Below are 222,191 nucleotides of genomic sequence, written 5' to 3'. Positions count from 1 at the left end.
GAAATTCACCGGCTGAAACCATACCGAAGACGACCGGCGAAGGAGACGCTCAAAGGCCGGCGCTCTTCACCGCCCCCAGAATCGCCCCCGGCTGGTCAAGGTCTCCGCGTTGCACGAAGACCACATAACCTTCATCCTCGGCGATCAGTTTGGGCACATTCAACGTGACCCTGGAGCCGGTCCATTCGCCGATGCGGTTTATCGCGCGCACCACGTTGGTGTAGGTGACGTTGCGGCCGGCGTTCTCGCCATGTCCGATATGCACCGTGCGCGCGCGCAAGACCCGAAGGACGTAGATGCCGGCGGGTCCGCCCCCTCCCGCCGCCACATCGACGACGAAATGGTCGTCGGCGTCCTGCAGCCGCAAAGGCAGGGTGGCGGCCCCGTCGACGCCTTTCGTCGATTTGATCGCCTCCTCGACCTCCTGCCGGTCTCCGCCGATCGCATCGGCGATCCCGTCGATCACGGCTTGAGGCGTGTAGACCCTGACGCCGTTCCCGCCTTGCAATGCGGCATAGGCTCGTTGTCTCGACGAGGAGAGCGGCAGCGCGAGCGTATCCTTCCAGCCGATATAGTCCCAGTAATCCACCGCGAACGAGACAGCGACAATGTCGGGGCGGCGGGCGATCTGAGCCAGAAGCTTGTCCGCCGGCGGACAGGAGGAACACCCCTGGCTAGTGAACAGTTCGATCACTGAAACCACCGCCGATGAGGGCGTGGGCGGGCCCGTCAGGTCCGCGGCCAGAACGCAGGACGAGCCGGCGATCGCCGCCAGCTGAAGCCAGGGGGACAGAATGAAACTTTTGATAGATATCGTCACTGCAATAGGCCCATTTCCAGGCTCGTTGGAGTTTATCTTAACGAGACATTAACCAACCATAGGCCGAGCGCCAGTCAATTCGAGGTTATGTCTGAAGGACGCCACCCCTCAAACGTGCATCCATAAAACCGAATTGCCGCAAAATTGTTTTTCGCGGCGCAATTTTCAGCATAGATTCTGTTTGGCCATTTTGAGCCTAGCCGGAGCCTTGCCTATGAGCCCGATCCGAAATCAGCCAAGAATTACATTTGATGTTTTGAATTTGCGCTCCCTGAGAGCCGTTCTGGTTCTGACCATCCTCGGACTGGGACTTTCGGGCTGCGGCTACAATACAATTCCGACGCTGGAGGAACAGGCGAAGGCGAAATGGGCGGATGTGCAAAATCAATATCAGCGCCGCGCCGACCTCATTCCCAACCTCGTCGCAACCGTCCAGGGCTACGCCAAACAGGAAAAAGACGTCCTCACCTCCGTCGTCGAGGCGCGGGCGAAGGCGACCTCGGTCAGGATCGACGCCTCGCAGCTGACCGACCCTGACAAGCTCAAGCAGTTCCAGGACGCCCAGGGACAATTGTCCGGCGCCCTCGGCCGCCTTCTCGCGGTCAGCGAGAATTATCCCGACCTGAAATCGAACCAGAACTTCCTTGCGCTGCAATCGCAGCTGGAGGGTACCGAAAACCGCATCGCCGTCGCGCGGCGCGACTATATCGAGGCCTCGCGGGCTTTTAACACCGCGCTCAAGACATTCCCGACCCTGCTCTGGGCGAAGACATTCTTTTCTTCTGAAAAGCCTCTGGCGGAATTCACGGCGAGCGACGCCGCCCAGGCCCCGCCGCAAGTCAAATTTTGAGGAGATTGAGCTTCACGGAGGCGCGCCTCGTGCCGCGGGCGCCGTATATGTGGACCGCGCTGGCGGTTTTTTGGCTGGCGCTTTGCGGCGCGGCGCTCGGCTATAATTTTCCCGCGTTGAGCGGCCGCGTTGTCGATCAGGCGGGAATCCTGTCGCCCGACGCGCACGCCTCGATCGCGGCGAGGCTCGACGCGCTCGAAGCCAAATCGGGAATTCAGCTCGAAGTGGCGACGGTGAACTCCCTCGACGGAGACGAAATCGAGCCTTACGCCAACGAATTGTTCAGAACCTGGAAGCTCGGCCAGAAGGAGAAGAACAACGGCGTGTTGCTTCTCGTCGCGCCAAGCCAGCGCAAGGTCAGGATCGAGGTCGGCTACGGGCTGGAGGGCGTCCTCACCGACGCCCTGTCGAAAATCATCATCTCCAACGCCATCGCGCCCCGGTTCAAGGCGGGCGACTACGACGGCGGCGTCCAGCGCGGGGTCGACGACATCATCACGGTTCTGACGACCGACACGTCCGAGTGGCAGAAGCGTCCGAACCTGCGCCTCGACCGCCAGGACGCGGCCGTGGACAATTGGACGCCTTGGATCGCTCTGGCTCTGTTCGTTTTCATTTTCTTCATGCTTTCGGCCGCACAGCAGAACCGGAGCGCCGCCGACTATGACAGCCTGTCGCCCGCGGAGCGACGACGGCGCAACGCCGGATGGGGCAATTTTCTGACTTCCCTGCTCAGCATCCTGCTTGATTCCGGTCGGGGCGGGCGCGGCGGCGGATGGGGGGGCGGCGGCTTTGGGGGCGGCGGCTTTGGGGGCGGAGGATTTTCCGGCGGCGGCGGATCGTCGGGTGGCGGCGGCGCATCCGGAGGATGGTGATGATTCTCTCGGCGGAAGAACAGCATCGGATCGGCGACGCCATCAAGGCCGCCGAGACCAGGACGTCCGGCGAGATCGTCTGCGTTCTGGCGCGGGCGTCGTCCAATTACGCGAGCTATGCGCTCGCCGCCTCCGCGCTCGGCGCCCTTGTCTCGCCCTGGCTGCTCGTGGCGGCGACGCACCTCTCGACGCACCGGATTCTTCTGATCCAGCTGGCGGTCTTCGCCGCGCTGTTCCTGCTTTTTTCGGCAGGCTCACTGCGGCGATTCGTGGTGCCGCGCCGGGTGCAGAGGTCAGAGGCGCATGAAGCCGCGTTGGAGCAATTCATGATCCGCGGCATGTCCCGCAAGGCAAACCGTGCGGGAATATTGATCTTCGTTTCGCTGGCCGAGCATTACGCCCGGATCGTCGCCGACGACGGGATCGCCTCGAAGGTCGATCGAGCGGTCTGGCAGGCCGCCGTCGACGCTCTTCTGGAGCGCATCGTCTTCGGCGAGATCGCGGACGGGTTCGTCGTCGCGGTCGAAAGATGCGGAGAGGTGCTGGCCGAGCATTTTCCGCCCGTCGAGGGCGACGAGGATCAGCTGCCGGACAGGATTTACGTGATCTGAAGCCCGGAGCATGACCCGATCGATCGCATGACTCCATGCGATCGGAAAGCGTTCTACCGCCGCAACGCGGAGAGCACCGAGGTCGAGGCTCGCCCGTTGGGCGTCAGCCCCGCCCTGGCCTGGAAATCCGAGATCGCCTGCTTGGTCTTGGTTCCGATCACGCCGTCGGCCTTGCCGTCGAGATCGTAGCCCTTGCGCATGAGCAGCGTCTGCAGTTCGCGCCGTTCGGCGCGCGAAAGCCCCAGGTCGTTGGTCGGCCATGCGCCGACAAGGCCGTGGCGCCCGCGCAGCCGATCCGACAGCAACGCGATGGCGAGGGCGTAGGATTCGGCCGCATTATAGGAATAGATCGCATCGAAATTACGCGAGACGAGAAAGGCGGGACCGGAGGGGCCGGCGGGTAGCAGAAGACCGGAATTAGGGCCGCCGCCAAGCGGCGAACCGTCGACGCGGGTCAGCCCCCTCGCCGCCCATGCCGACATAGGCTCCTTGCGGCCGCGCCCCGACGGCCCTGAATAATTGCCCGGCAGCCTGACCTCGAAACCCCATTCGACGCCGGTGACCCAGCCCGCCTTGCGAAGATAATTGGCGGTCGAGGCCAACGCGTCGGGAACCGAATTGACGAGATCCTTGCGCCCGTCGCCGTCGCCGTCGACCGCCGTGCGCAGGAAAGTCGACGGCATGAACTGGGTGTGGCCGAAAGCGCCCGCCCAGGAGCCGACGAATTGGTTGGGGTCGATGTCGCCGTGCTGGATGATCTTGAGGGCGGCGAAGAATTCGGTGCGGAAATAGGCCTGCCGGCTCCCGCCGCAGGAAAGCGTCGCCAGCGATTGCACGATGGGGCGGTTGCCGAAGCTGCGGCCGAAATCCGATTCGACCCCCCACACCGCGGCGATGGTCGCCTGGTCGACGCCGAACCGGCTCTGGGCCGAGGCCAGCGCCTGACCGTAGCGGTTCATCATGGCCCGCCCGTCGGCGACGCGTTCCTCATCGACGAGGCCGGCGAGGTAATCCCAGATCGGCGTCTTGAATTCGGGCTGGGCCTTGGCGAATTCGAAAATATCAGGGTTGGGCGTCAGGCCGCGCGTCATTTTATCGAAGGTCGCGCCGTCGACGCCCGAGGCGAGCGCCGGGCCTCGCAGTCCCGCGATGCATTCCTCAAAGGATCCCGCGCGAGCCGCGCTGACGGCGAGCATGCCGGAAAGCGCGGCGCAGAGCGTCAGTCTTGCCCCGATGGGCATTGCCGCGGCTCGTTTCATGGGAACATCCTACCAGCTGGGCGAACCGAGGGCGACCTTCGGGGTCAGACGGTCAGAATGCGTTGAACCTCGTTGACGAGATCCTTCAGATGAAAGGGTTTCGAAAGGATCTTCGCCTGTTTCGGCGCGTTATTGTCCGGGTTCAGCGCCACGGCGGCGAAGCCGGTGATGAACATCACCTTGATGTCGGGATCAAGTTCGGTCGCCCGGCGGGCGAGTTCGATCCCGTCCATCTCCGGCATCACGATGTCCGTCAGCAGCAGCTCAAACGGCTCCTCGCGTAGCCGGTTGTAGGCGGACAGGCCATTGTCGAACGAGGCGACGTCAAAACCGGCGGTCTGAAGAGCCTTGCCGAGAAAGCGGCGCATGTCGTCATCGTCCTCGGCCAGCAAGATCTTGCCGAGAAGAAGTTTGGACTGTTTCGGAATGTTCATGTCGTTCATGGCGCCCCTCGCGATGAGAGCATCAAAAGGTCAATCGGGTAAAAATCCAGTGAAAATCCCGGCTTCCGCCGTATCTATCTGAACTTTAAATTTCAAGCCGGCGTTCATCCAGCCCGACCAGGGCGCTCGGCTTGATGAAACCTCGGCTTGATCAGAGCGCCTGGCCGATTACTCCAAACTGGCGGCGCGCGCCCGGATTTCCATGGACATGCGGCCATGGCGTTGGCACATTGGATCGATTAACCCGCAAGAAGCTCGGCTTGAACCCAGGGTTGGAAAAGGAGAATCGATGACTTCGGAGCCGCCCGCCAGGATGGCCGAGGCGAAACCCGGCGCCAAGGACCTCGACTCCAGCGCGCGCGAACCGGAGCTTGAACCGCCCTTCGACAGTCTGGGCCCGGACCCCGCGCTCTGTCCCCTCGTGCTTTCGTCGCCTCATTCCGGCTCCGTGTACCCGCGCCGGTTCCTGGAGACATGCCGGCTCGATCTGATGGCGCTTCGCCGATCCGAGGACGCCTTTGTCGACGAATTGTTCAGCGGGGTCTGCGAACTCGGCGCCCCGCTCCTGCGGGCCAGGTTTCCGCGTTCCTATCTCGATCTCAACCGCGAACCCTACGAACTCGACCCCCGCCTTTTTGATGGCCGCCTCCCGACGTTCGCCAACACGCGCTCTCTGCGCGTCGCGGGGGGGCTTGGCACGATCCCCCGCGTCGTCGGCCAGGCGCAAGAGATTTATGCCGGGCGCCTGCCCGTCGAAGAGGGGTTGCGCCGGATCGACCTCCTTTACAAACCCTATCACAGCCGACTGCGGGATCTCCTCGCCCGGACCAAGGAAATCTTCGGCCTCGCCGTATTGGTCGATTGCCATTCGATGCCGTCGGGTGCGGTTTCTCCCTCACCTTTGAATTTTCTTCCGATCTATTCCTTGCGTCCATCTGATCCGCCGTCAAAAGCCGATTTCGTGATCGGCGACAGGCACGGAACCAGTTGCGCTCCGGAATTAATCAGCGTCGTGGAAAATGAACTTCGCCGCCTCGGCTATGCGGTCAAACGCAACAAGCCTTACGCCGGCGGCTTCATCACCGAGTATTATGGCGATCCGGCCGCAAACTGCCATGCGATCCAGATCGAAGTCTGCCGGGCGCTTTATATGGACGAGCAGAACGTCGTGAAATCCGCTCGGTTCGATGAAATCCGCGCGGCTCTCGCCAAAGTCGGCGCCATGCTGGCGGCGGCAATCACCACCCGGCGCGAGACGCCCCGCGCCGCCGCCGAATAAATCGTCGCCCTTTATTTCGGCTCCTTGCCCGGATCGAGCAGCCGGTGGAGATGAACCACGAAATAGCGCATATGGGCGTTATCGACGGTCGCCTGCGCTTTGCTTCTCCATGCCGTCACCGCCGACTGGTAATCGGGAAAGATTCCGACGAAATCTATTTTGTTCAGATCGCGAAATTCGGTTCCGTCCAGATCCTTGAGTTCCCCTCCGAAAACAAAATGGTGAAGCTGCTTGCCGTCGGTGGTCATGGATTTCCTTCCGAAAGTTTGAAAGGCCTTATGGCCCGCGGACTAGAGCATATGATGCTGGAGCGATTTCTGATCGATCGCATGACTTCATGCGATCGGAAAGCGCTCCAGCGCAAGCTTTAGAATATGCGCCGTGACTCAAGCAAGAGGCGCGCCTTTAACACAGCGGGCGGCGGCGTTGACCTCGGCGTGTATCTGCCGGGGAGCCGCCGTAAGGACGCCGTGACGGGTCTCCTTGCGGTTATAAACGATCGCACGCCCGTCGAGGCCCGCCAACCGCCCCCCGGCCTCCTGAAGAATGAGATCGGCGGCCGCGATGTCCCAATCGTGGGCGTTCTCGGACGCGAACCCCGCGTCGAGGGCGCCCGAAGCGACGAAGGCGATGCGCATCGCGAGAGAGGGAATCCGCGGCTGCAGATCGAACTGCAGACCGCAGCGGCGCAGTTCGGCCGCAAAAGAAGCGGGCGCGGCGACCTTCGCGCCTTCCTGTAAGGCGCCAAGCCGAGACACTTCCATCAACGCGCCATTGAGCCGCGCGCCTCCAAGATGAGTGGCGACATAGGTTTCGGCGAGAGCCGGAGCGTGAACGACCCCGATCAAAGGCCTCCCGTCCTTGACGAGCGCAATCGAAACCGCCCAGGTCCGGTGGCCATTCAGAAACCCTCGCGTGCCGTCGATCGGATCGACGACGAGAACGAGATCGTTCTCAAGACGCGCCGCCGTGTCTTCCGATTCTTCGGAGAGCCATGCGGCGTCAGGACAAAGACTTTCGAGACGTTCCTTGAGAAACCGGTCCACCAGATAGTCCGCCTCGGTGACAGGCGAGCCGCCTTGCTTGTGGAAAATCGTCGCGCTTGTTTTTCCGCCAGGCCGAAAAAAATCGAGAGCCATGTCTCCCGCGGTTTGCGCGGCGTCCACAATCGAGGCGGCAAGAGCGCCAGATGACGAGATCGAAACCAATGCGTTCATTTTCCAGCCAAACGGGAATGGCGCCCAGACCTTAAGGATGCGGCGCAGCATAAGGGAGTTCTGCGGAAATAGCGACGCCAGCCCGCCTTTTCCAGCAAGGATTGGGCCTTGGGGGCCGCAAACGCGCAGCGATGCAAATCTGCAACGACGCCCAAGTTTACACTTCATTGACCAGAGAAATTAGCAAAATCGATCATCCTCCGACTGAGACTGCGGGCCAACGTCGAACCGTCATCCGGCAAGCCAGGGATCAGGCCAAAATGCATCAAGCCCCGTCCGAAGACAAAAGCCCGCGAATGCTCTCGGCCCGCGTCGCTCACGACGCGCGCGCCGACGGCGGGCGGTGGACTTTGGTCCTCGATCCGGATTTCGTGATCATCAGCCGCCGCGTCAACGGCATGAGAATGCATTTGTCGGTTCCGATCGTTCATTACGACGGCGTCGCCATCGCGGAAAACAAACATCCCGAGGGCGCGCTCTACCGCATCCGGCTCGTCCACCCCGATCCGGAACTCTGCGTCCCCTTGAAAGAATCGCGTGACCGCCCGTTCAGTCTCGACGCCTGGGCCGCATGGGCGGCTTTCTTCGCTGCGCCGGCCTTCGTTGAGGATATCAACGACAGAAGGAGCGTCGCCAGAATCGCCGGCGCCCGTCGCGACGTCGAACTTCCGGCCCATCGCTCGGCGCTGTCCGGAAATAGCGCCGTCAGAGGCGCCGCCGGTCTTTCCGCGAAACCCTTTTTGAGAAGCCGCGCCCGCTCGGGCGCGAACCGGAAAACCGATGGCAACGGTCGGTTAGGCCCGGTGATCCGGGGTGAGCGGGAAATCATTTCTTACGAATAAAACGGCCGCCGACGATATCGGCTCGTTGCCGCCTTCCCGCGCGGGACATGCGAGGCCGCTTGAATTGCGCGGCTTACGCTCATTCCCATACAATGCTATGCTAAAACGCTGACGAATCGTCAGGGGAAATGAAATGAACCTTACGATTGATCCGCTGGTGGCTTTCGGGGTTCTGGCCTGCACTGCCGTGACTGATGCGGCTTATGTGATGTTCACATCGGCTGTTGTGGCGAGAAAACGGCTCTGGGCGGCGAACTGGAGCGGGATCTGGTATATGCTCTCCGCCTTCGCCGTGATCAGCTACACGCAGCATGCGATCTACGTGATTTTCGCCGCGATGGGCTCCTGGATCGGCGCGTTCGTTACGATGACGTGGCTGCGGCGCGATCCTCCGTGATCCGGCGCCCCCACCCCGAAAGGCGGCGTATAGAGCATAGTCTTTGACTCTGGAGCGATTTCTGATCGATCGCATGACTTCATGCGATCGGAAAGCGCTCCGGCTAGACGGATTCAGGGCGCGCCGGATCAATCCGTCCAAAAGCTCTGAACGACTTCAGATGAAGCCCGTCCCGATATTCATCGGAAGTCTGATCCTTCTGAACTCTGATCCTTGTTTCGCGACAGCCGAAGGCGCAAACGGCGGCCGCGAAAACCGGGTTCCGTCTTTTTCTGCGTCACGCTCCGAGCCTCGCCACGAAGCCGAACGCTTGCGCATCCCCCCGACTCATGGCCGGCGACGGGCGACAGCCTCTACAGCTTCGCCGCCACATCGACGCCCGCCCGCGCGACTTGCGCATCCTGCGGTGACTGGACCCCCGAAACGCCGATCGAGCCAACAATATGGCCATCGTTCAGCAGCGGCAAACCGCCTTCGATTGGTGTCGCTCCCGGCAGGGCCAGCATCGCCGATCGGCCTCCCGCGATGACTTCCTCGAGACTCTTGGTCGAACGTTTGAACAGGAAAGCGGTGCGCGCCTTTTTCTGCGCGACGACGATCGACCCCACGGGAGCATCGTCCATCCGCTGCAGGTACAAAAGGTTGCCGCCGTCGTCGAGAATGGCGATCGTCACGCTCCACTGATTGTTGCGCGCCTCCTCCTCGGAAGCGGCAGCGATCTGCTTGGCGTCGGCCAAGCTGAGCGCTTTCTTGATATGCATCGGCTTTCTCCCTGAAGGCGGAACGGCGGTCCGCCGCATAAGTCACAGATTGCGGAAACGTCTGACTGCGATGTCTCGCGCTGGACTTTTAACCGGGTTTATCGATTGGACTCCAGAGGAAAAATGCCTCGCCGCCGCGAGCGTTCGCCGGCAGGCATCGGCGCAACTCAATAGACCCAAAGAAGCGAAATCACGGCGCCTACCCCTCGCCCCGCCGCCGCGCCTTCCGGGGAATAGCCAAACAGCGGCCTTTCGCGGATCACATGATCGACGGCGGCCCAACGCAAGATCAGCGCGCCTCGACGATCAACCCGGCCTCGGCGACGACGACCCACCTGCCGGCGCGCTTGTCGATCGAGAGAACGCGTCCCGCTTGAGGCAGCGACGCGCCCGGAGCCACGACGTAGGACTTTCCTCCTGATTGCACGATCGCGACGCCCTTGTGGACGAAACGCAATACATAGCTTGGCGCGACGCCAGGCGGGTTGGATTTGGCGCCGTCGGCCTTGATGGCGGGCAGGATATCTCGCCTCGCTTCGACCGCGGCCTCGTCGCGCCCTCGAATGATCGAACCCGTCGCATCAAAATCGAAAGGCTCGGCTTCACCGCCGGTGCGACTTAAGTCCGGCATTGCGTCCCGTGGTTTGGCGAGCGCGGCGCCAAGGATCCTGCGCTCCCCCGCCTTGACGCTGTCCGGGCCGCTTTCCGTTGCGATCATATAGCCGGCAAAACTTGCCGCCACCATCGCCGCGCCCACCCCTGCCGCGGCAAGCCCTCGATCGGCGGACGCGTCAGGGCCGCATTCCTTCATCGTCCGGACAGCGGAAAACATTCTGCTTGGACCCAGGCGCTTCTTCGCTCCAAGGACGCCGCCCGGCCGCGTCTCCGCCCCTTCGACCATCATCCGCGACGCCAAGCGACTCTTCATTTTGTTCCGCGTCATGTCGAGACCACCTCGTGAAGCGTTCCGTGCAACGCCAGTTTTGAAATGACCTGATCAGAGCGAAATGATCACGCGATGAATTCCTTCGCTTCCTGGAGCGAGGGAAAATGACGCCTCCCCAGCATGGTCTCGACCTCGACGGCGCCGTCCGTGAAGAGAACGTAGGCGCGGTCCTTGACCCAGCCTCGCTCCACGATCTGCCTTTGGCGCGCGAGCGGTTGATCCCCTGCTTTTCCGGATGATTGCGTCGTCCGGGCGAGCACCGCTTCGAAAAATTTGTTCAATGCGCCGAAGCCGGTTTGCAAGACCCCCAGGATCGCCGCCCCGAACCCGCTCAAGATCAAGATCTGAGCAATCATGTCGAAGCGCGACGGCGCCTCCATTGGATGCCCCCAAAGAGCGAACAGCTCCCCAAGCCTTGGGGCTGAAAGGAGCATCGTCCAGCCCAGAGTCACAATCATCAATCCCACCCATGAAAGCCTGTTGAGATACATATCTACTCCTTCACTCTCGTCGAGACATTGCGCCTTTCGTCGAGGCGTCGCGGCGCCACTGTCGCCGCCGCATTCAATCGCCCAAAACCTTCGGATTCAATCACCCAAGACCTTCGCCCGGCCGCGCGTCCACCAAAAACGCCACAGCCGCGGCGTGCGCCGTCATTTCGAAATTTCGGCTTTTGGAACGTAGTTGAATTCCCCCACAAGCACGTCCTTGATGATGTCGTCGCCAAGCCGCCTGTTGACGCGATCGGCGAGACTTCTGGTCAGTCCCGACAAGTCATATTTTTCGATGTGGCCGAAATCAAATGGCTCGGAATACAAATCCGAAACGCTTCATCGGCGACGAATGCGTCGGGCTCGATCGAAACCTGCTTAAGCGCCTTCACGTCCACCAGGTAAACGAATTGCGCCGTAACATAGCCCTCAACCGCGCCGTTGATGATAATAGGAACGTTTATGGGAGGCGTTGTCTTGCGTCCTATCCCAGCAGCTGAACTTGAAGTGATTGTAGATTCGTCCGATCCTCGCCTCCATGTCCCGCTCACATAGGCCGAGGCGGCGGTCACGATGCAGACCCAGACGGCCGTCGCGATGAGGCGTATCATCGCTGGCGCCCGTTGGTATTGATGCTTTGAGAATATGTTCCATCCGAATCGTGCTCTTGTATGGCGCGCGCGATGGAAGCCGCCACCGCGCCGACGGCCTCTAGATGCGTCTGCAGGATCGTGAGATTTTCATTCAGCTTCGACCGCAGTCTGATCAAGGGCGCGTTCGCAGTCGAATCGGCCGCAGCTGGATCGAGCGCGCGCAATGCGATCATCGCGCGACTGAACTCGAGAAGACCATGGCTTTTTTTATGATTGAAATCGTACAACGCAATCGGCTTGTGCTGTTTCAACAGGATCGTTTCGTGTTCCAGCACCTCTTCCAGCCGCTCCACAGAATTGATGAAGGCGTTGAGAATGATTCGGAGCTCGCCTTGCGCCGCGTTTGCCTCGGTGTCCCGGTCGTTCCACATCTCTTTCGCCTCATAAGGCCAGGCGGCGCCAGATGACGCCGGAAGGCCGTCAAGCGCCCGGTGCGTGCGCTTATCGTATTGACGCGGGAATATCAGGCTCATCAGGCGTGCGAGTTTGAAATGACGAGGCCGGCAAAAAGAATCACCCCGGCGCGCCCAAGCGCGTTCGCGCCGCTGAACCGCCCGGTCCGGTTAAAGTCGCCTCGCCCAAGCCAAGATTGACGCTTTTCCCGATCTGCCCCGCGAGCTGCTCCGCGAGCATGGATTTCCAAATGTCGCCGGCCGACCCCTGGCCGAAGAACCCGCTGTCCTTCGGGAGAAGGTTTTCCACGAGATGTTGGAGGACGAGCTGTTCGAGCCCCTTGTAGGCTTTCACACCGGAGGCCTTTCCGGATCCGACAGGCGGCGCGGCTGCCGTAGCGCCGCCGATGAGATCAAGTTGGGTACGAAGTTCGGCTTGGCCGCCCTCTCCGCCTGACGCCGCCCCCAGGACGCTGGCGAAAGCGGCGCCAGAGCCATCCTCACCGATCCGCGTCAGCTTCGCCGTCGCAGCAAGAGACCTGGCGGGATCAGCCGCTCGAGCAACATCAAGGACAATGTCCGAAGGCGGTTTGATCGACAATGTTCGATTCTCCGAAACAGCGGAAACAAATACACAATCACACCTTCGCCTTGCCGCAAACTTGTGCGCCGGCCGCGGACTCGACAGCATCAAGCAGAGCCTGCTTGTCATCGAGCCGCCGCGTTTCATCCGTCAGGTTCCGGACCATCTGTTGCGCCCGGCGAAGCCGACGGCGCTCCTCCAGCCGGCGACGGCTTAGCGCTTCCATTTCCTCCTTCAACGTCGCCCGGCGCTCCTCCAGCCGGTGGAGTCGTTGCATCATCGTCACGGCGAAAGGCGCGGCGAATGCCGATTCGGCATCAAGAAACGCGACGAGCGTCCGCCGCCGTTCGTCCAAGAGCGCGCGCTCGCGAGCAATCTCGATCAGGCGCCAATCCGCCAGGCGATCGATTTCGCTCTGTACGGCATGGAGGCGCCTCGCCTTTTGAAGCCGCTCATTCACGACGGCCTCCTCGTTCTCGCGCGTGCGCCAGCCAAGGACGGGCTTTCACCACTGGCCTTTCGAACATGTCACTCTTGACTACCCCTTTTCCAGCCATGCGGAAAAACCCGCCAGAAACAGTTCCAGGAAGGGCTTACAGGTCGCGTAAAGCAACCACAGCCCACCGTATGCTACAGCTGGAACCGTCACAAAATAGAGCGGTATTTGAGGCGTCAGTTTCGATGCAAGCCCGACCGCCAAATTGACGATCAAGGCATAGACGATGAACGGACTGCTGATTCTGAGCGTCAGGATAAAAGACCTTGAGAGGCACTCACCCACTGCAATCAAGTCGAATTGCGTCTTAAATTCTCCGGCCACCGGAAGCGCGGCGTACGATGAGAGCAATCCGCGGACAACTTCCCATTGCAGATCGAAACAAAGAAAATTGTCGTCGCCGCCAATGTCAACAGGGAGGCCACCGCCGGATTTGACTCGCCTTCGCCAACCACAGACGCGATTGGACTGGAGAGGCCGATCGACATCGCGACGACGGACGCGAGCGTTTCGAGGGATCCAAAATAAATTCGTCTCAAGAATCCGATAGTGGCTCCAATCAAGAGCTCTGACATAATGATGAGCGTGAGATTGACAGGATTTAACCCAGCCAACCGAGCTTCGATTTCCACGGACAAGAGAGGGACGAACGCAAGAGCTACGGCGAAGGCCAGAAACAATCTGACGTTCACCGGAACGCGCGCGCTCGAAAGCCCGGGCATCAACATGAGGCAGGCGCCAATGCGGCAGAAAATCGTGAAGGCGGCCAAAACGGCGTCCGTCCCGATTTGCGTCACGAAATCATCCCGAGCGATTTGATTTCGGCGCCCCTTGCGATCTCGAGATGAGAGAGCACGGGCAAAGTTGCAAAAAGACGTTCGACGACCATCCTGACGTAGGGGCGCGCCTCCGGCGTTATGACGAGGACGAACTGATGCCCTTGATCCATTGTTCTGCGAATCACAGCCGAAGCGTCGCTGCTGAACTCTTCGACCATCGCGGGATCAAGATCAAACTCAATGATTTCCCCTTTGCCGTCGCGTTTAAGACTTTGATGAAACGCAAGATCCCACCGGTGACCAAGCCGCAAGACCTTAAGTTGTCCCTTGTCCATGAGATCGCCGCAGATCTGCTGCGCCATTCGCATGCGAACATGTTCGGCGACTTGCTCCGCTCGCCGCGCATGAGGAGTGATCTCCGCGATCGCCTCAAGAATGAGATGGAGGTTGCGAATCGAAACACGTTCGGCAAGCAGCAGTTTCAAAACCGCCTGCAAGCCTGAAAATGAGATCTGAGACGGACAAATGTCGTCGAGGAGCCGCTTGTAGTCAGGACCAAGCCGCTCCAGAAGGGCGCGCATGTCTTTATAGGAAAGAAGCTGAGCCAGATTATTGCGGACAACCTCGCTGAGATGAGTGAGCAGAACCGACATGTTGTCAACCGGAGCAAATCCATCTCGCTTGAGCTCATTGACGAATGCTTGCGAAACCCAGACGGCCTTCATCCCGAACGCAGGCTCACGGGTTTCATCGCAAGGGAGATCGGGCCGCGCTCCCTCGCCCGTGATCACCATAAGATCACCGATACGGAGCTCGTGTTCCGCAACCGCTGTCCCATGAATTTTGATTCTGTACCCCTTCGCGGGAAGCGCCAATTCGTCGGAAAGCTTGATGTCAGGAACCACGAGCCCGTATTGCCGGGCGAATTTACGCCGCATTTTCGCGACGCGCACGGCGAGTTCGTTGTGCGACGCGAGCAGCCTCGCCGAGAGCTGTTTTCCAAGACACAGCTCGAGTTCGGCGGTGCGGATCGATTCCTTGACCGAGTTCTTCGCCTCGAGCCTCGTCCGCTCCTCGGCTTCGGCTGTCCTGGCGCGTTCGGCTTCCCGATCCTTGGACAGACGCTTTGGCGCCGCATATCCGACGAAAGCGAGCACGCCGCCCAAAAACGCGAACGGGAACAACGGAAGGCCCGGCACGATCGCCATGCCAAACATCAGGAGCGCGGCCACAAATAGCGCCCTTGGATATTTCATGAGTTGATTGAGGACCGCCTCCTCCGCAGCTCCCCGTGTGCCCCCTTTGGAGACGAGCAGGGCAGCAGCTAACGAGACGATCAGAGCCGGGATCTGAGAGACAAGGCCATCGCCCACCGAAAGCTTGACGAAGACGTCAGCTGCTTCTCCAAGAGGCATGTTGTGGCGGGTAGCTCCAATGACGATCCCGCCGAATATATTAACCGCCAGGATGATCAGACCGGCCACCGCATCGCCACGGACGAATTTCGACGCTCCGTCCATCGAGCCGAAGAACGAGCTTTCCTCTTCCAAATCCCGCCGCCGACGTTGCGCCGCCTTTTCGTCAATAAGGCCCGCAGACAGATCCGCATCGATCGCCATCTGCTTGCCGGGAATAGCATCCAGCGTAAATCTGGCGCCAACCTCCGCGATGCGCGTGGCGCCCTTCGTGATCACGACGAAATTTACCGTGACGAGAATGGCGAATACGATGAGCCCGATGACGAAATCGCCGCTCATGACGAGCTTCGAAAAGCCTCCGATGATATAACCCGCGGCGGTCAGCCCTTCCGCGCCATTCGCCAGGATCAGCCTTGTCGTCGCGATATTGAGGGCCAGCCGGAGCAGAGTCGCGACGAGCAGAATTGTCGGAAACGCTGAAAAATCCAAAGGGCGCTCGATCCACAGGGCGACCATAAGGATCAAGACCGAGAGCGCAATGGAAAATGCGAGCCCAAGATCTATAAGGAATGCGGGAATCGGCAAGAAGAATATAGAGAGTATGGCGACAATGCCCGCTGCAAAGCCAACATCTCTTATGCTCTTGCGCTCGACGGCGCCAGGATGAGGCAACAAGATGTCGGCCATACGCGCTCCTCGATGCATCAGTCGAGGAAATCGACTGTTGCGCAAATAACAACGGATGTGAAAAGCCTGATAGTCTCAGCTTGCCCCAAGATGACCGAGGTCGTAGGCGAACCTGATCAACTTGAAAATGCGAGGTTCAAAGGCGAGGGCGGAGAAAACCCCTCCCACTGATATTTTCTAATACAGTGGCTAAAAGCCTTTTTCGATTCGCGAGTAGACGCGCTCTGTGAATGAATAGATTTGACCGTCGATAAAGGGAGCCCCAATCGCCAGCACAATGAAGATCACGATTATTTTCGGCACGAACGTCAGAGTCATTTCCTGTACCTGAGTCAGCGCCTGAAGCAACGCAACGACGAGTCCTGCGACCATTGCGGCGCCGACAGCAGGACCTGCGCCCAGAATGATCGTCCAAAGGGCCGCCCTGATCAGTTCAAGCGCGTCGGCTTCATTCATTGAGAACTCACCGAAATGCCGGGGCCTATGACAATTGCGCCGCCATTGGTCAGTGTGGCCGTGACGCTTCCACCAGTGTTGGTTTGAAGCGACGCCACCGTTCCACTGACTGATCCGTCGGAAGAAGTCACCTTCTCGCCTAACAAATTTGTCGCCTGTGAGGACAATAGAGCATTAAGAGTGGAGTTCGTTTGAACCTGCTGCTCAACTGATGAGAAAGATGCCAGCTGACTCATGAATTGCGTCGGATCCGTCGGACTTGTCGGATCCTGATTTTTAAGCTCTGCGACCAGAAGCTGCAGAAATTGGTTGTAATCAACCGTGGATGAGGCCGAGGTCGCCGCCGACGTCTTTGATGAAGCGGCGGAAGCGGCGCTCGCCACAGTGGAAACGTTGCTAACGGACATGATGCTTTTCCTCGAATGCTTTTTAAGCAGCTTGAGTAGGAGATAATTTTGCGCCTGCCGCGAGTATTTCGGCTTCGATCGGAAAAAGGGTGCGGATCGCCCTTAACGCTTCGAACACTCGGTTAGATTCAACCAGAGCCTTAACGCCGCGAAGCCCTACTAATAATGCGCCATGTTCCGAGATCTCAAGGAGCATCCGAACAGACATCCGGAACATCTGTTGCGCAGCTTCTGTATCAGTTGGATTCATCAAGATGATCTGCACGATGAAATAGAGTTGGCGGAGCGGCGTCGTCGCATCCTCAACCTTCATGACATGCGCCTGAAGGAGAAACGCCGCATCGTTCAAAAGTTCCAGCGTGACTTTCCGATCCGCGCGAAGCACGGCTCCGTTGATGTAGATTCTCTCGCCGGCCCGCAGCAAAATATGCATTGGCTCACCTCACTTCAAGCCATCCCGGATCGTCGCGCAGATCTCAATCAGGCCGCAAAAGTTCTCGGAACTCCCGCAGCGGATCAAGTCGGTTTCCTTAATGATCCAAAGGCCAATGGAAACCAGATTCGCCCGCAGCGCTTCGGGCAGATCATTGTCCGCGGCAGTGAGATCCTCGATCAGCATTCGCCACAATCGGCACAAAAAGTTAAGCGCCTCGGAGGCGATTGCCGACTCCGCGCCAGCGGTCTCGGCTTTCTGGCGCAATATCGTTTCGAGATTGCGGCTCCCTTGAGATTTTGCCGCGATGTCGCGCTCATCCTCTCGCTGCGGTTCGCTTTCAACTTCGGACATGACGACCCCCTTGTCACTGCGGCGCTGCGGCGCCTACAACGTTGACGGAACTTTCGATGAGAAGCCTTTATATCTGCGGCCCGCGCGTCAGCTCCCTGTCTTGTGCGGAGTGGACGCGGTCTTGGCTTTGCGCCGACGTCGTCAGGTCGAGGCGACATCATCGATGAATTCCTGTTCCTTGTTGATGAAATCCTCGACGCGCATGGTGTAGCATCCGGCGTCCTGGCCAAGGCTGCACCAGAACAAAGGCTCGGCGTTGCACTTGAGCTTCACGCGCGTCTTGATCGTCGCCTGCAGGGCGAAGATCTGCCCGACGCGCAGGTCGGCGATGTCGCCGAGGACAAAATGCCGCTCTTCGATCAGGCCCCGGATGGCGACTTCGGTCGTCCGATTTCCGTTTCGATCTGCTTCGTCCAGCCGGGGTCGCGGACGGCCATGTCGGCTGACGGATTACGCCCAAGATGAGGCCGAATGGAATTCAGCGCTCCCTGCGGGATCAGGACAAACATTTCGCCGCTTCGCCCAAGAATCCGAAGCCTCATTCTTGTGACGACGCCGAACGTGTTGCGGGGGGCGACAACGGCGAAATCGAGACGGGTCTCAACCCTCTCCAGAGAGAGGGCCGCCTCGCAGACGGATGCGAACGAAGCCTCCATGGCCTTGCCGAGAAGTTCAAACGCCTTTTGCGCCAGCCGCAGCTCGAGAGCGGAAAACGGACGTTTGTCGAGGCGCTCGGATTCTCCGCCATCGCCCCCAAACAGCGCCTCCGCCAGAGCAAAGACGAAATTGCAATCAAGCCCGATCAGGATCCGAGAGTCCCACGCCGCGACATTGAAGACGCCGATGACGACATTGCTTTCGTAGGCGTCCAGAAAATCCCCGATCCGCCTTGTGCCGATCGCATCGACCGAAAAGAACGCAGGGGACGCCGACAGGCGCCTCAGGTTCTCGGAACATAGCGCCGACATTTTGTCGAAGATGACATGCAGCATCGGCATCCGGTCGACGGAGACTCCAACAGCGTCGAGCAGCCGCTCCGGACCTTCCTTAAGATTTGCGCCGTTTACGGGTCTGTCCAGCATGGCCGCTCAAGCCGCTTGCTGGGCGGCTTTGCCGCCGCCTGACACGGTCTCGTTCTCCACCATGTCGATCGAAGGGCGGCTATGCGCCGAGATCGTCTTGCGCCCGTGTTCCAGCGCGATCTGCGGCATGGCGCCATTCATGAACGCGAGCAACGTTTGCTTGACGATGATGTAGAGTCTGCAACGCTGCATCCGCGAGACCTTGATCTTGTGCGCGAGCGGCGCCACCAGCGCATAGGACATGAAGATGCCGGCGAAGGTGCCAACGAGCGCCGCGCCGATCAACCCGCCAAGCAGTTCCGGCGATTGGTCGAGCGCGCCCATCGCCTTGACGACCCCCAGCACGGCGGCGATGATTCCGATCGCGGGAAGTCCGTCGGCGACGGCGCTCAGCGCATGATACGGCTTGAGCTTGTCATGGATGACGGTCTGGATTTCCTCATCCATCAAAGCCTCGATCTCATGGGATTTCGCATTGCCGATGATGATCAACCGGCAATAGTCGCAAATGAATTGCGTGAGGTCGATGTCGGCGAGAACTTTGGGGAAATTCCTGAAGATCGCCGATTCTGTGGGATTGTCGACATGCTGCTCGACTTCGCTGCGCGCCTTGCCGCGCAATTCCCGCATCAGCGTGTAAAGGACCCCGAGGGCGTCGAGATAATCGCGCTGGGCGACGGAACGATCGAGGACGGCGTCCCTGATCGCTGCGCCGGTGTCCTTGATCGTCGAGAGCGAGTTGGCGACGATGAAGGTTCCAAGCGACACGCCGCCGATGATGACGAATTCCCAGGGCTGCCAGATCACGGAGATATGTCCGCCCATGGCGGCGAAGCCGCCAAGCATACAACCAATTGCGACAATCATGCCGATTGCAAAAGCCAAGGGAGCGCCTCCGTCGAACGATCTGTACAAATCGTTAAAGGGAAGGACTTGCGCCAAGCTGAATCTCGAGGATCGAATTGATCGCGATCCGCGAAGACGCACCCCGCCGGACGCCGAGGTGCCACCAGCGACTGACAATGTTGGCGCGCGGCTGTTCGGCGCGGATCAATATCCGGCCGCGCGGGCTCCACGCGAGCGGGCGTCCGCCGCGCCAAGGAGCATTCCGTTCGCGCGCGCGACGCTTTGCGCCGAACCCCAGGCGCCGCGGACGGCGACGTTATGACCGAGCGCCTCCAGCAGCCTGATCGTGTCCGGGGAGACGCCGCGTTCGACCTCCAGCTGGGCCGGCAGCCATTGATGATGGACCCGGGGCGCCGCTGTCGCCTCGGCGAGGTTCATGCCGAAATCGACAAGGTCGAGAATGAGCCCGGCGACGATCGTGATGATGCGCGAGCCGCCCGGCGATCCGGTGACGAGTTCGAGTTCGCCGCCGTGGAACAACATCGTCGGCGCCATGGAGGACAGCGGCCGCTTGCGCGGCGCGGGCGCATTGGCCGCGCCGCCGACGAGGCCGAACGCGTTCGGCGCGCCGGGCTTGGCGGCGAAATCATCCAACTCGTTGTTGAGCAAAAATCCTGCGCCGTCGGCGACGAGCCCGAGACCATAGGAAAAATTCAAGGTGGTGGTGTTCGCCACCGCGTCGCCCGCCGCGTCAACGATGGAGAAATGCGTTGTCTGATCGCTCTCGTAGGGCGCAGGATCAAGCGGCTTGACTTCATCCGGCCGGCGCGCGCGGCTTAACGGAATCTCCTGCCGCAATCGCGCGGCATGGGCCTTCGAGAGAAGGCCTTTCAGCGGGACCTCCACCTGATCGGGATCGCCGAGATACGCCGCCCGATCGGCGTAGACGGATTTCATCGCCTCGGCTTCGAGATGAATGCTCGCGGCGGAATTGGCGCCCTGCTCCGCCAGCGGAAACCCTTCAAGGATATTGAGGAGTTCGATCACGTGGACGCCCCCGGACGACGGCGGCGGAACCGAGACGATCTCATGGCCTCTGTAGGAGCCGCGCAACGGCTCGCGTTCGATCGCGCGATAGGATTTCAGGTCCTCCAATGTCATTCGGCCGCCGGCCGCCCGCACGCTCGCGACGATTTTTTCGGCGACCGGCCCCTCGTAGAACGCGCTTTCCCCGCGCGCGCCGATGGCCTCGATCACAGAGGCGAGATCGCGCTGGACGAGCCTGTCGCCGCGCGCGAGCGGCGAACCGTCGGAACGCAGAAAAATTCGCGCCGAGGAAGGCCAGCGCCGCAGACGCTGTTGCGCAAGAGGAAGCGAGTCGGCGAGATCCTCCTCGACCAGAACGCCGCCGCGCGCGAGAGCGATCGCGGGGGCCGCCAGTTCGGCGAGAGAAAACTTGCCTGATCCATATTTGCGCAACGCCAAACAAAGTCCGGCGACGGTCCCCGGCACCCCGACGGCGAGGCCCGTGTCGCGCGATTTGGCCGGATCAGCCTCGCCGGCCTCGTTCAGGAAAACATTCGACGGCGTGTCGGCCGGGGCCATCTCGCGATAGTCGATGACCAATGTTTTGTTTTCATGAGCCAGATAGATCAGCATGAAGCCGCCGCCGCCAAGGTTGCCCGCCCGCGGAAAGGTGACCGCGAGAGCGAGGGCGACGGCGACCGCCGAATCGACCGCATTGCCGCCCCGCCGCAGGACGTCGACCCCGATTTCGGCCGCGGCGCCTTCCTGAGCCGAAGCCATTCCATGGCCGGCGACGACGGGAAGAAAACGCGCGCCCTGGGAAATGATGGGCGGCTGCGACTCCGCCGCGGCGGGGCTCAAGCAGAAAGCCGCCAGAGCGATCGCGATCAGACCCTGGCGAAGGAAAGAGCGGGCGACGTCTCGCGCTGGCCTCATGAGGCCTCGCTGTGAGCCTGGACAATCGCGAGGAACATCGCCCCGTAGCGGCTCGCCTTGGCCGGCCCGACGCCGTGAATGCGCTGGAGATCCTCCGGGGTCCGCGGCCGCGCGATCGCGATTTCGATCAGCGCGCTGTCGTGGAGAATGACGAACGCAGGCGTTTTTTGCGCTCTGGCGATTTCCAGCCGTTTGGCCTTCAGCGCCGCCAGCAGCTTGTGCTGCCTCGCCGTCAGCGGCGCAGGCGACGCGTCAGTCCTCGCGGCCGAACTCCCCGGGCCGGTCGCGGCGCGAGCGTCCGCCGGCGCGATTTCACCGCGCAGGGTAAGGGGCGTCTGGCCCAAGATCACGTCGCGACCGGCGTCGGTGAAAACCCAGCGGTCCCGATCCTCGGGGTCCTGGGCGATCAACTCGGACGCGTGCAGCTGATGAAACATGCTTCGCCACTCGCTGACGGCGAATTCCTTGCCGACACCGAATGTCGGCAGAAGATCGTGGCCATGGCGCTTGATCGCGTCGGTCGCCTTGCCGACGAGGAGATTGGCGAGATGGCCCGAAAAAAAGCGCCCGGAGGTGCGGTGGATCGCCGACATGATTTTCTGGGCGGCGACGACGCCATTGAAAACCGGCCAATGGCCCTCGCAGATGTCGCAATTGCCGCAGGGATCCGACGCCTCGCCAAAGGCGGCGAGCAAGGTCTGTCGCCGGCAGCGCGGGGATTCGCACAAGGCGATCAGGGCCTGCAATTTCCGCTGCTCCGCGCGCTTTCGTTCCGCCGACGCGTCGCCCTCGGCGATCTGGCGCTCGCGAAGGCGGATGTCGCCGTCGCTGAACAAGGTCAGCGTCTTGGCGGGCAGGCCGTCGCGCCCGGCGCGGCCGATTTCCTGGTAATAGGCCTCGACGCTCTGAGGCAGATCGGCGTGGCAGACGAAGCGCACGTCGGGCTTGTCGATTCCCATCCCGAACGCGACCGTCGCGACAATCACCACGCCGTCGCAGCGCAAGAATTCGTCCTGATGCGCCGACCTGATTTCGGCGGCGAGCCCGGCGTGATACGGAAGCGCCGGCGCGCCGATGGCCGAAAGTCTCCGGCTGAGATCCTCCGCGCCTTTCCGTGAGGCGCAATAGACGATTCCGCTCTGGCCTTTATGGCGCGCCACCATGTCCTCGACCTGCCGGGCGGCGCTCGTCTTGCGGCGCATGGACAAATGAATGTTGGGCCGGTCGAACGATCGAACGAAGATTCTCGGCGGCGAGGAAAACAAGGTCCGCACGATCTCCGCGCGGGTCGGCGCGTCGGCAGTCGCCGTCACGGCGATCAGTTGAAGGCCGCCGATCGCTTGCGCGGCTTGCGCGAGGCCATGATATTCGGGGCGGAAATCATGCCCCCATTGCGACACGCAATGGGCTTCGTCGATGGCGAGCGCATTGGCGCCCGCCTCGCGCAGCAGCGCGGGCGTATCCGGGCGCAGCAGCCGCTCCGGCGCGACATAGACGAGGCGATAGCGGCCTCGCCTGAGCCCCGCCTCGATCGCCGCGTTCTCGGGCCCCGTATTGGCCGAATGCAGCGCCGCCGCCGCGACGCCGCGCCGCTCCAGCTGCTGCACCTGATCACGCATGAGCGCGATCAGGGGAGAAACCACGATCGTGAGGCCCTTGCGCACGATCGCGGGCAATTGGTAGCAGAGCGACTTGCCCGACCCCGTCGGCATGACGGCGAGGACATTCTCGCCGGAAAAGACCGCGTCGAGAACCTCGATCTGCCCCGGCCTGAAATCCGCAAAGCCGAACACCCGCTCCAGCGCGGCCCTCGCCTCGATTGTGTCTGGATGCACGATGTCCCCGCCCAACGTTCTTTGCTGATTCTACATCAATTTCGCCAGAACCGGGAAAGAAGCTGCATTCACCGATGCGGATCTTTGCTCGGAGCGCTTTCCGATCGCATGAAGTCATGCGATCGATCAGAAATCGCTCCAGTTTCAAAACCTTGAGCATATTCTTGTCGATTGGATTGATTCCATCCGATCGGAATATGCTCTAGCCGCCATGCGCCGCGGCCATCATCGCGGCGAGTTCGGCCCTGATGTCCGCCGCCGCCTCGGGCGTCAGCGCGAGACGGGGCGTTTCGATCCTGCGGTCGGCGATCACGCGGCCGGGCGCCGGCGACAGGACCACGATCCGGTCGGCGAGCGAAATCGCCTCGTCGACGTCATGCGTGACGATGAGCGTCGTCGATCTGAGCCTCTCGACAAGGCTCGTCAGCTCCGTGCGCAACCGCCGCGCCAAAATCGCGTCGAGCGAGGCGAAGGGTTCGTCAAGAATAAGCAGGTCCGGGGCGATGGCGAACGCGCGGGCGATGGCGACGCGGCGGGCGAGGCCCAGCGACAATTCGCCGGGGAAATGATCAAGATGTCCGGCGAGCCCCAGCGTCGCGACGATGGCGTCGAGGTCTTTGCCCGGCGGCGCGCCCGCGATCCGCAGATTCTCCGCGACGCTGCGCCACGGCAGAAGCCTTGGCTCCTGGAAGACCATCCCGATCCTGCGGCGCGCCGGCAAGGTGACGGCCCCCTCGAACTCCTTGTCGAGCCCGGCGATCAGGCGCAGCAGGGTCGTCTTGCCGCATCCGGACGGCCCGAGCAAGGCGCAGACTTCGCCCTCGCCTAAAGAGAACCCGACATCGCGCAGCACGACCCGAGACTCGCCCGAGACGGCGCGCCGGGTCTTCAGGGCGACGGCGACTTCAAGCAGGGTGCGGCCGCCAGCGGGAGACATGACGCTCGATCGGTTGGACGATGAAGGTTTCCATCGCCAGCATGAGGCCGACGAAGGGAAGGGCGTAGGCGAGGAGCCGCGTCACGTCGAAAAGCTGAAACGCCACGCCGATCTCGAACCCGACGCCATTGGGACGCCCGAGCAATTCGACGACAAGCACGATTTTCCAGACGAGCGAAAGCCCCGATCGCGTCGCCGCGGCGAGATAGGGCGCGAGTTGCGGCAGGATGACGTGCCGCAGCCGTGCTCCCCGGCCAAGGGCGAAAATCCTCGCCATCTCGTCAAGACCGCGATCGAGCGCGCGCGCGCCTTCGCGCACCGTCACGGCCGTATTCGGCAACTTGTTGAGGGCGACCGCGCCGATGGCGGCGGTCTCGTTCAGGCCGACCCAGATATAGGCGAGGACAATGATGACCAGCGCCGGCAGATTCAACAGAACGATCAGCCAGGGGTCGAGAAGCTGATCCGCCATCTTGCTCCTGCCCATGACGAGGCCGAGCGCCGCGCCAAGCGCCATGGCCAGCGTGAAGGATGCGATCACGCGGGCGAGCGTCGCGCCGAGGTTGACGGCAAGCGCCCCCGAACGCGCTTCCGCGCCCACGACGGCCAGCACCGCGAGAGGCGGGGGAAGCGCGCGGGATCCAAGCAGCCCCGACCCCCATTGCCAAAGGACCAGCAGGACCAGGAGCGAGGCCAGGCGGATGGGCATGGATCAATGTTCCGGTGCACGTTTACCGGAGGCGCCGCGATAATAGATCGCGGGATCAAGCTCCGCCGCCGGGCCGACGAGATCGGCGCCGCCGGCTTTGAAGAGGATGCGATACAGCGCGCTGGCGTCGGCGAATTCGGCGTCGATTGAACGGTTCGGTATCCCCTCGACATAGGTTCGCCGGTAGAGCGCGAGTTCCGCGGCGGTTTCAACCCCGGCCTTGCGGCCGATCTCCACCCAGTCGGCGTCGGAACCGACGAGCGTCTCCCTGGCTTCGTTCGCGATCTTGAAGAAACGCTCGAGCGCGTTCGGGGCGCGCTGCGCGAAACCTTCGGAAAAGACATAGCCGACCATCGCGACGCGATCCTTCGCGCCAAGGCGCGTTTCGACCTCATCCATTGCGATCAGACGCCGGAATCCGCGCGATTCAAGGCTGGCGCAATAGGTCCAGAAGTTCAGGCTGGCGTCCGCTTCGCCGTTCAGGCTTTTCTGGTAAAGTAGCGCCGGGGCGCCGTAAATCACATGCGCGATTGACTTCAGGTCGAAAGTCGAGGCTTTCGCAAGCGCCTGCAGCAACAGCCAGCTCTTGTCGAGAGGCCCGCCGGCGACGGAAATCGTCTTGCCCTTCAGATCGGCGAGGCTCAGGACCGGCGAATTCGCCGGAACCATCACGGCTCCGAGCGCGGTCGAATAGGGCGCGAAAACCAGCTTGGCGCCAAGACTTCGCTCGCGGGCGACCCATAACCAATCGGTGAGAATGACGTCGACGGCGTCTCCGGCCAGCGCGATTTTCGCGGCTTCGGGGGAGGCGAGTTCGGTCACTTCGATCTCGAGGTCCGCGGCTTTGTCAAGGCCGCGCGATTTGATCAGTCCAAGCTCCCAGGCGAGCGTGCCGGTTTTCTGCGCTGCGACGCGCAGCTTGTCGGCGGCGTGAGCGTCGGCATTTCCGCTCAAAGCCATCGTGAGGCCCAGCGCGGCGCCCCGCGCCAGCCTCAGCGCCCTTCCGAATTGGGAAAGCGCCCCTAGCCCGGCGGCGACCCGGCGTCCTGCGTTCGGATTGATTCTTTGTGAGTTCGGGTTGTCTTGGGGCATGGTCTCAGGATACATGGATCGTCGCGCCAGGTATATTGGTCTCCGGCGCGCTGGTCATATTGACGAGCAAATCGGGGGTCATTCTTGAAAGACCGCCGCACAAAGGGAAGGGAACTGAATATGAGTTTGAAACTTGCCTGTATGGCCGCCACGGCCGCTTGGATAGCATCCGCCGCCGGGGCTTTCGCCGCGGACGTCGCCGCCGGCGAAGCGATCTTCAATCAAAAGTGCAAGGTCTGCCATGCTATCGGCGAGGGCGCGAAGAACTTCGTCGGCCCGGAGCTGAACGGGCTTATCGGGCGCAAGACGGGCGCCGTCGAGGGATATAGCTATTCCGACGCCAACAAGAATTCCGGCATCACCTGGGACGAGACGAACCTGAACGAATATCTCGCGAACCCGAAATCCAAGGTTCCCGGCACGAAGATGATTTTCGCCGGATTGCCCAAGGACTCCGATCGCGAAAACCTTGTCGCCTTTCTCGCCCAGTTCGGTCCGACCGGCGCGAAAAAGTAGCATCCGCCCTTTACAATCCTTCGCGCCGCATCAGCATGCCGCGCGAAGGATCATAGGCGAGGATCGCGCCCGCCAGAAAAACAATCGTCGCTCCAAGAACCGCCCCCAGGGCCAAAGGATCGATCTGCTCGTAAAAGGCGAACCGGATCAGTTCCACGGCATGGGTGAATGGATTGAGCTCGCAGAAAAACGCGAGTTTGGGGCTCCCCTCCCTGACCCGCCACAGCGGATAGAGGGCGGACGACGCAAAGAACATCGGAAAAATCACGAAATTCATGATCCCGGCGAAATTCTCCAGCTGCCGGATCAGCGACGACAGAAGCATTCCCAGCGCGCCGAACATCAGGCCGCTGAGGATCAGCGCCGGCAGAACGGTGAGATAACCCCAGGGCGTGGGCGGTTCGATTTCCCAGAAATAGGCGATCGCGAGAAACGCGTAGACCTGAAGCACGGAAACGCTCGTTCCGGCGGCGAGCTTGCTTGTCAGCAAGAACCACCTCGGCAGAGGACTGACGAGGAGCGTGCGCATATTGCCCATCTCGCGGTCGTAAACCATCGAGAGCGACGATTGCATCCCGTTGAAGAGCTGAATCATCGCCATGAGTCCCGGCGTGATGTAGACTTCATAGAGCACATAGGTGTCGTAGGGCGGGATGATCGACACGCCGAGGACCGTGCGGAACCCCGCCGCGAAAATGAACAGCCAGACGAGCGGACGAACCAGCGCGGAGACGAAGCGCTCGCGTTGATGCAGAAACCGCAACGCCTCACGCCAGACGATGCCCTTGAGGCAGATCGCGTATTGGCCGAGGCGGAACCCGCCTCCCGCCGCCTTGATGTGAGCATTGGCCATCAAGCTGGATCCTCCGCTGCGCCCTCGCCGGTCAGTCTGGCGAAGGCGGCGCCCATCTCCTGCGCCCCCGCGCGGGCGGCGACTTCCCGCACATTTCCCTGATCGAGAACGCGGCCGCGATGCAGGACGACGACATTGTCGCCCGGATCTATCTCGTCGATGAGATGGGTCGCCCACAACACGCCGACGCCTTCCCTGACGACAAGACGGCGCACATGGGCGACGATCGCCGCGCGCGCCTTGACGTCGAGACCAACGGTCGGCTCGTCGAGAAGGAGCATGCGGGGCCGGTGCAGGAGCGCCCGCGCGATTTCAACCCGCCGCATCTGACCTCCCGACAGGCTCCGCGCCTTTTCGTCGGCGCGATCGGTCATATCCGCCTGACTCAGGGCCTCGCGGATCAAATCTTTCGATTCGCGCGCGCCAATGCCGTGCAGCGCCGCGTGATAGGAAAGGTTCTGCGAAATCGACAGATCGAGGTCGAGGGTTCGCGCCTGAAACACGACGCCAAGACGCCTGAGCGCTTCGCCGGGCGTCCGGTTCACGTCGAAACCGAAAATGCGGATCGAGCCGGAGCGCGTCGCGTAAAGGCGGGTGATCAGCGAAAAAAGCGTGCTCTTGCCCGCCCCGTTGAGGCCGAGAAGCACGGTGAAACTCCCCCGCCCGACGCTGAAGCTGACATCGTCCAGCGCCTTGCGCTTCCCATAATGATGGGTCACGCGCTCGACGCCAAGGGCGGCGGCGCCGGCGGGGTCGGTCGCGGCTTCGGATTGTATCGCGCGCAAGGTCATTCCTTCGCGATCGCGACGCCCCAGGGAAACGAACCGACCGCAATCGATTTGACGACCTTGAGTTTGCCCACGTCGATCACCGACACGTCATTTGAGACGCCGTTGGTCGCATACAGAAACTTGCCGTCCGGCGTAAACGCGAGCTGCCAGACACGTTGCCCGACGAGAAGATATTTTTCGACCGTCTTGCTCGCGACGTCGATCACGGCCACCCTGTTGGCTGGCCCCAATGCGACGAAAACCTTCGATCCGTCCGGCGTGAACCGCAGTCCGACCGGCTGAATCGCTTCCTTGGCGAGGCCTGGAACGGCGAACGCGATCTTCTGTTTGACCTTGTGGTCGGCGCCGATGACGCTGACCGTGCCGCCGACTTCGGAGGTGACCCATAATTCCGATCCGTCCGGCGTATATTGCGCTGCGCGCGGCCGGGCGTCGACGAGAACGTTGGCGAAGATCTTGCGCGTCTGCGTATCGATCAGATGCGCCATATTGGTGGTTTCGGACGTATTGACCAGCACTTTCCCGTCGGGGCTTAGAGTCATCCCTTCGGGCTCGACGCCGACCGGAATCTCGGCGACCGCCTTGCGTGTCGCAACGTCGATCGCGGTGACGAGATTGTCGTTCTCATTGGAGGTATAAAGGAGCTTCCCGTCGGGACTGAGGACGAGGAGTTCGGGATCGGCCCCCGACGGCATCTTACCGATGATCGTCAAGGTTTTGGTGTCGAGGATCTGTATGGCGTTGTCGTCGCCGGAGCAGATGAACAGCTGACCGCCGTCCTGGGTGAGGGCGATTCCGCGCGGCCTTCTGCCCACTTTCACCGTCTGCGTGACCTCCAGTTTATCAGTGTCGATGACCGATATGGAGTTCCCCTTCTCGTTCGAAACATAGGCCGTGAACGCCAAAGCGGACGCCATGGGCCAGGCGCCGAGAAACAAGGCGCCGCACGCGAAGGCGCGGGCGATCCGGGGCGCAGCCTTGCAGCCTCGGCGCAACATCATGGCAGTTTGCATTTTGTCTCCGGCTGATCGAAGCCCAGCGTGTCGAGCTCGGACGTCTGATGAAGAAAACCCTCTTGCGGCGAAACCGAGACGATCATTCTGCCGTCGCCGAGCAGGATCGGCTGCCGCAACTGCTGGTTCCAATGACGCAGGGTCTGCTTTTGGCCCTTGAACGCCGCAATCGCGAACTCCGGCCCGGTGATATAATCGCGGATCACCTTCGGATCGCCCGATCCTGTCCGCGAGACGGCCTCGCCGATCATCCGCATGGCGACCCAGGCCTGATTGTCGCGCTCGTTCATGCGCCGCGCCGCGAGTTTGACAAAGCGGTTCTGCAGCTGAATGGCGCCCCATTGTTCATGGCTTCCGTCCCAGCTCAATGGCTTCAATCCCGCCGATCCCGCGACCGGGCGAGGGTCGAAGGTCCGGTAGGGGAGGTAATTGGCGAACACTTCGCTTTCGTCGGCGGCGACGAGAACGTCGTAGGGCGCGGCGTTCTGTGTGGCGGCGGGGACAAGCCTCTGGGTTTGCACGCTACCCGAATCCGAGCGCCTGCCGCCTCCCGTGTCTTCATAGACCCGTTCGTCCGTGATTTTGGCCCCGAATTTTTTGGCGGAGCGGCGAAGGGCGCCAGCGTAAAGTTCATCTTGAGGGTGCGGCCCCTTGATCAAAAGCCAGCGTTTCCATTGTTTCCAGACAAGGTATTGAGCGAGGCCGTCGGCGAGCATCGAATAGGAGGGCGCGACATGAATGACATTGGCCCGGCAATTCTCCTCGCGCAGCATGTCCTCGGGCGCGCTGATGTTGAACAGCAGGACCGGCTTGTCCCGCATCGCGTCGGCGAGTTCGAGCAAGGAGGGGCCTGGAAGGTCAGCGAGGATCAGGAACACGCCCTCATCGACGAGCCTTTTCACGGCGGCTACGGCGCTGGCGCCGGAGTCCACAGGGGCGTCGTCGATCGAAAAAGACTGATCGAGAAAACGGCCCGTCGTGTTGTTGTCCTCAACCGCGAGGCGGGCGCCGGCGATTGCGTCATCCTCGGCTGGAACGTCCAGAATCGAGAGCGTATCGGGCGAATGCGGGGCCCGGACGAAGGCCGCGCGGACGTCGATATGTTCCGCATGGAGGGGAGGGGCCAGCGCCGCGAAGGCGAGCGCCGACAGCGCCGTCGCCAAACGCTTCAAGCAAAGTCCCTGACGACAGGTTCGCGTCACTTCCGCCTCGGGCCTTCGCCGGACACGGCCGCCAGTTCGTCAACAAGCTCGAGCATCGCCTGTTCCTCCGGCTTTTCGCAGGCGCGCACGTTCGAAAAACCAGCGGCCCACAACGGCTCCGCCGCATCCGGCGACATTGCGATATGAATGAGATCGGACACGTCGAGGCCGGCGTCATGCGCAAGGTCCAAAAAGATTTCCGCGCTCCGCCTGGAATAATGCAGCACCGCGCCAATCGCGCCGGACGACAGCCCGGCGACGGCTTCCGCGGTCAGCGATTCGGCCGGCTGGGCGGCGTAGACCTCGATCGTCAGAACGTCGTGCCCAAGATCTTTCAGCTGCGCCTCCAGATCGGGCTTGCGGTCGCGTCCGGCAAGATAGATCAGCCGGCCGGCGCCCTCGATCCTGCTCCCTATGTCGGACGCGAGCATCCTGGCGTCAGGCGCGATCAGGGCGGCGCCCATGAACCCGCGATCGCGCGCGGCTTTCCCGGTGCGCTCGCCGACGAGAAATAATGGCAGCAGACGGCGGGCCTCCGGCAAGGGCCATTCGGGGGAATCGGACAATAAATCAAAGGCCTGTGCGCTGGTCGCAAGGACGCCGTCCAGCACGCCTTTGGGCCAGTCCGCTCCGGTCGGCACCATTTCGAGAACGGACGAAATCAGCGAAGAATGCCCCTTCGCCTGCAGTTTCGCGGCGGAGCGCAACGCTTGATCCTGGGCGCGCGTGAGAAGAACCTGCACTCAAAACTCCGGAATCTGAAACGGCTAGACCAGAAAAAAGTCGGCGGGGAGCCGGCCGCGGAGATCGCGCCCGGCCGCTTCGCCAAGGGCCGCGGCGGCCGAGGGCGCGCCCCTTAAGGCCGTCTCGAAGACCTCGGAGCCGTCCGGCCGCAGCACGATCGCCTGGAACACGACGTCGCCACCTTCGAGCCAGGCGTTCGCCCCGATCGGGGTTTTGCACGACCCGTCGAGGACATGCAGGAACGCGCGCTCCGCCGCCAAAGCAAGGCCCGTCGCGGCGTCAAGGATCGGCGCTGTGAAAGCCTCGGAGGCGCGATCGCCGACCCGGCCCGTCAGTCCGATCGCGCCCTGCCCCGCGGCCGGAATGAATTCGGCCTGATCGAGGATCGACGTCGCCCGCGACTCGAGCTTCAGGCGTTTGAGCCCGGCTAAAGCCAGAAGCGTCGCGTCGACGTCGCCCGCCGCAAGCTTCGCCAGCCGGGTTTCGACATTGCCGCGCAGCAGAATGATCGAAAGGTCGGGCCGCAGCCGTTTGACCATCGCGCCGCGGCGCAGCGAAGCAGTGCCGACGACCGCCCCCGGACGAAGCTTGAGGGGATGGTCCGCATGCGGCGAGATCCAGGCGTCGCGCACGTCCTCGCGCGGCAGATAGCCGAGAATTGCAATATCGTCAGGCAGCAGGGTCGGCAGATCCTTGGCCGAATGGACGGCGATATCCACGTCCCCCCGGCTCAGGGCGATGTCGAGCTCCTTGGTGAACAATCCTTTGCCGCCCGCCTCGCTGAGCGGGCGGTCCACGATGGCGTCGCCCGTGGTCTTGATGACGACGATTTCGATCATAACGGCGTCGCCGCCGTGAGCGGCGGTCAGACGCTCCTTCAGCTCATGCGCCTGGGCCAGCGCCAGAGGGCTGCCGCGCGTCCCGATCTTGAATGCGGCCGCGCCGCTTCGTGTTTGGCCAGGGGGTGCGATCGACTTGTTCCCTTTATGATTTGGCGGCTCTATAGATTCGATCTTAGTGCGCCGGAAGCCGGAGGCAAACGACGGAAGCGTCGGCGCGGACCTCTATAAGGCATTTTCTTCACTTCCCGAATCGGGAAAGTTCGCCCCGATCGTACATTAAGGCTGGCCATGCTCGTTCTCGGCATTGAAACGACCTGCGATGAAACCGCCGCGGCCGTGGTGAGGCGCCCGCCCGGCGGGGCCGGCGAGATCCTCTCCAACGAGGTCATGAGCCAGATCGCCGAACATGCGGCCTATGGCGGCGTCGTGCCCGAGATCGCGGCCCGCGCCCATATCGAGGTGATCGACCGGCTCGTTCAGCGCGCGCTGGACAACGCCGGGCTGAAACTCTCCGCGATCGACGCGGTCGCGGCGGCGGGGGGACCCGGCCTCGTCGGCGGCGTCCTCGTTGGCCTGACGACGGCGAAAGCCCTCGCATTGGCCAGCCGCAAACCGTTCATCGCGGTCAATCACCTCGAAGCGCATGCGTTGACGGCGCGTCTGACCGACGAACTGGAATTTCCCTATCTTCTGCTGCTCGTTTCGGGAGGCCACACCCAGCTGGTCGCTGTGAAAGGGGTCGGCGATTATCTGCGCCTTGGATCAACGGTTGACGACGCCGTCGGAGAAGCTTTCGACAAGGTCGCCAAAATGCTGGGCCTGCCCTATCCCGGCGGCCCACAGGTCGAGATCGCCGCGCTGAAGGGAGACCCGACCCGGTTCGATCTGCCGCGGCCGATGCTCGGACGCGCCAAGCCGGATTTTTCTCTTTCGGGGCTGAAAACCGCCGTCCGCATCGAGGCCGAACGGCTTGGGGCCCTGAACCAGACCGACGTCGCCGATCTTTGCGCCTCGTTCCAGGCCGCCGTGGTGGACACAATCATCGATCGCTCCCGCGCCGGCCTTCGTCTGTTCCGCGAGACGGTCGGCCAGTCCAACGCCATGGTCGTCGCCGGCGGCGCCGGGGCCAATTCCGCGATCCGGCGGGCGCTGATGCGCTTTTGCGGTGAAAGCGGCCTGCGTCTCGTGCTGCCGCCGCCGCACCTTTGCACGGATAACGGGGCCATGATCGCTTGGGCCGGAATTGAGCGCCTGTCGCTTGGCCTCACCGACGACCTGACCTTCGCGGCGAAGCCGCGCTGGCCGCTCGACTCCAATTCCGAAGCCGCGCATCACGGCAAGGCGTGACGGCGAGCAGTCCCGCCTTATCGAGACAATTCCCTGAGGCTTCGCCGGATGAGTTCCGAAGTCGCGGCGCCCTCGCCCAGCGCCGCGGCCGAGACCGCCACCGCGGCCGCGGCCTGCGGGCGGCCGTAGCCAAGATTGACCAGAGCCGAAACCGCGTCGCTGACGGCGGGCGGAACCTTGTTGTCGGCGTCCCCGGCCGTCGCTGAAGCCGGTTCGACGGCGAGGGCGGGCGCCTTATCCTTCAATTCCACAAGGATCCTCGCCGCGAGCCTTGGTCCGATGCCCGGAGCGCGCGAGATCGCCGCCTTGTCCTGCCGGGCGATGGCGAGCGCCAGTTCGGCCTCTCCCAGAACTCCCTGCAGCGCGAGCGCCACTTTCGCGCCGACGCCCTGCACCGATTGTAGCAGCCGGAACCAATCGCGTTCCGCCTCCGAACCGAAGCCGAACAGCCGGATGGAATCCTCGCGCATCTGCGTTTCGATCGCGAGCGCCGCAACCTCCCCCGGCCGGGGCAGATTTTGCAAAGTGCGCGCCGAACAGGTCACGACGTAACCGACGCCGTTGACGTCGAGAATGACAAAATCATCGCCGTAGGAATCAACGACGCCCCTGAGCTTGCCGATCATGCGAGCGGCGACGCCGAGAGCGCCAGATGGCGGCGCAGCTGCGCATGGGTGATCGCGGCGGCGAGCGCATCCGCCGCGTCGGCGCTGGCCGCGTCCGCCCGGGGAAGAAGAAATTTGACCATGAGGGCGATCTGCTTCTTTTCGGCATGGCCCGACCCGGCCACAGTCTTCTTGATGAGATTGGCCGCGTATTCCGCAACGAGCAAGCCCCCGAGCGCTGGCGCGAGAAGCGCGACGCCGCGCGCCTGTCCGAGCTTCAAGGCCGATTGCGGATCGCAATTGACGAAGGTTTCCTCGACCGCCGCCTCGAGCGGATCATGGGTCCGGATGACCGACGAAAGGCCATCGTAAAGTTCGCGCAGGCGAGCGGCGAGAGCGAGCTTCGAATTCGAATGGACGACGCCGCTGGCCACATAGGCGAGCCGGGAACCCTCGACCTCGATCACGCCCCAACCAAGATTGCGAAGCCCCGGATCGATCCCGATGATACGAATGGCGCGCCCCATGATCGCAACCAGCCGCCCGCCGCTGATTCGGCGAAGGCTGCGGCTGATCACGGTCTACTGGAGTTTGGCGCGGAGGGCACGCGCAAACTTACCAGCACGAGCTTTTGGAGCAGGGAGCGGCGCAGCCGCGGGGCCACAACGCGATGCGAGACGCCAATGCGATCCAACCAATTGCTAACCGGCTGGGTTTTGTTGTCTGTCAGGCCGCCTGGAGATTGATCGTCTCTTGGGCGATTTTCGTCAGGGCCTGGTCGGTCTTCTTTTCCTCTTCCAGCGTTTCGTTCAGCAGCTTGGCCGCGTTCTTCATCCCCAGCTTGTCCGCCCAGGCGATCAGCGTGCCGTAGCGCGAAATCTCGTAATGCTCGACAGCCTGCGCCGCGGCCAGCATCGCCGCATCGCACACCTGAGCGTCGTCGACCTCCTCCATCATTTCCTTGGCTTCGGCGAGGAGTCCGTCCATCGCCTCGCAGCGGATGCTGCGGGCGGAGACCCCGCATTCCTCGAAGACGGATTCGAGCCGCTCGATCTGATGCGCTGTTTCCTCCCGATGCTTTTCGAACGCTTGTTTCAACACGGGCGATTCGGCGTTTTGCGCCATTTTAGGCAGGTTCTTGTAGATCTGCTTTTCGGCGTAATAGATGTCTTTGAGCGTATAGAGAAAAAGATCCTTCATCGATTTGACGGCCATTTGCGAGACTCCCGGCTGAATTGATACGGCCGACGTAACGCCTCCCATCTTGCGAAGTTCCTCTGGCTCCGAGCGAGCGTCTCGCCCCTCGTTCGTGTCGCGATTCCGGTGCGGAACCTCGCCCTTGCGCGCGCGTTCGGGGGCGAATCGAATAAGGAAACTCACATGAACCTTGACCGCCTGACGCCGCAAGAACGCGACGCGCGAAGCTCTTTCGCGCAACAAGTTCCAGAGCGTCCCGGAGTTCCGCCCGGAAATACGCCGTCGCAGCCAGCCCCGCCGACGCAGCCCGATATTCCAGCGCCTGACCCGCCTCCGCCTCCGGTCGAAAATCCCGGAGATGTTCCTTTGCCGCCCATCACCGATCCCGATGTTGTCGTTCCAGGCGATCCGTCTCCGACCCAACCGCCGCTCAAGGCGCGCCCACTCGCATAAAGGGGTGCGCAACACGAATTTATCGCCTGATCAGCGGCCGAGTCCAAGGTACTTCCAAATCGCGATAAAATCCGCTACGAGGAAACTTGGAACTTATTGCCGAGTTCCACGTTTTGGCTCCGCATCCTCAGGTGCGGCAAGCTAAAACTGAAAAAAACTAGAGGGAGACTACTAAATGGCTTTCGCAACGATTTTTCTTCTCGCGACTCTTGTCGGAACGGTCGCGACTCTTCCGCGTTTCGGTTTGGTAAAAGGCTACGGCCTGTCGATCAGCTTCGGGCTCGCCCTTGCTCTCGCCGTCATGGTTTGGCTGGTTAACAGCTGGGCTTGATTTAAGCGGGCGAAGGTTCGAGGCGAAAGCACCAAAACGGTCAGCGCATTAGAAGACTAAAAACCTTGAACTGTCGCCCCTAGGACAGGTCGGCGCCGAATTTCTCACAATCTGCTCTGGAATACACTGGACGCGCTGCCCCGCGTCAAAAGTTGACTTCATCGGACCCCTTTCCGGAATACCGAAGCAGAGCAGGCCGAGAGCATCGGCGCCGACGATGACTATGAGAGCAACGAACATAAACGACGGACGCGTGTTTCGTCTCATGTTGCAGTGACGCCACGGGACGTTTTTCTGCCAGGCGCTAGACTGCGGACTTTCTCCGAAAATCTCGCGCGCGACAGGCCAAGCCTACGGGCCGTCGCGGAGTTCGGTCGATGCCGCTAGCCGCAGGCTCCAATCGTCGAACCCGTACGACAATCGCTCCTCTTTAAATTTCAGGTTTGGAATTTCCGGCGCGCCTTTCAAGCGTGGCGCGAAAGACTCACGCCATCGCGCTGTCAGCCTCGGACTCGTCTTTCCGCCGTGACTTACGGTCGAAAAACAAGGCCTGGCTGATCACCGCTTTCAGACTGTCGACGCTGAACGGTTTCGTAATGAGGAACGCCGGTTCGGGCGGAGTGCCGGTCAAGAACCGTTCCGGAAACGCCGTGATGAAGATGACAGGCACGGAGAATGATCCCAGGATCTCGTTGACGGCCTCGAGACCCGAACTGCCGTCGGCCAGCTGAATATCCGCGAGAATCAGGCCGGGCCGCTCCCGCGTCACCGCCTCGACGGCTTCGCGATGGGTGCGTGCGACGTTGATGACGCGGTGGCCCTGCTCCTCCACCAACGTCTGCAAATCCAGCGCGATGAAAGGCTCATCCTCGATGATCACGACATCGGTGCGTATCTGATTGGCGATTTCTCTCCCCGCGGCGTCGATCAGGGCCGCCGCCTCCTCGATTGAACAGTCAAGCGTTCTCGCCACGGCCGGCGTGTCGAAACCTTCCAGCGCGCTGAGCAAAAAGGCGATCCGCGGACGAAGGGTGATCGCGTCGAGATTCCGGTGCGCGCCAACCTCGTCGCCGGAAAATCCGATCTCATCGACGTGGCTATTCACGGGCAGCGAGCCCCAAACGTCGAGAAACACATGATAGAGTTCGGTCCGGACGTCGCCTTCGACAGGCTTGAAACTGGCGGGGTCGGCCACAATCGCCTCAAGCGTCGCGAGCACATAAGCGTCTCCGCCGCTTTGGGTTCCCGTCAAGGCCCGCGCAAACCGGCGCAGATGCGGGATGTGGGAGGAGATAGCCTGAGATATCGACATTCAAATAACTCCCGCCTTTGCCAGGCACGGTCCAGCTTGGCCAATGAATTCTTACGGTCAAGAAAGGTTCCAGAGTGCGGAACGATGCGCCGGCCCGGGCGTTTAGACTCCTATTACCATGTGACTTAGTCTCCGCCAACGATGGTTGCCAGACCTCAAGATGAGCGTCGCCGCAAAATGAGACGTCGCAACGCGGACGTCCGACACAATCAAGACCTTCAAAACGGAAGGCCAGGGAATGAAGGACGATGATGATCAATCCAAAGGTTTCGAAGTGAGCAGTACAAAGCAATTGAATCTGACCGCGATCGAGGGACAATCGTCGCGGCCGGGCAAGCCGGGTTCGGTCAAATTTCCCGCCGGCGACGATAATCTTATGGCGCTACCTCGGGCGAGGAAAGCTCCCGCAACCGATGTCGCCGATCAAATCGGCCTGCGTTTGCGCATTGTATACGACGATGTTCTGACTCAGCCGGTGCCAGACCGGTTTTTCGAGCTGCTGCGGCAGCTTGAAGGCGATACGGGCTCCTCCTCGACGGGAAAAGATTTGTGAGCATCGCTCCAGACGACGATCTCGAAGAATTCGAAAGCGATCAGGTTCTCGCGGCGAGGCCGGTCAGCGCGCAAATGACCGCCGATATCCTCGCCGTCATCCCCAATCTCCGCGCGTTCGCAGTTTCGCTTTGCGGAAACGTCGACCGCGCCGACGACCTCGTCCAGGAAACGTTGGTGAAGGCCTGGAGCAAGCTCGGATCTTTCGTCGAAGGCACCAATCTTCGGGCCTGGCTGTTCACCATCCTGCGCAACCTTTATTATTCCGAATACCGGAAACGGCGCCGTGAAATCGCCGATTCGGACGGCTCGATCGCGGCGAGGCTGGCTTCGGCGCCCGCGCAGCCAAGCCACATGGACATGCTCGACTTCCGTGAGGCGCTCCAGCATCTGCCCACCGATCAACGCGAGGCCCTCATTCTCATCGGAGCGACGGGGCTTTCCTATGAAGAGGCGGCAGGCGTCTGCGGCTGCGCCATCGGAACCATGAAAAGCCGGGTCAACCGCGCCCGGACGCGTCTTGCTGAACTCCTGGCGATCTCGTCAAGCAGCGAATTCGGCCATGAGGGCGACTGGCAGGCGGTCGATCCCATTCTGGTCGGCCAGCGCTATTCGCGCGGCGGCGACTAGAGCATATTCCGATCGGATTGATCGACAAGACTATGCTCAAGCTTTTGAGTCTGGAGCGCTTTCTGATCGATCGCATGACTTCATGCGATCGAAATGCGGTCTAGGCTCCGACCGGATTTCGCCAGGACGCAGGCTTATGGCTGACCGCTTCCGGATCGCGTCGGACAGTTTCGGCCCCATCGAAGTCCCGATCGAACGGTATTGGGGCGCGCAGACGGCGCGATCCCGCGCCTATTTCGCGATTGGCGACAACGCCATGCCGATCGAGATCATCCGGGCCCTTGCTCTGATCAAGTGCGCCGCGGCCGAGGTCAATTGCGACATGGGCCTGTTGGCGCCCGCGCTCGCGGACGCGATCGCCGCGGCGGCTCGCGACGTCGAAAGCGGGCTCCATGACGAGGAGTTTCCGCTCCGGGTCTGGCAAACCGGGTCCGGCACGCAAACCAACATGAACGTGAATGAGGTCATTGCGAACCTCGCCAACGAGCGGCTGGGCGGCGTGCGGGGCGCACATGATCCGGTTCATCCAAACGACCACGTCAATCTCGGGCAGTCCTCCAACGATTGTTTCCCCACTGCCATGCATATTGCGGCGGTCCTCGCGCTGAGAGACCGATTCGCGCCTGCCCTCGGCGCCCTGGAGCAGGCGCTTCAGTCCAAATCCGAAGCGTTCGCGTCCATCGTCAAGATCGGACGCACGCATTTGCAGGACGCGACGCCGCTGACGCTCGGGCAGGAGTTTTCGGCCTACGCGGCGCAACTCGGCTATGGCCGGGAGCGCGTCGAAGCCACGCTGCCGGGACTCTACCGCCTCGCTCAGGGCGGCACCGCGGTCGGCACCGGCCTGAATACGAAGCGCGGCTTCGCCGAGGCGGTCGCCGCCAGGATCGCCGCCTTGACCGGCCTGCCGTTCGTCACGGCGCCGAACAAATTCGAGGCGCTCGCCGCTCACGACGCCTTTATTTTCACGCATGGCGCCCTGAACACGATCGCGGCGAGTCTTTTCAAAATCGCGAGCGACATTCGCCTAGCCGGGAGCGGGCCGCGCTGCGGCCTCGGCGAACTGATCCTGCCTGAAAACGAGCCGGGATCGTCGATCATGCCCGGCAAGGTCAACCCCACCCAGGCCGAAGCCCTGACGATGGTCTGCGCGCGCATCTTCGGCAACGAGACGACCATCGCCTTCGCCGGGTCGCAAGGTCATTTCGAGCTGAACGTGTTCAAGCCGGTCATCGCCTTCTGCTTTCTCGAAAGTCTGCGGCTTCTGAGCGACGCCATGGAAAGCTTCCGGCGCTATTGCGTCGAGGGACTGGAGCCAAACCTCGAACGGATCGGGGCGATGGTCGAGCAATCGCTGATGCTCGTGACTGCCCTTGCGCCCAAAATCGGCTACGACAACGCCGCCCGGATCGCCAAAGCCGCCCACGCGAACGGTTCCACATTGCGCGCGGAGGCGGTCGCTTCAGGCCTCGTCAGGGAAGAAGAGTTCGACGCGCTCGTGCGGCCCGGCGCGATGCTCTCTCCGCACGACTGAAGCTATTCCCAATTAGAGCGCTTTCCGATCGCATGAAGTCATGCGATCGATCAGAAACCGTTCCAGAGTCAAAGGTTTGAGCATAATCTTGTCGATTGGATTGATTCAATCCGATCGGAATATGCTCTAGTTGTGAAGCCAGCCGAACCAGACGGCGGTCAGAAGGAAAACGCCCATCAGAAAGCGGTAGAACACGAAGGGCCAGGCCGAGAATTGCTCGAGAATGCGCAACAGACCCCAGATCGCCGCAAACGCCGCGATGGACGCCACGACAAGGCCGACCGCGAGGATCGACCAGCCATGAGCGTCAAGATGCGCCTGATAAAGCTCCCATAATTCCTTCAGGCCGGCCAGCGCGATCGCGGGAATGCCAAGCAGGAAGGAAAAGCGGGCGGCCTCGTCGCGTTTGAGGTCGCGGAACAGCGCCGCCGTCAAGGTCGAGCCCGAACGGGACACTCCGGGAATGAGCGCGCCGACCTGGGCGCAGCCGACGATCAGGGCGTCCTTCAAGGTCGCGTTTTCAATCGTCCGCTTGTGCCGGGAGTACATTTCGGCAAGCGCCAGAAGCGCTGCCATGACGATGCACGCGACGCCGATCACGGTCAAAGTGCGCAATGACGAATTGCAGGCGTTGAGGGCCGGCGCCAGCGTCTTCCCGACGATGACGATCGGGATCGTCGCCAGGATGATCCACACCGCGAAGCGGAAATCCCAATTGCCGAAGTCGCGGCGCGCGACGGCGGCGGCCGATCCGGCGACAAGACCGCGGACATCGGACCAGAAATAGCTGATCACGGCCGCAAGCGCCGCAAGCTGCATCGCCGCGGAAAAGGCCGATCCGGGATCCTGCCAGCCGAGCAAGGCGGGGACGATTCGCATATGCGCCGTGGACGAAATCGGCAGCAGCTCAGTTATGCCTTGAACGACGCCCAGCACAGCGACCTTGCCGTAGCCAAGCGCCACGAAGCCGGTGTCAAGCCCTTGAGTGCAGGCAGAGGCCATAGTCGCACACCCATCGCGTTTGAGTTTCCGAGGCTCGGCGGCGGCCCCGGACCCTTTTTCCAGTTTCCGGCCGCAAGATCAACGTCAATCCCAAGCTTTACCTTAAAGAGCCGTTGCGCAAAGCGAACGGATGCGGCGGCGCCCCAAAGCGGTTACGCTGAAATGCGAGCCTGAACGCCGCGCGCAGCAGGGAGGCCCAGAATGAACGGCTCGAGATCCGAAGTCCTCGACGGGATCCGCCTGCGCGTGACCCAAAGGCGAGTCTTTTCGCCCGGCGCGGCAAATCTCATCTGGGCGGCGATCTTGATGTCGACCGCGTCCGTTTTCCTGACGGGAGCGGCGCGCCCCGTGCGGGCGCAGGACAAGATCGAGAGGACAGGCGGGGTCCGGATCCTTAATCCCGGCGACGAAATGACTCCGATCGGGGCTTGGCCGGACCTCGCTCGTGAACGCGATTCGCTCAAACTCGACAAGATCCACGTGGCGGTCGCGGACGGCGAGGCGAAAGCGCTGGCGGGCGTTAGCCCGCGCGCCGCGCCGTTCGAAATCGTTCCGGTTTCGGCAAACCCCGATCTCGTCTGGAATGCGTCGTCGCGCGACGTCAGCGCGGGCGGCGCAACCATCGCCTCGAACGTCGCCGCGAGCGATCTTCCTGCGGTGATCGACCGAACGGCCGCGGCACGGGCGCTCGCGGCGCTCGCCGCAACCCGGCCGCAGCAGATGCGCTTCATCTCCGGCAGCCCCACGGCGAGAAAGGGCCAGAACGTCGACATTGAAATTGAGGACATGCTCAATCGCGGGCTTGTCCTGTTCGCCGTTACGGGCGACGGGTCGGTCCGGGCGCTCTACCCCCTTACTTCCGATCAGAAGATCGTCGAAACTCCGGCCCTCAAGTGGTCGCTGCGGGCGAGGGAGCCGCTTGGAGCCGATCTGATCGTCGCGGTGACTTCGGCGCGGCCGATGGAGGCTCTCGCCGAGGGTTTGAAACAGATCAGCAACCACCGCAGCGCCGGCGAGGTGTTGAAAGTGCTGGCGCTCGCTCCAGCGGACGCCCGCGTCGGGACGCTCTCCCTTTCGACGTCACCTTGAGCGGGGAGGATTGGCTTTGGCGGGAGCCGCATTCCGTCTGATCCGCACGATCGCCTCGTTCACCTCGCCGCCAAAGATGAAGATCGCCGCGAGCATGTAGAGGAACACCAGGGCGATCATCACCGATGCGAGCCCCGCGTAGGTCGTCACGTAATTGCGTGCGAACTCGGTGAGATAATAGCTGAAAATGAAAGCCGAAGCCGCCCACAGGAAGAAAGTCAGCGCGATGCCGGGCGCGATCTCCCACAGCGACCGGCGCCCGGCGGGAAGAAACTTGTGCACGATCACAAGCGCCAGAAAAAAAACGATTGTCGCGATGGCGAAACGGCTCGAATTGACCAATTGATTGAGCGGTTCGAGCCCCGGCGCAAACCGCCGCGCTTCGGTCCAGATCCATGGCGCGAAAACGACGAGCAGCGCCAGAACCAGAAGCGCGGCCGCGCCAAACAGCACAAAGGCGATCGATTCGAGGCGCAGTTTCCACCAGGGGCGCTCCTCGGCGACGTCATAGGCCCGGTTGAGGCCAACCCGCAGCGCTTCGACGCCGCTCGAGGAAAAATAGATCGAGAGCAGCACGCCGAAAGTCAAAAGGCCGCCGCGCGTTTGCGTCAGAACATTGTGGATTTCCGCCGCGAGAGGCTCGGCGACCTGTCTGGGCCAGGTCTGAAACAGCAATTTCACGGCTTCGTCGGCGAGATCGCCGGAGCCGAAGAATCCGCCGAGCGCGGTCACGAAAATCAGGAAAGGAAACATCGAGGTCAGAATCGACAAGGCGATGTGGCTGGCGATGGCCCAGCCGTCGTCGCGCACGAAGCACATGAACGAATCGTAAAAAACGTCGAAAATGTTACGCATTCGTTGGCGGTCCCATCGCGGTCAAACACGATTCTGCGAAATGCATTTGAATTCTGTGACGCATCGCCGTGACGGACGCAAGAAAGCCCGGAGGCCGCAAGACGGCCAGACGCCGAGCGGAAATTTCGCCAATGACAGGGAGCGGACCTTGGAAGAGGGTCAACGCGGCGGAAAGGCTTCGCACTGCAAAAGGCGATCTTGCTGCTCGTCGCCGCTCGTTGCCTCTCCTCGGGCTTATCGCCTGAATTCGCCGTCTCAAACCGTTGGATCGCGGCGGTTTTCAAGCTTAGCGCCGACCGTAGGCGGCCTTTTTATACAATTAGCCCGGCTACGGATCAGTTCATCCTTTGACTCTATTTCTCATCGACAGGGTGAAACCGCGGCGGGATTTTGCGCCGCAACATAATGGGGTCGTTTATAGAGAATCCCTATCGCCATACGGAACACCTTTATTGATTCCCGCCCGGCAATCCTGCACCGTTTATTTACATAAACAGATATTGGGTGGAAGCGATGGTTGAGGCTCCCGGCTGGGACGCGAGGCGCGCCCGGGAAATTATCGCGGAATTTTCCGGCGTCGAGGGGGCCATGCTTCCGATCCTTCACGCTCTGCAAGGCGAATTCGGCTACGTCGCCGAAGACGCAACCCCCGTCATCGCCGAGGCGCTCAACCTGTCGCGCGCCGAAGTCCATGGCGTCATATCGTTCTATCATGATTTCCGCCACGCGCCCGCCGGGCGCCACAGCCTGAAGCTCTGTCGCGGGGAGGCCTGCCAGAGCATGGGGAGCGAGGCGCTGGCGCAGAAATTCCTCGCCGGCCGTAGCCTTGGCTGGCATGAAACATCCGCCGACGGTTCGCTCACCGTGGATCCGGTGTATTGCCTTGGCCTTTGCTCCTCCTCTCCCGCCGCTTTGCTCGACGGCGAGCCGATCGCCCGGCTCGATCTGGCGAGCCTCGACGAGGCGGTGGACGAGGCGCTCGCCGAGGCGCAGGCATGACCCGGATTTTCATTTCGAAGGACATCGCGGCTCTCGCCGTCGGCGCAAACAAGACCGCGGCCAGACTCGAGGCCGAGGCGAAGGCGCGCGGACTTGCCGTCGAGATCGTCCGGACCGGCTCGCGCGGAATGTATTTCCTCGAAACTCTCGTCGAGGTTGAGACGGCGGGAGGCCGGATCGGCTACGGTCCGGTCGCCGCCCCGGACGTCGCCTCGCTTTTCGATGCAGGTTTTCTCGCCGGCGGCGCGCATCCGCTGCGCATCGGGCGCACGGAAGACCATCCGTTCATGGCCCGGCAGAACCGGCTGACTTTCGCGCGGTGCGGGATCATCGACCCGACCTCGCTCGCCGATTACGAGTCGCTCGGCGGCTGGCGCGGCCTGGCGCGCGCCATCGAGATCGGTCCGGCGGCGACCATCGCCGAGGTTCTGAAATCGGGCTTGCGCGGACGCGGCGGCGCGGGGTTTCCGACCGGAATCAAATGGAAAACCGTCGCCGACGCGCCGGCTGACCGCCGTTACGTCGTGTGCAATTTCGACGAGGGCGACAGCGGCACCTTCGCCGACCGGATGATCGTCGAGGGCGACCCCTATGCGCTCATCGAAGGGATGACGATCTGCGCCCTCGCCATCGGCGCCTCCAAAGGCTATGTCTATTGCCGCTCGGAATATCCGCACGCCGGCAAGACCTTTTCCGAAGCCCTCGGCCTCGCCCGCTCGGCGGGATATCTCGGGTCGAATATCAAGGGCTCGGGGCTGTCCTTCGACATTGAACTGCGCATGGGCGCAGGCGCCTATGTCTGCGGCGAGGAAACCTCCCTTCTCGAAAGCCTTGAGGGCAGACGCGGAATCGTCAGGGCGAAGCCTCCCCTGCCCGCGCACAAGGGGCTTTTCGCCCGCCCGACAGTCGTCAACAACGTTCTGTCCCTGGTCGCCATTCCGACGATCCTCGAACACGGCGCGGACTTTTACGCAAGCTTCGGCATGGGCCGCTCGCGCGGCACGATGCCGCTTCAGATCGCGGGCAACGTGCGCTTCGGCGGCCTTTTCGAGACCGCCTTCGGCCTGACGCTCGGCGAAATCGTCGAGGACATCGGCGGCGGAACGGCGACGGGCCGTCCAGTGCGCGCGGTCCAGTGCGGCGGACCGCTCGGCGCCTATTTTCCGCCCGCCCTGTTCGACACCCCGTTCGACTACGAAGCCTTCGCCGCGCGCGACGGGCTGATCGGCCATGGCGGCCTCGTCGTCTTCGACGACACGGTCGAAATGGCGCAAATGGCCCGTTTCGCGATGGAGTTCTGCGCGATCGAGAGTTGCGGCAAATGCACGCCCTGCCGGATCGGATCGACCCGCGGTGTCGAGGTCGTCGACAAGATCATGGCGGGCGACCGGGTCAGCGAGAATCTCGCTTTGCTCGAGGATCTTTGCCAGACAATGAAGTTCGGTTCGCTCTGCGCGCTCGGAGGCTTCGCGCCTTATCCCGTGCTGAGCGCGATGCGCCACTTCCCCGAGGATTTTTCACCCCGCGCCCTCGCGGCTGAATAGGACGGCACTCATGGCTCTGGTCACCGAAACAGACTACGGAACCCCTGCCCCGAAGTCCGAGAGAAAGGTCGCGCTGACCATCGACGGCGTCGGAATCGAGGTCGCCGAGGGAACCTCGATCATGCGCGCCGCGATGGACATGGGCACCAAGATCCCCAAGCTCTGCGCCACCGACACGCTGGAGCCATTCGGGTCCTGCCGGCTTTGTCTCGTCGAAATTCAGGGCCGCAACGGCACGCCCGCCTCCTGCACGACCCCCGTCGCGGAGGGCATGGTCGTCAGGACCCAGACCGAACGTCTCAAGGCCCTGCGCAAGGGCGTGATGGAGCTTTATATCTCCGATCACCCGCTGGACTGTCTCACCTGCGCCGCCAACGGCGATTGCGAACTGCAAACCGAAGCCGGCGCCGTCGGCCTGCGCGACGTCCGCTACGGCTATGCGGGCTCCAATCATTTTGACGGCAAGAAAGACGAATCCAACCCCTATTTCACCTACGATCCCGCCAAATGCATCGTTTGCAACCGCTGCGTGCGCGCGTGCGAGGAGGTCCAGGGAACATTCGCGCTGACGATCGACGGCCGGGGTTTCGACAGCCGCGTCGCGCCCGGCCAGAACGAGCCTTTCTTCGAGTCCGAATGCGTCTCCTGCGGCGCCTGCGTCCAGGCCTGCCCGACCGCGACGCTCAGCGAAAAATCGCTCATCGCCATCGGCCAGCCCGAACATTCCGCCGTGACGACCTGCGCCTATTGCGGCGTCGGGTGCACGTTCAAGGCGGAAATGCGCGGCGAGGAGCTCGTCCGCATGGTTCCGCACAAGGACGGCAAGGCCAACCACGGCCATTCCTGCGTCAAGGGCCGGTTTGCGTGGGGATACGCCACGCATAAGGACCGGATTCTCAATCCGATGATCAGGGCCAAGGTCAGCGATCCGTGGCGCGAGGTCTCCTGGGAGGAGGCGATCCATCACGCGGCGTCGGAGTTCAGACGTATCCAGTCCGCCCATGGTCCGCGTTCGATCGGCGGGATCACGTCCTCGCGCTGCACCAACGAAGAAACCTATCTCGTCCAGAAGCTCATTCGCGGCGGTTTCGGCAACAACAATGTCGACACCTGCGCGCGGGTCTGCCATTCGCCGACCGGCTATGGACTGAAAACGGCTTTCGGCACCTCGGCCGGGACGCAGGATTTCGATTCGGTCGACCATTCCGACGTCATCCTGGTGGTCGGCGCCAATCCGACCGACGGACATCCGGTCTTCGGCTCGCGGATGAAAAGGCGGCTGCGCGAGGGCGCGAAGCTGATCGTCATCGACCCGCGCCGGATCGACCTCGTGCGCACGCCTCACGTCCAGGCCGATTACCATCTGGCCCTGCAGCCCGGCACGAATGTCGCGATCCTCAGCGCCATCGCCCATGTCATCGTGACCGAAGGCCTTGTCAACGAAGCTTTCGTGCGCGAGCGGTGCGATTGGTCCGAATTCGAGGACTGGGCCGCGTTCGTCGCCGAAGCGCGCAACAGCCCCGAGGAAGTCGCAAAATTCTCCGGCGTGCCCGCCGACCTCATCCGTTCTGCGGCGCGGCTCTACGCGACAGGCGGAGACGCGGCCATCTATTATGGCCTTGGAGTGACCGAGCACAGCCAGGGCTCGACCACGGTTCTCGCCATAGCGAACCTCGCGCTGGCGACGGGAAATCTTGGCCGCCCCGGCGTCGGCGTCAACCCTCTGCGCGGTCAAAACAACGTCCAGGGGGCTTGCGACATGGGCTCGTTCCCGCATGAATTCGCCGGCTACCGGCACGTCTCGGACGATTCCGCCCGGCATATCTACGAGAGCCTCTGGGGCGTCGATCTCGACAACGAGCCGGGCCTACGGATTCCCAACATGCTCGACGCCGCCGTCGAGGGAACCTTCCGCGGCATCTACATCCAGGGCGAGGACATCCTTCAGTCCGACCCCGACACCCATCACGTCGCGGCCGGGCTCGCCGCGATGGAATGCGTCGTCGTCCAGGATCTTTTCCTGAACGAGACCGCGAACTACGCGCATGTCTTCCTGCCGGGCTCGACCTTCCTCGAAAAGGACGGAACCTTCACCAACGCCGAGCGCCGCATCCAGCGGGTGCGCAAGGTGATGAGCCCGAAGAACGGCTACGGGGACTGGGAAATCACCATGCTGCTCGCCAACGCCATGGGCTTCCCGATGACGTATCGGCATCCCTCCGAGATCATGGACGAAATCGCCGCCACGACCCCGAGCTTCGCCGGGGTCTCCTTCGCCAAGCTCGACGAAGCGGGATCGGTCCAGTGGCCCTGCAACGAGGCGGCGCCCGAGGGCACGCCGGTGATGCACATCGGCGGATTCGCCTCGGGCAAGGGCAAATTCGTCGTGACCGAATATATCCCGACCGACGAGCGGACGGGGCCGCGCTTCCCGCTGCTGCTGACGACCGGACGCATCCTTAGCCATTATAATGTCGGCGCGCAGACCCGCCGCACCGAAAACGTCGCATGGCATCCGGAGGATCTGCTCGAAATCCATCCGCACGACGCCGAATTGCGCGGGGTCAAGGAGGGCGACTGGGTCAAGGTCCTCAGCCGCGCCGGCGAGACCACCTTGCGGGCGCTGATCACCGACCGCGTCGCTCCGGGCGTCGTCTACACGACCTTCCACCATCCGACGACGCAAGCCAATGTGGTGACCACGGATTTCTCCGACTGGGCGACGAATTGCCCGGAATTCAAGGTGACGGCGGTGCAAATCTCGCCGTCCAACGGCCCGAGCGATTGGCAGGAAAGCTATCGGGAGCAGGCCGAACAGAGCCGCCGCATTATCTCGGTCGAGGCGGCGGAGTGAACGCCGCCGCATGATCTGTGACCCGGGCGACGAAAAAGACGAAAGCGCGGCGGATATTCCCGCTCCGGCGGTGACGATCTCGTGTCTGGCGCGGCGAGGCGAGCGCCTCGTGCCGTCGGTGCGGGCGGCGGCGGAGGAGACGGCGGTCGCGTTCAGCTTCAACGGCTCGACCCACGCCGTGATGATGGCGACGCCCGCGGACCTCGGCGATTTCGCCGTCGGCTTCGCCCTGACCGAAGGCCTGATCGAGACCCCCGCAGACGTCCTGAGCCTCGAGGTCATCGCCGCCCGGCTTGGCTCCGGCGCCGGCGTCGAACTGCGGATGTGGCTGCCCGAAGGCCGCGCGAAGGCGTATCAGGCGCGCCGCCGCACCATGGCCGGACCGACCGGCTGCGGCCTCTGCGGGATCGAGAGCCTCGAGGAGGCGCTTCGCCCGGCTCCGGCGCTGGCGCCGAACGCGGGCGGAGGCTTCGACAGCTCTGCTATTCCCGCCGCGATGGCGGCTCTGGCCGGGGCGCAGGCCCTCAACGCGCGCACGCGGGCGGTTCATGCGGCGGGCTTCTTTACGCCCGAGGCGGGCCTTGTCGCAGTCCGAGAGGACGTCGGCCGCCATAATGCACTCGACAAGCTGGCCGGGGCGCTCGCACGCGGAGGCTGGCGCGCGGCGGACGGAATCGTCGCGCTGACGAGTCGAGTGTCGATCGAATTGATCCAGAAGGCGGCGCGGCTCAACGCCCCCGTCGTCGCGGCGATTTCGGCGCCGACCGCCGCGGCCGTCCGCCTCGCCGAGGCCTGCGGCATAACCCTCGTCGCCGTCGCCCGCGGCGACGAGTTCGAGATCTTCACCCATCCCCACCGGATTATCGAGCGGACCCGAAACCATGACGCCTGACAAGCAGATCAGCAAGCTGGTCTATATGGCCAATCAGATCGGACATTTCTTCGCCAGCCAGACCGGCGACGCAAAGGTCGACGGCGTCGCCGACCACATCGCCAAATTCTGGGACCCCAGGATGCGGGAGAAAATCATTTCCCATGTCCGCCAGGGCGGCGAAGGCGTTGACGCGCTCGTCAAGGAAGCCGTCATGAAGCTCGACGACAAGACCGCCACCCCGGCGATCTGACGAACGTCTGACGAATGAGAGGCGCGGCGCGCGAACCGGCGAAGACCGCGCGCTTGAGCGATTTTCGATCGCATGAAGTCATGCGATCGATCAGAAATCGCTCCAGAGTCAAAAGCTTGAGCATAGTCTATGCTCTATAGCGGCGCTCAATCGTCGCGGCGTTTTTTCTTGCCGTGACGGCGTATGTCATCTTCGTCGTCATCGTCTTCTTCATCCTCGTCATCGAGGATGGTGATTTTCTCCAGAGCGACGCCGGGAAGAACGTCGGACACGATTTCGTCGTTGGCCTCGCCGTACCAGAGCACATGCACCCCGTCAGCCTCGACGGCGACCACCGTCATCGGCGGGCTCATCGATTTCAGTTGAACGACATCGCCGGGATCGAAGGTGACCGGCCCTTTGTTCGCGTCGGACATGAATTCGCCTCTCCTATGGGTGGGTCGCAAAAACTCAAAGCCGTCAGCGCGGGAATGGAAAATCAGGGCGCGCTGCAGCCGGGCGTTTCGTAGGATAGTCACATTTCGATATCGTGACGCCCCCGGGAAGGCTTTTCCAGAGCGCTTTCCGATCGTATGACGTCATGCGATCGATCAGAAATCTCTTCAGACTCAAAGGTTTATGGCCATCTCACGGCGGGAGGCATCGAGGACAAGATCGCCTCGACATTGCCGCCGGTCTTCAGCCCGAAGATCGTGCCGCGGTCATACAGCAGATTGAACTCGACGTAGCGTCCGCGGCGGACGAGCTGTTCGGCGCGGTCGGCCTGCGTCCAGGCGAGCGGACCATTGCGCCGCACGACCGCACGATAGGCGTCGATGAAATTCAGCCCGACGTCCCGTGTGAAGGCGAACGTTTTGTCGAAGAGCGCTTCGTCGGCGTCGGGGCAAGCGAGGTAATCGTAGAAGATGCCGCCGATCCCGCGCGGCTCGTCGCGATGCTTGAGATAGAAATAATCGTCGCACCATTGCCTGAATTTCGGGTAGTCCGCGACCGGCTCATGTCCCGCGCAGGCCCGCTCCATGGCGGAGTGGAAGGCCAGCGAATCGGGATCGGACTGAACCCGGCGCCGGTTCAGGACCGGGGTCAGATCCGCGCCGCCGCCAAACCAGGCTTTGCTGGTCACGACAAAACGCGTGTTCATGTGGACCGTCGGAACGTTCGGATTCCACGGATGCGCGATCAGCGACACGCCCGAGGCCCAGAAACGGGGATCCTTGTCGGCGCCTGGGATCTCCTTGGCGAACTCCGGAGAGAACCGGCCGTAGACCGTCGAGGTATGAACGCACATTTTTTCGAAAACGCGGCCGCGAAGCGTCGCCATCCGACCGCCGCCGCCGTCCGCCCCGGTGTGATCCGTGCGTTTCCACGGCTCCTGCACGAACTCTCCAGGAGCCATTTCAGCCTCGGGGAAGGGACCCTCCGACTCGGATTCGAATTGCTGAAAGGCGGCGATGATCTTGTTCTGAAGAGTCTCGAACCAGGCGCGAGCTTCCTTCTTGCGATGCTCGAGCGGGGAAATTTCAGCCATTCATCAGGGCTTTCGCAAGGGTTTCGCAGGGGTTTCGCAAGGGTTTCGCAGACCGCCGCCGGCCGGAAAGCCGGATCGGAATGCGAATAGTTATGGCAGAACGTCTTGCGGAACAACGCCGCAGATTGGGCCGTGAGCGACTCGAAGGGACAATTCCGCCATCAGGCGGGGCGGCTCCTGTCCGACGCTTTGCGGGGGAGGTTCTTGCGAGGGAGGTTTTTGCGAGAGCGACGGGGCGGCTCGGTTCCAGCCTATCTCGCCGCCACGCGGGTGTCGGAGGGAGCGCTCTTGGCCGTTCCCTTGAAAGCGGCGGAGAAATTTCCGACCAGCGCCGTCTTGACGTTATATCCGTCCGTCGTCAGCCGCATCATGTAGCATCTGATCGGGTCGCCATTGCCGCGACCGCCCGCCTTCACGCGCCTCGTGACGTCTTCAAAGGTTTTCGGGTCGTCGACCATCTCGGCGAGCTTCATTTCGACGAGCCGGTAATCGGTCGCCACGTCATAGCGCATTTGCGAATTCGCCGGAGTCTTGAACTCGCAGAGGCCTTCCAGCTGGCCAACATACATCAGCCGGACGAATTGCCTCTGGTCGAGCACATCGATGACCTTGAGCACCCGCCTCTTGTCGTCGTCGCCGAAGCCGGGAATGTCGCCGTCGGCGAGGTCGGCGCCTTTGTTCAACTCGGTGAAGGCGGCGGAAACGCTTTCACGGTCGAAATTGATTTTGACGCTGGCGATTTCCAGCGACGTCATCGAGCCGGCGCGGCCGAGCACCTCCTGCGTCGCATTGCAAATGCTGCGGAAATCGACCCAGAGAATGCACAAGAGAAATCCAATAAGCCCAATGTACAAGCTCTGTCTGGTCCATTCGAACGCTTTCGCCATCCCGCTCTCCCGCTTCAAGCGCGCCCTCGTCTGCGCGGCCCCGGTCAGTGGAGAAAGGTTACGAAAAAGTTAACCGTCTTTCTGTGCGGGCTCACACCCGGCCCAATTGGCGCAACGCCTCCCCCGCGACCATGGCGGCGGCGACCGCAACGTTCAGGGAGCGCATTTCGTTTTTCAGGGGAATGACGATTTGGGCGTCGGCGGCCTGGCGCACCTCCTCGGGGACGCCCGCGGACTCGCGGCCAACGAGGAGAATGTCGCCCTCCGCGAATTCGAAGTCTGTGTAGGAGAGGCGCGCCTTGGTGGAGAGCAGCACAAGGCGCGCCCCGCTTTCGCGCCGCCAGGCTTCGAAGGCGGACCAAGAGGGATGACGCCCGAGGCGGACATGATCGAGGTAATCCATGCCGGCGCGGCGAAAATGCCGGTCCGTCGTCGGAAACCCCGTGGGCTCGATGATCGCCGCGGCAAGGCCAAGGCAGGCGCACATGCGCAGCATCGTCCCCGTATTCTGCGGAATGTCGGGCTGATAGAGCGCAAGAGTCAGCGGCGCGTCAGGTCGCATGGCGGGCCGCGGACGCCTCAAGGCGCGATCGAGGAATGGCCTTCGTCTTGCGAACCGCTCCAATCGAAGCAGGCGAGGAACCGTGCTGGACTTTGGAGAACGGATCTTGCAAGGAAATGCCCAGGCTGGAGGATCGCCGATTGAGGCGAAGCGTCACGCCGTTGGACAATGCTATTGATTCTTTCGCGGCGCTTGAATAGGTCGTAAACGCGGCGACACGCTGAAGCTAGAGGGTTGAATGACAGCCAGCACAACGGTCGAAGAACCAACCCGGCGGGATTTTCTCTATATCGCAACTGGCGCCGTCGGCGTCGTGGGGGCCGGATTCGCGGTTTGGCCGTTCCTGAGCCAGATGAGCCCCGACGCGACGACCCTCGCCGCCGCTTCGCTCGACGTCGACATCAGCGGCGTCGCGGTGGGACAGATCATCACCGTCAAATGGCGGGGCAAACCGGTGTTCATCTCGCACCGAACTCCGCCGGAAATCGAAGCCGCGCAAAATGTCTCTTTGAAGGAATTGCCCGACCCCGCGTCGGACGAATCCCGGGTGCAAAAGCCCGAATGGCTGGTCGTCATCGGCATCTGCACGCATCTTGGCTGCGTTCCGATCGGAAACGAGGGGCCGTATCACGGGTTTTTCTGCCCCTGCCATGGTTCGGTCTACGACACCTCCGGGCGGATCCGGCAAGGACCGGCGCCTTACAACCTTGCGGTTCCTCCCTATCGTTTCGCGAGCGACACCAAAATCTCCATCGGCTAGGCTTCACGCACGAGGCGCCGGCGGGATAGCCGGAGCGTCAGGCTCGCGAAACCAGCCCCTGCCAGCAGAGACCAGAGCATGAGCGGACATCCGACCTACGTCCCGAAAAGCGCGGCGGCCAAATGGCTTGAAAGCCGATTGCCAATCCTGGGGCTCGCGCATTCGTCCTTCGTCGTGTTCCCTAATCCCCGCAATCTCAATTATTGGTGGACCTTCGGCGGCATTCTGGCCTTCATGCTGGTGGCGCAGATCGCCACCGGCGTCGTCCTCGTCATGCATTACACGCCGCAATCGTCGCTCGCCTTCGCCTCGGTCGAGCACATCATGCGCGACGTGAACTACGGCTGGCTGTTCCGCTACGCCCATGCGAACGGCGCCTCGATGTTTTTCCTCGCGCTCTATATTCACATGTTCCGGGGCCTTTACTACGGCTCCTATAAAGCGCCGCGGGAAGTGCTCTGGATTCTTGGCTGCATTATTTTCGTCATGGCGGTGGCGACGGCGTTCATGGGCTACGTGCTGCCCTGGGGCCAGATGAGTTTCTGGGGCGCGACGGTCATCACCAGCCTGTTTTCGGCGATTCCTTTCGTCGGCGATCAGATCACGATCTGGCTGTGGGGCGGCTACGCCGTCGACAACGCCACCCTCAACCGCTTTTTCTCGCTGCATTATCTGCTGCCTTTCATGATCCTGGGCGTGGTCATCCTCCACATCTGGGCGCTGCACGTCCCCGGCTCCAACAATCCGGCCGGAATCGAGCCGCAAAGCGAGAAGGACACCCTGCCCTTCCATCCCTATTTCACCATCAAGGACGGGTTCGCGGTCGTCTGTTTCATGATTTTCTATTTCTGGTTCGTGTTCTACGTTCCGAACTACCTTGGCGACGCCGACAATTACATCGAAGCCAATCCGTTGCAGACGCCGGTCCACATCGTGCCGGAATGGTATTACCTGCCGTTCTACGCGATCTTGCGGTCGATCCCCTCGAAGCTCGGCGGAACCGCGCTCATGTTCGCGGCGGTCCTGATCCCCGCGTTCCTGCCCTGGCTCGACACGTCCAAGGTGAAGTCGGCGGCGTACCGGCCATTATACAAGATTTTCTTCTGGCTGTTCGTCGCCTGCGTCCTGGGGCTTGGGTATTGCGGCTCAAAACCGCCGGAAGGAATTTACGTTGTCGCGTCGCGTCTGCTGGCCATCTATTATTTCCTTCACTTCCTGGTCATTCTGCCGCTCCTTGGTCAATACGAGAAAACCCGCCCCTTGCCGGCTTCCATTTTCGAATCGGTGCTTGGCGAGCGCGGAAAACACCTGGCCGCAGGGGCCAAGCCGCTGCAACCCGGCGAATAGAGCGAGGCGATTGATGCCACAGGGGAATAAAGTCATGAGGCTTCGCTCTCTTATTGCGGGCGGTCTGGCCGCCGCGACGCTCTGTGTCGCGCCCATCGCATCGGCGCAGGAGGAGCACGTCAAACCGGCGCGCCAGGACTGGAGCTTCTACGGCCCGTTCGGCAAATACGACCAGGCGCAGCTGCAACGCGGGTTCCAGGTCTTCCGCGAGGTCTGCTCGAACTGCCATTCGCTCAAGTCAATCGCCTTCCGCGACCTCATTGCGCCCGGCGGCCCCGCCTTCTCGGAAGCGCAGATCAAGGCGCTCGCCGCGACCTACAAGATCAAGGACGGCCCCAACGAAGCAGGCGAAATGTATGAACGGCCGGGGGTTCTCTCCGACTATTTCCCGTGGAACTTTCCCAATGCGCAGGCGGCGCGCGCCGCCCTCAACGCGGTTCCGCCGGACCTCTCGGTCATCGCCAAGGCGCGCGGCTACGAGCGCGGATTTCCGCTCTTTCTGATCGACCCGATCATCCAATATCAGGAGCAGGGGCCCGACTATATCTACGCCTTGCTCACCGGATACACCCATGCCGACGATCCGTTCTGGGACGAATTCATGCCCGGCCACAAGATCGCGATGCCCATGCCGCTCAGCGACGGCGCCGTCGATTACACCGACGGCTCGCCCAAAACCGTGAAGCAATACGCCAAGGACGTGACCGCCTTTCTGATGTGGGCGGCCGAACCGAAGCTCGAGGAGCGCAAGCGGCTCGGCTTTCGCGTCCTGAGCTTTCTCGCGGTCTTCGCGGTCCTGCTTTATTTCGTGAAGCGGAAGATCTGGGCGAGCGTCCATTCCGACGCCGGAGCCGAACACTGAGGCTCCAGCGCGCCTGACGCGGCGCATTTGGAGCCTGACCCGCCGCCGCGGCGCGATCGAGCGGGCGGCGTTGATTGACGCATGGCCCGGCGCTTCTTATCGTCCGCGCTCGCGGTCCATGCGCCGCATTTACCCACTTTTCCAGGACATGCCGGTGCCGTCCGCAGAGACTTCCGCCCTGAACCTGTCCGCCGCGGCGCGGACGGAGCTATCGCCTTTGTTTGCCGAGGCGGCTGGCAAGTCCGTCGCCTGGCCATTCGAGGAGGCGCGCAAGATCGTCCGCCGGGTCGAGGCGAGCGGACAGAAAGAAGTGCTGTTCGAGACGGGCTACGGCCCTTCGGGTCTGCCGCATATCGGCACCTTCGGCGAGGTTGCGCGCACGACCATGGTCCGGCACGCGTTCCGGATCCTGACCGGCGACCGGATCAAGACGAGGCTGCTCGCCTTTTCCGACGACATGGACGGGCTTCGCAAAGTGCCCGATAATATTCCGAACAAGGAGATGGTCGCCGCCCATCTCGGCAAGCCGCTGACGCAGGTGCCAGATCCTTTTGGCACGCATGCGAGCTTTGGCGCGCACAACAACGCGCGGCTGCGGGCGTTTCTCGATCAGTTCGGGTTCGATTATGAATTCGCCTCCTCGACCGATTATTACACGTCGGGCCGTTTCGACGCCGCCCTGCTGCACCTTCTGGCGCGCTATGAGGCTGTGATGGCGATCATGCTGCCCTCGTTCCGGCAGGAACGGGCCGCAACTTATTCGCCGTTTCTGCCGATCCATCCGCACACCGGCGTCGTGATGCAGGTTCCGATCGAGGCGATCGACGCGCAGGCCGGAACGATCGCCTGGAGCGATCCCGAGACCAGGGAGCATTTCATCACTCCCGTCACCGGCGGCAGGACTAAGCTGCAATGGAAGCCTGACTGGGCGATGCGCTGGGTCGCGCTCAATGTCGATTACGAGATGGCGGGCAAGGATCTGATCGAATCGGTCAAGCTCTCGGGGGCGATCGCGCGCGCGCTCGGCGGCGCGCCGCCGGAGGGGTTCAACTACGAATTGTTCCTCGACGAGAACGGCCAGAAGATCTCCAAATCGAAGGGCAACGGCCTGACGATCGAGGATTGGCTGACCTACGCCAGCCCGGAGAGCCTCTCTTTGTTCATGTATCAGAAGCCGTCGGCGGCCAAACGCCTCTATTTCGACGTGATCCCGCGCACAGTCGACGATTATCTGAATTTTCTCGAAGCCTACCCGCGCCAGGACGACAAGAACCGGCTCGGAAACCCCGTCTGGCATATCCATTCCGGCGAGCCTCCGGCGCCCGAACTCCTGCGCAAGGACGGGCAGGGAACCGCAATCTCGTTCAGCATGCTTTTGAACCTCGCCGCCGTGGCGAACAGCGAAGACCCGGCGGTCCTGTGGGGATTTCTGCGCCGCTACGCGCCCGACGTTTCGCCCGCGACGCACCCCCGCCTCGACAGGCTGGTCTCCTACGCCGTGCGCTATTTCCGCGATTTTGTGCGCCCGGCCAAGGTCTATCGCCAGCCTGACGAGATCGAACGCGAGGCCTTGGGCCTTTTGTCTTCGATGCTGGCGGACCTGCCGGAACCGGTCAGCGCCGAAGAGATCCAGACCGCGCTCTACGATGTCGCGCGGGCCATCCCCCGATATCAGCACTTGCAGGCCAAAGGCGCGACGCCGGAGCGGCCCGGCGTTTCGAACGACTGGTTCAATATGCTCTATGCGGTGCTGCTCGGCGAGAGCCGCGGCCCTCGTTTCGGCTCATTCGTGGCGCTTTACGGCGTCAAGGAGACGATGGCGCTGATCGCCTCGGCGCTGAGCGGCGAACTCGCGCGCGACCATGTGGCTTTCCGGGTCCAATGATGACGCCGCCCGGCGGAGGCTCAACATGACCTTGATCTTCAAAATCGCTCCGGCGTCCTTGTGGCGCAAAGCCGAGGACAGCGGCCGGTTCGACGGAGCGCCGTTCGACATTGCGGACGGGTTCATCCACTTTTCGACCGCCGAACAGGTCGAGGAGACCGCTGCGAAATATTTCTCCGGCCAGGAGGGCCTTGTCCTGATCGCGGTGGACGCCACGGTCCTCGGCGAAGCGCTGCGATTCGAGCCCTCGCGCGGCGGGGCATTGTTTCCGCATCTTTACGGATATCTGCCACATAACTCAGTGAAATGGGTGAAGCCTCTGCGGCTCCTGCCCGGCGGCGGACATGATTTCGAAGGGCTGCTGCAATAGGCGCTTCTTCCAATGCCCTCGGGCGGGCTCGCGACGATAATCCCTCCCGCCCCTCTTTCCGGAGATTGCCTGAATGATCGGCTTTCTGGACGGGGTCTCGCGTCCGGTGCTGTCCGCGCTCGATCCCGAGACGGCGCACGCCCTCGTCATCAAGGCGCTGCCGCTGCTCCCCCGCTTCGCTCCAGCCGCCGCTCGCGACGATCCCCGCCTCAGCGTCCGCGCGTTCGGCTTGGACTTTCCTAATCCGATCGGGTTCGCGGCGGGGTTCGACAAGAACGCCGCCGTGGTCGACGCCGCCCTGCATCTTGGCGCGGGCTTCACCGAAGTCGGCACGATCACGCCGTTGCCTCAGCCCGGCAATCCGCGCCCGCGCCTGTTTCGGCTGCGTCGCGACGAAGCGGTGATCAACGCGCTCGGGTTTCCCAGCGAAGGACATGCCGCAGTCCGCGCCCGGCTGCAAAAACGCGGGCGCCGGCCGGGCGTCGTCGGCGTCAACATCGGCGCCAACAAGGACTCGTCCGACCGCGTGGAGGATTACGCGCAGGGGATCCGGGCGCTGGCGGACGCCGCGGATTATTTCACGGTCAATGTTTCATCGCCGAACACCCCCGGATTGCGCGATCTGCAGCGCGCCGGGGCGCTCGACGATTTGCTCGCCCGCGTTCTCGACGCCCGCGACGCCGCGGCCGGGCGGTTGGGCCGCAAGCCCGTCCTGGTGAAGATCTCGCCCGATCTGACGCTCGACGAACTCGACGACGTCGTCGCCTGCGCCAGAGCCCGCGCCATCGACGGCCTAATCGTCTCCAACACCACGCTGTCGCGGCCCGCGTCGCTGAGGGAAACCGCCCTGGCGCAGAAATCCGGCGGTCTTTCGGGCCGCCCCCTGTTTGCGCTTTCAACCCAAATGCTGGCTGCAACCTTTATAAGGGTCGAGCGGCAGTTTCCGCTGATCGGCGCTGGCGGCGTCGACGGCGCGCAAGCCGCCTGGGCCAAGATCGAGGCCGGGGCGAATCTGGTCCAGATCTATTCCGCCTTCGTCTTCAAGGGACTACACCTCCTTGGCGCGATCAAACACGGCCTTGCCTCGCGGATGGAGAAGGCGGGCTATTCCGGCCTCGCCGAGGCGACCGGCGCCCTGGCGCCGGATTGGGCGGCCGGCCGGGCGGCTCTCGAATAAGGCTCCCTTCAAAGGACAAAACGCGAGACGGAGTTGATTTATCTTCGCTTTGGCGGCAGGCTCCGCGCCATAACAGCGCCCTAGCGCGGACAGGGCTGACAGGGCGGGAACGTGCCGACAGATTCCATTTGTCAGGAAAGGCTCCAATGCCGCTCCTTCTGGCGCGCGTTATGATCCTCGCTGTTGCGCGCGCGCTGCTTTTGCTGGCCGCGATGGGATCGCCCGCCCCGGCGACAAATTTCGTCCTTTTCGCCGGCCCTCTAGAGCGCTTTCCGGCCGAATGTGATCATTCAGTCGATCAGAAATCGCTCCGGATTCAAAAATATGAGCATATTCTTGTCGATTGGGTTGATTCGCTCCATTCGGTATATGCTCTAGAGGCCGCTGATGAGGCGAAATCCTACAGAGTGGGCGATCTCGTCGTCGTCCGTCCCTGGTCCCGGCCGACTCCAGGCGGAGCGAAAGTCGTCGCGGGCTATATGCTGATCAAAAACACCGGCGCTTCTTCCGATAGACTCGTCGGAGGATCGACGCCGATCGCGGGACGCTTCGAGATTCACGCCTCGGCGCTTACCGATGGCGTCATGCGGATGCGCCGGATCGTCGACGGGATTGAAATCCCTCCCGGCGAAACCGTGATCTTTAAACCTGGCGGAAAGCATCTGATGCTGGGGGATTTGACCTCGGCCGTGGAGGACGGGGAGCCTTTCCCGGCGACATTGATCTTTGAAAAAGCGGGTCCGGTGACGGTGGAATTTTCCGTCGGCGCGCCGATCGAGACCGGGGACGACGCCGCGCCGTGACCCCTTTGCTCGACATCCGCTCAACAAAGCTGGTTCCGGGGAGTTGACGCCGCCGCCATGATAGGCTAACCGAACTGCTTCATCCTGAGACGAGCGCATCCGGAAGGCGTATTTTCGCCTCCGCGGATCTTTTGTTGTTCGGGCGTCTCGCAAGGGCCGGCCTCCACCGGACGCGAGACATCAACTTTAGCTTCCGCCCGCGCTCCTGTTCCGCGCCGGCGTTTACATGGAGAATTGGTTTGGCTCGTATCGCCGGCGTCAATATTCCGACCAACAAACGCGTGGTCATCGCCCTTCAGTATATCCATGGCATCGGCCCGAAAAAGGCCGAGGAATTGTGCCAGAAGGTCAATATTCCACCCGAGCGCCGCGTTTCCGAAATGACGGACGCGGAAATCCTGCAGATCCGCGAGACGATCGACCGGGATTATATCGTCGAAGGCGATCTTCGCCGCGAAGTGGCGATCAATATCAAGCGCCTGATGGACCTTGGCTGCTATCGCGGCCTGCGCCATCGCCGGCAATTGCCCGTCCGCGGCCAGCGCACCCATACCAATGCGCGCACCCGCAAAGGTAAAGCCAAGCCCATCGCGGGCAAGAAGAAGTAGGCCGTTCCGGCGGCAACTCGAGGGCGCGCCCGGCGCGCCCGATTCCCACGGCGCTTCGTCAGCGCCGGCTATCCCCAGCGCCTGGCATGACGGGCGTGTTCGAAGGACCAGAGAATGGCAAAAGAAGCTACCCGCGTTCGCCGCCGCGAGCGCAAAAATATCGTTTCGGGCGTCGCGCACGTCAATTCGACCTTCAACAATACGATGATCACAATCTCCGACGCCCAGGGCAATACGATCTCCTGGTCTTCGGCGGGAACCATGGGCTTCAAGGGCTCGCGCAAATCGACCCCCTACGCCGCTCAGATGGCGGCCGAGGATTGCGCCCGGAAAGCGGCCGAACACGGCATGCGCACCCTCGAGGTCGAGGTGTCGGGGCCGGGATCGGGACGCGAATCCGCGCTGCGCGCCCTGCAGGCGGCGGGCTTCACCGTGACTTCGATCCGCGACGTCACGCCGATCCCGCACAACGGCTGCCGTCCCCGCAAGCGGCGGCGCGTCTAGGCCTCGTCAGTGTCTCTTCGTCGTATTCATTCGCTCATTCGGCTCATCGGGCCAGGCGCTCCGGCGCCTTTGCATCAAGGAAGGCTGCATTTGTGATTCAGAAGAACTGGCAGGAGCTCATCAAGCCGAACAAGCTCGAAATCACATCGGGCGACGATCCCAAGCGCATGGCGACCGTCGTGGCCGAGCCGCTCGAGCGCGGGTTCGGCCTTACCCTGGGCAATTCGCTTCGCCGCATTCTGTTGTCGTCGCTGCAAGGCGCCGCGATCACCTCCGTCCATATCGACGGCGTCCTGCACGAGTTCTCCTCGATCCCGGGGGTGCGCGAGGACGTGACCGACATAGTCCTGAACATCAAGGACATCGCCATCAAGATGCCGGGCGACGGCCCCAAACGCCTGGTGCTGAAGAAACAGGGACCCGGCAAGGTCACCGCCGGAGACATCGGCACGGTCGGCGACATCTCGATCCTCAATCCCGGCCTTGTCATCTGCACCCTCGACGAAGGCGCCGAGATCCGGATGGAATTCACCGTCAATTCCGGCAAGGGCTATGTCGCGGCTGACCGCAACCGCGCGGAGGACGCCCCGATCGGCCTCATTCCGATCGATAGCCTTTACTCTCCGGTCAAGAAGGTCAGCTACCGGGTCGAAAACACCCGCGAGGGACAAATCCTCGACTATGACAAGCTGACGCTTCAGATCGAGACCAATGGCGCCTTGTCGCCGGAAGACGCCGTGGCCTATTCCGCCCGCATCCTACAGGACCAGCTCAATGTGTTCGTCAATTTCGAGGAGCCGCGCCGCGTCGAGCTGACGCCGTCGATTCCCGAACTTGCGTTCAATCCAGCCCTGCTCAAGAAAGTCGACGAACTGGAATTGTCGGTGCGTTCGGCCAATTGCCTGAAGAACGACAACATCGTCTATATCGGCGACCTCATTCAGAAGAGCGAGGCCGAAATGCTTCGCACGCCGAACTTTGGGCGCAAATCCTTGAACGAAATCAAGGAGGTTCTGGCTCAGATGGGCCTTCACCTCGGCATGGACGTGACCGGCTGGCCGCCGGATAATATCGATGAACTGGCCAAACGTTTCGAGGAACATTACTAGAGCGCTTTCCGATTGCATGAAGTCATGCGATCGATCAGATCGCTCCTGAGTCAAAAGCTTGAGCATAGTCTTCTCAATCGGATTGTTTCAATCCGATCGGAATATGCTCTAGACGTCGAAAGACCCCTTCAGGACGCTTCCTGCGGGAGCGGATAAGGGAACGGCCGTACCTTGGCACGGCGGCCGCAAAACAACGGAGACAGCCATGTATCACGGACACGCGAAACGCCGGTTTGGCCGCACCCACGAACACCGCAAGGCGATGTTCGCGAACATGTGCCAAGCGCTGATCAAGCACGAACAGATCGTCACCACGCTGCCGAAGGCGAAGGATCTTCGCCCCGTCGTCGAGAAGCTGGTCACGCTTGGCAAACGCGGCGATCTGCATGCGCGTCGCCAGGCCATCGCCCAGATCAAGGACGTCGCCCTGGTCGGCAAGCTGTTCGCGGTTCTTGCGCCGCGCTATGCGGAGCGCCATGGCGGCTATACCCGCGTGCTAAAGGCCGGTTTCCGCTATGGCGACAATGCGCCGATGGCGGTAATCGAGTTCGTTGACCGCGACGTCAGCGCCAAGGGCAAGGATTCCGGTCCGGTGATCGTCGCCGAGGAAGACGCCGCGGCCTAAGTCGCTTTCCAACACCCACCGATCGGGGCGAGCCATGAACACGAGCCGCGCGCAGGTTTTTGGGGCCATTGCGGCGATCGTGGCCTTTGCCCTGCCCGCCGGCGACAGCGGGGCGCAGGCCGTGCGCCAGATCCCCGAGTCGCGCGGCGACGTCCTCCTGTCGTTCGCGCCGGTGGTCAAGAAAGCGCAACCCGCGGTCGTCAACGTCTACGCGTCCCGCACGGAGAAGCGGCCCCGCAATCCGCTGTTCGACGATCCGATTTTCCGGCGATTCTTCGGCGAGGACGGAAACTCCCACCCCGGAGGCCCGACGGCGCAATCCCTGGGCTCCGGCGTCCTGGTCGATCCCTCGGGACTCGTGGTGACGAATTATCACGTCGTCGAGGGCATGACCGTCGTCAAGGTCGCGCTCTCTGACAAACGCGAGTTCGACGCCGAGATCATCTTGCGTGACCAGCGCACCGACCTCGTCGTGCTGAAGCTGAAGGGCGGGGCGAGTTTTCCGGTGCTCGATCTTGGCGATTCCGACGCCATCGACGTCGGCGACATCGTTCTGGCGATCGGCAATCCATTCGGGGTCGGACAGACCGTCACACAAGGCATCGTTTCCGCTCTGGCGCGCACCCAGGCGGGGATTTCGAGTTCGGGCTATTTCGTCCAGACCGACGCGGCGATCAATCCGGGCAATTCCGGCGGAGCGCTGGTCGACATGCGCTCCAAGCTCGTCGGCATCAATTCGGCGATTTATTCCCAGTCGGGCGGATCAGTCGGCATCGGCTTCGCCATTCCCGTCAATATGGTGAAAGTGGTTCTCGCCGCCGCCAAGAGCGGCGGACAGATCCGGCGCCCCTGGCTTGGCGCGAGCCTGCAACACGTGTCGCGCGACATCGCCGATTCGCTTGGTCTCGACAGGCCCTCCGGCGCGCTGGTCGCTGACGTATCGTCAGGCGGTCCCGCCGCCGACGCCGGCCTGAAGCGCGGCGACATTATCACCGCCATTGACGGCCAGAACATCGATGATCCCGAGGGCCTCGGCTACCGGCTGGCGACGAAACCGCTGGGGGGAAACGCCGGTTTCGCGCTGCTGCGTTCCGGCCAGCCGGTCAAGGCTTCGGTGAAGCTGATCCCCGCTCCCGAGACCCCGCCCCGCGATCCCATCACGCTCAAGGGCGGCTCTCCGTTTGCCGGCGCGACCGCAGTCAACCTGTCGCCTGCCGTGATTGAAGAATTGTCGGTCGAGGGCGCCAGCGAAGGCGTCGTCATCGCTGAAATCGAGGACGGCTCGCCAGCGGCGACAGTCAATTTCAAGAAAGGCGACATCGTCCTCGCGGTGAATGACCAGAAAATCAGGACGACCCGCGACCTCGAGCGCGCGGCGAGCGGCAGAGCCGCCTACTGGAAGCTCACGATCGGCCGCGGCGGCGAGGTCGTGACGACAATGATCGGCGGCTAGCCGCCGATTGGGCCCGCCTTCGGCGGCTCGTTACGAACAGGCGCCCGCGTTGACGCGGAGCTGCCGCTAGTTCACAATTATCAAAAAATGATTGGCGAATCTTATCAGCCAAGAATGTCGGCTGCCAGGCCGCGTTCGGGCCCTGTCCGACATTCCCGCCTGCAAGTCTTCCCGCCGCCTGCAAGACTTCCCGCCTGTCGAGGAAATGACCATGACGACAAAATCCCTGGGCTATTGCGGCGCCGATCCCGTTCCGAGCCGCGCGGGGCGCCGGCTGTTTCTGGCGGCTTTCATCGCGGCGGGCGCCTATTGCTCCGCGACAGATGTTCGAGCGCAAAGCTACGTGCCTTCAACGATCAGCTTTCAGGATCTCTCAGGCGCGCCGCTCGTTTGCGTGATTGGCTCCAGCATCGACGCGTCCCCCGCCAACCCCCCTGCAGCCCCCGGCGCATATTATCTCACTCAACCGACAGGAGCCGGTTCGGGCACGGGCCAATGGACCCTCGCCGGCGTCTCGAATGTCGTGCAAGCGATCCAGATCGGCGGCGCGAGCGGCGTCAGCGGCTTCACGACCGAGCCGAGCGGCCAACCCTATATAAATTCGGCTAATCTGTCCATTTACGTCATTAAAACTGTGCCCGTGGGTTTTTCGTGCGCCAATATTACTTATACAATGGATAACTTGGGAAATTTTCAACGGCCTCTGGTCAATTTTCCTTCCGGCGTTGTCGAGGCGACAGTCTGGCAGACCAGCGTAAACAGTATTCCCTCGCCAGTATTGACCCTGGATACTTCAAACGTCGACAGTTTCGAAATTCCATTGACGATAACCTTGTCCCAGGGATCGACCACCCTGGGCAAGCTCGGAAATCCCGACGGGTCAAGCACTTTCACCCGGCAAACAATGATCACCGGGCCTCAAGACGCAGGGGGCTCGACATCGCCATTCGTCACCTGGCTGAAAACTCAGCCCGTTGGCGGCGCCCCTACCAGTTTCCAGAATCTGGCTCTCGCCGCGTGGCCCGCGACCCCGTCGCGGACGACCCCGCAATATCCCTTCGCGTCAATCATCTCGCCCAACGACTATCTGAATATACGATGCCTGGTGAGCGGCAACAACCAGCCGAATATTCCAAGCAATTGCACTCTGAACGGCGATATGGCGAATTGGTACGACCCGCTCAATTCATATTACGAGAAGGAGATTTCAAGTTTTTTCAAAAATGCATATTCCGCGGGAAATTACGCTCTGGTCGTCATGGGAGATAACGGAACGCCTACGGCGCCGGACGCAAGCCCGTCGATCCCGGAGCAACCCTGGACAGTGACCGGCAATACAAGCTGCCCGGCTTACCTGAAACCCGACTCCCAATCGATTGTCTTTACCGGCTCGGTGAGCACGACAACCAAGATCGTGCTTTGCAACCCCGTGGGTCAGGTCGTGAATTTTCCGTCGACCGGAATTCCGGCCTCCTCAATTCATAAAGCGACAAGCGTCCCCGGCTCTGTCCAGACCTATACGATTGACCTGACGCAAGCAGAATACGCTCAATTCAGCCAATATAAGGGCTGGTATTTCGGTCAACCGTCGACGGGATGGGTTGGGCAGATAACCGGAATGAAACTGCTTATGAGGGGGACCAGACCCGGCTATCAGATGGCGCTCAATGTGATCCAGGGCCCCTCAACGACGCAGACCACGGCGACCCCCTGCGTCTTTCAAACCCTAACTCCCTGCCCTTCCCCGAATCCATCGTTCACAGAATGGGTGTTCAGCAATATTTCCTGGACGACAAATAACAAATGGTCCGAGACGCCCAGCCAGATGGTTTTCGCCAATGACGGCGCGTTCGCCTCATGGGATTATTACAATGGCAACACCTCCCTTGCGAAAGTCGCCAGAAGCATTCAACGGAATATTGTCAACGCGTTTAGCCGCGGAATTGCAAACTGCAACAACGTTACAATGAACCCTGCGAACAAAAAGAGCATTCGCACCGGCCTTTGTTCGCAGGTCACCTCCATAATTCTCAAACCGGACGCAGGGCAAACCCCGGGCGGCTTCACGCCTTCCGATCAATACTGGTCAAATGAGGGAAATTGGTATCCGGCGAATGGATACCAGAATTATTATTCGCAATATCTTCATACCGCGCAATTGTCGGGCCACAATATGTTCCGCCCGCCGAACAACCTGATCATGCCGACTTCGCACAGCAATCAGAACTATGTGATGGGTATGGCGTATGGATACGGCTTCGATGAGAATCCGGTCTATATTCCGGGGTCTACGCCGACCTATGGAAACGTCCCGACGAAACTTGACCCGATTCCGAGCGCCTGGTTTGCGACATTGCCTGTGACTGCGACGATTACGATCGGCCCTTACAATTAACCGGCGCCTGGAGCGCTTTCCGATCGCATGAGGTCATGCGATCGATCAGATATCGCTCCAGAGTCAAAAGCTTGAGCATAGTCTTGTCGATTGGAGTGATTCAATCCGATCGGAATATTTGATCGGAGAGACGCCTCGCGTCGGATCGTCGGCTCCGCCGCCATTGAAACGTATCGCCGGCGTGACCCTGCCGGCGACGCATCTCAACGGAACTCAACAGCAGGCATCGGCGCGTCGCGCCACGCTCAGGTGGTCAGGGCGTCAGCCGCTCGCCGCGTTCGTCGCAAAAAGCAAAGACACCGACACCGACGACGAGAAAGGCGTGACCGCCAACCCCGCGTAGCGGTGGACGAGAAAACTCAAAATTCCGCGCGGAGAGAACCCATGACAGTGAATGGCGCGCCGTAGAGGCGGTTGGCTTGCGAAAACGAAGCGGACGGAGCGGCCCGCATATAACCCATCGTGTAATAAGTCACATCGAACAGGTTGGTGACGTTGACTTGCGCCGTGACCTTCGCTTCGTTGAGCTTGAAACTATATGCCGCCATCAAATTCACCGTGGCGTAGCCCGAAAGCATGGCCCGTGTCGGCGTGACGCTGAGGTCGTATCCAACTTGGATAGGCTGCGAGCCGTGGTAGACGACGCCGCCGCCGATCTTCCAGCCCCTCAACTCTTCCTGCTGGAATTCATACGTCGTCCAGAATGTTCCCAGATTACGCGGAACATTCGGCCAGCGTTGGCCAAGATCGCCGTTGTTGCTCCTGACGACGCGGACGTCCTGATTTGCGTAGTTCAAAATCACGTCCCATCCCGGCAGAAGCGTGCCCTGGACGTCGAGTTCAGGGCCCGTGCTGCGCACCGCGCCGGTCACGAGAACATTATTGATGTGAAGAGGATCAGTGGTGGGGACATTGGTCTTGGTCAAAGTGTAATAGTCGGCGGTCGCTCTAAGGCGACCATCGAAGAGTTCGAGCTTGACGCCGCCCTCGACCTGCTGCGCGCCTGTCGGCGGAACTGGCGTATTTGGATAGATGAGCCCCGTATTGGCGCCAAAATTCTCGGCGTAATTGCCGTAGAAGCTGAGCCAATTTTGCGGCCGCCACAACAGACCGAAACGCGGCGTCAAGGCGCTGTTCGTCTGCGGATACGGGTCAGGCGTCAATTCTCCGAGCGTATCCCCCGAAGCAAGCGTTTGGTGGATAAATTGATACCGAGCGCCCGCCATGACGAAAAAATTTAACGGCAATTCGATCTGATCCTGCAGATAGAGACCAGAGGTCAATTGGTTCTGCGTATAGGCGCCCAACGGGATCGACGAGCCTAAATAGGGCGTTCCCGGATGAACGGGATCGAACAGATCAATTTTTGAATAGCCGAGCAAGAAGCTCGACGAATTCGTGATGCGGTTCCCGTAAACGTCTCCGCCGAGCAGCAAGGTATGCTTTATACCGAATGTGTTGATATGCCCGGTTATGTCGACGTTGGTCGAATATGTCGATTGCGTTGTCGGGAGTTGATAATCTGTCCGCCAAACCAGACCGCCGATCGGGCCGAACGGAAGCCGCGAGGTCCAGTCCAGATCCGTGCGGTCATAAGCGATCTGCTGCTTGACCGACCAATCATTGTCGAAATGGTGCGACCAGGTCAGCGCGGCGAACAGATCCTTTTGGACCGCGGGCGAATCCTCGCCATAATTTCTTTTGCGGGTAATGTTCATGAATTGCCCGTTTATGGCGGGATCGTAACCGGTGAACAACTTGCTGCGATTTTCGTCATACTGGGCTTCGAGCTTAACCCACGTGCCGGGATCGATGTTCCATTTGAGCACCGGCGCGATGAAGATATCGGAGGAATTGACGAGATCGACAGGAGAGCCGAATGGCGCAGCGTTGTTCTGGTAGGACATGTTCATCCGATAAAGCCAGGCGCCGTCCTGCGTGACCGGGCCGGTGGCGTCTACCGTCGAGCGATAGTTGGCGAAGGAGCCAATCTGCTGCTGCGCTGAATAATAGGGAGCGTTCAACGGCTCCTTGGTGATGACGTTGACGATGCCGCCCGGTTCGACAAGACCGTAGAGCATGGCCGCTGGTCCCTTGAGCACCTCGATGCTCGACACATTGGCGAGCTGCGTGGTGGAGACGCCGTCGATGACGCTTGTGCCATTGTCGATGCGGAAACCGTCTCGGTAGCGGGTCGTACTTGGAAATCCTCGAATGACGACCTGATTGTAGGGAGTGCCGTTGCCGAGCGCGCCGCCGCCCGTGACCGTGACGCCGCTGACGTTCTGCAGCGCCTGTTCAAGTGTGACCGCCTGCTGGTCGCGCAGCACCTGCTGGGTGATGACCTGGACGTTCAGCGGCGTGTTCATGACCGGAGTGTCTGTCTTGACGGCTGTCGTCGCGTCCTCAAGAACATAGGTCGTGTTGAAGGGATCTTGCGCCGGGCCCGCGCCGCCAAAGCCGCCAGGCCCACCGCCTCCGCCGCTAGCGCCGACGGGACTGGCTGCGCTCACTTCCGGCAGGTCGACGGCGCCCGAATCGAACGGGGCCGCTGCGTCGCTTTGAGCGAGCGCCGAGGAGGAGGCGACGACCAGCGCAAGCGCGCCGGCGTTTGAGAAGAGTTCGCGGCGCGCCATAAAAGTCTCCCGAGTGACGTGCGTCAGGCGTAGCGCGGCGGAAGGCCGGCGAAGAGCCCGTTCTTGTTCGAGAGGCGGAGTAACATGGACGATCTCACCGCTTTCTAACGCTGTCTTACGCGAATCTGTCGCGGCGATTTATGGATGAACCGTTGCTGAAATGGCACAGATCGCGTAGCGACCATATTCGGGGAGATCCGCTCCGCGGCAGGCGCAAAGCGGAGATAATCGGCGGCAGGATGGCGTGAACGGAGGGGCCCGTCCGTTCTAACACTGGCGCCCGGCGGCTTCGGACGGGATCGCGCCGCGATTGCTCTTGATGTCTCAAAAGCCGCTCCTCACCCGAACAACGCGAGCGTGATTTTGCCTGAAGCCGGCGACGCTGTCCGGAATCATGCTCCTGGCAAAAGCCGCTCTCCTTTTCAGAGGCGATGGACAACGCGCGTATGAAAATCTTGATCGTCGAGGATGAGCCCGATATCGTCCGATTGCTCGCTGGACAGCTCGACAATGCCGGCTTCGACTGCGATCCTGTCGGGTCCATGAGCGACGCTCTCACCTCGCTTAAACGATATCCCTATCATCTGATGCTGCTCGACCGGCGGCTTCCCGATGGCGACAGCATCGCCTTCCTGCCAAATATCCGCAGGCTCCGGCCGAACATCCGAATTCTGATTTTGTCGGCTCATTGCGAGAAAGGCGACAAGGCCAAAGGCCTCAACAGCGGCGCCGACGATTACCTGACGAAGCCCTTCGACAGCGATGAATTACTCGCGCGCGTGATCGCCCGGCTCAGAACGTCAGGCGAACTACAGATGCCGCCGATCACGATCGGAGCAGTCTCCTTCGACGCCGCCGCGGGGCAGATTTTCATCGGGGGGCGGCCGTTCCTGCTGCATCGGCGGGAGTACGCGCTCTTCGGGGCCTTGATGCGCCGGATCAATCGGGTGTCGCCGCGAGAGGCGTTGATGGAGGAAGTCTACGGCGCCGGCGAGGCGATCTTGCCCGGCGCCCTCGACACACTCGTGTCACGGCTGCGAAAGCGCCTGGCGGACGCCGAGGCCGGCTGCGAGGTGCATCTCGTGCGCGGACGGGGCTACCTGCTCACAAAATCTCTGACGTCGTGACGCCTTCGTCACTGGCGTGGCGGTTGGTCGGTCACCTGCTCGCCGGGCTGATGGCGGCCTATGTCCTGACGATCCTCTGGCTGCAGTTCGGCGAACTTCTCACCGGCTCGGCGGCGTCCGATCTTCAATGGGACGATTTCAGCCGATCGGGAACCCAGGCCCTGGTCGCGAGGTCTTTGGTCCGTTCGCCCGATGGAGCGGTTTCAATCGATCCAGATCCGGACTTGCGGGCGGAACTGGAACGCACGCCGACGCTGAAATACGCCGCTTTCGATCCTGAGACGGGCGTCGCGGCGCCGGGCTCGTCGCAAGAACTTGTCGCGGCTCTGGGGACGATGGAGCGTCTCAAACCCTTGGCGATGACGTTCCGCCTCGGCGGCGAGAACGACTCAGCGCCGAAAGGCGTCGCCGCGCTCCGGCAGACGCCGACCGGCAGGAGGGTGATTGCGATTTATGGATACCGCTTCAGCTGGCCCATGCTCTTGCGCAATATATCCGAATCCTTCGGCGAGACCTTCAAATATTTTCTCCCTACATTCGCTGTCGCGATGGGGGTCGGCTGGCTGTCCCTGCGGCGCGGCCTGAAGCCCTTGCGCGACGCCGCTCGTCAGGCGCGACAGATCGACATGAAGGCGCTCGACCGTCGCATAGACCTGACCGGCATCCCCTCGGAAATCTTGCCGCTCATGACGACGATCAATGACGCGCTCGACCGGCTTGCTGCAGGCGTCGAGCGCGATCGCCGGTTTATCGCCAACGCCGCGCACGAACTACGCACGCCGATCACCATATTGAGCGCGCGGATCGACGCCCCAAGGGCGCCCACATTCGAGAACGATCTCAAACGCGACGCCCGCCGCATTCGTAATATCGTGGAGCAGTTGCTCGTCACATCGCGGCTCGGCAGGCACGGGAACGGCTTCGACGACGACGTCGATCTGGCCGCGGCCGTCCAATCGGTCGTCGATGATTACGCCCTGCTCGCAATCAGAAACAAGCAAGAGATTCAGTTCGAATCCGGCGACGCGCCGGTTGTCGTGCGCGGCGATCGCAGCGCCATCGAAAGCGTCGTCTCCAATCTCGTCGACAATGCGCTCCGCGCGGAACCCGAAGGCGGAACCGTCGTCGTCCGCGTGCGGCCGGGCGCAATCATCGAGATCGTCGATCATGGCGAGGGCGTTGCGCATTGCGACCGGCATGTGATCTTCGAACCGTTTTGGCGCAAAAGCGAGCAAACTCCGGGCACGGGCCTTGGCCTCGCCATCGTCAGGGAGCTCATCGAGCTGCATGGCGGGACAATTTGCGTGAGCGAGACTCACGGCGGCGGCGCGACGTTCAAGGTGACGCTTTAGCAACAGCGGCGGCCGTCGCTTTGCGAATACGCAAGCCAGTCAGCGTTCCATGCATGATCTCGCATATGGCGATCGCCTGATGAGGAGTAAGGACGGACTTGGCCGTTGACGCAAGGTTCTGGAAGTTCACAACAGGATCATACAATAGGCGCCCGCCGTCTCTCCGGCGATCGTTGGACAACGCGCTCTCCTTGCGCGCGCGAAATCTCGACCACACCGCCGTCGCGAGCGGCGCGCGTCTGATCTCAGCCTCGGGCGGCTCCCGGCGTCCAGCTGACCGTAGAGGCTGTCCCACGCAAATCCAGTGAAGTCGCCGAGGCACCCGTGAGGTCGATCCAAACGCGAGGACACCCACCGCGATCCAAGCATTGTCCGCCTTTCCGGCCGCGCTAGAGCATATTCCGATCGGATTGAATCAACCCCATCGAGAAGAATATGCTCAACCTTTTGACCCTCTAGAGATTTCTGATCGATCGCATGACTTCATGCGATCGGAAAGCGCTCTGGATTTATCTCGCGACATCAAACACTCTGCAGAGTCGGTACGCCGCGATCGCTGTTCGAAGGAGTTTCTCATGGACGAGTCTCGCTATCATAAGACCGCGATTGGCGGCCATCCGCTCAATCCAGAAACTCTCATGCTTGGGTATGGTTATGATCCCGCTCTTTCGGAAGGGTCGGTCAAACAGCCCGTTTTCCTGACGTCCACCTTCGTTTTCCGCACCGCTGAAGAGGGCCGTGATTATTTCGACTATCTGGCTGGCCGCCGGACGGTTCCTCTCGACCGCCAAGCCGGTCTCATTTACTCGCGGTTCAATCATCCAAACCTCGAAATTGTCGAGGATCGCCTCGCGATTTTCGAAAACGCCGAAGGCGGACTTGTGTTTTCCTCCGGCATGGCGGCAATCGCCACCACGATCCTCGCTTACGCAAAGGCGGGCGAATGCGTCTTGCACAGCCGCCCGCTTTATGGCGGCACCGAGGTCCTCATTGACAAGACCCTTGCGCCCTTGGGAATAAAAGGCGTCGGCTTTAGGGATGGCCTTGATGAAGCAGGCATTCGCGCCGCCGCTGAACGCGCCATGATTGACTCCCGCGTCGCCATGATTTTCATCGAGACGCCGTCGAATCCAATGAACACTCTCGTCGATATTTCGCTCGTACGGCGGATCTCGGAGGAAATCGCGCTCAAACAGGGATCACGGCCGATCGTGTGTTGCGACAACACGCTTCTCGGGCCGGTCTTCCAATCGCCGCTCGAACATGGCGCTGATTTGTCCGTTTATTCGCTGACGAAATATGTTGGCGGCCATAGCGACCTCATCGGAGGCGCGGTCATTGGCTCCGCGAACGATCTCAAGCCAATTCGCGTCATGCGCAGCGCCATCGGCACACAGCTCGATCCACATTCCTGCTGGATGTTGAGTCGCTCCCTCGAAACATTGACGCTTCGGATGGAGCGGGCCGCGAGCAACGCCGCGAAAGTCGCGGAATTTCTTTCACGTCATCCGAAAGTGGCTACGGTTCATTATCCTCCTCTCCTGCCCGTCGATCATCCCACTCGCATTCTGATGGGAAGACAGTCCAAATCGGCGGGATCGACTTTTTCATTTGACCTCAAAGGAGGGGAAGCGGAAGCGTTCGCCTTTTTGAACAGGCTCCAGGTTTTTAAGCTTGCGGTGAGTCTCGGCGGGACGGAATCCTTGATCTGTCATCCCGCGACGACCGTGCATTCTGGCCTTCCAGAAAAAGACCGTCGTGAAATCGGCATCACTTCGGCCTTGATTCGCATGTCGATCGGAATTGAACATCCCGATGATCTCATCGCCGACATCAGCCAAGCAGCGTCGTCAGCGTGATGAGCATGGCCTATCCAGACCGGTGACGAGGCCCTGAAGCTTGGCGTTAAGTGACGCGCGCCGGCACCGCGTTGCAGCGTCCTTTTTGTTATTTGACAACCGCTTTAACAAAGACCTTAAATGCGCCGCCAATTCATAGGAGGAGCTTGATGCGGAATCGTACCCTGGCTGCGTTGTCCTTTCTCCTTCCAGCGGGAGTGTTTGGCGTCTCTGTGACCTTGGCGGGCGCGGACGCGAACGCAATGCCGGTCTCGCCTCAGGGCGCAGAATCGGGGCGTGAGCTAGGCGTCGCCGCGAGACTCAAAGCCATTCGCGATGGAGTCTCCGATGTTCTCGACAACACGTCCGACGACGTGCTCCCATCTGTCGTCGAAGGTTTTCCAAACGTCCTGAAGGCGCAGTGGCGCAACTGGCGCAACGGCGGCTGGCGGCCGCACTGGCGCAATGGCGGGTGGGGATGGCGCAACGGCGGCTGGGGGCCGCACTGGCGCAATGGCGGCTGGCGTAACGGCGGCTGGAGAAATTGGCGTAACTGGTAGCCGACAAGGTCCGGAGCACGCCATGCCAACGGCCAAGACCGCGCCAATCAAGAGCGCGCCAACAAGGCGACAAACGCCGCTCATCGAGACATTGGTCGTACAACCGACCGCGTTCTGCAACATCAATTGCCGCTATTGCTATCTGCCGCAGCGCGACGCCAAAGCGACGATGGAGCAGAACACGATCGAAACCCTCTTTTCCAAGGTGTTCGCCTCGGGCTGGACGGGCGACGAGCTGACGATCATTTGGCATGCCGGCGAGCCTCTCGTGCTGCCGTGTTCCTATTACGAGAGCGCCTTCAGGGCGATTGAGGCGTTACGGCCGCCTACGCTCGCTGTGCGGCATGCCTTTCAGACCAACGGCATGCTGATCACACCGGCATGGTGCGCTCTTTTCAAGGAATGGGAGGTCGGCGTAGGCCTCAGCATCGATGGTCCGCAGGCGCTGCATGACGCCAATCGCGTGACGCGATCGGGACGCGGCACGTTCGAACAAGCAATCGCCGGCTTGCGCCTGTTACGGCGGGAGAATGTGCCATTCCATGTCATTTCCGTGCTGTCGGCCGAGAGCATGACCTCTCCCGAAGCGATGCTCGCCTTCTATCTTTCCGAGGGCGTAGAGGACATCTGTTTCAACGTCGAGGAGTCCGAAGGCGACCACGTCTCCAAGCTCTTCGCCGGCGCCGATTCTGCGGATCGCTTCCGCGATTTCCTGAAGCGTTTCTGGAAGCTGGCGCGCGAGAGCGGCCGCATACGGTTCATCCGCGAGATCGACGACATGCTGCCGCGCATATTCCGGCCCGAAGACCGCGATCGTGTCGACGCCTGCGACACGGGCAATGAGCAGGTTCAGCCGTTCAGCATGCTGAATGTCGCCTGCGACGGCTCCGTCTCAAGCTTTTCGCCTGAGCTTCTCGGGCTCAAGAACGCGCGTTACAATGATTTCATCGTCGGCAATATCCTCACTGATTCCCTTGAGGCCATGCTCGCCGGCGCCGCAATGACGGCGATGGCTCAAGACATTGCGGCGGGCGTCGAGATTTGCCGTGCGGGCTGCGAATATTTTTCCGTTTGCGGCGGCGGCGCGCCGGTCAACAAACTTTCGGAAAATGGCCGGTTCGACAGCGGCGCAACCTCGTTTTGCCGGCTGACGGAAATGGTTCCAACCGACCTCGTGCTCGAAGCCTTCGGCCAGCTCGAGAATGCGATCGGTTATGACATGCGCCGCGCCGACCTTGCCCGCGTCGCCGGCGTTAACTGAGGCGGGATAGAGATTCCGGAGCGGCGCCGAGCGCGCGCTTTTCGGGGGCATCGTTTGCCCTTGGCCGCGTCTGCGACAGAGCCGCATCGCCGCGCCGATGCTTCCGGCGAGAGCCGATGACCGCGAGAAATCAAACCGCGAATTTTTGACAGGGTTCGCGCGAACCCGGTCATTCCTCCGAATTCGTTGGACTGGCGGCGCCGCGGCGTTGAATTAGAAAACATCTAAACTACTGAAAATACCTCGCAATTTCTTTTCCTGCTGTTTAGCCTGTGTCAGATTGTCTGGTTGCGGCTCTTCGTCGATCAGAAATCTTCCAGCAATGAGCGAGAGAGATGCTCTTTCGCGCAGCCGCGGCATGCGCTCCGCCGCCGGGCAGATCTTTCATGAGACCAGGTCTTGTCATTTTGCATCGTTGGGTCGGCGTGGCGATCGCTCTGTTTCTGATCGTCGCGGGGCTGACCGGCGCGGTTATTTCGTGGGACCACGAGCTGGACGGCTGGCTCAATCCGCAGCTATGGCATGTTTCAAGCCGCGGAGACTTCCTCTCGCCGTTCGAGCTTGCGGCGAGGATCGAAGCCGCTGATCCGCGCGGCTTCGTCACCTACCTGCCGCTTCACGCGGAAATCGGAACATCCGTTTCGACCCTCGTCGACGCCCGCGTCGACCCTGCGACAGGAAAACTTTTCGACCTGGGTTATAATCAAGTCTTTATCGATCCTGTCACCGGGGAAATCCTGGGGAGGCGGGAATGGGGTGAAATCGGTCTCGACCGCGAGCATCTTATTCCATTTCTCTACAAGCTTCATTTCAGCCTCTGCATCCCGGAAATGTGGGGCGTCGAACAATGGGGCGTCTGGCTTATGGGCGGCGTTGCTCTCTTTTGGATTATCGATTGTTTCGTCGGCTTCGCGCTCACGCTGCCGCCGGGTCCGCTCGGCGGCGCGGTTTGGCGGGCGCGATGGAGTCCGGCCTGGCGGATCAAATGGACGGCTTCGACATACCGCGCCACTTTCGACATCCATCGCGCATTCGGGTTGTGGCTATGGGCGCTTCTCTTCATTCTGGCGGTGAGCGCCGCTTCGTTGAACCTCAACAAGGAAGTCGCGCAGCCGATCGTCAACTTTTTTTCGACTTTCACGCCAGCGCCGACAGACCTACGCGTCGCGCGCCCTGTTGACGACCCGATCATGCCGCGCATTCCGATGCCGGAGATCGTAGCGCGCGCGAATGAGGAGACGGCTCGGCGCGAGTTCAACTCGCCGGCGGGATCGGTCGGCTATGCGCAGCAATTCGGCGTGTACAGTGTGCAGTTCTTTGCGCCCGGCGACGAGCATGGCGCTGCCGGCGTCGGCCCCATGGAGCTTTATTTCGACGGCGAGGATGGACGCTTCCTCGGCGATCGGATCCCCTGGCGGGGGACCGCAGGGGATCTGTTCCTCCAAATTCAGTTTCCGCTGCATTCGGGACGCATCGCCGGCCTCGCCGGGCGCATTGTCATCTCTATGATGGGCGTCGTCGTCGCGGCGCTGTCCGTCACGGGACTCGTCATTTGGTGGAGGAAGCTGCGCGGGCGCGCGGCAAGAGCCGCGAAATCGGTTCGAGACAACGCCCACGTCGGCGAGCCGCCCGGCGAGATGAACGAAGAACGCCTGACAACGCGCTCACATTAGCTTCTATATTTAAATAAGAATAAGTCTAAATCATTATTATTGAAGTATTTTTTTGTTGACGTATCCTTTGAACAGAATTGTTCAAGGAAAGCGTATCATGAGATACAAAGTCAACCGCGGCCGTGTTCGGCTTACAGCGAGCATTGTTGGGGCGGCGCTGGCGACGCTGGCGCCGGCCGCTGGTCAGGAGACAACGAGCGCGCAAGCCGCGAGCCAGGCTTCTCAGTCCGCGCCGGAGTCCGGCGCGGATGGAACGCTCGTTCTTGATGCGGTCGTTGCGACGGCGCCGGGCGGCGATGGCGCGGCGTCGCAGTCAAGGCCCGCAGTCGAGGGCTATGTCGCCAACAGCACCTATGTCGGGACCAAAACGGATACGCCGATCATCGAAGTTCCGCAGTCGGTTTCTGTCGTCACCCGCGAGCAGCTCGACGACCGCAATGTGCAGACGTTGAGCGAGGCGCTGGCTTATACGCCGGGCGTCGAAATCGGAGTCTTCGGCTTCGATCCCCGATTCGATTCGTTCTATGTCCGCGGCTTCGACATGACCTACACTGGCATCTATCGGGACGGCCTGCGTCAGCCCGCGAGCCCGTTCGCCATTTACAAAACGGAGCCTTACGGCCTCGACAGCATCACTGTCCTGAGGGGCCCGAGTTCCGCCCTCTACGGGTTGGGTTCTCCAGGCGGCCTGATCGATATGACCAGCAAGCGGCCGACCGCAACCACCTTTCACGAATTGCAGTTCCAGACCGGCAGTTACCAGCGCGCACAGGGACAATTTGATCTCGGCGGTCCAATCGACCCGGCCGGCGTGTTTTCCTATCGCCTGACCGGCCTTTTCCGCGACAGCGACACCCAGCTTCCCGGCGTCAAGGACAACCGCGACTTCATAGCGCCGGCGTTCACATGGCGGCCGGACGCGGCGACCTCGCTGACGCTCCTCGGCGGCTATATGAACAGCCTCACCACCGGAAATCCGGGCTTCTACCAGACGCCGGAAGGCGAACTGACGCATATCTACAGCGGCGATCCGGCATTCGGCGATTTCAACCAAAATCAGTTCCGCATCGGCTACGCGTTCGAACACAAATTCGACGACACGTTCACCGTGCGTCAGAACGCGCGCTATTCCTATGTTTCGGCCGACGCCAAATACACGCAGATCGACTACGTCGATTTCGCCACCTTGATTGCAAACCGCTCGACGGGCCGCGTCATTGATCATCTCGGCACGTTCGGCGTCGACACGCAGCTGCTGACGCGATTCTCGACCGGCCCAATCGATCATCTCGTGCTTACCGGGGTCGACTACACCTACGCGCAATATAACGACAAGGTTGGTTTTGGCTCGGCTCCGGACCTCTATCTCTTCCCCGCGCAGCCCGCTTACGGCTCGCAATTCATTCTCAGCCCTGAATATTCCTATAATGTGGATCAGCTGCAAGGCGCGATCGGCGGCTATATCCAGGATCAAGCCAAATTCGGGCCTCTCACTTTGACAGTCAGCGGACGCAATGACTGGGTCTCGACGAAGACGAACGATCGTTTCGCCTTGACCGAGACAATCCAGAACGACCAGGCGTTTACGGGGCGCGTCGGCCTGACTTATCTGTCGCCGATCGGTCTTGCGCCTTACGCCAATTACGCCACCTCTTTCGTGCCGACGATCGGGACGGATGCAGCCGGAGCGCCGTTCCGGCCAATCACCGGGGACCAAAAGGAAGTCGGCGTCAAATACCAACCGCCCGGGATGAACGGGCTGATCTCAGCCGCGCTCTTCGATATAACCCAGTATAATTCACTAAGTCAGGACCCGGCAAATATCGCGTTCCAGATTCAGACCGGCGAGGTCCGCTCGCGCGGATTTGAACTCGAGGGCGTCGTCAATCCATTGCCCGGCCTCAATGTGACGCTGGCTTATACGGCGCTTCAGCAAAGGATCATCGTCGGCGACCTGGACACAGTCGGAAACGCCCCGTCTGGAATCCCCGCCCAGTCATTTTCGATCTGGGGGGACTACACGCTTCCGACTGACGCTGTCCTGCCAGGGCTCGGCGCTGGATTTGGCATGCGCTACATCGGCGCGAGCTACGGCAATGATCAGAATACATTTATGAATCAGCCGGTGACGCTTTTCGATGCGGCCCTTCACTATGATTTTAGCGCGCTCGACACAAGGCTTTCCGGCTTGCGGTTTCAGCTGAACGCGACAAACCTGTTCAATAAGCAATATTCCACATCTCAGGCCGGTTTTGGCTATTGGGGACAAGATCGCACGGTCATAGCCTCCCTGCGATACAGATGGTGACGCCCCATTTCTTCAATCCCGATCACAACGCTCTCTTTTTAACGAACATCGCCACAAGCAGGCCTGATCGACGATCGAGATGTATTTGTCCCGAGGCCGCTGAACGCGCGACTCTCATCAAGGTTATGCTATGTTGATTTCAAAACCCGCAGAAAGCGCGGCCATCCTTCTGAATTTCTTTGTTTCTCATAGACCACAACTCCTTTCGATCGCCATCAGGATTTTGCGCTGCCCGCACCTGGCCGAAGACGTCGTTCAAGACGCCGCGGTCAAGATTAGTCAGATGCGCAACGAGACCTGTATCGACAGTCCTGAACGATTTGCCCGGCAAATCGTCAGAAACCTGTCGATTGATTATGCGCGCAAGCGAAAACTGGAACGACGTTCAGCGGCGCCGGAGGCGGATGGCGAAGCAATGCCCTGCCCTTCAATTGATCCTTGCGCGCGAATCGAACATTGCGAAGCCATGCGGGCCCTTGCGGCTGCGCTTAATGAGCTGCCGCCTCGAACACGCTACGCTTTCGAACGCGCCCGCATCGCAGGAACGCCCCAAAAGAGCATTGCGGCAGATCTCGGCGTGTCGCCGACGCTCGTCACCTTCATGGTGCAGGAGGCTCACGATCATTGCCTTATTCGGCTGAACGAGCACACACGAGGGGAGTCCGACAAGGCCCTCCCGCGCGAAGGCGGGTCTCACAGGCGCCGCGGCCGGAGGTCGATCGCGCGACGACAAGGATCATCCGCATAGTCAAGGGCGCGGTGAACTCCCGCGCCGACATGCTTGACGCTTTATCTCACGCAGGCTCAAAGACGCCCCTGAGCCAGGGCCTGTTCAAGATCCCGCCACAGTCCGTCGACGTCCTCGAAACCGATGTGTAGTCTGATCAAGCGCGCGCTTACGCCGAAGCGCGCAAAGCTGTTGGCCTCGGGCAATTGCAAAGGCGCCAACGCGGGCACGACGAGACTTTCAGGGCCTCCCCAACTCACCCCCAGGCGGAAAACCCGCAAAGCGTCAACAAAGGCAGGGACGTTGATTGCGTCGTCGACCTCAAAGGAGAAAAGCCCGGAATATCCATGGAGCGTGCCTTTGCCTCGATGGTTTGAATAGATCGGATGGAAAACGCGCCGGACATCTGGATGGTTCTTGAGCCGCTCGGCGATTGAAACTCCGCTTTTCATGTGGTGCGAAAGTCGCAGCGGCAACGTGCGTAAGCCGCGAATCAGCAGCCAGGCTTCAAAAGGCGAGAGCTTGGCGCCGAGGTAAGGAAATGTGCGCCTGTTGATTCTGGCGATGTGTTCCATTGATCCAGAGACGATCCCCGCGACGGTGTCGCTATGCCCCCCGAGATATTTCGATGCGGCGTGAATCACGAGATCGACGCCATGGATGATCGGCTTTTGGAACACCGGCGTCGCCCAGGAATTGTCGAGAACGCTGACGACGCCATTTTCTCGCGCCAGCTGCGCGAGCGCGGCGATGTCCTGCAGCTCGAACACCATCGAAGAAGGACTTTCCAGATAAAGAAGCCGGGCGCCAGGCAGCGCCGCGGCGACTGCGTCGACGTCGGCGCCGTCGACATAGTCGACCGTCACGTTGAATTCCGAGAGCAGCAATTCGAACATGCGGTAGGCGTCGCTATAGACATGGCGTATTGTGACGATGCGATCTCCCGCAGAGACGAAGGCGAGGACTGTTGCGGCGATCGCGCCCATCCCGCTTGAAAACGCGCGCGCCGCTTCCGCGCCGTCCAGCGCCGCCATAAGCCGTTCAAATTCCATGACCGTGGGATTGTCGCCGCGCGAATAAATGAGCCGATGCGAGCGTCCCGCATAGACGTCGGCCATATCGGCGAAATTATCGAAGGTGAACAGCGATGTTTGAAAGATAGGCGGCGTAGCGGCGTTGGCCGGATACGCCTCGACGGCGGCGATTGCAGCCGCCGCAGACATTTCATGGCCGTCGAAATGGGGAAACGGAGTGTTCACAATTGTTTTCCAGATGTTGGCCCGCGCGCGAGTCTATGATTCGTCAGGCGTCGATTGAAAAAGTTTCACAAGAGCGACTTCTGATCGGATAGACTCATTTGATCTATCCGCCAGTAGAATGATTTCATGTGATCGGCCACGGATCCGCGCGCCCGGACGTCATCAACTCATGTCAGATGTGAGAGTGGAAGAGCGGAACAGTCTGTCGTCCTCTGCAGCAGCATTCGTTCGCGAAGCAGAAAAATCAGGGATAGTGCGGCAGTGAGCCCCATCGCTATGGGGAGGCTGAGGATCACGCCCTCTATTCCCCAGAAATTCGGCAAGATTACTAGCAGCGGAATGAGCAGATAGCCTTGCGGAGCGAGACTGACGAGCCCCGCGAACACGCCTTTGTCAAGCGATTGCAGAAGCACCAATGTGACGAGATGTATGCCCGTCAGTGTGAAACAGATGTGAAACGCCACAAGCGCCTTGACGCCTATCGACGCCGCGACGGGATCTCGCGTGAACAGGCTGACAATTGCATCCGGAAAAGCCAGAATCGTCAACGCATAAGCGATTGCGAACGCAGTGGTCGCAATGAGCATGATCCGCGTGGCGGCGAGCACTCGGGCCGGAGCTCCCGCGCCATAAGCATAGCTCAGCACCGACTGAGCCCCGATGCAAAATCCAACCAGCGGTAATTCGCCAAAGGTCAGCACACGCAGAGCGATGGCGACGCCGGCGATGGCCGCGTCGCCGCCGTAAGCGCCGGCCGCGCGATAGACCATCGTGAAAGCGACCGCGGACAAGGCCGTCGTGAGCGTCGCAGGGACGCCCACATTAAGAATCGGGCGCAATATGTCCGGCCTCGGACGGAACAATCCCCAATGAATCCGAAGGATGCCGATCTTCCTGCTAAAATAGATCGCGAAGGCGGTGAGCGCCGCGAACTGCGACGTGATAGTCGCGAGGCCCGCGCCCGCCACGCCGAGACCCATTCCAAAAATAAAGATAGGATCGAGCACGATATTCAGCGCAAAAGCGCCAACGAGCGTCCACATACTGAAACGCGTATTGCCTTCGGAGATAACCACAAAATCACAAAGGATCTGCAACAGCATCAGCGCGCAGCCAAACGCCAAAACCCCAACATAATCTTGCGCATATGACAGGACGGCGTCCGTCGCGCCGAAAAACAGGAGAATCGGCGTCAGCCACAAGAGCAAGCCTGCGGTGCAGGCGAGCCCAAGCAGCCCGGCCAACCCCAGGCCTACCGTCGCCGTTGTGCTGGCGTCGTCCGCGTCATGGGCGCCGAGCAGACGCCCGATTGTCGCGGCGGATCCTACTCCAAGCCCGTGGCCAAGGGCGGAGACGAACAGGAAGATCGGCAACGCGACGCTGACTGCGGCAATCGCCTCAAGGCCCATCATACCGATGAACGCCGCGTTGACGACATGATGGAGGGCATTGATTGAAAGCCCAAGAACGGACGGCATGGCGAGACGTAGTATGAGCGAGGCCAGGCGAGGGTCCGCGAGATTCGCTGGCCCAAGACGCGCGCTTTCCTTCGAGACATTGGCCGACTCGATCGGATCGTCCATGACGCAACATGACTGCGAAGTCGTATTCGAGCCGCTCATTGAGCCGTCGCCCGCTCATCAACAGGTTGCAGTTCTCGCTTTGGAGCGTGCGCCAGAGATTCCTCCTGCCCCGATGCCGTCAAATTCGGGATCAATAATCGATCTCTGAAAAAACGCTCGCGCAGGAGCATCACAAGAAGCGCTCTCTTGTGCGGAAAATCGAAATGTTTGATTTTTGCGAAGCCCGCTTTTTCAAGGTTGCGAATCTGCTGGCTGTGGGTCGCGCTCGGTTCGCCGACAATTCGTTGTGTGCGCGGATCGTCGAGAAGCATAAAATGCATGAGCGAGGGGAGCCATGCTGTGATCCAGGCCCGCCCCCGAAAAGCGTCTTCCCCAACCGCCACATGCCATCCGCGATCATAATCTTCCGAGGGGTAGTATGGGCCAAGGCGATTTTCTTTCGCCCAATAAATCTCGAAATAGCCGAAGGGCGACTCATCGAAACAACCAATCAACGGGAGCACATGAGGATCAGCGAGGCGTGCTTCAAGATAGGCGCGATGGCGTCCAAGATCGCCCGCCTCGTCCCAGATCGCGTCGATGCGCGGATCGTTCATCCATCGATTGTAACGTTCCAGATCTGCGTCGACGTCGAGAACACGAAACGACACCGACTGATCGAGCCAGGGGATATAGCGCGCATAGACAACGCCCGCCGGCTGACGTCGGCGCAGCGGATGGTGCTTTCCGTCGGTCATCACATGATATTGCGGGAACGCGGTGGACGTATTCCTGGGAATCCATGGAGTGGGAAGCTGCCAAAACATCTCCGGCGCGACGATCAGATCATCACCGTCCGGTATAGCGGCGCCGGCAGCGAGGGCATGTCGCAGTTCCGACGCGGAATCACACTTCAGACGAAGCCATTTGAGGACTGGGTTCCACGCAAAAACCGCCTCGATCGCCGCCAACGCCGTGCGCTCTGAGTCTTGAAGCGGCGCTGAATCGCCCGCCGAGAAGATCAGCGTTTGAGAATCACGATCGAGATGGAATGTCGCCCCGGGCGAACGGCCCTCAACTCTGAGGCCGTTATCCAAGGAGATCACACGTTTACGATCGAAGCAATTCGCATTAAACGCCCAAAAATTCTGACTGCGAGTTTCCTGTCGCGTTCGATACATTTACGGCCCCAGCTAGTGAAAATGTTGTCAACCCTCATGAACTGACGATCCACGCCGCCGCGATGGGTCCTCGCTCAATCAATCTCATCAATTAGGACGAATGAGGGGCGGCCAAATTTACCGAATGAAGAAAATTCTTCGGCATCCGAAACTTTCTGTGCGTTACGTTAAATTCCGCGGCGCCTCGATCGTCTTGTAGATGCAGGCTCCAGCCGGCGCGTCGGATCTGCATTGTAGATATTCATGCTTCAAACGATTTCGATGCGCCGATGAGCTTTAGTATAGGAGGGGAACAGAATCGTGAACATAGCCGCTTCGATTGAGCCGTCCCAAAAGGAAAGCCCTTGTTGGTCTTCGCCCGCAGACGCGCCGCTGACTCTCGCGCAGCGACGCGTCTGGTCGCTTTCCCAAATCGGCGGCGACCATGTCATGGGCGCCTATTGCATCAAGTTTCATATACAGGGCCTTCTCGACGTCGACGCCGCGATGCGGGCGATCAGGCTTCTCGGCGCACGCCACGGCGCCTTGCAAACGCGCTTTCTCCGGTCCGCTGGAGGCCGCATCGACCAGCAGATCGACGCTCGTCCCCTGGAGGCGAGGTTTATCGATCTCTCGTCAAACGAAAAGAGCCGGCGCGACGAAGAAGCCCAAAGCCAAATTCAATCGGACGCCTGTTTCGATCTATCCGACGGACCGCCCGCGCACGCGCTATTACTACGCTTCGCGCAAGACGAATATCTGATCGCCCTGACCATCCATCCGATCGTGTGCGACGCCGCTTCATTACGCGTCATCGGTCACGATTTTGCGAATTTTCTCTCGGCGGAAAGTCGTGACGAGACCCCGCGTCAGCCCACTCTTGGACAAGATGTCGGGTTCGGCGCCGCCGAGCAGAAATGGCTTCGCTCGGAGGCATGCGGGACGGCGTTAAACTTTTGGCGCAACCACATCCCTCGAGGACCGGCGACTGCGATCTTTCCGACGCGGCATCAAAATTTACGGGAACAGACAGACGGGCGCGGCTGTTACGACTTCACTCTGCGTCAAGAGTCGAGTAGAGGTTTACGTCAGCTTGAGAACCACATACGGCGGCCCGTATCGATCCTTCTTCTCACCGCTTTTTCGGTGCTGGTCAGCCGCTACAATCTTCAATGCGGCGCGACCCTCGGGCTCGTGATCGAGAATCGTGAAGACGCCGCGCGGCGAGCCGAGGTCGGCCGCTTTGAAGATGTCGTTCCGCTTCTTGTGCGGCTGACCACCGGGCTGACGTTCTCGCAAGCCGCCCAACAGATGGCGACGGCCTTGGCGGAGGCGACGGCGCATCAGACTCCGTTTGAGCGGATCGCTCAGGAAATCTCCGATCGCGACGGAGAGGCGGTCGGCAGTTTCATCCAGGCGTTGTTTGAGCATCGAGGCCCTGTGAGCTTCGCCTCGGCTCTCAGCCCCGGCTTCACAATCGACCGCGTCGAAACGAGCGGCTCCCGCGCTGACGCTCCGATTGTCCTCACGACGCAGGAGAACGCGGATGGAACGATCACAGGCCGCATCAACTTCGCCGACGGGCTGTTCGACCCCAAAATCATTCAACGCGCGGCGACTCATTTCATCAGGATCATAGACGCGGCGACCGCCGATCCGGATATTGCGCTGCGCGACATTCAGCTTTTGAATGCGGAGGAGCTTGACGATCTTTCCGCGCCCTATCCGGACGCCGAATGCGATGACGTTCGCCCGATCCACGAAATCATCGCGGCGCAAGCGCAACGCCAGCCTGAGGCTCCCGCCATCTACCATGGCGAGTCGTGTTGGCGTCACGGCGAACTGGACAAAGCCGCCAATCGGCTCGCGCATCAGTTGAGGGAGCTTGGCGCGGGATCTGAGATTTGCGTCGGCATAGCATTGCGGCGCTCTCCGGAAGCGATCATGGCGATTCTTGCGGTTCTCAAGGCCGGGGCCGCTTTCGTTCCGATCGATCCCGATCATCCGCAGGTCCGGATACGCCATATGTTGAAGGACGCCGGCGTTACAATCGTGCTGACGGAAAATGCGCTTCGTCGATTGATCCCAGACGACGTTGACGTGACGATCCTGGCGATCGATCAGGCCGGTCCCGACCTTCCAGTCCACGCGCCCGACGCCGTCATCGCGCCCCACCAGCTTGCCTACGTGATCTACACGTCCGGTTCGACCGGCGCTCCAAAAGGCGTGGCGGTCGAACACGGCCCGCTCTCAAGACATTGCCAAAGCACTGTGCGGGTCTACGAAATGAACGCGCAGTCATGTGAACTCGCCTTCCTGCCGTTCAGTTCCGACGGCGGACATGAACGCTGGATCACGCCGCTGATGGTCGGCGGCAGCGTCGTCCTGCCGGACAGACTTTGGACGCCCGAAGAGACCTTCGCCGCCATGCGGCGCCATGGCGTCAACAACGCGAGCTTTCCGACGGCGTATCTGCAACATCTGGCGGAATGGGCCGCAACGACCGGCTCCGCTCCGCCGTTGCGCCTCTATTCGTTCGGCGGCGAAGGGCTCCCGCAAAAGACATTCGATCTTCTCTCAAGCGCCCTCAAGGCGCAATGGCTTATCAACGGCTACGGCCCTACCGAAACCATCATGACGCCGATGGTGTGGAAAGTCCGAGCGGGCGCCGGCTTCGAGGGCCTTTATGCGCCGATCGGCCGCGCCGTCGGCCGCCGCCGCATCTACATTCTCGACAAAGACCTGAACCCCGCGCCGATCGGCGTGACGGGCGAACTCTACATTGGCGGCGACGGCGTCGCCCGCGGCTATGTAGGAAATCCCGCGCTTACCGCCGAACGTTTCGTGAAAGATCCGTTCGGGGGAGCCGACGGACGTCTTTATCGTTCGGGCGATCTCGCGCGCTGGAGGGACGACGGGTCTGTGGAATTCATCGGCCGCAGCGATCACCAGGTGAAGCTGCGCGGCTTCCGCATCGAACTGGGCGAAATCGAAACCGCGCTGCGCGCCGAGCCAAACGTCAGCGAATGCGCCGTGATCTTGCTGACCGAGAGCGGACGTCAGCCGGCCCTCGTCGCCTATGTCGTTCCCGCCAAAGGGACGACGCTCGACCCTGTTGGCTTGCGGAAAAACCTGGCCCGGCAATTGCCCGACTACATGACGCCGAGCGCCGTCCTTATAATGGACAGATTGCCGCTCAACGCCAACGCCAAGCTGGACCGCGCCGCGCTGCCATCCCCGGCCGCGTCAGGGCAGGATCTCGCGCCGCCCACGACGAAGTGGGAGGAGGCGCTTGTCCGGATCTGGCGGGACGTACTGGGGCTTTCCGAGATCGGCGTCACGCAGAACTTCTTTGAGATCGGGGGCAATTCGATCGCTGCGCTGCGGATTCTCAGCAAGATCAAATTGCTGCACCCCGACACCAGCGTCAGCATCGCCGACCTGTTCAATCACCAGGATATCCGGGCCCTCGCCCCGCTTGTCGACAGCAAACGCGCGCGAAGCGCTGAAGCGGAGATCATCCGCCTGCGCGCAAATGGCGACAAACCGACGCTCTATTGTTTCCCCGGCCTTCTTGTCAGCACACGCGAATATATGCGTCTTGTCGATTACCTCGGTCCAGATCAACCGGCGACGGGCTTTCTCTGTTATTCGCTTTCCGAAGACAAGAAAATCGACGCCTCCGTGGAAGAAATAACGGCGCGCTACGCGGATCGCATTCGAAGCGAGAGCAAGGGACGGCCCTGTTTCTTTCTTGGCTGGTCATGGGGTGGCCTTCTCGCCTACGAGGCCGCGCGAATGCTGAAAGACGATATCGACCTTCGCCTCATCGCCATGGTCGACGTCTGCGACATGGACACGGACTTCGCCGTCGGCGCGGTTCCCGCCTTCAAGCCGGGCGAACGCGACGAGCTTCAGCGGCGCATCATTGGTTGGCTCGTCGAGACCAGAATGCGCGCCGACTGGGATCGGCTCCTCGGTTCGATGGACGCGCAAGCCTATGATCAATTCCTGCGCTTCGTCGGCAACAGCGAAGAGGACTTGCCGACAGACGGGCCGGACATCGGCAGCAGAGAGCACACATTCTGGGTGCTCATCGACAACGCGCTGATCTTTCGCCGCTACCACATGAAGCCCTTCGATTGTCCGATTTCATCCTGGGCTGCAGAAGATTCCTTGAACCGGGGTCTCAATCTGATCGATTGGCGCAGTCTTTCGCGCGAAGCGCGGGCCGCCGAGATCATTCCCGGAACCACCCATCTCCATATTATCGGGGCGACGGCGTTCCATGCGCGCCTAGCCCTCCACATCGATGAAGCCTTCGATCTTTCGAAGCGAGAGCCCGCCAAGACGAAGGCCAATGACTTTTTCCAGATGACGAGGGGCAGCCGCCTATGACCGAACACAATCTTGACCTCGCCGGAATCGGCATCGGCCCGTTCAACTTGAGTCTCGCGGCCCATCTTGACGCCATCCCCGCGTTGAAAGCGCGGTTCTTCGATCAGCGCGAGCGATTCGCCTGGCATCCCGGATTCATGCTGCCGGACGTTGAGCTGCAAACATCCTTTCTGAAGGATCTCGTGACCGCGACAAACCCGACGAGCCGCTGGTCGTTTCTTTCATATCTTGTCGCGCACAAGCGTTTCTATCAATTTCTCAACGCCGAATTCGAGGCGACCCCGCGTAAGGAATTCGCGAAATACCTCGCGTGGACGGCCGACGGGTTAAGCCAATTGCAATTCAACGCCCGGGTGAAGGAAGTGTCGTTTGGCCGCACAGCGTTCAATGTGAGGCTGGACGACGAAGAGGTGTCGACACAACATCTGGCTCTCGGCATCGGCCACGCGCCATACGCGCCGGCATGGGCGAGCCCGCTCATCGGCGCCAATTGTTTCCACTCCTCGCAAGCCGTGGACAGACTCGCCGACGTCAGCCTGGACCAGGTCGCCGTGATCGGCGGCGGACAAAGCGGGGCCGAGGTCGTACTTCATCTTCTCTCCGACGCGAGATGCGGCACGAAAGAGATCAAGTGGATCAGCAGACGGCAGAACTTCGAGCCGCTCGACGCCACGCCCTTCACCAACGAACTCTTTACTCCGGACTATGTCGAATGCTTCCGGGGGCTCGGCGAAGAACGTCGGCAGGCTCTGCTGGCGCATCACAAGCTCGCAAGCGACGGCGCCTCCGCGTCGACGCTGCGGGCGATCTACCGGCGGCTCTACACACTTCACCATTTGGAAGCGAGCGAGACCGACGTCGCGTTCATGCCGCATCGGGACGTCATTCATGTGGATCGTCAAAAAGACGCGTTCAAGCTGATCATGCGCAATGGATTCGACGGCGGGATCGAAATCGTGTTCGTCAAGACCATTATCCTGGCGACCGGCTACGCGTTCCGAATTCCTGATTTTCTTGCCCCACTCAAGGACAGGATAGCGCTCGATCGTTCCGGCAATTTCATTCTCGGCGATGATTTTTCGTTGAAATGGGATGGCCCTCGGCGCAACCAGATCTTCGCGCTCAATGCGGGACGAAACAGCTACGGCATCGCTGAACCGCAATTGAGCCTCATGGCCTGGCGGAGCGCGGTGATCGTCAATGCGCTCTTGCAGCAGCCCCATTTCGATCTTGATCTTCCGCCCTCGATCATGCGTTGGGCGACGAGCGAAGACCGCTACACGGAAGCCCTTGGCGCAAGCGTTTCAATCGCGGGGTGAAATCGCGCTGTTCGGGGTGATCGCCACGCTTCACTAAATGTGCGTGATCCCCCCATTCGCCCACTCTGAGCGTGGACGGGCTCGGCGCTGATCCTTTCCCGCCTGGACAGACAGTTCCTTCCCCGGCCTTGACACGCAATCCCCGACATATATACTAATAGGTATATAAAATAATTGGTTTAGATATGAGCGATTCCTTAAGCGCCAAGTTTGCAGCTCTCGCTGACCCGACGCGGCGCGCAATGTTGGCCCGCCTCGCACTCAGTGAGTTAACTTTGGCTGATCTTGCGAAGCCATTGGAGATGACGGTTCCGGCCGTCGCAAAGCACTTGGCGGTGCTGGAACGCGCCGGCTTCGTTACGCGGAGTAGACCTACCAAATCGGTCGCGCGGCCGGCGAAACTTCAAGTCGCCGCATTCTCGGAAATGGCGGATTGGATCGAAAAATGTCGAGTGCATTGGGAAGGCAGTTTCGATCGGCTTGCCGCGTATCTGGAAACGCCAGAGGCCAAGGGCGCTGAGGATGCCTGACCGCAACGCGAAACATATAAGCGTTTGTCCTGGCGTAAGCCGTGACGCGCCACGCCCCTTAATTATCGTCCGAGACTTTCAGGCTCCACGCGAGCGAGTATGGCGAGCCTGGACGCAGCCTGACGCAATAATCCAATGGCACGGCCCAGAGTTTTATCGAGCTGCCGAAGTCAACGCGGATGTCCGCGTGGGCGGATCTTGGCGCGCCTGCCTTAAGTCAGACAATGTTGACGCCGTCGTTCTCTGGCAATCAGGACGATACCTCGTAGTAATGCCGCCCGAACGCTTAGAGTTCACGTTCGCTTGGGAAACTCCGAACCACGAAGACGGTCCTGGCGTCGAGACGCATGTCATCGTCTGCCTGGAGGAGTTGGCGAACGGCGGTACGCGGATGCATTTCAGTCAGACCGGGTTTCTGTCGGAAAAGAGCGCAATGAGTCATTCCACTGGTTGGAACGGCACGTTCGATAGATTGGCGGAATTTCTTCTCTACAAGGATCGCCGGTCAGCCGCCCAAGCTGTCGCCGACTAAACTCTCACGCGGACAAATTTACTACTGAACGGAGGTCCTATGGGCAAGGTGCGCGTAGCAGGTTTTGCAGTATCCGCCGACGGCTTCGGCGCCGGCCCGGACCAGAGCCTGGAGCATCCGCTCGGCAGGCGGGGCGGGGAGCTGATGAATTGGCTCTACCCGACCCGGGCCTTTCGATCGATGATCGGGAAGGACGGCGGGACGGACGATCGCTTCGCCAGCGCCGCTATGGAAGGCTTCGGCGCCTTTATCCTTGGCCGCAACATGTTTGGACCGGCCGGCGACGATTGGGGCGGTCCCGACTGGAAGGGCTGGTGGGGAGACGATCCGCCGTATCACGCTCCAACCTTCATCCTCACCCACCATGCCCGGCCGCCCATCCTGATGGAGGGCGGCACGACTTTCTATTTCGTCGCCGAGGGGATTGAGTCGGCGCTCGCACAAGCCAGAGCCGCCGCGGGCGATTTGGATGTGAAGATCGGCGGCGGCGTCGCGACCGTCCGCCAGTACCTTCGCGCAGGCGCGATCGACGAGATGCATCTGGCGGTGTCGCCCATCTTTCTGGGCCGGGGCGAGTCCTTGTTCGAGGGAATAGACCTGCCGAGCCATGGCTATCTCGTGACGGAGGTAGTTCCGACGGAATTAGCGACTCACCTCGTGCTCACTCGTTAAGTCCAATGGCTCGACTCACGAAATGACCAAGGCCGCTCGCCAACTCGCTTCCGGTCCTTTTTCGCCGGTCACGGGTGCGGACATGGTCGCTAAGGAGGAAGGTCCGAACGGCTCACATATTTTTCGACAATCAATTTGAAGGGAGATACCACCGTGGCGGGAGCCGGGACGCTGTCAGCAGAGTTGCACGCGTGTCCTCGTGATCGGCCTAGGGCTTCTCGTAGGTCTTCTTAAGGTGCTTAAGAGAACTCTTTTTATCGACGTTCGCTTGAAGATGCTCCAGCACGAACTTCATCCGCGACTTGCGCTCGGCAAGAACCTCGGCCCACGTTTTTACCCAGACCTCTACCAAAGACGGTTTGGAAGGCGGGTGGCGGCCGCTGCGGAACTCGAACCCGCACGGGCGAAGCCCCAGGCATTTTAAGCGCCTTTACGGGCCTAATCCGGGCCGCAGCGCCGGCCGCTGACATTCGTTAAGCACATGATTTTGATAACTTTGGCGCGCCCGAAGAGATTCGAACTCCTGACCCCTAGATTCGTAGTCTTAGGACCATGCTTTCCGGTTGTTTCTTCAAGCCCCAATATGCATGACTAATCATTGACTTAAAGTCGACGCCTCCCATATTATGTTTCCGAGAGCCTGCTTCTGTTCCCTTTTTGGGAATGCCCTGGGGGTGCCCCGGCGAATAGAGAGGCCTCGGAGACTTGAATGCGAGCCCTCATCACAAAGCGCATGGTCGATGGCTTAAAGCCGACCGCCGCCGATTTCTACGTCTTCGACCCTGAAACTATCGGCTTCGCCGTGCGTGTCCGTAAGACCGGCGGGATGTCCTACATCGTACAGTATAAGGCTGGCAGCGGTCGGGGCGCTCCAACACGGCGCGTAACGATCGGGTGCGTTGGAAAGCTGACTCCGGATGAAGCCCGCACAGAAGCTAGAAAGGTGCTCGGCTCCGTTGCGCACGGCCAAGACCCGGCGGCGGATAAAGCCAATGAGCGGCGATCCCTATTATTGAAAGACGTGATCGACGCCTTTTTACGGGAGCATGTTGAAGCAAAGCGCAAGGCTTCAACGGCGGCATGGGTGAGGGACGCCTTATGCCGCATCGTGAAGCCCGCCTTGGGCGCGATGTCGGCAGCCAAGGTGACCCGGCAGGATGTGACACGGCTGCATTCTTCTAGAAGCAAGACGCCAGTTCAGGCGAACCGCGTGCTGGCAATTCTCGGCGCTCTCTATTCGTGGGCAAGCAAGACCGGCTATGTGCCTGAGGGGTATAACCCCGCAAGGGGCATCGAAAAGTTTCCAGAGCAGTCGCATGAACGCTTTTTGACGCGCGACGAATTGACGCGGCTTGGTGACGCGCTCCGCTTGGCGGAAACGACTGGCCTTCCTTGGCGCGTCGATGAAACGAAGGAGAAGGCGAAGCACGCGGCCAAGCCCGAAAACCGCTGCGAGAAAATGGACATTTTCGCAGTCGCGGCGATCCGGCTTTTGATCCTGAGTGGCGCACGGCTCCGCGAAATTCTGCATGCCCGTTGGGAGTTCATCGACTTTGAGCGCGGCGTCATTTTCTTGCCGGACAGCAAAACTGGAAAAAAACCAATCTATCTTAGCGCGGCGGCGCAGGAGCTGCTGTCATCGTTGCCGCGCATAGAGTGCAACCCGCATATCATCCCAGGCGAGAAAGACGGGCAGCCCCGCGCCGACCTAAAGCGGCCATGGATGGCCGTGACAAAGGCAGCCGGACTCGAAGGCGTGCGCATCCATGACCTTCGGCACTCGTTCGCCAGTTTTGGCGCAGCCGCTTCCCTTGGGTTGCCGGTTATCGGCAAGCTGCTTGGTCATGCGCAGCCCTCGACAACGGCGCGCTACGCGCATCTGGACGCGGACCCGGTGCGGCGCGCGGTTGAGACGATCGGCGCGACTATCGCGTCTGCGATGGGAGACGGCGCAAAGGGCACCTTGGTTCCCATGCCAACGGAGCGGACGGGGTAGCGGCGTGGTCAAAATATATGACGATCCGCCCGCTTGGTTTCTCAAAAAAGACTATAGTTATTTGGGCGGCCTGGATGCGGCGGGAGGGCTAGACGAGCTTGAAAGATGTCTACACCTCGAAAACGAGGGTGCGAAACGCAAGGCAGGGGAGCCGACTTTCGAACAGGAGCGTGAAAGTTTGTTTGGGGGAAAAATTCCGGACGGCATTATCCCCCGCTACGTTGGCCCTCCAGCAGTTCGCGCCATTGATAAAACCGACCCCGAAAGCCTTGGTCCACTCGCGTCTCACATCCTTACCCTTCAAATATGTCTCGCTTCGAACGACGCGGATATCATGGCGGGGGTCGAGAGAGAACTTAGCCGCGCCCGTGAGCAGTATCCAAGCGTTGTAAGGAAGCCCGGCCCGCAAGTCTTGAATGCGCGTATCGACAAGGCGCAGTTCGATCTCTGGCAAAACCGCAAAATCATTGAAATTTCCGAATTGTACGATTGGGCTTCGCGGGAAGGCCGCGCCCTTTCAAGCGCGGACCTTGGGCGATGGCTTTTCGCGCAGAATTATTCCGACCCGAATAACACAGTTTGCAAGGCTCTGGAGACGCGCAAGCACGCCTTCAAAATGATCCCGGCCCTGTGGGCGCAAGTCAACGTTACCGCTAACTCGGCCTAGTCATCGGAAATGCACCGCCGCCTGAGTTTGTTTTAGTAGGAGCATCTTTTCCAAGAGGTGCTTCCGATGGGTTTAGCTGACATATCTTCTCCTTCCTTGCCGCAATCCGTGAAAGCGGCCCGCGACCGGTTGTTAGGTTCGGTGACCCTGCCCGCGACCGACAACACGTCCCCCTTGCTTCGTACCAAAGAAGCGGCTGCCCGCGTCGGCTTGGCCGAAGCAACTTTAGAAAAGCTCCGCTGCCTTGGCGGAGGTCCTCCCTATTTCAAAGTGAGCCGCAAGCGTGTAGTTTACGACGCTGCTGAACTTGATCTCTGGGCTCGGTCGCAGCGCTTCGCTTCCACGTCTGACGTCGGGAGTCCGCGCTCATGACGAGTTCAACCGTTAATGAACCGCGCGCGGTCGGAAAACCGTTTCAATCACTTGTTAAACTAAAGCTCTCCCCCTACGAAACGATCTTGGCGTCGCCGAAAATCGCCGAAAAAATAGCCGCTCAATACCGCACTCGGATGGAGACCGCGCACGCGGCCCAAGGCATGCGCGCATTTGAAAGCCCTCGTGAGCACACTGCCCTGCACGAGGCAGGGCACGCCGTTCTGGCCCATATCGATGGGATACAAGTCGAAGGAATAAGGATATGGCCGCTTAGTGTGAATGACCAAGTGAATTGGGACGGCTTCACCAAATTTGACAACGGATTCCCAGACGACGAGGCAATGAGCCTCCGCAATACCTTGGCGGGCTGGGCCTCCGAATTACTCTTTGTACCAAAACACGACCAGCGGGCTGGCTCGTCCATCGATGAGATCGTCTCGGCCGAGCTTACAGCCGTGGTCATCGCGAAAAAGTTAGGCGGCGACCCGAACGCCATATTCGAAAGCGAAATTGATAAAGTCTTCACTGTTTTGCGCGGCTACGAAGTTGCGGTGCGCAAGATCGCTCGATGGTTGATGCAACACCGAACAATGGGACGCGAAAAAATTCTGTTCGCGATAAACCCCTCTGACGGCCTCATCGCGACCACCGGTAAACACCGGGGGCAATCGCGATGCTAGAAGAAACAGCAAGCGACGCATGCAGCCTGACAGATTCGGCCGTTCCATCCGCGCCTCGTTTGGAATCGTTCGATCGCGCTGAAGCCGAACGCTTTCTGCATTGGCTCGATCCATCCATGGATCAATTCACCTTCCAGACGTTCGATGATAGCGCAAAAAAGGACAAGCGACTTGCGCACGTTTTGAACGGCTCGCTCGATCAGCACTGGGGTAAGCTGTTCGCCTTGTCGCGGAAAGGCGCTGGCGTCTTCGTAACGATCAACCGCACTGATCTGAAGGGACGTAAGACGGAGAATATCATCGGAGTGCGCGCGCTGTTCGTCGACCTCGACGACGCACCAGCTTCTGACCTCAAGCGGTTAAAATACCTGCCGCTTCGCATCCATTTAACGAGCGAGGCTGTGTCCAACGGTGCGGGTAAGCTGCCACGGGTTCACGCGTTCTGGAAAGTCGAAGGCGTCGAACTTGATGAGTTCGCCACGATCCAGGACAAGCTCGCGCGAATTGTCGGCGGGGATGTCGCCGTCAAGGACCTGCCGCGCGTGATGCGGCTGCCGGGGTTCCCCAACAACAAGCGGACCCCGCAAACGCTCGTCCGCAACGTGACGCCAAACATTCTGGCGCGCAACGCCACCGCCATCCCTAAGCTCGCATTCTTCACTGCGGTTGAGGAAGCGTTCAGTCGCGAGGGATTTTCCTGCCTAGAGCGGGCTGAGAGAGGGCCAGTTCTAACATTCTCACAAGGTGCTCCCGACGAAGCGATGCGACGCCTAGCCGCCAGGACCCAGCGCATCTTCGAAGACGCCATAGACCCCACTGCCCGCGAGCTTCTCCCGCTCGTTGCGGACATGCTGCGCTACGTCTCTTCCGACTTGCCGCGCACGGAGTGGTGGCCGCATCTCGCCGCGATGGCGCATCTCGCTGGCGGAAGCGACGAGGCGCGGAGCGAGGCGGAAGCGGTCTGTCGGGAATGGTCCAGCGGGTATGCTGCCGACGGGGCCAAATCGACGCGCTACGCAGGCTCCACACTTTTCGACGAAGCCGATTTCAACGCGCAATGGAGCAGTTGCATCGCGCGGACCAGCGTAGGTGAACCCGCAACGTGGCGATCGATCCGGCGCGCAGCCCTCTCGGGCGGGTGGACCGCGCCGCAAACGAGCTATTCCACCTTTGCTAAAGCCGGATCTTCGAAGCGCGACCCCGATATCGTTGACCTCTTGAACGAGCGGTGGGCGTGGCTTGAAGACGAACAGGTCATTTTCGACCTAAAATTTCTGACGACCCGCACGCGCGATCAGATGATGGGGGACACCGCAGCGCTCTTCACCACAGAGGAGGCCAGCAGTGGCAGGATGAAACGCGTCTCTGGCTACAACCTTTGGTTCGTGGCGAGTAATAGGCGCACCTTCGCAGGCCGCCGCTTTTTGCCGGGCCACGGCCCCTTCGTCGATAAGGATGCAGAGGGCAAACCGCTGGGGGGGGTCTATGTTAACCTATGGCAGGGATGGGGCTGCGAGCCTGTTAAGGGCGACGTAGGGCCTCTGAAAGCCCTTATTTCGCGGCTCTGCGGAGGCGACGAGGAGGAAATCAGATATCTCACATGGCGCATCGCGGTGAAGCTCCAGAAGCCATGGGTCAAAATACCATCCTACGTGCTTATAGTGACCAGCCAGGAAGGCACGGGGAAATCCCAACTGGGAAAGTTTATCGTCGGCCTCTACGGCAAGCACGGTAAGATCATAACGGACCGTGAACTGGAAAGTAGCTTCGATGACTGGAAGGCGGACGGTATTCTTTTCGCAATGAGTGAAGAAGTGTCTCTCAAGGAGAAGAAGAGCACCGCGAACAGGTTGAAGGCCATGACTTCCATGGAGGTCCAGCACATCAACCCAAAAGGAAAACCGTCATACTCGACCGAGAATTATCTTGACCTGTACTTTACAGCTAACGATTTCGACGCCCTCTACATCCGGAATGATAAGGAGAGGCGACCTTTTATCACACACCACTCTGTTGAGCCGATGCCGATGCAGGAGGCCGCGGCTCTGCAAAAGTGGTACAACGCGGGCGGCAAGGAAGCGATGCTCTTCTACTTTTTGCACGAGGTTGATGGTCGCACCTTCAATATCTACGCCCCCGCCCCCTCCACCTCAGGCAAGACGCTAATGGCCGAGGCGAGCCGGTCGCCAGCAGAGACATTCGTCGCGGAGCTTCTTGCCGATGCCGCTGAGGATGCGGCGGAAGGCAAGGGCGTGGCGCTGCGAGATTTCAGCGCGCTGCTGACCGCGTACGCCGGTATGGGCGCGGCCATCGACAAGCGGGCGGAGAAATACTTAGCCATGGCGTTGACGAAGGCGGGCGTTCCACGACGCCGCGTGCGGGTAGCGAGGAGCGGAGGGGCTCAAAAAAGCCTGTACGCGGTCCTTGAGCCAACGAAATGGGTCCTCGCAAGGAATGAGGAATGGGTGTCCGAGTTCGACGCTAGCGCTAAAGCTTCGGAGGGGAGGAATTGACACCCGCGACCTGGATAATAGTAACGCTCAAGTTGTGCAAGATGGCCAGCATCTTCACCGAATCGCTGCGCAAGATGGACAGGATAAGGGGGTCCGAAATCGCCCGATCTTGCCCAACGAAGCCCTTGTTATTACGAGTGTTTTCCTCCTATGGTCAAGATGACCAAGATGAACAAGATAAAAGACTATTGGTATTCGAAACTGCGGATGTGGCAGCCATGGATACTTATGGAAACGCACGCCCCCAAATCGCACACACACTGCTCGAATATGCCCCAATATAAAAATCGCGTTTATCTTGCACAGGCTGCACAGCGTAAACGTAGCCATACTTCTCGAGGGGTCGCATGACTGACAATTCAAGCTCTGACTTAACTGCAGCCTTGGCTCCTTACATGGGTATAGAGCGCGCACAGCCTGCCGTGCCCGCGTCTCCGAAGCCTGTGCCTTTACCGCCCCGCCCAGCTTGGGCTGAGGACCCTGGGCAATTACGCTTTTCTTCGTGAGCAATCAAGGAATCAGACTTTATTGGAAAGTTAGCAATCAGGTCCGCTAATTTGGCTAAACCTTCCTTGACTAGATCAAGAAGCTCACAGGCATCATTGGCGGTCATGAACGAAGTTTCGATTTTTTGGATTTTGATTTGGCTCTCGATGAAGTATAATAAGCAGTCGCCAGCAGCCTGATAAAAAGTTACGGGTAGTTCTATCCTCTTTTTCCAGAATGCCATCTACTACTCCATCGGATCGGGGGGCCTTCCAACCAATTCTGCAATCCCGTGAGCAGCGTAACTATCACGCCCGCCGCCTAAAATCGCCCTCTCGGCCGCACGACCCGTATTCAACGACGGCCGCCCTTGACAAGGCCGCGCCGAGAGCGCCGCAGAAGCGCCGGATAGCAGAGGACCGGCCGACGTCCTCGCCGTCATGCTCCTCAGCGATTGCAGCGCGACCCCACTCTTGCCTGCGAGGACGCCCTTCATGCTCAAGTCGCGCGCAAATTCGACTTCGAGATGGGCCGTGTTGTGCCAGCAACTCAACGGTGAGCTTTACGGGAAATCCAAAAACTGCGCACGATTTTGGAGCGAGGGCGGAATTTTCTTTTAGGCTGGCGCAAAGCCCGACTGGCTTCGAACTTTATTCAGGGGGCTGGTGTCGTCAGAGTGTTCGCCGGTGGCGCGGCGGGGGCTCCGGCAATTATATTGCTATGGCGCGACGAGCGCCGATCGATGAATTAGGCCGCCCACTTCCATTTGCTTCCGAACCAAGAGTTCTGGAAGCAGAGCCATGACTGAGCCTGCCGGTCCATTGGCGAGAGCCTTCTTTCTTCGAATTTCACTCGCTTGTCGATGCGCCGCCCGCCGCTTCAGAGACTGACGCGACCTTGCGCTGACAAGCTGAAGTTTGCGTCACTGCGTCCACGGACCGCCCGAGACGGTTACGCGGGGTGCCCTGGGGGTGCCCAGGCCATAAAACCAATCACGGGTGTCAGAGTAACATATTGAAAATACTGGCGCGCCCGAAGAGATTCGAACTCCTGACCCCTAGATTCGTAGTCTAGTGCTCTATCCAGCTGAGCTACGGGCGCCTGTCGCGTCGTCTACATCTGGCTGACCTCGCCCAAATGTGACCGATCGACATCGCGGATGTTTAACGGCTCCCGCTCGCCTTAGCAATAGGGTCGACGGCCTTTCGCTCGGCCTCCGCCTCCAAGGCGTTGCTGGGAGCGCCTTGTCAGGGCTGAAGGGCCTGATCCGGCGCATGCAGCAACGGCAGCGTTATCCGGAATTTCGCCCCGACGGCGTCGCCTGCCTCTGAAATGAGCCTGATTCGGCCGCCATGCGCGAGAACCAGATCCGCCGCGATGGCGAGCCCCAGACCGGAGCCCCCGGCCCGGCTGGAACTGGAAAAGGCCTTGAAAAGCTGGGGCCTGAGCGCGGGCGGCACCCCCGGCCCCGTGTCCTCGACTTCGATCACGAGGGCAGCATCCTCGCGCCGTGCGCTGATCCGCACTTCTGCGGGCAGCCCCGCAGACGCCCCGGCGCTTTGCAGCGCGTCGGCCGCATTCCGGATCAAATTCATCAAGACGCGGAACATCTGCTCGGCGTCGGCGACAATCTCGAAATCCTCGCTTACGGCGTTGGCGGCGGCGATTTTTCCATCGCCAAGCGCCGCCGATTCCACCGCTTCATCGACCAGCGGCCGCAACAGAAAGCGCCGCAGCTTCGGCGGCTCGTCCACGGCGCGGCCATACGTCATCGTCGCTTGGCAAAAACGGATCGCGCGATCGAGCGTCGCGACAAGCTTCGGCGCCAGTCTTTGCGCAAGAGGATCGGTGACGTTCGCGAGCCGGTCGGACAAAAGCTGGGCCGAGGTCAGCATGTTGCGCATGTCGTGATTGATCTTGGCGACCGCGAGACCCAGCGTCGCGAGATGCTTCTTCTGGCTAAGCTCGCGCGCCAGATCCTCCTGCATGACCGCCAGCGCTTCCTCGGCGCGGCCGATTTCGTGATGAGCGCCTGACGGAACGATCACCCGCGCGGCGTTCTCGGGATCGGCGCCGAATTCGACGAGATTTGTGGTCAGCCGCCGCAATGGGCGCAGGACCATCAGGTGGATCGCGATGGAGGCGAGGGTCGAGACGATGGCCGACATCACAAGGGTGAAAAGAAACAGCCGCCACGAATAGCTGCGCATGGCGTCTTTGAGGGGCGCTTCGTCCATTGTGATGGCCACGGATTCGCCGCCCATGGGCGCATGTCCGAGAATGGTGATCACTCGTCCCTTTGGCGCGGTGATCGTGGCGACGGCGCCGGCGATCGAGGTCCAGAACGTCGGATGCCGCATATCGTAAACTTCGTCGACCGCCGGAGGCAGTTCGGACGCCGCCAGGATTTTTTTCGTTCCGCGCTTGCTGAGCACGATGACGCGCGCCCCGACGCTTTCGAGAAGCTGCCGCGGCAAGGCTTCGGGAATCATCGAACTTGGGGCCGCTTCAAGGACGAGCGCCGCGGTGTGCGCCGCGCTCAGCCTGTTCCTCAACCAATTGTCGCGGTAGCCCGCGACCGCGGGAATATAGATCATGGTCGCGGCGGCCATGACGAACGCCGTTATCAGCAGCAGCACCCGCGACGCGAGGCCGAGCCGGATCGCCTGACGCCCCGCCGACAGCGCGGCGCCCGATCCCGCCGGCGATTTGTCCGCAGCCGCAAGCGTCTTGCTTTGTGACACGACAAGGTCGCGCATCGGCGCTCCTATCCGATCTTGCGCAAGATGCGAAGAAGCAGGCGCGTCGCCGGGTTCGCCCCGCGGCGAGCGGCAAATTGCTGACCTGCCCTGCGGACGGCGTCCGCCAGACTGGGATACGGGATAAGCTCGGTTGCGAGAGTCGCCGCGTTCACGCCCCTTGATATGGCGAGCGTCAGGAGATTGATCAACTCCTCAGCCCCGGTTCCGACAATCGCGCCGCCGAGGATGGTCCCGTTTCTGGAGCAGATCAGCGTGACGTGGCCCGTGGCGCTTTCAATCCGGCCCCGATCCGTTTCGCAAAAGGGGAAGCGGAAAATCCGGATAGACTTGCGCTGCGCGCGCGCCTCGGCTTCGCGGAGGCCGGCGACGGCGATCGGAGGATCCGTCATGATGACGTCCGCAGAGGCGCCGGGCGCTATTTTGCGCGCAGGCAGCCCGATGATCGCCGGAAGGACGACAGAGGCGTGATATTCGCCCGCCCCGGAGCCCTGCTGGACGCGCGCGGCGCGCCCGATCGCGAAGATGCGACGATTGCTGGAGCGCAAGTTTGCGCCGACGTCGATCCCCTCCGCGCTGTAGCGCACGCCCGCGGCGGCAAGTCCCAGCCCTTCGACCAAAGGACTGGCTCCGGCGGCGATCATCAGATGCGATCCTTCGATGAAATCCTCCTGCCTCCCCCCGGACAGGAAGACGCGCAGCCCGTCGCCTTGCGGTTCGATGCGGATGACCTCCGCCCCCTCGACGAGGCGGATTCCGTCGGCCTGGAACTGGGCCCGCACCGGCCCGGAAAACTCCTCATCGAGTTCGGGCAGAAGCGCGCCGCCGGTCACGACGACGACCCCGGCCCCAAGGCGGCGCAGCGCCTGCGCGACGGCGAGGCCATGCGGGTCACCGCCGATCACGATCAGGCGGGACGGCGGGCTGTCCAGGTCACAAACCGATGCGCAGGTCAGGGGGTGAACGAGATCCAGACCCGGGATCGGCGAGATCTTGTCCTCGGAGCCCGTCGCGATGACGAATCGCCGCGCCTTGATCGTGCGCCCTCCCGCTTCAAGAGCGTCGCGGCGGGTGAATCGTCCGGTGGCGGCGATAACGTCGATCTTCATGGCTTCAAGCCGGGCCCTCGCGTAATTCGGCGCGATCTTCAAGGCGGCGAGGGAGGCTCGCTCGCCAATCCGGCGAAACTCGATCCGCGGTTCGTCCGTCAGAACGCCTAACTCCCGGCCGCCCCGCAGGGTCTTTACGATGCGGCTCGCGGAAAGCAACGTGCGGCCTCGGGCGGCGGCGTCCAGGCGGTCTGCCGCCAGAGCCCGTCTTTCGACGATCACGACGGACAGTCCCCACAGCGCGGCGCCGACCGCGAGCGATTGCCCCGCGGCTCCGCCGCCGAGCACGCATAGGTCGGGTCGTAACACCTCGTTCATGGCGATGGATCCCAGGGTGAATGCGTCGCGGACGTCTGGCTTTTCAAAATCTTACCTTGACGTCAGGGGGCCGATTGAGCCATCAAGCCGTGACTGCGCCGCAACGCAGCATTTCGGCCTGTTTATTCTCGGAGCTGAGGCGCCGGTCAAGGTCGAGAGCTTAGCGTAAGCATGCGTTTCGAACCAGTGAGCATGCGTTTCGAACCAGTAACCGTGTGATCCGGGCGGCGCCGCCCTGCGATGGCGAAACCAGGTTCGGGCAGGAGAGTGGAATGCGAATCAGCCGTTCACTTCAAGCTGCAATAGAAACGTGTTACGAATAATTTCAACGTTAACTTAACCGAAGCTGAGGTTGGCAATGCGCATCACTATGGTCGGTTCAGGCTATGTCGGGCTGGTTTCGGGAGCTTGCCTCGCCGATTTCGGCCATGTTGTCAGCTGCATCGACACGGATGTGAAAAAGGTCGAGGCTTTGAAAGCCGGCAAAATGCCAATCTTCGAGCCGGGGCTCGAAGAACTCGTCGCCAAGAACGTGCGCCAACAGCGGCTTTCCTTTTCCACGGACCTTGCCTCGGCCGTTGAAGGAGCCGGCGCGGTGTTCATTGCGGTCGGCACGCCCTCAAGACGCGGCGATGGACACGCTGACCTTTCCTTTGTCTACGAGGCCGCGCGCGCCATCGCCGCCGGGCTCAACGGATTCACGGTGATCGTCACAAAATCCACGGTTCCGGTCGGCACCGGCGACGAGGTTGAGCGCATCATTCGGGAGGTCCGTCCCGACGCCGACATCTCCGTTGTGTCCAATCCCGAATTCTTACGCGAAGGCGCCGCGATCGGCGATTTCAAGAGGCCTGACCGGATCGTCCTTGGCGTCGAAGACAAGCGCGCCGAAGTGGTGATGACGGAAATTTACCGGCCGCTCTTTCTCAATCACGCGCCGTTTGTCTTCACCAGCCGGCGGACCTCCGAACTCACCAAATATGCGGCGAACGCCTTCCTGGCGACCAAGATCACATTCATCAACGAGATCGCCGATCTTTGCGAACAGGTCGGCGCCAACGTGCAGGATGTCGCCCGCGGCATCGGCCTCGATCAGCGCATCGGCTCGAAGTTCCTCCATGCGGGTCCGGGATACGGCGGGTCCTGCTTCCCCAAGGACACGTCCGCTCTGATCAAGACCGCGCAGGATTACGGCTCGCCGATCCGCATCGTCGAAATGGTCGCCGCCGTGAACGATCAGCGTAAACGGGCCATGGCGCGCAAGGTGCTGACCGCCTGCGGCGGTTCGGTGCGGGGCAAGACCATCGCGATCCTCGGCCTCACTTTCAAGCCGAACACCGACGACATGCGTGATTCGCCGGCGATTTCCATTATCACCGCGCTTCAGGACGCGGGCGCGAAAATCAATGTCTTCGATCCCGAAGGGATGGATCAGGCTCGTCTCGTCCTGAACGACCTGACCTTTTTCTACGATCCCTACAGCTGCTGCGACAAGGCGGACGCGCTCGTGATCGTGACGGAATGGGACGCGTTCCGAGCTCTCGATCTCGACCGTCTCAAGGAATTGCTGAACGCGCCGATCATGGTCGATCTGCGCAACATTTACGATCCCGAAGAAATGGCGCGGCAGAATTTCACCTATTCCGACGTCGGCCGGGGCAAACAGACAGCGCTGAACTGAGATCTTGTCTACGCCATTCGCCGCGAACGCTCCGCCCAGATGGCCTCGGCGTTCGCCGCGGCAAGGCCTAGCACGACAATCGCCGCCGCCTGATGCAGCAATCCAGCCCAGAGTGGCACGGCCAGAACCAGCGTCGCGACGCCGATCAAAAGCTGGGTCGCGACGGCGCAAGCCAGTATAACCGCCCTGCGCGATGACCGTGTCGCCGGAACGTAGCGCAAGGCGTACAGCGCCTGCGAGAGCGCAAGCGCCAGTAAAGCATAGGCCGTCATGCGGTGCTGGAACTGCGCCAGGACCATATTGTCCACGAAATTGCGCCAGAGCGGGGACAGGCTCGTCAACTGGTCCAGCGGCGGGGCGATATGGCCCTCCATGAGCGGCCAGGTGTTGAAAACCCTCCCCGCCCGCAAGCCCGCAACGAGCGCGCCGAGCCCGATCTGCGTCAGCACAAGCGCCAGAATCCCCGCCGAGAATCCTTTCAAGCGCGATAAAACGCGGGTCGGAACTTCAGCGGGCCGATCCTTGAGCGATGAGGCGATCCAGACGACGGCCGCGAATGTGACCGACGCAAGAAGAAGGTGGATCGCCAGCCGCTCCTGGGCCACTTCGACGCGCCCGGAAAGCCCGGACTTCACCATCCACCATCCGACGAATCCCTGCAGGCCGCCGAGAGCGAGGATTCCGAGCAGCTTGGCTTTCAGGTCAAACGACAGCGCTCCCTTCGCCCAGAAGAAGATCAGCGGCAGGAGCGTCGCAAGCCCGATCACGCGGCCGAGCAGGCGGTGGCTCCATTCCCAGAAAAAGATGAATCTGAAACCGCCGAGATCCATGTCAGGAAAGACCTCGGAATATTGCGGAATGCGCTTGTAATTTTCGAATTCGGCCAGCCAATCCGCCTGACTGAGCGGCGGAACGATTCCGGTCAGGGGTTTCCATTGCGTGATGGAAAGGCCGGACTCGGTCAGCCGCGTCGCGCCGCCGACGACGACCATCAGGAAAATGAGCGCGGCAAGGCCCCAGAGCCAGATCGCCACGGCGCGGCCGAGCCCGGACGCGCGCGAGCGCGAGCGCGCCGCCCCTGCGGGATCGTAAGCAAGCTCGGTCATCGGCGTTTTCCTGTTGGAAAGGGGATTGCCCGCAGAGATAAGGCCCCGGCGGGCGCCTTGTCCATCGCGTCAAACTTCTCCCGCCGGCAGGAACGAAGGATTAAGGCCTCGCCAGTATTGCACTACAATGAGCGACGCGAGCGCGCCGACCGACCGATCCAGAGTCGGCGGAGCCGTCAAAAGGAAAGGCTCGTCATGGCCAGGGTTTCAAGACGGAGCATGTTGTCCGCGGCCGGCACGGTGGCCGCGACAGTGGCGGCGGCGAAGGCCGCGTCTTTCGGCAATCCGGACGAGCCGCCGCAGGGCGCGCTCAACACCAAAGGCAATCCCGCGAGCCTGACCGACCCCGGTCCGCAAAATCCGGCGCTCGGCGCGCAATTTCCTTCGGCGCAATCGCCGCCGCCCACGGATGTCAGCGACATGCCGATGTTCTGGGCCTCGTTCAATAATGCGCCCAAGCGGATCCAGAACGGAGGCTGGGCGCGTCAGGTGACGCAGGCCGATTTCGCGATTGCTGAAACGATTTCCGGCGTCGACATGAAGCTGACCGCCGGCGGCATAAGGGAGATGCACTGGCACCTCGCCGCCGAATGGGGCTTTGTGACCTCGGGCGCCTGCCGGGTCACAATTCTCGACGAAATGGGCCGGGCCCAGGTCGCCGACGTGAAACAGGGAGACATATGGTATTTTCCCGCCGGGCTGCCTCATTCGCTGCAGGGACTTGGGCCGGACGGCTGTGAATTCCTGCTTTGTTTCGACGACGGCAAGGCGACGGAATACAACACCCTGCTGATCACCGAATGGCTCGCGCACACCCCGCCGCAGATCCTCGCCGAAAATTTCGGCGTCCCGGCCGAGACATTCGCGAAAATTCCCCTCCACCAGCTCTACATCTTTCAAGGGGAACTTCCCGGCCCCCTCGCCGTGGATCAGGCCGCGGTGAAGGGAAAACTGGGCTTTCCGCCAAATTCGTTCACCTTTTCGCTGGGGTCCATGCCCCCCACGAGACAAACCAGGGGCGGCGAAGTGAGGATCGCCGACAGCGGCAATTTTCTGGTCTCGAAAACCATCGCGGCCGCGATGGTCACGCTGCGCCCCGGCGCCCTGCGGGAAATGCACTGGCATCCCAACGCGGACGAATGGCAATACTGGATCAAGGGCAAGGGCCGCATGACGGTGTTCGATTCAGGCCCGCGCGCGGTGACGATGGATTTCAATCCCGGAGACATCGGATATGTGAAGCGCAGCAACGGACATTACATCCAGAATGTCGGCGACACCGATCTGCAATTCCTGGAAGTGTTCAGGAGCCCTTACTTCGCCGACGTTTCGCTCTCGGATTGGGTGACCCATACGCCGCCGGCCCTGGTCGCCCAGCATCTCAACATCGATCCCGCGACGATCGCAAAATTCCCCAACAACAAGCCTGAGGTCATGCCGGAATAGGCCGGCGTATTTTTCGCCCGGTTCCGATCGAGAGGGCGTATAAGGCGTTCCGCTTCCCTCTGCGCCATACTGGAGAACACATGCCCCGCCGGATCCGGAAATTCATCGGCGCGGTGGTCATGGTGGGCTTTGTGCTCGTTTACGCGCTTGTCGCCATGGCGCTCGCGCAGGCGCGCCCGATCCAGCAGGCGCCCGGATTAATTCAGGGCCTCTGCTACGCCGCGCTCGGCCTCGCATGGATCCTGCCGTTGATGCCTTTGATCAGATGGATGGAAAAGCCCGACGCCTGACCACGGCGTAGAGCGCTTTTTGACCGGATGACTTCATGCGATCGGAAAGCGCTCTGGAGCATATTCCGATCGGATTGAATCAATCCAATCGACATGAATATGCTCAAGCATTTGATTCTGAAGCGATTTCTGATCGATCGCATGACTTCATGCGATCGGAAAGCGCTCTAGGCGGCGTCCTTGCAGGCGCCGTCCCACTTCGATGGCGGAGCCTCCGACGGCATGCCGATCACGAGAACCTCGCCAGCGCCGCGCTCGATCAATTCCGTTCGCGCTTCCCTGACATCGCCTTCGCGCGGTTGCGGCGGCGTCGCAAGAACGAAGAACTCCGCTTTCTCGGCGAGCTTTTTCGCCAAATCGCTCCGATCGAGCGGCGGCGCGATCAAGAGGACAAAATCGTAGGTCAGCTCCAGCGCGTCGAGAATGCGCTCAAGGGACTGATGATCAAGCGCATCGCCGACGCCGGCCGCGACGAAATGCAGCCGCGACGCGGGATCGCGCCGGATAACTTCCGAAAATGACGCTTGTCCAGAGACCAGTTCGGCAAGCCCGGGCGCCTGCCCTCCGCGCGGCTGAAGCCCGGCCGACTCCGCCGCATCAAACGCGATGACGATCGCGTGGTCCTCCTGCGCCAGATAGCGGGCGAAAGCCAGCATCATCGGCCTTGCGGCGGCGGCGGTCAGGCTGGAGGCGACGATCCGCGCGCCCTGCGATTTCGGGCGGGCGGACAAAATGCGCGAGGCGATGTCCGCCGCGACCCTTTCGGCGCGGGCGGCGCCGACAAGGCTCGGCTGTATCAGGCCGCGCCGCGCCGTTTCGTGAAGTCTGGCGAAGACCGGGGTGGGGCCAAGGATGCGCAGCTGTTCGAACGCGGATTGAGGCGCAGGCTCCCGCTCAAGCGCTGAAAAGACGCCCGAAAATCCACGCCAGAAAAATCCCGAGAGCGCCGCCAAGAATATCGTCCCAGCGCCCGACAGCAGCAGAAGAGATCCCTGAACCTGAGGCAACGCCGGCTCGGCGGCGCGGGTCACAATATGCGCGGCCGGCTCGAGGCCTCGCGCGTCCGCCGGGACGCCTGCGAGCATTTCGAGGTAAAGATCGGCGATCACGTTGGCGGCTTCGGCCGCGAAGGCCCGGTCTTGGGACTGGAAGCCTATTGTGAAGGTCCGGGCGCGAGGCGCCGCGCGCACGGTCAGATGATCGTTGAAGGCCTGGAGGATGCGCTCCTCCTCGCTCACTCTCGAGGGATCGCGCGCAAGCCCCATCGCGATCAGCGCGCGGTCGGCAAAGCCTGGATTTTGAAGCGACGGATTGAATTCCGCCCTCGATTCGATCCTGAGATCCTTGATCGCCTGGCGCGCCAGATCGCGAGACCTGACAAGGCCGGCTTCATAATAGACGCCGGAGAGAAGCCGATGGTCCTGACCGGCCGCGCCGATCGCAAGCTCCGCTTCAGCCCGATAGGTCAGCGGCGCCAGCGCCATGACGACACAGATGAGAAAGGCGCAAACGAGCGAAACCGCCGCGGCGCCGAGAGCGCCAAACTGCTCGGCCTCCGGGACGCGTTCCCGGCCCGGCTCGCTCCATTCCAGCCCGATCATACAACCGCTCCAATACCTTGACGGCATAAGACGCCGTTAAGGTTTCCGAGAGGTTAAACCGTTAAGGTTTCCGAGAGGTTAACTGGTCTGGAAGCCCTCCCCGCCACGATTGCGGCGGGGGTTTCGCGAACGGCTGGCAGATCTCGCTAAAACTTATGTTTTTCAGAAAGTTATGACGCAAAACCCTGCGTCAGAACTCGACTTTCAGTCCGCCGATCCGGATCGCCGCGCGCAAGGTGTTGGCCATCAGCATGGCGATCGTCATCGGGCCGACGCCGCCCGGAACCGGCGTAATGGCGCCCGCGCGGCCAAGTGATTCGGCGTAAGCGACATCCCCGACGAGCTTTGTTTTCGCGGGAGCGCCGTCCTGCGAGGGAGCCGGAACGCGGTTGATGCCGACATCGATCACGAGGGCGCCCGGCTTGACCCAGTCGCCGCGAATCATCTCGGGCCGGCCGACTGCCGCGACGAGAACGTCGGCGCGCAAGCAGGTCCCCTTGAGATCGCGGGTGCGCGAATGGGCGATGGTCACGGTCGCGTTCCGGCCGAGCAGCAGCTGCGCGATCGGTTTGCCGACGAGATTGGAGCGGCCGACCACGACGGCTTCGGCGCCGGAGAGGTCGAATTTCAAGGCCGCGGCGGCCTTGTCGAGCAGAACCATGCTTCCGGCCGGCGTGCAGGGCACCAGCGCCCGCGACAGATCGCCGATGGCGAGAAGGCCGGCGTTGACGGGATGCAGGCCGTCAACGTCCTTCGACGGCGAGATCGCCTCGATCACGCGGGTCGGGTCCAGCCTGTTGGGGAGCGGCAGCTGCAAAAGGATGCCGTGGATCGCCGGGTCCGCGTTGAGTTTTTGCACGAGCGCGAGCAGTTCCGGCTCGCCCGTCGTCGCGGGCAGATCGTACTGAACGGAATGAAAGCCGCAGGCCTGGGCGGCCTTGCCTTTTGATTTGACGTAAACCTGGCTCGCCGGGTCTTCGCCGACCAGCACGACCGCGAGTCCGGGCTTCAGGCCCTGCGCCACGACCTCCCGTGTCGTCGCCGCGATTGTCGCGAGCACCTCTTCTGACGCCCGTTTTCCATCGATCAGAAGGGCTCCGCCCCCCGATGGGCGAATGACGCCGTCGGTCTGCGTCGTCGCGGCGGTCTGCGCGGCCATGTAATCCCTCCAAAAAATCCAGGTGGTCGAATGAACCTGGACTATTTGTCAGAGTTCGGCCGCTCTGCCAAGTTCGCTTCCATCCGGTTCGCATCCGTCGGGGTCGCGCCCGTCAGGCTTCCTTTTGGCGCGCCTGCTTCCGACGCCGCGCTGGAGGCGTATCCGCTCATGGCACGGTCGAGTCCCGTGAAGGTCACGCCCAGCGCGAAGAACGCCCCGAGAAACATCGTCGCGTTATAGAGGACTTCCCGATAGCCAAGCCTCGCGACATCGACGAAGGGGTACGGGTAGGATCCGATCGCGGCCCCGCGCGCAAGAATATAAACGAAATATAAAAGCGGGTAGATAAGCCATAGAACCGGGTCGACTCGGGTCAACGACCCTTTGGGCATGAAGAAAATCCAGTATAAAACATAAAGCAGAGGAATTTCATCGTGCAGCAACCGATCCGCGACAAGTCGCCAGCCTTGCGGATTCCATAAGTTCCGCAAAAGAAGCGTATAAACCAATGCGACGATGACGATATAACTCGCGACCGCGGATTGCACGCTCGTGCGCGTCAAGAACCACTCTGATTGCGGCTGAAAAAACGACAGCGTCAGGATGAGCGCCACGAGCAGATTGGTCTGCATCGTGAAATAGCTGAAAAAATGAACGACGCTCGCCGCGACCGAGGCGTTGTTCGTCCGCGCTTCCTCGATGTTGTAAGAAATCTGAACCGTCAGCGCGAACCATGCCGCGGCGGCGATGAACGCCGCGCTCGCGCGCTGGAACTGGATGAAAGTCTGCCTGGCCCGAACGCCAGACACGGAAACGTTCTGCATCGAAATGCTCCGACACCCGATCCTGGCGGACATGCTCCAGCCAGGACGCAAAAAGCAGGACGGCGGGCTGGAACGAAGCCCGGCATCCATCGGCTCGATGATTTTTGAATGCCGCCGGAATGTTTTCGTTCCCGGACGCGGTCAGGCCCGACGGCGATTGAAAGCCCGGCTAAACCGTTGGCGATTCAAAGCCATATTCCACAAGATGGTGGCCGCAGGCGCCGGGCTCAAGGACTCGCATGGACGGTTTTGCGAAGAGATCTCCCGCAAAGCCGTCCGGGTCGCCGTGCCCTGTCCAGCATTCGATGGACAGAAAGAACGCTTCGGGTTTCGCCCACAGCGCGAAATGGGGAAAATTTGTCGCCGCCACTGAAATGGCCGCGCCGGATTTGTGCTCGAACCGCAGGCTGCGGCTTCGTGCATTCAGGAAACACAGCGCCTCTCGCGCGAAAAGCTCCGGCGTCAGCGCCAGCGAGCGCCCCTCGAGCGGAACCCGCCGCAGCGACGGCAGGAAGAGACCCTTCTCGGAGATTTCAGGAACTTCGGCGCATTCGTTCGAGCCGAAGCGGATCGAATAGTCCCGCCGGTCGCCGCCCGCGAAGGGCCAGCGGAATCCTGGATGCAGCCCGCAAGCGTAGGGCAATGGGACGGAGCCGCAATTCTCGACCCGCAGGGCGGCGACAAGCGCTCGCGGGCGCAGGCGATAGTCAACAGTGAGCCGAAACTCAAACGGAAACTGGCGCCTCGTCGAATCATCGCTCGCCAGCGTCAGGGCGACCTGATCGGCGGCGGCGCTTGCAACCCTGAAGGCCATGTCGCGGGCGAAACCGTGCAGGCCAAGCGGATAGGATCGGCCGCCTGCGCGCACCTGACCGCCCCGTGTCCAGCCGACGACAGGAAAAAGGATCGGCGCGGTTTCGCCCCAGATTGCGGGATCGGGGTCCCAGATCAGGGACGCCGAGCCCGCCGTCCAGCTGCGAAGTTCAGCCCCCTGAAGCGAAATCGACGCACGGGACCCGGCGCAGGAAAGCTCGACCATGTCCATGATTTTCATTCATTTCTGGAAACCCTGCGAGGCATTGGCCAATCCGCTGCAACCAATTCGGCGCTGGTTCATTGAGACGGCCTGAACCGCAAAGGAGGCCGCAATGGCGCAAGATGGCCGGATTGACCCCAAAAACACTCCAAGGCCCGAGGATGGCGCGAAGGTCAAGGACGGCGCCTCGGGAAATCCCGCCGGCGCCGTCAAGCCAAGTGAGAAAACTCTTGAAAAGCAAGGCGTCGCCGCGCCGGGAAAAGGCGCGCCCTCCGACCTCGTCAGGAAACGAGGCGCCTAGCATATTCCGAACGGATTGAATCAATCCAATCGACAAGAAGCTCAAGCTTTTGATTCTGGAGCGATTTCTGATCGATCGCAGGGAGCCACGCGATCGGAAAGCGCTCTCGCGTCGCTCATGTGCCGAAACTCACAAACATTTTGGCGCCGGCGCGGCAATTTGTAGGCCGCGCATCCGTTTCACGCCGCCGCCATTGGGGAAGCCATGAAAATCCTGCTTGCCGCCGCCCTCTGCTGCCTTGGAGCCTCCGCTTTCGCCAGCCCCGTCGGCGAATGGAAAATTTCCGATGGAACCGCCAATGTCGCGATTCACACCTGCGGCGGCGATCTCTGCGGCTATGTGTCCTGGTCAAAGAATTCCGAGGCCATGGTCGGCAAACAGGTCCTGATCGGGATGCGGCCGCAAGGCAACGTCTGGGCGGGCTCGATCGTCAACGCGCGGGACGGACAGAAATACGTCGGGCGGATGTCGCTTCGCGGCGAACAGACCCTGAAAATCGAGGGCTGCGTTCTCGGCGGCATGATTTGCGGCGGACAGCACTGGTTGCGGCTCCGATAAAAGTTGCAGCTCGAAAAGGAGACGGCGCGCGCGCCGCCGTGGAACCGCCGGGTTCACAGGCGCAAGATTCTGGTCTAAGGAGTTCAAGGATCCCCGAACCCGCTGAACACCGGCCCATAAATTGGCGCGGGGTCACGCTCGGTCGCGGAGCCGTCCGAACTCGAAACATCCTCATGTTTTGAGAATTGAGTCCCAAGGACGCGCTTGAGTTCTGGCGCGGCCTTTTTTTGTGCGCTGAAACGCTCGCGCCCGCCCCGTGAGGAAAAAGCCAGAATGCCGAAGCGGACCGATATATCGACGATTCTTATCATCGGCGCGGGGCCGATCATCATCGGCCAGGCATGCGAATTCGACTATTCCGGCACCCAGGCCTGCAAGGCGCTGCGCGACGAGGGCTACCGGATCGTCCTCATCAATTCCAATCCGGCGACGATCATGACCGATCCGGACATGGCCGACCGCACCTATGTCGAACCCATCACCCCGGAGATCGTCGCCAAGATCATCGCGACGGAGCGCTATGCAATTCCGGGCGGCTTCGCGCTCTTGCCGACGATGGGAGGCCAGACGGCGCTGAATTGCGCGCTCTCCCTGAAGAAAATGGGCGTCCTCGACAAGTTCGACGTCGAAATGATCGGCGCAAGCGCCGAGGCGATCGACAAGGCCGAAGATCGCGAGCTGTTCCGCGAGGCGATGACGAAAATCGGACTCTCGACGCCGCGCTCGCACCAGATCAAGACCTTGAGCCAGGCGCTGGCGATCCTCGACGACATCGGCCTGCCGGCGATCATCCGGCCTTCCTTCACCATGGGCGGAACGGGGGGCGGCATCGCCTACAACAAGGCCGAATTCATCGAGATCATCGAGCGCGGCATCGACGCCTCGCCGACAAGCGAGGTTCTGGTCGAGGAGAGCGTCCTTGGCTGGAAGGAATTCGAGATGGAGGTCGTCCGCGACAAGGCGGACAATTGCATCATCGTCTGTTCGATCGAGAACATCGATCCGATGGGCGTCCATACCGGGGATTCGATCACCGTCGCCCCGGCGCTGACCCTGACCGACAAGGAATACCAGATCATGCGCGACGCCTCGCTGGCGGTCCTACGCGAGATCGGCGTCGAAACCGGCGGCTCCAACGTCCAGTTCGCGGTCAATCCGGCGGACGGGCGCATGATCGTCATCGAAATGAACCCGCGCGTGTCGCGGTCCTCCGCGCTCGCCTCCAAGGCGACCGGATTTCCGATCGCCAAGGTCGCGGCGAAACTCGCCGTCGGCTACACGCTCGACGAGATCGCCAACGACATTACGGGCGGCGCGACCCCGGCCTCGTTCGAGCCAAGCATCGATTATGTCGTGACGAAGATTCCCCGTTTCGCGTTCGAGAAATTTCCCGGCGCCGAGAATATTCTCACCACGGCGATGAAGTCCGTCGGCGAATCCATGGCGATCGGGCGCAATTTCGCCGAAAGCCTCCAGAAGGGATTGCGCTCGCTCGACACCGGCCTCGACGGCCTCGACGAAATCGAGATCGAAGGGCTCGGGCGCGGCGACGACATGAATGTCCTGCGCGCGGCACTGGGCCGCCCGACCCCCGACCGTCTCCTCGTCGTCGCCGAGGCTTTGCGGCGCGGAATGAACGCCGAAGAAATTTACGACGCCTGCAAGATCGACCGCTGGTTCATCCAGCGCCTCGAGGAAATTCTCGAGCTCGAGGCCAGGGTGCGGGCGCATGGTCTGCCGCAGGATCCCGCCAATCTGCGGCTCCTCAAGGCGGCGGGATTTTCCGATGCGCGGCTCGGCGCGCTCGCAAACAGGACCGCGGCGGACGTCGCGGCCCTGCGGCGCCGGCTCGAGGTGCGCCCGGTCTTCAAGCGGATCGACACCTGCGCCGCCGAATTCGCCTCCCCCACGGCCTATATGTATTCGACCTACGCCGCGCCCTTCGCCGGCGTTCCGGCCTGCGAGGCGCGGCCGAGCGCGCGGGAGAAGATCGTGATCCTCGGCGGCGGCCCGAACCGGATCGGGCAGGGAATCGAGTTCGATTATTGCTGTTGCCACGCCTGTTTCGCCCTGCGCGACGCCGGCTTCGAAACCATTATGATCAATTGCAATCCGGAGACGGTTTCGACGGATTACGACACGTCGGACCGGCTCTACTTCGAACCGCTCACCGCCGAGGACGTCCTCGAAATCCTGGCGACGGAGGCGAGCAACGGGAAGCTGAAGGGCGTGATCGTCCAGTTCGGCGGTCAAACGCCGCTGAAGCTCGCGCACGCGCTGGAGCAATCGGGCGTCCCCATTCTTGGCACCTCGGTCGATTCAATTGATCTGGCGGAGGACCGCGACCGGTTCAAGCGGCTGCTCGACAAGCTTGGGCTTCGCCAGCCGATGAACGGCATCGCCTATTCCGTCGAACAGTCGCGGCTCATCGCCGCGGATCTTGGCCTGCCCCTCGTCGTTCGACCGTCCTACGTGCTTGGCGGGCGCGCTATGGCGATCGTGCGCGACGCCTCCGCCCTCGACGATTACCTGCTCGACACCCTGCCGAGCCTTGTCCCCTCCGACGTCAAGGCGCGCTATCCGAACGACAAGACCGGGCAGATCAATACGGTCCTTGGCAAGAATCCCCTGCTGTTCGACCGCTACCTCTCCGACGCCGTCGAAGTCGACGTCGACGCCCTGTGCGACGGAGAGAGCGTCTTCATCTGCGGGATCATGGAGCATATCGAGGAAGCGGGAATTCATTCCGGCGACAGCGCCTGCTCGCTGCCGCCGCGCTCGCTGTCCGCAGAAAAAATCGCGCAACTCGAGGACCAGACCTGTAAACTCGCCCTGGCGCTCGGCGTCGGCGGGCTGATGAACGTGCAATATGCGTTGAAAAACGACGAGATCTACGTGCTCGAGGTCAATCCGCGGGCGGCGCGGACCGTGCCCTTCGTCGCCAAGGTCATCGGCAAGCCGATCGCCAAGATCGCCGCGCGGATCATGGCCGGGGAAAGCCTCTCCGGCTTCGGGCTGACGCCAATGCGGCTGAACCACGTGGGCGTCAAGGAATCCGTGTTTCCCTTCGCCCGTTTTCCCGGCGTCGACACCGTTCTCGGGCCGGAGATGCGCTCGACCGGCGAGGTCATGGGCCTCGACCGCTCCTTCGCCATCGCCTTCGCCAAAAGCCAGCTCGGCGGCGGCACCAAGGTGCCGACATCGGGGTCGGTGTTCGTTTCGGTGCGCGACGACGACAAGCCGCGCGTGCTGGAAACGATCAAGATGCTGGCCGGCCTTGGTTTCAAGATCTTCGCGACGGGGGGAACGGCGCGCTATCTCCAGGCCGAAGGGGTGCGCGCGCAGCGGATCAACAAGGTCTCCGAGGGCCGCCCGCATGTCGTCGACGCGATCAAGAACGGCGGCGTGCAGCTGGTCCTCAACACCACAGAGGGCGCGCAGGCCCTGGCTGATTCGCGCTCGCTGCGCCGGGCCGCTCTCCTGCATAAGGTGCCCTATTACACGACCCTGGCGGGGGCGATCGCGGCTTCGGAGGGAATCCGGGCCTATCTCGCAGGAGATCTTGAGGTCCGGGCGTTGCAGGATTACTTTGCCTGACGTTCAGTCCACGGCTGAAACGAAATGCCTTGCCCGGACGCATTTTTCTTGAACCGGCCCACTTGCAGGCGGTTTAGGGAAAGTGTCTGATTACCCTAACCAGTATGTCGAACGAGCGTTTCCTGACGCAACCCTGACCTGTTTCGCCGGTAAGGAAGCAAAAGAAGAGGTCAAGGCTCAGCTAGAGCATATTCCGATCGGAGTGAATCAATCCAATCGACAAGACTATGCTCAAGCTTTTGACTCTGGAGCGATTTCTGATCGATCGCATGACTTCATGCGATCGGAAAGCGCTCTAAAGGCGTGGAGGCCCCGGTCGGCGATGGCGGGTGGTTTTTGAAAATTGTTGACGTGAAAGAGAATTAGGATGGACAAGTTTCCCATGACGGCGGGCGGCCATGTCGCCCTCGAAGAGGAATTGAAGCGGCGCCAGCAGATCGAGCGTCCCCGCATCATCCAGGCGATCGCCGAGGCGCGCTCGCATGGCGATCTCTCCGAAAACGCGGAATATCACGCCGCCAAGGAAGCCCAGTCCCTGAACGAAGGACGCATCGCCGAACTCGAGGACAAATTGTCGCGCGCCGAAGTGATCGACGTGTCGAAACTGTCCGGCACGACGATCATGTTCGGCGCGACCGTGACGCTGGTCGACGAGGACACAGAAGAAGAGAAGACCTATCAGATCGTCGGCGAAACCGAGGCCGATGTGAAGGCCGGACGCGTCTCGATCACGTCCCCCACCGCGCGCGCCCTGATCGGCAAGAAAATCGGCGATTCGGTTGAAGTGAACACGCCGGGCGGCGGAAAGAGCTACGAAATTTTGAACGTCGCCTTTCAGTAGCCGCGCCTTACCGCTGCTGCGCTCCCGCGCTGACGGCCTGGCTCAAGCCATAGATCGTCTCGAACTTGTGTTCGAATTCGAGAATGGCGGCCGGGTTCTCGATGACGACGAGATCGTTGTCCTGCCGCTTCAGCCCGGAAGCCGAGAAGTTCGCGGAGCCGGTCCGCAGCAGCCGCCCGTCGATTTCATAGCTTTTGAGGTGCATCAGCGGCGCGTGGGGCCGCTTGAAGCGGATTTCGACTCCCGGATTGCTGATGAGATCGACAAACGGGCGCGTTGGTTCGCGCTTCAAAAAGCGCCCGCTGTCCAGATAAATGCGGACCTTGACGCCGCGTCCGGCGGCGCGCGTCAACGCCTGCATCACCGGCCAGTCGGTCATGACATAGGCCGCCATGTCGATGGTCGCCTTCGCCTGATCGACGAGCGAGACGTCGATCCGCTCGAGGTTTTCCGCAGGGGCGAAGTGAACGGCCGGAGGCGGGTCGCCGCCGCAGGGAGCGGACACCGCCACGAGGCCCGGCGCCAACGAGGCCAGAATAAAGACCGCGCCGGTCAAAGTGCGTATCCCGGTCATTGTCCCATCGTGGCCAGTGAATTCCGGATCAAGGATTGACCCGGTTAGCTTGCCTCAACCTTGCGCCGCGATCGGCTCCAGCGCCGCAAGTTCGGCGGCTGTGAAGACGCGGCCGCGCGTCAGGAACCGTAACCCCTCGGGCGCCTCCAGGGAAAAACCCGATCCGCGGCCTGGAACGACGTCGATGATCAGCTGGGTGTGCGACCAGACCTCGTACTGCGCCGCGCCGATAAAGACCGGGCAGCCGGCGATCTCGCCGAGGCGGACGTCGCTGTTTCCCGTGCAAAATTCCGCCAATGGAAAACACATCGGCGAACTGCCGTCGCAGCAGCCCCCGGACTGATGAAACATCAGCGCGCCATGCGCCGCCTTGAGAGCTGCGATCAGGTCAAGGGCCTTTTCGGTCGCGACGACGCGCTCGACCACGAATGCCTCTCCCGCTCAGAACAGCCCGAGCGCCTTCGGGCTGTAGCTCACCAGCATGTTCTTGGTCTGCTGATAATGGTCGAGCATCATCTTGTGGTTCTCGCGTCCGATGCCGGATTGCTTATAGCCTCCGAACGCTGCATGGGCGGGATAGAGATGGTAGCAATTGGTCCAGACACGCCCGGCCTGAATCGCCCGCCCGAACCGGTAGGCCCGGGTCCCGTCGCGGGTCCAGATCCCCGCGCCGAGGCCATAGAGCGTGTCGTTCGCGATCTCGAGCGCCTCGGAATCGTCCTTGAATGTTGTGACCGAGAGGACGGGACCAAAGATCTCCTCCTGGAAGATGCGCATTTTGTTATGGCCTTCGAGGACCGTCGGCTGGACGTAGAATCCGCCCGAGAGATCCCCTCCAAGGTCAGCGCGCGCGCCGCCCGCCAGCACCCTGGCGCCTTCCTGACGGCCGATGTCGAGATAGGATAGAATTTTCTCGAGCTGGTCGTTCGAGGCCTGCGCGCCGATCATCGTCGCCGGATCGAGCGGATTCCCCTGCTTGATCGCTTTCACCCGCGCGATCGCCCGCTCCATGAAGCGGTCGTAGATCTTTTCATGCACCAGCGCGCGCGAGGGGCAGGTGCAGACCTCGCCCTGGTTGAGCGCGAACATCGCGAAGCCCTCAATCGCCTTGTCGAAGAACTCGTCGTCCTGCGCGGCGACATCCTCGAAGAAAATATTCGGCGACTTTCCGCCAAGCTCCAGCGTCACCGGGATGATGTTCTCCGAGGCGTATTGCATGATGAGCCGCCCCGTCGTCGTCTCGCCGGTGAAGGCGATCTTCGCGATCCTTTTGTTCTGCGCCAACGGCTTGCCCGCCTCGACGCCAAATCCATTGACGATGTTAAGAACGCCGGGCGGCAGCAGATCGCCGATCATGTCGGCGAGAACCATGATGCTCATCGGCGTCTGTTCGGCCGGCTTCAGGACGACGCAATTGCCCGCCGCGAGCGCGGGCGCGAGCTTCCAGATCGCCATGAGCAGCGGAAAATTCCACGGAATGATCTGGCCGACCACCCCCAGCGGCTCGTGAAAATGATAAGCGATTGTATCATGGTCGATCTCGCTGAGGCCGCCCTCCTGCGCCCTGATGCAGCCGGCGAAATAGCGGATATGGTCGATCGCGAGCGGCAGATCCGCGCCCTTGGTCTCGCGGATCGGCTTGCCGTTGTCGATGGTCTCGACCATCGCCAGCAGTTCGAGCTTCTGCTCCATGCGGTCGGCGATGCGCAGAAGCGCGAGCGAGCGCTCGGCCGGCGAGGTCTGTCCCCAGGCGGCGCGGGCTGCGTGCGCGGCGTCGAGCGCCAGTTCAACGTCCTCGGCGCTGGAGCGGGCGATGGTGCAGACAACGCGTCCGTCGATGGGCGAGATATTCTCGAACGTCCGGCCCTTGACCGCAGGAACCCATTTTCCGCCGATGAAATTGTCGTAATGGGGCCGGATGGCGATCTCATGCGCGATGTCGGCCAGAACCTTGTCGACCATTGAACTGCCTCCCTTTTTTCGGGCGCGTCGTCTTTTGCGCAGCCTTGCTTGAGCGGCCTTGAACGCTGGACGCGCTTTTTATTGATGTGGGGAGAGTCTAGCACCACGCCAGAGCATTGGAAGAGGGGTCACGCTCGCCCGCTGGCGCGCAGCCGCCGTCACCCTCCAAGCTTGGCCGCGAGCGCGGCGCGCCGGGCGGCGGCGTAAAGCGCCGCGACCGCACAGCTCGCCATCCTTGTGCGGAGCGTGTCCGCCCGGCTTGTCAGGATGATCGGGACGCGCGCGCCGAGCACGATTCCGGCGGCGTCTGCGCCGGCCAGAAAGGTCAGCTCCTTGGCGAGGATGTTGCCGGCCTCGAGATCGGGGGCGATCAGAATATCGGCGTCGCCCGCAACCTCGGATTTGATGTTCTTGGCCAGCGCCGCCTCCCGACTGATGGCGTTGTCGAGCGCCAGGGGCCCGTCCAGAACCCCGCCCGTGATCTGGCCGCGTTCGGCCATCTTGCAGAGCGCCGCGGCGTCGACGGTCGAAGGGATTTTGGAGTTGACGGTCTCCGCCGCCGACAGGATCGCGACTTTCGGCCGCGGGATTCCCAGCGCGATGGCGAGGTCGATGGCGTTCTGGACGATGTCCTTCTTGTCGTCGAGGCCGGGAAAGATATTGATCGCCGCGTCGGTGATGAACAGCGGCTTGGGATAATTCGGCGCGTCCATGATGAAGACATGGCTGACCCGGCGCTCCGTCCGGATGCCGGTCTGCTTGTTGACGACCTCCGCCATGAGTTCGTCGGTGTGCAGGCTTCCCTTCATGATCGCATCGGCCTCGCCCTTGCGCACCAGCTCCACAGCCGCGGCGGCGGCGGCGTGGCTGTGCGGAACGTCGATCAGCTTCAGGCCGGAAAGATCGAGCCCTTGCGCGGCGGCCAGCGCGCTGATCTTTGCTCCCGGGCCGACAAGAATCGGAGCGATCAGCAGTGCCTTTGCGGCGGCGAGCGCGCCGCGCAGCGAGGTCTCGTCGCAGGGATGGGCGACCGCCGTGCGCAGCGGCGACAGGCCCTCGCAGCGCTGGATCAGCGCGTCGTATTTTTCGTGCGCGCGGGCGTTGGTCATGACCGGTTCCCCGCAAGCCCTTTGTCATCGGCGAGCCGCGCCGCATAGCGGGCCATGAGATCGACTTCGAGATTGACCTCGTCGCCAGCCCGCCGCTCGCCCCATGTGGTCACCTTGAGCGTATGCGGAATGAGAAGGACGGAGAACAGATCCTCCTCGACGCTGTTCACCGTCAGTGACGTTCCGTCGAGACTGACCGAACCTTTCTGCGCGATGAATCTGGCGAGATGTCGCGGCGCGCGGATGGCGAACCGCTTCATCCCGTCGAATTCATCCACCGAGACGATCCTGGCGACGCCGTCGACGTGGCCGGTCACCATATGCCCGCCAAGTTCGTCGCCGAGCTTCAGCGAGCGTTCGAGATTGACCCGGGTTCCCGGCGTCCAGCGGCGAGCGGTCGTGAGCGCGAGGGTTTCCGCGCCGACGTCGACCTCGAATGCGGTTCTTCCGTCTTGAACGCCGGCGACCGCCACAGCGGTCAGGCAGGGACCGCCGCAGGCGATCGAGGCGCCCTCGGCGATGGTTTCGGCGGGATAGGAGCAGACGATCCGCACGCGCCGCAATTGTCCGCGCGGCTCGACGCCTTCGATCATTCCAATATCGCTGACAAGACCTGTGAACACGTCAGAGCGCTCTTTCGTAACGCGCCAGCCGGTCGGCGCCGATCGACCTCGCCTCGACGCAGGAATAGCGGGCGGCGTCCGCGAGGATCGCCGCCGTCGGAGGGGAAAGGCCCAGAACGCCGTCCCGGCCGAGCGGTTTTGGCGAGGTGAGAAGGTTCACTTCATCGGCGAGGCCCTGCTCGATCAGGGCGGCGGCCAATCGCGGGCCGCCTTCGCTGAAAATCCGGGTCAGCCCGCGCGCGGCGAGCAATTCCAGCGCCGCGTGAAGGCTGACGCGGCCAGACGCGTCGCGGGGGACGAATTCCACCTCGACGCCGGCGCCGCGAAGCCGCGCGGCGGAATCTTCGCCGGCACCCTCTCCCGCGATCACCAGCGACGGGATGTCGCGCGCGGTGGCGACCAGAAACGACTCGATCCGCAGGCGAAGCTCGCTGTCGAGAACGATTCGGAGAGGCTTTCGCGCCTCGAGCCCGGGAAGCCGGACGCTCAGCAGAGAATCGTCGGCCAGAATGGTTCCGCTCCCGACCATGATCGCGTCATGCATCGCCCGCATCATGTGAACGAGGCCGTTCGCGGCGGCTCCGGTAATGACGAGGCGCGGGTCGTGGTGCGAACCGGCTGCGTAAAGGTCCGATGTCATGGCGAGTTTCAGCGTAACCATCGGCCGGTTCGCGGCGATCCGCAGCATATGACCAAGGTTCGCCCGCCGGGCTTCGTTCTCGAGGATTCCTTTTGTCACGCTGATCCCTGCGGCGGCCAGGATCGCCTCGCCGCCCCCTGCGACGCGAGGATCCGGATCGCCGACCGCGAAGACGACGCGCGAAATGCCCGCGGCGACGATCGCTTCGGCGCAAGGCGGCGTCGCCCCGTGATGGCTGCAGGGCTCCAATGTCGCGTAAAGCGTCGCGCCGCGCGCGGAACCGCCCGCCTCGCGCAAAGCTTCCGTTTCCGCGTGGGGACGCCCGCCCGGCCTCGTCCAGCCGCGGCCAACAACGACGCCCTCGTTCACGATGAGTGCGCCGACCGCCGGGTTCGGCGCGCAGACGCCAAGGCCGCGCCGGCCAAGCGCGAGAGCCGCCGCCATGAACCGGGAATCGTCCGACAGGGGCGGTGGAGGGGCTTCGCGATCGGTCATGCCCGGCCCGGAGGACGGGCGTTCTTGGCCGGAGGGGGTTGAGCGGCGCCCTCCTCGCTCGCGGCGCATTCCTCGACCGCGAGTTCATCGATCAGGTCGTTGAAATCGCGCGCCTCGCGGAAATTACGATACACCGAGGCGAAACGGACGTAGGCGACGCTGTCGAGGGCGCGAAGACCTTCCATGGCGAGTTCGCCGATATATTCGCTTTTGATTTCGCTCTCGCCCTGACTTTCGAGCTGCCGCACGATGCCGTTGACCATGCGTTCAACCCGGTCGGGCTCGACGGGGCGTTTTCGCAGCGCATGCGCGAGGGACCGCATCAGCTTGTCGCGCTCGAAGGGAACCCGGCGGCCGGATTTTTTCAGAACCGTCAATTCGCGCAGCTGGGTGCGCTCGAACGTCGTAAAACGCCCGCCGCAATCCGGGCAGACCCGACGGCGACGTATGGCCGAGGCGTCATCCGTCGGCCTCGAATCCTTGACTTGCGTTTCGAGACTACCGCAATAAGGGCAACGCATGGCGCTCCGGCCTCATGTGAACGGGATGCGCCTCGTTTTGCGGAGGCGCGATCGCCGCGCCTCCAGGTCCAGTTTCAGGCGGCGCTCCTAGAGCGCTTTCCGATCGCATGAAATCATGCGATCGATCAGAAATCGCTCCAGAGTCAAAAACTTGAGCATATTCTTGTCGATTGGATTGATTCAATCCAATCGGAATATGCTCTAAGCGCCGCAGCCGTGTCAGTAGATCGGGAACGCCGTCGTCAGGCTGCTCACTTCGGCCTTGACCTTGGCCTCGATCGCGCCGTTGTCCGCATCGCCGTTTTTCGACAACCCGTCCAAGGTGGCGGCGATGAGTTCGCCAACCTTCTTGAATTCGGCGGTCCCGAATCCGCGCGAGGTCGCCGCCGGGGTTCCAAGCCGGATGCCGGACGTGACCATCGGGCTCGCGGTGTCGAACGGCACGCCGTTCTTGTTGCAGGTAATGCCCGCGCGCCCGAGCGCCGCTTCGGCGGCCTTGCCGGTCAGCTGCTTCGGCCGCAAATCGACCAGCATCAGATGGTTGTCGGTTCCGCCCGAGGCGATGGCGAAACCGGCGTCGAGAAGCGTCGCGGCCAGCACCTTCGCGTTGGCGACGACCTGCTGCGCGTAGATCTTGAACTGCGGCCCCAGAGCTTCGCCGAAAGCGACGCCCTTGGCGGCGATCACGTGCATGAGCGGTCCGCCCTGCAGGCCGGGGAACACCGCCGAATTGATCTTCTTGGCGATATCGGCGTCATTGGTCAGCACCAGACCGCCGCGCGGACCGCGCAGGGTCTTGTGCGTCGTGGAGGTGACGACATGGGCGTGAGGGAACGGCGAGGGATGGACGCCGCCCGCGACGAGACCGGCGAAATGCGCCATGTCCACCATGAAATAGGCGCCGACTGAATCCGCGATCTCCCGGAACTTCGCGAAATCCCAGTGCCGCGAATAACCCGAGCCGCCCGCGATGATGATCTTCGGCTTGTGCTGCTCGGCGAGACGCGCGACCGCATCCATGTCGATGCGGTGATCGTCCGGACGCACGCCGTAATGCACCGGCTTGAACCACTTGCCCGACAGATTCACGGAGGCGCCGTGGGTCAGATGCCCGCCGGCGGCGAGATCGAGGCCCATGAACACATCGCCCGGCTGCGCCAGCGCCAGAAACACCGACTGGTTCGCCTGGCTGCCGGAATTCGGCTGCACATTGGCGAACTGGCAATCAAACAGGCGCTTGACGCGTTCGATCGCCAGGGTCTCGGCGATGTCAACGAACTGGCAGCCGCCGTAATAGCGCCGGCCCGGATAGCCTTCGGCGTATTTGTTCGTGAGAATCGAGCCTTGCGCCTCAAGCACAGCCTTCGACACGATGTTTTCCGAAGCGATGAGTTCGATCTCATGCTGCTGGCGGCCAAGCTCCTGTTCGACAGCCTTGGCCATTTCGGGATCGGTCTGTGTCAAACTCGCTTCGAAGAACGAATTGGGAGCGGACCGGCCAGCTTCGGCGTTGGTTTGGCTCATATGCGGGGGCTCCTTAAAATTGCGGACGGCGCGTGGCCGATGTCGAGATTTGCAGGCCGCGCGCCGCGAATTTCGACGCCGGCGCGCTCGCCCAGGTTCGGGGAAATTGAATCGTCGCTGCCCATAGCATGACAAGGCGCGAGAGTGAAGGCGGCCCGTTGCGGCTTTTTGCGAGCGCGAACGCCGCCCCGGCCTGCCGTCAGTCGGCCGACTATTGCGGTTCGTCGCTCATCGGGTCAAGGGTGCGGACGCTCGCCGCCTTCTGGACGGCGACGGACGGCAATTGCGGGACCGGCGAGGAATTGGCGGCGGCCGGCGCGAAACCATCCCGCTGGTAAATGTCCTCGCGGAATTGGATGAGGCCGTCCGGAGACGCCCAGGCCGTCACGTAAACCCAGTAGACCGGAACGGGAGAGGACAATTTGGCGTCGACGCGCTGTCCGGACCGGATCGCCTCGTCAATGTGCGGCCGGTCCCAGCCGGGCGTGTCCTTCAAAAGCCAGGCGACATAATCGCGGACATTCTGGACCCGGATGCAGCCTGAGGAGACAAACCGGTCGTCATCCCCGAAAATCCCTTTTTCGGGGGTGTCGTGCATATAGACCCCATAGGGATTATTAATGTTGATCCGCACGACGCCGAGGGAATTCATGTCGCCCGGATCTTCCCGGTACGTGTAATTCGTCGCCTCAAGCGTATTCCAGTTGATCTGACTCGACGGAGTTTCCTGGCCGTCCTTGCTGTAAATCCTGATTTTGTGGTCGCTGAGGTAATTGGGGTCCTTCTGCATCCGCGGAATGAGGTCCTTGCGGACGATCGAAGGCGGAACCGTCCAGAACGGATTGAAATTGATGTCGATCGCCTTGGTCATCATGACCGGGGACTGGCGGTCGATCTTGCCGACGCCGGCGGCGTGCCGGGTCGCGACGGCGCCGTTTTCGACCGTTTCGACGGCCATGGCCGGAATATTCGCCGTGACGAAGCGATCGCCGAGATTGCCCGAATAGGAGCGCAGCCGGACGAGATTGGTCTCCAGCTGATGCAGCCGCACGTCGGCCGAGACATTGAGCGCGGCCAGCGTCTCCTTGCCGACCACGCCGTTTTCGAGCAGGCCGTGACGGGCCTGGAAATGCTTGACCCCGGCGTCGACGTAAGAGTCGAAGATGGACGAGGCTCCCGCCGAGCGGTCGAGATCGCCGGAGGCGACGAGCCGTTTGCGCAGGGCGACGACCGCCGCTCCGTTGGCGCCAAGCCGCATCGACTGACCAGACGGCACGGTTCCCCATCCGCCGTTCGAGACGATCTCGCGGTAGGTTTCGATCGCCTGTTCGGTCGCGGCCATGGTCTGCGGCGACAGGACCGGCGTCGTCGAACGCTTGACGATCAGCCGGGGGTCTGCGTCGTAGCGCTGCGCCCATTCCGCCTGTCCGCCGTAATATCCATCCCCCGATCCCGCCTGGACGCTCGAGGCGCAAATCGAACCGAAACCAACGAGGAGAGCGGCGAACGCCGGTCCGCGCAGAGCAATGCGGCGCGCGAGGCCATTCGCCAAACCTTGCGCCAAACCTTGCGCCGAGCGATTTGAACGTGTCTTCACCTTGAACTCCAAACTTAAATCTCAAACCGCGCGCAGACCAAGGCCCGCCGGACTCCGCTTGAAACGCAAGCGGCCTCAAAAAACCCTGGCGAGACGGCGCCAGATCAACGAATCGCCAAGCTTTCGGCCAAGTCGCCGACCAAGCCGTCAACCAAACCGCCGGCCAAGCTTCCTGCGTTCACAAAACTAAAGAGGCGCATACGCTTGTTTCAATCGATCTAGCTTCTTAATGGTTAATAAGGAGCAAATAGGGCGGCGATTTTAAGGCGGCGACAGGGCGGCGCATGGGCTAAGCTGCTAAGGTGGCGAGCGTCCGGCCGATCTTTCCGCCACATCCCCCGGGCGCGGAGGGATATGTCATGAAACGCTGCGCCTGCGATTTGCCTCACGACGCCGGACGGCGCGCCTTCTTTGGCGCAACAGCGGCAGCCGCAAGCTTGGCTGCGACCGCGCTGCCGGTTTCGGCGGCCGCCGCCGAGTCGTCCAGGACGGGAGCGCCCAGCGCCGGGACTTCCGGAACCGGATCGTCAAAATCCTCCGGCTCCAAATCCTCCGCTTCCAAGTCCGACCTTTCCAAGGCAGACCTCTCCAAATCAGACCCGTCCAAGTCCGGCCCCTCGACGCTCGACCCGGACAAGCGCAAATTTATGGAGGAGGCGGCCCGGCTCGCGACCGAATCGGTCGAGAAGGGCTGGGGCGGACCTTTCGGGGCCGTGATCGTCAAAAATGGAGAAATCATCGGACGCGGCCAGAATCGGGTTCTCCTCACCGGCTGTCCCGTGTTTCACGCCGAGATCACTGCGATCATCGACGCGTCGGCCAAACTGAACCCCAAGGCGCTGCTGGGCAGCGACTACGGCGCGGGCACGATTTTGGAAATGATCCCGCGCGAGGTTGGGTCTCCCGACCGCTCGCCGGAGCGGGCGCGCATGCTGAAGGGCTGCGAGATTTACGTCAACGGCGCGCCCTGCCCGATGTGCATGAGCGCGATTTACTGGGCGCGCATCGACCATGTCTATTTCGGCGCGAGCCTCGAGGACACGAGTCACATCGGTTTCGACGACGCCTTCCAGTATGAAGACTTCACGCGGCCCTGGAATGAGCGCAGCATTGCAGTGACGCCGGATTTCGAGCGGGAGATCGGCCTGACGGCCTTTCGCGCCTGGGAGGCCAAAAAGGATCGTCACCCCTATTGAGATGATCGGCTCGATTGAGCGTCCCGCCGACTTTCAGGACCGCCGTTCTTTTTAAGAAGCCGGCGCTTGATTGTTTCAGAGCCGATACCTGATCTGATCTGTCCAGAAACGCTCGAGCCGCGTCAGAGCGAGGTTGAGCTGACCGAACTCGTCGCGGGAGATGCCGCCGATCTTCTCGACAGTGCCGATGTGCTTCTCATAGAGGCCCGCGACGATTGTATGGACGTCGCGGCCCTTGTCGGTGAGGCTGATGCGGACCGCCCGGCGATCCACGCGCGAACGCGAGTGATGAAGATAGCCGGTCTCGACAAGCTTCTTGACGTTATAGGAGACATTGGAGCCAAGATAATATCCCCGCGTGCGCAACTCTCCCGCTGTGAGTTCCTTGTCGCCGATGTTGTACAGCAGCAGAGCCTGGATCGCGTTCACGTCGCTGCGGCTGCGCCGGTCGAATTCATCCTTGATCACGTCGAGAAGGCGCCGGTGCAGCCGCTCGACGAGCGTCAGGGCTTCGAGATAAATCGGACGCACCTGGGCAATTCGTTCGGTGCGAATCTGCGAAACTTCGCTTTTCAATGCAAGGACCATGATCAAACCTCGTGCTTTCACCAAGGCGCTGTTTCAGTCCGCGCGAGGAATGAACTTAGAGTACTGGCGACAACTGAAAGCCAGATTAAATAACAACCTAAATCGCAGGCTTATTTGTTTATATAAGCTGTCGCCCGGCTAAACTTTTTGTTTACAAAAGCGCTGATTCGCGTTGGTTGCGCCAACGAGATGAATACCACCAGACACTTTCAATTTTATAAATTGAGCGCTTTTCCGTGAACCCGAAGCTTCGCGTCTGAGCCGCGACATGCCGCAGGAGGTGATCCGGGAGCGGTTGATCGGGGAGGGTTTGGATCGGGCCGACCGCGGTCTTTCGCCAGCGCGCGTCAGCGTCTCACCATCGCGACCATCCGTGAGCGTGCAGCGACGCGATCATGACGCGGGCGAGGCTCGCAGCACAGCGCCCGCCGCCAGGCGCCCCCTTTCGGGCGGCATGCGGAACAGACCCACGAGGATGAAACGGCAAGCTCGGCGACCGGGTTCGCGTCTCCGGCCCGCCCGCAATTCCGTCTAGGGCGCTTTCCGGCCGAATGTGATGATTCGGTCGATCAGAAATCGCTCCGGAGTCAAAAACTTGAGCATAGTCTTGTCGATTGGAGGGATTCACTCCAATCGGAATATGCTCTAGATCGGTTTGACTTCGATTTTTTCGATCTCGTAGGGATCTTCGGCGGGTTGCTCGAGATAGTTAAGGCCGAGCTTCCAGACCACGGCGCCGACGAGGAGCACGGCCGCGAACATCAATTTCTTCATCAGAGGCGTCGCCGTAAACGATTTCATTTTCAATCTCTTCCTCGCCCTCTGCGGTTTTCCACTCGTCAGCCGGCTTCGCCGCCGGCGCTCGATCCTTGCCCGTCCCGCGGTTTTCGTGCTTAAGGATCAATCAATAAAATGTCGACTCTTGGTCGAACAGGGAAGAGGACGCCAATGAAGATTTCGGTTTCGAAAGGTTTATTGCCGGTCGCGCTCGCGCTCGCATTGACTTCGCCGCTGGGGGCGCATCAGGAAATCGTCGGCCATTTGAAAATCGCCCATCCCTGGATCAAGGCGGCGGCCGAAGGCGCGGCCGGGACCTACGGCTGCGTGATCGAGATCAGCAATGAGAGCGACGAGCCGGAGCGTCTCATCGGGGCCACCGTCGAAGGCGCCGGCGCCGGGACGTTGTACCAGCTGACCGAGCGGGACGGCCATTTCACGTCGAAGCCCATCGACGGACTGACGATCAAGCCCCACGGCAGCATTGAATTGACCCCGACGACCTATCAATTCAAGTTCGGCAAGATCACCAAGACCTTATCCGAGGACGCCATGGTCCCAGGAACCCTCATTTTCGAGAAACAGCATAGCGCCCCGGTTCATTTCATGGTCGAAACCGACGACACCGCGCCGAAAGAAGACCCGGCTGACGCGAACCATGGGATGTAAATCCAGCAATGACTGAACTTTCCGCCACCGCCGAGCGTCTGTTCTCCGGACAGATCGGCGCCGAATACGACATGCTCGACGTGATCTGCCCGGCCGCGGCCGCGATGAGCGACCGGGTCGGCGAATTCGTCGCCGCCCTGCCGCCCGGCCCTCTGAACGTGGCGGAGCTCGGCTGCGGCACGGGCGTGACGACGCGCGCGCTTTTGCGGCGCTCCGGCGCACTGATCACGGCGCTCGACAACGAACCCGCGATGCTGAGCCAGGCGAGCGACCGTCTGGCGGATTTTATCGACGAGGGGCGGGTTCGGCTGGTCGAAGCCGATGCGCTCGCCGGACTGGCGGCGCTTCCGTCAGGCGAGACCAGCGTTGTCGCGTCCGCCTATACGATTCATAATTTTCTTGAACCCTATCGGCTTCGGGTGCTCGCTGAAATCTTCCGGGTGCTTAAGCCCGGAGGGATTTTCGTCAACGGCGACCGTTACGCGCTCGACGAGACGGCCCGCCACACCCGGCTGACCCAGGACGAGGCGCGGCATTATTTCAAGACCTTCGCCGCCCTCAACCGCTACGATCTGCTGGAGCAATGGATCATCCATCTGTTCAGCGACGAATCCGCCGATCACATCATGCGGCTTGGCCCCTCTCTCGATGCGATGCGGGCGCTGGGGTTCGATCCGGTTGAAGTCCTCTTCCGCGACGGCGTCAACGCCCTTGTGAGCGCGAGAAAGCCAGCCGCCTGATCTTGCTGAATGGGCGCTGGATCATCTATTCGTTCCTATGATAAGGGTGCGTCAGGTCTGGCGTTCAACCTGCCGTTTGGTTCACGGCCTTGCGCGTCGTTCCCCCCGCGCATCGCCCCGCAAGGGATCCGGGATCGCAAGGCAATTCATTCATCGCAAGACAATTCCAAGACCTCTCATTCCCAAGACCTCTCATACCCAAGACGTCGCTTCGAGGACAGGCCGCCGGCATGCACAAGATTTTCCCTGACGCGCGGGCCGCTCTCGCCGATATCGTCGCGGACGGCATGACTTTGATGGCCGGGGGCTTCGGCCTTTGCGGCATCCCCGAGGCGCTGATCAAGGCGCTTCGCGACACTGGCGTCAAAAATCTGACCGTGATCTCGAACAACGCCGGCGTCGACGGCGCGGGACTCGGGCTGTTGCTCGAGACCCGGCAGATCAGGAAGATGGTGTCGTCCTACGTCGGCGAGAACAAATTGTTCGAACAGCAATATCTGTCAGGGGAGCTTGAACTGGAGTTCAACCCGCAAGGCACGCTGGCGGAGCGGATCAGGGCCGGCGGCGCCGGCATCCCGGCGTTTTTCACCAAGACGGGCGTCGGGACGATCATCGCCGACGGGAAGGAAACGCGCGAGTTCGACGGCGCGACCTACGTCATGGAGCGCGGGCTCGTCGCCGACGTGTCGCTCGTTCACGCCTGGAAAGGCGACACCGAAGGCAACCTCGTCTACCGCAAGACGGCGCGGAACTTCAACCCGATGATGGCGACGGCCGGCAAAATCACCGTGGCGCAGGTCGAGCATCTCGTCCCCGCCGGAGAGATTGATCCCGACGCGATCCATACCCCGGGCATTTTCGTGCAGCGTCTGATCCACACGCCGGACGTCGCTAAGGCGATTGAAAAACGCACCACACGCCCGCGCGCCGCCGCCTAGAACCGCCGCGGATAAAGGAGACCCAGATGGCCTGGACAAGGGATCAGATGGCGGCGCAAGCGGCCAAGGAATTGCGCGACGGGTTTTATGTCAATCTTGGCATCGGCATTCCGACGCTGGTCGCGAATTTCATCCCCGCAGGGATGAACGTTCAGTTGCAGAGCGAAAACGGCATGCTGGGCATGGGGCCGTTTCCCTACGAAGGCGAGGAAGATCCGGACCTCATCAACGCCGGAAAACAGACCGTCACCGCGCTGCCGACGACGAGCTTTTTCTCTTCCGCGGACAGTTTCGGCATGATCCGCGGCGGCCATATCGACCTCGCCATCCTGGGCGCGATGGAAGTCACCGAGAACGGCGACCTCGCCAATTGGATGATTCCCGGCAAGATGGTGAAAGGCATGGGCGGCGCGATGGATCTCGTCGCCGGCGTCAAGCGGGTGGTCGTCGTGATGGAGCATACCGCGAAGGGGCAATCGAAGCTTTTGCATCGCTGCAGCCTGCCGCTGACCGGCACCGCGGTCGTCGATATGGTCATCACCGACCTCGCTGTTTTCCAGATCGACAAGCTCGGCGGAACGGGCATGACGCTGACGGAGCTCGCCGACGGCGTGTCGCTGGACGAGATCAAGGAAAAGACGGAAGCGACCTACAAGATCGCCCCAGGTCTCGCCGCACGGGCTGCGTAGAATTGGCGCTGAGGCCAGCGCCTGGCGCGACGCGACGGCCACGGCCCATCCTCGCCACGCCATCGCCTCGAGCGACGTAGACCAAGCTCATTTATAACAGACCTTTGAAATCGTCCGACCGGGGCCGACCGGACCTGCTATCGGCGTCATGAAAAACCTGAGGAGTTGCGACCTATGCTGAAAACCATGAATTGCGGGCTCGCCGCGATCGCCTTTTCCATCGGCCTGACAGGCGCCGCGTCAAGCTACACCCGGCATCAGCAGCAAGCGTGCCAGGGCGACGCCATGCGGCTGTGCGGGCCCGTCATTCCAGATCACGCCCGGATTCACTCCTGCCTGAAGGCGCAGAGAGCTCGGATTTCTCACGCCTGCCGGGCGATCATCTAGTTTCTTCGAGATCCGCCCGACGCCGGACGAGCGGCCCTGGGCGGCGGCCTGAAACCGACAGTCCTGGTTCGGTTTCGCACCCCGGCCCTGAAGGCAGGCCCGCGAGGCGTCGCGACAACTCCCTTGCCGTTCGTCCTTCGCCACTCGCGGCCAGAGCCACGCTCGGCCGCGATCTGGCCTGTCCGGCAGGGTCGACAGCCTTGGGCGCCGAAGCGCTTTTCAGGGCGAACTCCCTCCTCACAGCGGCACGCCGAAGAAGTCGTCTTCGGACCCTCCTCCCGCTTTGTGAAGCGCCAGCGCGTCACGCCATTTGAAAACCTCGACGTCTTCAGCCTCGCGGTGAGCGATCGCGCCCGCCGGATTTTCAGCCTGCAGGTAGGCTCTTGCGTTGCGAAGAAAACGTTGAAGCGCTTTCATATCAGTGGGACGAACCACGCAGCGCGGCTTTTGATCGATGAGAATGGTCGTCGGAAGCATGGAGGATCCTCCAGCCTGTCAAAGGTTTCAGGCGCGATGTTGAGCCGTCGGCGTCAAGGGCGTTCGGAGCCGGCGTCATGTGGATTGCCGGACTGGTTGCGCATCCAGTCCGCGAGCTTAGCGAGCAATGTGTAGATCTCCTCCCGTGCGCGGGGCTCGGCGATCGTCTCTTCGAGCGCTCCGCTCATGCACAGCAGCCAGGCGTCGCGCTCGCTCGCGCCAATCTTGAAACCCATGTGCCGTTGGCGCAGGCGAGGATGACCTTTTTCCGCCGAATAAAGCTTCGGGCCGCCCATCCATTCACAAAGATAGCGCTTGAGCACCATCTTGATGTGCCCAAGCTCCTCGGTATGCATGTCGCGGATGCCCCTCGCCTCGGGGAGGGTCTCCATCCTGGCGTAAAAGCCCTCGACAAGACGGTCGATGACGGGCGCTCCGCCAATCCGTTCGAACATGCTTTGCGCCTCGACCACACTCATTGACTCTGCTCCATGCTTCCCGCCCGCTCATCCGGCGGCGGCGGCGAAGCCCACCGCGCCGAACACCAGCAAGGCTGGTTGCGCGCAATTTAGCTCATTCGTCCATATTCGGCAGCAGAATGACTTCCGCTGGCGCCGCCGGCCCCTGCTCCGGCACAAACTCCAGCGCCGTGACAAGAGAGAAGCCTCCGCCGCTGTCCATCAAAACGACGGCTTCGCCCGGCATCCGCTCAAGGGCCTCGATCAGTTGAGCAACGGTCATTGGCGGTTTTCTTCCATCGCTGCTATCCCCCGCTGCTATCCCCTAAGTCTCCGAAACAGCGGCGGCCCCGTCGAAGCGCAAGACCACCGGCTCTTCCTCCGGCATGACGATTTCAGCACCAACCAATGTTCCGTTTTCGTCATAGGCGTAGCGGTGCGACAATTCGATTTCGCCATAGACGATTTTGTCGAACGCAATGAGCGCGCCGCTCTCGTCAAACGAAGCGCGGATAAAGGTGTTGCGATTGGCGAGTTCGGCCTCTTCGATCGGATTGACCAGCCGAAACGGCAGCGCGACGCCGGTATAGGTGGTGAAATAGCGTAGGCTCTGGCTGGCCTTCGTCTCCATGGCGCGCATTTTCTCCAGCCTTTAGCCGCAAACCATCGCCGCCGGACGTCAATCCGGACAGATGGTGATTTCCATTGTGTCGTCATCGTCGTCGAAGGGATCCGGGAAGGAATCTTCCTCAACGAGCGAGACGCCGCAGATGCAGACGTCGCCGCCGATAATCGCCACGGCGACCGGCTCAAGGCTCGCGCCCTTGCACGTGCCGTCAACGCAAAGACCCGAGTCGATCTCGAATTTCGCCCCGTGCCGCCCGCATTGAAGAAACGCGCCTTCGGAATCGAGGAAGCGTCCATCGCCGACATTGAGCCAGACGCCTGCATGCGGGCAGACATTCACGTAGCTGAAAAACTCAGCCGCGTTCTTCCGGGCGACGACGATGGGGAAAGGACGGGTCTCGCCCGCGTCGTCGATTTTCCACAAGCTGAACGCTTTCGCATCGCCCGGCGCAATTGCGTTGGCGGCGCAAATCACGAACACCTCGTGGTTTTGTGCTGGCATGACTTTTCCCGGCGTTTCCGTCCCACAGCCAGCTCTTGATCCCCGCTTTTTATCGCGGCGACGAGAGCTGACTGTGCGGGCGGAGAACTAACCGACGGTTTCCGTCTTAATCGCGTCGACTTCGGCGCGAGTGACGCGGAACACTCCGCGCCCGCCGGCCAGAGCCTGATAGGACGACGCAGCCTTGTCGCTCAGAATATTGAACCACGCCTGGGGGTCCATTCCGGTCGGCCGCTCGCCGATTTCGACAACAGAGCCATCCGGTGAGAACCGGGCGTGAATGACGACTTTCGGGGATTCCATGACGTTCTCCAGGATCCAAGAGCGCTTTCCGATCGCATGTAGTCATGCGATCGATCAGAAATCGCTCCAGTGTTAAATACTTGAGCATATTCTTCTCGATGGGATTGATTCAAATCCGATTGGAATATGCTCTAGACGCCCGAGCCGAAGCCCAGCAGTTCAACCTTGATATTTTCCGTGCCAAGAACCTTCGCCTGGCACGCGAGGCGCGACTTCGAGCCCACGCCCACAATGGCGTCGAGCCTTTCATTCTCTTCCCGGGCGACCTTCGACAGGCCCTTGCGTCCCTCATGGACGAAGATGTGACATGTCCCGCACGCCGCCTTCCCCTCGCAATTGTGGCTGAGGTTTTCGTCCGCGGCGAGGATCGCCGCAAGAAGCGTCACGCCTTCGGCGGCCTCGAACGACTTTCCGGACGGCATGACAGTAATCAACGACATTCTTTCTCTCCTTTTGGCTCTATTCTTGGCGACTCTATTGGTTGTTCTGCGCTTTCGCGTATTGATTTCAACGCCTGGAGCATATTCCGATCGGATCGAAGCAATTCAATCGACAAGAATATTCTCAAGCATTTAACTCTGGAGCGATTTCTGATCGATCGCATGAGCGCATGCGATCGGAAAGCGCTCTAGTAGATGGCCGCTCCGGCGCCGACGTTGACAGAAGCGTCCTTCATCGTTCCCACAATGAACTCGATCTCGCCTTCCGTGAGATGAGTGTGAAACGGAAGCGCGACAGCGCGGTCGGCGACTTTCTCCGTCACCAGATAATCGCCGCGGCGGTAGCCGAGATCGAAATAATGACGTTGGAGATGAAGCGGCGCGCTGTAGGCTACAGCCTCGACATGCTCGACGCGAAGATCCTCGACGATCGAGTCTCGGCTTGACCGGGAGAACCGGGTGCCAAGATGGACGAGATACAGGAACCAGTTGATCTCCGTGACCTCGGGCGCGATGTAGGGATCCTTGATTCCTTCAAACGATTGCACGTGCTTGTAGTAGAGGTGCTCCACCAGCCGGCGCCGTTCGAGAATTTCATCGATCCGCTTGATCTGGGCGAGTCCGAGCGCGGCGGACAGATCGCTGATGCCGGCTTGATACGGCGCCGTCGCCGTAACAACAACAGAGGAGCGTTCATTCAGGCGGCGCGACCGGTGCCGCCGCAGCGCGGAGGCGATATCGATATCGTCCGTGACCACCATGCCGCCTTCGCCGCATGTCAGGGCGCCAGGCTGCGAAAAATCAAAAATGGAAACATCGCCGAACGATCCGACCAGAGCGCCCTGATACCTCGAACCAATCGCCTCGGTCGAATCCTCGATCAGGACAAGGCCATGCGCGGTCGCCAGGGCTCGAAGGCCCGCCCAGGCGGCCGGATGCCCGTTCGCATTGGCTCCAACGATCACGCGGGTCTTGTCGGTGATCCGCAGCTTGACCTTTTCCGGAGCTATGGTGCCAGCCCAGTAATCGATGTCGGCGAAAACCGGACGAGCTCCCGAAAGACTGATCGCGTGGGCCGTTTCGCGATACGAATGCGGCGATGCGATCACTTCATCGCCCGGACCGACGCCGTAGGCTCTGAGCGCGAGCAGGAGGCCCATTCCGCCGCTCGCCGTCGCGACCGCATATTTGCGGCCAAGATATTCGGCGAACGCCGCCTCGAAGGCCTCGACGACCGGCCCGCCCGCCAGTCTAGGCGAACGCAACACGTCTGCTACAGCTTCAAGTTCGGCTTCGGTGATATCCGGGTCGGAGAGAAGGATCGCGGATTCATCGATCGCTTCTTCGTCGGGTTCATCTGCGTCCGCGGGCGCGAGGGCTGCGATGGGCTGGGTCATGATGCTAGCTCCGGCGCGCCAGAATGAGTCCAGTCGCCTGCGCAGGGTCCGATGTGATTTGCGAGCAATGGTCTTTGCTGTTCAAGAGATGCAGATCGAACAAGGGAAACGATTGAAACGGCTCGTCGGTCACGTCCGACGCGTCGCACGCGGTCCAGGACAGGCCTGGAAATTCACGCCGCAATTGCGCGACAGGATTTGGCTCCGTGCTTTGGGCAAGAAGCGCTCCGATCGCCGCCAACTCATCTCCGCTCACAGCCATGTTGAGACCCCGACACTTTCACAACGTTGATTTCTTACGCAATGTGTAGCAGTGCAATATCATTGCCAGAAAACCCGCCCCTCATCTTCGTTGAGCAGGTCGAGGAGCGCGGGAAGGCGGTCGTAGGCGCTGTGAAACACCCATGTCCCGGTTGAATGATCCTTGCGATGAAGGCGCCATTGACGCGGCTCGGCGTCATAGGTGACGAGAGCGACATCAATCGTTCCTCCCTCCGGATCGATATTGCGGGAGCAGCACGGGCTTTCGATCCGGTATCCCTCTGGCGCTGGCAACACGTTCGGCGTGACGTATCTGTATCGCTTGCGCGCCTTGAGCGCTCGCTCGATCCGCTTTCTGTCGAGGTCGTTGGGATGAGGCTTCAGCCCCGCCCCAAACGTCAAGACAATCGCCGCGGCCATATCTTCGGTCCGTTCTCTACAGGGGAGCGATTTCTTCTTCCAGACAGCCCACAACGAGATGTTCCGCGAATTCGACGAGATACACCGGGGTGCTCGATTCTTCGTGCTGTCCGACCTGGACGATTTCTCCAAGGTCCCCGCTCTTCACCAGGAGAGCTTTGGGAACGGCGTCCGGAAATGAACCGTCGTTATGGAGATCAATGAGCGTGCGGACGCGTTGGCCCCATTGGAACTTGGGCAGGCGCGGATCAATCATTTCGCGGCTCCAGGCAATGGCAGATCTTCGTCAACCTGTTCTCTCGGCCGCGCCGGTTCAAGCTCCTTGCGCTTCATGCCGACGCGGTTGCCGCTTTCGATAAATTCGACGCCGTAGATGTAGAATTGCTGCAGAAACGTTCCGATGGTGACCACGTAGCCTTCCTCGCCTTTTTTGGCGAGGAGATCGCCGATCTCCTTTCCGGCGTAGGTTCCATCATTGCGGATCGCCCGCTTCGCCTTCACTTTTTCGCCGAAGTTGAAATAGGGCGGCGCGCTCAATTCGACGACGTCGCTGTCGCGGACAATGTTGCTCATGATGTCATTCCCGTTAAAAGCTCAGGCCGTTCCGAAACGCGGGAGCGGGCCATCTCGCGAACGAACTCATCGGCGTCGTTCAGAAGGCCTTTGATCAAGGGCGCCGGCGCGCGGTTCGCCGCTTCATAACGGATCCTCCAGTCGGGGTCCGCCTGCATTCTCGCCAGGAGATCGGGGGCAAGTCGCTGCGCGATCTCGATCCGGACTTCGGGACTTGGATCATCCGACATCCGCAACAGCCATTCCTGCGGAAGCCGGCGCGCGACGGCGCGCCTGACTTCCTGCTCCTCGTCGAACATCATGCGCGCCAGCAGCGGCGGAGCAACGCGCCGCGCGACCGCCTGCCTGACGTAATAATCGGGGTCGCAGATCATTTCACTCAATTCCGAATCGTCCAGCAAGGACACGATGCGGATGCGGACTTCACGGTGCGGATCATGCCTCAGCTTGAGGATATGGCGCTTCGGCAAGCGGCGCGCGACATTCCAGCGCACGGTCTCTTCCGGATCGTCGAGAAGCGGGCGCAGCAAAAACACATCGGCGTGTTTCGAGGCGATCGCCCTGACTTCGAAGTGAGGATGGGACAGATAATGATTCGCCAGCACGGGATTCCAGTTGAAGAACCGGTCGATCCGGCGCGCGTAACGATCATGGACGCAGGCATGCTTCAGGCGGCATTTGCCCGACGCGAGCAGAGCATTCTGCTCGCAGGCGCCGCACTCGATATTCTCTCCTCGCCAATCCCTGGCTTCGTCGATTTCATCCGTCATCGTCTTGGCTGGCCCGTTCAATGACTTCGAGCAGAACCCGCGCGCCGATCTTGTCGCTTGGATCGAGTTCCAGGAGCTTTTCGACCGCGGCGAGACCTTCGGTCACGTCGCCCAGCCGCAGGTTCAGATAGGCGTAGCCCTTGAGCGTAAACATGAAAAACCGGGGCAACATCTCTCCGTAATCGCTGAAGCTGGCGTCCGACGATTTCACTCTCCGCCAGTCCATGGGCAGACGATTGTCGCGGCACGCTTTTTCAAGGCAAAGATCCGCAACCGCCAAAGCCTCGCGCAGACGGCCCTTGTAAAAATAGAAACGGTAAAATCCGATCAAAACGGCGGCGTGTCCGGGCGCCGCCGTCGCGGCCGCCGCGAGATGTTTCTCGGCGACCTCCGTCTGATCATAGGCCAGCCCCGCCTGGCGCAGATGATCCTCGGCAATGGCGCAAAGCCCTTTGCCAAGGAGCGCATCCACCAGTGCGGCGTCGTCATCGGGCGCCGGCGGCGAGATCTGATTTCCAGCGAGGCCGCTCATGCTATCTTTCCTCGCAGGTCAGGCGGCCTTGCCGCCTCCCGAGCCGCATGACGTCGCCTTGGCGTCGCGGAAGACGAGACCCGTCTGCGACGCCGTGTCGGCGAAATCGATTGTGACCCCCTCCAAGAGGATGCGGCTTTCGGCGGGAAGAAAAAGTTTGACGGCGCCCCGCTCGACCACGGCATCGCCGGGTTCGGGGGCCGCCAGAACCTTGATATCGGCGGCGAGCCCGGAGCAGCCGCCGGGGCTGAGCGCCATCCGGAAGCCGCTCTCAGGACCTCCGTCGGCGCGCAGCATGAGGCGGATGAATTTTTCCGCCGCAGGAGTGATAGTGAAGTTCATGGCGGCCTCGTTATTGAGCAGGCTGATAGCGTGGGTAGGCGTTGTCGATGATGCAGGTGTCGTCGACGGGACAGACCGCCGCGCACTGCGGCGCATCGAAATGCCCGATGCACTCGGTGCATTTCTTCGGGTTGATGACGAACGTGCCATTTTTTTCTGAAATGGCGACGTTCGGGCACTCAGCTTCACAGGCCGAACAACTCGTGCACTGTGAAGCAACAATCTTCAGGGTCATGGTCGCGCCTCAAATGAGTTTGACTGAAGCTTAAGCCGCCGCGGTCAACGCGCCTTGCCGGATCTCGGCGTCGCCCCGCTCTATGTGCTGGATTTCGCCGCTGTTCACCTTGTCGAGATAGTTTTTGAACCAGGCGATCGCGGATTTTTCTATGAATTCATGCGCAAACTGATCGACCGGCTCGATTCCAGCCTTGATCAAGTCGCTCTTCGGACAACCGCCGATTTTCGCGACGAACACCGCGTGACAATCGTTGATGGCGCGGATGACCGTCTCGAGACTGTCTTCGTCGCCATAGCCGCCCTGGCAATAGAGATCGACCCTCCGATGGCCGACGAACTTCGCGCCGCCGGTGGACAATTCGTAAACCTGGAACTCCTTCGCATGGCCGAAATGTTCGTTGATGAGGCCAGAACCTTTGGTGGCGACGGCGATCAGCAGCTTGATGTCGCTCGATTCTCCGGCGAGTGTTTCCAGCTCCTCCTGCTTGGCCGCGACTTTCGCGACGCGCTCTTCCTCGACCTTCGCCTGGTAGGCCTTGCGCGATTCGAGATCGTAGTCGACGTCCATCGCCATGATCTTCTCGGTGGTGAATTCGGCGCTGCGGTCTTCGCCGAGCAGGCCTACGGCGTCGGCGCGGCACTGCCGGCAATGCCGCATCATGTTCATTTCGCCTTCGCAGCTGTCCTGAAGCGCTTTCAGCTCCTGCGCCGTCGGACCGCGCTGACCATTGAGGCCAAAGACCGTTCCGTGCTCGGGCGCGGAGATCAGCGGCATGATGTTGTGAAGGAATGCGCCGCGCGACTTCACCGCCTTGTTCACTTCAACAAGATGCCTGTCGTTGACGCCGGGAATCATAACCGAATTGACCTTGCAGAGAATGCCCCGCTCGGTAAGCATTTCGAGGCCCTGCAACTGACGGTCCGTGAGCAGCTTCGCGGCTTCCACGCCTGTATAGCGCTTGTGCTTCCAGAACACCCAGGGATAGATTTTCGCGCCGACTTCCGGATCAACCATATTGATGGTGATCGTGACATGATCGACATTGAAGCCGGCGATCGTGTCGACATGATCCGGGAGCGCAAGGCCATTTGTGGAAAGGCACAGCTTGATGTCGGGCGCGGTCTTGGCGATCAGCTCGAAGGTCTTGAACGTTTTCTCCGGATTGGCGAGCGGGTCGCCGGGTCCGGCGATGCCAAGAACGGTCATCTGCGGAATCGTCGAGGCGACCGCAAGAACCTTCTTCGCGGCCTGCTCTGGGGTCAGCTTCTCGCTGACGACGCCCGGACGCGACTCATTGGCGCAATCGTATTTGCGGTTGCAATAATTGCATTGGATGTTGCATGCAGGAGCGACGGCGACGTGCATTCTCGCGTAGTGATGATGCGCTTCTTCGCTGTAGCAAGGGTGGTTCTTGACTTTTTCCCAGATCTCGGTCGGAAGATCGCCTGAACCTGCAGCCGATCCGCAGCTTGCCTTTCCGCTTCCGCCGGACGTGCCGCACCCCTTATGCTCCGCGACCTGCTGCATTACCGCTTCGACATTGACGATCGAGGCTTCAGCCCCTTCGTGTTGTGCTAATTCCTGCATGTCCGCTCCTCGCTCTTCGGGGACACTGAAAAATTTCAATGGTAATATCGCAACTCGCATGCCATCCAAAAGTAGAGCTTATATTACTTTATTTTCAATAAGTTATAGCCAGCCTTCCTCGTGTCGCCTTTTAAACATAGGGCCAACATTGGCGGCTGTATTGTTGTGAAAATGACAGCCTGCGCGCCGCGGCGTTCCCGGAGGCGCGCCTCATCAGCTTCGCCTCTCATATTCAGCTGCGCGGCGAGGTCGTCGAGCGGCTTCCCGCTCAACGAGAAAGCCTGAGAGAGGAGGATTGAGTTCGAATCACGCGTGCGCCGGGCAAACTGAATTTACCCGGCGCAAGTGATTCGAGAGGAATTGGATCAAGCGGATCCGGTGATGATCTCGATCGCCCGGGGAAGCGGAACGGCGATCGGAGTGATTCCTTGCGTCGTCAGGAATCGGACCTCGTTCTTGGTGAGCTTTTCCGGATCGACAAGAGCGTAGTGTTCCTGCGCCGACCGCTTCATGATCTGCCGCGCGTAGGTGCGCAGCATCTGGTCGTGAAACCGGCATCCCAGGAACAGAAAGCTGCGCTCCGTCCGGCGATTTTTTACGATATCGGGGATAGGCGTCTGAATGTCGATTTCCGTCAGCACTTCGACATAGTCGGCGTCGGAGATCAGAAAATTTCGCGCCGGAGTCACGCTGCCGTGAGGTTTGTAGAGCAGCGTCTGCCAGGACTCCGCTGTCGCGCCGTCTGTTTCGGCGCCGGCAGGATCGTAAAAGCGGAACCACCGGCTTTCGCCAATTCCGGCGCGGGTTATGCCCTGAACCTCGCCCCAGCCGGTTTGCGAACTCATGGCCGTCCGCATCGCGCCGTCATACCAGGTGTCAACGATCATCGGCAGGCGAAGCGTTGAGAGGAAATAATGAAAGGGCGTAGGCTCGACGCTGACCGCGAACGCCTCGACCATGAGAGCGCTGAGAGTCGACCGATGTTTCATACTCTCGATATGCTGGGCGGAGGCCCACGCATTGCCCTTCGCGCGGCGCGGCAATGCGACTTTTCCCGCGAAAAACTCGGCAAGCGCCTCGGGCGTCATCGGAGCCAGAGGCTTCGAGAGCTCGGCCAAACCTGGCCCAAGATAAGGAACGACGCCGCCATCGCGTAAGGTCTTGGCGAGTTTTGCCAGCGCGGCTTCCGAGTCTGCGCCATTCGGGATTAGGAGGGGGAGGAGCGGCGCGTTCACGGTTCAGGACTCCTCTTCGTCGCCATGCTTGCGCGCATTGACGGTGATGGGCAGCCGCGTGTCGGCCGCCATTTCGGGAAGGGTGAGAACCCACCCATTAGCGATCTTGATCCATCCTCCCCAGAGCGTCTCGTGCTCGGATTCGACGATGGGCTCCTCAAGATCTTTTTTCGGCACGTAGATCGAAAGTCCGGTATCGGGCGAACGTCGAATCATGATCTTCATCTACTTGGCTCCTTAGGGAGAAATTGGAACAGGCGACTGAATGTTCGGTCTTTCGCCCGTAAGGACGCCGTGAAATTCGGGCCCAGCGCATTCAACTCGATTTCGAGCGCTCATCGTTCGGCGCCGTCGCTGCGCCGTTCGCCAACCTGCGGGGAAAATGCTTTCCTCGGCTTTCGATCACGCGCCCGCGCGATTCTGCAGCGCCGCTACGCCGGAATGCAGGTATTCGCGACCGGGCAGACCTCATCGCACTTGGCGTGATCAAAATGGCCTTCGCATTCGGTGCATTTTTTCGGGTCGATGACGAACGTGTCGCCTTTCATCGAAATCGCCGCGTTGGGGCACTCGAATTCGCAGGCGCTGCAGCCGGTGCATTGCGACGCTACAATCTTGTAAGCCATATCCGTCTCCATTCAGGGCGCGCGGCTCGGAGCTCCAAACGCGGCCTTTCCGGTTTGATCTTCGAGGCGCGGGGCGAAAGCCGCCCGGAAACGGATCCGACAGTTTTTGCTGGCCCCGCCTCTTGTCTAGCTGCAGCAAGGCGTGTGCCAGCAATTTATCTTATTGAATTAACTGAATAATTTTTGATTGAGCGGCTCGCCTACGACCCTGTCGCAGGGGCCTCGTCGCGAACCCGACACCGACATGTCAGCCCCTCGCGACGTCGCAGCCCGATCGGGGATCGGCGGAGCAGCGGGCCGGCAAAGATGAGTCTGAAAAGCGGCCCGTTAGCGCTTTCCGGCCGAATGTGATCATTCGGTCGATCAGAAATCGCTCCAGAGTCAAAGACTTGAGCATATTCTTGGGAATATGCTCTAGAACCGTTTGATGGGAATGTCGTGCTTGCGGAGCGCATAGCCGATCTGACGCGGCGTGAGATTGAGAAGCCGCGCAGCTTTGGCCTGGACCCATCCAGCCGTCTCCATGGCGTTCAAGAGTCGCTCCCGCTCCGCCTGCCCGTCCTGAAGGGCGCCGCAGACTTCGGCTTGAGGGCATGAGTTTGCGGGGTTGGCGTCCGGATCGCCGCATTCGGCCGGGATCGGAGGCTTTTCGACGACGATGGGACGGACCACCGGAGGGCGCGCCAGCGGCTTGGCGATGATGTTGAACGATTCCGTCGTCGCCACGGCGCCCTTCCAGAGCGTCGAGGACAAGCATTCATCGTGGCGGCAAGCGAAATCATTGGCGACGATCTTCGTATCCTTCGCCAAGGTCGCGGTCCGGCGGACGCAATTTTCAAGTTCGCGGACATTGCCCGGAAAATAGCAGCTTTCGAGCACGTCCCTGGCGGACTGCGCGAGGCTGAGGTCGGTCGCATGCTCTTCGTTGAAGCGCCGCAGAAATTCGCGGGCGAGAAGGCTGATGTCTTCGGGCCGGTCGCGCAGCGCGGGGAGGGCTATCGTGACCACGTTGATCCGGTAATAGAGGTCGGCGCGAAACTCTCCCGCGGCGACCGCCGCTTCGAGATTCTTGTTCGTGGCGGCGACAAGCCGGACATCGACCTTCAATGTCCGCATGCCCCCGACGCGTTCAAATTCACCCTCCTGCAGGACGCGCAGGAGCTTGGCCTGGAACGAGGAGGAGATCTCGCCGATCTCATCAAGAAAAAGCGTGCCGCGGTCAGCGAGCTCGAAGCGGCCCTTGCGGAGAGCCAGAGCGCCCGTGAAGGCGCCTTTCTCATGACCGAAAAGTTCCGACTCGAGGACCGATTCCGGAAGAGCGGCGCAATTGAGCTTGATGAACGGTCCTTTTTTCCGAGACGACAAATCATGGGTGGCGCGAGCGAAAAGCTCCTTCCCGGTTCCCGATTCGCCTCGAAGCAGGACAGTAGAATTGCTGCGTGCGACGATGGCGATTTTGTCCAGCACCGATCGAATCGCGGCGCTTTCGCCGAGGATCCCGCGCGTTTTGGGATCGCGCGCCGCCGTGAATGTTTCCGAAAGTTCTTTCGCCAAGCGCCGCTGCTCGGCCATAAGATGCTCGCGATCACGCGCGACGACGCCATAAAGGCGCACCGTCTGGCCGACCAGATTGGCGATCATCACCAGAAACCGCACGTCCTCGTCGAGCCGGAATTCGGCGCCGCCATCCCAGATCCGATCAATCGTCAATGTGCCGATGACATGATCGCGGTCCTTGATCGGCACGCCGATGAACGAGACGATCGATTCGATCTTGCCTCGCTCGCCCTTGAACCAATCCGCGAACAGCGGACTCGCGGCGATATTCTCCACGACGACCGGCATCTTGGTTGTCACGATCTGGCCAATCGCGCGCTCCGGGATGCTCTCGAACAGGCTTTTCGCCTTATCTTCGTTCCAGCCCACCCCGACGTTCATTTCCGGTTCCCCGGCCGCGTCGAGCAAGGCGATCGTTCCGTGCCGCATTTCGAGAAAACTCGAGAGAAGCTTCAGAACGTTGGACAGCGTCGTTTCGATGCGGGCAGGGGCGGCGAGAATCTTCGAGATTTCATAGACCCCGTGCAGGGCGATCTCGGCGCGGTCCGCATATCTGTTTCGCTGACCGCCCTCGAGCTCCGTTTCAGAGCTCGCAGGAGCCGCGTATCGAGGAGAGAGAGTTTGGGTCATACCGCCAATCTCCACGCCCGGCGCATCCGCGTCGGAACGAAAAAGCCGAATTTACAAGGCGTTTACGAGAGTGGCCTGTAGTTTGCGACTGCGAAGCGCAGATGCAAGAGCAATTATGCGGCAGTTGCACAGGACAGGTGCAGATCCATCGTTCACACCGCCGCAAAATCGAGCCTCGATGTCTGCGGCCCAACCACAAAACCACGCATAATACCACCCACAATACGGTGCAGAAATGACCAGAAGGTCAGCGGCGGCACTTGCTTTATCCGTGAGGATTTTTCTTTGATTCCGTCCGCAGCGGCGAGTATGGGACGGCCTTCAGCCCTTTTTTTAAGCGGTTCAACGCCATTTTTCACTACGCCGGGCGCGAATTTTTCAAGTTGAGCCAAGTCCTCTATAGTCAAGGCCGCGCTCAGCGGCGCCATCTCAAAGGTTGAAAGATGGCTTCTCCGCGGCGGGGAGCACGGGCATGAATGTGTGGCGGAGCGCCAAGGAAGCCATCGCGCGTGTGCGGATCGGCATGTCCGGACCGATATATAATGAATTGAGATAAAGGCGCGGCCTGCCTCGCCAAGCCGACATTGTTTCCGGGGCCGGTTGAAACGCCTGACCTTGCATTCCATCAAGTTTTGCGCCGACACGTTTAGCGTCGGCGTCCAGGCGGCATGGAGGCGCGACGCGGCCCGACGCGGCGGGCACAAAATCCCCGGCGGCGCGCGCGGTTCCCTGGCGCGCTAAGGGCGAGACCCGCTTCAGCCCCCCGGGAGGCCGGCCTGCCGCCGCAAAACCGCACAGAACCATGTCCCAACGAGCGAGATACGTGATCCGTCCGATCGCCAATGCCCGACGCCGCGCAGCAATCGTCGACTCGCGGAGACGAGAGCCGATTGCACCATTCGCCTCGCGCGCCGGCGCGATCTCCTTTGTCAGCCGAATTTATAGAGCACGCCGTAGCCGCCGCGCGGGTATTCCCATTGAATTTCTCCCGTCTCGGCCGTGACGATGCGGCAGGTTCCGCATTCAAGACAACCATCCGCCGCGATCTCGACCTGGCCCCGGTCGTTACGGCTGTAGCAGCCCGCCGGACACGTGTAGGTGAGGGACAACAGGATTTTAGACGGGATTTCATGCGGCCGAATCTGGATGTGGGGACGCCCCGCATCGACAAGATAGCGGTTTTGAAACAATTTCTCTTCTACTTTCGCGCCGGAAGCGCCGATCTCCACTGCATTCGTCATCGCCAGGACCTCGCCAGTTTGAACGCGTCGCCGATCAGACCCGAAAGCGTGCGGCCTTTTCGGAACGACTTGAGAATTTCCTTTTCCTTCGAAAGCTTGTCGGCTCCGTCGACGCGAAACCAGGTCTGCGCGGCGGCGGCGACAAGCTTTGGATAGAGACCGAAGACATGCTTGTTGTTATGAAGAAACGCCGGAATCCGTCGGTATTTTTTCAGATCCTTCATGACGAAGGTTTCGTCGAGCCGGCGCTTGTATTCGGCAAGATTCGCCTTCGAGAGCTCCTCGCGACGGCGTTTGAGCCAGACAACGGTCTCACCCGCGATCCGCCCCGTCGTCATCGCGAGATTCGATCCCTCACGATGCACCGCGTTCACGAACTGCCCGGCGTCGCCGACGACAATCCAGCCATCGCCGTAGAGTTCGGGAATCGAGTTGTATCCGCCTTCCGGGATCAAATGCGCCGCATATTCCTTGCACTCGGAATTGGCGAGGAGCGGCTTGATGCTCGGATGGTTCTTGAACGCTTCGAGAAGGCCGTAAGGCGTCGCGCCATTTTCGGCGAAATCCGAAACGATGCAGCCGATGCCGACCGAGATCGATTCCTGATTGGTGTAGAGAAACGCCGTGCCGGTCATGCCGGCCGTGATCGTGCCCATGGCTTCGATGACGACGCCCTCGTTGTCCTTGAGATTGAAGCGGCTCTCGATGACCTCCCGCGGCAGAAAATGCATTTCCTTGACCGCGAGCGCCACACTGTCGGGTTTCAGCTCGGAACGCAGTCCGGAACGCTGTCCGACAAGGCCGTTGACGCCTTCGCCCAGGATGACGACGTCGGCGAAGGCGACGCCATTGTCGCGATCGGTCCTGACGCCGATGACCTTGCCCTTGGCGTCGCGCAAGAGCTCCTTGACGGTCGTCTCGCACAGCAGCGTCGCGCCGGCCTCCCGCACCTTGCGGCTGAACCATTTGTCGAATTGCGCGCGGATGATCGTGTAGCGGTTCGGCCGCTCCTCGTTGAAATCCTCGGAACGGTAATGCATGCCGACATAGGATTTGTCGTCCATGGTCCAGATCCGCTGCTCGATGATATGGCGTTCGAGCGGGGCGTCCTCCCGAAAATCAGGGATCAGCTTTTCCAGCGCATTGGCGTAGAGAATGGCTCCCTGGACGTTTTTCGATCCAGGATATTCCCCACGTTCGAGCTGGAGAACCTTCAGGCCTTCCTTGGCCATCGTGTAGGCGGCGGCGTTGCCGGATGGGCCAGCGCCAACCACGATTGCGTCGAAGCGTTCCTCAATCATGCGTGCCTCCTTCAGCAGGCGAGCCGGTTGACCGACAGATGCTTGCGAAACGCCTCGGTCAGGGCGGGTAGAAGCCTGATGGCGTCGGCGACGATTCCAAGATGAGCGAAATCAAAAATCGGCGCATTGGGATCGGTATTGATCGCGACGATCAGATCCGCACCCTCCACCCCGACCCGGTGCTGGATCGCGCCAGAGATCCCGGCGGCGATATAGAGTTTCGGCCGGATTGTCTTTCCGGTCTGGCCAATCTGCCTATCGGACGTCATCCAGCCTTTTTGCACCAGCGGGCGCGATCCTCCGTATTCCGCGCCAAGAACCTCGGCGAGCGACTTGACCAGCTGAAAGTTTTCAGCCGACTGGAGGCCAAGACCGCCGGCGACAACGATGTCCGCATAGGACAATTGCGCCTTGTTGGAATCGCGATCGGCGATAAACTGCACAACCTTCGTGACGACATCGTCCTCGGCGAGCCCGAGGGCGTGCTCGACGATACGGCCTGTGCGCCCGGTCTGGCGCGACGGCATCTGCAAGACGCGGGGCCGCACCGTCGCCATCTGCGGACGGTAATTCAGCGTCAGGATCGTACAAAGAAGGGAGCCGCCGAAAGTCGGCCGGGTCGCGGCGAGCGAACCCTCGTCATCAATGGCGAGCTCGGTGCAATCCGCGGTGAGGCCGGTCCGCAACGTTGTCGCGACCGAACCCGCGAGATCGCGGCCAAGCGTCGTCGCGCCAAGAAGCAGAATCTCCGGTTTGTAGGTGTTGACGAGATCCGTCATCGCCCTTGTGTAGGCCTCGTTCCGATAGTGCGCGAGGACCGGATCAGTCACGGTATAGACGAGATCGGCGCCATATTCGAAACATTCGCGGGCCGCGCTCGCAATGGCCTTCGCGTCCCCGCCGAGAACGACGGCCGCAAGTTCTACGCCCCGCTTGTTCGCAAGCAGGCGGCCTTCGCCCAGGAGCTCGAAAGAGACGGGATGAACCTCGCCATGCTCGCTTTCGACGACAACCCAGACATGTTTGTAGGCCTTGAAATGCTCCGGCAGCTCTTTTTTGGCGCCGGCTCGACTCGCTGGCGCAGGTGCTGGTTTTGCCGCTTCGCTCATGATTGACGCTCTTTCCTGCCGCCTTACTGACCCGCCGAAAATTTCATAAGGTCGCCTTCAACAGCCGGCTGACGCTTGAAAATTTCGCTGATGACATTCTCCGCAAGCAATTCAACGGGAACATCCGCCGTGGGAATTTTGTGCGCTTTTTCCGCACGGGGCGAGGGTGCGAACACTTTTTTCACGATAGTCGGCGAACCGCGCAGACCACAAAGGGTGAGGTCCGTGATGCCGGCGTCCGCGGCGTTCCACGTGATGATCTTGGCCCGCGCCGCCCGCAGGGCGTCGTCGAGCGTGCCGCGGCGGATTTCATTGACGCCTTCGAGCATTGTGATGAGGACCGGCAGGCGGGTCGAGAGAATCTGAACGCCGCCCTCGGCGCGCCGCTCGACGACTATCTTGTCGGCCGCCTGATCGAGTTCGACGATGCGCGAAACATAGGTCAACTGATTCAGTCCGAGGCGCTTTGCTATGCCGGGGCCGACCTGCGCGGTGTCCCCGTCGATCGTCTGCTTGCCGGTGAAGATCATGGCGGGCGCGCCGAACTCGGTCGAGATCTTCTCCAACGCCGACGCGAGCGCGAAGCTCGTCGCCAGCGTGTCCGATCCGGCAAAAAAACGATCGGTCAGAAGAACCGCGCGGTCCGCGCCAAAGGTCAGGGCCTTGCGCAGCGAATCTTCGGCCATGGGCGGCCCCATGGTGAGCACCGTTAGGGCGCCCTTGAATTTATCGCGCCACCGCATCGCCTCTTCGAGCGCGAAAAGATCGTAGGGATTGATGATTGTAGGAACGCCCTGGCGCATGATGGTGTTCGTGACCGGATGGACACGGATCTGCGCGCTATCGGGGACCTGCTTCATACAAACGACGATGTGCATTGCTACTCGCTTTCGTCCTGTCCTCGCCGCAGAGTGACATCAACAGCTACCGCAAAGGGCATGCCAATCGTCGGAAGCCTCCTTGCTGTTGCCTGTTCTCGCGGAATGAAGGCGAAGATCGGCGGATTTGCACTCACGCGGCGTCCAAGAGCGACCTAGTTGTCGGCTCCATGACATTGTTTCAGTCGGCTTTGTTCACGACGCTCAGTGTCGTGAGCGCCACGAACGGCTTTGCGGGCTCCGCCTTCTCCGCGACGGCGTCCTTGTGCACCTTGAACAAACGTTCCTGGATTGGCGAAGACGCGACGAAATCCTGATAGGCCTGATCGAGATGGGAGCGGCACTGGTCGCGAATCTCGTCGTCGCTGAGCCCGTCGAAGACCCCGTCGATCTCGCTTCCCTTCAGATATTGTCCCATTCGCCTCAAAATGTGGAGGCGCGCGACCTGAACGATGGTCGGCTCAAAGGGCACGTCGAGATAGGCGAAAAATTCTTCCGCCGCGGATAGCCGTCCAAGATCATCAAGCACGCTCACGACGGCGTTCTCCTTTTTTACGGGTTTGGAACAAGGTGCGCCGGCCGGGCGGCTGGCGCGCGTTTTATTCGGCGCCGGCCGGCGCGGTCTCCGCCTGGCGATGCGGATCAGTCGCCGCATAAAATTCCAGGAGTTCGCTGTCCGCGACGGCGCGTTTGAGCAATTCCGCGCGCAGCCTCACCTCCGTCAGAGTCTTCTCGGCCCTGCGCTCGTCGACGGCGACGCCCATCAAAGTCAGGGCGTTCGAAATAGCGGCCTTGCCGGAGTGCTTCCCAAGGACGATTCTGCGCTCCCGGCCGAACAGGGCGGGGCTCAAGGCCTCATAGCACTCGGGATCACGCAGAAGACCCGAGACATGGATGCCGGATTCATGCGCGAACGCCGCCGACCCGACGATGGATTTCGCGGCGGGAATCGGCCGCTTGGCCATCAGCGCGACAAGTTCGGCAAGATCCGTCAGATGGGTTAGATCGACACCCGTGCGTCGCCCGCCAACCTGGGACAGCGCCGCGACGACCTCTTCGAGAGCGGCGTTTCCGGCGCGCTCGCCAAGGCCCAGCACGCAGACGCTCGCATGGGTCGCGCCGCCGCGGACGGCCGCGAGCGTGTTGGCCGTCGCCAGACCGAGGTCGTCATGGCCGTGAAATTCAAGCTCGAGACTGGTTTCCGCGCGAAGCGCCTTGAAGAGTTCATACGTCCTGAATGGCTCGAGCACGCCAAGCGTATCGGCGAAGCGAAAACGGTGCGCTCCTGCGGCTTCGGCGGCGGCGATGGCCTGGCGCAGGAAGTCAAAGTCGGCGCGGCTCGAATCCTCGCCGCCGACGCTGACGGCGAGCCCGAGATCGCGCGCGTAGCCGACGACATCGCGAATGCGTTCAATCACATCCTCGCGCGAGCGGCGGAACTTCACCCAGATCTGCAGATCCGACACAGGAACCGAAAGATTGATCCGCTCAAGACCGGTCTTTTTCGCTGCGTCGACATCCGCCCGCGTCATTCTGCACCAGGCGATGACCGCAGCCTTGTCAACCGCCGCGCCGACGGCCGCGATCGCCTCGATTTCCGCCGGGCCCATGGCCGGAACGCCAGCCTCGATCTCGTCCACGCAAGCCGCGTCGAGCTGGCGGGCGATCGCGACCTTTTCTTCAATCGAGAACGCGACGCCCGGAGCCTGCTCGCCATCGCGCAGGGTGGTGTCGTTGATGATGACAGGAGGAAGCGTCTTCGGGATCATGGCGATTCCTCATGCGGTGTTGGACGCGGTCAACTCGGCGTTAGGCTGGCGATCGCGCCAAAGAGGCGACATCGCCCGCAATTTCTGGATAATCGCCGGAAGAAGCCCGAGTACGCGGTCGACTTCCTCGACGGTGGTCTCGCGCGAGAGCGAAAAGCGGACGACCCCATGAAGGGCCGACGCCGGAACGCCCATCGCCCGCAGGACGTGGGAGGGTTCAGTTGAACCTGAGGTGCAGGCGGACCCGGACGAGGCCGCGACGCCCTCCCGATTGAGGTTCGCCAGAATGGCTTCCCCGTCGATATGTTCGAAGGCGATGTTGCAGGTATTCGGCAGCCGGTCCGCCTCGCCGCCGGAGATCCGGCAATGATCGATGCTTGCGAGCAGCCCCTGCTCGAGCCGGTCCCGGAGCGAACGGAGTTTGGAAACGGCCCCTTCCAGGTCCTCCGACGCAAGCTCCGCCGCTTTGCCGAGGCCGACAATCCCGGGGGCGTTTTCGGTTCCGCCGCGCCGCCCGCGTTCCTGTTGGCCGCCGCGGAGCAGGGGATGGAACTTCACGCCCTTTCGGACATAAAGCGCGCCAATCCCCTTCGGGCCATGAAGCTTGTGTCCGGAAAGCGAGAGCATGTCGATGTTTGCGGCCTTCAGGTCGATCTTTATCTTGCCGGCCGCCTGAACGGCGTCGGTATGAAAAAGCGCGCCGTGCTCATGCGCCATTTCAGCCAATTCAGCGACGGGAAACAACACGCCCGTTTCATTGTTGGCCCACATGAACGAAACCATCGCCGTGCGCGGCCCGAGCGCCGCTCGATACGCCTCAACGTCGAGGGCGCCACGCCCATCGACGGCGATATAATGGACCTTCACCCCATTCGATTTGGCGATGTGCCCGACGAGAGACAGGATCGCCGGATGCTCCACGGTCGAGGTGATGATTTCATCGCACCCGGGTTGGGCGGCAAGCCCGGAAAGAATCGCCGAACTGTTCGACTCTGTGCCGCCGGATGTGAAGATCAGCTCGTGGTCGAACGCTGCGCCGAGCAACGCCTGCAGGCTTTGCCGGGCGCGTTTCACGGCGCCGGAGACTTCGGAACCAAAAGAATGCGTCGAAGACGCGTTCCCGAAATGCTCGGTAAAGAAAGGCGACATGGCCGCGACGACAGCAGGATCGGTCCGGGTGGTCGCGTTGTTGTCGAGGTAGATCGGGCTCATGACTTTTCGTTGATCTTAAAGATTGGCCCGCACGCCGCCGGCGACAGGAACCAGACGCACGAATTCGCCCAGCTTTTCGACGATGCGGGTCTGGATTCCGTCTAGTGTGGCGCTGCTCAATTTGCAGAAGACGCAAGCTCCCGTCAGCCGGACCATGACCTTGTTGCCGGCGATTTCGATCAGTTCGCAATCTCCGCCGTCCCGTTTGAGGTTCGGCCTGATTTCCTCGATCGCTTCCTTGATCAGACGCGCGCGCTCGGCTTCCGCCACGGGCGAGATCTCGCGTTCAGCGCGCTGCGGCAAGGTTTCCTGCTGGACTTCGGTTAGCATGTTGCGCTCCGGTAATGGGTTGGATTCGGATCAGCCGAAAGATTTCCCGCAGGAACAACTCGACGTCGCGTTGGGATTTTCGAAGGTGAATCCCGCGCCTTCGATCGCGACGACAAAGTCGATCGTCGTCCCGGCGAGAAGTTCGTGGCTTTTGTTGTCGACGAAAACCTTGACGCCGTCGCGCTCGACCACCGTGTCGTCAGGGTCGGCCGCGTTCACGAGGCCCATCATATATTTGTATCCGGCGCAGCCGCCGGCCTCGACCATGATGCGAAGGCCGCTGGCGGGTTCCGCCGCGCCGTCGATCGCGCTTCGCACCGCGCTCAATGCGCTGTCAGTCAGGTTAATCATCGTCGAAACCTCAAGAATCCTGGGTCATTGGACAACGAGATCGCAAACGCCGTGCCACGCCATAACATCTTGAAATGATGTAATTTATGGGACGCATGGCTGTTGCGTTTCCGACTTTCGTCGGATTTCCGACACGGCCTTCCTCAGCTTGGGGGGAAGGACTTTGGTTCGGCGAGCCTTGGCTCACAAAAGGCGAAAAGGCCCTTCTTCGAATCGGAACGCGGCAGATCAATTGCATAAAAGGATTAGCGCCGGCCCGCGCCGGTACCGCCGTCAGATGAGAAATGGAATTATGACCACGATTGAGAAAACTGCGCTCGACCGACTCGACAAGGAGGGCCGCCTCCTCAACGCCGTCCTGAAAAGCCCGACGACAAAACCGGGCCGTTTCGGCTTCCGGGGCGACATCGCTCTCAAGTTCCAAACTCAATTGGCCGACGAGAAGCGGCCGCCCGAATTTTCGATCGAACAGGTTCTGACTATCGCCGATGAAGGCGAAACCACGATCCCGGTTCTCGCCGGCTATCTTCACTCTTTCGAATATCTGTCGACGGCCGCCGATGTGCTCAAAGGTCTCCTGAGTCCGACGGGCGCCTATTTCCTGTATTGCAACAACATCGATCTCCTGGCGAAATATCGCGTCACGATCGATGGCGTCACCTTCGCCGTGCTCCCTTGCGATGAATCGACGGTCTGGAAGGAAATGACAGATCTGCTCAGCATCGACAAAAACGACATGAAGAAGATGAACACGGCCGGCAAACTCGACCATGTCCTCGACGCCGCCCGTAACGCTGACACCGGCTTTGAAGCAATCACATACGAGCAGGGCCTGGCGCTGATGGAGCCGGTGAAGAACCGCAACGAAAACAGGCCCGTCTAGAGCGCTTTCCGATCGCATGAAGTCATGCGGTCGATCAGAAATCACTCCAGAGTCAAAGATTTGAGCATAGTCTTCTCGATTGGATTGATTCAATCCAATCGGAATATGCTCCAGGGCCTGGGCTCACCCCTGCCCTTCGCTTTCCTGATCTTCGCTTTCCTGCTCTTCATCAAACTCGTCGTCTTCGGCGAGCGTGACTCCTGTTACGCAAATGTCGCCGTCGATCACGCTCACGGCGATCTGCTTCAATGACTTGCCCTTGCAAGGACCATCGACGCAAAACCCGGTGCCGAGTTCGAACAGGGCGCCGTGTTTGCCGCACATGAGCCTCACACCGTTCGGATCGAAGAACTGCTGGCGCTCCCAATCGAGATTGACGCCGTCGTGAGGACATTTGTTTTCGTAGGCGAAAACTTGCCTGCCCCATCGGACCACGAAAATCGACCAGGGGCGCGCGACGCCCTCTTCGTCCAGACGCAAGAGCTGAAACGCCCGCGCGCGCTGGCTTGGAATGTCGTTCATCTCGCAGATCGCGTAGGCGACGCCCGTAGCTGTTGCGCTTTCGGTTTCCATGCCACTGTCACTCAAGTCGCATCTCCATCATCGTTTCATGGCCCGGCTGACCGCCCAAAGCCGCGTCTTGCTTGGCCGCGTCCTGCTTGGCGAGAAGCAGCGCATTCGCCGCCAACGAGAATTCCCGCCACGCCGCCGCGATGTCGCGCAGAATGGTCTGGACGTATTCGCCCGACAAATGATGTTCGTCGGGAAAATTCGAAAGAGCACATGATGTGGCGTTGAAGGCGATAACCTCGTCCATGAGCTTTTGCAGGAAGGTTCCGAACGCCGCCTGCACCGCCGGCGTCAGCTTCGAGCGGCCCTTTTCGACCTCAACCGCGCGGGCGTCGAACGGTAGGCTGTCGAGCATCGCCAGCGCCTTGCTGTAGACTTCCTCGACCGAAGCGAGAATCGCCCTTTGCGTAAGCTGGCTCCTGAGCTGGCGGGCGAGATTCTTGTTCAGCCGGACCCGGTAGCTTTCGAACGCCGCTGCGGCTTGAACCGACGCCCATTCGCCAAATCGAGCCAGACTGGCCTCATTCAAAGCGCTTGCGTCGGCATCCATTAGCGGCTCCAGGATCGCGGGCGCGCGCAGACGCGCGGTCTCATGATAGGCGATAAAATCGCGCTCGATGCGTTTCGCGGCGTCGATCGCGCCTTCGAGGTAGCCTGCGGCGTGCGCGGCGGTTTCCGAACCGCCGACGAACAGCTTTCCGCCCCAGGCCGGACGGCGCAAGAACGGATGGGCGTGAGAGGGATGGTCCACTGCCGGAGCGGAACGATCGAGCGCGCTGCAGGTCAACGGCTCCTGCGCCCAATCCTGGTAGTGCTGCTCGCCCTCGACCGCCGCCACGCCGAAAAGCTGCGACATTTGACTGTCCATGAGGATCGGCAGGCCGACCCCGAATTCCCGGCGCTGGTCCGCGGACAATGCGAGAAAACCGCCAAGGGCGGCTTTGGCGGACGTCTCGTCGCAGGCGTCAAAAACCTCTCCAAGCACCGCCTGGGAATGCGTCACGAAGGCATTCCCAGAAAAGCCCGCCTCCCGCCAGGCCGGCCGGTCATACGCTATGACGACCTTGGCTTGCGCCGCCATCCAGGTTTCGCACGCCCGCATCGCGTCGACGAGGGCTGCGTCGAGGGCTGGCTCGAAGCGGACATTCTGTTCAACGAGGCGCGGCGGGAGCGCAAGCGCCACATGACGGGCCTCAACCTTTTGCGTCAGGTCGCCGCAACGGAACGTAAGCTCAACGCGCCCGCCGCGATCGGCAAGGCCCGTCAACTGAAATCCAGGACGCAGGGAGTCCTGCGGCAGCTCGGCGAGCAGCGCGTCGATCAGGCGCGTCATTCCGCCTGCGAGCCGCTGCGCGCCGCCATGAACGCCTCCCTCAACCAGGCGAGGCTTTTCGTTGGCGTCATCGAGATGAAGCGCTCCCCCTTCATCGTATTGAGGAAAGGCGGCAAGCCCAAGATCACAGATGAGGTCCGCGATGAAAGGCTGTGTTTCCGGCCAGAACCAGGTTGGGCCAAGATCGACGCTGACGCCGTTCGTCGCGGATGTCGTGGCAAGAACCCGTCCGCCAAATCGTTCGCGCGCTTCAAACAGCGCGAACGACACGCCCCGCCGGTGAAGGGCCCGCGCCAGCGCAAGTCCCGAAACGCCGCCGCCAATGATCGCCAATTCCACCATGAGCCGACCTAAATCCTGAGAAGCCGGAAAAAAGCGTAGCAAGAATCGCGCAACGTCTTCTCCCTGCGAATTTATCAACCGGCAAACGCTTGCCTACCGATATCGCCCGAGCGAACGGCGCCTGACGAATCAACACAACCGGAGAGTTGGCACGAGACTTGAAAATTGGCGATCAGCAAAAGACAGCGGATGTCGAAAAGGAGACACAGGATGAAAGTCGCACAGGCGTTTTCGGCATGCGGCCCGGATGAGATCAAGGCGCTCCTCGACGGCGGTTCTCTCGTCGTATACTCCGTCGCGCGTCCGAGTTCTCCCGATCTTCCGGTCGACCGCAGCGCCCCGCTCGTGACGTTCACGTTCGCTTCGCCCGCCTTTGGCGAGGAAGCCGATGGCCTTGAGAGTCCTCATTTCGCCGCCAACCCGGCCCCCGCGGTCAGTGTGGGCACGCCGGGATTTGCGCGCGCCTTGAAGGCGGACGGCACGGTCGTCGCCGATTTCTCCGCCGGGGCCGGCGACCGTGAAATCAAATTCAACGAAGTTTCCTGCTCGACCGGCGCGCCGCTGAAAGTTGTGCAGTTCAGGCTGCTTTCCGATGCGCAATGGCCGGAAAAACCGGAATTCTACAACACAAAACCGCGCACTGGCTTTCCCATGCCAAGCTCTTTCTGATCGCCGGCTTGAGCTGCGGCGGCGACCGTTGGCGAGGAAACTCACTGTCCAGAACGCAACAGATGTCATTAACTCTACAAGGCGGCGGTTTGCATGAGCGATGAAATTCTTGACGCCCTGGTGAGCACGGATTGGCTGGAGGAGCATCTCGGCGATCCGGACCTTAAAATTCTCGATTGCACGTGGCATCACGTGAGCACCAATCTTGACGGCCGCACCCAGTATCGCGGCCGGCATCTGCCCGGCTCGGTTCATTTCGATATCGACCATGTGGCGGACAAGTCCACCTCGCTGCCGCACATGCTTCCCAGCGCTGCTGACTTCGCGAAGAAGGTCGGCCTGCTTGGCGTCAGCAACGGCGACCAGATTGTCGTCTACGATCGGCTGTGCGGCGGATCTGCGGCGGCGCGAGTCTGGTGGATGTTCCGCGCGTTCGGCTACGACAAGGTCGCGATGCTGGACGGCGGCTACGGCAAATGGACAAAAGAAAAGCGGGTCACCGAAATGTCGCCCGTTCGGCCCGAACCAGGCGCGTTCACGGCCGAATTTAAGCCCTCGCTCGTACGGGCTCTCGCCGAAATGAAAGCAAACCTTGATAGCGGCCTGGAACAAGTCGTCGACAGCCGCGGTCCGGGTAAATTCGACGGATCGCAGGAAGATCTGTTTCCCACAAAAAAGCTCGGCCACATTCCGAATTCCGTGAACATTCCGTGGGGCGATTTGATTGATCCCGAGTCAGGGGCTTTCATTCCTGCGGAGGCGCTGGCGGGACGGTTTCATGCAGCGGGCGTCGATCTTGACCGCCCTGTCGTGACAACCTGCGGTTCCGGCATTTCATCCTGCGTGACCGCCCTCGGCCTCTACCTTCTTGGCCACACGACGGCGGCGGTCTACGACGGCTCGTGGGCGGAATGGGGTCTTGCCGAAGACACGCCCGCAGCGGCCGCCGCTTAGGCTCACAAACAAGGAACACCGATGTCCGACGACACAAAGGCGCTGACGCCGCTGGTTGAGGGAACGGACTATGAACTTCTGTCGTCGGGGGATGGGGCGGATTTTGTCTTCCGTTTCAAGAGCGACGAGATGACCGCCCGGATTCATGGCGACGATGCGCTGCGGCTAAAGGCGGATCTCGAAGCGGTGTCGGCGTCGTTTCCGGCATGGAAGCCGGATCAGGTCCTGGCCCAGTTATGGGATCAGGGTGGGTATGGCTGGTTGGCGACAAAGGATGGAGAGTGACATGACGACGCTCGTGAAGGTGACGCAGGACGGACGCAAGCTCGAGGTGACTGGGTTGGCGATCCGGCTCGACGGCCAGCTGGAGTGCTTTGAACTCATCGAGGTCCAGCAGCATCCGAACCGGCGCGCGATCTGGGACGCGGCGCCCGACGCCACGCATATGGCCGGACGCGTCGCCTTGACCCGCGAAGAAGCGACGATCGTCGAGAACGCGTTCAAGGAAACCGAGGCGCAGATTCTGGCGAACCCGAAGGCGATCAACGAGCGCTTTCGTATCGCGGCGATGTGGAAAGCGCGCGAAGTGGGTATCGAATAGGAGGCGCCGGAAGGTGGGGATCGCCGTGATTTTCAGGCGTTCACGTCCGCTTCGCGCGCAATGCGAGCCAAGCGCGACAGGCCATCCTCGGAGCCAAAGCACTGGGCGAAATCATCGCAGTCCGAGCAGACAGGAGCGGCGCAAAAGACAAAACCTTCCGAGCCGCAAATCAATCGGTAAAGGAATTTCTTCCACTTCATATCGTTCTGGTTCTTGTCCGCCAAACGGGGAAAATATCGCTGCATGAGCAGGGAAAGTTCGGTCCGATCACGCAGGCCGAGATCCTGCCAGAGATGATGCGGCGACTTGCACCGCCGGGCGATGATGGCGGCAAGGACCCCGGCTAAAGGTTCGTCCACAGATGAGTACATCAACAGGATATCGCGCAGCGATTGCTCTTCCTCATCAGTCCTGTAGCAGCCTGGTCCGCTCGCATCGCACGAGATGCGCTCGCACGCGCCCGGAAACATCGTTCCGATCAGATCGCGCAGGACAGGCTGATCGAGCCCCAAAGCCTCCGACAAATCTTCGCCCGACGGTTTTTCGTCAAGGGCGAGCGCCAAGCCGGACGCGATAATATGCATCTCGAACCGGTCTCCAGGCGAGCCGGCCGAGCAGGACATCAGCAAGTCGTAAGCTTCAATCCCACGCATCGCCCGCTCCATCGAATTCTAGGGCCGCAATGTCAGGCCGCCGCCTGTTCGTGCGTCTGACAATTGGCCGGGCAGACCCTGGCGCACGCGCCGCACCCGATGCAGGCGCCGGTGTCGTTCATCACCATGACCTTCTTCTCGACCTCGTCGTCTTCATCATCGTCGAGGCTGACGATTTCGCCGTCCTCGCCAATGCCTTTCAAGGTCATGACATCACGGCCGCAGACTTTGAAGCACCGGCCGCAGCCGATGCATTTCCCGGGATCAATGGCGACCAGATATTCAGGTTGCCACAGACGTCCATCTCGAGCTGATTGCGACATGGTGGAAGGCTTTCTCTGTTCAAACCGATTCGAGCGACTTCAAATCGGCGCGTTTCGTTTCGAGGAGGGAGAATGCGTCGTGCGCCCTTTGCGCGACCTCGAGAATCGATGGCCAGTTGATCGGCAATTCCTCGGAGAGGTCGTGCAGGTCCATCTTCGCCTGCATCGCCTTTGCGGACAATTTCTTGATCTCGGCTTTCAACGCGTCGACATCGCTCACCAGGTCTCTCCTCATTTAATATTTCGCAACGTCCGGAAACTGGTTGACCATATCGACGCCCGCCTGGACGTATTTTGCGCCCTCCTCAGCGAGCTTGTCGAGACTGTCGAATCCGAATCGGTGAACGTCGCGCAATTGCTTGTTGACGACAATCAGGCGCCCGCCGATGAGAACCATGCGGCCAAAGCCTTCATGACTCATTTTCAACATGGGCGAAATCATCACGCCCGTCTGGCGTTCGATCGAGAGCGCAACCGCATTGAAGAAGAGTTCGAGGCGCCAGATCATGTCGGGATCAGGATCGCCGATAATCGGCAGCTTGCGGCGCTGCTCCTTATCGATGATGTAGGGATCAAGCAGAGAGAGATCCTTCTTGCTCTCCCACGCGCCGTGACTGTCTTGCGCGCGCCAGATTTTGATGAGCTCCTTGACGAAGGGCGCATCGGCGGAGGAAGGCGTTTCAATTGTTGCGGCCGCGTCAACCATGTTTCAATCCTCGAAATCCAATGTTTTGGGTTTGTCTTTGGCCAGCGCCTTTCGGAGCCACGGCGGCGGGGCGCCTTTCAGCACGTCCTCCAGCTTGACGAGCAGATCGGAGATTTCCTCGGGCTGGTTGACCTTCATCGGGTGAATGTTGTTGGCGACGACTCTCGCCGCCCCAGAGCCGCCGATCGCGGCGACATAGAGAATGGCGCAATCCTTGATGGCGTCGATTTTGGGCGCGAGCTTGTCTTCGTTGCCATCCTCTTTCAGGTCGCCGTCGAATTCGATCGCCTCGAGGAAGCGATGTCCCTCCGGACCTATTTCATAGATCGCGATGTTTTTAGCCCAGCCGAAATGCGCGTCGACGCGTTTCAGATCCTGGGTGGCGAATGCAATTTTCATGGCCCTGCGCCTTTCGTTCTCGGGTTAATGCGTGGACGGAGTCTTCGTACTGGCTCCGGGGTCATGAGCGCCGCCGCTCCAGGTCATAGGCGTCGGCTCGTGATTTTGTTCGTGATCCAGAATAATCAAATTGCTGATGTTGAAAATCAGATCGCGCGCGCCGCGATATCCGACCGAAAGAAGATGCCCGGCGCCGAGACGGTCGAACATCGGAAGCCCCATGCGATGAAACGGGATATTGAGCCGTTCGGCCGCCTGCCGGCCGTGAGAATGGGTGATCAGAAGATCGCATCCTTTTTCCGATGCGAGCGTCTCGAGATCCTCTAGGTCTCCGATCAGAACCTCCTCCGTTTGCACCTCACTGAGAACGGGCGACTGGGTCGTCGTCACCGCCGCCGCGACCTGCGCTCCCATTTCATGCAGCATGCTGCTGACGTCGAAGAGGAGATCAGGCTCGGCGCCGATTGCAAGCTTGCGTCCGCCGATGTGGAAATGACCGTCCAGCATCGCATCGACCAGCTGGCCGCGCTGGCGCCTGTATTTTGCAGGGACCGGCTTGCCGCTGACAGTGCTGAGGAACATGATGAAGTCGTCGTTCGGCGCCAATCCGCAGAGCCGCTGGAAGAGCCTGTAGGGAACGCCCGCTTTCTGTTGCATCGCCTCGGCCGCCGGACGCATCTGTTCGCCGAGCGCGATGGTCCAGGATGCGCCGCCCATCGAAGCGACTTCGTCAACCCCGATTCCGCCGATCGTCGTCGGCGTGAATTCATCCGGAATATGACCGTCTAGCGATCCGGCTAGATCCGGCAGAAAGGATGGCACGAGGCCAAAGTCCTCGGTGATGGTGCGTATTTCGTCGAGATCTCCCGGAGTGAGGTGACAGCCTGGCAGAACATTGACGCGCTTTGGATCCTTGGGCGCGCCTTCCTCCGGCGTCTCGACAAGGGTTTCAACCATCCGGGCGACGGTCTTTCCCCAGCCATCCTGAAACGCGTCCTTGAAATCCGGCGTCGAAACGTAAACCATCGGGAATTGGGCGAGGTGAGGATGCTTCTGGCGAATGAGCCGGAGATAGCCTTCAACGTCGTCGCCCTTTGTCTCCGTCACTCCGGTGGAGCAGATCCCGATCAGTTCCGGCTTGGTCCGGCTATGGATATTGAGAATCGCCTGTTCGACGTTCTCAAGACCTCCAAGCACCGTCGCGACTTCGCTCATCGCTGTGGTCTGCAGCGGAATCGCTTCCTTGAAGTGCCGAACGAACAGCACAAGCCCGAAGGATGTGCAGCCTTGCGATCCATGCAGCAGCGGCATGGCTCCGCGCAAGCCCATGAAAGCCAGCGCGCCGCCAATCGGCTGGCTCATTTTCAAGGGGTTTACCGCGCACGCTTTCCTGCCGGTTGTGACGCTCGCCATCGCCGTCCTACTCCGCCGCAGCAAGAACAGACGCGGCGGGAACCGCGCAGCGCGCAAGAATATCCTCGACCTTCGCCGAACAGGCGCCGCATCCGCCGGAAGCGCCGGTGCTCGTCCGGACCTCTTCTACGGTGGTCAGCCCTCCTGCGTTGATCGCATCTTCGATCACGCCGAGAGCGACGCTTTTGCAGTTGCAAATTTTTGCGCTCCGGCGGACCTCTTCCGCGCGTACGGGATCGGCCGCAAGAGCGGCGGCTTCTGCGTCCATCTGCGCCATAGCGAGCGATTGCCAGTTAGACGCCGGGTCGTCCCAGGGGGCGGGCTTGCGCACCTGTTCCCAGATCGGATTGTAAAGCGCCTTGTCGATCTCCTCGAGCAGCTTGACCATGCCGATGTAGCCCATATAGGCGTGATGACGCTCCTGATTGATGTCGAGCCATGGCATCGCCGCTTTGAGGGCCACGAATTGCGAGCGCCCGCCGGACAGCATGATGTCGGCCCGGGCGTCCTTCAGCATCTTGTACATTTCCCGCGGCGTCATATCCTCGATCATGTGGGCGTCCTGGCCCATGAGCTCCTTGATCCGCTCCTTATCTTCCTTGGTCGATTTTTTGACGCTGGTGCCGACAAGCTCCAGCCCCGCCTCTTGCAAGGCGGACAGGACGGACCAGGATTTCACGCCGCCGGTGATCAGCAGAACTTTCTTGCCCTCGAGCCGCGGCCTCAAATGTGCGATCGCAGCCCAGGCCTGCGCCTCCTCCCGCGCGATGACGGCTTCGGTGCGGTCCATCAATTCGGCCGGCGCGCCGCGTTCGATCAGCAGCCTCGCGATCTCACGCAGGGATTCGCTGGAATCGGTGATGCCGTAAAACGATCCCTCGAAATAGGGAATGCCGTAGCGCTCCTCCATCTTGCGGGCGACGTTGATCATCGCTTTTGAGCAGACCATCATCGAAGCACGGGCGCGATGCGAATAAGCAACCTCACGGTACTTGCCATCGCCCGAGATACAGGAGAGGACTCTAATCCCCAGCTCGTCGAGGAGCGGCTTCACCTGCCACAATTCGCCCGCGAGATTGTATTCGCCGATGATGTTGAGATCGTAGGGCGTCGTGTAATCCGGCTCTTCGGTTCCAATCACGTGTTCGAGGAGCGCTTCCCCGGCCAGTTTGTTGCCAAGATTTTTCGGCCCGACAAAGCCAGGCGAATTGATCGGAATAACCGGCTTGCCGAATTTCGTGCGCGCCGCTTTGCAGACTGCATCTATATCGTCGCCGATCATCGCGGGCACGCAGGTCTGATAAACGAAAACTGCAGGCGGATCGTATTTTTCAATGATCTGCTTGATCGCTTTGTAGAGGCGTTTTTCTCCGCCGAAAACGACATCAGTTTCATTGATGTCAGTTGTAAAGCCCGTCCGCCAGATGTTCGAGCCGGAAGATTTTGCGCCCCGGTTGTCCCACGAATTTCCCTCGCAGGCGATGGGACCGTGAACAAGGTGGGCGACGTCGGTCAGAGGTTGAAGGGCGATCTTGGCTCCGTCGAATGCGCATCCCCCGGCCGCACCGCCGGGTTGAAGCTGCTTCGTGCAGCCTTTCTTGCGTTCCGCTTCCGATTTGTTAGCGTTCTTACCGCACCCCGGTTCGTTGAAGACATCCTGGATCGTAGCGGACAGCGAACTCATTCGACTCTCCTGACTGGCCGCCGGCGATCGTCAATGACCGACTCTCCGGCGAGGCCATTGGGGTTGGCGGCTCGCCGCCGGCTTATGAGCGCAAAACTCAGGGCCGGCGGCGCTGCCGATCAGCGGGCTTAACGGATGATGTCGAAGCTGTAGTCCGACTTCGCGGGAACAATGGTGTTCTTGTCGATTTCGTCGAAAATCTTGTCGAGAATCCACACGAGAACGTTCATTCCGCCCTGGTAACCCCAAACCGGATAACGATGGTGATGATGTCGGTCGAAAACCGGGAAGCCGATACGGATCAGCGGCGTGCCGGTGTCGCGCTCAAGATACTTCCCGTAAGTGTTTCCAATCAGGAAATCTACAGGATCAGTAAACAGCAAGGAACGCATATGCCAGAGGTCCTTGCCGGGGTAGACATTGCAGTTTTTGCCGAAGGGCGAACTGTCGAACAGGGCCTGGACCTTTTTCTCCCAACCTTTCCCGCCATTGGTCGCCAAGACGTGGGTCGGCTCCGCGCCGAGTTCCAGCAGGAAGCCTGCAAGTCCAAGGCAAAGATCCGGATCCCCATAAATGGCGAACTTCTTGCCGTGAATATGAGCGCTCGAATCGGCGACCGCGTCGACGAAGCGGCCGCGCTCGCGCGCGATCGTCTCCGGGATCGGCTTTCCGGTGATGCGCGACACCTCCATCAGGAACTTGTCAGTCGCGGTCACCCCGATCGGGTGATTGAAGGCAAGAACCTCCTGGCCGTGGTCGGCGATCAGCGGAAGCGTCTTTTCGGTGCAATATTCCTGCATCGAGATCGTCGCCTTGGCGTGAACGGCGTTCGCGGCTTCTTCAAGGGTCGTTCCGCCGTCGTACATGCGGAATTCACCGTCAGTGGGCGTATCCCAGACGTCGCTGTTGTCGGCGAGAATGGTGTATTCGACTCCCATCAGGCCGAAGAGACGCTTGATCTCCCGAATGTTGCCGACCGTATAGCCGTCGAAGCCGCCGATGAAATTGATCTTTTCGTTCGGGACGCGTTCGAGCTTCGGCGCGGTGCCGGCCTTGCCGTCCCAGAAATGCGCAAAAATGCCTTTCATGACATTGTCATAGCCGGTGATATGGCTGCCGACGAATGCGGGCGTATGGGCGAAGGGCACGTCATAGTCTTGCGGGACGGAGCCTTTTTCCTTCGACGTTTTGATGAAGGCGTTCAGGTCGTCGCCGATGACTTCGGCCATGCAGGTCGTCGAGACGGAGATCATCTTGGGCTTGTACATGTTATAGGTGTTGGCGAGCCCGTCGATCATGTTGTTCAGGCCGCCGAACACCGCTGCGTCCTCGGTCATCGACGACGAGACGCAGGAGCTCGGCTCCTTGAAGTGCCGGGAAAAATGGCTGCGATAATAAGCGACGCAACCTTGCGATCCATGCACGAACGGAATGGTTTCCTCAAAGCCTACGGCGGCGAACACGGCCCCGAGCGGCTGACACGCCTTGGCGGGATTGACCGTCAAGGCTTCGCGGGCGAAATTCAGCTCTTTATATTCGGGCGTCTTCGCCCATTCGCGAATCCGCTCCACTTCCGCGGGGTCGCGGGGATTTTCAAACAGTTTCTTTTTATTCGCCAGCATCTGCTGGTATTCCGGACCCCGGAATAGCTCGAAGTGATCGAGCACATGATCTGCATTCTGAGTCATTCTGAAGCCCTTCTCAATATCCAAGCTTGAGTTGATCCCGCCCGCTGTTTGACGCAGGCGGGATTCTCGCGCTTATTCCGCGGCCAGTAGCGCCGGCGCAGGAGTTTGTTTCCATGGCGCCTTCGCCATTTTCCAGATCGGCGCGTTGATGGCCATGTCCATATCGCGCGCGAAAATCGCAAAGCCGTCGTAGCCGTGGTACGGGCCGGAATAGTCCCAGGAATGCATTTGCCGGAAAGGCACGCCCATTTTCTGGAAGACGTATTTTTCCTTGATGCCCGAGCCGACGAGATCCGGCTGGATCTTTTCGACGAACTTCTCGAATTCGTAACCCGTCACATCGTCATAGATGAGCGTGCCGTCCTTGACGTAATGCTGCGCGGTGCGCTGGTAATCGTCGTTGTGGCCGAACTCGTAGCCAGTCCCGACGACCTCCATGCCGAGGTCCTCATAGGCGCCAATGACGTGGCGCGGACGCAAACCGCCGACGAACAGCATGACCGTCTTGCCTTCGAGGCGAGGACGGTACTTGGCGATGATCGCATCCATCAGAGGCTGATAGCGCGCGATCACCCGCTCCGCGCCTTCCTTGATCTTGTCATCGAAATAGCTGGCGATCTTGCGCAGCGATTCCGCGATCTTGGACGGCCCGAAGAAGTTATACTCGCACCACGGCACACCGTACTTTTCTTCCATGTGGCGGGAGATGTAGTTCATCGAGCGGTAGCAATGGAGAACGTTAAGCTTCGCCTTCGGCGTCGCCTCGAGTTCCGCAAGACTGCCGTCGCCCGACCATTGCGCGATCACGCGAAGGCCCATTTCTTCGAGAATGATGCGCGAGGCCCAGGCGTCGCCACCGATGTTATAATCACCGATAATGGCGATGTCGTAGGGCGTCGATTCGAACTTCGGCGGAGCGTTCGGATCCATCTTTTCGAACACCCAGTCGCGAATGGCGTCGTTGGCGATATGATGGCCGAGCGATTGCGAAACGCCGCGGAAACCCTCGCAGCGGACCGGGACAATCGTCTTGCCGTCGTATTCCTTCGACTTCTGCTTCGAAACGGCTTCGATGTCGTCGCCGATGAGGCCGATCGGGCATTCGGACTGAACGGTGATGCCGTTGTTCAGCGGGAAGAGAACCTGGATTTCATCCATGATCTTGGCGAGCTTCTTGTCGCCGCCGAAGACGATGTCCTTTTCCTGGAAATCCGACGTAAACTGCATCGTGACGAACGTGTCGATGCCGGTCGTGCCGATATAATAATTGCGCCGGGCGGCCCATGAATACTGGCCGCAGCCGACCGGTCCATGGCTGATGTGGATCATATCCTTGATCGGCCCCCACACGACGCCCTTCGAGCCGGCGTAAGCGCAGCCGCGGATCGTCATGACGCCCGGGATCGACTTGAGGTTCGACTTGACGCCGCAGTCCGACTTGCCGGCCTCATGCACGTTCAGGTGCTTGGCGCGGCGTTTGGCGGTCTTCTCGGGATAGACTTTCAAAACCTCGTTGATCAGTTCTTTGTTTCGAGCCTTGATTTCCGCAACGCTCTCCGTTTTCGCCAAGCTCATGGCTTCACCTCGCTATTTGGTTGCTGCAACCCGTCCGGCCCCTCCGGCGGAGGGACCGGACACGTCACGTCATTGGATCAGGCAGTCGCCAGTTCCGCGGCGGACTTGCCGACTTGAGATTCGTCGACCGCCTTCATGATGCCGTGCTCCATGAGCATGTCTTCGAGCTCGTCCATCGTGATCGGCGTCGGGATGATGCCGTTGCCCTTGTTGGCGTGGACTTTCTCCGCGAGATTGCGGTAGTGCTGGGCCTGAACGGATTCGGGAGCGTATTCGATGACCGTCATGCGGCGCAGCTCGGCGTGCTGGACGATATTGTCGCGCGGCACGAAATAGATCAGCTCGGTGCCGAGCTTCTTCGCCAGAGCTTCAGCCAGCTCGAGCTCCTTGTCGGTCTGGCGCTCGTTGCAGACGAGCCCGCCGAGGCGCACGCCGCCGGAATTCGCGTATTTCAGAATGCCCTTGGAAATGTTGTTGGCCGCATACATAGCCATCATCTCGCCGGACATGACGATGTAGATTTCCTGCGCCTTGTTTTCGCGGATCGGCATCGCGAACCCGCCGCAGACCACGTCGCCGAGAACGTCGTAGGAGACGTAGTCGATGTCTTCGTAAGCGCCGTTCTCTTCAAGGAAGTTGATCGAGGTGATGACGCCGCGGCCGGCGCAGCCGACGCCCGGCTCCGGACCGCCGGACTCGACGCAACGGATGTCCTGGAAACCAACCTTCATGACCTCTTCGAGTTCAAGGTCTTCAACGCTGCCGGCGGCGGCTGCGAGGCTGAGGATGGTGTCCTGGGCCTTGGCGTGCAGGATCAGGCGGGTCGAGTCGGCCTTGGGGTCGCAGCCGACGATGAGGATGCGATGACCCATCTGGGCGAGCGCCGCCAGAGTGTTTTGGGAGGTGGTGGATTTACCAATGCCCCCCTTGCCGTAAAATGCAATTTGTCTAAGGGATGCCATCTTTGTCTCCTTCGGATTACTAATGACCTTCGCGCACTCTGCGCGAGACTGTTCCTCTGTCAGAAACGGACTCGCGGATCACGGGAAGGAGCGCATCGCTCGTCTTAGAGCGTCTGCGTGCGCTCAGCCCTCACTCGCCGTTCCGCCAACTTAGTCAGCAACCGCTATGCCAGCTCCTCATAAAAAATTTTGACATTGTTTTAATTGGACTTTCTGACGCGTCCGCAAGCTCCGATAGGCCTTGTGACGATGTGTACTAACTGACAACAAGGTGTCGGCTGTAACAAACGCAACATGGCCGGAGAGACGCCGGCAAAATCGTTAACGGACATGAGCCGTCGTGAATCTCCTAACCGGACCTAAACTTCGACGGCGGACAACGGAACGGAATTTGCTACCGTGAGGCCTGCGTCCTCTGGCGCATGTGAATGGCCATACCGCGGAGTTCAAATGCAGATTGGTGTTGAGACGTCCAAGGCGGTCGATCAGCGCCGCGTCTTTGTGATCGATCAGGACGAGATCGTACGCGCGGCGCTGCAATTCATGTTGCATGACGAAATCGAGACCCATGAGCTCGCGACACCGGAGGAGGCGTATGACAAAGCTTCCGGCTGGCTGAAACCCGACCTGTTGCTGTTGGGCGTCTCCTTCCTGAAGGAGCGGGGCATGCAACTTATCGAGGATTTGAAGGCGGAGTTCCCGAGCGTTCGAATTCTGACCGTCTGCGACAAGGCGGATGAGAAGACGGCCGTGGAGGCCATCAAGGCCGGCGCGCACGGCGCCATTGTCAAGCCGCTCAGCCTCGAGGCGGTTCGCAAGAAGGTCGATACGGTTCTCGGGCGCGGCGGCGCGGCGCCGCTCGTTCAACTGGGCATGCTCAAGTAGACGGAGATCGCCGGTATTGTCCAACGAGGCGGCGACTCGCCTGTATTGTTCTGGACTTGTCTGCGTAAAGCCGTCGGACCGGAGTTTTCGGGTGGCGACCATTATTTTCTACGAAAAGCCAGGTTGCAAGACGAACTCACAGCAGAAACGTCTGCTCGAGAACGCAGGCCACATCGTCGTCGCGCGCAACCTGCTCGCGCAATCCTGGACGCCGGAATCGCTGCGGCCGTATTTCGGCGACGCCGCTCCCGCGTCCTGGTTCAACGCCTCCGCGCCGGCCGTGAAGTCAGGAGCCGTGGATCCGGCGGCCATGGCTCCGGAAGCGGCGCTCGCGGCCCTCGCAGCCCATCCGATTCTCATCCGCCGCCCGCTGCTGGAAGTCGAGGGGAAGCGATCCGCGGGGTTCGGGGGCGCGTTGATTGCTTCCTTGCTGGCAGGCTTTGAGGGCGGCCTGACAACAGAGCGATGCACGCGGAGCACAGCCGCGCGCCCTTGCGCCAATGAATTTTCGCCGCGGCGCGGGGATCCGCCCACGGCGGATCATCCCGAGGACCTGTAACCGCTATGACCCAGAGCCCCGTCTTCTGCCGCGTCAGCGCCGAAGAAACAGCAAATCTCATCGGCGAGGGCGTTCTCCTGCTCGACGTCCGCGACGCCGAGTCGTTCGCACGTTCTCACATCGAAACAGCGATGAATCTGTCGATCGCCAATCTGGAAAATTTCGTCACTTCAACTGCGAAGCGCAGGCCGGTCCTGATCTACTGCCATCGAGGCTATGCGAGCGAGGAATTCGCCCGCCTCTTCTGTGAAAACGGATTTGAACGGGTCTACAGCCTCGAAGGCGGATATCTGGCCTGGGGAAAACAGCAATCCGCCAGAACGCCGCTCCCCGGACAGCTGCAGACGTGGTTGATCCGGCATGGCTTCCCGGCCGCCCGGATCGACGCCGTCGCGGCGAACGGCGTGACCCCCCTGATGATGGCGAGCCAGGCGGGAAATCTCAAGATCGTGCGCGCGCTGATCGCGGCGGGCGCCGCGCTTGATGCAAGAAATGACGATGGCAATACGGCGCTTTGGCTGGCCTGTTATAGCGGCCGCACCGATGTCGTCGACGCCCTCGCCGACGCCGGTTCGGCGATCGACAACCGCAACGAAAACGGGGCGACAGCCGTCATGTACGCGGCTTCGAGCGGCAAGGCCGCCGTTCTCGAGCGCCTGATCGTGGCGGGAGCTGATCTTACCATCGAGACGCTCGACGGCTTCACCGTTACGGATATGGCGGCGACGCTCGAATGCCTGACTCTCCTGCGCCGCGCCGCAGCCAAAAACAGCTCGAGGCCGGAGCCGTCAACAAGCGCCAAGGTCAGGCAATTGAATTTCTGAACGTCGTCGGGCCGGCGCCTGTCGAACCCTATATGGTTCCAGCCGGAAGAGCTGAACGGGAAAGTCTGAAAGGACGCCCCGGGCTCAACCGCGGGTCAACACCATCACGAGGCGCTCGACGAGCTTACCGCCGACCAAGTGAGATTCGAAAATTTCATCAATGTCTTCCGGAGTCTGCGGGCGATACCAAACGCCTTCGGGATAGACGACCATCAACGGGCCGGCCGAGCAGAATCCAAGACAGCCGGCGGCGGTGAACCCGACCTCGGTCAGGCCTTTCGCCTCGATTTTCTTGCTTAAACGGTCCCAGAGCGGCTGAGCGCCGAGCGCGCCGCAGCTTCCGCGCGGATGGCCCGGCGGACGTTGTGTGAAACAAGCAAAAATGTGTCGGGAATAGACTTGAGGAATTTCAAACGCCGTATCGTCGCTCACCGTCATAACGCCTCACTCACCACAAAATTCTGTCTGCAAAATCTGTCCGCAAATCCGCATTGGAGCCATGCAACCGGCAGCTTCGGCTCGGCGATGCAAACGCCAGTCCAGCCCCCTTGGGCCCTGTGGACGGCTTCAGGATGTCGGCTATCTGACAGCCGGCCGACACACGTCGCCTCGAAACGCGGTGTTAGTCGGAAAGGCGACAGCAAGCCGGCGCATTTCATTAAGGGATTCGCAAGGAAAAGTCCGCCGGCCGCCGCGCGGGCCCGGCTTTTGCAGTCCGAGATTCGTCAAGGAAGGACTTTGCATGGCGCGCTCCGCCCATACTCGTGATCGAGGCCAGCCGTTCGCCGTCGTTTTGGGGACGAATGAAATTGCCTCGGCTATTGCGGTGGCGCTTCACTCCAAGCGGATTTCGGTGGTCCTCTCGCACGATCCCTTTTCGCCCGTCATCCGGCGGAAAATGGCGTTTTACGACGCCCTCTTCGACGATCCCGTCACGCTCGGCGGCGTCACGCCCATCCGCGTCGACTCTGGCTTCGAAATTCTCTCAAATCGAGAGAGTCCCAGCGTGCTGATCACGGAACTCGGCCTCCTCGACCTCATCGTCATCCGCCGGTTCGAATTTCTGATCGACGCCCGGATGCAGCACTCTCAAACCACTCCGGATTTACGGCGCCTCGCCGGCGTCGCCATCGGCGTCGGCCCGGGATTTGTCGCAGGTCAAAACTGCGACATCGCCATCGAGACGAACCCGGATCGGAACGCGCGCCTCATGCGCGAGGGGTCGACAGGCGGCCCGGAGCGAAGCGCCGGACGCGATCGCTTCGTCTACGCGTCCAATCCAGGAAGATGGCGGACCGCGGCCGACATCGGCTTCAGAACGTTCAAAAACTTTATCGTTGGCCATCTCGATGGAATCGCCGTGGCCGCGCCGTTCGACGGATTTCTGCGCGGCGTCGTCCGCGACGGCGTCGAGGTCGTAGCCGGCGCCAGGCTTCTCGAGATCGACCCGCGCGGACGCCGGGCTTGCTGGGCGGGGATCGACGAGCGCGGCTGGACGACTGGACGGGCGATCACCCAAGCTCTCTCGAAATTCACCGTGGCCACGATCGGCGCGCGGGCCGCCTTATATGTCGTGAAATAGGATATCATGACAAACAACAAAGCGATCGGCGACGATATCAATTTTGGCGACGTTCCGGCCAAGATCAACGCGCTGCTTCAACGCGGCGTCGCCGCCTACCGCTCCGATCACAACGCCGCCGAACGTCTTTTCCAAGAAGCCCTCGCGGCGGCTCCCGAGCAGCTTCCCGTGTATTTTTGCCTCTACAAAATCCACACCTATCAAGGCGATCTGGATAAAGCCCTGAGCGTCGCCGAAGACGCCATCAAAGTCGCAGCCGGCCAGGCCGGTTGGAGCGCGGACTGGCGCGATTGGCGAATCGATCTGGCGCAAGGCGGCGACGCCGCCCGGTTTGCGCTCTACACGCTGAAGGCGCTCGCCTTTATCAGGCTTCGGCGCAACGAAAAGGGCCACGCCGTCGAGGCGCTTCAAGTCCTCGAGACCGTCGATCCACGCGGCCTCGTCGGATGGCCGGTCGTCGCGGCGCTCGCAGACGGCGTCGCCTGACCATACTCGTCTGGCGCCATGCTTGCAGGCTTTACCTACATCGGAGTCAACATGCGCGTCGGCGTATCCGAACCTAGCTAGCCTTGGCCAAAATGATGTTCAAACCTGTCCTTCCAAGTAAGACAAAGGCCGCATGCGGAGCAAACGCGCGCGTCCTTGAGGGAAGCGATCTCTCGATTGGCGCACGGCGGCCGTGTACACTTATGATCAAAGTCGGGATTCTGACATGACCCAAGAGGCGGATACACTAAAAGAACTCGCAGATCAGAAGTACAAGTATGGCTTCGTCTCGGACATCGAAAGCGAACTTGCGCCGAAAGGTCTTTCGGAGGAAACGGTCCGCTACATCTCGGCGAAGAAAAACGAACCCGACTGGATGCTTGACTGGCGTCTTGCCGCGTTCCGCCGCTGGAAGACGATGACGGAGCCCAAATGGGCGCGCGTTCATTATCCTCCAATCGACTTTCAGGACGCCTATTATTATGCGGCTCCGAAGGTGAAAAAGCCTGCGCCGGCAAGTCTCGATGAGGTCGATCCCGAGTTGATCAAGACTTACGAGAAACTCGGCATTCCCCTCTCTGAACAGAAAATGCTGACAGGGGTCGCGGTCGACGCGGTTTTCGATTCCGTTTCGGTCGCAACCACATTCAAATCCAAGCTTGAAGAAGTCGGAGTGATCTTCTGTCCGATCTCGGAGGCGCTCGCAAAACATCCCGACCTCGTTCGCAAATATCTGGGAACTGTGGTGCCGGTCGCGGACAATTTCTATGCGACACTGAATTCCGCGGTCTTCTCAGACGGATCGTTTGTCTACATTCCGGAAGGCGTTCGCTGCCCGATGGAATTGTCCACCTACTTCAGGATCAACGCGTCCAACACCGGACAATTCGAACGAACGATCATCATCGCCGACAAGGGCGCCTATGTCAGCTATCTCGAAGGCTGCACCGCGCCGATGCGCGATGAGAATCAACTCCATGCCGCAGTCGTCGAACTCGTCGCCCTCGAAGGCGCCGAGATCAAATATTCCACCGTACAGAACTGGTATCCGGGCGACGAGACCGGCAAGGGCGGCATCTACAATTTCGTGACGAAGCGCGGAGATTGCCGAGGCGCGAACTCCAAGATTTCGTGGACGCAGGTCGAAACCGGTTCATCAATCACCTGGAAATATCCATCGTGCATTCTCCGCGGCGAGAACTCGGTAGGCGAGTTCTACTCGATCGCCATCGCCAATCATTTTCAGCAGGCGGACACCGGCACCAAAATGATTCATCTTGGAAAAAACACCAAGAGCCGGATCATTTCCAAAGGCATTTCGGCCGGTTCCGCGCAGAACACCTACCGCGGCCTGGTGCGCGTGCATCACAAGGCGGAAGGCGCGCGGAATTTCACCCAGTGCGATTCGCTCCTCCTCGGATCGAAATGCGGCGCCCATACCGTGCCTTACATTGAGTCTCGCAATCCGTCGGCGATTCTCGAGCACGAAGCGACGACGTCGAAAATCAGCGACGATCAGCTTTTCTATTGCCAGTCGCGCGGAATTCCCGCCGAGGAAGCCGTCGCTCTGATCGTCAATGGCTTCTGCAAGGAAGTGTTGCAGCAGCTTCCCATGGAATTCGCGGTCGAGGCGCAAAAGCTTGTCGGCATCAGCCTGGAAGGCAGTGTGGGATGATCGGCGCGCCTTGGAGCCACACTCAAATACAGCAAGGGATCGGAGAGCGGCATGCTTGAAATCAAGGATCTTTACGCGAGCGTTCAGGGCAAGGAAATCCTGAAAGGCCTCTCTCTCAAGATCGGCGCCGGCGAGGTGCACGCCATCATGGGCCCGAACGGCGCCGGAAAATCGACGACCTCGTACGCCCTGGCGGGCCGCGAAGGCTACGACGTCACCAGCGGGTCGGTGACATTCAAGGGAGAAGACCTCCTCGCGCTGAAAGCCGAGGAACGCGCCGCCAAAGGCCTTTTCCTCGCTTTCCAATATCCGCTCGAAATTCCCGGCGTTTCGAATCTGACTTTCCTGAAGACGGCGGTGAACTCGCAAGCGCGGCTGCGCGGCGAAGCTGATCTCGACGCCGTGCAATTTCTCAAATTCGTGCGGACCACGGCGAAAACGCTCAACGTCTCCGAAGATATGTTGAAGCGGCCGCTCAATGTGGGCTTTTCGGGCGGCGAGAAGAAGCGCAACGAAGTGCTTCAGATGGCCATGCTCAAGCCCTCGCTGGCGATCCTCGATGAGACCGACTCGGGCCTTGATATCGACGCTTTGAAGGTCGTCGCCGAGGGAGTCAACGCCCTGCGCGCGCCGGACCGTTCGTTCCTGGTCATCACCCATTACCAGCGCCTGCTCGATTACATCGTGCCTGATTTCGTGCATGTCCTCGCGGGCGGCCGCATTGTTCGCTCCGGCGACAAATCCCTCGCGCTTCTCCTCGAAGAACAAGGCTATGAAGCCTTGACCGAAAAGGCGGCGTGACCGGATGGCCGCCCCGACGTTCAACCTCCTCCTTGACGCGATGACCGGCGCGTCCGCTCCGCCTGCCCCCTGGCTCGGAGCCCTGCGCGAGCAGGCCCGGACCCTTTTCGCGAGTAGCGGTCTGCCGACCCGCCACGTGGAGAGCTGGAAATATTCCGATCTTGCGCGCGCGCTCGAGATCAATGTCGAAAGCCCGGTCCCGACCGATCCCGCGCCTCTGTTGCCGGGTGCCCATGCCGTCCTGTTTGAGAACGGGGCGCTGAACGAGGCGAAATCCAACCTGTCCGCGTTCGGCGCCACGTCCTTGCGCGCTGTTCTCGCCGATCCGGCCGCCAACTTGGCCGGGGAAATCGGACGCGTCAATCCGCAGGCCGACCACGCGCTTCTCAACATCAACACGGCGCTTATGGAGGATGGTATTGTTGTTCGCGCGCCCGCGAATACCTCGATCTCGGCGCCGATCCACGTCATGTACGATTGGCGCGGCGAGGCGGCCCGGGCGCCCGAAGGCGGGCATCTGCGGTTGCTGATCGTGCTCGAAGAAGGCGCCTCCGCGACGCTTGTCGAATCTCACGCCGGATCGCCGGGCTTCTCCACCATCGTCACCGAGGTCCGCCTCGCCCGCAACGCCCGGCTGACGCATGTGCGCCTCGAACAATTGGGCGCGGGCGCGCGGCAGTCGGCCGTCACGCTCGGCGAGCTTGACGCCGCAGCCGCCTATAAAGGGTTTTATTTGTCGGAAGGCGCGCGATTCTCCCGGCATGAAGCCCTGTTGCGGATCGGAGAAAACGCGTCAGCGGAACTTGACGGCGTCTATCTCACGGGCGACGGACGCCATTGCGACAATACGACCGTCTTCACGCACGATGGCCTGAACGCTTCGAGCCGGCAGGTGTTTCGAGGGGTTCTCGCCGGCGCCTCTCGCGCGGCCTATCAAGGCTGTATCCAGGTTCGTCCTGACGCCCAGGGCGCGGACGCGCGGCAGATGAGCCGCGCCCTCCTGCTATCGCGCGACGCCGAGGTGGCGACCAAGCCGGAACTCGAAATCCTCGCCGACGACGTCAAATGCAGCCATGGCGCGACCGCCGGAGAGCTCGATCGCGCCGCGTTGTTTTTCCTTCGGGCTCGCGGAATTCCAGAGACGGAGGCGAAAGCGCTTCTCGTCGAAGCCTTTCTTGGAGAAATTCTCGACGAGATCGGCGACGAGACCTTGCGTTCGCGAGCCGCCGACGCCGTTTCCAGCTGGCTCAACACTCACGCCCGTGAGATCTCACATGCCCAATGAAGCGTTGACGCTCCCGAACAAGAACGCGCCCGCATTCGATATCGCGGAACTGCGCCGGGATTTTCCCATTCTCGCCCGGGAAATTCACGGACGGCCCCTCGTCTATTTCGACAACGCGGCTTCGGCTCAAAAACCGCAAGCGGTCCTCGACGCCGTCGAGAAGGCATACGCCGAGACCTATTCAAACGTTCATCGCGGCGTTCATTTTCTCTCTTCCGAATCGACCGCGCTCTTTGAACAGGCCCGCGAGTCGGCGCGGAACTTCGTCAACGCAAAAAAGACGGAAGAGATCATTTTCACCAAGGGCGGGACCGAGGCGATCAATCTTGTGGCATCGTCGCTCGGCGCCGACATCGAACCCGGAGACGAGATTATCGTCACCGAAATGGAGCATCACTCCAACATCGTTCCCTGGCATTTCCTACGCGAACGCAAGGGCGCGGTGTTGCGCTGGGTCGGCGTGACCGACGATGATTGCTTCGATCTTTCGGCGTTCGCCAAACTCCTGTCGCCAAAGACGAAGCTGGTCGCCGTTACGCATATGTCGAACGTGCTGGGGACCATCACGCCGCTCGCCGACATCATTCGATTATCGCACGCCGCTGGCGCCAAGGTTCTCGTCGATGGATGTCAGGGATCGGTCCATTCGATCGTCGATGTTCAGGCGCTCGGCTGCGACTTTTACGTCTGCACCGGACACAAGCTTTATGGACCGACAGGAATTGGCTTTCTCTACGGCCGTTACGAGCACCTGAAGCAGATGCGCCCGTATCATGGGGGCGGAGAAATGATCCAGGTCGTGACCAAGGACAACGTCACCTATGCGGATCCTCCGCACCGCTTCGAAGCCGGCACTCCGCCGATCGCGGAGGCGATTGGATTGGGCGCCGCGCTCGAATATCTCGGCTCCCTCGATCGCGCCGCGATCGCCGCTCACGAAAGCGCGTTGCTTGCTCACGCGACCGAGGAACTCGGTAAAATGAAGGGTGTCACCCTGTTCGGCCGTGCGCCGAACAAGGGCGCGCTGGTGACGTTTTCAACCGAAGGCGCTCACCCGCATGACGTCTCCACTTTGTTGGACCGGGCCGGAATCGCCGTGCGCGCGGGCAATCATTGCGCGCAGCCATTGATGGAGCGCCTCGGCGTGACGGCGACGACGCGGGCGTCCTTCGCACTTTACAACACACATGAGGAAATCGACGCCCTTGTCCGGGGCGTGCATAATGTTCTCGAGCTTTTCAAATGATCGACGCGAAGCGTCTCGATCTTCGTCAGGAAGCGGCCCTGGACATTGGGCCGGCTCGCGACGAAGCATCGAGGCCGTTCGACAGACCGCGGGAGATGAGCAAATGACGGACGTCGGTTCAGCTGACGCAGAGGCTGCGCGGGCGGTCTCGAAGGATTGGAACGTCGCCGAGATTGAAACTATCGTCATCGAGGCGTTGAGAACCATTTACGATCCCGAAATCCCGGTCAATATCTACGATCTAGGGCTGATTTACAGGATCGACGCATCTCTCGCCGGATTCGTCGAAATCGACATGACGCTCACAGCTCCCGGTTGTCCGGTCGCCGGCGAGATGGTCAGCTGGGTCCATAAGGCCGTGGACTCCCTGGAGCCCGTGTCCGAAGTCAAAGTCAATCTTGTATTCGATCCGCCCTGGGATCAGTCCAAGATGTCGGAAGAGTCCCGCCTGGATCTTGGCTTGATGTGAAAGCCGTTCGCCGGCGGCGTCATCGAGGCGAAATCCGTTGCTTTCAGCCTGCACGGCGGGCTTGTCGGCAAGAGCCGCGAGGCAATTCGCGGGGCGGTCTTGGCTCCTCCCGGCGGTTCGCAGCCGCCCGCCCATCGTCTCGTGATCCTTCCGGATTCATGTTAGCGTTCCGCCGCGGCGGGCTCGCGTTCGAGCCGGCCATCCATGAAGGGACATAACATATGACCGTAAGCGTAGCGCATCTACAACCGATCGTCTCCTTGCTCGCCGGCATCCTTATCTTGATCATGCCGCAGCTTCTCAACTATATCGTCGCGATTTTTTTGATTGTTTCCGGCGTTTTAGGCCTCGGGTTAATTCATTAAAAGAAAAACCAACAGCGCACGCCGCCTTCGGCGCTCTTTAGAGCATATTCCGATCGGATTGAATCCATCCAATCGACAAAACTATGCTCAAGCATTTGAACCTGGAGCGATTTCTGATCAATCGCGTGACTGCATGCGATCGGAAAGCGCTTTAGCGCCGCAGACGCGCCGATCAGGCCCCGTAGCGCGCCAGAAAAAGGGCGACCGCCTCCCTTGCATGAATCTGAAGCTCCGCGTCGGGAAAGGTGGCCTGCATGGCGAGGCCCTGGATCTGATGAAACGTGGTGACGGAGCCAATGAAGAGCCTCGCCGCCAGGCTTGGATTTGGAACATTTAGCTCTCCCTTTTTGCCGGTTTCATCGAGATAATCCGTGAGCCGCGTCAGGATCCGGCCGGGGCCTTGCCCATAAAAAATACGACCGAGTTCCGGCTCCCGCGGCGTTTCCGCGACGACGACGCGATAGAGGCGCAGAGAGTCCGCTCTGGTCAAGAGATGGAGGAGATTCAGCGCAAGGCTGAACAGAACCTCTGGCGGCGAGCCGCAGAGCGCGCCGTCTTCTTCGCCGCTCATGACCTCGGACGAACGGCGGCGCATCACTTCGGAAAACAGCGTCCCCTTGCAGCCGAAATGCCGGTAAAGCGTCTCCTTGGAAGCTCCCGCGTAGTCCGCGATGTGCTGCATCGTCGTTTCCGAATAGCCGCGTTCGAGAAACACGCGTTCGGCGACTGCGGCAATTTCGTCACGGCGCTTTTCTCCGCGCGGCACGCGCCTTGATGAGCGGGTCTGCGTCATTGACTTGGGCCTTTCACCATATTAACTGTACCCACGAGTTCGGTTATCGGTGCGTCTAAGTCGGCTGGCTGCACCCCCCTAAATCCTTTATCGGATGATTTCGAGCGATTTTCAGCATGAATCAGCCTTCAGAAAATCCCATCCCTCGCGAATATAGCGAAGAAATGTTTGAGGAGGGCGAGGACGCTCATCGTCCCCAGGAAAAGGAAGCCGGGGAGGAACACCCTCGGTCCGAAGAAGCGCCCAAGGGCGATGAGCAGTCGCCCAAGACAAAGCGTGCTTTGCTCCGCGCGGGCGGTGTTGTCGCCGCCGCGCTGATCGGCGGCGGGCTCTACCTCTATCTCTCGACGCGCAACATCCAGTCCACCGACGATGCGTTTGTTGATGGCCGCGCGATCACCATCGCGCCGCAGATTTCCGGACTTGTCACCTCGCTCGACGTCACCGACAATCAATTCGTGCGCAAGGGGGACCCGCTGATCCAGATCGATCCGCGGCAATATCTTCAGGACCGCGATTCCGCCGAAGGGGCGCTCAAAATCGCTAAGGCGCAGCTTACGGGCCAGAAGCTGGGGGCGGAAATCGCGCGCAAGAACTTCCCTGCGCAACTGCAGCAGGCGAAGGCCCGGCTCCTGTCGGCGCAAGCCGCTGAAGTCAAGGCGCAGGCCGATTACCAGCGGCAGCGAAGCCTGCCGAAGCAGGCGACGACGCAACAGGAAGTGGACGCAGCGACTGCGGGCCTGCGGCAGGCGCAGGCTCAAGTCGCGCTTGCCGAGGCGCAAGTGCTCGAGGCGGAACCCGCGCCCCAGCGCATCGGCCAGGCCGACGAGCAGGTCGGACAATTGTCGGGGCAGGTTGAACAGGCTCAGGCGAAGCTCGAGCAGGCGAACCTGAACCTCTCCTGGACAATCGTCAGGGCACCACAGGACGGCTGGATCACCAAACGAAATGTCGAAGTCGGCAATTATGTCACCCCCGGCCAGCAGATTTTCTCGATCGTTTCGCCGGAAGTCTGGGTCACGGCCAACTTCAAGGAGACGCAACTCGACCGGATGCGGCCCGGACAGGATGTCGACATCACGCTGGACGCCTATCCGCATCTGAGGCTCAAGGGCCACGTCGATAGCGTGCAGCTTGGATCCGGCTCGAAATTCACCGCTTTTCCGCCGGAGAACGCCACTGGGAATTTTGTCAAGATCGTACAGCGGATTCCCGTTAAAATCGCCATCGACAGCGGCCTCGACCCTAATCTGCCGGTTCCGCTCGGGGCCTCCGCCGTGCCGACGGTGAAGCTGCAATGAACGCCGCAGATTCAGCGGCGAAATGGAAGCCGTCGTCCAACCCCTGGGCGATCGCGGTCGTCGTCACCCTCGCAGCCTTTATGGAGATCCTCGACACAACCATCGTCAACGTCGCCCTGCCGCATATCGCGGGCAGCCTCTCCGCAAGCAATGACGAAGCGACATGGGCGCTCACGTCCTACCTTGTCGCCAACGGAATCGTCCTGACGATTTCAGGATGGCTGAGCGCCGTGATCGGCCGCAAGCGCTACTTCATGATCTGCATCGGAATGTTCACGGTTTGCTCGTTCCTTTGCGGGATCGCCGGCAGCCTGCCCCAGCTCGTCGTGTTCCGTCTCGCCCAGGGGTTCTTCGGCGGCGGCATGCAACCAAGCCAGCAATCCATCATCCTCGACACGTTTCCGCCGGACAAGCGCGGAGGCGCCTTCGCGGTCACCGCCATCGCGACCATCATCGCGCCCATTCTCGGGCCGACGCTTGGCGGCGTTGTGACCGACACCTACAATTGGCGATGGATTTTTTACGCCAATATTCCCGTCGGCCTCATCGCTTTGTTCTTTGTCTACGTGCTGGTCGAGGATCCGCCCTGGCTGTCGAAAGCCTCCGCCAAACACATCGACCTCATTGGCCTCGGACTGATCACTCTCGGCCTCGGCTGCTTTCAGATTATGCTCGACCGCGGCGAGGATGACGACTGGTTCGGATCGCCCTTCATCGTGCTCATGGCGGCTCTCGCCGTCATTGGCGTCGTCGGCGCCGTCATCTGGCTGCGGATCGCGAAAAATCCGATCGTAAATCTCGATGTCTTCAAGGACAGGAACTTCGCCACGGGCTGCTTCTGCATCGCCGCGACCGGCGGCGTCCTTTACTCCGGCGCCATCATCATTCCGCAATTCGCGCAAACCGTGATCAACTACACAGCGACATGGGCCGGGCTCATTCTCTCGCCCGGCGGCATGGTGGTCATCCTGTTGATTCCGGTGGTCGGCCTCTCGATGCGCTTCGTCCAGACGCGCATCATTATCGCGACCGGATTTTTTGTCATGGGACTTGCGTTTTTGTATTCAAGCAGGCTTGCTCCATCGATTGATTTCACCACATTGATGCTGATGCGCTCGGCGCAGGCGGCGGGCCTCGCTTTCCTGTTCGTTCCGATCAGCACCATCGCCTATACAACCTTGCCGCGGCGGCTGAACGGAGACGCGACGGCGCTTTTCTCCATGTTCCGCAATGTCTTCGGCTCGATAGGGATCTCGATTTCGAGCGCCATGATCACGGAAAGAACCCAGGCGCATCAGGCGAGTCTGTCAAAATGGGCGACGCCGTTTCATCAACCCTTCAATGAGCTGATAGCGGCCTACGAAAAAGCGTTGGTGGCGATGGGCCGCGCGGCGGGCGCGGCGCATGACATCGCTATCGGCCAAGTCTATCAGTCCTTCCGCACACAGGCTCAGGTTCTTGGCTATTCGGACGTGTTTGTCTATGTGGCGATCGTCTCATTCAGCGTCGTTCCGGTCTGTTTCTTCATGACGAACAAAAAGGCGGCCGCTCGCGGTTCCGCTCATTGACGGCCCTCGATGGAATCTCTTCTCATGACGTCGGCGCAGAGTGATCCTCCTCTTGGAGCGCCCGCAAACCAGGCTGGCCAGGCGATGATCTGCACACATCGGATGTTGCTGGCGGCGGGGCTGGCGGCTTGTCTTTCGACGGCCGGCTGCTCCGTCGGTCCTGATTTCTCGCCTCCCGATCCGTTGCTGCCGCGCGCCTCATTCTTTGGAAAGCCCGAGCCGCAGCCCGCGGAATCCGCGAATCTTGAAGCCGCGATCCCCGACCCGCCGGCGGAAGCCGCGTGGTGGCGGACCTTTCGCGATCCTGTCCTCACATCCCTTGCCGAACGGGTCGCAGGCGCAAATCTCGACGTACAGACCGCGACGGCGCGACTTTCGGAAAGCCGCGCCCAGCGGGGCGGCGTCGCCGCGGCGGCTCTCCCGTCGGTCAACGGCAACGGCCAATATCAGCGGACTCTCTACAGCAAAAACGGCCTTTTGAGCCTGCTTGGTCCCGACGCGCATGTGCCGCCCGTCAGTATCTGGCAGACCGGCTTCGACGCGTCCTGGGAGCTCGACCTCTGGGGTCATGTCAGACGCCAGATCGAATCCGCGGACGCGCAAGTCGAGACGGCTGAATACCAGCGCCGCGATGTGCTCGTCGCGGCGCTGGCGGAAACCGCCCGGGATTACATCGCGCTGCGGGCCGCGCAGACGCAACTTGCGATCGCGACAGAGACGCTCAAGAGCTCCAGCGACATCCTCGAACTCACCCGAACCCGTGCGCAAAAGGGGCTCACCACCGGCCTCGACGTGGAAAATGCGGCGGCGCAGGTCGAAAACGTGCGGGCTCAGATCCCGAACTTCAGCAACGATGTTGAAAACCAGATCAACGCCATCAGCCTGATCCTCGACGAACAACCCGGTGCGCTCCGGAGCGAACTGGCGCAGCCGAAGGCGATCCCTCCGGCGCCGCCCCGGGCGCCGCTGGGGGTTCCTTCAGGACTGGCCCGGCGTCGCCCCGACATTCGCGCCGCAGAGGCGCAATTGCATGCCGCAACAGCGAATATCGGGGTCGCCGTCGCCGAATTCTACCCGAGCGTGAAATTGAACGGAAATCTTGAACTCAACGCCCTTTCCCTCAACAAGCTTTGGACAGGCAATGCGCTGCAATATATGGCCGGCCCGACGGTCTCATTGCCAATCTTCGAGGGCGGACGTCTGACCTCGACTCTGAACCTTCGCACCGAGCAGCAGCAGGAAGCCGGACTCCAATACCACAAGACCGTGCTTCAGGCCTGGCATGACGTCGTCAATGCGTTGAACGCCTATGGCTCCGAACAACGGCGACGCGACAGCCTGAGAGCTGAGGTCGAGCACTCGCGAACGGCTCTCATGCTTTCCCGCGTGCGCTACAGCAATGGCGTCGGGGACTTCATCACGGTTCTCGATGCGGAGCGCACTTTGTTGCAGTCGCAACAGCAGCTCGCGCAAAGCACGGCCGCCGTCTCGACCAACCTTGTCCAGTTGTACAAGGCGCTTGGCGGCGGTTGGGAGCAAACGTTTCCCGATCAGCCGCAGCAAACGGCCGCGACGGCGCAACTCCCGCAATAACGGCGGCGGGTTCGGCGGCGTATCCGGGTCGGCGGCGGATCAAAGACCCGTCGGGACTGGCCCATCCCCCCTTTCTTCTGTTTGACCGCTATTGTACGATATTGACGAGAGGACCAATCAAGAAAAAGGGTAACGATCCATGGCGGGAGCCAGCACTATTCGAATCCCGGCGCTGAGCGCCACCGTGCTTGTGACCGCCGCGCTTTATTTCGCGCGCTCGATCTTCGCGCCCCTCGCGGTCGCGCTTTTCGTCATGGCCGTCGTCTGGCCGATTCAGGAAACCCTCCAGAAGCGCATCCCGAAAGGACTAGCGATCCTGGTCACGATTCTGGTGACCGTTGTCGTGATGATCGCTTTTGGCTCGCTCATCGCGTGGGGACTTGGCGAGGTGGGCCGCTGGTTCATGGCCAATACCGCACGCTTTCAGTCTCTCTTCATGGAGACGACGGTTTGGCTGGAGCAGCACGACATCTTCATCGCCGATTCGCTCTCCGACAAGTTCAATGCCGCGTCTTTGATGCAATACGCCTCATCTGTCGCCGACATCGTGAACAGCCTGATCGGATTTAGTCTTATCGTGCTGATCTATATGATGCTTGGGCTTCCCGAGGTCGATGATTTCAGACAGCATATCAAGAATTTCGACAACCGGACAGCGGCTAGCGATTTCCTGCACGCCGGCCAGGGGGGAACGAATTTTCTCCAGGCGATTGAAACGATCTCCGAGAAGGCGCGGACCTACATGGTGGTGCGCACCCTTGCGAGCATTCTGACGGGGGTCGCTGTCTGGGCCTTCTTGTGGATCGAGGGCGTCGATCTCGCGCCCGAGTGGGGCGTGATCGCCTTCGCTCTCAATTTCATCCCCTATATCGGCACATTGATCGCGACTGTCCTGCCGACCGTCCTGGCCTCCGCTCAATTCGAATCGGTGCAAATGGGAGCCTATGTTTTCGTCGGGCTCATTTTCGTCCAATCCGTGATTGGCAGCTATATCGAGCCGACATTTTCAGGCGCGAAACTCGCTATCTCTCCCTTCATCTCGGTGGTGGCGCTCTTCATGTGGAGCTTTCTTTGGGGGCTTCCGGGCGCCCTCATCGGCGTCCCCTTGACGCTCGCCGTCATCACCTTGTGCGACCTTAATCCATCGAGCCGCTGGATCGCGACGATGCTTTCAGGGCCGCCGAAAAATACGCTCGCGGCGCAGGACGTCGCGCACAGCGTCGAAAAGGAAGTCATGAAAAAGATGAGCGACGCTCACTGAGCCAATCAAGGGCGCGTCTTGAATTCGCATTGGCGAGGCGAAAATGGCGCCTCGCCTTGTATCCGGCGATTGATGCGCCCGCATCACGTCGGCGCTTGCCGCCCAGACCAAACTGCTTCTGATCGAACAATGATCTCGGATAGACAGGGCGCGCGATGAAACCCATCGCGCGCCCTGCGCAATTCTACTTGGCCGCCGGCTTCGCCGCCGCCGGATGACGCGACCGTCGCCGGCGGCTGTGCGGATTCACCGCGATCGCCCTTGGATGACGATGCGGATTGACGACCGCTTCGGCGTCGGTGGAGCCCGAGACGACGAGAACGGTCGCTGCGCCGGCCGCCATAGCCGTGGTGAAGAAACCGGATAAGAGAGTGCGGCGAGACAACATGTGGATTTATCCTTTCGTCAGGTAGAGCGCCATCGCTCGTCTAGATTGGAATTCTCACTGGCGATGCTTCAGCCCCGCCAGAGAGCATCAAATCCGTGCTTTCTTGGACGAAGGGATTCGCTGCGCCGACGCCCCAGATGAGGGAGCGGTGTGAGAAGGTCAGGGAACAAGGGGGGACATAGAAGAATACAGACCGACGCCAATTGACCCTGGCGGGATTCTTCCTCCTTGGCGTCTTGGACGCTCTGTAATCTTATTCGTTACGGCGACAAAATGACGCCGCCGAAACGTAGCAGCAGTCTCAATCTCCATCAAGATGGGTTTTCGTTTTTTGAGGTCGCCCCCGCGTGCGCGATTTGGCGCGCGGCGCCTGGAGCGCTTTCCGATCGCATGACTTCATGCGATCGATCAGAAATCGCTCCAGAGTCAAAAAATTGAGCATATTCTTCTCGATTGGATTGATTCAATCCGATCGGAATATGCTCTATTGCGTCGCGGACTCAACGGTGTCCTCGACGGCGTGGCCGAGATGCTCAACCTGATTTTGATAGGCGCGGCGCGAACTCGGATCGACGATCGCGATTGGCGCGCTGATCGCGACCCCTGCGACGCCCCCGACGGTCTGACCGACGCCGAGCGCGAACCCGCCGACGCGCTCGCCAAGACTCTCCGCGCCGGCGAGCGTTTGACCGGTGAGCAGTCTCTGGCCGATGAGTTGGACAACCCCGGGATTTTCGGCGAACTTCGAGTGATTGAGGGAATTGGCGACCGTCAAATCGGTGAGGTCGATGACGTCGACGCCTGATTTCTCCAGCGCCGAATGATAAGGCTCCGCCATCGGATCGATCTGACCCAGCCTGTCGATATTGCCGGCGAGACGGCGCGAAACCCTCAGCGCCTTGTCATTGCGCGACACAAAAACGGTCAGGCGCGGGCGGGGTTGTCCGATCTTGCGCCACTGCGTCGCGAACACGTCGACGTCGAGATCCGGCGAGGCCAGAATGACGTTCTGAACTTTCGACGCGACCCGGCCGTCGCGGATCGACATCTGACGCAATGTCTCCATGACCAGCCAGGATCCCATGGAATGGGCCATGACCGTGATTTCTCCCACGCGCGGATCCCTGGCGATCGCGCGCAGCGTCTCTTCGAGGGCGTCGCGGGATGAGATCGTGCTTTCCCTGTCATAGACATATTCGAAAATGTTGCCGCGCGAGGGCCAGGTGAACAAGACCGGAGCGGCGTCTGCGCCGGAATCATGGACGATCTGCGCCAGCTGATAGACCGCATCGTCAAAATGATTGTTGAAGCCATGGACATAGACGAGGACGCGGCGCGAACGGGGCAGGTGTTGCTTCAGCCAGCCTTGCGTCTGACCCGAGCCTGTCAGAGGCGTCACGTTGAGGGTCGCGAAATCCGTCTGCGGATTGGGCGGCAGGCTGGCCGGCCACTGGATCTGGCCGATTTGCCGGTTCTGCGCCGGCGGAATCGAAACGGTCATGTCAGTCAACGAGATCGCGCTTTCGCGCTCGCCCGTGAACAGAACGCCTGGATCTCTGGACGGCGCCCGCGTGGTCGCAACCAGAAGCGCGACTCGCGAGGCGTCGGGAGGACTGGCGGCGATCGGCTCGAGAACGCCGGACGCCCGGCCGCATCCAACCAAGGCGGCGCAGACCAGAATTAGAGTCAAAATGCGCATTGGTACCCTTCGCCAGCTTGGTCTTCAGCGCGCTTATAGCTTAAATATGTTGCGCTTCCCATAACGCCATGCGCAATCATCGGCGCTCGCGCTCCAAGCCAAAACGGCGGCGTTACTCGGTCGAGAAGGACACTCATAGATTGCGCGCGTGGCTGACGAAATGGACCCGGCGAACAGCCGCTGTGCTCGCGATCGCCGTCCTGACCCTGCTCGCTGTCCGCATCTACGACACCCAGCGGGGAGCCCCGCTCGAGCCCTGGCACACGTTTGTCCCGCATGAAATGAAGGCCGCCGCGATCGATCGCGCCGGGTGGGACGATTACCTCAAGGCCGAAGACAAGATTTTCGCGGAGGTGCGCCATAACGTCAGCCAGAGGCTCGCCGAGGACGAGCGCATTCCGATCAATCGGTTTTTCGAGGGCAGTCCGGTCTATCCGGAAGGCTTCGCCCAGGACTGGAACCGGTCCTACGTGCTGGAGCCGGAAGGACCGCCCGCCGGAGCCGTGGTGTTTTTGCACGGGCTGACGGATTCGCCCTATAGTTTGCGCCATATCGCCCGGCGCTATCGCGACCACGGCTTCGTCTCTGTTGCGATCCGGCTGCCCGCGCACGGCACGGTTCCGGGCGCACTGACCAGCGTCGAATGGCAGGAATGGACGGCGGCGACCCGCCTCGCGGTCCGCGAGGCCCGGCGACGTATTGGACCAGCGCTTCCGTTGCATATCATTGGCTTCTCCAACGGCGGCGCGCTGGCGCTGAAATATGCGCTGGAGGCCATCGAGAATCCGAAGCTGACGCGCCCCGATCGCCTGGTGCTGATTTCGCCGATGATCGGGATCACGCGCTTCGCGCGCTTCGCCGGGATCGCCGCCCTGCCGGCAATATTCCCGGCCTTTGCGAAGGCGGCGTGGCTCAGCGTGACGCCCGAGTTCAATCCGTTCAAATATAATTCGTTTCCGGTGAACGGCGCCCGGCAGTCCTACCTCGTGACCCACGTCCTGCAAGAGCAGATCACGCGTCTGGCTCGAGAAAGGCGCCTGGAGGATCTTGCCCCGATCCTGACCTTCCAATCGGTCGTGGATTTCACCGTCAGCACCCGGGCGATCGTTTCCGCCCTTTACGAGCAGCTTCCGGCAAATGGCAGCGAACTCGTTCTGTTCGATGTGAATCGCAGCGCCAAATTCGGCCAATTGTTGCGGACCGCTCCGGACAATGCGCTGTCGCGGCTCCTGCCGGCGACGCCCCGGCGGTTCAGATCGACGATCATCGCCAACGCGGACCCTGACAGCCCCGAAGTCGTCGAACGCGTGACGGAGGCGGGATCGTCTGTCGAACGAACGCGGGTGTTGGGGTTATCCTACCCGCCCGGAGTTTTTTCGCTCTCGCATGTCGCGGTGCCGTTTCCGCTCAGCGACTCGCTCTATGGCCTTGAGCCCGACCCCAGCGAGAATTTCGGCGTCAACCTCGGCGCCGTCGCGCCGCGCGGGGAGCGCGGCGGCCTGATTATCAGCCTCGACGCATTGCTGCGGATGTCGTCCAATCCCTTCTTCCCTTACATGATCGAGAGAATCGAGGAAGGCCTTCGCGCGAGCAATCAAGAAACGCCGGGCAAGGCGACGACCGCCGCCCTGACCGAAGCCGGTTTCGCTCAGGCCGCGGGCGCGTCGGACGAGACCGCGCTGGCGAGAGCCTGACGAAGCGCCTGTTCCTTGGCGTCGTCGAGAGACGTCTTGAGCACGACGCCGCCATAATCCTTGATCTGGTCAACGACCTTGTCCGCCGTCATTTCCCGGATCAGCACGAACAGAGCGGCGTTGCCGGGCTGGATGCTGGCGGCAAGCTGCTTCATGAACTCGTCGTTGATGCCGAAGTCCGACATCGCGCCGCCAAGCGCGCCGCCCGCCGCTCCCAACGCCGCGCCAAGCAGCGGATTGAGGAAAAGCACGCCAACCAGCAAGCCCCAGAAACTGCCGGAAACGGCGCCGGAGGCTGTCGTATTGACGACTTGATGCAACTGAACCTGACCGTCCGCCGATTTGGTGGCGATGACAGCGTCCGCAAGCTTGATCAGATATTCCTTCTGCAATTCGAAGAGGCGCGTGCGCACTTCTTCGGCCTTCTCCTGATTCGGATAGACGATGACGACAAGATCGGACATTCCCTTACCCCGTGTGCGCTTGAGCCGGTTTGGCTAGGAGAAAATGCGCAGTCATCCGCGCGTTTTCAAGCCGCCATGTGGTAACGGATTAGGCGAAGGGCCGCAATCTTTGGCGGCGCTTTGAACGGATCGGCGCTTTGATTGCGCTCGGCTTCCCTCGCAAAGGCGCCGTGTTGCAGGCGAGGCCGCTCGCTGCATTGCAACAAAACGCGTGACGCTCCCGCCGCGTTCGCCTAAAATGGCGGCGCCATCCACGTCTCCCCCCGAAACACGTTCGACAACATCCTCAAGGTCGGCAACATCCTCAAGGTCACATGGAAAAAGCTTCGAGCCCGATTACGCGCGATCCCATCCTCGTCGATCTTGCGGTGCAGGGCGGCGGCGCGCATGGAGCGTTCTCCTGGGGCGTGCTCGACCGCCTGCTCGAGGAGCCCTGGTTGGAAATCGACGGCATTTCCGGCACGTCCGCCGGCGCGATGAACGCCGCGGTGCTGGTGCACGGCTACCAAAAGGGCGGAGCCCGCGGAGCGCGCGAGGCGCTTGAAACGTTCTGGCGGCGCGTTTCGGAGGGGGCCCGGTTCAGCCCGTTCAAGCGCGGGCCCATCGACGTCCTGCTCGGCCGCTGGACGCTCGACTCCTCTCCCGTCTATGTCGCGATGGACCTGATGTCCCGTCTCTGGTCGCCCTATGACCTCAATCCAAGGGGCGCCAATCCGCTGCGCGATATTCTCGCCGACCTCATCGATTTCGACTTGCTGGCGCGCTCGCCGATCCATCTTTTCATCACCGCCACCAATGTCCGAACCGGGCGGGGCAAGGTCTTCAAGAACGATTCCATCACCCCGGACGTGCTGCTCGCCTCGGCCTGCCTGCCGACCATGTTCCAGGCCATCGAGATCGACGGCGAGGCCTATTGGGACGGCGGCTATTCCGGCAATCCGACGCTCACCACCCTCGTGCGGGAATGCAAATCGCACGACACCATTCTCATTCCGATCAACCCCGTCGTGCGGGACGGCGTGCCGCGGACGGCGGCGGAGATCCTGAACCGCCTCAACGAAGTTTCCTTCAACGCAGTCGTGCTGAAGGAATTGCGCATGATGGCCCTGCTCCGGCAAGTGGCGGACCCCGGCAGCGGCGAGGGCGCGCTCTGGGCCGCCATGCGCATCCATAGCGTCAAGAACGACGTCATGACCGATCTCGGCGCCTCCTCGAAGCTCAACGCCGAATGGGACTTCTTCACCTTCCTGCGCGACGAGGGACGGAAATCGGCGCAGGCCTTCCTGGAGACCCATGCGCACGACCTCGGCGTGCGCTCGACCCTCGACATCGACGCGCTGGTGGAAGGGATCTGATCCATGGGACTTCTCGGCATTCTCGTCGCCCTCAGCCTTCTCGTCTGGCTCGCGTACCGGGGCTGGAGCATTCTTCTGCTCGCTCCCGCCGCCGCGATCCTCGCCGCCGGTTGGGCGGGCGAGCCCCTCCTCGCGCACTGGACCCAGACCTTCATGGGGAGCGCCGCCCGCTTCGTCATGCAATTCTTCCCGATCTTTCTGCTCGGCGCCCTGTTCGGCAAGCTGATGGAGGACAGCGGTTCGGTGTCCTCCATCGCCGATTTCATGACGCGGCGGCTTGGCCCGAGCCGCGCCGTACTGGCCGTCGTGCTCGCGGGAGCCCTCGTCACCTATGGCGGCGTCAGCCTGTTCGTCGCCTTCTTCGTGCTGGCTCCGATGGCGCACGCCCTGTTTCGCGCGGGCAAGATCCCGCGGCGGCTGATGCCGGCGGCGATCGCCCTTGGCACCTCCACCTTCACCATGTCCGCCCTGCCCGGCACGCCCGCGATCCAGAACGCTATTCCCATGCCGTTCTTCGGCACGACGCCCTTCGCCGCTCCCGGCCTCGGACTCATCGCCTCGGTGGTGATGCTCGGATTCGGCCTCTGGTGGCTCGCCCGCGTCGAGGCCGCCGCCCGCGCCAGAGGCGAGGGCTACGGGGACAAGGCGGAGCCCGATGCGCCGCGCGACGTGGACCTCGTCGTACGCGAGCGGGCGACGACTGCGGGCAGTTTCGATCCGGCGGAGATCCGCCACGGCGAAGTCAGCGCGACCAATCCGCCCATCGCGTTGGCGGTGCTGCCGCTCGCCATCGTGGTCGGCGTCAATCTGCTGATGTCGCTTTACGTCTTGCCGCGCCTCAACGCATCCTGGCTCGCCGATGAATCATGGGGGTCGACCTCCCTCTCCGCCGTCGGAGGAGTGTGGGCGGTCGTCACCGCGCTCGCCGCCGCCATCGCCGCGCTGGTCGCGCTCAACTTCAAGCGCCTGCCTGATCTGCGCGGCAGCATGGACGCGGGCGCCAACGCCTCCGCCCTGCCCGTCTTGAGCGTCGCAAGCCTCGTCGGCTTCGGCTCGGTCATCGCCGCGCTCCCCGCCTTCGACATGGTGCGCGAATGGGTGCTCGGCATCGAGGGCGGTCCCCTCGTCTCGCTCGCGGTCGCGACCAACGTTCTCGCCTCGCTCACCGGCTCGGCCTCGGGCGGCCTCACCATCGCGCTCGACGCTCTCGGCGACACCTACATGAAGCTCGCCGCCGAACAGGGCATCGACCCAGGCCTCCTCCACCGCGTCGCCGTGATCGGCGCCGGCACGCTCGACAGCCTGCCGCACAACGGCGCGGTGGTCACGCTGCTCGCGGTCTGCAACTCAACCCATCGCGAGAGCTATTTCGACATCGTCATGGTGTCGATCGTGGGCGGCCTTCTGGCGCTCGTGGCGGTGATCGGGTTGGGGACGGCGTTCGGGTCGTTTTGAGAATCTTGACCGGTTGCGTCCTGGGAGACCAGGCGTCGCCCTGAGCGCGCGTCGCCGGATTTGCGCAATTTCGCCGCAGGCCGCAAGTTACGCCTTGCCGCAGCCGCGATCCCGCGCGGGCCGGGCCGTAAGCTGGAAAAGCGCCGTGATCTGGAGACATCTTCGCCAGGCGTCCGCCCGCCTCGTCGCCGTCGCGATCCTTCTTGCCGCAGCGATCCTTCTTGCCGCGGCAATGAACGCCGCGTCCGCGCAGGACGCCAGACCTTCCGTGCTCGACCAATCCTCCCTGACCGATGCGCCGGGCGGCCCTAAGGAACAATTGCGCAGCTTCGGCCTCATGCCCGACGTCTGGGTTTCGCAATTCTATCAGGGCGAGTCCGACAGCGAGGCGAGCAAGACCTGGCGCTATGGCGGCAAAGTCGACGCTTTCCTGAAGGTGGACGCGGAGAAACTTGGCTTCTGGCCGGGCCTTCACGTGAACGCCCAATATGAGCATTACTTCGGTCAAAATCTGAACAGGGCGGATTTCGCGCTCGTCCCGGTCAATACCGCGCTCGCCTATGTGGAGCGGGACGGCTATCATTCGGCGCTCTCCCTCAGCGTCACGCAGGATTTCGGCGACCTCGTTTCCCTCAGCGCCGGAAAATTCAACATGATGACGCTTGCGTCCAAGACCCCGCTGATCGGCGGCGGCGGAATCGACACGTTCATGAACAGGGCTTTCGCCCTGCCATCGACCGGGGTCGCCTATACGGCCTTCAGGGGAGGGGCCGGCGACAGGGTCGTCGTCTCGGCGCCCTATCTGCTGGGCGCGATCCTGGCGCTCAAGACCAAGCCGGTCAGTTTCGCCCTGCTGATCGCCGATCCGCGCAGCGCGATCAACCCGCAGGTCATCGAGCATCCGTTCGAGAAGGGGCTGGCGGTGGGCGCCGCCGCGACTCTCGAAACACAGATCGCGGGCCTGCGCGGCTTTCAGACCCTGCGCGCCGCCTACAGCAATGCGCGCGGCGTCGATCTCGACAATATCACCGACCTGACGCGCCCGCCGGCGCCGGGCGGCGGCGTCGCGACGCAAAAGGGGTTCTGGTTCGCCTCCTACGCCGTCCAGCAATATTTCGTTCAGAGCGAAGAAAACCCGGCCGTGGGCTGGGGTCTGTTCACGCTGGCGACCCTGTCGGACGGCAATCCCAGTCCGGTCAAATGGAGCGTCCTCGCCGGACTTGGCGGCAACACATTGCTTGCGGGCCGCGAGGACGACCGCTGGGGCGCCGGCTTCTTCCATTTCGGGCTGAGCCAACCCCTGCTCGCGGGGCTGGCCGCGCTCGACGTCGATCGCCGCAGCGAAGGCGGAGTGGAGGCGTTCTACAATCTCGCGCTGACGCCCTGGCTGCGCCTCTCCGGCGATCTGCAGCTGATCAACCCCTGGAATCCGGGCAAGCCGCAAGCCATTTACACGGCGCTGCGGCTACAGACGAAGTTTTAGGCAGTTCGGGCTAGGGACGGCGTTTCGATGGGCTTGAGCCCGCGCAAAAGCGTCGGGTTAGCGCCCAAGTGAGTCGTTAAACTTCTAATGAGACCGCCAAAAGCAGTCACTCCGATGCGCCTTCGTTTCGCGGTTGTTACTCTTCCTCGCCAGAGTCGCAACTGGAACCAGTGTCGTCGAGCAAGTCTTCCTTGTCTTCATCACCCTCCTCAGGTTCGTAATTTAAATATTCGGATATAGCGACATTGAGCATCTCTCTTCGCGTCGCAAAATCTGAAACATCATCCTTATAGAGTGCTTCAAACTCGTCCATGACCGTTAACTTTTTGCGGTCTGATCTGAGCGCGGAGATGTAATCAGCTTCCAACGCAGAATCGAAGGAAAGCGCTTTGATTTGTTCTCGCAGAAATCTGGCATTTGCCCCTGACGCTTTAACTGAGATGAAGTATGCGAGGATTTCGGTTTGCAAAATGTCCTCATTTTCAAAATCAAAACTTTGGAACTGAAATATTTTCGAGGCTTTCGATTCATATTCAATTTCGTAGGTATAAAGATTCAGCCTGTGAGCCTCGCCTCTAATGATTTCAAAAATCGGGACTACGATCTTCGAAAGCACTTTACCGATAAATCTTTTATGGCGGCGCTCATTCCGCGTGCGAGAGAACATACTTTCAATGTCGATTTTAATATCGAGATACTTTTCAAAAAACGAGTTCAAGTCGTCTCGCTCTTGGGCTGGAGAATAAACGGACGCTAGGCTATATCTCCCGTAGCGATGTGATTTATAGAATCGAGATAAAATACTTACAAATTCGTTGTGTGCCGGACCCAGCGCCAATGCATGATGTCTCTTTAACCGGGCCAACAAGTCTTGGTGGCTGTGAGTTATAAGTTCCTTTTCAAATTCTTCCTGATCATCGCGTTTATCGTGCTCGGTCAATATCAGTGCGATTTTAATAAGCCTTTCAATGCCTACGCACACCGCATAGAGAAACTCGAAAGCGTCTTCTTCCCTCGAAAAGGTCTCCATTTGGTGGAAAATCTGGAGACCATTGTACAAAAAACGCCCAGCGATATCGAGCTCAGTTCCAAGGTTGAAGTTCTTCCAATATTCTTCTGGCTTCATCGGCCAACACCTCCATGACGATCATTTGATACGCACCGATGCGGTCCCGTTGGAATGTCGTAATGATCCGCCAAGCGGAGGACCTTCGCAAATACAATCGCTGGAGCCAATGATTTGAACCGGACTAAACGTGACCGGCGGCGTGCGTCCGTTGGAAAAGATTACGTAATAATCTACCCGGTCATTTCCAGGTGGCGCCAACGCCGCCTCAGTTGGAAGGCCGGACAAGTTGTCGTCTTCCTATGCAATTGCATTGATGCAGGTTAGACTTATTAGCTCTGAAACGGCAGCATTCTATCGAGGCCACTCCAAAGCTGCCGTTCCCGTTTCGGCCCTTATCGGTCGAACAGCGCGTCACCTTGATTCATTCGCTAAGCACCTGCACAAACGCTCGGCGTGATAAGGCGAGCCGTTCGCTCCCTCCTTACAACGCGTCTCCAACCTTTACACAACCACCCCCGCCGGCGCCTTCACCCGGAACATCGCCACATAGAGCGCTGGGGTCACGATCAGCGTCAGCATTGTCGCGACGAACAGACCGCCCATGATCGCGATCGCCATCGGCCCCCAGAACACGGTGGGCGCGATCGGGATGAAGCCGAGCACCGTCGAGATCGCGGTCAGCATGATCGGGCGGAAACGCGAGAGCGTCGCCTCGACGACGGCGTTCCACGTATCGCGTCCCTCCGCCCGCTCCGTCTCGATCTGCTCGATCAGGATCACCGCGTTGCGGGCGATCATACCGACCAAAGCGAGAATGCCGAGGATCGCGACAAAGCCGAGCGGCTGCTTGAACATCAGCAGCGCGCCGACGATCCCGATGAGGCCCATCGGCACGATGCTGAGGACGAGAAACAACCGGCTGAAACTGTGCAGCTGCGCCATCAGGAAGGTGACCATCAAGAGCAACATCAGCGGCACTTTGGCGAAGACCGAGGCCTGCGACTGTTCGCTCTCCTCGACCGTTCCGCCGGTCTCGACATGGTAGCCGCGCGGCAGGCTGTCCGCGAGTTTGGCGACCTCCGGCGCGAGCGAGCGCACCGCGGCCTCGGGCGTGGCTCCCCCCGCGACATCGGCCTGCACGGTGAGCGTCGGGACGCGCTGACGCCGCCAGATCAGCGGAAACTCCTGCTCGAAATCGAAGCTCGCGACCTGGCTGAGCGGCACGGTGCGTCCGTCAGGCAGCGGCAATTGCAGCGAGCGCAGGGTGGAGAGCGAGACGCGCTGTTCGTCCTGCGCCCGCGCGATGACGTTGACGAGGTAGATATCGTCGCGCACCTGGGTGAAGGGCGTGCCGGTCATCACCGTGTTCAGGACCTCGGAGAGCGCCCGCGAGCTGAGGCCAAGAAGCCGCGCCTGATCCTGATCGATGTTGATGCGGACCATGCGCGAGGGCTCGATCCAGTCGAAATTGACCTCTTTCACCTTGCTGTTCGCGCCGAGGATTTCGGCGAGCCGCAGCGCGTTCGCGCGCACCTGCGCGATGTCGGGACCGCTGACCCTGTACTGCACCGGCCAGCCGACGGGCGGCCCAAGCTCCAGCGGCGACACCCGCGCGACGACGCTTGGCAATTGCTCCGCGAGTTCGTGTTCGAGTTTCGCCTTCAGGCGCTCGCGCGCCGGAACGTCCTTGGCGACGACGACGGCCTGGGCGATGAAATCGTTCGCCAGCTGCACGTCGAGCGGCAGATAGAAGCGGATCGCCCCGCGCCCGACATAGGTGCTCCAGCGCTCGACGTCGGGATCGCCGGTGAGGATGGCGTCGAGTTTGGCCGCCGCCGTATCGCTGGCGAAGATCGAGACGTTCTGCGGCAGCGAGAGATCGACGACGAGTTCGGGACGGTCGGAGGCCGGGAAGAACTGGCGCGGCACATAGGGCAGCGCCATCAGCGCGGCGACGAAACAGGCGAGCGTCGCGGCGATGGTCAGCCAGCGCGCCCGCATCGCGCCGACAAGGATCGCGCGGAAGATCCGCATGATCAGCCCCGGCTTATCAGACGCCGCCTTTTCCGGTTTCTTAAGGAACGCCACGCCCATCAGCGGCGCGAACAGGACGGCGACGAACCATGAGACGATCAGCGCGATGCTGACGACGGCGAAGATCGAGAAGGTGTATTCGCCCGCGGCGCTGCGGGCGAAGCCGATCGGCACGAAGCCCGCCGCGGTGACGAACGAGCCGGTCAGCATGGGAAAGGCCAGCGTCTTGTAGGCGAAACTCGCCGCCTCGGCCTTGCCGTCGCCCGCCGCCAGCCGCGAGGTCATGACGTCGACGGTGGTCATGGCGTCGTCGACGAGCAGGCCGAGCGCGATGATGAGGGCGCCCAGCGAAATCCGCTGAAGGTCGATCCCGAGCATCTCCATGATCGGGAAGGTGATCGCCATCGTCAGCGGGATCGACAGCGCGACGACGGCGCCGGCCCGCGCGCCGAGGCTGAGGAAGCTCACCGCCATGATGATGGCGATCGCCTGCCAGAGCGATTCCATGAATTCGCCGATGGCGGTGTTGACGACGGCCGGCTGATCGGACACCAGCGTCGCGTCGACGCCAAGCGGCAGATCGGCGACGGCCTCCTTGATCGCCTGGCGGACGTTGCGGCCAAGGGTCAGGATATCGCCGCCGTTGCGCATCGCGATCGCAAGGCCGATCGCGGGCTTGCCGTTGACGCGGAACATCGGCTGCGGCGGATCGGAATAGGCGCGGCGCACCTCCGCAATGTCGCGAAGCCGGATCAATCGCCCGTTCGAGAGGAAATTCACGGCGAGGATGTCGTCCTCCGAGCGGAAGGCGCCCGATACGCGCAGCGCCAGCTTTTCATTGCCGGTCTGCAGATCTCCCGCCGGACTGACCGCATTCTGCGCCTGAAGGGCGGCGATCAGGGCCGCCCGGTCGATCCCCAATCCGGCCAGCTGCTGCGTCGAGAACTCGACGAAGATCTGCTCGTCCTGCGCGCCGAGAATCTCGATCTTCGAAACGTCGGGAACGCGCAGCACGCGCGAGCGGATGTCCTCGACATAGTCGCGCAGTTCGCGATGGGTGAACCCGTCCGCGGTGAAGCCGTAGATCAATCCGAAGGTGTCGCCGAAATCGTCGTTGAAGCCGGGACCGACGACCCCGGCGGGAAGCGAGGCGCGAATGTCGCCGACGTTCTTGCGGACCTGATACCAGATGTCTGGGACCTCGGATGCGGCCGTCGCGCCCTTGAGGTTCACGAAGATTGTGGTGAGGCCTGGGCTCGTATAGCTGCGCAGAAAATCGAGCCCCCTCGTCTCCTGCAGCTTGCGTTCGAGCCGCTCGGTGACCTGTTTCAGGGTGTCGTCCAGCGTCGCACCGGGCCAGCCGGCCTGCACGATCATCGTGCGGAAGGTGAAGGCCGGATCCTCGTTGCGCCCGAGCCGGGCGAATGAGGCGATTCCGGCGACCGTCACCGCGATCATCAGGAAGATGACGAAGGACCGATGTTTCAGCGCCCATTCGGAAAGGTTGGGGCCCATCAGGACGGCGATCCGATCAGACGGATCTTCTGTCCGGGGTGAAGCGCCTGGATCCCGGCGGTGACAACGATCTCCCCGCCGTCCAGCCCCTGCGAGATGATCGCCGATCCCGGATCGAAACGCAGCACCTCGACAGTGCGGAGCGAGACGGTCATGCTGGCCGGGTCGACGATCCAGACGGCCGGCTGGCGATCGATGTTGGTGAGGGCGCTGGCGGGAACGGAAATCGCGTTCGCGGAATCGAGCTTCATGCGCCCCGTCACCGTCGCGCCGAGCCTCATCGCGGCCGGCGGATCGGTCAGACTCACCCGGACCCGGAAGGTGCGGGTGACGGGATCGGCCTGCGGATCGACCTGCCGGACCCGACCGGTCGCGGTCACGGCCGGATCGTCGGTCAGGGCGACCACGATGTCGGGGTCGGGCGGCGCATTGCGGAGCACCTGGGCCGGCACGTCGAACACGGCGTCCCATCCGACCTTGCGGGCGACCTGAAAGATCATCTGGCCGGGCTGGACGACTTCTCCGGACTCGGCGCCCCGCGCGGTGATGGTCCCGGCGATATTGGCCTTCAGCTGGGTGTAGCTCACCCGGTCCTGGGCGATCTCAAGCTGCGCCTTGGCGTCATCGACCTGCGACCGGCGCGTGCGCAATTCCTGCTCCGCCTGATCGAACAGCACCCGCGTCGTGAATCCTCTCGCCAGGAGCGTTTCCTGCCGCTGGAATGTGTTTTGCGCCTGGCTCAGCTTACCCTGCGCGGCGTTGAGCGCCGCCCGCGCCGACCGCAAGGCGTTCAGTTCGTTCTGCGGATCAAGTTTGGCCAGAATCTGATCCGGCTCGACATGGTCGCCGACGCCGGCCAGCCGCTGAATGATCCGCCCGCCGATGCGAAACGCGACCGCCGCCTCGTTTTCGGCCAGGATCTGTCCCGTGAGCTTGACCGATTCGCCGACTTCGCTTTTCTCGGCGGTGATGGTTCTGACCGGTCGTGGCGGCGGCGCCTGAGCCTCCGACTCCGGCTTGCACCCGGCCAGCAGCAACGCCAGCGCAGGAAGCAGGCCAAGGGCCGCCGCAAATCCGCGTGTCGCTCCGATGGTGGGCAAGGCCGGCATCCCATTTTCGAGGTCGCCCGCAGATCGCATGAAATGATGTGCTCGGCAAGGCGCCGCGGAGGATTCGATCAGATTGCGGAAACCGGCCGAAAGCTGGTCCGACGGCGGTCACCCGCTGGGCAGGGACGCCATGTCGATCACGAAGCGATATTTCACGTCGCTGCGGATCATCCGCTCGTAGGCCTCGTTGATCTCGTCCATCCGGATCATTTCGATGTCCGAGGTCACCCCATGCTCGCCGCAGAAATCGAGCATTTCCTGTGTCTCGCGAATGCCGCCGATGAGCGATCCGGCAAAATTCCTGCGCTTGAAGATCAGGCTGAAGACCGCGACGGGCAAAGGCTTTTCCGGCGCCCCGACCTGGACCAGAACGCCGTCGCGCTTCAGGAGCCCCAGATATTCGTTGATGTCATGATCGGCCGCGACGGCGTCGAGAATGAAATCGAACCTGTTCGCCTCCTTCGCCATCGCCGCGGGATCTTTCGACAGAACCACCTCATGCGCGCCGAGACGATAGCCGTCCTCGACCTTGTTCTTCGAGGTCGTGAACAGCACCACCTGCGCCCCGAAGGCGCGCGCGAACTTGACGCCCATGTGGCCGAGGCCGCCGAGCCCGACGATGCCGACGCGCTGCCCCGGCCCGACCTTCCAGTGGCGCAAGGGCGAATAGGTCGTGATGCCGGCGCAAAGCAGCGGCGCCACGGCGGCGAGATCGAGGTTCGGCGGAATGCGCAAGACAAAGGATTGGTCGACCACGATGGCGCGGGAATAGCCGCCATAGGTGATCCCGCGGCCGTGCTTGTCCTCTCCGTTATAGGTGGCGACGAAACCCTGCTCGCAATATTGCTCGAGGCCCTCGCGGCAGCTCGCGCAGACGCGACACGAATCGACCATGCAGCCTACCCCGGCGAGATCGCCTGGCTTGAATCCCTCGACTTCGGCGCCGACCGCCGTCACCCGGCCGACGATCTCATGGCCCGGCACGCACGGGTAGACCGTATTATGCCATTCGTCGCGCGCCTGGTGGATGTCGGAGTGGCAGACCCCGCAATAGAGGATTTCGATCCGGACGTCGGAGGGGCCCGGATCGCGCCGCTCAAATGTAAAGGGCGCCACCGGCGATTGTGAGGTTTTCGCAGCGTAGCCTGTACAAACAAACATATTCCTATCCCTGTTCTTGGGGGTGCGAACCTGCCATCCTGCAGCATATTCTTGTCGATCGGATTGAATCCATCCAATCGACAAGAATATGGTTCCGCCTCCGTACGGATCTGGTTCTCCCGATCAGCGAAACCGGTCGGCCGTGTCGAGGTAGCTCCGGACGTAGTCGGTCACCGCGTCGTCAAGACTGGTGAAAGGAGCGCTGTAACCGGCCTGCCGGAGATGGTCGAGCGAGGCTTCGGTAAAATATTGGTATCTGTCCCGGATCGAGACCGGCATATCGATATAGTCGATTTTGACCGGCTGCTTGAGAGCGCCGAATACGGCCTCGGCAAGTTCGCGAAAGCTTCTGGCCTGTCCGGTTCCCACGTTGAAAATACCGCTGGGGCTTTCTTTCCGCAACGCCCAGAGGATGACGGAGACGACGTCCTTGACATAAACGAAGTCCCGGCGCTGATCGCCGTCGCCGATTCCGGCGCGATGACTCTTGAAGAGGGGCACCACCTCGCCTCTTTGGACGACGGGAAAAATCTTGGCGACGACGCTCTGCATGTCGTTTTTATGATATTCGTTCGGGCCGAAGACGTTGAAAAAACGGAAGCCCACGCATTTCGGAGGCATGGCTTCGCCCCGTGCGACGCGGTCGGCGACGACGCAATCGAACTGCCATTTGCTCCATCCGTAAAGATTGAGCGGCCGCAGGGCGCGGATCGCGTCCGGCGAGATTTCATCCCGGAAGGTCATGTCCCCCTCGCCGTAGACGGCGGCGGACGACGCGTAGAGATAGGGGATGGCCTTGTCGGCGCAGATGTCCAGCAATCTCAGGGAAAACCGGAAGTTCTTCTCGATCACCTCGTCGCCGTCCGTCGCGGTCGTCGACGAGATCGCGCCCATATGGATGACGGCCTCGACATTCGGTCGGTTCTGCAGAAAGGCGTCGAGTTCTTCGGGGAAGACGAACTCGGAAAACCTCGCCTTGCGAAGATTCTGCCATTTGCCGTGCGAGCGCAACCGGTCGCAAATGACAATGTCGGTCCGGCCCTGGTCGTTGAGCGCGGCGACAATGTTCGAGCCGATGAAACCTGCGGCGCCGGTGACGATGATCATGCTGAATATCTCGCGGTGAGCCGTGGAAGAGCAAGTAAAACGTGGAAAAGCAAGTAAAACCTGGAGACCTCGAAATTTGGCCGCCCTGTGTTCGACCTTTACAGGATCGCGCCATTTCCGTCACAAACGGCTAAGATAATTTACTCGGATTGGCAATGCCGCCGGGGCGCTTCCCGATATACGCTCATCCACGGACGCTTTCCGGAATCATTCAGGCGTGTCGCTTTCCTGTTCCGGGCTTTCATGAAACGCCGGGGATGGCGTGACTGGAGCCGCTGTCATCAGAACTTGCAGAACCCGCAGAACACGCACGTTAACTCTGGGGTTTAATGAAGCCGAACAAAAGGCAAGCGGCAAAAGCCGGACCGAAGGAAACGACATTTTGAGGAACAAAATGGCGAATGGCGCGTCAAGTGTCCGCCGAGCGATCCAATAAGGCGCGGCTTCCAGACTGGCCCTTACAGCAAGGGGCAATTGACAAGGCGACGAGCGGACCTGCCGAACGACCCAGCCGCCCATCAGCGATATTTCATAACTTGAACGATGGTGGGCCGGGCAGGACTCGAACCTGCAACCAGACCGTTATGAGCGGCCGGCTCTAACCATTGAGCTACCGGCCCTGCGAACTCGACGAGATCGCCAGAGGTTAGGCAGCGCGAATTAACCGGTTTGATGGCGCAAGGCAATGGCTCCGGCAAGATAAGCGTCAATCGCACCCCTGACGAGACTGCCTGCGCAAGACCAGTTTGTGAATTTCCTGGCCGACGGGAACAGCGGACCGGCAGGCCCGCTGCTCCCGGATCCATTATTTATTCGTGAAATACTCGCCGACGCCGGTGTGGCTGCCGCTCGTCGGTGAGTTGAAATTCAAGCCGTTGAGCGCAAATAGCGCGACGAAGATGATCGCGAACACACCCACCACCCCCGCGAGGGCGGCCTGTCCGAAAAGTTTGTTCGCCAAGTAAGCGGCAGCAGCGAACAAAATAACCATTGCGGTAAGAATCACAATTGCCATTGTTGACCTCCCTTTACTTTCACTTATGGCTTGTACTTAACGTATGCTTTGACACGAAGTCTCGACGGCGACCCGAAGTCTTGGCGACGCCTTGCCATTATCCAACCGGCCCGCCGCCAGCCAAAAGAGATATGAACGTGGAGACGGATCCGGCCGCAGCGAGAACGCGCGCGCGTTAGAACAGTTCCATATCTTCGGAAGAATTTTTCATGTCTTCGCAATTCTCTATGTCTTCGGATAATTCTCTACCGGGGAGCCCGTTTCGCCAGGATCCGCTGCAGCGTTCGCCGGTGCATGTTGAGGCGGCGCGCGGTCTCTGAGACGTTACGGCCGCAATGCTCGTAGACCCGCTGGATATGTTCCCATCGCACACGGTCGGCCGACATTGGATTTTCAGGCGGATCGATCCTGTCCGGGTCGGTCGCCATCAAGGCGTGAAAGATCTCGTCCGCGTCCGCGGGTTTGGCGAGATAATCAAAAGCGCCAAGTTTAACGGCGGTCACCGCCGTGACGATGTTGCCGTAGCCAGTCAGGATGACAGCCCGCGCATCCGGCCGCTTTGCGTTCAGCTCGGAAATGACGTCGAGACCATTGCCGTCCGCGAGGCGCATATCGATGACCGCGAATTCGGGCGCTCCCATGCCGATCACGGCGATCCCTTCGGCGACCGATTGCGCGGCCGTCACGGAAAACCCGCGAGCTTCCATGCTTCGCGTCAGGCGGGCCAGAAACGGCTTGTCGTCATCGACGATCAGAAGCGAGCGCGTGGCGGCCAGTGCGACCGCGCCACCCTCCAGCGCCGCCTCGCTTTCCGCATTCACAAATCGAGGGTGGTCGTTGATCATCGCCAAACCTCTCGCCGGGAGACAATCCGGCGGCGGGAAAGTTCCTTCGCCGCAAATCGAATGCCGAAACGCGACAGCATACTAGCTCCGTTTCGAAGTGAGCGCCAATCACAGCCCTTGGCTCGCCGGCAAGGATCCGCGGCTTTGCTTTTTTCAACGACGCCCAAGCTCGTCGCTGTCCGTGAAACACATTTCAGCGTAGACCGAAAAACAAATCAGATCAAACAGATATTCAACTCAAGCCATGGCTTTCAATGCCCGCCGTCTTGACGTCTCGCTCGAACGCCGCCCTTGGCCAGGAGACCTCCACGACGGCTCCGCTGGCCGGAGGAGCGAAATTCGCGGTTTTCACCTGCGCGCCCGATCGCTCAAGCAGGGTCTTTGCGATGAAAAGGCCAAGGCCCAGTCCCGTTCCCTCCTCCGTCTTGAACCGGCGGTCGAGCTTTGTCGTCACATAGGGCTCGCCGATCCGGCTGATGACGCCAGGCGAAAAGCCGGGCCCGTTATCCTCGATGACAAGGGAAACCGATTCGGCGGTCCAGCGGGCGCGGATACGGACCTCCGAATCGGCGAAATCGACCGCATTTTCGATAAGGTTGCCAAGCCCGTAGAGGATGCCCGGATTGCGCCGGCACTGCGGTTCGCGCCCGTCGCCGGTCTTATGGATTGAAATCGCGACACCGAAATTCCTTTGCGGACCCGCGACCTCCTCGAGCAGCAGGCTCAGCGTCATGGCGTCGAAGAGGTCGTCGGCGTCCTCGCCAAGGGACGCGAGCTTGCTCAAGATCGTACGGCAGCGTTCGACCTCCTGGGCGATCAGCGCCACGTCCTCCTCCAGTTCGCCGCCCGGGGGAACCTGCTTTTCGAGATCCCTGACCACCAGGGTTATCGTCGCGAGCGGCGTCCCGAGTTCATGCGCCGCCGCAGCCGCGAGTCCGTCGAGTTGAACGAGATGTTTTTCGCGGGCGATGACGAGTTCGGTGGCGGCCAGGGCGTCGGCGAGCGTGCGCGCTTCCAGCGCGACGCGCGACGCGTAGATCGCGATGAACGCCGCGCTGATCACGATCGAGGTCCAGATTCCGACGCTATAGATGAACGGCAATTTCAGATTTTGCTCGGGAGACAGCGGCACGGGAAAATGATCGAAGGTCAAGGCCGACACCGCCGCGATCATCAAAAAGGTGAGGATGAGGGTGATCCGGCCGGACAGCGAGACCGCGGAGATCATGATCGGCGCGAGGAACATCATCGAAAACGGATTCTCGATTCCGCCGGTGAGATAAAGCAGCGCCGTCAGCTGGAAAATATCGAACCCGAGCATCGCCGCGGCGGGGACGTCCTCGAGGCGGGCGATCAGGCCGAACCTCTGCCGCAGGTAGAGGTTAAGCCCGGCCGACACCGCGATCACGAGCAGACACGCGATAAACGGCAGCGGAAAATGCAGAAAATAATAAGTGACGATCAGGGCGAGAACCTGACCCAGCAGGGCCAGCCATCGAAGCTTGACGAGCGTGTCAATCCGAAGCCGCCGGGAGCGCCGCCCGAGATCGACATAAACGAGATCAGTCGTCATCTCTGGAACGTCTCAAAACACGCCGCAGAAAAGGAGTTCGGCGAATATCCCGCAGGTTCGCCATGGCGCGCGTCTGTCGCAGCGAAATAGCCAAGGTTATGAGCAAAGGAAATCGACGACCCTCCGTCTGCAAAAAACATCTCGGCTTCCGACCGAGATTCTTCTCATATTTTCTTGCACTTTACTGATGCTTTCCAATCAAACCATAGACTAATTCATAATCGTGATAACGCAATCTTGATGCGCGAAAGTCTGGAATGACGCGCCGCAGCACGGAGGCGGCGCCGAACACTGACGCCATATTGCAACAATGCTATGCAATTTCATCTCTCCTTATGAGCTTTACGTTGCTATTCCGGAGGTCGCCGCTTAACGTCCCCTCCCTCGGGAGTAACGGGAAGCTGCGCCGCGTTTTTCGGGACGCGTCGCGAACATTTTGGTAAACTGAAGATATGGCGCTTGCGAACGCCGGAACAATCCGGGCCTGGAACACATTGTAACGCGTTGGCCGCCTCGGCGGAGAAAGAGATCGATGCCTCCTTTTTCCTACGAAATGATCGAAATGGCGTATTTTGCGCTCTCGCCCGCGCGCGCGGTTTCGAATGCGACGCAATCCTGGCTGAAAAGTCCCGCCAACCCGCTGTCCTACACCCCCGTCGGGCGGAATTTGGCGGCGTCCGGCGAAGTCTTCGAACGGATGACCCGGCGCTATCCCAAACCGCGTTTCGGTCTGAACAAGACCCTGATCGAAGGAACGGTGACGCCTGTCGCGGAGCGCGTCGTCTGGGCGCGCCCTTTCTGCAAGCTGATTCATTTCGAACGGCAGTTCGAAAAGGGGCCGAGCGAGCCGCAGCCCAAACTGCTGATCGTCGCGCCCATGTCCGGCCACCATGCGACGCTCTTGCGCGGGACGGTCGAGGCCTTCCTTCCCTTCTATGACGTCTATATCACCGACTGGATCGACGCCCGCACGCTGCCGCTGGCCGACGGGCATTTCGATCTCGACGATTATATCGACTACCTGATGTCGATGTTCGGAGCCCTGAGCAAGGAGCTTCATGGCGTTCCGCTCCACACGCTCGGGGTCTGCCAGCCCTCCGTGCCGCTGATCGCGGCGATGGCCCTGATGGAGGCGGCGGACAGTCCCCACGTTCCCGCCTCGATGACTCTGATGGGCGGTCCTATCGACACGCGGCGCAGCCCGACGAAAGTCAACCTGCTGGCGCAGGAGCGCGGAAGCGTCTGGTTCCGGCATAATTGCATCAGCACCGTTCCATTCGGCTACAGGGGGGCCGGGCGCGATGTTTATCCGGGCTTCTTGCAGCTTGCGGGATTCATGGCGATGAATATCGATCGCCATGTCACCGCCCACATCGATTTGTTCAATCACCTCGTTGAAGGCGACGGCGATTCGGCGGAAAAGCACCGCGATTTTTATGACGAATACCTGTCCGTGATGGATCTGACGGCTGAGTTCTACTTGCAGACCGTCGATACTGTCTTCGTCAGGCATGCGTTGCCCAAAGGCGAGATGACCCATCGCGGCGCGAGGGTCGACCTCGCCGCGATTCATCGCGTCAAAATGCTGACCGTCGAGGGCGAGAACGACGACATCTCCGGCTTCGGCCAGACGTTTGCGGCGCACGATCTGTGCATCAACATTCCCGCATCGATGAAATTCAACTATGTGCAGGCCAAGGTCGGCCATTACGGCGTCTTCAACGGTTCGCGTTTCCGCAACGAGATCGTGCCGCAAATCAGGCAATTTCATTCCGTCGGCGAAAAAAACTGCGAAACCGGATCATGACCGGGACGCGGCGGCGAGGGCGGCCTCGTTCTTTCCGGCTGTAGCCACGCCGCCGGCGCAAGGCTAGACTTTCCACATGCTGCGCCTGTTGCGAAATGATTCGCCCCGCATCCTCGACACCACCCATTTCGATGTCCGTCATGCGGGCGAAACGTACCGGATCAACCTGAAGCGATCCGCCACGGCGCGGCGCTTTATCCTGCGGGTTCGCGCCGCCGCCCAGGACGTCGTCCTCACCCTTCCGGCGCGCGCCAGCCTTGGCGACGCAAAAAATTTCGCCGAGCGCCATGCGGCCTGGATCGGCGCCAGGCTGCGCCGGCTGCCTGAAAAAACGCGGTTTACCCACGGCGAACTGGTGCCGCTGCGCGGAATCATGCACAGAATCGAACATTGCCCCGGCCGGGGGGGAACGGTCTGGGTCGAACCATTTGCGGACATTCCGGCCTTGGGCGCCGCGGCCGCGCTCTGCGTCAACGCCGAGCTTTGCTTCGTCTCGCGGCGGGTCCATGATTTTCTGATCCGCGAGGCGCGGCGCGATCTTGGAGACGCGGCGACGCGTCACGCGGCCAGCCTCGGCGTCAGAATCCGAAAGATCACCCTGCGCGATACGACCAGCCGGTGGGGATCATGCTCCTCGACGGGCGGGCTAAGTTTCTCCTGGCGCCTCGTCATGGCGCCGCCGTTTGTCCTCGATTATCTCGCCGCGCACGAGGTCGCGCATCTCCTGCACATGAATCATTCCCCGGCGTTCTGGAAAGTCGTCGCGAAACTCTCGAACGATGTCCAACCCGCCGAAGCCTGGCTCAAGGCGCACGGAGCCGGCCTGCTGCGGTTTGGTCCGGACAAGGACTAGCCACGGCAGGCGAAAGGCGCGCCGGCGTCAGGTCGCGAGCGTCGGCGCTTCGCCTGATGCGGCGACCTCACTGAGACGCTGGCGGTAAAGCGCCGCGAAATCGATCGGATCGATATACAGGGGCGGAAATCCGCCGCTGCGAACCGCTTCGGCGACGATTTGACGCGCGAACGGAAACAAAAGCCGCGGACATTCGATCATGACGACCGGATGCGCGTCGCTCGGGGAAATATTGTTGAGCCGGAACAGACCCGCGTAATCAAGGTCGAATTTGAACAATGTGTTGGAGTCGGAAACCGCCGAGCCCTCCAGAAGAATGTTCACCTCGAAATCGGCCTCAGCGATCTGGCGCGCGTTGACGTTCACCTGAATCGAGATGTTCGGGGCCTTATCCTGCGGCCCGAGGGACCGCGGCGCATTCGGATTTTCGAAAGAAAAATCCTTGATATACTGCACCATCGCGTTGATGCTCGGTGCCGCCGCATCGGCTTGCGCCCCGTTTCCATTTCCGTTCGTCATCGATGATCTCCCGCCGCTGCGGGTAGCACGGATATATTTCGGGAACAAGCGCGCGCCGGCGCAGATCTAGCCTGCCGGCCTTTCCGCCTTGCGCAAATGACGCGCTGTTTTCATTCCTGCGAAATTCCTCTATCAGCACAATTCGCGGACGCGCCTCGCAACCCCATGGACATGCCCCAGCTTTACCTGATCACCCCCTCCCTGACGGCGTCCTCCTCTGCTTTTGGCGCCACGCTCAAGGACGCGCTTGAGGCGTGCGACATCGCCTGCGTTCTGCTGCGAACCGAAGCCAGGGACGAACGGGAACGCAAGAAGATCGTCCTCGATCTGGTACCGATCGTTCAGGCGCGCGGCGCCGCCTGCCTCGTCGCGGGCGATTCCCAGCTGGCGGTCCGGACCGGCGCCGACGGGGTTCACATCGAAGGTGGAGGCGCAGATCGAGGCGGAGACGAAAGCCTTGCCGACGCTCTCGCCGTCCTTCATCCGCGAGGGATCGTTGGCGCAGGCGGATTGTCAACCCGGGACGCAGCCATGAATGCGGGCGAAGCCGGTGCCGATTACCTGATGTTCGGCGGCCCGGATTCGGACGAACCCCACGCGGGCGTCGTCGAGCGCGTCGCCTGGTGGGCGGAGATCTTCAACGTGCCTTGCGTCGGCTTCGCGCGCGAACTTTCCGGCGTCCCCGACCTGGTTCGCGCCGGGGCGGATTTTATCGCTCTTTGCGACGCCGTCTTCAGCGATCCGCGCGGCGGCGCGACAGCCTTGAGGGAAGTCGCCGCGATTATAGCGGAATCCCGGGAATCCGCCCATTGAGGGCGAGCGGAATGTCACGCTGGATCGGCGTGGGCCTCATGGCGCTGGTTCTCGGCGCGCCTCCGGCCGCAGCCGAAACCGCGACGAGCCCGCGCATCGGCGCCGCGCCCGATCTGGCCTTCGCCGCCTATCAACGCGGACATTATACGACGGCCCTGGGCGAAGCGATGAAGCGGATCAAGACCGATCCGGACGACGGGCCTGCGATGACCCTCGTAGGCGAGCTTTATTCGCAAGGCCTTGGCGTCAAAAAGGATCCGGCTGAGGCGGCGCGCTGGTACGCGCTCGCGGCCGACCGGGGGGACCGGCAGGCGACCTTCGCCCTGGCCGCGGCCAATCTGAAGGGCGAAGGCGTTCCTAAAAATCGCGTCCGCGCCGCCGAACTCTTCGAGAAAGCCGCCGCGCAGGACCATCCTGGCGCCTATTACAACCTCGGCGTCATGGCGATCGACAATGCTGACGTCGCCGCCGACTATCCCAGGGCGGCGCGCATGTTCGAGAAAGCCGCCAGCCTTGGCGATTCTGACGCCGCCTACGCTCTGGGCCTGCTTTACCGCAACGGGACGGGCGTCGAAAAAAGCGACGCCCGGGCGGCGGAATGGATCGGCCGGGCCGCCAGGGAAAACAATTTGCCGGCGGAAGTCGAATACGCAATCATGCTGTTTAACGGCGTCGGCGTCGAAAAAGACGAGACTGCGGCGGCCAAGCTCTTCCTCAAGGCGGCGACGCGCGACAATCCCGTCGCCCAGAACCGCGTCGCCCGCATCCTCGCCACGGGACGCGGCCTTCCAAAGAATTCCGTCGAGGCGATGAAATGGCATATTTTCGCCCGCGCCGCCGGAATCAAGGATTCGTGGCTCGACGCCGAACTCGCCAAGCTCTCGCCGCAGGACAAGGCCGCCGTCGAAGCCGCCGTGCGGCAATATGTGGGGCATTGAGAGCCGCAGGGATCAAAGACCACAGGCGGCGAGAGCCTCTTGCATATGTCCGGGGACCGGCGCCGAAACCCTGACCGGCTCCTTTCCTTTGTAAAGAGGAACTTCGATCTCTCGTGCGTGCAGCTGCAACCCGATCGCGCCGCCGCGTCCATTCCCGTAGATCGGATCGCCCAGGATCGGCCAGCCGAGCGCGGAGCTATGGACGCGCAATTGATGCGTGCGTCCGGTCAGCGGGGTCAGCGCCAGGGCTGCGGTGGTTGCGGAGCGGCCAAGCACCCGCCAGAGGGTCTGGGCGGGCTGTCCGGACGGATCGACCTTCATCCACCAGCCGCGGCTCGCGTCGAGCCGCCCGAGCGGCAGGTCGATCAGGCCTTCGTCCTCCTTCGGGCCGCCCTCGACGACGGCCCAATAGGTCTTGCCGATCTTGCCCTGCTTGAACAGAAGACCGAGCTTTTCCAGCGCCTTACGGTGGCGGCCAAGGACAAGGCAGCCTGAGGTGTCGCGGTCGAGCCGATGCGCGAGAGCCGGATTTCGCGGCAAGCCGAACCGCAGCACGGAGAAAAAATCCTCGAGGCTTTCGCCTCCCTTCGGGCCTTTGTGAACGGCGATTCCGGCCGGCTTGTCGACGATCAGCATAAGAGCGTCGCGGTACAGAAGTCGGCGGCTCAGGTCGTCCCCGGTCATAGGCGGAGCGGCGCGAGGCCGCCAGGTTTTTTGGGGCTCACCACCAGCCGCGGACTTTGAACCAGACGATCGGGATGAGGGCGCTGACGGCGATGACGCCGAGCCCGTAAGCATAGCCGTAATGCCATTCCAGTTCGGGCATATTCTTGAAGTTCATACCGTAAATGCTGGCCATCAGAGTCGGCGGAATGCCGACGACGGACACGACGGTCAAAATCCTGAAGATATTGTTCTGCTCGATATTGGTCAGCCCCAGGGTCGCGTCGAGCAGGAACTGGAGCTTGTTGTTTTGATGTGTCTCGTAATCGTTCAAGGATGTGATGTCCCGCTGCATGCTCTTCAGCTTGGAGACGAGATCCGCTGAAAGCCAGGCGGCCGCTTCGCTGACGACGAACGGGATCATCCGCCCCATTCCAAGCAGCGCGTCGTCGAGCTTCGAGGTCAGATCGCCCGAGCGGCCGATCCTGCGCATGATGAGGCGCAGGTCCTTGTTTCCGCCGCCGCCGCGCTGTCCGCTGACGCCAAGGGCGCCCTTTCCGCCAAAAATGTCGTGCGAAAGGCGATCGAGTTCGCCGTTCAGGCCTTCCAGCTGGTCGGCGACATGGTCGATAAAAAACTCGAGGAGCGAAATGAAGGCGTTGACGCCGCTGGCCGGCCGCCGGTTGGCATTGACAGCCTTGTCGTGAACGTGATCGCAGGCCCGGATCGGATGGAAGCGGATGGTGAGCAGAAGGCTTTCCGAAAGCACGAAGCCGAACGGCGTCGTCTCCGCCATTCCGCCCACGTCCTTGTAGACCATCGCCATGCTGAGGAAAATGCGGTCGTTTTCGACATAAAGCCGGCTCGAGGTTTCGATGGACGACAGATCCTCGATGGTCGGCACCTCGATTCCGAGAACCCGTTCGAGGAAGGCGGTCTCCATCCGGTTCGGGCGGAACGCGTCGATCCATTGAACTTCGGGCGGAATCGCGGCGGCGGCGAGATCGACTTCAACGCCTTCCGTGCCGACCGAGGTGTGAAACGTGAGCATGGGGCCTCGCGCGCGCCTGCGCTTGGAAATGCGCTTGGGAAGAGGTTTTCGAACAGCGGAACCGTTGGCACGAACAGTCTTACGGAGGTGTGACAAAGCGCCAAAGCTTGCGCTTCGATGGATGCGGTCTCAAAAACTATTCAGAACACGTGATACTGATAGCTCCAGGTCTCGCTCAGGATTTTATCGCCGGAACGCAGGAAGAGCCGCATTTCGACGGGCTCCGGCCCGGGCCCGGCCGTCAGATCGAATTGGGCCCGCCAATGTCCGCGCGTATCGTCGGGAACCGCCTCGGTGAAGATGTAGGAGAATGTCCCCCGCGAGGCCCAGAGCACCGCCTCGGGTTTGACGCCAAAGGGAAGATTTTCGAGCGGCGGTCCCTGAAACTCGACCATGAACTTGCGCACCCCCTTGGGGCGCGGCTGGCCGGGTTGGCCGCCATTGCCGAGCCGCGTCGCGACGCAGCGCGCGAGATCGGTCGGAAACGGCTCGTCCGCCTGCCAAAAGAGGCGGTAGGCGATATCGACCTCCGCTCCCGCGGCCGCCGGTTCGGCTGGAACCCACATCGCGACGATATTGTCGTGGATTTCATCGTCGGTCGGAATCTCGACCAGTTCGATCGCGCCCTTGCCCCAGCGCCCGGCCGGCTCGACCCAGAGGCTCGGGCGGCGGTCGTAATAAACCCCATCCTGATAATGATCGAAGTTCCGGTCGCGCTGCAAAAGGCCGAACCCACGCGGATTTTCATCCGAGAATGACGACGTGACGATGCGGTGGGGATTGTTCAGCGGGCGCCACAGGCGCTCCCCGCTCCCGAGCCAGATCGCGAGGCCGTCCGAGTCGTGAACTTCCGGGCGCCAGTCGATCCCGGTTTCCTTTTTCGTCTCCGAGAACCAATACATCGAGGTCAGGGGCGCGAGGCCGAACCGTTCGACGCCGGCGCGCAGGAACAAGGCCTGATCGATGTCCATGGTGACGCCCTTGCCTCGAGTCAGCACGAAGCGGCAGGCGCCGGCGATGGAGGGGCCATCGAGAAGGGCGTAAAGCGTCATCGACGTCTCGGTCTGAGCCCGGTCGATGTAGAATTTGGTGAAGTCGGGGAATTCCTCCGGCTTCCCGGCGACCGCGACATCGAGGGCGGCGGCGCGGGAGGACAGGCCATACTGGCGCAATTCGCCAATCGCGCGGAAATAGGCGGCGCCGAGAAACGCCACCCAGTCGTTCTTGCGCCAGTCGAGAGCGCCGCCCTTCGGCTCCTGGATCCGCAGCCCGGCGAACCCGGCGCTCGGAGGCAGGCCTTTTGCGACAGAATCGGCGGGCATGTCGAAATAGCTCTGATCGTAGAGAATCTCGCGCGCGGTTCCCGCCTCGACGAGGTTCATTTCGACCGCTTTTTGAAAGAACATGCCGAGGTGAAAAAAGCTGACCGGAAGCCGGTTTGGACCTTGAGCGAACAGCGCGTGGTCCATGTCGAAGGCGATTTTGCCCCAGGCCTCGTAATTGATCTTGCCGACAATATCCGGCGAGGGGCGCGGCGGCCCGGCGTAAGGCTGGGCGGCGAGTTTCCTGGCGCTGGCTTTCAGGAGATCGAATGAAAACGGCTTGACCGGCCCGAATTTCAGCTTTTCCTGCGCACTCACCGGCTGCGGCTGGGTCCCCGCAAGCCCGATCGCGGCCCCCGCCTTCAGAACGGTTCTCCGGTCTACGCCATTGGTCATCTCAAATCTTCCGGGTCTGGCGCGGCGGCGGGATCTGGCTCATGAGGGCGAGGCGCCGGAGGGAGTGCGCCAGCGGCCTGGCGGAGGCGCGAGGGGCGCGCTAACGCCGGAACGGCTCGTGGCGGATGGCGGTGCGCATGAAATAATAAAGCAGAACGAAGCCGCAAACGGCGAAGACCGCTTCGATCGAGCGGCTGACCATCGGGTCAAGCTGCATCAATCCGCCGAGCGCCCATCCCGCCGCCCATGAGGCGCCGACCATTTCCGTGCCGACGAGAATGGCGACGGCGACGAGCGTCGAAAGGTTCAGCCAATCGATGCGTTTCGAGCCGGGCGAAGGATCAGGCGAAGGAACAGGCAAAGGATCGGGCAAGTCTCGATTTCTCCGTCGCAGCCGGATTTGGCCGGCAAATCAAATGGACATGCAATGACTTTCCGGCACTATATCATTGACGCGGCCGGAGCAAGGGCGCAGCGGCTTTAAGAAGCCTCATGACGCCTTGCGCCAGCGAAGCGTATGCGCCGCCTCGGTTCGAGGCAAAAAGAAAATTGGGAAACGCTAATGGAAAAAGAGGGCGCCTCCCTTTCCGGCGCGGATCGCGACGAGTCCCCCTGGCTCGCCTCCTATCCCGAAGGGGTTCCCGCGAACATCGCCTCGCCGCCGTATTCGCTTCTGGGCGAAATTCCCGGCGATCTGGCGAAGGCCCGTTCCGACGCTCCGGCGTTCTCCGTCTATCTGCCGAACGGCATGGGAGCCAGCGTCAGTTTCGCCGAGATCGATCGCCTTTCCGACAGGTTCGCCGCCTATTTGCGGGAGTGTCTGCGGCTCGACGCCGGGGAACGGGTCGCGATCCAGATTCCCAACGGCCTCGCCTATCCGGTCATCGCCTTCGGCGTGTTCAAGGCGGGCTGCACGCTGATCAACGTCAACCCGCTCTACACCGCGGCGGAAATGACCCACCTTTTCGCCGACGCCGAGCCGGCCGCGATCGTCGCCATCGACATGTTCGCCGACAAGCTCGCGGCGGCCCTGAAGGCTGCTCCGGTCCGGCATGTCATCCTGAGCGAGGCCGCAAGCCTGTTTCCGTTTCCGCGACGCCAGCTCATCCATTTCGTGCAAAAATACATTCGCAAGGAGATTCCGGCGGCTCCCTTCCCTCACGCCAGGCTGACGGAGGCCCTTGCTCGCGGCGAGGCGGCGATCCGGGGGGGCGCGGACGTCAGGAATTACAGCAGGGCCCTCGACCCATCCGCCATCGCCTGCATTCAATACACCGGCGGCACGACCGGCGTTTCGAAAGGCGCCATGCTGACGCATCGCAATCTGTTGATGAACGTGGCTCAGTTTCTGGCGTTCTTCGGCGAGGGAATCGGCGAGAGCGATCGCGTCCTGACCGTTCTGCCGCTCTACCATATCTTTGCTTTCACGACGAATTTTCTGGGTTTTTATACGCGGGGTGCGAAGAACATCGTGATTCCGAACCCTCGCCCCCTCACGAACCTGCGTCCGGCTTTCGAGAAGGAGGACATCACCTTCATCACCGGGGTGAACACCTTGTTCAACGGCCTGCTGCACGAGCCCTGGTTCACCGCCAATCCGCCGAAGAGCCTGCGGATCGCCTTCGCCGGCGGCATGGCCCTGCAGGAGGCCGTCGCGCTCCGCTGGCGGGAGCTTACCGGCATTCCCGTGATCGAAGGCTACGGCCTCACCGAAAGCTCGCCCGTCCTGACCGCGAATCCCCCGCAGAAGGTCAAGCTTGGGACGGTGGGCGTTCCGATCCCTTCGACCGAAATAAAATGCGTCACCGACGAGGGAAACCTGGCCGCGGTCGGCGAACATGGCGAACTGATCGCCCGGGGCCCCCAGGTCATGGCCGGATATTTCAAACAGCCGGACGAAACCGGCGACACGCTGCGCGACGGCTGGCTGCACACCGGCGACATCGCGATCATGGACGAGGAAGGCTATTTCACCATCGTCGACCGGCGCAAGGATATGATCCTCGTCTCCGGGTTCAACGTCTATCCGAACCAGGTCGAGGCGACGCTCGCGCGGATCCCCGGCGTCAAGGAATGCGCGGTCATCGGCGTGCCGGACGAGGCGACCGGCGAAGCGGTCAAGGCCTTTGTGGTGCGCGCCTCCCCGGACCTAACGGCCGAGGCCTTGAGGACGTTCTGCAAGACCGAACTCGCCGGCTACAAGGTGCCGAAATTCGTCGAATTCCGGGAGGAGCTGCCAAAATCGAACGTCGGCAAGATCCTGCGCAAGGATCTGCGCTGGGAGGAGCTGCTCAAGCACGGACGCCGCGCGCCAGAGCCGCGCTAGATCTACCAGCGCAGGAGCCGCGAGCCTGCGACGGCCCCCGCCGCTGTGACGAGGGAAATCGCGAGCGTGTACCAGACCGCCACGAAGAACGGCGAATCGTCGGGACAATGCATGGCGTAAAGAGCCGCCCCGAGAGCGCCGGCGAGGAGCCCCGCCGCCGCCCCAGCCGCGGCCGGACGGTCCGGCGCGCCATTTCGCAATGCCGCCAGGACGGCGATGAGGGGAGCCGCGGCGAGAAAAGGGATGCTCTTCAGACAGACCATGGCGTTCGCCCCCCAGAGCTTGCGGCCCCAGTCCGCGATCGGGACGCTCATCGCCTCGGCGACGACGGAAGCCGCCAGCAGAACCGCCGGGAGAGCAAGCCAGAGAATGGTTTTGCGCGCGTCCGCCCCCGGCCGGGCGATCCGCGCGACCAGGCGACCCGCAAGCGCGGCGAGCGCGAGAGAAACGCAGATCTTGAAGGCGAGGCGGGGATCTCCGGCCATCGCAAGCAAATGAGGCCTGAAGCCAAGCACCTTGAGAAAAAGCGCGAAGGCGACGACGACGCCCGGGCCGAGGGCGAGCGCAAGAGCCTTCCCCGGTCCGAGCCGGCGCGGCGCATTGTCCGCGGCAAGCGCGCGGATAAGATCAGCCGTCCTCATAGCGCGTCCTGAATTTGGCGGCGAGCGCGGCGAGGCCGCGATGAAGCGCGACCCGGACCGCGCCGTTGCTCATGGAAAGGCGGCTCGCGGCCTCGTCGATCGAGGCTCCTTCCACCGCGATGGCCCTGACGACGTTCCGCTGCCCGGCGGGAAGAGTGTCAAGGTGGCGATCGACGTCGGCGACGACGAGATCCGGCTCCGCGTCCGCGCTGGCCAGGATGCCGACGAAATCCTCCAGCGGCAGGTCGATTCTGCGGCCGCGGCGGCGCAGCGCGTCGATCATCTTGTGCCGGGCGATCGCCCGAATCCACGGACCAATCGGCGCGTCGGCGATCCAGGTCTGCCGTTTGAGGTGAATGGCGAGCAGCGTCTCCTGAACGATATCCTCGGCGTCGGCGACGGACGCGCCCGCCCGAAAAAGGCCCCGCCGCGCCGACTCTCGCAGCACGGGCGCCAGTCGCCGCAAAAGGTCTTGATAGGCGGCGGCGTCGCCGGCGTTTGCGGCGCGCATCAGCACGGCCCATTCCTTTTCCCGCTTATCGCCGCCCACGGGCGCTCCCTATCACGTTCGGCCCCATCCGCATTCCGTTACGCGCCGGCGCTTAAAAACGACATCACATTCGCGTCATCAGGTATTTATTTCTTCCGCGTAACGACTCTTCTCGAAATCACGAAAGAGGTTGGGTAGAAACGATCCGACCGGCCGGAGCGCCGGCTCCCCACGGGCGCCTGCGCCCGAAAGATTGCTCGTCTCATTAAGGGAAACCTCCATGACCACAAAGACCGAGATCACCGCCGCGACGCTGGCCGGCGCGCTCGCCACGGCTCTTACTCTTGTTTCCGCTTCCGCCGAGATGGGAGGCGAAAAGGCCGACAAGGAGAAATGTTACGGTGTCTCGCTCAAGGGGCAGAACGATTGCGCGGCGGGCGCTGGAACCAGCTGCGCCGGATCGTCCAAGGTCGACTACGACGGCTCCATCTGGAAATATGTTCCCAAGGGAACCTGCACCACGATCAAGACCCCGAATGGCGTCGGTTCGCTGAAGGCGGTCAAATCGTAAGAGCCTTGACCCGGCCCGCCCGGGGGGCTTGTGGGTTGATCGCGCGTTCGCGCGCGTGTTGCGAGGTTTGCGGACGGAGCGCGCAGCCAAGGCGCGCGCCGCCGCGGCGATCATCCGGCGAGGATCGAACATGCGCAGAGCCAGAGCGCCGTTGCAGCCCTCAAGGCTTCCACCCAATGTCGGACTCGGCTTCAAGCCGGAGCATTTCGCCGCGATCGCGGCGGAACCCCAGCCATTGGGTTTCTTCGAAGTCCATGCCGAAAACTATATGGGCGCGGGCGGCGTCCCGCACGCCCAGCTCGCCCGCCTGCGCGAGCATTACGCCCTTTCGATCCATGGCGTAGGCCTTTCGATCGGTTCGCTCGAACCGCTCGATCGCAACCACCTCGCCCGCCTGAAGCGCCTCTGCGATCGCTACAATCCCGAAAGCGTTTCCGAACATCTCGCCTGGTCGTCCCATGGCGGCGCATTCTACAACGATCTCCTGCCGCTCCCCTACACGGACGAAACCCTGGCCGCCGTCATCTCGCATGTGGACGAGGCGCAGACCGCGCTCGGCCGCCGCATCCTTTTGGAAAATCCGGCGACCTATGTGCGCTTCGAAGAGAGCGCGATTCCCGAAACTGAATTTCTCGCCGAGGCGGCGCGGGCGAGCGGGTGCGGCCTTCTGCTCGACGTCAACAACGTCTTTGTCTGCGCCCGCAACCACGCCTATGACGCCCTCGCCTATCTCGCCGACTTTCCGATTGACGAAATCAGCGAGATTCACCTCGCCGGTCATTTCGAGACATTCGAGGCCGACGGATCGCCGCTTCTGATCGACGCGCACGGATGCGTGGTGAGCGGCGCGGTGCTCGATCTTTATGCGGGCGTCATCGCCCGCGCCGGTCCGTTGCCGACGCTGATCGAATGGGACAACAATGTTCCAGATTGGCGGACGATGCGCGCACAGGCGGCGATCGTTCAGGAACGGCTCGATCATGCGACCGGTGGCGGGGCCAAATCCGCGGCCTGAGCCCGACTTGCGCCGGATGGAGAGTGACAGTGACGCCGCACGTCTTTCAAAATCATTGGCAAAGCCATTGGCAAAATCATTGGGCGCAGGCGCTGCTCGACCCGGCCGGCGCGCCGCCGCCGGGCGTCGCCCGACAGGCCGGGACGGCGCCGGACAGGCGTTTCGCCGTCTACCGCAACAATGTGATGGTCAGCCTGACCGGCGCGCTCGCGGCGCGTTTCCCAGCGGTCAAGCGGATCGTCGGCGATGAATTCTTCGACTCCGCCGCCCGGGCGTTCGCCTCAAAAAACCCGCCGCGCTCGCCGCTCATGATGACCTATGGCGAGGAATTTCCCGATTTTATCGCCCGCCTCGACGCCGCCTCGGCTGTTCCCTATCTCGCCGATGTCGCGCGGCTCGAGGCGGCGCGCACCCGCGCCTACCACGCCGACGACGCGGCGCCGCTCACGGCGGCGGACCTCGCAGGCGTCTCGCAAGAGACCCTCTTCGATCTTCGTTTCGTCCTGCATCCCTCACTTGAACTCGTCGCCTCCCGGTTTCCGGTCGTCACGATCTGGGCGATGAACGCGGGCGATCTGGAGCTTGCCGAAATCACCGACTGGAGCGGGGAAACGGCGCTGATCGTCCGCCCTGCGCTCGACGTCGAGGTGAGGCGTCCACCCCCCGGCGCAGCGGCTTTTCTCGCCAGTCTCGCCGCGGGCGACCGCCTCGGCGACGCCGCCGCGGCGGCGCTTGCGCAAAGCGCTGATTTCGATCTCGCAGTCAATCTGGCGGCCTTGTTCAGCGGGGGCCTTGCGATTGACGCCGCCGCCGCAAAGGATGATCCACAATGACGCGTGAGTTGAACGACGGGACGGGAGGCTCGCTCGCGCGGCGCTGGCGCGCAGTCGCGGCTGCGCTCGACCGGTTTCCCCAATCGCTGATTTCCCTCGCGGCGCGGGTTTTTCCGGCCGCTGTATTCTGGATGTCAGGCCAGACCAAGGTCGAGGGCTGGCATGTCACGGAGAACGCGATCGCCCTGTTCCGCGACGAATATGCGCTGCCTTTGATCGATCCGGCTCTGGCGGCGCGGCTCGCCGCCTTCGGCGAACATTTCTTTCCCCTGCTTCTGGTTCTCGGCCTGTTCAGCCGCATCGCGGCGCTGGCGCTGTTGACGATGACCGCGATCATCGAGATCTTCGTCTATCCCGACGCGTGGCCGACGCATGGCGTCTGGGCGACCTGCCTGCTCGTCGTCCTCGCGCGCGGCCCGGGAAAATTCTCGCTGGATTATCTGTTGGGCCGGTTGACGGGCCGGTAGACGCGGACCGTGATGCGCCGCCGCCGTGTCTAGAGCGCTTTCCGATCGCATAAAGTCATGCGATCGATAAGAATATGCTCAAGCCTTTGATTCTAGAGCGTAGGCTCGTTCTCGAGGGCTTCGAAATCAAGCCCTATATCGAGCACAGCCGCGCTGTGAGTCAGCCAGCCCGCGGAAATCAAATCGACCCCGCTCGCCGCGATGGCGGGAGCGGTGAGCGGCGTAATCCGGCCTGAAGCTTCCGTGACGGCCCGCCCGGCGGTCATGGCGACGGCTTTCATGAGGTTCTCCGGGTCCATATTGTCGAGCAGCACCGCGTCGACGCCCTCGTCCAGCGCCTCCTCCAATTGCTCCAGCGTATCGATTTCGAGTTCGATCTTGACGAGATGCCCGGCCCCGGCGCGCGCGCGCCGCAACGCCTCGCGGACTCCGCCCGCAATCGCCACATGATTGTCCTTGATCAAAATAGCGTCGTCGAGGCCGAACCTGTGGTTCGCGCCCCCGCCCGCGCGGACGGCGTATTTCTCCACCGCGCGCAAGCCGGGAGTCGTCTTGCGGGTGCAGACAATCCGAGCCCCCGTTCCACGCACCGACTCCACCAGCGAGGCGGTCGCGGTGGCGATTCCGCTCAGATGACCAAGGAAATTCAGCGCGACCCGCTCGGCGGTCAGGATCGCGCGGGCCGGGCCCGTCACACGTGCAATGACGTCGCCAGGACTGACGCCCGCGCCGTCCGGCCGCAGCGACTGGAAGCGCACCGCCGGATCGATCAACTCGAAGGCGAGACGGGCCAGATCCTGACCGGCGACGATACCGGACTGGCGCGCGGCGAGGGCGGTTCTCGTCCAAAGCTCAGCCGGGACGATGGCGTCGGTGGTGAGATCGCCCGCGCGGCCGAGATCCTCGAGGAGAGCCGCGCGGACCAGGGGCTCCAGCATGATCCGCGGCAGGGGAGAAAGATTTATTTTCAATTAGTCCGCCATTTCCGGAACAAGCTCGCGGGCGTCCGCGAGCGCGTCGTCGAGGCGCAGCATCGTCCTTTGCGGCGAGGGCGCCTTGTCCGGAAAATCGGTGCGGGAATGGGCGCCCCGACTCTCGCGCCGCCGCAAGGCCGAAACCGCGATCATCAGGCCGGCGACAGCCGCGCCGTTGGACGAGGAAGGCTCGGAGGCCAGCGGATAAAGCGCGCGGATGGCTTCGCGCAATCCCTCGCCGTCGCGCTGGACTCCCGCCGCATGGGATAAAATTTCGCGCACGGGAGCCTGGTCCAAAAGCTGGTCGGCCAGCGGCGCGAACGCCGTTTCGAGGTTTCGAGGCCCTTTCGCGCGCGAAACCGGCGTCGCGGCGATGTCTGTGGCGACGAGACGCCCGCACACCGCCGCTTCGAGAAGCGAGTTGCTGGCGAGCCGGTTCGCGCCGTGGAGGCCGGTGCAGGCGGCTTCGCCGCAGGCCCAAAGTCCCTCGACCGAGGAGCGGCCCCTGAGATCGACCGAAATCCCGCCCATGTGATAATGCGCGGCGGGACGGATCGGGATCAATTGCGTCGCCGGATCAATCCCGGCCGCATGGCAGAACCCGGTGATCGCCGGAAAGCGCCGGGCGAAATCGAGGCCAGGGACATTCCGCGCGTCCAGAAAGACGCGATGGCCCGCCGCCATATGGCGCCACACCGCGCGCGAGACGACGTCGCGCGGCGCGAGTTCGGCCCCGGGCTGACACGCCATGAACCGCTCGCCGGCCTCGTCGACGAGGATCGCGCCCTCGCCGCGCACCGTCTCGCTGATGAGCTTCAAGGGAAACGAGGCCGTATCGAGCGCGGTCGGGTGGAACTGCACGAATTCGAGGTCGCCCATCACGGCCCCAGCCCTTGCCGCCAGGGCGAGCCCCTGACCGAAGGAGCCGGCCGGATTGGTGCCGTATTTGTAGAGGCCGCCGATCCCGCCGGTGGCGATCACGACGCGGGACGCGGCGATGACGGCCGGACCGGAGCGCGTCGAAACGAGAACGCCGGAAACGCGATTGTCCTCGACGATCAGGCGCGAGGCCGTCCCTTCGACAAAAGTGATCGACGGCGTCTCGCCGACGCGGCGGGCGAGGGCGCGCATGATTTCGCGCCCGCTCGAATCGCCGCTCGCATGGACGATCCGGCGGCGGGAATGCGCGGCTTCGAGGCCGAGCAGAATCCGGCCCTCGCCGTCACGGTCGAAGGGGACGCCAAGACGGATCAGATCCTCGATCGCCGAGGAACCCTCGGCGAGGATCGCGCGCGCCGCGGTTTCGTCGCAAAGACCGTCGCCGGCCGTCAGCGTGTCGGCAAGATGAAGCGAAAAATCATCGTCCGCGCCAATCGCGGCGGCGATCCCGCCCTGCGCGAGCCAGCTCGACGATTCGAGGCCGGGCGCGGCCTTGCTGAGGAGAATGACAGGCGAGGGAGCCAGCGCCAGCGCGGCTGATAGGCCAGCAAGTCCGCCGCCGATGATGACGCAGCTTTCCGCCGCGCCGAAGGATTCCGTCATTTTCGCTGCGCCGTTCAGCGGACGGCCAGCATGCGTTCGACCGCTCGCCGCGCGCGCTCCGCGACCAGCGGATCGATCGTCACCTCGTGCCGCATGCCTTCCAGGGCGCTCCTGATGTTGCGCAACGTGATTTTCTTCATGTGCGGGCAGAGATTGCAGGGGCGGATGAACTCAAGCTCGGGATGCTGAACCGCGACGTTATCGCTCATCGAACATTCGGTCAGAAGCACCACCCGCGGCGGGCGGTTGCGCCCGACATAGGCCTGCATCGCCGCTGTGGAGCCGGAGAAATCCGCCTCCGCCACGACTTCCGGCGGGCATTCGGGATGAGCCAGGACGACGACGCCGGGGTAATCCTCGCGCAATTGGCGCACGTCGGCGGCGTTGAACAATTCATGGACTTCGCAATGGCCGGTCCAGGCGATGACCTTCACATGGGTCTGCGCCGCGACGTTTCGGGCGAGATATTCATCCGGGAGCATGATCACCCGGTCGACCCCAAGCGATTCGATCACCTCCTTGGCGTTGCCGGAGGTGCAGCAGACATCGGATTCGGCCTTCACGGCCGCCGAGGTGTTGACATAGGTGACGACCGGAACGCCCGGATAGGACCGCCGCAACAGCCGCACATCCTCGGGCGTGATGGACTCGGCGAGCGAACAGCCGGCGCCCGTGTCAGGGATCAGCACCGTCTTTTCAGGGTTGAGCAATTTCGCCGTCTCAGCCATGAAATGAACGCCCGCCAAGACGATCACGTCGGCGTCCACGTTCATCGCTTCGCGCGCCAGCGCCAGGCTGTCGCCGACGATATCGGCGACGCAGTGAAAAATTTCGGGCGTCTGGTAATTATGCGCCAGAATGACCGCGTTCCTGGTCCGCTTCAGGGTCATGATGGCGTCGATGTCCTGCGCATAGACCGGCCATTCGA

227 protein-coding genes, 3 tRNA genes and 1 pseudogene (1 of these 231 only partly in view) are annotated in these 222,191 nt (G+C 61.4%); 97 read left to right on the top strand and 134 right to left on the bottom strand.

Annotated features, from left to right (window positions below):
• Window positions 1–49 precede the first annotated feature (49 nt).
• Complete coding sequence (locus BM177_RS02480) at window positions 50–820, bottom strand: DUF1223 domain-containing protein (protein WP_244532039.1); 771 nt, start codon at window positions 818–820, stop codon at window positions 50–52.
• A gap of 214 nt (window positions 821–1,034) precedes the next feature.
• Here BM177_RS02480 and BM177_RS02475 point away from each other — a divergent pair, with 214 nt between their 5' ends.
• From BM177_RS02475 to BM177_RS02465, 3 genes are read left to right on the top strand one after another with little or no spacing between them, the layout of a single operon-like run.
• Window positions 1,035–1,670 carry a LemA family protein gene (locus tag BM177_RS02475; RefSeq protein ID WP_091677009.1) on the top strand — a complete coding sequence of 212 codons (636 nt, stop codon included), beginning with the start codon at window positions 1,035–1,037 and terminating at the stop codon, window positions 1,668–1,670.
• Between the two features lie 29 nt (window positions 1,671–1,699).
• Entirely contained in the window at window positions 1,700–2,545 is an 846-nt protein-coding gene (locus BM177_RS02470) for a TPM domain-containing protein (protein ID WP_244532038.1), read from the top strand.
• On the top strand, window positions 2,545–3,156 hold the full coding sequence (locus tag BM177_RS02465; RefSeq protein ID WP_091677563.1) for a TPM domain-containing protein: 612 nt from the start codon (window positions 2,545–2,547) through the stop codon (window positions 3,154–3,156). Before BM177_RS02470 ends, BM177_RS02465 begins: the two co-directional genes overlap by 1 nt.
• 53 nt (window positions 3,157–3,209) lie before the next feature.
• On the opposite strand, the gene BM177_RS02460 is transcribed toward BM177_RS02465, so the two are convergent.
• Both BM177_RS02460 and cpdR read right to left on the bottom strand, forming a co-directional pair.
• Window positions 3,210–4,415 (bottom strand): lytic murein transglycosylase, encoded by a 1,206-nt coding sequence (locus BM177_RS02460; RefSeq protein ID WP_425284354.1) that lies wholly within the window; start codon window positions 4,413–4,415, stop codon window positions 3,210–3,212.
• A 44-nt stretch (window positions 4,416–4,459) separates the two neighbouring features.
• On the bottom strand, window positions 4,460–4,858 hold the full coding sequence (gene cpdR / locus BM177_RS02455; RefSeq protein WP_175492462.1) for a cell cycle two-component system response regulator CpdR: 399 nt from the start codon (window positions 4,856–4,858) through the stop codon (window positions 4,460–4,462).
• 289 nt (window positions 4,859–5,147) lie between these two features.
• On the opposite strand from cpdR, the gene BM177_RS02450 reads away from it, so the two are divergent.
• Entirely contained in the window at window positions 5,148–6,137 is a 990-nt protein-coding gene (locus BM177_RS02450) for an N-formylglutamate amidohydrolase (RefSeq protein WP_425284353.1), read from the top strand.
• An 11-nt stretch (window positions 6,138–6,148) separates the two neighbouring features.
• Here the strand turns inward: BM177_RS02450 and BM177_RS02445 are convergent, their stop codons facing one another.
• Both BM177_RS02445 and BM177_RS02440 read right to left on the bottom strand, forming a co-directional pair.
• Window positions 6,149–6,385, bottom strand: a complete 237-nt coding sequence (locus BM177_RS02445) for a DUF4170 domain-containing protein (RefSeq protein ID WP_091677005.1) — start codon at window positions 6,383–6,385, stop codon at window positions 6,149–6,151.
• Between the two features lie 138 nt (window positions 6,386–6,523).
• Window positions 6,524–7,405, bottom strand: a complete 882-nt coding sequence (locus BM177_RS02440) for a 3'(2'),5'-bisphosphate nucleotidase CysQ (RefSeq protein ID WP_244532037.1) — start codon at window positions 7,403–7,405, stop codon at window positions 6,524–6,526.
• A gap of 209 nt (window positions 7,406–7,614) precedes the next feature.
• Here BM177_RS02440 and BM177_RS02435 point away from each other — a divergent pair, with 209 nt between their 5' ends.
• Both BM177_RS02435 and BM177_RS02430 read left to right on the top strand, forming a co-directional pair.
• Window positions 7,615–8,196 (top strand): DUF6101 family protein, encoded by a 582-nt coding sequence (locus BM177_RS02435; protein WP_139223481.1) that lies wholly within the window; start codon window positions 7,615–7,617, stop codon window positions 8,194–8,196.
• A 133-nt stretch (window positions 8,197–8,329) separates the two neighbouring features.
• Window positions 8,330–8,593 (top strand): hypothetical protein, encoded by a 264-nt coding sequence (locus BM177_RS02430; protein ID WP_091676997.1) that lies wholly within the window; start codon window positions 8,330–8,332, stop codon window positions 8,591–8,593.
• 353 nt (window positions 8,594–8,946) lie between these two features.
• Here BM177_RS02430 and BM177_RS02425 read toward each other — a convergent pair whose 3' ends face one another.
• From BM177_RS02425 to BM177_RS02330, 21 genes and pseudogenes are all read right to left on the bottom strand, one after another.
• Window positions 8,947–9,354, bottom strand: a complete 408-nt coding sequence (locus tag BM177_RS02425; protein ID WP_091676994.1) for a GlcG/HbpS family heme-binding protein — start codon at window positions 9,352–9,354, stop codon at window positions 8,947–8,949.
• 289 nt (window positions 9,355–9,643) lie between these two features.
• Window positions 9,644–10,282, bottom strand: a complete 639-nt coding sequence (locus BM177_RS02420) for a hypothetical protein (protein ID WP_139223480.1) — start codon at window positions 10,280–10,282, stop codon at window positions 9,644–9,646.
• Between the two features lie 83 nt (window positions 10,283–10,365).
• Window positions 10,366–10,791, bottom strand: a complete 426-nt coding sequence (locus BM177_RS02415; protein ID WP_139223479.1) for a hypothetical protein — start codon at window positions 10,789–10,791, stop codon at window positions 10,366–10,368.
• Between the two features lie 162 nt (window positions 10,792–10,953).
• Window positions 10,954–11,118 (bottom strand): hypothetical protein, encoded by a 165-nt coding sequence (locus BM177_RS19895; protein ID WP_175492461.1) that lies wholly within the window; start codon window positions 11,116–11,118, stop codon window positions 10,954–10,956.
• Between the two features lie 280 nt (window positions 11,119–11,398).
• Complete coding sequence (locus BM177_RS02405; RefSeq protein ID WP_091676979.1) at window positions 11,399–11,917, bottom strand: hypothetical protein; 519 nt, start codon at window positions 11,915–11,917, stop codon at window positions 11,399–11,401.
• Window positions 11,918–11,957: 40 nt separating this feature from the next.
• Window positions 11,958–12,437, bottom strand: coding sequence for a rod-binding protein (locus BM177_RS02400; RefSeq protein WP_175492460.1), 480 nt, complete (start codon window positions 12,435–12,437; stop codon window positions 11,958–11,960).
• Window positions 12,438–12,474: 37 nt separating this feature from the next.
• On the bottom strand, window positions 12,475–12,879 hold the full coding sequence (locus BM177_RS19405; RefSeq protein WP_139223478.1) for a hypothetical protein: 405 nt from the start codon (window positions 12,877–12,879) through the stop codon (window positions 12,475–12,477).
• Between the two features lie 78 nt (window positions 12,880–12,957).
• Window positions 12,958–13,637: pseudogene (locus tag BM177_RS02390) on the bottom strand (flagellar biosynthetic protein FliR).
• A 71-nt stretch (window positions 13,638–13,708) separates the two neighbouring features.
• Entirely contained in the window at window positions 13,709–15,799 is a 2,091-nt protein-coding gene (gene flhA / locus BM177_RS02385; protein ID WP_091676966.1) for a flagellar biosynthesis protein FlhA, read from the bottom strand.
• Between the two features lie 189 nt (window positions 15,800–15,988).
• Window positions 15,989–16,255: a flagellar biosynthesis protein FliQ gene (gene fliQ, locus BM177_RS02380; protein WP_091676963.1), complete on the bottom strand. Its 267-nt coding sequence runs from the start codon at window positions 16,253–16,255 to the stop codon at window positions 15,989–15,991.
• Entirely contained in the window at window positions 16,252–16,662 is a 411-nt protein-coding gene (flgD, locus tag BM177_RS02375) for a flagellar hook assembly protein FlgD (RefSeq protein WP_091676958.1), read from the bottom strand. The genes fliQ and flgD overlap by 4 nt, the downstream gene beginning before the upstream one ends.
• Window positions 16,663–16,684: 22 nt before the next feature.
• Window positions 16,685–17,095: a flagellar biosynthesis repressor FlbT gene (flbT, locus tag BM177_RS02370; protein ID WP_091676955.1), complete on the bottom strand. Its 411-nt coding sequence runs from the start codon at window positions 17,093–17,095 to the stop codon at window positions 16,685–16,687.
• A 9-nt stretch (window positions 17,096–17,104) separates the two neighbouring features.
• On the bottom strand, window positions 17,105–17,281 hold the full coding sequence (locus BM177_RS21080) for a flagellar biosynthesis regulator FlaF (RefSeq protein WP_425284352.1): 177 nt from the start codon (window positions 17,279–17,281) through the stop codon (window positions 17,105–17,107).
• A gap of 309 nt (window positions 17,282–17,590) precedes the next feature.
• Window positions 17,591–17,779 (bottom strand): FliM/FliN family flagellar motor C-terminal domain-containing protein, encoded by a 189-nt coding sequence (locus BM177_RS20465; RefSeq protein ID WP_244532061.1) that lies wholly within the window; start codon window positions 17,777–17,779, stop codon window positions 17,591–17,593.
• Window positions 17,780–17,808: 29 nt separating this feature from the next.
• On the bottom strand, window positions 17,809–18,531 hold the full coding sequence (locus BM177_RS02360; protein ID WP_244532036.1) for a flagellar motor switch protein FliM: 723 nt from the start codon (window positions 18,529–18,531) through the stop codon (window positions 17,809–17,811).
• Window positions 18,532–18,537: 6 nt separating this feature from the next.
• Window positions 18,538–19,416, bottom strand: coding sequence for a flagellar motor stator protein MotA (motA, locus tag BM177_RS02355; RefSeq protein ID WP_091676946.1), 879 nt, complete (start codon window positions 19,414–19,416; stop codon window positions 18,538–18,540).
• 165 nt (window positions 19,417–19,581) lie between these two features.
• Complete coding sequence (gene ggt, locus BM177_RS02350; protein WP_091676941.1) at window positions 19,582–21,339, bottom strand: gamma-glutamyltransferase; 1,758 nt, start codon at window positions 21,337–21,339, stop codon at window positions 19,582–19,584.
• Window positions 21,336–23,174 carry a DNA helicase RecQ gene (gene recQ / locus BM177_RS02345; protein ID WP_210185875.1) on the bottom strand — a complete coding sequence of 613 codons (1,839 nt, stop codon included), beginning with the start codon at window positions 23,172–23,174 and terminating at the stop codon, window positions 21,336–21,338. The genes ggt and recQ overlap by 4 nt, the downstream gene beginning before the upstream one ends.
• Before the next feature lie 202 nt (window positions 23,175–23,376).
• Window positions 23,377–24,111 carry an ABC transporter ATP-binding protein gene (locus BM177_RS02340; protein ID WP_091676938.1) on the bottom strand — a complete coding sequence of 245 codons (735 nt, stop codon included), beginning with the start codon at window positions 24,109–24,111 and terminating at the stop codon, window positions 23,377–23,379.
• On the bottom strand, window positions 24,080–24,820 hold the full coding sequence (locus tag BM177_RS02335) for an ABC transporter permease (RefSeq protein ID WP_091676934.1): 741 nt from the start codon (window positions 24,818–24,820) through the stop codon (window positions 24,080–24,082). Before BM177_RS02335 ends, BM177_RS02340 begins: the two co-directional genes overlap by 32 nt.
• Window positions 24,821–24,823: 3 nt before the next feature.
• Window positions 24,824–25,927: an ABC transporter substrate-binding protein gene (locus tag BM177_RS02330; protein WP_244532035.1), complete on the bottom strand. Its 1,104-nt coding sequence runs from the start codon at window positions 25,925–25,927 to the stop codon at window positions 24,824–24,826.
• A gap of 105 nt (window positions 25,928–26,032) precedes the next feature.
• Here BM177_RS02330 and BM177_RS02325 point away from each other — a divergent pair, with 105 nt between their 5' ends.
• On the top strand, window positions 26,033–26,428 hold the full coding sequence (locus BM177_RS02325) for a c-type cytochrome (protein ID WP_091677537.1): 396 nt from the start codon (window positions 26,033–26,035) through the stop codon (window positions 26,426–26,428).
• A gap of 10 nt (window positions 26,429–26,438) precedes the next feature.
• Here BM177_RS02325 and BM177_RS02320 read toward each other — a convergent pair whose 3' ends face one another.
• The 6 genes from BM177_RS02320 to hemC are packed head-to-tail and all read right to left on the bottom strand — an operon-like array spanning window position 26,439 to window position 32,002.
• Window positions 26,439–27,281 carry an ABC transporter permease gene (locus tag BM177_RS02320; protein WP_091676931.1) on the bottom strand — a complete coding sequence of 281 codons (843 nt, stop codon included), beginning with the start codon at window positions 27,279–27,281 and terminating at the stop codon, window positions 26,439–26,441.
• Window positions 27,281–28,072, bottom strand: a complete 792-nt coding sequence (locus BM177_RS02315; RefSeq protein WP_091676927.1) for an ABC transporter ATP-binding protein — start codon at window positions 28,070–28,072, stop codon at window positions 27,281–27,283. The genes BM177_RS02320 and BM177_RS02315 overlap by 1 nt, the downstream gene beginning before the upstream one ends.
• Window positions 28,069–29,085, bottom strand: coding sequence for a PQQ-dependent catabolism-associated beta-propeller protein (locus BM177_RS02310; RefSeq protein ID WP_425284351.1), 1,017 nt, complete (start codon window positions 29,083–29,085; stop codon window positions 28,069–28,071). The genes BM177_RS02315 and BM177_RS02310 overlap by 4 nt, the downstream gene beginning before the upstream one ends.
• Window positions 29,070–30,257, bottom strand: coding sequence for an ABC transporter substrate-binding protein (locus tag BM177_RS02305; protein WP_425284350.1), 1,188 nt, complete (start codon window positions 30,255–30,257; stop codon window positions 29,070–29,072). Before BM177_RS02305 ends, BM177_RS02310 begins: the two co-directional genes overlap by 16 nt.
• A gap of 26 nt (window positions 30,258–30,283) precedes the next feature.
• Window positions 30,284–31,030, bottom strand: coding sequence for a uroporphyrinogen-III synthase (locus BM177_RS02300; protein WP_091676918.1), 747 nt, complete (start codon window positions 31,028–31,030; stop codon window positions 30,284–30,286).
• A 24-nt stretch (window positions 31,031–31,054) separates the two neighbouring features.
• A complete protein-coding gene (gene hemC, locus BM177_RS02295) occupies window positions 31,055–32,002 on the bottom strand; it encodes a hydroxymethylbilane synthase (RefSeq protein ID WP_091676915.1) in 948 nt (315 codons plus the stop codon).
• Window positions 32,003–32,161: 159 nt separating this feature from the next.
• Here hemC and tsaD point away from each other — a divergent pair, with 159 nt between their 5' ends.
• Window positions 32,162–33,220 carry a tRNA (adenosine(37)-N6)-threonylcarbamoyltransferase complex transferase subunit TsaD gene (gene tsaD / locus BM177_RS02290; protein ID WP_091676911.1) on the top strand — a complete coding sequence of 353 codons (1,059 nt, stop codon included), beginning with the start codon at window positions 32,162–32,164 and terminating at the stop codon, window positions 33,218–33,220.
• Window positions 33,221–33,237: 17 nt separating this feature from the next.
• On the opposite strand, the gene ruvA is transcribed toward tsaD, so the two are convergent.
• The 3 genes from ruvA to BM177_RS02275 form a co-directional block, all read right to left on the bottom strand.
• A complete protein-coding gene (gene ruvA, locus BM177_RS02285) occupies window positions 33,238–33,846 on the bottom strand; it encodes a Holliday junction branch migration protein RuvA (protein ID WP_091676908.1) in 609 nt (202 codons plus the stop codon).
• A complete protein-coding gene (gene ruvC, locus BM177_RS02280) occupies window positions 33,843–34,352 on the bottom strand; it encodes a crossover junction endodeoxyribonuclease RuvC (protein ID WP_091677530.1) in 510 nt (169 codons plus the stop codon). Before ruvC ends, ruvA begins: the two co-directional genes overlap by 4 nt.
• A gap of 199 nt (window positions 34,353–34,551) precedes the next feature.
• Window positions 34,552–35,040 (bottom strand): YciE/YciF ferroxidase family protein, encoded by a 489-nt coding sequence (locus tag BM177_RS02275; RefSeq protein WP_091676905.1) that lies wholly within the window; start codon window positions 35,038–35,040, stop codon window positions 34,552–34,554.
• Between the two features lie 165 nt (window positions 35,041–35,205).
• Between BM177_RS02275 and BM177_RS02270 the strand changes: the two genes are divergently transcribed.
• Together BM177_RS02270 and BM177_RS19890 are read left to right on the top strand one after the other, a co-directional pair.
• The gene (locus tag BM177_RS02270) at window positions 35,206–35,475 is read left to right on the top strand and encodes a hypothetical protein (RefSeq protein WP_139223477.1); all 270 of its coding nucleotides are present in this window, start codon (window positions 35,206–35,208) and stop codon (window positions 35,473–35,475) included.
• Between the two features lie 175 nt (window positions 35,476–35,650).
• Window positions 35,651–35,806, top strand: coding sequence for a hypothetical protein (locus tag BM177_RS19890; RefSeq protein WP_175492459.1), 156 nt, complete (start codon window positions 35,651–35,653; stop codon window positions 35,804–35,806).
• A gap of 484 nt (window positions 35,807–36,290) precedes the next feature.
• On the opposite strand, the gene BM177_RS02265 is transcribed toward BM177_RS19890, so the two are convergent.
• A complete protein-coding gene (locus BM177_RS02265; protein ID WP_091676899.1) occupies window positions 36,291–37,118 on the bottom strand; it encodes a response regulator in 828 nt (275 codons plus the stop codon).
• Between the two features lie 238 nt (window positions 37,119–37,356).
• On the opposite strand from BM177_RS02265, the gene BM177_RS20460 reads away from it, so the two are divergent.
• The 3 genes from BM177_RS20460 to fumC all read left to right on the top strand — a co-directional run bounded on the left by BM177_RS20460 (window position 37,357) and on the right by fumC (window position 39,834).
• On the top strand, window positions 37,357–37,671 hold the full coding sequence (locus tag BM177_RS20460; RefSeq protein ID WP_091676896.1) for a NepR family anti-sigma factor: 315 nt from the start codon (window positions 37,357–37,359) through the stop codon (window positions 37,669–37,671).
• A 74-nt stretch (window positions 37,672–37,745) separates the two neighbouring features.
• On the top strand, window positions 37,746–38,300 hold the full coding sequence (locus BM177_RS02255; protein WP_091677526.1) for a sigma-70 family RNA polymerase sigma factor: 555 nt from the start codon (window positions 37,746–37,748) through the stop codon (window positions 38,298–38,300).
• A gap of 136 nt (window positions 38,301–38,436) precedes the next feature.
• Window positions 38,437–39,834 carry a class II fumarate hydratase gene (gene fumC / locus BM177_RS02250; protein ID WP_091676893.1) on the top strand — a complete coding sequence of 466 codons (1,398 nt, stop codon included), beginning with the start codon at window positions 38,437–38,439 and terminating at the stop codon, window positions 39,832–39,834.
• 126 nt (window positions 39,835–39,960) lie between these two features.
• On the opposite strand, the gene BM177_RS02245 is transcribed toward fumC, so the two are convergent.
• Window positions 39,961–40,836: an undecaprenyl-diphosphate phosphatase gene (locus BM177_RS02245; RefSeq protein WP_091676890.1), complete on the bottom strand. Its 876-nt coding sequence runs from the start codon at window positions 40,834–40,836 to the stop codon at window positions 39,961–39,963.
• A gap of 201 nt (window positions 40,837–41,037) precedes the next feature.
• Between BM177_RS02245 and BM177_RS02240 the strand changes: the two genes are divergently transcribed.
• Window positions 41,038–41,925 carry a hypothetical protein gene (locus BM177_RS02240; RefSeq protein ID WP_091676885.1) on the top strand — a complete coding sequence of 296 codons (888 nt, stop codon included), beginning with the start codon at window positions 41,038–41,040 and terminating at the stop codon, window positions 41,923–41,925.
• On the opposite strand, the gene BM177_RS02235 is transcribed toward BM177_RS02240, so the two are convergent.
• Entirely contained in the window at window positions 41,917–42,780 is an 864-nt protein-coding gene (locus BM177_RS02235) for a YihY/virulence factor BrkB family protein (RefSeq protein WP_091676882.1), read from the bottom strand. The genes BM177_RS02240 and BM177_RS02235 overlap by 9 nt on opposite strands.
• Before the next feature lie 513 nt (window positions 42,781–43,293).
• Here BM177_RS02235 and BM177_RS02225 point away from each other — a divergent pair.
• The 5 genes from BM177_RS02225 to BM177_RS02205 are packed head-to-tail and all read left to right on the top strand — an operon-like array spanning window position 43,294 to window position 49,301.
• Window positions 43,294–43,779 (top strand): formate dehydrogenase subunit gamma, encoded by a 486-nt coding sequence (locus BM177_RS02225; protein ID WP_091676876.1) that lies wholly within the window; start codon window positions 43,294–43,296, stop codon window positions 43,777–43,779.
• On the top strand, window positions 43,776–45,323 hold the full coding sequence (locus BM177_RS02220) for a formate dehydrogenase beta subunit (protein WP_091676873.1): 1,548 nt from the start codon (window positions 43,776–43,778) through the stop codon (window positions 45,321–45,323). The genes BM177_RS02225 and BM177_RS02220 overlap by 4 nt, the downstream gene beginning before the upstream one ends.
• 10 nt (window positions 45,324–45,333) lie before the next feature.
• On the top strand, window positions 45,334–48,177 hold the full coding sequence (gene fdhF, locus BM177_RS02215) for a formate dehydrogenase subunit alpha (RefSeq protein WP_091676870.1): 2,844 nt from the start codon (window positions 45,334–45,336) through the stop codon (window positions 48,175–48,177).
• Between the two features lie 10 nt (window positions 48,178–48,187).
• On the top strand, window positions 48,188–49,069 hold the full coding sequence (fdhD, locus tag BM177_RS02210) for a formate dehydrogenase accessory sulfurtransferase FdhD (RefSeq protein WP_091676866.1): 882 nt from the start codon (window positions 48,188–48,190) through the stop codon (window positions 49,067–49,069).
• Window positions 49,059–49,301 carry a formate dehydrogenase subunit delta gene (locus BM177_RS02205; RefSeq protein ID WP_091676863.1) on the top strand — a complete coding sequence of 81 codons (243 nt, stop codon included), beginning with the start codon at window positions 49,059–49,061 and terminating at the stop codon, window positions 49,299–49,301. Before fdhD ends, BM177_RS02205 begins: the two co-directional genes overlap by 11 nt.
• Before the next feature lie 146 nt (window positions 49,302–49,447).
• Here the strand turns inward: BM177_RS02205 and BM177_RS02200 are convergent, their stop codons facing one another.
• The 4 genes from BM177_RS02200 to BM177_RS02185 all read right to left on the bottom strand — a co-directional run bounded on the left by BM177_RS02200 (window position 49,448) and on the right by BM177_RS02185 (window position 52,278).
• Window positions 49,448–49,717 (bottom strand): YodC family protein, encoded by a 270-nt coding sequence (locus BM177_RS02200; RefSeq protein WP_091676861.1) that lies wholly within the window; start codon window positions 49,715–49,717, stop codon window positions 49,448–49,450.
• Between the two features lie 200 nt (window positions 49,718–49,917).
• A complete protein-coding gene (gene hemF / locus BM177_RS02195) occupies window positions 49,918–50,829 on the bottom strand; it encodes an oxygen-dependent coproporphyrinogen oxidase (RefSeq protein WP_091676858.1) in 912 nt (303 codons plus the stop codon).
• A gap of 251 nt (window positions 50,830–51,080) precedes the next feature.
• On the bottom strand, window positions 51,081–51,716 hold the full coding sequence (locus tag BM177_RS02190) for a hypothetical protein (RefSeq protein ID WP_091676854.1): 636 nt from the start codon (window positions 51,714–51,716) through the stop codon (window positions 51,081–51,083).
• Window positions 51,717–51,807: 91 nt separating this feature from the next.
• The gene (locus tag BM177_RS02185) at window positions 51,808–52,278 is read right to left on the bottom strand and encodes a tRNA (cytidine(34)-2'-O)-methyltransferase (RefSeq protein WP_091676850.1); all 471 of its coding nucleotides are present in this window, start codon (window positions 52,276–52,278) and stop codon (window positions 51,808–51,810) included.
• A 238-nt stretch (window positions 52,279–52,516) separates the two neighbouring features.
• Here BM177_RS02185 and petA point away from each other — a divergent pair, with 238 nt between their 5' ends.
• The 14 genes from petA to BM177_RS02110 all read left to right on the top strand — a co-directional run bounded on the left by petA (window position 52,517) and on the right by BM177_RS02110 (window position 66,519).
• The gene (gene petA / locus BM177_RS02175) at window positions 52,517–53,038 is read left to right on the top strand and encodes a ubiquinol-cytochrome c reductase iron-sulfur subunit (protein WP_091676843.1); all 522 of its coding nucleotides are present in this window, start codon (window positions 52,517–52,519) and stop codon (window positions 53,036–53,038) included.
• A 78-nt stretch (window positions 53,039–53,116) separates the two neighbouring features.
• Entirely contained in the window at window positions 53,117–54,385 is a 1,269-nt protein-coding gene (locus BM177_RS02170; protein WP_091676839.1) for a cytochrome b, read from the top strand.
• Window positions 54,386–54,419: 34 nt separating this feature from the next.
• Window positions 54,420–55,247: a cytochrome c1 gene (locus BM177_RS02165; protein WP_175492458.1), complete on the top strand. Its 828-nt coding sequence runs from the start codon at window positions 54,420–54,422 to the stop codon at window positions 55,245–55,247.
• A 148-nt stretch (window positions 55,248–55,395) separates the two neighbouring features.
• Window positions 55,396–57,132 (top strand): lysine--tRNA ligase, encoded by a 1,737-nt coding sequence (locus BM177_RS02160; protein WP_091676834.1) that lies wholly within the window; start codon window positions 55,396–55,398, stop codon window positions 57,130–57,132.
• A gap of 25 nt (window positions 57,133–57,157) precedes the next feature.
• A complete protein-coding gene (locus BM177_RS02155; protein ID WP_091677522.1) occupies window positions 57,158–57,502 on the top strand; it encodes a DUF952 domain-containing protein in 345 nt (114 codons plus the stop codon).
• Window positions 57,503–57,575: 73 nt separating this feature from the next.
• Window positions 57,576–58,679: a quinone-dependent dihydroorotate dehydrogenase gene (locus BM177_RS02150; protein ID WP_091676830.1), complete on the top strand. Its 1,104-nt coding sequence runs from the start codon at window positions 57,576–57,578 to the stop codon at window positions 58,677–58,679.
• 146 nt (window positions 58,680–58,825) lie between these two features.
• Complete coding sequence (locus BM177_RS02145) at window positions 58,826–59,482, top strand: copper chaperone PCu(A)C (RefSeq protein WP_091676825.1); 657 nt, start codon at window positions 58,826–58,828, stop codon at window positions 59,480–59,482.
• Window positions 59,483–59,721: 239 nt separating this feature from the next.
• The gene (gene rpsM / locus BM177_RS02140) at window positions 59,722–60,090 is read left to right on the top strand and encodes a 30S ribosomal protein S13 (RefSeq protein ID WP_091676821.1); all 369 of its coding nucleotides are present in this window, start codon (window positions 59,722–59,724) and stop codon (window positions 60,088–60,090) included.
• Between the two features lie 114 nt (window positions 60,091–60,204).
• Window positions 60,205–60,594, top strand: a complete 390-nt coding sequence (gene rpsK, locus BM177_RS02135; protein ID WP_091676816.1) for a 30S ribosomal protein S11 — start codon at window positions 60,205–60,207, stop codon at window positions 60,592–60,594.
• A gap of 92 nt (window positions 60,595–60,686) precedes the next feature.
• Complete coding sequence (locus tag BM177_RS02130) at window positions 60,687–61,703, top strand: DNA-directed RNA polymerase subunit alpha (protein ID WP_091676811.1); 1,017 nt, start codon at window positions 60,687–60,689, stop codon at window positions 61,701–61,703.
• Window positions 61,704–61,908: 205 nt separating this feature from the next.
• Window positions 61,909–62,328 carry a 50S ribosomal protein L17 gene (gene rplQ, locus BM177_RS02125; protein ID WP_091676806.1) on the top strand — a complete coding sequence of 140 codons (420 nt, stop codon included), beginning with the start codon at window positions 61,909–61,911 and terminating at the stop codon, window positions 62,326–62,328.
• 34 nt (window positions 62,329–62,362) lie between these two features.
• Entirely contained in the window at window positions 62,363–63,781 is a 1,419-nt protein-coding gene (locus BM177_RS02120) for a Do family serine endopeptidase (RefSeq protein WP_091676801.1), read from the top strand.
• A 211-nt stretch (window positions 63,782–63,992) separates the two neighbouring features.
• The gene (locus BM177_RS02115) at window positions 63,993–66,176 is read left to right on the top strand and encodes a hypothetical protein (protein WP_139223476.1); all 2,184 of its coding nucleotides are present in this window, start codon (window positions 63,993–63,995) and stop codon (window positions 66,174–66,176) included.
• Between the two features lie 163 nt (window positions 66,177–66,339).
• On the top strand, window positions 66,340–66,519 hold the full coding sequence (locus BM177_RS02110) for a hypothetical protein (protein ID WP_139223475.1): 180 nt from the start codon (window positions 66,340–66,342) through the stop codon (window positions 66,517–66,519).
• Between the two features lie 16 nt (window positions 66,520–66,535).
• On the opposite strand, the gene BM177_RS02105 is transcribed toward BM177_RS02110, so the two are convergent.
• Window positions 66,536–68,812 carry a TonB-dependent siderophore receptor gene (locus tag BM177_RS02105; protein ID WP_091676788.1) on the bottom strand — a complete coding sequence of 759 codons (2,277 nt, stop codon included), beginning with the start codon at window positions 68,810–68,812 and terminating at the stop codon, window positions 66,536–66,538.
• Between the two features lie 446 nt (window positions 68,813–69,258).
• Between BM177_RS02105 and BM177_RS02100 the strand changes: the two genes are divergently transcribed.
• From BM177_RS02100 to BM177_RS21075, 8 genes are all read left to right on the top strand, one after another.
• A complete protein-coding gene (locus BM177_RS02100; protein ID WP_091677518.1) occupies window positions 69,259–69,939 on the top strand; it encodes a response regulator transcription factor in 681 nt (226 codons plus the stop codon).
• Window positions 69,940–69,962: 23 nt separating this feature from the next.
• A complete protein-coding gene (locus BM177_RS02095; RefSeq protein ID WP_091676785.1) occupies window positions 69,963–71,291 on the top strand; it encodes a sensor histidine kinase in 1,329 nt (442 codons plus the stop codon).
• 575 nt (window positions 71,292–71,866) lie between these two features.
• The gene (locus tag BM177_RS02090; protein ID WP_091677515.1) at window positions 71,867–73,150 is read left to right on the top strand and encodes a cystathionine gamma-synthase family protein; all 1,284 of its coding nucleotides are present in this window, start codon (window positions 71,867–71,869) and stop codon (window positions 73,148–73,150) included.
• A 149-nt stretch (window positions 73,151–73,299) separates the two neighbouring features.
• A complete protein-coding gene (grrA, locus tag BM177_RS02085; RefSeq protein ID WP_091676779.1) occupies window positions 73,300–73,689 on the top strand; it encodes a GrrA/OscA1 family cyclophane-containing rSAM-modified RiPP in 390 nt (129 codons plus the stop codon).
• A gap of 22 nt (window positions 73,690–73,711) precedes the next feature.
• Window positions 73,712–74,950: a cyclophane-forming radical SAM/SPASM peptide maturase GrrM/OscB gene (gene grrM / locus BM177_RS02080; RefSeq protein WP_175492457.1), complete on the top strand. Its 1,239-nt coding sequence runs from the start codon at window positions 73,712–73,714 to the stop codon at window positions 74,948–74,950.
• Between the two features lie 386 nt (window positions 74,951–75,336).
• Window positions 75,337–76,623: a PepSY-associated TM helix domain-containing protein gene (locus BM177_RS02075; RefSeq protein WP_091677511.1), complete on the top strand. Its 1,287-nt coding sequence runs from the start codon at window positions 75,337–75,339 to the stop codon at window positions 76,621–76,623.
• Window positions 76,624–76,720: 97 nt separating this feature from the next.
• Window positions 76,721–78,931 carry a TonB-dependent siderophore receptor gene (locus BM177_RS02070; protein WP_091676770.1) on the top strand — a complete coding sequence of 737 codons (2,211 nt, stop codon included), beginning with the start codon at window positions 76,721–76,723 and terminating at the stop codon, window positions 78,929–78,931.
• A 130-nt stretch (window positions 78,932–79,061) separates the two neighbouring features.
• A complete protein-coding gene (locus BM177_RS21075; RefSeq protein ID WP_091676766.1) occupies window positions 79,062–79,679 on the top strand; it encodes a sigma-70 family RNA polymerase sigma factor in 618 nt (205 codons plus the stop codon).
• A gap of 56 nt (window positions 79,680–79,735) precedes the next feature.
• Here the strand turns inward: BM177_RS21075 and BM177_RS02060 are convergent, their stop codons facing one another.
• The 3 genes from BM177_RS02060 to BM177_RS02050 all read right to left on the bottom strand — a co-directional run bounded on the left by BM177_RS02060 (window position 79,736) and on the right by BM177_RS02050 (window position 83,450).
• Window positions 79,736–80,881: a PLP-dependent transferase gene (locus BM177_RS02060; protein ID WP_091676763.1), complete on the bottom strand. Its 1,146-nt coding sequence runs from the start codon at window positions 80,879–80,881 to the stop codon at window positions 79,736–79,738.
• 203 nt (window positions 80,882–81,084) lie between these two features.
• Window positions 81,085–82,539 (bottom strand): MATE family efflux transporter, encoded by a 1,455-nt coding sequence (locus tag BM177_RS02055; protein WP_244532034.1) that lies wholly within the window; start codon window positions 82,537–82,539, stop codon window positions 81,085–81,087.
• Window positions 82,536–83,450, bottom strand: a complete 915-nt coding sequence (locus BM177_RS02050; RefSeq protein WP_244532033.1) for a GNAT family N-acetyltransferase — start codon at window positions 83,448–83,450, stop codon at window positions 82,536–82,538. The genes BM177_RS02055 and BM177_RS02050 overlap by 4 nt, the downstream gene beginning before the upstream one ends.
• Window positions 83,451–83,960: 510 nt before the next feature.
• Here BM177_RS02050 and BM177_RS02045 point away from each other — a divergent pair.
• The 5 genes from BM177_RS02045 to BM177_RS02025 all read left to right on the top strand — a co-directional run bounded on the left by BM177_RS02045 (window position 83,961) and on the right by BM177_RS02025 (window position 91,090).
• A complete protein-coding gene (locus BM177_RS02045) occupies window positions 83,961–88,037 on the top strand; it encodes a non-ribosomal peptide synthetase (protein ID WP_091676752.1) in 4,077 nt (1,358 codons plus the stop codon).
• The gene (locus tag BM177_RS02040; protein WP_091676748.1) at window positions 88,034–89,356 is read left to right on the top strand and encodes a lysine N(6)-hydroxylase/L-ornithine N(5)-oxygenase family protein; all 1,323 of its coding nucleotides are present in this window, start codon (window positions 88,034–88,036) and stop codon (window positions 89,354–89,356) included. The genes BM177_RS02045 and BM177_RS02040 overlap by 4 nt, the downstream gene beginning before the upstream one ends.
• A 185-nt stretch (window positions 89,357–89,541) precedes the next feature.
• A complete protein-coding gene (locus BM177_RS02035; protein WP_091676744.1) occupies window positions 89,542–89,886 on the top strand; it encodes an ArsR/SmtB family transcription factor in 345 nt (114 codons plus the stop codon).
• Window positions 89,879–90,418 carry an SRPBCC family protein gene (locus BM177_RS02030; RefSeq protein WP_091676740.1) on the top strand — a complete coding sequence of 180 codons (540 nt, stop codon included), beginning with the start codon at window positions 89,879–89,881 and terminating at the stop codon, window positions 90,416–90,418. The genes BM177_RS02035 and BM177_RS02030 overlap by 8 nt, the downstream gene beginning before the upstream one ends.
• A 39-nt stretch (window positions 90,419–90,457) precedes the next feature.
• Window positions 90,458–91,090: a dihydrofolate reductase family protein gene (locus BM177_RS02025; RefSeq protein ID WP_091676736.1), complete on the top strand. Its 633-nt coding sequence runs from the start codon at window positions 90,458–90,460 to the stop codon at window positions 91,088–91,090.
• 497 nt (window positions 91,091–91,587) lie between these two features.
• Here BM177_RS02025 and BM177_RS19880 read toward each other — a convergent pair.
• Window positions 91,588–91,669 (bottom strand) — tRNA-Arg (locus tag BM177_RS19880).
• 130 nt (window positions 91,670–91,799) lie between these two features.
• On the opposite strand from BM177_RS19880, the gene BM177_RS02020 reads away from it, so the two are divergent.
• From BM177_RS02020 to BM177_RS01995, 5 genes are all read left to right on the top strand, one after another.
• The gene (locus tag BM177_RS02020) at window positions 91,800–93,086 is read left to right on the top strand and encodes a site-specific integrase (protein WP_091676733.1); all 1,287 of its coding nucleotides are present in this window, start codon (window positions 91,800–91,802) and stop codon (window positions 93,084–93,086) included.
• Window positions 93,087–93,090: 4 nt separating this feature from the next.
• Window positions 93,091–93,753 carry a hypothetical protein gene (locus BM177_RS19400; RefSeq protein ID WP_139223474.1) on the top strand — a complete coding sequence of 221 codons (663 nt, stop codon included), beginning with the start codon at window positions 93,091–93,093 and terminating at the stop codon, window positions 93,751–93,753.
• A 66-nt stretch (window positions 93,754–93,819) separates the two neighbouring features.
• The gene (locus tag BM177_RS21270) at window positions 93,820–94,125 is read left to right on the top strand and encodes a helix-turn-helix domain-containing protein (RefSeq protein ID WP_483128874.1); all 306 of its coding nucleotides are present in this window, start codon (window positions 93,820–93,822) and stop codon (window positions 94,123–94,125) included.
• Window positions 94,122–94,808, top strand: coding sequence for a hypothetical protein (locus tag BM177_RS02000; RefSeq protein ID WP_091676720.1), 687 nt, complete (start codon window positions 94,122–94,124; stop codon window positions 94,806–94,808). Before BM177_RS21270 ends, BM177_RS02000 begins: the two co-directional genes overlap by 4 nt.
• Window positions 94,802–97,321, top strand: coding sequence for a DUF5906 domain-containing protein (locus BM177_RS01995; RefSeq protein WP_139223473.1), 2,520 nt, complete (start codon window positions 94,802–94,804; stop codon window positions 97,319–97,321). Before BM177_RS02000 ends, BM177_RS01995 begins: the two co-directional genes overlap by 7 nt.
• 391 nt (window positions 97,322–97,712) lie before the next feature.
• Here BM177_RS01995 and BM177_RS01990 read toward each other — a convergent pair whose 3' ends face one another.
• The 4 genes from BM177_RS01990 to BM177_RS01970 all read right to left on the bottom strand — a co-directional run bounded on the left by BM177_RS01990 (window position 97,713) and on the right by BM177_RS01970 (window position 101,993).
• Window positions 97,713–98,051 carry a hypothetical protein gene (locus tag BM177_RS01990; RefSeq protein WP_091676713.1) on the bottom strand — a complete coding sequence of 113 codons (339 nt, stop codon included), beginning with the start codon at window positions 98,049–98,051 and terminating at the stop codon, window positions 97,713–97,715.
• 780 nt (window positions 98,052–98,831) lie between these two features.
• A tRNA-Arg gene (locus BM177_RS01980) sits at window positions 98,832–98,908 on the bottom strand.
• Window positions 98,909–99,054: 146 nt separating this feature from the next.
• A complete protein-coding gene (locus tag BM177_RS01975) occupies window positions 99,055–100,566 on the bottom strand; it encodes a sensor histidine kinase (RefSeq protein ID WP_091676705.1) in 1,512 nt (503 codons plus the stop codon).
• A gap of 8 nt (window positions 100,567–100,574) precedes the next feature.
• A complete protein-coding gene (locus BM177_RS01970; protein WP_091676702.1) occupies window positions 100,575–101,993 on the bottom strand; it encodes an FAD-dependent oxidoreductase in 1,419 nt (472 codons plus the stop codon).
• A 358-nt stretch (window positions 101,994–102,351) separates the two neighbouring features.
• Here BM177_RS01970 and BM177_RS01965 point away from each other — a divergent pair, with 358 nt between their 5' ends.
• Window positions 102,352–103,674 carry a UDP-glucose dehydrogenase family protein gene (locus BM177_RS01965; protein ID WP_091676699.1) on the top strand — a complete coding sequence of 441 codons (1,323 nt, stop codon included), beginning with the start codon at window positions 102,352–102,354 and terminating at the stop codon, window positions 103,672–103,674.
• An 8-nt stretch (window positions 103,675–103,682) separates the two neighbouring features.
• Here the strand turns inward: BM177_RS01965 and BM177_RS01960 are convergent, their stop codons facing one another.
• A complete protein-coding gene (locus BM177_RS01960) occupies window positions 103,683–104,780 on the bottom strand; it encodes a COX15/CtaA family protein (protein ID WP_091676696.1) in 1,098 nt (365 codons plus the stop codon).
• Window positions 104,781–104,975: 195 nt separating this feature from the next.
• Between BM177_RS01960 and BM177_RS01955 the strand changes: the two genes are divergently transcribed.
• Window positions 104,976–106,226, top strand: coding sequence for an oxalate decarboxylase family bicupin (locus BM177_RS01955; RefSeq protein ID WP_091677503.1), 1,251 nt, complete (start codon window positions 104,976–104,978; stop codon window positions 106,224–106,226).
• Window positions 106,227–106,306: 80 nt separating this feature from the next.
• On the top strand, window positions 106,307–106,516 hold the full coding sequence (locus tag BM177_RS01950; protein WP_091676694.1) for a DUF2842 domain-containing protein: 210 nt from the start codon (window positions 106,307–106,309) through the stop codon (window positions 106,514–106,516).
• Between the two features lie 167 nt (window positions 106,517–106,683).
• Here BM177_RS01950 and BM177_RS01945 read toward each other — a convergent pair whose 3' ends face one another.
• The 4 genes from BM177_RS01945 to BM177_RS01930 all read right to left on the bottom strand — a co-directional run bounded on the left by BM177_RS01945 (window position 106,684) and on the right by BM177_RS01930 (window position 111,154).
• Window positions 106,684–108,117, bottom strand: a complete 1,434-nt coding sequence (locus BM177_RS01945; protein WP_091676692.1) for a hypothetical protein — start codon at window positions 108,115–108,117, stop codon at window positions 106,684–106,686.
• Between the two features lie 190 nt (window positions 108,118–108,307).
• The gene (locus BM177_RS01940; RefSeq protein WP_091676689.1) at window positions 108,308–109,276 is read right to left on the bottom strand and encodes a bifunctional 5,10-methylenetetrahydrofolate dehydrogenase/5,10-methenyltetrahydrofolate cyclohydrolase; all 969 of its coding nucleotides are present in this window, start codon (window positions 109,274–109,276) and stop codon (window positions 108,308–108,310) included.
• Window positions 109,277–109,317: 41 nt separating this feature from the next.
• Entirely contained in the window at window positions 109,318–110,100 is a 783-nt protein-coding gene (locus BM177_RS01935) for a Pr6Pr family membrane protein (protein WP_091676686.1), read from the bottom strand.
• Window positions 110,101–110,269: 169 nt separating this feature from the next.
• Window positions 110,270–111,154: an aldose epimerase family protein gene (locus BM177_RS01930; RefSeq protein WP_175492456.1), complete on the bottom strand. Its 885-nt coding sequence runs from the start codon at window positions 111,152–111,154 to the stop codon at window positions 110,270–110,272.
• Window positions 111,155–111,248: 94 nt separating this feature from the next.
• Here BM177_RS01930 and BM177_RS01925 point away from each other — a divergent pair, with 94 nt between their 5' ends.
• From BM177_RS01925 to greA, 4 genes are all read left to right on the top strand, one after another.
• The gene (locus BM177_RS01925) at window positions 111,249–111,437 is read left to right on the top strand and encodes a hypothetical protein (protein WP_091676683.1); all 189 of its coding nucleotides are present in this window, start codon (window positions 111,249–111,251) and stop codon (window positions 111,435–111,437) included.
• A 204-nt stretch (window positions 111,438–111,641) separates the two neighbouring features.
• Window positions 111,642–111,995, top strand: a complete 354-nt coding sequence (locus tag BM177_RS01920) for a DUF2147 domain-containing protein (protein ID WP_091676680.1) — start codon at window positions 111,642–111,644, stop codon at window positions 111,993–111,995.
• A gap of 273 nt (window positions 111,996–112,268) precedes the next feature.
• Window positions 112,269–115,592: a carbamoyl-phosphate synthase large subunit gene (gene carB, locus BM177_RS01915; protein WP_091677495.1), complete on the top strand. Its 3,324-nt coding sequence runs from the start codon at window positions 112,269–112,271 to the stop codon at window positions 115,590–115,592.
• Between the two features lie 367 nt (window positions 115,593–115,959).
• Window positions 115,960–116,433: a transcription elongation factor GreA gene (gene greA, locus BM177_RS01910; RefSeq protein WP_091676678.1), complete on the top strand. Its 474-nt coding sequence runs from the start codon at window positions 115,960–115,962 to the stop codon at window positions 116,431–116,433.
• Window positions 116,434–116,440: 7 nt separating this feature from the next.
• On the opposite strand, the gene BM177_RS01905 is transcribed toward greA, so the two are convergent.
• From BM177_RS01905 to BM177_RS01865, 9 genes are all read right to left on the bottom strand, one after another.
• Window positions 116,441–117,007, bottom strand: a complete 567-nt coding sequence (locus BM177_RS01905) for a phospholipase D-like domain-containing protein (RefSeq protein ID WP_091676675.1) — start codon at window positions 117,005–117,007, stop codon at window positions 116,441–116,443.
• A 54-nt stretch (window positions 117,008–117,061) separates the two neighbouring features.
• On the bottom strand, window positions 117,062–117,433 hold the full coding sequence (locus BM177_RS01900) for a DUF779 domain-containing protein (protein ID WP_091676673.1): 372 nt from the start codon (window positions 117,431–117,433) through the stop codon (window positions 117,062–117,064).
• Window positions 117,434–117,448: 15 nt separating this feature from the next.
• A complete protein-coding gene (gene adh, locus BM177_RS01895) occupies window positions 117,449–118,969 on the bottom strand; it encodes an aldehyde dehydrogenase (protein WP_091676670.1) in 1,521 nt (506 codons plus the stop codon).
• 158 nt (window positions 118,970–119,127) lie between these two features.
• Window positions 119,128–120,078, bottom strand: coding sequence for a phosphate acetyltransferase (locus BM177_RS01890; RefSeq protein ID WP_091676667.1), 951 nt, complete (start codon window positions 120,076–120,078; stop codon window positions 119,128–119,130).
• Complete coding sequence (locus BM177_RS01885) at window positions 120,075–120,701, bottom strand: riboflavin synthase (protein WP_091676664.1); 627 nt, start codon at window positions 120,699–120,701, stop codon at window positions 120,075–120,077. The genes BM177_RS01890 and BM177_RS01885 overlap by 4 nt, the downstream gene beginning before the upstream one ends.
• A 1-nt stretch (window position 120,702) precedes the next feature.
• Window positions 120,703–121,836 carry a bifunctional diaminohydroxyphosphoribosylaminopyrimidine deaminase/5-amino-6-(5-phosphoribosylamino)uracil reductase RibD gene (gene ribD / locus BM177_RS01880; RefSeq protein ID WP_244532032.1) on the bottom strand — a complete coding sequence of 378 codons (1,134 nt, stop codon included), beginning with the start codon at window positions 121,834–121,836 and terminating at the stop codon, window positions 120,703–120,705.
• Complete coding sequence (gene nrdR, locus BM177_RS01875) at window positions 121,833–122,357, bottom strand: transcriptional regulator NrdR (protein ID WP_091676659.1); 525 nt, start codon at window positions 122,355–122,357, stop codon at window positions 121,833–121,835. The genes ribD and nrdR overlap by 4 nt, the downstream gene beginning before the upstream one ends.
• Window positions 122,358–122,576: 219 nt before the next feature.
• Window positions 122,577–123,881 (bottom strand): serine hydroxymethyltransferase, encoded by a 1,305-nt coding sequence (glyA, locus tag BM177_RS01870; protein WP_091676656.1) that lies wholly within the window; start codon window positions 123,879–123,881, stop codon window positions 122,577–122,579.
• 211 nt (window positions 123,882–124,092) lie between these two features.
• Complete coding sequence (locus BM177_RS01865; RefSeq protein ID WP_091677491.1) at window positions 124,093–125,433, bottom strand: L,D-transpeptidase family protein; 1,341 nt, start codon at window positions 125,431–125,433, stop codon at window positions 124,093–124,095.
• A gap of 404 nt (window positions 125,434–125,837) precedes the next feature.
• On the opposite strand from BM177_RS01865, the gene BM177_RS01860 reads away from it, so the two are divergent.
• On the top strand, window positions 125,838–126,674 hold the full coding sequence (locus tag BM177_RS01860; protein WP_244532031.1) for a nucleoside deaminase: 837 nt from the start codon (window positions 125,838–125,840) through the stop codon (window positions 126,672–126,674).
• A 75-nt stretch (window positions 126,675–126,749) separates the two neighbouring features.
• Here the strand turns inward: BM177_RS01860 and ldtR are convergent, their stop codons facing one another.
• Together ldtR and BM177_RS19875 are read right to left on the bottom strand one after the other, a co-directional pair.
• Window positions 126,750–127,262, bottom strand: a complete 513-nt coding sequence (ldtR, locus tag BM177_RS01855; RefSeq protein WP_091677487.1) for a transcriptional regulator LdtR — start codon at window positions 127,260–127,262, stop codon at window positions 126,750–126,752.
• A 645-nt stretch (window positions 127,263–127,907) separates the two neighbouring features.
• Entirely contained in the window at window positions 127,908–128,063 is a 156-nt protein-coding gene (locus tag BM177_RS19875; RefSeq protein WP_175492455.1) for a hypothetical protein, read from the bottom strand.
• 147 nt (window positions 128,064–128,210) lie between these two features.
• On the opposite strand from BM177_RS19875, the gene BM177_RS01850 reads away from it, so the two are divergent.
• The 5 genes from BM177_RS01850 (at window position 128,211) to BM177_RS01830 (ending at window position 131,462) form a co-directional block, all read left to right on the top strand.
• Window positions 128,211–128,708, top strand: a complete 498-nt coding sequence (locus BM177_RS01850) for a copper chaperone PCu(A)C (RefSeq protein WP_175492454.1) — start codon at window positions 128,211–128,213, stop codon at window positions 128,706–128,708.
• A gap of 8 nt (window positions 128,709–128,716) precedes the next feature.
• Window positions 128,717–129,448 carry a class I SAM-dependent methyltransferase gene (locus BM177_RS01845; RefSeq protein WP_091676645.1) on the top strand — a complete coding sequence of 244 codons (732 nt, stop codon included), beginning with the start codon at window positions 128,717–128,719 and terminating at the stop codon, window positions 129,446–129,448.
• A gap of 230 nt (window positions 129,449–129,678) precedes the next feature.
• Window positions 129,679–130,386, top strand: a complete 708-nt coding sequence (locus tag BM177_RS01840) for a CoA transferase subunit A (RefSeq protein WP_091676640.1) — start codon at window positions 129,679–129,681, stop codon at window positions 130,384–130,386.
• Between the two features lie 26 nt (window positions 130,387–130,412).
• Window positions 130,413–131,075: a 3-oxoacid CoA-transferase subunit B gene (locus BM177_RS01835; RefSeq protein ID WP_091676636.1), complete on the top strand. Its 663-nt coding sequence runs from the start codon at window positions 130,413–130,415 to the stop codon at window positions 131,073–131,075.
• Between the two features lie 174 nt (window positions 131,076–131,249).
• Window positions 131,250–131,462 (top strand): hypothetical protein, encoded by a 213-nt coding sequence (locus tag BM177_RS01830; protein ID WP_244532030.1) that lies wholly within the window; start codon window positions 131,250–131,252, stop codon window positions 131,460–131,462.
• A 237-nt stretch (window positions 131,463–131,699) separates the two neighbouring features.
• Here the strand turns inward: BM177_RS01830 and BM177_RS01825 are convergent, their stop codons facing one another.
• The 31 genes from BM177_RS01825 to BM177_RS01670 all read right to left on the bottom strand — a co-directional run bounded on the left by BM177_RS01825 (window position 131,700) and on the right by BM177_RS01670 (window position 152,628).
• Window positions 131,700–131,939 carry a hypothetical protein gene (locus tag BM177_RS01825; RefSeq protein WP_091676634.1) on the bottom strand — a complete coding sequence of 80 codons (240 nt, stop codon included), beginning with the start codon at window positions 131,937–131,939 and terminating at the stop codon, window positions 131,700–131,702.
• A 53-nt stretch (window positions 131,940–131,992) separates the two neighbouring features.
• Window positions 131,993–132,418, bottom strand: coding sequence for a group II truncated hemoglobin (locus BM177_RS01820; RefSeq protein WP_091676632.1), 426 nt, complete (start codon window positions 132,416–132,418; stop codon window positions 131,993–131,995).
• A gap of 94 nt (window positions 132,419–132,512) precedes the next feature.
• Window positions 132,513–132,680 carry a hypothetical protein gene (locus BM177_RS19870; protein ID WP_175492453.1) on the bottom strand — a complete coding sequence of 56 codons (168 nt, stop codon included), beginning with the start codon at window positions 132,678–132,680 and terminating at the stop codon, window positions 132,513–132,515.
• Window positions 132,681–132,722: 42 nt separating this feature from the next.
• The gene (locus BM177_RS01815) at window positions 132,723–133,037 is read right to left on the bottom strand and encodes a DUF6156 family protein (RefSeq protein ID WP_244532029.1); all 315 of its coding nucleotides are present in this window, start codon (window positions 133,035–133,037) and stop codon (window positions 132,723–132,725) included.
• Window positions 133,038–133,076: 39 nt separating this feature from the next.
• Window positions 133,077–133,526, bottom strand: a complete 450-nt coding sequence (locus BM177_RS01810; protein WP_091676625.1) for a Rieske (2Fe-2S) protein — start codon at window positions 133,524–133,526, stop codon at window positions 133,077–133,079.
• A gap of 87 nt (window positions 133,527–133,613) precedes the next feature.
• Window positions 133,614–133,829, bottom strand: coding sequence for a hypothetical protein (locus BM177_RS01805; RefSeq protein WP_091676622.1), 216 nt, complete (start codon window positions 133,827–133,829; stop codon window positions 133,614–133,616).
• Between the two features lie 131 nt (window positions 133,830–133,960).
• Window positions 133,961–134,269 carry a 2Fe-2S iron-sulfur cluster-binding protein gene (locus tag BM177_RS01800; RefSeq protein WP_091676619.1) on the bottom strand — a complete coding sequence of 103 codons (309 nt, stop codon included), beginning with the start codon at window positions 134,267–134,269 and terminating at the stop codon, window positions 133,961–133,963.
• 188 nt (window positions 134,270–134,457) lie between these two features.
• Complete coding sequence (locus BM177_RS01795; protein ID WP_091676614.1) at window positions 134,458–135,666, bottom strand: DegT/DnrJ/EryC1/StrS family aminotransferase; 1,209 nt, start codon at window positions 135,664–135,666, stop codon at window positions 134,458–134,460.
• 4 nt (window positions 135,667–135,670) lie between these two features.
• A complete protein-coding gene (locus BM177_RS01790) occupies window positions 135,671–135,928 on the bottom strand; it encodes a hypothetical protein (RefSeq protein WP_091676610.1) in 258 nt (85 codons plus the stop codon).
• 59 nt (window positions 135,929–135,987) lie between these two features.
• On the bottom strand, window positions 135,988–136,347 hold the full coding sequence (locus BM177_RS01785; protein WP_091676607.1) for a DUF3024 domain-containing protein: 360 nt from the start codon (window positions 136,345–136,347) through the stop codon (window positions 135,988–135,990).
• A gap of 16 nt (window positions 136,348–136,363) precedes the next feature.
• Window positions 136,364–136,603 carry a nitrogen fixation protein NifZ gene (locus tag BM177_RS01780; RefSeq protein ID WP_091676602.1) on the bottom strand — a complete coding sequence of 80 codons (240 nt, stop codon included), beginning with the start codon at window positions 136,601–136,603 and terminating at the stop codon, window positions 136,364–136,366.
• On the bottom strand, window positions 136,600–136,920 hold the full coding sequence (locus tag BM177_RS01775) for a nitrogen fixation protein NifZ (protein ID WP_091676598.1): 321 nt from the start codon (window positions 136,918–136,920) through the stop codon (window positions 136,600–136,602). Before BM177_RS01775 ends, BM177_RS01780 begins: the two co-directional genes overlap by 4 nt.
• Window positions 136,917–137,690: a 4Fe4S-binding leucine-rich repeat protein gene (locus BM177_RS01770; RefSeq protein ID WP_091676593.1), complete on the bottom strand. Its 774-nt coding sequence runs from the start codon at window positions 137,688–137,690 to the stop codon at window positions 136,917–136,919. Before BM177_RS01770 ends, BM177_RS01775 begins: the two co-directional genes overlap by 4 nt.
• Window positions 137,680–138,222 (bottom strand): hypothetical protein, encoded by a 543-nt coding sequence (locus BM177_RS01765; protein ID WP_091676589.1) that lies wholly within the window; start codon window positions 138,220–138,222, stop codon window positions 137,680–137,682. The genes BM177_RS01770 and BM177_RS01765 overlap by 11 nt, the downstream gene beginning before the upstream one ends.
• Before the next feature lie 18 nt (window positions 138,223–138,240).
• On the bottom strand, window positions 138,241–138,564 hold the full coding sequence (locus BM177_RS01760; protein WP_091676587.1) for a HesB/IscA family protein: 324 nt from the start codon (window positions 138,562–138,564) through the stop codon (window positions 138,241–138,243).
• Between the two features lie 10 nt (window positions 138,565–138,574).
• Window positions 138,575–138,799 (bottom strand): 4Fe-4S binding protein, encoded by a 225-nt coding sequence (locus BM177_RS01755; protein ID WP_091676583.1) that lies wholly within the window; start codon window positions 138,797–138,799, stop codon window positions 138,575–138,577.
• A 30-nt stretch (window positions 138,800–138,829) separates the two neighbouring features.
• Window positions 138,830–140,389: a nitrogenase cofactor biosynthesis protein NifB gene (nifB, locus tag BM177_RS01750; protein ID WP_091676580.1), complete on the bottom strand. Its 1,560-nt coding sequence runs from the start codon at window positions 140,387–140,389 to the stop codon at window positions 138,830–138,832.
• A 365-nt stretch (window positions 140,390–140,754) separates the two neighbouring features.
• The gene (locus BM177_RS01740; RefSeq protein WP_091676573.1) at window positions 140,755–141,624 is read right to left on the bottom strand and encodes an SIR2 family NAD-dependent protein deacylase; all 870 of its coding nucleotides are present in this window, start codon (window positions 141,622–141,624) and stop codon (window positions 140,755–140,757) included.
• Window positions 141,625–141,627: 3 nt separating this feature from the next.
• Window positions 141,628–141,849, bottom strand: a complete 222-nt coding sequence (gene nifT, locus BM177_RS01735; protein WP_091676570.1) for a putative nitrogen fixation protein NifT — start codon at window positions 141,847–141,849, stop codon at window positions 141,628–141,630.
• A gap of 206 nt (window positions 141,850–142,055) precedes the next feature.
• Window positions 142,056–142,250, bottom strand: a complete 195-nt coding sequence (locus BM177_RS01730) for a 4Fe-4S dicluster domain-containing protein (protein WP_091677478.1) — start codon at window positions 142,248–142,250, stop codon at window positions 142,056–142,058.
• A gap of 414 nt (window positions 142,251–142,664) precedes the next feature.
• Entirely contained in the window at window positions 142,665–144,437 is a 1,773-nt protein-coding gene (gene nifA, locus BM177_RS01725; protein WP_091676567.1) for a nif-specific transcriptional activator NifA, read from the bottom strand.
• A 152-nt stretch (window positions 144,438–144,589) separates the two neighbouring features.
• A complete protein-coding gene (locus tag BM177_RS01720) occupies window positions 144,590–144,844 on the bottom strand; it encodes a hypothetical protein (protein WP_139223472.1) in 255 nt (84 codons plus the stop codon).
• 522 nt (window positions 144,845–145,366) lie between these two features.
• A complete protein-coding gene (locus BM177_RS01710) occupies window positions 145,367–145,678 on the bottom strand; it encodes a ferredoxin family protein (protein ID WP_091676558.1) in 312 nt (103 codons plus the stop codon).
• The gene (locus tag BM177_RS01705; RefSeq protein ID WP_091676555.1) at window positions 145,675–146,979 is read right to left on the bottom strand and encodes an FAD-dependent oxidoreductase; all 1,305 of its coding nucleotides are present in this window, start codon (window positions 146,977–146,979) and stop codon (window positions 145,675–145,677) included. The genes BM177_RS01710 and BM177_RS01705 overlap by 4 nt, the downstream gene beginning before the upstream one ends.
• An 11-nt stretch (window positions 146,980–146,990) precedes the next feature.
• Complete coding sequence (locus BM177_RS01700) at window positions 146,991–148,088, bottom strand: electron transfer flavoprotein subunit alpha/FixB family protein (RefSeq protein WP_091676552.1); 1,098 nt, start codon at window positions 148,086–148,088, stop codon at window positions 146,991–146,993.
• Window positions 148,089–148,111: 23 nt separating this feature from the next.
• Window positions 148,112–148,966, bottom strand: a complete 855-nt coding sequence (locus BM177_RS01695; protein ID WP_091676549.1) for an electron transfer flavoprotein subunit beta/FixA family protein — start codon at window positions 148,964–148,966, stop codon at window positions 148,112–148,114.
• A gap of 181 nt (window positions 148,967–149,147) precedes the next feature.
• Window positions 149,148–149,501, bottom strand: coding sequence for a nitrogenase stabilizing/protective protein NifW (gene nifW, locus BM177_RS01690; protein ID WP_091677475.1), 354 nt, complete (start codon window positions 149,499–149,501; stop codon window positions 149,148–149,150).
• Between the two features lie 64 nt (window positions 149,502–149,565).
• A complete protein-coding gene (gene nifV / locus BM177_RS01685; protein ID WP_091676545.1) occupies window positions 149,566–150,735 on the bottom strand; it encodes a homocitrate synthase in 1,170 nt (389 codons plus the stop codon).
• 9 nt (window positions 150,736–150,744) lie between these two features.
• Window positions 150,745–151,947, bottom strand: a complete 1,203-nt coding sequence (gene nifS, locus BM177_RS01680) for a cysteine desulfurase NifS (protein WP_091676542.1) — start codon at window positions 151,945–151,947, stop codon at window positions 150,745–150,747.
• Window positions 151,948–151,962: 15 nt separating this feature from the next.
• Window positions 151,963–152,277, bottom strand: coding sequence for a NifU family protein (locus tag BM177_RS01675; protein ID WP_091676537.1), 315 nt, complete (start codon window positions 152,275–152,277; stop codon window positions 151,963–151,965).
• Between the two features lie 30 nt (window positions 152,278–152,307).
• The gene (locus BM177_RS01670) at window positions 152,308–152,628 is read right to left on the bottom strand and encodes an iron-sulfur cluster assembly accessory protein (protein ID WP_091676534.1); all 321 of its coding nucleotides are present in this window, start codon (window positions 152,626–152,628) and stop codon (window positions 152,308–152,310) included.
• Window positions 152,629–152,920: 292 nt separating this feature from the next.
• Here BM177_RS01670 and BM177_RS01660 point away from each other — a divergent pair, with 292 nt between their 5' ends.
• Entirely contained in the window at window positions 152,921–153,511 is a 591-nt protein-coding gene (locus BM177_RS01660; protein ID WP_091676524.1) for a hypothetical protein, read from the top strand.
• 123 nt (window positions 153,512–153,634) lie between these two features.
• Here the strand turns inward: BM177_RS01660 and BM177_RS01655 are convergent, their stop codons facing one another.
• Window positions 153,635–154,084 (bottom strand): Rieske (2Fe-2S) protein, encoded by a 450-nt coding sequence (locus BM177_RS01655; RefSeq protein WP_091676520.1) that lies wholly within the window; start codon window positions 154,082–154,084, stop codon window positions 153,635–153,637.
• Between the two features lie 7 nt (window positions 154,085–154,091).
• On the bottom strand, window positions 154,092–155,756 hold the full coding sequence (locus BM177_RS01650; protein ID WP_091676516.1) for a flavin monoamine oxidase family protein: 1,665 nt from the start codon (window positions 155,754–155,756) through the stop codon (window positions 154,092–154,094).
• A gap of 210 nt (window positions 155,757–155,966) precedes the next feature.
• Here BM177_RS01650 and BM177_RS01645 point away from each other — a divergent pair, with 210 nt between their 5' ends.
• The 4 genes from BM177_RS01645 to BM177_RS01630 all read left to right on the top strand — a co-directional run bounded on the left by BM177_RS01645 (window position 155,967) and on the right by BM177_RS01630 (window position 157,980).
• Window positions 155,967–156,425 carry a hypothetical protein gene (locus tag BM177_RS01645; RefSeq protein WP_091677471.1) on the top strand — a complete coding sequence of 153 codons (459 nt, stop codon included), beginning with the start codon at window positions 155,967–155,969 and terminating at the stop codon, window positions 156,423–156,425.
• A gap of 93 nt (window positions 156,426–156,518) precedes the next feature.
• Window positions 156,519–157,379, top strand: coding sequence for a sulfurtransferase (locus BM177_RS01640; protein ID WP_091676512.1), 861 nt, complete (start codon window positions 156,519–156,521; stop codon window positions 157,377–157,379).
• A gap of 21 nt (window positions 157,380–157,400) precedes the next feature.
• The gene (locus BM177_RS01635; RefSeq protein ID WP_091676509.1) at window positions 157,401–157,664 is read left to right on the top strand and encodes a hypothetical protein; all 264 of its coding nucleotides are present in this window, start codon (window positions 157,401–157,403) and stop codon (window positions 157,662–157,664) included.
• 1 nt (window position 157,665) lies between these two features.
• Entirely contained in the window at window positions 157,666–157,980 is a 315-nt protein-coding gene (locus BM177_RS01630; RefSeq protein WP_091676507.1) for a hypothetical protein, read from the top strand.
• Between the two features lie 32 nt (window positions 157,981–158,012).
• Here the strand turns inward: BM177_RS01630 and BM177_RS01625 are convergent, their stop codons facing one another.
• The 10 genes from BM177_RS01625 to nifH all read right to left on the bottom strand — a co-directional run bounded on the left by BM177_RS01625 (window position 158,013) and on the right by nifH (window position 167,383).
• Window positions 158,013–158,633: a nitrogen fixation protein NifQ gene (locus BM177_RS01625; protein WP_091677466.1), complete on the bottom strand. Its 621-nt coding sequence runs from the start codon at window positions 158,631–158,633 to the stop codon at window positions 158,013–158,015.
• A 32-nt stretch (window positions 158,634–158,665) separates the two neighbouring features.
• Window positions 158,666–158,956, bottom strand: a complete 291-nt coding sequence (gene fdxB / locus BM177_RS01620; RefSeq protein ID WP_091676502.1) for a ferredoxin III, nif-specific — start codon at window positions 158,954–158,956, stop codon at window positions 158,666–158,668.
• 19 nt (window positions 158,957–158,975) lie between these two features.
• On the bottom strand, window positions 158,976–159,176 hold the full coding sequence (locus BM177_RS01615) for a CCE_0567 family metalloprotein (protein ID WP_091677463.1): 201 nt from the start codon (window positions 159,174–159,176) through the stop codon (window positions 158,976–158,978).
• Window positions 159,177–159,191: 15 nt separating this feature from the next.
• Window positions 159,192–159,662, bottom strand: a complete 471-nt coding sequence (locus BM177_RS01610) for a NifX-associated nitrogen fixation protein (RefSeq protein ID WP_091676499.1) — start codon at window positions 159,660–159,662, stop codon at window positions 159,192–159,194.
• 3 nt (window positions 159,663–159,665) lie between these two features.
• Complete coding sequence (nifX, locus tag BM177_RS01605; protein WP_091676496.1) at window positions 159,666–160,061, bottom strand: nitrogen fixation protein NifX; 396 nt, start codon at window positions 160,059–160,061, stop codon at window positions 159,666–159,668.
• 24 nt (window positions 160,062–160,085) lie between these two features.
• The gene (nifN, locus tag BM177_RS01600) at window positions 160,086–161,474 is read right to left on the bottom strand and encodes a nitrogenase iron-molybdenum cofactor biosynthesis protein NifN (protein WP_091676491.1); all 1,389 of its coding nucleotides are present in this window, start codon (window positions 161,472–161,474) and stop codon (window positions 160,086–160,088) included.
• A 7-nt stretch (window positions 161,475–161,481) separates the two neighbouring features.
• Window positions 161,482–163,158: a nitrogenase iron-molybdenum cofactor biosynthesis protein NifE gene (gene nifE / locus BM177_RS01595; protein ID WP_091676487.1), complete on the bottom strand. Its 1,677-nt coding sequence runs from the start codon at window positions 163,156–163,158 to the stop codon at window positions 161,482–161,484.
• Between the two features lie 128 nt (window positions 163,159–163,286).
• Entirely contained in the window at window positions 163,287–164,846 is a 1,560-nt protein-coding gene (gene nifK / locus BM177_RS01590; protein WP_091676484.1) for a nitrogenase molybdenum-iron protein subunit beta, read from the bottom strand.
• Window positions 164,847–164,918: 72 nt separating this feature from the next.
• Window positions 164,919–166,421, bottom strand: coding sequence for a nitrogenase molybdenum-iron protein alpha chain (nifD, locus tag BM177_RS01585; protein ID WP_091676479.1), 1,503 nt, complete (start codon window positions 166,419–166,421; stop codon window positions 164,919–164,921).
• 77 nt (window positions 166,422–166,498) lie between these two features.
• Window positions 166,499–167,383, bottom strand: coding sequence for a nitrogenase iron protein (gene nifH, locus BM177_RS01580; protein ID WP_091676476.1), 885 nt, complete (start codon window positions 167,381–167,383; stop codon window positions 166,499–166,501).
• Between the two features lie 450 nt (window positions 167,384–167,833).
• Between nifH and BM177_RS01575 the strand changes: the two genes are divergently transcribed.
• From BM177_RS01575 to BM177_RS01565, 3 genes are all read left to right on the top strand, one after another.
• Window positions 167,834–168,268 carry a response regulator gene (locus BM177_RS01575; RefSeq protein ID WP_091676471.1) on the top strand — a complete coding sequence of 145 codons (435 nt, stop codon included), beginning with the start codon at window positions 167,834–167,836 and terminating at the stop codon, window positions 168,266–168,268.
• A 91-nt stretch (window positions 168,269–168,359) separates the two neighbouring features.
• Window positions 168,360–168,827: an ArsC/Spx/MgsR family protein gene (locus BM177_RS01570; protein WP_091676468.1), complete on the top strand. Its 468-nt coding sequence runs from the start codon at window positions 168,360–168,362 to the stop codon at window positions 168,825–168,827.
• A 5-nt stretch (window positions 168,828–168,832) separates the two neighbouring features.
• Window positions 168,833–169,651 (top strand): ankyrin repeat domain-containing protein, encoded by an 819-nt coding sequence (locus BM177_RS01565; protein ID WP_091676464.1) that lies wholly within the window; start codon window positions 168,833–168,835, stop codon window positions 169,649–169,651.
• An 84-nt stretch (window positions 169,652–169,735) separates the two neighbouring features.
• Here the strand turns inward: BM177_RS01565 and BM177_RS01560 are convergent, their stop codons facing one another.
• On the bottom strand, window positions 169,736–170,089 hold the full coding sequence (locus BM177_RS01560; RefSeq protein ID WP_091676459.1) for a (2Fe-2S) ferredoxin domain-containing protein: 354 nt from the start codon (window positions 170,087–170,089) through the stop codon (window positions 169,736–169,738).
• Between the two features lie 304 nt (window positions 170,090–170,393).
• On the opposite strand from BM177_RS01560, the gene BM177_RS01555 reads away from it, so the two are divergent.
• The 8 genes from BM177_RS01555 to BM177_RS01520 all read left to right on the top strand — a co-directional run bounded on the left by BM177_RS01555 (window position 170,394) and on the right by BM177_RS01520 (window position 177,560).
• Window positions 170,394–171,233 (top strand): hypothetical protein, encoded by an 840-nt coding sequence (locus BM177_RS01555; RefSeq protein WP_091676455.1) that lies wholly within the window; start codon window positions 170,394–170,396, stop codon window positions 171,231–171,233.
• 6 nt (window positions 171,234–171,239) lie between these two features.
• Window positions 171,240–171,719 carry a hypothetical protein gene (locus BM177_RS01550; protein ID WP_091676452.1) on the top strand — a complete coding sequence of 160 codons (480 nt, stop codon included), beginning with the start codon at window positions 171,240–171,242 and terminating at the stop codon, window positions 171,717–171,719.
• A 226-nt stretch (window positions 171,720–171,945) separates the two neighbouring features.
• Complete coding sequence (sufB, locus tag BM177_RS01545) at window positions 171,946–173,394, top strand: Fe-S cluster assembly protein SufB (protein ID WP_091676449.1); 1,449 nt, start codon at window positions 171,946–171,948, stop codon at window positions 173,392–173,394.
• A 51-nt stretch (window positions 173,395–173,445) separates the two neighbouring features.
• Window positions 173,446–174,195 (top strand): Fe-S cluster assembly ATPase SufC, encoded by a 750-nt coding sequence (gene sufC / locus BM177_RS01540; protein WP_091676445.1) that lies wholly within the window; start codon window positions 173,446–173,448, stop codon window positions 174,193–174,195.
• 4 nt (window positions 174,196–174,199) lie between these two features.
• Complete coding sequence (gene sufD, locus BM177_RS01535) at window positions 174,200–175,480, top strand: Fe-S cluster assembly protein SufD (RefSeq protein WP_091676441.1); 1,281 nt, start codon at window positions 174,200–174,202, stop codon at window positions 175,478–175,480.
• On the top strand, window positions 175,470–176,726 hold the full coding sequence (locus BM177_RS01530; RefSeq protein ID WP_091676436.1) for an aminotransferase class V-fold PLP-dependent enzyme: 1,257 nt from the start codon (window positions 175,470–175,472) through the stop codon (window positions 176,724–176,726). Before sufD ends, BM177_RS01530 begins: the two co-directional genes overlap by 11 nt.
• Window positions 176,727–176,829: 103 nt before the next feature.
• Entirely contained in the window at window positions 176,830–177,195 is a 366-nt protein-coding gene (locus BM177_RS01525; protein WP_091676432.1) for a DUF59 domain-containing protein, read from the top strand.
• A 221-nt stretch (window positions 177,196–177,416) separates the two neighbouring features.
• Window positions 177,417–177,560, top strand: a complete 144-nt coding sequence (locus tag BM177_RS01520) for a DUF3096 domain-containing protein (protein ID WP_091676429.1) — start codon at window positions 177,417–177,419, stop codon at window positions 177,558–177,560.
• A gap of 172 nt (window positions 177,561–177,732) precedes the next feature.
• Here BM177_RS01520 and BM177_RS01515 read toward each other — a convergent pair whose 3' ends face one another.
• Entirely contained in the window at window positions 177,733–178,353 is a 621-nt protein-coding gene (locus tag BM177_RS01515; RefSeq protein ID WP_091676426.1) for a TetR/AcrR family transcriptional regulator, read from the bottom strand.
• A gap of 116 nt (window positions 178,354–178,469) precedes the next feature.
• On the opposite strand from BM177_RS01515, the gene BM177_RS01510 reads away from it, so the two are divergent.
• The 4 genes from BM177_RS01510 to BM177_RS01495 all read left to right on the top strand — a co-directional run bounded on the left by BM177_RS01510 (window position 178,470) and on the right by BM177_RS01495 (window position 184,076).
• A complete protein-coding gene (locus BM177_RS01510) occupies window positions 178,470–179,654 on the top strand; it encodes an HlyD family secretion protein (protein ID WP_244532028.1) in 1,185 nt (394 codons plus the stop codon).
• Window positions 179,651–181,222 (top strand): DHA2 family efflux MFS transporter permease subunit, encoded by a 1,572-nt coding sequence (locus tag BM177_RS01505; RefSeq protein WP_091676422.1) that lies wholly within the window; start codon window positions 179,651–179,653, stop codon window positions 181,220–181,222. The genes BM177_RS01510 and BM177_RS01505 overlap by 4 nt, the downstream gene beginning before the upstream one ends.
• 24 nt (window positions 181,223–181,246) lie before the next feature.
• Window positions 181,247–182,815, top strand: coding sequence for an efflux transporter outer membrane subunit (locus BM177_RS01500; RefSeq protein ID WP_244532027.1), 1,569 nt, complete (start codon window positions 181,247–181,249; stop codon window positions 182,813–182,815).
• A 139-nt stretch (window positions 182,816–182,954) separates the two neighbouring features.
• Complete coding sequence (locus tag BM177_RS01495; RefSeq protein ID WP_091676419.1) at window positions 182,955–184,076, top strand: AI-2E family transporter; 1,122 nt, start codon at window positions 182,955–182,957, stop codon at window positions 184,074–184,076.
• 184 nt (window positions 184,077–184,260) lie between these two features.
• Here BM177_RS01495 and BM177_RS19395 read toward each other — a convergent pair whose 3' ends face one another.
• Together BM177_RS19395 and BM177_RS01490 are read right to left on the bottom strand one after the other, a co-directional pair.
• Complete coding sequence (locus BM177_RS19395) at window positions 184,261–184,464, bottom strand: hypothetical protein (protein ID WP_139223471.1); 204 nt, start codon at window positions 184,462–184,464, stop codon at window positions 184,261–184,263.
• 484 nt (window positions 184,465–184,948) lie between these two features.
• On the bottom strand, window positions 184,949–186,163 hold the full coding sequence (locus BM177_RS01490) for an alpha/beta hydrolase (RefSeq protein ID WP_091676415.1): 1,215 nt from the start codon (window positions 186,161–186,163) through the stop codon (window positions 184,949–184,951).
• 140 nt (window positions 186,164–186,303) lie between these two features.
• On the opposite strand from BM177_RS01490, the gene BM177_RS01485 reads away from it, so the two are divergent.
• Window positions 186,304–187,857: an alpha/beta hydrolase gene (locus tag BM177_RS01485; RefSeq protein WP_244532026.1), complete on the top strand. Its 1,554-nt coding sequence runs from the start codon at window positions 186,304–186,306 to the stop codon at window positions 187,855–187,857.
• Here the strand turns inward: BM177_RS01485 and BM177_RS01480 are convergent.
• On the bottom strand, window positions 187,812–188,321 hold the full coding sequence (locus tag BM177_RS01480) for a DUF1269 domain-containing protein (protein WP_091676405.1): 510 nt from the start codon (window positions 188,319–188,321) through the stop codon (window positions 187,812–187,814). The genes BM177_RS01485 and BM177_RS01480 overlap by 46 nt on opposite strands.
• 314 nt (window positions 188,322–188,635) lie before the next feature.
• On the opposite strand from BM177_RS01480, the gene BM177_RS01475 reads away from it, so the two are divergent.
• From BM177_RS01475 to BM177_RS01465, 3 genes are all read left to right on the top strand, one after another.
• Window positions 188,636–189,676, top strand: a complete 1,041-nt coding sequence (locus tag BM177_RS01475; protein ID WP_091676402.1) for a patatin-like phospholipase family protein — start codon at window positions 188,636–188,638, stop codon at window positions 189,674–189,676.
• A gap of 3 nt (window positions 189,677–189,679) precedes the next feature.
• Entirely contained in the window at window positions 189,680–191,131 is a 1,452-nt protein-coding gene (locus BM177_RS01470) for a GntP family permease (RefSeq protein WP_091676398.1), read from the top strand.
• A 145-nt stretch (window positions 191,132–191,276) separates the two neighbouring features.
• A complete protein-coding gene (locus BM177_RS01465; RefSeq protein ID WP_244532025.1) occupies window positions 191,277–192,614 on the top strand; it encodes a carbohydrate porin in 1,338 nt (445 codons plus the stop codon).
• A gap of 136 nt (window positions 192,615–192,750) precedes the next feature.
• Here BM177_RS01465 and BM177_RS01460 read toward each other — a convergent pair whose 3' ends face one another.
• The 9 genes from BM177_RS01460 to BM177_RS01420 form a co-directional block, all read right to left on the bottom strand.
• Window positions 192,751–193,740, bottom strand: coding sequence for a hypothetical protein (locus BM177_RS01460; RefSeq protein ID WP_091676393.1), 990 nt, complete (start codon window positions 193,738–193,740; stop codon window positions 192,751–192,753).
• A gap of 444 nt (window positions 193,741–194,184) precedes the next feature.
• Window positions 194,185–197,235 (bottom strand): efflux RND transporter permease subunit, encoded by a 3,051-nt coding sequence (locus BM177_RS01455; protein ID WP_091677446.1) that lies wholly within the window; start codon window positions 197,233–197,235, stop codon window positions 194,185–194,187.
• Window positions 197,232–198,341, bottom strand: a complete 1,110-nt coding sequence (locus tag BM177_RS01450) for an efflux RND transporter periplasmic adaptor subunit (RefSeq protein WP_244532024.1) — start codon at window positions 198,339–198,341, stop codon at window positions 197,232–197,234. Before BM177_RS01450 ends, BM177_RS01455 begins: the two co-directional genes overlap by 4 nt.
• Before the next feature lie 108 nt (window positions 198,342–198,449).
• Window positions 198,450–199,502: an NAD(P)-dependent alcohol dehydrogenase gene (locus BM177_RS01445; RefSeq protein ID WP_091676388.1), complete on the bottom strand. Its 1,053-nt coding sequence runs from the start codon at window positions 199,500–199,502 to the stop codon at window positions 198,450–198,452.
• A gap of 123 nt (window positions 199,503–199,625) precedes the next feature.
• Window positions 199,626–200,609, bottom strand: a complete 984-nt coding sequence (gene rfaD / locus BM177_RS01440) for an ADP-glyceromanno-heptose 6-epimerase (RefSeq protein WP_091676384.1) — start codon at window positions 200,607–200,609, stop codon at window positions 199,626–199,628.
• A 544-nt stretch (window positions 200,610–201,153) separates the two neighbouring features.
• A tRNA-Ile gene (locus BM177_RS01435) sits at window positions 201,154–201,229 on the bottom strand.
• 185 nt (window positions 201,230–201,414) lie between these two features.
• Window positions 201,415–201,624, bottom strand: a complete 210-nt coding sequence (locus BM177_RS01430) for a hypothetical protein (RefSeq protein WP_139223470.1) — start codon at window positions 201,622–201,624, stop codon at window positions 201,415–201,417.
• A gap of 245 nt (window positions 201,625–201,869) precedes the next feature.
• Entirely contained in the window at window positions 201,870–202,469 is a 600-nt protein-coding gene (locus BM177_RS01425; protein ID WP_091677440.1) for an ActR/PrrA/RegA family redox response regulator transcription factor, read from the bottom strand.
• A gap of 232 nt (window positions 202,470–202,701) precedes the next feature.
• Window positions 202,702–204,042 carry an ActS/PrrB/RegB family redox-sensitive histidine kinase gene (locus tag BM177_RS01420; protein ID WP_091676375.1) on the bottom strand — a complete coding sequence of 447 codons (1,341 nt, stop codon included), beginning with the start codon at window positions 204,040–204,042 and terminating at the stop codon, window positions 202,702–202,704.
• 532 nt (window positions 204,043–204,574) lie between these two features.
• Here BM177_RS01420 and BM177_RS01415 point away from each other — a divergent pair.
• Window positions 204,575–205,849 carry a polyhydroxyalkanoate depolymerase gene (locus BM177_RS01415; RefSeq protein ID WP_091676373.1) on the top strand — a complete coding sequence of 425 codons (1,275 nt, stop codon included), beginning with the start codon at window positions 204,575–204,577 and terminating at the stop codon, window positions 205,847–205,849.
• Window positions 205,850–205,925: 76 nt separating this feature from the next.
• Complete coding sequence (locus tag BM177_RS01410) at window positions 205,926–206,702, top strand: M48 family metallopeptidase (protein ID WP_091676364.1); 777 nt, start codon at window positions 205,926–205,928, stop codon at window positions 206,700–206,702.
• Window positions 206,703–206,729: 27 nt separating this feature from the next.
• On the opposite strand, the gene secB is transcribed toward BM177_RS01410, so the two are convergent.
• On the bottom strand, window positions 206,730–207,221 hold the full coding sequence (secB, locus tag BM177_RS01405; RefSeq protein WP_091676360.1) for a protein-export chaperone SecB: 492 nt from the start codon (window positions 207,219–207,221) through the stop codon (window positions 206,730–206,732).
• 165 nt (window positions 207,222–207,386) lie between these two features.
• Here secB and BM177_RS01400 point away from each other — a divergent pair, with 165 nt between their 5' ends.
• Window positions 207,387–208,034 carry a thiamine phosphate synthase gene (locus BM177_RS01400; protein ID WP_091676356.1) on the top strand — a complete coding sequence of 216 codons (648 nt, stop codon included), beginning with the start codon at window positions 207,387–207,389 and terminating at the stop codon, window positions 208,032–208,034.
• A gap of 11 nt (window positions 208,035–208,045) precedes the next feature.
• On the top strand, window positions 208,046–208,972 hold the full coding sequence (locus BM177_RS01395) for a tetratricopeptide repeat protein (RefSeq protein WP_091676347.1): 927 nt from the start codon (window positions 208,046–208,048) through the stop codon (window positions 208,970–208,972).
• Between the two features lie 12 nt (window positions 208,973–208,984).
• Here the strand turns inward: BM177_RS01395 and BM177_RS01390 are convergent, their stop codons facing one another.
• The 4 genes from BM177_RS01390 to BM177_RS01375 all read right to left on the bottom strand — a co-directional run bounded on the left by BM177_RS01390 (window position 208,985) and on the right by BM177_RS01375 (window position 212,777).
• Entirely contained in the window at window positions 208,985–209,656 is a 672-nt protein-coding gene (locus BM177_RS01390; protein ID WP_091676344.1) for an RluA family pseudouridine synthase, read from the bottom strand.
• Window positions 209,657–209,693: 37 nt separating this feature from the next.
• Window positions 209,694–210,686, bottom strand: coding sequence for a magnesium transporter CorA family protein (locus BM177_RS01385; protein ID WP_091676337.1), 993 nt, complete (start codon window positions 210,684–210,686; stop codon window positions 209,694–209,696).
• A gap of 140 nt (window positions 210,687–210,826) precedes the next feature.
• Window positions 210,827–212,404, bottom strand: coding sequence for an OpgD/OpgG family glucan biosynthesis protein (locus BM177_RS01380; RefSeq protein WP_091676332.1), 1,578 nt, complete (start codon window positions 212,402–212,404; stop codon window positions 210,827–210,829).
• A gap of 100 nt (window positions 212,405–212,504) precedes the next feature.
• Window positions 212,505–212,777, bottom strand: a complete 273-nt coding sequence (locus tag BM177_RS01375; RefSeq protein WP_244532023.1) for a hypothetical protein — start codon at window positions 212,775–212,777, stop codon at window positions 212,505–212,507.
• 189 nt (window positions 212,778–212,966) lie between these two features.
• On the opposite strand from BM177_RS01375, the gene BM177_RS01370 reads away from it, so the two are divergent.
• Complete coding sequence (locus BM177_RS01370; RefSeq protein ID WP_091677431.1) at window positions 212,967–214,730, top strand: AMP-binding protein; 1,764 nt, start codon at window positions 212,967–212,969, stop codon at window positions 214,728–214,730.
• Between the two features lie 2 nt (window positions 214,731–214,732).
• Here the strand turns inward: BM177_RS01370 and BM177_RS01365 are convergent, their stop codons facing one another.
• Together BM177_RS01365 and BM177_RS01360 are read right to left on the bottom strand one after the other, a co-directional pair.
• The gene (locus tag BM177_RS01365) at window positions 214,733–215,371 is read right to left on the bottom strand and encodes an NrsF family protein (protein WP_091676327.1); all 639 of its coding nucleotides are present in this window, start codon (window positions 215,369–215,371) and stop codon (window positions 214,733–214,735) included.
• Window positions 215,358–215,882 carry a sigma-70 family RNA polymerase sigma factor gene (locus tag BM177_RS01360; protein ID WP_244532055.1) on the bottom strand — a complete coding sequence of 175 codons (525 nt, stop codon included), beginning with the start codon at window positions 215,880–215,882 and terminating at the stop codon, window positions 215,358–215,360. Before BM177_RS01360 ends, BM177_RS01365 begins: the two co-directional genes overlap by 14 nt.
• A 259-nt stretch (window positions 215,883–216,141) precedes the next feature.
• Between BM177_RS01360 and BM177_RS01355 the strand changes: the two genes are divergently transcribed.
• From BM177_RS01355 to BM177_RS01340, 4 genes are all read left to right on the top strand, one after another.
• The gene (locus BM177_RS01355; RefSeq protein ID WP_091676317.1) at window positions 216,142–216,432 is read left to right on the top strand and encodes a BufA1 family periplasmic bufferin-type metallophore; all 291 of its coding nucleotides are present in this window, start codon (window positions 216,142–216,144) and stop codon (window positions 216,430–216,432) included.
• 151 nt (window positions 216,433–216,583) lie between these two features.
• The gene (gene bufB, locus BM177_RS01350) at window positions 216,584–217,447 is read left to right on the top strand and encodes an MNIO family bufferin maturase (RefSeq protein WP_091677426.1); all 864 of its coding nucleotides are present in this window, start codon (window positions 216,584–216,586) and stop codon (window positions 217,445–217,447) included.
• 29 nt (window positions 217,448–217,476) lie between these two features.
• On the top strand, window positions 217,477–218,280 hold the full coding sequence (locus tag BM177_RS01345) for an HvfC/BufC N-terminal domain-containing protein (protein ID WP_244532022.1): 804 nt from the start codon (window positions 217,477–217,479) through the stop codon (window positions 218,278–218,280).
• On the top strand, window positions 218,277–218,747 hold the full coding sequence (locus BM177_RS01340) for a DoxX family protein (protein ID WP_091676310.1): 471 nt from the start codon (window positions 218,277–218,279) through the stop codon (window positions 218,745–218,747). Before BM177_RS01345 ends, BM177_RS01340 begins: the two co-directional genes overlap by 4 nt.
• A 92-nt stretch (window positions 218,748–218,839) precedes the next feature.
• Here BM177_RS01340 and nadC read toward each other — a convergent pair whose 3' ends face one another.
• The 3 genes in view from nadC to nadA are tightly spaced (at most 14 nt apart) and all read right to left on the bottom strand, a layout consistent with a single transcriptional unit that may run on beyond the window.
• Complete coding sequence (gene nadC / locus BM177_RS01335) at window positions 218,840–219,712, bottom strand: carboxylating nicotinate-nucleotide diphosphorylase (protein ID WP_091677422.1); 873 nt, start codon at window positions 219,710–219,712, stop codon at window positions 218,840–218,842.
• Window positions 219,713–219,718: 6 nt separating this feature from the next.
• A complete protein-coding gene (locus BM177_RS01330) occupies window positions 219,719–221,263 on the bottom strand; it encodes an L-aspartate oxidase (RefSeq protein WP_091676307.1) in 1,545 nt (514 codons plus the stop codon).
• Between the two features lie 14 nt (window positions 221,264–221,277).
• Window positions 221,278–222,191 carry the 3' portion of a quinolinate synthase NadA gene (nadA, locus tag BM177_RS01325; RefSeq protein WP_091676303.1) on the bottom strand. The gene runs 121 nt beyond the window's last position, so 914 of the gene's 1,035 nt are visible here — the last part of the coding sequence; the start codon falls outside the window, past its right edge; it ends in the stop codon at window positions 221,278–221,280.

This window comes from Methylocapsa palsarum (assembly GCF_900114285.1).
Lineage (GTDB): Bacteria > Pseudomonadota > Alphaproteobacteria > Rhizobiales > Beijerinckiaceae > Methylocapsa > Methylocapsa palsarum.
The sequence above is the reverse complement of the archived record's forward strand: the minus strand, read 5'-3'. Positions and strand labels throughout refer to the sequence as shown.

What these genes read in the sequence shown, in the direction of transcription:
- BM177_RS01970 (WP_091676702.1), bottom strand. Translation starts at nt 101,993, where the DNA reads ATGAACGAGGTGTTACGACCCGACCTATGCGTGCTCGGCGGCGGAGCC.
- fliQ (WP_091676963.1), bottom strand. Translation starts at nt 16,255, where the DNA reads ATGAATGAAGCCGACGCGCTTGAACTGATCAGGGCGGCCCTTTGGACG.
- BM177_RS01730 (WP_091677478.1), bottom strand. Translation starts at nt 142,250, where the DNA reads ATGGCTTACAAGATTGTAGCGTCGCAATGCACCGGCTGCAGCGCCTGC.
- BM177_RS01630 (WP_091676507.1), top strand. Translation starts at nt 157,666, where the DNA reads ATGACGACGCTCGTGAAGGTGACGCAGGACGGACGCAAGCTCGAGGTG.
- BM177_RS02425 (WP_091676994.1), bottom strand. Translation starts at nt 9,354, where the DNA reads ATGCATATCAAGAAAGCGCTCAGCTTGGCCGACGCCAAGCAGATCGCT.
- BM177_RS01480 (WP_091676405.1), bottom strand. Translation starts at nt 188,321, where the DNA reads ATGTCCGATCTTGTCGTCATCGTCTATCCGAATCAGGAGAAGGCCGAA.
- BM177_RS02460 (WP_425284354.1), bottom strand. Translation starts at nt 4,415, where the DNA reads ATGAAACGAGCCGCGGCAATGCCCATCGGGGCAAGACTGACGCTCTGC.
- BM177_RS02270 (WP_139223477.1), top strand. Translation starts at nt 35,206, where the DNA reads ATGAACCTTGACCGCCTGACGCCGCAAGAACGCGACGCGCGAAGCTCT.
- BM177_RS01490 (WP_091676415.1), bottom strand. Translation starts at nt 186,163, where the DNA reads ATGCGCATTTTGACTCTAATTCTGGTCTGCGCCGCCTTGGTTGGATGC.
- cpdR (WP_175492462.1), bottom strand. Translation starts at nt 4,858, where the DNA reads ATGAACGACATGAACATTCCGAAACAGTCCAAACTTCTTCTCGGCAAG.
- fumC (WP_091676893.1), top strand. Translation starts at nt 38,437, where the DNA reads ATGGCTGACCGCTTCCGGATCGCGTCGGACAGTTTCGGCCCCATCGAA.
- nifN (WP_091676491.1), bottom strand. Translation starts at nt 161,474, where the DNA reads ATGGCGAGCGTCACAACCGGCAGGAAAGCGTGCGCGGTAAACCCCTTG.
- BM177_RS01975 (WP_091676705.1), bottom strand. Translation starts at nt 100,566, where the DNA reads ATGCGCGACCTTGTCGTGTCACAAAGCAAGACGCTTGCGGCTGCGGAC.
- BM177_RS02165 (WP_175492458.1), top strand. Translation starts at nt 54,420, where the DNA reads ATGAGGCTTCGCTCTCTTATTGCGGGCGGTCTGGCCGCCGCGACGCTC.
- flgD (WP_091676958.1), bottom strand. Translation starts at nt 16,662, where the DNA reads ATGTCCGTTAGCAACGTTTCCACTGTGGCGAGCGCCGCTTCCGCCGCT.
- BM177_RS01810 (WP_091676625.1), bottom strand. Translation starts at nt 133,526, where the DNA reads ATGCCAGCACAAAACCACGAGGTGTTCGTGATTTGCGCCGCCAACGCA.
- rfaD (WP_091676384.1), bottom strand. Translation starts at nt 200,609, where the DNA reads ATGATCATCGTCACCGGCGCCGCAGGTTTCATCGGCTCGAACATTGTC.
- BM177_RS01710 (WP_091676558.1), bottom strand. Translation starts at nt 145,678, where the DNA reads ATGACGAATGCAGTGGAGATCGGCGCTTCCGGCGCGAAAGTAGAAGAG.
- sufC (WP_091676445.1), top strand. Translation starts at nt 173,446, where the DNA reads ATGCTTGAAATCAAGGATCTTTACGCGAGCGTTCAGGGCAAGGAAATC.
- adh (WP_091676670.1), bottom strand. Translation starts at nt 118,969, where the DNA reads ATGGTCGACAAGGTTCTGGCCGACATCGCGCATGAGATCGCCATCCGG.
- BM177_RS19870 (WP_175492453.1), bottom strand. Translation starts at nt 132,680, where the DNA reads ATGACCGTTGCTCAACTGATCGAGGCCCTTGAGCGGATGCCGGGCGAA.
- nifD (WP_091676479.1), bottom strand. Translation starts at nt 166,421, where the DNA reads ATGAGCTTGGCGAAAACGGAGAGCGTTGCGGAAATCAAGGCTCGAAAC.
- fdhF (WP_091676870.1), top strand. Translation starts at nt 45,334, where the DNA reads ATGGCTCTGGTCACCGAAACAGACTACGGAACCCCTGCCCCGAAGTCC.
- BM177_RS02235 (WP_091676882.1), bottom strand. Translation starts at nt 42,780, where the DNA reads ATGCGTAACATTTTCGACGTTTTTTACGATTCGTTCATGTGCTTCGTG.
- BM177_RS01640 (WP_091676512.1), top strand. Translation starts at nt 156,519, where the DNA reads ATGAGCGATGAAATTCTTGACGCCCTGGTGAGCACGGATTGGCTGGAG.
- BM177_RS01860 (WP_244532031.1), top strand. Translation starts at nt 125,838, where the DNA reads ATGAAACGCTGCGCCTGCGATTTGCCTCACGACGCCGGACGGCGCGCC.
- tsaD (WP_091676911.1), top strand. Translation starts at nt 32,162, where the DNA reads ATGCTCGTTCTCGGCATTGAAACGACCTGCGATGAAACCGCCGCGGCC.
- BM177_RS01415 (WP_091676373.1), top strand. Translation starts at nt 204,575, where the DNA reads ATGCCTCCTTTTTCCTACGAAATGATCGAAATGGCGTATTTTGCGCTC.
- petA (WP_091676843.1), top strand. Translation starts at nt 52,517, where the DNA reads ATGACAGCCAGCACAACGGTCGAAGAACCAACCCGGCGGGATTTTCTC.
- BM177_RS01390 (WP_091676344.1), bottom strand. Translation starts at nt 209,656, where the DNA reads ATGACCGGGGACGACCTGAGCCGCCGACTTCTGTACCGCGACGCTCTT.
- BM177_RS01705 (WP_091676555.1), bottom strand. Translation starts at nt 146,979, where the DNA reads ATGATTGAGGAACGCTTCGACGCAATCGTGGTTGGCGCTGGCCCATCC.
- BM177_RS02025 (WP_091676736.1), top strand. Translation starts at nt 90,458, where the DNA reads ATGGGCAAGGTGCGCGTAGCAGGTTTTGCAGTATCCGCCGACGGCTTC.
- BM177_RS01755 (WP_091676583.1), bottom strand. Translation starts at nt 138,799, where the DNA reads ATGACCCTGAAGATTGTTGCTTCACAGTGCACGAGTTGTTCGGCCTGT.
- BM177_RS02415 (WP_139223479.1), bottom strand. Translation starts at nt 10,791, where the DNA reads ATGTATCTCAACAGGCTTTCATGGGTGGGATTGATGATTGTGACTCTG.
- BM177_RS01950 (WP_091676694.1), top strand. Translation starts at nt 106,307, where the DNA reads ATGCCCCGCCGGATCCGGAAATTCATCGGCGCGGTGGTCATGGTGGGC.
- BM177_RS01420 (WP_091676375.1), bottom strand. Translation starts at nt 204,042, where the DNA reads ATGACGACTGATCTCGTTTATGTCGATCTCGGGCGGCGCTCCCGGCGG.
- BM177_RS01815 (WP_244532029.1), bottom strand. Translation starts at nt 133,037, where the DNA reads ATGCGCGCCATGGAGACGAAGGCCAGCCAGAGCCTACGCTATTTCACC.
- BM177_RS21270 (WP_483128874.1), top strand. Translation starts at nt 93,820, where the DNA reads ATGGGTTTAGCTGACATATCTTCTCCTTCCTTGCCGCAATCCGTGAAA.
- nifS (WP_091676542.1), bottom strand. Translation starts at nt 151,947, where the DNA reads ATGAGCCCGATCTACCTCGACAACAACGCGACCACCCGGACCGATCCT.
- BM177_RS02420 (WP_139223480.1), bottom strand. Translation starts at nt 10,282, where the DNA reads ATGAAGAGTCGCTTGGCGTCGCGGATGATGGTCGAAGGGGCGGAGACG.
- BM177_RS02060 (WP_091676763.1), bottom strand. Translation starts at nt 80,881, where the DNA reads ATGTCTGCGGCGGCTGCAATCGCCGCCGTCGAGGCGTATCCGGCCAAC.
- BM177_RS01355 (WP_091676317.1), top strand. Translation starts at nt 216,142, where the DNA reads ATGACCACAAAGACCGAGATCACCGCCGCGACGCTGGCCGGCGCGCTC.
- BM177_RS01550 (WP_091676452.1), top strand. Translation starts at nt 171,240, where the DNA reads ATGACAAACAACAAAGCGATCGGCGACGATATCAATTTTGGCGACGTT.
- BM177_RS02435 (WP_139223481.1), top strand. Translation starts at nt 7,615, where the DNA reads ATGCATCAAGCCCCGTCCGAAGACAAAAGCCCGCGAATGCTCTCGGCC.
- BM177_RS01470 (WP_091676398.1), top strand. Translation starts at nt 189,680, where the DNA reads ATGGGACTTCTCGGCATTCTCGTCGCCCTCAGCCTTCTCGTCTGGCTC.
- BM177_RS01460 (WP_091676393.1), bottom strand. Translation starts at nt 193,740, where the DNA reads ATGAAGCCAGAAGAATATTGGAAGAACTTCAACCTTGGAACTGAGCTC.
- BM177_RS01825 (WP_091676634.1), bottom strand. Translation starts at nt 131,939, where the DNA reads ATGCTTCCGACGACCATTCTCATCGATCAAAAGCCGCGCTGCGTGGTT.
- BM177_RS02475 (WP_091677009.1), top strand. Translation starts at nt 1,035, where the DNA reads ATGAGCCCGATCCGAAATCAGCCAAGAATTACATTTGATGTTTTGAAT.
- BM177_RS02145 (WP_091676825.1), top strand. Translation starts at nt 58,826, where the DNA reads ATGCCGCTCCTTCTGGCGCGCGTTATGATCCTCGCTGTTGCGCGCGCG.
- BM177_RS01330 (WP_091676307.1), bottom strand. Translation starts at nt 221,263, where the DNA reads ATGACGGAATCCTTCGGCGCGGCGGAAAGCTGCGTCATCATCGGCGGC.
- BM177_RS01395 (WP_091676347.1), top strand. Translation starts at nt 208,046, where the DNA reads ATGTCACGCTGGATCGGCGTGGGCCTCATGGCGCTGGTTCTCGGCGCG.
- BM177_RS01790 (WP_091676610.1), bottom strand. Translation starts at nt 135,928, where the DNA reads ATGGCTGTGAGCGGAGATGAGTTGGCGGCGATCGGAGCGCTTCTTGCC.
- nifV (WP_091676545.1), bottom strand. Translation starts at nt 150,735, where the DNA reads ATGATCCCGAAGACGCTTCCTCCTGTCATCATCAACGACACCACCCTG.
- BM177_RS02160 (WP_091676834.1), top strand. Translation starts at nt 55,396, where the DNA reads ATGCCGGTGCCGTCCGCAGAGACTTCCGCCCTGAACCTGTCCGCCGCG.
- BM177_RS01475 (WP_091676402.1), top strand. Translation starts at nt 188,636, where the DNA reads ATGGAAAAAGCTTCGAGCCCGATTACGCGCGATCCCATCCTCGTCGAT.
- BM177_RS02170 (WP_091676839.1), top strand. Translation starts at nt 53,117, where the DNA reads ATGAGCGGACATCCGACCTACGTCCCGAAAAGCGCGGCGGCCAAATGG.
- nifE (WP_091676487.1), bottom strand. Translation starts at nt 163,158, where the DNA reads ATGAGTTCGCTGTCCGCTACGATCCAGGATGTCTTCAACGAACCGGGG.
- BM177_RS01675 (WP_091676537.1), bottom strand. Translation starts at nt 152,277, where the DNA reads ATGCTAACCGAAGTCCAGCAGGAAACCTTGCCGCAGCGCGCTGAACGC.
- BM177_RS02185 (WP_091676850.1), bottom strand. Translation starts at nt 52,278, where the DNA reads ATGCGACCTGACGCGCCGCTGACTCTTGCGCTCTATCAGCCCGACATT.
- BM177_RS02225 (WP_091676876.1), top strand. Translation starts at nt 43,294, where the DNA reads ATGGTTGAGGCTCCCGGCTGGGACGCGAGGCGCGCCCGGGAAATTATC.
- BM177_RS02150 (WP_091676830.1), top strand. Translation starts at nt 57,576, where the DNA reads ATGATCGGCTTTCTGGACGGGGTCTCGCGTCCGGTGCTGTCCGCGCTC.
- BM177_RS02430 (WP_091676997.1), top strand. Translation starts at nt 8,330, where the DNA reads ATGAACCTTACGATTGATCCGCTGGTGGCTTTCGGGGTTCTGGCCTGC.
- BM177_RS02405 (WP_091676979.1), bottom strand. Translation starts at nt 11,917, where the DNA reads ATGAGCCTGATATTCCCGCGTCAATACGATAAGCGCACGCACCGGGCG.
- BM177_RS02115 (WP_139223476.1), top strand. Translation starts at nt 63,993, where the DNA reads ATGACGACAAAATCCCTGGGCTATTGCGGCGCCGATCCCGTTCCGAGC.
- BM177_RS21080 (WP_425284352.1), bottom strand. Translation starts at nt 17,281, where the DNA reads ATGCTGATCGAGGATCTCACTGCCGCGGACAATGATCTGCCCGAAGCG.
- BM177_RS02100 (WP_091677518.1), top strand. Translation starts at nt 69,259, where the DNA reads ATGAAAATCTTGATCGTCGAGGATGAGCCCGATATCGTCCGATTGCTC.
- BM177_RS01840 (WP_091676640.1), top strand. Translation starts at nt 129,679, where the DNA reads ATGCACAAGATTTTCCCTGACGCGCGGGCCGCTCTCGCCGATATCGTC.
- BM177_RS01575 (WP_091676471.1), top strand. Translation starts at nt 167,834, where the DNA reads ATGCAGATTGGTGTTGAGACGTCCAAGGCGGTCGATCAGCGCCGCGTC.
- BM177_RS01795 (WP_091676614.1), bottom strand. Translation starts at nt 135,666, where the DNA reads ATGACCCAGCCCATCGCAGCCCTCGCGCCCGCGGACGCAGATGAACCC.
- ggt (WP_091676941.1), bottom strand. Translation starts at nt 21,339, where the DNA reads ATGAGGCCAGCGCGAGACGTCGCCCGCTCTTTCCTTCGCCAGGGTCTG.
- BM177_RS02220 (WP_091676873.1), top strand. Translation starts at nt 43,776, where the DNA reads ATGACCCGGATTTTCATTTCGAAGGACATCGCGGCTCTCGCCGTCGGC.
- BM177_RS02000 (WP_091676720.1), top strand. Translation starts at nt 94,122, where the DNA reads ATGACGAGTTCAACCGTTAATGAACCGCGCGCGGTCGGAAAACCGTTT.
- sufB (WP_091676449.1), top strand. Translation starts at nt 171,946, where the DNA reads ATGACCCAAGAGGCGGATACACTAAAAGAACTCGCAGATCAGAAGTAC.
- sufD (WP_091676441.1), top strand. Translation starts at nt 174,200, where the DNA reads ATGGCCGCCCCGACGTTCAACCTCCTCCTTGACGCGATGACCGGCGCG.
- carB (WP_091677495.1), top strand. Translation starts at nt 112,269, where the DNA reads ATGCCGAAGCGGACCGATATATCGACGATTCTTATCATCGGCGCGGGG.
- nrdR (WP_091676659.1), bottom strand. Translation starts at nt 122,357, where the DNA reads ATGCGTTGCCCTTATTGCGGTAGTCTCGAAACGCAAGTCAAGGATTCG.
- BM177_RS19890 (WP_175492459.1), top strand. Translation starts at nt 35,651, where the DNA reads ATGGCTTTCGCAACGATTTTTCTTCTCGCGACTCTTGTCGGAACGGTC.
- flhA (WP_091676966.1), bottom strand. Translation starts at nt 15,799, where the DNA reads ATGGCCGACATCTTGTTGCCTCATCCTGGCGCCGTCGAGCGCAAGAGC.
- BM177_RS01920 (WP_091676680.1), top strand. Translation starts at nt 111,642, where the DNA reads ATGAAAATCCTGCTTGCCGCCGCCCTCTGCTGCCTTGGAGCCTCCGCT.
- nifB (WP_091676580.1), bottom strand. Translation starts at nt 140,389, where the DNA reads ATGCAGGAATTAGCACAACACGAAGGGGCTGAAGCCTCGATCGTCAAT.
- BM177_RS01805 (WP_091676622.1), bottom strand. Translation starts at nt 133,829, where the DNA reads ATGGAATCCCCGAAAGTCGTCATTCACGCCCGGTTCTCACCGGATGGC.
- BM177_RS01830 (WP_244532030.1), top strand. Translation starts at nt 131,250, where the DNA reads ATGCTGAAAACCATGAATTGCGGGCTCGCCGCGATCGCCTTTTCCATC.
- hemF (WP_091676858.1), bottom strand. Translation starts at nt 50,829, where the DNA reads ATGGCTGAAATTTCCCCGCTCGAGCATCGCAAGAAGGAAGCTCGCGCC.
- BM177_RS01635 (WP_091676509.1), top strand. Translation starts at nt 157,401, where the DNA reads ATGTCCGACGACACAAAGGCGCTGACGCCGCTGGTTGAGGGAACGGAC.
- BM177_RS02440 (WP_244532037.1), bottom strand. Translation starts at nt 7,405, where the DNA reads ATGCTGCGCCGCATCCTTAAGGTCTGGGCGCCATTCCCGTTTGGCTGG.
- BM177_RS01785 (WP_091676607.1), bottom strand. Translation starts at nt 136,347, where the DNA reads ATGGCCGCGGCGATTGTCTTGACGTTTGGGGCGGGGCTGAAGCCTCAT.
- BM177_RS01925 (WP_091676683.1), top strand. Translation starts at nt 111,249, where the DNA reads ATGGCGCAAGATGGCCGGATTGACCCCAAAAACACTCCAAGGCCCGAG.
- BM177_RS02450 (WP_425284353.1), top strand. Translation starts at nt 5,148, where the DNA reads ATGACTTCGGAGCCGCCCGCCAGGATGGCCGAGGCGAAACCCGGCGCC.
- nifT (WP_091676570.1), bottom strand. Translation starts at nt 141,849, where the DNA reads ATGAAGATCATGATTCGACGTTCGCCCGATACCGGACTTTCGATCTAC.
- BM177_RS01515 (WP_091676426.1), bottom strand. Translation starts at nt 178,353, where the DNA reads ATGACGCAGACCCGCTCATCAAGGCGCGTGCCGCGCGGAGAAAAGCGC.
- BM177_RS01340 (WP_091676310.1), top strand. Translation starts at nt 218,277, where the DNA reads ATGACGCGTGAGTTGAACGACGGGACGGGAGGCTCGCTCGCGCGGCGC.
- BM177_RS01800 (WP_091676619.1), bottom strand. Translation starts at nt 134,269, where the DNA reads ATGTCGTTGATTACTGTCATGCCGTCCGGAAAGTCGTTCGAGGCCGCC.
- BM177_RS01525 (WP_091676432.1), top strand. Translation starts at nt 176,830, where the DNA reads ATGACGGACGTCGGTTCAGCTGACGCAGAGGCTGCGCGGGCGGTCTCG.
- BM177_RS01780 (WP_091676602.1), bottom strand. Translation starts at nt 136,603, where the DNA reads ATGATTGATCCGCGCCTGCCCAAGTTCCAATGGGGCCAACGCGTCCGC.
- secB (WP_091676360.1), bottom strand. Translation starts at nt 207,221, where the DNA reads ATGACGAACGGAAATGGAAACGGGGCGCAAGCCGATGCGGCGGCACCG.
- BM177_RS01845 (WP_091676645.1), top strand. Translation starts at nt 128,717, where the DNA reads ATGACTGAACTTTCCGCCACCGCCGAGCGTCTGTTCTCCGGACAGATC.
- BM177_RS02315 (WP_091676927.1), bottom strand. Translation starts at nt 28,072, where the DNA reads ATGACCTTGCGCGCGATACAATCCGAAGCCGCGACCGACCCCGCCGGC.
- BM177_RS01820 (WP_091676632.1), bottom strand. Translation starts at nt 132,418, where the DNA reads ATGAGTGTGGTCGAGGCGCAAAGCATGTTCGAACGGATTGGCGGAGCG.
- BM177_RS02120 (WP_091676801.1), top strand. Translation starts at nt 62,363, where the DNA reads ATGAACACGAGCCGCGCGCAGGTTTTTGGGGCCATTGCGGCGATCGTG.
- BM177_RS01610 (WP_091676499.1), bottom strand. Translation starts at nt 159,662, where the DNA reads ATGGTTGACGCGGCCGCAACAATTGAAACGCCTTCCTCCGCCGATGCG.
- BM177_RS02035 (WP_091676744.1), top strand. Translation starts at nt 89,542, where the DNA reads ATGAGCGATTCCTTAAGCGCCAAGTTTGCAGCTCTCGCTGACCCGACG.
- BM177_RS02055 (WP_244532034.1), bottom strand. Translation starts at nt 82,539, where the DNA reads ATGAGCGGCTCGAATACGACTTCGCAGTCATGTTGCGTCATGGACGAT.
- BM177_RS01625 (WP_091677466.1), bottom strand. Translation starts at nt 158,633, where the DNA reads ATGCGTGGGATTGAAGCTTACGACTTGCTGATGTCCTGCTCGGCCGGC.
- BM177_RS01770 (WP_091676593.1), bottom strand. Translation starts at nt 137,690, where the DNA reads ATGACGGATGAAATCGACGAAGCCAGGGATTGGCGAGGAGAGAATATC.
- BM177_RS02240 (WP_091676885.1), top strand. Translation starts at nt 41,038, where the DNA reads ATGAACGGCTCGAGATCCGAAGTCCTCGACGGGATCCGCCTGCGCGTG.
- rpsK (WP_091676816.1), top strand. Translation starts at nt 60,205, where the DNA reads ATGGCAAAAGAAGCTACCCGCGTTCGCCGCCGCGAGCGCAAAAATATC.
- BM177_RS01965 (WP_091676699.1), top strand. Translation starts at nt 102,352, where the DNA reads ATGCGCATCACTATGGTCGGTTCAGGCTATGTCGGGCTGGTTTCGGGA.
- BM177_RS02245 (WP_091676890.1), bottom strand. Translation starts at nt 40,836, where the DNA reads ATGGCCTCTGCCTGCACTCAAGGGCTTGACACCGGCTTCGTGGCGCTT.
- BM177_RS01380 (WP_091676332.1), bottom strand. Translation starts at nt 212,404, where the DNA reads ATGACCAATGGCGTAGACCGGAGAACCGTTCTGAAGGCGGGGGCCGCG.
- BM177_RS02190 (WP_091676854.1), bottom strand. Translation starts at nt 51,716, where the DNA reads ATGGCGAAAGCGTTCGAATGGACCAGACAGAGCTTGTACATTGGGCTT.
- BM177_RS02275 (WP_091676905.1), bottom strand. Translation starts at nt 35,040, where the DNA reads ATGGCCGTCAAATCGATGAAGGATCTTTTTCTCTATACGCTCAAAGAC.
- BM177_RS02320 (WP_091676931.1), bottom strand. Translation starts at nt 27,281, where the DNA reads ATGGCCAATGCTCACATCAAGGCGGCGGGAGGCGGGTTCCGCCTCGGC.
- BM177_RS02255 (WP_091677526.1), top strand. Translation starts at nt 37,746, where the DNA reads ATGACCGCCGATATCCTCGCCGTCATCCCCAATCTCCGCGCGTTCGCA.
- BM177_RS02330 (WP_244532035.1), bottom strand. Translation starts at nt 25,927, where the DNA reads ATGTATCCTGAGACCATGCCCCAAGACAACCCGAACTCACAAAGAATC.
- nifK (WP_091676484.1), bottom strand. Translation starts at nt 164,846, where the DNA reads ATGACTCAGAATGCAGATCATGTGCTCGATCACTTCGAGCTATTCCGG.
- BM177_RS02070 (WP_091676770.1), top strand. Translation starts at nt 76,721, where the DNA reads ATGAGATACAAAGTCAACCGCGGCCGTGTTCGGCTTACAGCGAGCATT.
- ruvA (WP_091676908.1), bottom strand. Translation starts at nt 33,846, where the DNA reads ATGATCGGCAAGCTCAGGGGCGTCGTTGATTCCTACGGCGATGATTTT.
- BM177_RS02265 (WP_091676899.1), bottom strand. Translation starts at nt 37,118, where the DNA reads ATGTCGATATCTCAGGCTATCTCCTCCCACATCCCGCATCTGCGCCGG.
- BM177_RS02030 (WP_091676740.1), top strand. Translation starts at nt 89,879, where the DNA reads ATGCCTGACCGCAACGCGAAACATATAAGCGTTTGTCCTGGCGTAAGC.
- BM177_RS01775 (WP_091676598.1), bottom strand. Translation starts at nt 136,920, where the DNA reads ATGAGCAACATTGTCCGCGACAGCGACGTCGTCGAATTGAGCGCGCCG.
- nifH (WP_091676476.1), bottom strand. Translation starts at nt 167,383, where the DNA reads ATGGCATCCCTTAGACAAATTGCATTTTACGGCAAGGGGGGCATTGGT.
- BM177_RS01990 (WP_091676713.1), bottom strand. Translation starts at nt 98,051, where the DNA reads ATGGCATTCTGGAAAAAGAGGATAGAACTACCCGTAACTTTTTATCAG.
- BM177_RS01520 (WP_091676429.1), top strand. Translation starts at nt 177,417, where the DNA reads ATGACCGTAAGCGTAGCGCATCTACAACCGATCGTCTCCTTGCTCGCC.
- BM177_RS02360 (WP_244532036.1), bottom strand. Translation starts at nt 18,531, where the DNA reads ATGCTGGACAGACCCGTAAACGGCGCAAATCTTAAGGAAGGTCCGGAG.
- BM177_RS01765 (WP_091676589.1), bottom strand. Translation starts at nt 138,222, where the DNA reads ATGAGCGGCCTCGCTGGAAATCAGATCTCGCCGCCGGCGCCCGATGAC.
- BM177_RS20460 (WP_091676896.1), top strand. Translation starts at nt 37,357, where the DNA reads ATGAAGGACGATGATGATCAATCCAAAGGTTTCGAAGTGAGCAGTACA.
- BM177_RS02310 (WP_425284351.1), bottom strand. Translation starts at nt 29,085, where the DNA reads ATGCAAACTGCCATGATGTTGCGCCGAGGCTGCAAGGCTGCGCCCCGG.
- BM177_RS01670 (WP_091676534.1), bottom strand. Translation starts at nt 152,628, where the DNA reads ATGATTAACCTGACTGACAGCGCATTGAGCGCGGTGCGAAGCGCGATC.
- BM177_RS01565 (WP_091676464.1), top strand. Translation starts at nt 168,833, where the DNA reads ATGACCCAGAGCCCCGTCTTCTGCCGCGTCAGCGCCGAAGAAACAGCA.
- BM177_RS21075 (WP_091676766.1), top strand. Translation starts at nt 79,062, where the DNA reads ATGTTGATTTCAAAACCCGCAGAAAGCGCGGCCATCCTTCTGAATTTC.
- ldtR (WP_091677487.1), bottom strand. Translation starts at nt 127,262, where the DNA reads ATGGTCCTTGCATTGAAAAGCGAAGTTTCGCAGATTCGCACCGAACGA.
- BM177_RS01425 (WP_091677440.1), bottom strand. Translation starts at nt 202,469, where the DNA reads ATGATCAACGACCACCCTCGATTTGTGAATGCGGAAAGCGAGGCGGCG.
- greA (WP_091676678.1), top strand. Translation starts at nt 115,960, where the DNA reads ATGGACAAGTTTCCCATGACGGCGGGCGGCCATGTCGCCCTCGAAGAG.
- BM177_RS01955 (WP_091677503.1), top strand. Translation starts at nt 104,976, where the DNA reads ATGGCCAGGGTTTCAAGACGGAGCATGTTGTCCGCGGCCGGCACGGTG.
- BM177_RS01935 (WP_091676686.1), bottom strand. Translation starts at nt 110,100, where the DNA reads ATGCAGAACGTTTCCGTGTCTGGCGTTCGGGCCAGGCAGACTTTCATC.
- BM177_RS02020 (WP_091676733.1), top strand. Translation starts at nt 91,800, where the DNA reads ATGCGAGCCCTCATCACAAAGCGCATGGTCGATGGCTTAAAGCCGACC.
- BM177_RS19875 (WP_175492455.1), bottom strand. Translation starts at nt 128,063, where the DNA reads ATGAAATCGTTTACGGCGACGCCTCTGATGAAGAAATTGATGTTCGCG.
- BM177_RS02105 (WP_091676788.1), bottom strand. Translation starts at nt 68,812, where the DNA reads ATGGCGCGCCGCGAACTCTTCTCAAACGCCGGCGCGCTTGCGCTGGTC.
- ruvC (WP_091677530.1), bottom strand. Translation starts at nt 34,352, where the DNA reads ATGGGGCGCGCCATTCGTATCATCGGGATCGATCCGGGGCTTCGCAAT.
- BM177_RS01560 (WP_091676459.1), bottom strand. Translation starts at nt 170,089, where the DNA reads ATGACGGTGAGCGACGATACGGCGTTTGAAATTCCTCAAGTCTATTCC.
- BM177_RS01370 (WP_091677431.1), top strand. Translation starts at nt 212,967, where the DNA reads ATGGAAAAAGAGGGCGCCTCCCTTTCCGGCGCGGATCGCGACGAGTCC.
- BM177_RS02205 (WP_091676863.1), top strand. Translation starts at nt 49,059, where the DNA reads ATGACGCCTGACAAGCAGATCAGCAAGCTGGTCTATATGGCCAATCAG.
- BM177_RS01995 (WP_139223473.1), top strand. Translation starts at nt 94,802, where the DNA reads ATGCTAGAAGAAACAGCAAGCGACGCATGCAGCCTGACAGATTCGGCC.
- BM177_RS02335 (WP_091676934.1), bottom strand. Translation starts at nt 24,820, where the DNA reads ATGCCCATCCGCCTGGCCTCGCTCCTGGTCCTGCTGGTCCTTTGGCAA.
- BM177_RS01505 (WP_091676422.1), top strand. Translation starts at nt 179,651, where the DNA reads ATGAACGCCGCAGATTCAGCGGCGAAATGGAAGCCGTCGTCCAACCCC.
- BM177_RS01645 (WP_091677471.1), top strand. Translation starts at nt 155,967, where the DNA reads ATGAAAGTCGCACAGGCGTTTTCGGCATGCGGCCCGGATGAGATCAAG.
- fdxB (WP_091676502.1), bottom strand. Translation starts at nt 158,956, where the DNA reads ATGTCGCAATCAGCTCGAGATGGACGTCTGTGGCAACCTGAATATCTG.
- BM177_RS01360 (WP_244532055.1), bottom strand. Translation starts at nt 215,882, where the DNA reads ATGCGCGCCGCAAACGCCGGCGACGCCGCCGCCTATCAAGACCTTTTG.
- BM177_RS01500 (WP_244532027.1), top strand. Translation starts at nt 181,247, where the DNA reads ATGACGTCGGCGCAGAGTGATCCTCCTCTTGGAGCGCCCGCAAACCAG.
- BM177_RS01510 (WP_244532028.1), top strand. Translation starts at nt 178,470, where the DNA reads ATGAATCAGCCTTCAGAAAATCCCATCCCTCGCGAATATAGCGAAGAA.
- BM177_RS01400 (WP_091676356.1), top strand. Translation starts at nt 207,387, where the DNA reads ATGGACATGCCCCAGCTTTACCTGATCACCCCCTCCCTGACGGCGTCC.
- nifA (WP_091676567.1), bottom strand. Translation starts at nt 144,437, where the DNA reads ATGACCCAAACTCTCTCTCCTCGATACGCGGCTCCTGCGAGCTCTGAA.
- BM177_RS02325 (WP_091677537.1), top strand. Translation starts at nt 26,033, where the DNA reads ATGAGTTTGAAACTTGCCTGTATGGCCGCCACGGCCGCTTGGATAGCA.
- BM177_RS01930 (WP_175492456.1), bottom strand. Translation starts at nt 111,154, where the DNA reads ATGAAAATCATGGACATGGTCGAGCTTTCCTGCGCCGGGTCCCGTGCG.
- BM177_RS02075 (WP_091677511.1), top strand. Translation starts at nt 75,337, where the DNA reads ATGAGACCAGGTCTTGTCATTTTGCATCGTTGGGTCGGCGTGGCGATC.
- BM177_RS01760 (WP_091676587.1), bottom strand. Translation starts at nt 138,564, where the DNA reads ATGAACTTCACTATCACTCCTGCGGCGGAAAAATTCATCCGCCTCATG.
- BM177_RS01905 (WP_091676675.1), bottom strand. Translation starts at nt 117,007, where the DNA reads ATGACCGGGATACGCACTTTGACCGGCGCGGTCTTTATTCTGGCCTCG.
- BM177_RS02155 (WP_091677522.1), top strand. Translation starts at nt 57,158, where the DNA reads ATGACCTTGATCTTCAAAATCGCTCCGGCGTCCTTGTGGCGCAAAGCC.
- glyA (WP_091676656.1), bottom strand. Translation starts at nt 123,881, where the DNA reads ATGAGCCAAACCAACGCCGAAGCTGGCCGGTCCGCTCCCAATTCGTTC.
- fdhD (WP_091676866.1), top strand. Translation starts at nt 48,188, where the DNA reads ATGATCTGTGACCCGGGCGACGAAAAAGACGAAAGCGCGGCGGATATT.
- BM177_RS01660 (WP_091676524.1), top strand. Translation starts at nt 152,921, where the DNA reads ATGACCACGATTGAGAAAACTGCGCTCGACCGACTCGACAAGGAGGGC.
- BM177_RS01365 (WP_091676327.1), bottom strand. Translation starts at nt 215,371, where the DNA reads ATGAGGACGGCTGATCTTATCCGCGCGCTTGCCGCGGACAATGCGCCG.
- BM177_RS01385 (WP_091676337.1), bottom strand. Translation starts at nt 210,686, where the DNA reads ATGCTCACGTTTCACACCTCGGTCGGCACGGAAGGCGTTGAAGTCGAT.
- BM177_RS01445 (WP_091676388.1), bottom strand. Translation starts at nt 199,502, where the DNA reads ATGTTTGTTTGTACAGGCTACGCTGCGAAAACCTCACAATCGCCGGTG.
- BM177_RS02200 (WP_091676861.1), bottom strand. Translation starts at nt 49,717, where the DNA reads ATGTCCGACGCGAACAAAGGGCCGGTCACCTTCGATCCCGGCGATGTC.
- rplQ (WP_091676806.1), top strand. Translation starts at nt 61,909, where the DNA reads ATGTATCACGGACACGCGAAACGCCGGTTTGGCCGCACCCACGAACAC.
- BM177_RS02040 (WP_091676748.1), top strand. Translation starts at nt 88,034, where the DNA reads ATGACCGAACACAATCTTGACCTCGCCGGAATCGGCATCGGCCCGTTC.
- BM177_RS01530 (WP_091676436.1), top strand. Translation starts at nt 175,470, where the DNA reads ATGCCCAATGAAGCGTTGACGCTCCCGAACAAGAACGCGCCCGCATTC.
- BM177_RS19395 (WP_139223471.1), bottom strand. Translation starts at nt 184,464, where the DNA reads ATGTTGTCTCGCCGCACTCTCTTATCCGGTTTCTTCACCACGGCTATG.
- ribD (WP_244532032.1), bottom strand. Translation starts at nt 121,836, where the DNA reads ATGACCGATCGCGAAGCCCCTCCACCGCCCCTGTCGGACGATTCCCGG.
- BM177_RS01835 (WP_091676636.1), top strand. Translation starts at nt 130,413, where the DNA reads ATGGCCTGGACAAGGGATCAGATGGCGGCGCAAGCGGCCAAGGAATTG.
- BM177_RS01850 (WP_175492454.1), top strand. Translation starts at nt 128,211, where the DNA reads ATGAAGATTTCGGTTTCGAAAGGTTTATTGCCGGTCGCGCTCGCGCTC.
- BM177_RS01450 (WP_244532024.1), bottom strand. Translation starts at nt 198,341, where the DNA reads ATGCCGGCCTTGCCCACCATCGGAGCGACACGCGGATTTGCGGCGGCC.
- BM177_RS01695 (WP_091676549.1), bottom strand. Translation starts at nt 148,966, where the DNA reads ATGCACATCGTCGTTTGTATGAAGCAGGTCCCCGATAGCGCGCAGATC.
- BM177_RS01410 (WP_091676364.1), top strand. Translation starts at nt 205,926, where the DNA reads ATGCTGCGCCTGTTGCGAAATGATTCGCCCCGCATCCTCGACACCACC.
- flbT (WP_091676955.1), bottom strand. Translation starts at nt 17,095, where the DNA reads ATGCATATTTTGCTGCGGGCCGGCGAGAGAATCTACATCAACGGAGCC.
- BM177_RS02340 (WP_091676938.1), bottom strand. Translation starts at nt 24,111, where the DNA reads ATGTCTCCCGCTGGCGGCCGCACCCTGCTTGAAGTCGCCGTCGCCCTG.
- BM177_RS01945 (WP_091676692.1), bottom strand. Translation starts at nt 108,117, where the DNA reads ATGATCGGGCTGGAATGGAGCGAGCCGGGCCGGGAACGCGTCCCGGAG.
- BM177_RS02090 (WP_091677515.1), top strand. Translation starts at nt 71,867, where the DNA reads ATGGACGAGTCTCGCTATCATAAGACCGCGATTGGCGGCCATCCGCTC.
- BM177_RS02465 (WP_091677563.1), top strand. Translation starts at nt 2,545, where the DNA reads ATGATTCTCTCGGCGGAAGAACAGCATCGGATCGGCGACGCCATCAAG.
- BM177_RS01555 (WP_091676455.1), top strand. Translation starts at nt 170,394, where the DNA reads ATGGCGCGCTCCGCCCATACTCGTGATCGAGGCCAGCCGTTCGCCGTC.
- BM177_RS01940 (WP_091676689.1), bottom strand. Translation starts at nt 109,276, where the DNA reads ATGGCCGCGCAGACCGCCGCGACGACGCAGACCGACGGCGTCATTCGC.
- BM177_RS01650 (WP_091676516.1), bottom strand. Translation starts at nt 155,756, where the DNA reads ATGGTGGAATTGGCGATCATTGGCGGCGGCGTTTCGGGACTTGCGCTG.
- BM177_RS01495 (WP_091676419.1), top strand. Translation starts at nt 182,955, where the DNA reads ATGGCGGGAGCCAGCACTATTCGAATCCCGGCGCTGAGCGCCACCGTG.
- BM177_RS01700 (WP_091676552.1), bottom strand. Translation starts at nt 148,088, where the DNA reads ATGAGCGAAGCGGCAAAACCAGCACCTGCGCCAGCGAGTCGAGCCGGC.
- BM177_RS01960 (WP_091676696.1), bottom strand. Translation starts at nt 104,780, where the DNA reads ATGACCGAGCTTGCTTACGATCCCGCAGGGGCGGCGCGCTCGCGCTCG.
- BM177_RS02445 (WP_091677005.1), bottom strand. Translation starts at nt 6,385, where the DNA reads ATGACCACCGACGGCAAGCAGCTTCACCATTTTGTTTTCGGAGGGGAA.
- BM177_RS01655 (WP_091676520.1), bottom strand. Translation starts at nt 154,084, where the DNA reads ATGGAAACCGAAAGCGCAACAGCTACGGGCGTCGCCTACGCGATCTGC.
- grrM (WP_175492457.1), top strand. Translation starts at nt 73,712, where the DNA reads ATGCCAACGGCCAAGACCGCGCCAATCAAGAGCGCGCCAACAAGGCGA.
- nifX (WP_091676496.1), bottom strand. Translation starts at nt 160,061, where the DNA reads ATGAAAATTGCATTCGCCACCCAGGATCTGAAACGCGTCGACGCGCAT.
- BM177_RS01890 (WP_091676667.1), bottom strand. Translation starts at nt 120,078, where the DNA reads ATGACCAACGCCCGCGCGCACGAAAAATACGACGCGCTGATCCAGCGC.
- grrA (WP_091676779.1), top strand. Translation starts at nt 73,300, where the DNA reads ATGCGGAATCGTACCCTGGCTGCGTTGTCCTTTCTCCTTCCAGCGGGA.
- BM177_RS01430 (WP_139223470.1), bottom strand. Translation starts at nt 201,624, where the DNA reads ATGGCAATTGTGATTCTTACCGCAATGGTTATTTTGTTCGCTGCTGCC.